The organism is Vibrio sp. 10N.222.52.B12 (genome assembly GCF_002875385.1).
GTDB classification, from domain to species: Bacteria; Pseudomonadota; Gammaproteobacteria; order Enterobacterales; family Vibrionaceae; genus Vibrio; species Vibrio jasicida.
In genome coordinates this window covers 1-230686 of record NZ_MDAW01000095.1, presented here as the reverse complement: position 1 = coordinate 230686, position 230686 = coordinate 1, and the positions used below count along the sequence as shown (strand labels likewise).

The window sequence follows — 230686 nt, the reverse complement described above, 5'->3', positions numbered from 1 at the left end:
TGATATAAGCCAGCATCCAACTTGCCCGTCAGGTTGTAGCGTTTTAAAAAGCTGCGTTCGTTTGCCAGTTCTACGCCTTCTGGTTGCTCTTCAAAATTGAAGGAGCTGTCTGCAGAGATCGTACTGTCGACCCAACGACGGAAGGAAATGTCTTCAATATCCGTTGTTGCACGCAGTTTAACGACGAGTCGATAAGTATCTCTGCCTGGGCTTTGGATGGTTTGTCGAATAACGTTAATGCCGCTTATCCAATCAGGAAGCGTGACACCTGTTAATGATTTGCCGCAGTCTCTAGAAAGTGATTGTGCTAATAAATCATTGAGGTGCGGTGTGAGTTCTTTGTTTGGTTCGCTTTGCCATAGTTCGACAAGGGAATTGAACATGCCACCAAGGTCATCTTCGAGCAGATGCTGGTGAGCTTGTGTCAGTGGTGTATTAGTTTGAAACCAGTCCGTAGCTTGGACTGGTTTCACTAATAATAATGAGAGAACTACAGGAAGTAGTGTTTTCATTCTTTGCCGTTACGCTTTCATCTTATAACCAACGCCACGTAGCGTTTCGATCTCTAGGCCTGGTAGTTTTTGACGCAACTGAAGTACGTGAGTATCTACAGTACGCGTTGTTGGGAAATGGTTGTAACCCCATACGTGATCTAACAATTCATCACGTGTAAATACGCGACCTAAGTTAGATGCCAAGAACAGCAATAGATCGAACTCGGTACGAGTCAGTGTGATCATTTCGCCTTGGAATACGACTTCGCGAGTTGCGCGGTCGATCTCAAGATCTTTGGTCATCACTTTGTCTGCATTACCCTGTTCCGTAGAATCTGGTGCGCGAAGTTGTGCACGAATACGCGCAAACAGTTCCGCTTCTGCAAATGGTTTTGTTAAGTAATCGTTCGCACCAGAATCTAGACCCGCAACTTTATCTTTTACAGTAACCAGTGCAGTAAGAAGGATTACAGGGATATCTTTAATTTTTTTCCATTCAGGAAGAGATTGTACTGAGTCGCCGTCTGGTAGTTGGCGGTCCAGAATGACTAAGTCAGCCTTTTTCCATTGTGGCTCAACGTCTGAAATACGCTCCACATGTAAACACTCATATCCTGCTTGTTCCAGGCTTACTAACAGGCCGTCAGCCAAGTTTTTATCGTCCTCAACGAGAAGCAGTGTCTGTTTCACAAGGTATCTCCAATATAAAGGTTGTAGGTGGCCCCATTAGGGACATTTTTCCGCCCATGCGGCCTACCATTGATTCAACTATTGTTAATCCAAGTCCTAGTCCGCTCTTACTTACGAACGGCTTTCTTAAGTTTGCCCAATCTTTTGCAGTTAAACTGCCGGCATCTATGACTTGGATAATGATTTTATCCGCACTGGTTTCTACACATAGTTCGACCGGTGCTTCACCGTACTTCAATGCGTTTCGTAGCAAGTTATCGATACAGGTTCCGAGCCAATACACGTTAACTTTAGCAGCTACATCTTCGTTTATTTTGAAAAGTACAGCGTTATCAAATTCTTCTTCAATCTTATATTCTAGCCATTCTGCAACAGAAGGAACCCAGTCTGTTGCAAGCATTTGGTTATCAGATTGCAAATAATCTTTACTTGCCTCTGCTAACTGGCGTAATCGGCGCGTATCTTCGCATAATCGACGAAATTCGTCGTAAACAGTTTCTGGAAGATGTTCGAACTCACGACGGAAACCTTCAACAGTTAAAGACAAAGACGCAATCGGCGTTCTTAGTTCGTGAGTAAGAATTTGCAGTACCAACATGCGGCTGCGCATTTCTTCTCGTTTGCTGTTCCAGCGGTACACTGCCCAGCCGATCACCAATAAGATGTTGGCAATCACGAGAATGATCATACTGATCCGCAACACTTGCGAGTGATCTTCTACATCCCAACAAATGTTACCGCGTTTCACAAAGCAACTTCGGCTTTCTGATGCGAGTCCGTAAGACAGACCAGCATTTGCAACGTTTTCTTGCCAAACATTTTTAGAGAAAACGAAGTAGTGATCACCGCGGCGTAGCCAAAGCTCCTTCCCTTCAATGAACATGCTTGCACCAGCGATGAGTGCGTTTATTGCATCATCATCCATGCTTTGTAAGCTTTCTAGCAGTTCGTCGCCATCGTCGTTAGTGCGCTCTTTAATGTGCATGTACTGTGCAAGCTTAGGGCGCAGTTCTGGATATTTCTCAGCGTAACGAGCTGCGTAAGTGCCGCCTCCTGGGTGAATCAACCCACTACGAGAAAACCAACGTGGTGTGAGTTGCGTTCCTTTACATAAGGCACGAGTAAACACCAAAGGTTCCGTAATTAAAGGACTTAACGGCAGTTTTCCGCGACATGTGTTCGCCAGGCGATACAGCTGTTGAATGTCTTTTAGCGGATAATCGGCAGTTTGTGGCAACATTGAGTCCGGTGAAAGCAATTTGGTTGGGTAGTTCGATTGCAGTATGCGTATATCATACGATTTAAGAGCCACTTCATAATTAAATAGCTCTGTAAACGTATCTATTCGTTCTGGTAATGAATCTGCAAATGCGCTTGCCGAGAAAAGTGGCAGCATTAAGGCAGAACGGAGCAAAAACTGTTTAATCAAACTGTTACCGGTACTTGTTACATTAGCCAGAACTATACATCAATCTAAAAACAAATGACATTAGGCAGCTTAAGGATTTGCAGTACTATAACATTGAAAGCCCACAAAAAAAGGCCAGCGAATGCTGGCCTTGATGAGTTTTAAAGCAAATACTTCCATTCGAAGCAGATGCTGATGTCCCCTACGCTTACAGTGCTTTGGAGATTGCTTCTACGCTCTCTTTCGCATCACCGAACAACATCGATGTATTTTCTTTAAAGAACAGTGGGTTTTGAACGCCTGCGTAACCTGTATTCATTGAACGCTTGAATACGATGACATTTTGCGCATTCCAAACTTCTAATACTGGCATACCAGCAATCGGGCTGTTTGGATCTTCCAGTGCAGCTGGGTTTACTGTGTCGTTTGCGCCGATGACCAGAACCGTATCTGTTGCCGGGAAGTCGTCGTTGATTTCGTCCATTTCTAGTACGATGTCATACGGTACTTTCGCTTCAGCCAATAGAACGTTCATGTGACCAGGTAGACGGCCAGCTACTGGGTGAATACCAAAGCGAACTTCAATGCCTTGAGCTCGTAGCTTGTCTGTGATCTCATGTACTGGGTATTGAGCTTGTGCCACTGCCATCCCGTATCCTGGGGTAATGATTACGGACTTCGAGTTTTTCAGCATTTCAGCAACTTCTTCAGCTGATGTTTCGCGATGTTCCCCTTGTTCTTCATCACTTGAAATCACTACTTCTTGACCGAAGCCGCCTGCAATTACGCTTACAAACGAGCGGTTCATTGCTTTACACATGATGTAAGAAAGGATGGCACCTGAAGAACCAACCAGCGCACCAGTCACGATCAATAGATCGTTTGCTAGCATGAAGCCTGCTGCCGCAGCCGCCCAACCGGAGTATGAGTTCAGCATTGAAACAACAACCGGCATATCTGCACCACCGATTGATGCCACTAAGTGGTAACCGAATGCAAAAGCAATCAGTGTCATCAAGATCAGTGCGAACATGCTGCCGTCTGCTTTTACGAAGTAAATCATAAGCAGTGTTGAAACAACGATCGCAGCGAGGTTCATCTTGTGTTTGTGAGGTAGGTTAAGTGGTGAAGAAGAAATGATCCCACGAAGCTTACCAAACGCTACGATAGAACCAGTAAAGGTTACCGCACCGATGAACACACCAAGGAATACTTCTACAAGGTGGATAACGTGCTCTGCGTGAATACCAGCAAGATCTGTTGATACTGGTGCTGGTGGCTCTAGGTAGCTGTTGTAACCAACAAGTACCGCGGCCATACCCACGAAGCTATGTAGAATCGCAACCAATTCTGGCATTTCTGTCATTTCTACTTTCTTCGCGTAGTGGATACCAATACCACCACCGATCACCATCGCGATGATGACCCATGCAAAGCCTTCGGCATTTGGGCTGAAAATTGTCGCAATAAGCGCAATTGCCATACCAGCAATACCGTAGTAGTTACCATTTCGTGCTGATTCTTGTTTAGAAAGTCCCGCGAGACTTAAGATGAAAAATAGCGCAGCAATAATGTATGCCGCTTGTACTAATCCTGCAGACATTGGTAACTCCTATTATTTGTCTTTGCGGAACATTTCAAGCATACGTTTGGTCACGGTAAAGCCACCAAAGATGTTTATGCTTGCAATGAGAACAGCAATGAATGATAGGAAGGTAACTACACCATTACCTTGACCAATTTGCAGTAGCGCACCCACTACGATGATGCCGGAAATCGCGTTTGTTACCGACATAAGTGGTGTATGCAGTGCGTGAGTCACGTTCCAAACTACGTAGTAACCTACCACACACGCCAATACGAAAACGGTGAAGTGTGATAGGAATGCAGCCGGAGCGACTGATGCAACCCAGCCAAACGCACCCAAACCAATAACCAGTGGTGCGAATTTCTTAACTGGTGAAGTTGGCTCTTCAACTTTCGGCTCTTTTTTGACCGGTTCTTGGGTTTTTGCTTGTGGTTGAGCAGAAACTTGAATCGGTGGTGCCGGCCAAGTGATTTCGCCTTCTTTCACGACGGTCACACCACGTAACACAACGTCTTCAAAGTCGATATCGATGTTGCCATCTTTCTCTTTGCACAACAGTTTTAGAAGGTTTACAAGGTTGGTTGCGTAGAGCTGAGAAGATTGCGTTGGCAGACGGCCTACCATGTCAGTGTAACCAACAATTTTTACGCCATTGGCTGTCGTGATGACTTTGTCTTTTTCTGTATATTCACAGTTACCGCCATTGGCAGCCGCCAGATCAACGATCACGCTGCCCGCTTTCATGCTGTCGACCATTTCTTTGGTGATCAACGTCGGTGCTGGGCGGCCAGGAATTAGCGCCGTAGTGATGATGATATCAACATCTTTCGCTTGCTCAGCGTATAGCTCAGCCGCTTTCTTGTTGAACTCATCAGACATTTCTTTGGCGTAACCGTCACCTGAGCCTGAGTCTTCTTTGAAATCTACTGTCAGGAACTCAGCGCCCATCGATTCGACTTGTTCTTTCACTTCAGGACGAACGTCGAAAGAACGAACGATTGCGCCAAGGCTACCAGCCGCACCGATTGCTGCAAGTCCAGCGACACCTGCACCAGCAACTAACACTTTAGCTGGTGGTACTTTACCAGCGGCAGTAATTTGGCCTGTGAAGAAACGACCGAATTCATGAGCAGCTTCAACCACTGCTCGATAACCGGCGATGTTAGCCATAGAAGAGAGTGCGTCTAATGCTTGCGCACGTGAGATACGAGGAACGGAGTCCATTGCGAGAACGTTGATGTTCTTGCTTGAGAGCTGTTCCATTAACTCCGCGTTTTGCGCTGGCCAGATAAAGCTAACCAATGTTGCGCCATCTTGTAACAATGCGATCTCATCGATGCCATTTTCTTCATCAACATGAGGCGCATTCACTTTAAGAATTAAGCCTGATTGCCATACTTCGTCGCTAGATACAATTGTCGCCCCTGCTGCTTCATAAGCCGCATTGTCGAAACTGGCTAGCACCCCCGCTTGTGATTCGATTGCGACATCGAACCCCAACTTAATTAACTGCTCAACCGATTTAGGTGATGCAGCTACTCGCGATTCACCCGCGAGTATTTCTCTAGGTACACCGATTTGCAAAACGCATACTCCTTGTATACATATCAATAATTAGTCCCAAAACAGAGCGTTGCTCTACTCTAATTCTTTTTTATTTCTATCTGTTTACTACGCAAGAAAACGCAAACGAATGATGGTGTTTTGGGTCACCCATTTGCACAGTCAAATCTTGACTAACAGCCCTGTTATTCTTCTGTTTTTAACGAACGTCCATCATGACTTCAAGTATTTTGTAATAAAAATACTAAATTTCATTACATATAACGCGAAGTAATGAATAATTCTCTACTTCGCGCTGAAAAATAACAACGATTAGCGCCACTAGACAGAGGTCTAACCAGTTGAATGTTAAGTGGTTAATTTAACAGGCAATTAAGCCATAAAAAGAAAGAGAGCCATCAGCATATACACTAATGGCTCTCTTGGAGATGATTCGAATCAAGTTGCAGTGAGTTCTTAATTGAAGATTTTTTCACCCATTTGGTCGATGAACATCTGCGCTTTTTTCAGCATCAGCTCATTGGCGTCTTGTTCTGATCCTATCAAGTCGGAACGAATAAAACGGTGGGTTTTCACTTCTCCATCGAACTCTTTCTCAATCCGTCCTGCAATGCGGTACTGACCACCTTCTGAAATACTCTCTTGGTAAATCAAAAAGCCTTTATATTCGACGGGGTCTACGGTTTTAACTGCGGCAGTTTTATCACCACCACCAAACAAGCGCGAAAAGAATCCCACAATTCCTCCTTGGGTATGCCTTATCTATTTAAGACTGATTAAGACACTCATTACTTAATGTTGACGTTGAGAATTGGCTTCTCAAACCAATCCAGTTCTTTGTCTTCATCATAACTGGTATGCGAGAAAATTACAGGTACATCATTGTTACGATTCGTGCGTCGATCTTCTTGCACCATTGCTGCTGCATTTTCTACCGCGATATAGACACTATCTTTAAACTGCGTCAGTTTACGCTCAGGTAGAGCAGACAGAAAATCGATATCATGGCGGATATAAACTGGTTTTAATTGGATCAGCGCCAAGCAAGCAATGTCAGCCAACTGTTCATGATCAAACTGATCGACGTATCGCTCTGAAGAGAGTTCTTGCCCTACGAGGGTCTCCATATAATTGTGTACATCTGAACTGATTTGCATCGATTTTTCTCCTTTGCTCAACACTACGAAATTATAGCAGTCACAACTATCGTGCAACTTGTTGATTGGTCTTAATTTAATCAACCTCTCTCTTTTTGTAATCATCGACTGTAAAACACTTGGAAAATTCGCAAATACACGTATTCTTGTTAGTTTTGAAAGCGTCAGAATATATACTGCCCACACACGGTATTAATTGAATGCTTAATGTAACTCTTTAGATATACTCAACTATTTGCAGGTGATTTGTAGTAGATGGCTTCATCTTTAATGACCTCTCCAGGCTTTCGGTTTCTATTTCCAATAATACTGTTGGGTATGATCAGCTTGGGTATGGATAGCATCATTCAGATGACTCAGTCTAACTGGGGCATTGCGTCGAATTTGCCATATATTTTGTTGGGCTGTGCACTGTTAATGTGTTACTCATTCAAGCAAGGTCGCGAGTCTATGGTTTGCATTGCCATGCTACTCGCCTACTTCGTAATCCAACATCGCCTACAAGTTCCGCTTCAAACGGGAACTGCGCTTTTAGAGCTCACCATTTTAGCGAGTCTTTTACCCGTCTCTTTCCTAGCGGTGTTTCTGTTCAATAAAGAAGGTTTCGATTCCAAAGCCACGTTAGCCTACATTTTTGTGCTGGTTATGTTTGTCTTTTGGTCCTATGTGACGCTGACCTATTACGTAGAAGGTGGATTCGATGAGTGGACCAATGGCATCTTGTTTATTGTTCCCAAGGTTTCCAAACTTCCTCTAGTACTTGTGCTCTATTGCGTTGGTATTGTGTGCTTCCTTGGCATTTTGGTGCTGAAGAAGAATAAGATTATTCACGCGATGACTTACTCTGCGATGGTGTTAGCCTCGGCGACGTTTATCTTCTTCGACGTCCAATATATCTCTAGCACCATGTTTACGCTAACGGGCCTATTGATCATCATTTACTCCACATCGGCGAGCCATCAACTGGCTTTTACTGATAGCTTAACGCTCATTCCTAGCCGTCGTGCGTTGGATCTGGACCTTAAGCATATGGGACGTAAGTTCACCATTGCGATGCTGGATGTTGATCATTTTAAGAAGTTTAATGACACCTACGGCCACGACACCGGTGATGATGTGTTAAAGATGGTGGCTTCGCGCCTAATGAAGACACAAGGTGGAGCAAAGGTGTATCGTTTTGGTGGTGAAGAGTTCACCATTGTCTTTAAAGGTAAGTACACCGAAGACTGCGAAGCTCATGTGGAAGAAGTTCGCGAATTGATTGCTGAATATGAAATGATTCTACGCGATCAAGACAGTCGACCTGATGACAACAAACAAGGCCGCAAAAAGCGCGGAAGTGCTGATTCAAAGAAAAAGACCGTATCTGTCACTGCGAGTTTTGGGGTTGCAGACAGCCGTAGTGCACGAAACCCAACTGACGTGATTAAACTTGCTGATGACGCCCTGTATAAAGCCAAAAAAGCGGGCAGAAACTGTGTGAAGTTCTGCCACGCTTAATTGTCCTATTTTCTGCTTACAAGAGTCGTTGAAATCTGAAAAGCGTTAAACTTGGTTGAAGAACATGACCAAACTACCCCTTTAAACGCACTGCCATAGTTGAGACTCATCCCTAAACCTATGTTCACCACAAATGGGATTTTAATCGGTGGTGTCATAAGCCAACCCATACTCGCTTCGTAGTAGTGATCCGTGTTTAACGGTTTCTTGGTATCGCCACCTATATCAACTCGGTTGAAGCTGGTATAAAACGACTGAACCATGTTTTGCCATATCGCTAGACGGTGAAAGACCTTTACGCCATTAACCCAATACCAGCCTTCAGGGTTAATTACGTTGTCACCTTTTCCGAGGTTGACACCAACGCCGTTAAAGTAATGTGGTGAAGACCAAAAGTACCATTGACCAAAATGACCATAAGGGCTGTATTTTAGTGTCGCATTAACCTCGCCGACCATTGCTAACGCGTTGGTATTGACATAAATACCATCAATTTGGTCACGATAATCCTCCAACGTATCACTACGATAAGCGTAATTATTTTGGTAGTACATGATGTGCGTTCCCGCCGCTGCGCCCAACGTAATATTGCGATTTAAATAAGCCTCTTGCTCAACTTCTAAGTAGCCACCCAAAACAAGCTCATCAAGGTCGTCAGGAGTGTCGGCATTTAACGCGGACACTTTTTGTTGAGAAGAAAGCAGGTAGCCTCGCCCGTTCACTTTTGCCTGGTATGGGGAATAACGGTAATTGCTCGCCGGAATACTGAATGGCAACGACAATACGGAGATTTTCTTCCGAAGGTCGACGGATTCGTTATCACCTAAAGAATCATCATCGAGATTGAGGTATTCGTTAGGGTCAAAGTTTGAGAAGCCAAAGGTGAACACATCACTGTCTGAAAGGACAATGCTGGAGGCGAAGTTATAATCGAACTCTTTTGCAGCTGCTTTTCAACGGTGCTGGAATAAGATGAAGTAGAAGCGAAACACATCGCTAAACAAGCCAACTTACGCATAACTTTTATAGGTTTGTTATTGTCGTTCCATGACTTGGTTTATGTGCTTATGTTCCTATTAAGCAAAATGGGGCGCGATTTTGGCTCGCCGAGTGAGGAAATGCAATGGTTTTCTTTGCCATTGCGGAATTACTCCTGATTAAAGAACAAAACAAGGCTTCCACCTTTTAGTGCACTGCCGTAATTGACGGACAGGCCGAGACCTATGTTATCAATCCATTCGCTTTTAAACGGTGGTGTCATTAACCAACCAAAGCTTGCTTCATAGTAGTGTGAGGTATTCATCGGTTTACTCGTATCACCGCCAACATCAACTCGATTGAAACTGGTGTATACAGACTGGACGGTTCTGCCCACTTTGGTGATGTCGTAAAACAATTTGACGCCGTTCACCCAATACCAGCCTTCTGGGTTTCCTATATCGCCATTATTTCCTTCGCCCCAACCCATTCCATAAAAGTAATGTGGCGACGACCAAACGTACCATTTCCCCCAATTTTCATTTTCGAGGTACTTGAGTTCTGCGTTGACCTCTCCGACCAACGCCCAAGCATCGGTATTGAGGTAAACTCCCTCTATATAAGGCTTAAGGTTATCGAGCGCATCACTACGGTAAGAATACTCGTTGCGGTAATACATCAGGTGAGCTCCGGCGGCGCCACTCAATGATAGATGTTCTGTGAGTTGGTTTTGTTGTTCAATTTCGGTGTAAGACCCTAAGATAAGCTCTTTGTTTCGATCGGGCACTTTGTCTTCATTGACGGTCACATCTTGGTCGATACCTAACGCATATAATCGACCTTTGAGATTATATTTAACTGGGGCAGTTTTATCTTCAGAAAGAGATAAGTGATAAGGGAGTGTGGACAGCGCAACCTGTTTTCTCAGGTCGACAGAGTCTTGGGTACCAATATCTTCATTATCAATATTAAGATATTTATTGGGGTCGAAATCATGAAAGCCTAAGGTAAAGACATCACTGTCAGAGAGCACAATGCCAATCGCGAAGTTGCGCTCAAACTCTTTTTGTAGCGTTTGCTGGACGGGGTTTGCGTGACAAAAACCAGAGATAAGTGACATCGTCACAATAATGATTTTGCAATTAAGCTTCTGAATCAACGAGCATTTACCACAGTGTATGTATTTCTTCCTAGAGACTTTGACGAATAAAGCGCTCTATCTGCCGTTGCGTACAATTCTGCTATGTTGTCTTTACCTGTTGGTTGAAAGGCAAAGACCCCTTGTGACACCGTCACTCTATTTGCAATGCTAGAGTATGCATGTGGATAGTCGAGGAAGTACATGGCCTCTTGCACGCGTTCGGCTTCCCTTTCTGCAGTTTTCGCATCCGTGCTATTGAGAAGAATGACAAATTCTTCCCCACCATAACGCCCGACATACTCTCCAGAACGACAGAACGTTGCTTTGAGTTGATTTGCAATCGCTTGCAGACAGCGATCCCCTTCTATGTGCCCATAGTTGTCATTGAACGGCTTAAAGAAATCAACGTCGAGTAAGATGAGGGCCATTGGCATATGATGACGGCCATGCCAAGCAATCATGGTTTCAAACTTTTGATCGATATAGCGGCGGTTATACAACTTCGTTAGACCATCTTCATTGGCTTGCTGTTGTAATCTTGAGTTCATCTCTTCTAGTTGTGCGGTCGCCTGTTTCAGCTCTCGTCTCATGTGAGCAATACGTTGCATTGCCATCAACTTCGAATTAAGAACAAGCTTGTCGACAGGTTTGATAAGGTAATCATCCCCGCCGGCCTCAATAGCTTTGGCGATCATTTCTGGTTCCTCATGGCTACTGAGGAAGATGATTGGGATCCAGTCCGGGAACGTTTCTCTGATATGAAGTGATACTTCAAAGCCATTCATGTCTGGCATAGCGATATCTAGCAGAACCAGTTCTGGGTCGAAGCTTTCATAAGTATTTAATGCTTCTAGACCACTTCCAACGGCTTTAACAATATGACCTTGTTGTTTCAAACGGATAGCCAACTGCATTCGATCCAGCTGAACGTCATCAACCAGTAGAATGCGCATCGATGTCCCTGTCGGTTGCATAGCGCGTCCCATTCTTTTGTAAGTCTTTATTAAACATATATCATACTCACGAGATTGTTGCATTACGCCACTCATTTAGTGCTATATTTTTTTGTTAAGTGGTCACGGAATCAAATGCTTCTTATGGTAGCTATTTGATGCATTTGGTATTAATATTCCCGCCTTTTGTAACGAGAGACACACCATGTCAGAAGCAACTAACAACGAAAGCAAAAAAATCGATCTAGAAACCATTTCTCCTGAACTACGTAAAGTTATCGAATTTGACGAAGTTCCAGAGCAAATGTTCGAGATGGTTACCTCTATCCATGAAGTGTCTGAAGAAGCTGTTCGTGCGTCTTGGGACGAAATGCCTGCAAGTGCACAAAACATTCTGGACAACTTTGAGCAATTCCACGCTCTAGTAACGGTTGGCCAAGCATTCGCTGGTCTAAACGTAATGGAAGAATTCCCAACGCTTAATCTGCCTGAAAACATGACAGATGAAGACAAAGAAGACTACCGTTCTCAACTTCTTGACAATGTTCTTCACAACTGTGTGAAAGACATGGTTAAGCAACTTAAGAAAGCGCGTCGCGATCCTCTTCTTAAGCGTGAATTTAAAGAAGTATTTGTGAAGTAATTCTTCCCATTTACTTCAGTTAAGTTAAAGGCCGCAATTGCGGCCTTTTTTATTTCGTATAATCTGGTTACGCGCTAGTGATGCGCCAACGAGATATCTCTCTGCGTTACACTGACCCCTTTTACTTGTGCGTACACCATGTCACCGACTTTTAAATTCAAATCATCCAACGCCCAAGGCGTAATGGTCGCCCATAAGTGGCAGTCAGTATCTAACTTCAGCGATACCGTAATACTTTGTTTGTCTTCGCCAGCATTGAATTCTTCAATGGATGCAACGGTCGCTGACAGTACATTACGAATAGACGTCGCAACTGGTTTTTCCAAAGCTATAGAGACATCATTGGCACGCACTTGCAGGCGAATTGACGTATCTGGCTCACCATCGACCTTTTGAACCCACAAACAAGCCTTTGGTGCGAGCTTTACGCACGTTAACGCGTATTTGTCATGATGGGTCGCAATTTTGCCCTCAAACAAGCTACTGTGATCGGAAAATGACTGCCACGGACGCATCGCATGAGACGCCCATACTTCTTCAAGCTTACCTGACGTCATGATTCGTCCCTTGTCGAGAATCGAAAGGTGTTGGGCCAAGCGTAGGATTTCTTGCAAGCTATGCGTAACGTACACGATCGGAATGTTGACCTGCTCAGACAACTCTTCTAAAAATGGCATGACTTCTCGCTTACGTGGCATATCTAAGGAAGCCAAAGGTTCATCCATCAAAAGCAGATTAGGCTTAGAAAGTAGTGCTCGCGCAATGGCTACACGTTGCTTTTCACCGCCCGACAAAGAAACTGGGAAGCGTTTTAACAGTGGTTTAATAGCAAGTAATTCTGTGACCTTATCGAAATACTCTTCATCTTTTTCTACAACACCATAGAGCAAGTTTCCTTTTACTGAATAATGCGGAAACAAGCGAGAATCTTGAAATACATAACCAATTTTGCGCTTATGCGTCGGTAGATTAATACCCGCATCACTATTGAAAAGGATGTGCTCGCCAATCGCCACTTTGCCTTGCTGTGGTGTAACTAATCCACTAATAACGTTAATTAGAGTCGTTTTTCCGGCTCCGGAACGACCAAATAGCGCACTTATTCCGTTACGCGGTAACGACAGATTAATGTCAAAGTTGGTTTCACCAAGTGATTGTTTAAATTGAATTTCTATACTCATCGCTTGGCCCCCAGACGCGCTGCGGCTTTACGATTTAACCATTCTGAGATCATTAACGTCGACAGAGCTAAGGCAATAGAAATGATGCACAAGCGCGCGGCCTCCATTTCAGCACCAGGCGTTTCTATAAAGTTGTACATAGCTAGTGGGATGGTTTGCGTTTCCCCTGGTATGTTCGAAACGAAGCTGATAGTGGCACCGAACTCTCCTAAACTGCGTGCAAACGAGAGCATGGTACCAGTGATGATTCCAGGAATAGTTAACGGAAGCGTAATTGTGACAAAGACTTTTAACGGCGACGCTCCGAGGGTTGACGCTGCGTGTTCTAATTTGGGGTCAATCGTATCTAAACTCAATCGAACCGAACGGACCATTAATGGTAAGGCAACGACGATACAGGCGATGACGGCCCCCTTCCAGTTGAAACTGAATATTAAACCAAAGTGTTCATATAGCCACCCACCCAAGTATCCTTGACGACCGAGAGAGATCAGTAGCAAGTAACCAATAACCACAGGAGGTAATACGAGTGGAAGATGAATCAAGCTGTCTAATATGGACTTACCGATAAACTCTTTTCTAGACAGTAACCAAGCGAGAGCAACGCCTATTGGAATCAACCAAACGACGGCATAGGTGCCGACTTTTAGGCTTAGCATTAAGGCTTGGTATTCAAGTTCTGACACTCTGATCCCTTTTATTGAAAACCGTAATGAGCAAAGACTTGTTTTGCTTCATCCGACTTCAAGTACTGGAAGAATTGTTTTGATTGTATTGAGTCTTTCACAATCGCGGCTGGGTAAACGATGTCTGCGTGAGTATCGCTTGCAAATTCTCCAACTATTTTCACCTTAGTTGTCAATTGTGCATCCGTTTTGTAGACCACTCCCAACGGGGCTTCCGCTCGCTCTACTAGCGCAAGTGCAAGACGAACGTTCTTTGCTGGAGCAATTTGACGTTCTAGTACTTTCCACACGCCAAGGTTAGTTAAAGACTCTCTTGCATACATTCCGACAGGAACGGACACTGGATTGCCTAGAGCAAGGCGGTTGCCGTCCAGTGCCTCATTCCAAGCATCAGCATCAGAGAAATCAAATGTTGCAATACTGCTATTTTGCGGCGCAATGACAATGAGGGAATTTTGCACTAAAGTAGTGACATTGTCACTCTTTACGGCTTTTGATTTTACTAGGTAATTCATCCATTTAGTGTTTGCAGAGATAAACACATCGGCCGGTGCGCCATTTAGAATTTGGCGAGCAATGGATGATGAACCACCGTATACAGGTGTGACTGATACATCGTATTTTTGCTCGAATTTTTGAGCAATATCATCAATCGCATTAGTCATTGACGACGCTGCATAAATTTTTAAGTCAGTTGCCGCGTTTGCTGCTGATGAAACGCTCAATATTGCCACTAGGCAAGCATGAATTTTCCATGCTTTCATAAAAACACTCCGGTGCTAGACAGGCAGAAGATGAATGAGTGGAAAGCAATCTCCACTTTTATTTATGCTTCAGACAGTTAAAAACTGGTTTTATTTGAACAGAAAGTCAAGATTCATATGTTGTTCTATCGCATCTGCAATTCGATTAATGCCCTGTTCTTTGAGCTGTTCAAAGTCTTGTTGTTTGATTTGAGTGCCGTTTACCCATTCTGAAACAAGGCTCAAGATATCTGCCTCATCGAAGAACCCGTGTAGGTAGGTTCCCATGATTTGGCCACATTCACTAAGCGCGCCTTCTGCTTCGCCAGAATTTAACTTGATAGGTTGAGCGCCCTGCACTTCACTTCTTCCCACATGGATTTCATAACCTTTCACATTGGCTTTTTTACCGTTAAGAGAAAGCTCTGCTCGTGTGTTTGTAAGCTGTTTGCTATCGGTTAGAGTTGTGGTGATGTCTAACAAACCAAGGCCTTCACTACGACCAGGCCGGCCCTCTACGCCACTTGGGTCATCAATTAAGTTGCCAAGCATCTGGTAGCCGCCACAGATGCCAATGACTTTGCCGCCCAAGCGAATGTGGCGTTGAATGTCTTTGTCCCACCCTTGGCTACGTAGATAATCCAAATCGTCTCGGACTGATTTAGTACCCGGCAAGATAACGAGATCGGCTTTATCGATCTTCTCACCTTTGCCAACGTAGCGAAGGTTAATGTCTGGATTTAGACGCAACACATCAAAATCAGTATGGTTACTAATGCGCGTTAAAACTGGTACCACGACATTGAGTTTAACTTGTGAAGACAGCTCTTGCTGAACCGTTATAGCATCTTCTGCTTCAAGGTTTAACCCGTGAATGTACGGCAATACTCCGAGTACAGGTTTGCCCGTTTTATCTTCTAACCAATCCAGACCAGATTCAAGCAAGCTGATGTCGCCACGGAAGCGATTAATTACGAAACCTTTAACGCGCGCTTGTTCAGATTCGGATAGCAACGCTAGCGTCCCGTAAAGATGGGCAAACACGCCACCGCGGTCGATATCTGCAATAATAATGACGGGAACGTCTGCTTCCTCGGCAAATCCCATGTTGGCGATATCATTTTCTCTTAAGTTGATTTCTGCTGGACTGCCAGCGCCTTCAATCATCACGGATTCGAATTCTTCGGTCAGTTTAGAGAAAGAGTCTAATACCGTGCCCATTGCGACTTTTTTGTAATCGTGAAAGCCGACAGCATCCATATTGGACAATGCTTTACCTTGTAAGATAATTTGAGCGCCCGTATCGCTGTTTGGCTTAATCAACACAGGGTTCATATGAACCGTAGGCTCGACGTTGCAGGCTTGCGCTTGAACGGCTTGAGCACGTCCAATCTCACCGCCATCTTTCGTTACTGCACTGTTTAAAGCCATGTTCTGCGGCTTGAACGGGGCAACTTTTATCCCTCTACGAGCTAATACACGGCATAAACCTGCCACAAGGACGCTTTTTCCGGCATCTGAAGTTGTGCCTTGAACCATTAATGAAGGGATTGGTGATTTCATGAACGTTTAATAAGAGAAAAAAGAAGGTGCACAATCATAACGTTATCTCAGCATAGGACTCAAGAAAATGAATCGAATATGAATGTTCGAATCAGTAATGGTTCAAATAAGGTTTGTTTTAATAGCACCATCAAAACAAACACTTTAATAGAGAAACCAAATTATGAAAAACACTGTTATCGCTACTATCGCTGCACTTGCTATCGCTCCTACTGTTGCAATGGCTAAAGACCACAACCACGGTCAATCAAGCATTCAATTTAATGGTCCTGTAACGGTTGAAAAAGTCGATGCATTGATTAAAGACTCAAGCATGTTCACTGAGAAAGACGTGGTCGTAGAAGGCAACCTACTTCGTCAAACACGCTCAGACCAGTTTATCTTTAGCGATGGCTCTGGCGAGATCATGGTTGAGTTGGACGACGACATCCGTCTAGCGACACCAATTGACCAGACTACAAAAGTTCGTCTATTTGGTGAGTTTGAAGGCGGTAGTAAGCCAGAGATCGAAGTTGAACACTTAGTGGTGATGTAAGCACTGCTCTCTTGCCGCTTAATTGGGCGTCATCACCATGATCATAAGCACTTTGTCCTAGTGCATTAGGTGACGGAAAACGCCTAAAATGATACTTTGTAAATCTTGGTCTGCATTTTGCAGACCTTTTTTTCGTTCGTATTATTTTTCTTGCCCGGAGACACCCATGCTAGGTAAAGCTCTAAAGGTTGCTGCCTTTGGTTTGTGCGCTGTTTTGCCACTTTCTGCTCACGCAAACAATTTCAACTACAACACAATGGAATTCCGCATGGGTACCAGCCCAGGTACGTTTGGTGGGGAAGTCACAACCTACTTTACTGAAAATACGCATTTTATTGGACGTGCTGATAGTGAATTCAGTGGTGATTGGGATGTTGCAGGCGGTATTGGCTTCAATGGTCCTGCAGGCCAATTTGCTGATATTTATGGTCAAATGTTGGTTCACAACATCAAACAAGACAATGGCGACGGTGATGAGTGGAAAACAGAAGTAAACATCGGCACTCGAGTCTGGTTTATGCAGAACATTGAACTACATGGTCGTATTGGCCAACTGATTGACAACGATGACTCTAAGACTATCTATAACCTAGGTGCACGCTTTCACTCTACGCAACAACTGTCGTTGGGTGCGGATTTAAAAAATAACGGTACTTACGGCCAACAGCTTGTTTTATCAGCACGCTTTGCTTACTAAGTTGTTCGACATTAAAGTTCAATAACGCATTGATATTATGTAAAAAAGCCTCTCGAATGAGAGGCTTTTTTTTGCTTGCTACGTGAAGCAGAGATTTACTTGCCGCTTGGCTTGTTTTGAACATACTTCTTAGATACGTCTACAACAGCAACGTCGCGGAAGAAGCTTCGACCAAGTAGGATTGGGAAATTCATGTGGCCTCGCTCAGCCAGTGTGAATTCCGTTTTCTCTTTTAGGTCACCAACTTGAATGTAAGCTACAACAACAGCGCGCTTATCTACTTCTTCTGAAGAGGATTGACGAACTTTTGCCCAACGTTCAACAGGTAACTTGAACTCTTTGCTCGCTTTACCATTAATATCGATTTTAAACTTAACCCAGTCTTTACCATCTCGTTCAAACGGCACTATTTCTGTCGCGCTGATTGATGATGTGGTTGCACCGGTATCGACACGACCTTTAAATGTTTGGTCAATGTCTGGTACATAAACCCACTCTTCCGAACCAAGGATCAACATGCCATCAGGTGTTTTCTTTGCCTGCGGTGGTTTTGCCGGTTTAGGATCGGGTTTCTTCTCAGGCTTAGTTTCCGGTTTTTGTTCCGGCTTCACCTCGGGTTTTGGGTCTACTTCTGGTTTTACATCCGGTTTTTCTACCGGCTGCTCCACGACTGGTTTTTCTGGCTCAACAGGCTCAGTCGTCGTCGGTGTCGACGTACAAGCAATAAGACCACCGCTCATCATTAGCGGCAGAATCAGTTTCCAGTTCTTCATTAACTCTCCCAATTAACGTTGAGATATTTTTTGGATCGCGTCAGCAACGTAAGGAATATGAGTTTCGGTTAAACCAGCGATGTTGATTCGACCATCACCGACACCATAAATGCCATAATCTTCACGCAGTTGCGCCATTTGGTTTTCACTAAAGCCTAGCACAGTAAACATGCCTTTGTGACTCTCAATGAAATCAAATTGATCTGTATTATGGTTGTTTCTCAATTCGTTACACAAAGTTTGACGAAGATTCAACAAGCGCTGCTGCATTTCGTTCAATTCTTGTTTCCAAACGGAAGTGAGGCTTGCATCTTGAAGAATAGTTTTTACTAATGCTGCGCCGTGATCTGGCGGCATAGTGTATGTTGAACGTGCTAGCGTAAGCAGTTTACCTTTCGCATTCGCCACATCTTTTGCATTCTTGCCGATCACAATCGCTGCACCGGTACGTTCACGGTACAAACCAAAGTTTTTAGAACAAGAAGTCGTGATCAGCATTTCTTCAACGTTGTCAGCCATAAAGCGAAGACCTTTTGCGTCTTCTTCTAAGCCGTCACCAAAACCTTGGTAAGCAATATCTACGAATGGCGTAAAACCATTTTTTTGAGAAAGCTCAGTGATTGTCTGCCACGCTGAAAAATCAATATCTGCACCCGTTGGGTTGTGGCAACAACCATGCAGAAGTACTACATCAGAAGGACCAGCTTTAGAAAGGTCTTCGAGCATTTTTGCTGTATCGACTTGCTTGGTTTCTGGAGAGAAGTAATGGTAGAACTTAACTTTCAGCCCAGCCGCTTCCATCACTGGTTTGTGATTTACGTAGCTAGGATTTGAAATCCAAACCGTCGTATCTGGTTGTGCGACCTTCATTAGGTCACCCAGCATACGCAATGCACCACTTGCTCCAGGCGTTTGAATAGCAGCAACGCGATCTGTGGCTGATGTTCCCGTTAGAAGGAGGTCGATCATGCTTTGGTTGAATTCTTCACAGCCTGCAAGACCAACATAAGACTTAGTCTTTTGGTTCTCAACGACCACTTCTTGTGCCATTTGAATTGCTTTCATGATTGGTGTTTCGCCAGCGCTGTTTTTGTATACGCCAATACCAAGGTCAACCTTGTTAGGGCGTTCATCGCCGCGGTATGCGACGGAAAGAGATAAAATAGGATCTAATACAGGAGTTGGTAGATTAGAAAGCATGAAAGTCATAACCCTTTGAAATTCAAGTATCGAACCTCACGGTAACACTTTCGTTAAAAATGGCGAAAGGATTTTTAACGGATTTCATCAATTAGAGGACAAAATACTGGGAACGAACGCGTTTTATGATCTCAATCGGTTATAAAAAGAACGATTCACTCATCCGAGTTTGAGTCAAGTTTACCATTCTTTCTAAATTCACGTGGGGTCATGCTCGACCAGGCTTTAAAACGGGTACTGAAGTTCGCACTAGTAGGATACCCCACGATTTCACCAATGTGTTGAATTGACCATTCTGTCGAACGCAACAATCGAGCTGCATATTCCATCCGCATGCGTGTGAGATGTGCTATCGGACTTCTTCCAAATTGTTGATGAGTTAAACGATGAAGGTGCGGCTCAGAACAAGGATATAGCGCTGCGAGTTGTTCAACTGTCCAATCTTTATGAAGTTGCCGTTGCACTAGATCGAACACACGTCGTAGTTTTAATTGATTACGCGAAAGGGAATCTGAGTGTGGCATATTTAGCATAAGCTCTAATTGAGCAACACTGTGAGCTCCTACCTCACCTCCGTAGTCAATAGGCAAGTTGATACTGCGCAGTAGCGTTTGAATGCAGGAATACAGCACTTCTGGTGCAGGGGTCAGTTGGTATTCGATCTCTTCATTAACCATTGGCCATTCTTTATCTTGTGAAAGGAAAACCCAAGCGATTTGCCATGTTTCATCTTCCATCCCAAATCCATTTTCCGTTCCAGCTGGAACAATTACTAATGACCCCGGTTCTAACTCATATCGACATGCCCCGCTCTCTAGCCAACCTCTTCCACGGACGGTGTATAACAACATGTGCTTTTTTTGGTTTTTGCGATAAACGGAAAAAAAATCTCGGCAAGTAGCGATTCCACATTGGACAATACCGCGTTCTTCAAGCGCAAGTACACGGGTATGATCGATGAGTTCTTGATAGGTTTTATCTGAAATGGTGTAGCGTTCTTGTTTTTCTTCCATGATTCATCGACTCACTAAGGTACTTTCGTCTCGGAGTTAGAGTAACTCCCACAGAGACTGGATAGTTTCGCAAAACTATTGGATGTCTTTGAAAAATACACCGCTAAATCATGTGGATAAACTACTCGCATTATTCTTAGAGGAGAAATGCGATGCTCTTAACACGTCAATACATAGACAAAGCATTTTGGAAAAAACTGGTTGCGATTGGCGTTCCTGTCTCGCTCCAATCTATGCTGTTTTCGTTGCTCGGAGCCGTGGATATCTTCATGGTTAGTCAACTTGGTGAGTCCGCTACTGCTGCGGTGGGTGTCGGTAACCGAATCTTTTTCTTTAACCTTGCTGTGGTGTTTGGTTTGTGTGGGGCTGTAACGGTTTTAGCCTCTCAATATTATGGTTCGGGGAACCTTGCGGGAATAAGACGAACACTCGCTCAATCTTGGTTTATTTCGTTGGTCGTGACCTTGCCGTTTATCTTGTTGTATGTGGTTTACGACAAAGAGATTGTCTCTTTTATGGCGGACGACCCCGAGTATGTTGGGTACGCGAGGGAATACTTGGTGGTAACTGGATTGAGTTTGATTGGCACGGCTGTCGTTGTTCCCATTGAATCGGTGTTGAGATCAGTCGGTGAAGCGAAGATGCCGACTTACGTCAGTATTGCTGCCATTGTTGTAAACATCTTCCTCAATGCAGTTTTGATCTTTGGTTTACTTGGTTTTCCACAATGGGGCGTGTTTGGCGCAGCAGTGGGAACTTTGATTTCTCGATTCTTTCAAACGGCGATTCTGGTTTATTTCTTCTGTCGTCGATACGCGTATCTGCTCCCTACCCGTTCAGATTGGCGTGAAGGTACAATAAAGACGTATCGGAACAAATATTTCAAAGTCTCTATGCCAATGCTGATCCACGATGCGTTGTGGACCGGCGGCCTGATTATCTACAGCATCATTTACGGTCAATTAGGCGTAACCGAACTGGCGATTATCTCTTTCCTATCGCCGATTGAAGGCGTATTGATTTCAACCTTTATGGGATTCGCTGTTGCCGCGTCTGTGTTGCTTGGGAATGACATTGGCGCTCAGCAATATGACCGTGTTGAGAAGACCGCTTGGTGGTATGTCTTAACCAGCGCCGTGCTCGCAACTGTGTTGTTTTTTGCTGTGTGGGTTAGCTCGCCTTTAATATTGAATTTACTGGAAATGAGCCCGCTCACAGACACACAAATGGCGCTGAACGTATGTTTAGTACTTGCGCTAGGCATGATACTGCGTGTGTTTAACATGGTTGGTATTGGGGGCGTATTAAAGAGTGGCGCTGATATTCGCTATAGCATTTTCATCGACACGTTTGGTCAATGGGCGATTGGTATTCCGCTTACCTACTACACTGGAATGGTGTTAGGTTTACCACTGCATTGGGTGTTGATGTCTCTACTGGTCGAAGAATTGGTAAAAGGCATTCTAACAACTCACCGAATTCAGTCTAAGCGATGGATTAATAACATGGTTGATGATGATCCAACTGTGACAGCGTAACTGAAGTGTTGTGCTATAGTAAGATCACAACAGCGCGACTCATCTATCGAGCAAAGCTTTAAAAGAACTCACACCAAAAGGGCACATCCGAATTATACGAATGTGCCCTTTTCATATCGCTTAAAGCTCAGTGAATCGATGGATAATTTGATTCGAGCTGCCTCGCCATTCTAGATTGAGGTCTCGTTTATCTTGCTCGTATTTGCCATCGATTAATGTGTCGATGTACTGAGTCACTTCGCGCTGTGCATCGTCTAGTTCTTCAAGCGTGTAACCTGTCCAAATCCAAATATCTTTGCCTGGGCACTCTTCTCTTACGCGTTTTACAAGCTTAAGAATGTGCGGCACGTTCGCTGGATGCAAAGGATCACCACCAGACAGAGATAAACCACGGCGTTTGATGCGCGTGTCGTTTAGGTCTGCAATGATTTTGTCTTCCGCTTCTTGCGTGAAAAACACACCAGAATCCAAGCGTTGCGTCGACTGGTTATAACAGCCGCGGCACTGGTGTACACAGCCCGACACAAATAGCGTGCAGCGTGTACCTGGTCCGTTAACAACGTCAATTGGATAATATTGGTGGTAGTTCATAATCGTGCCTTGTTTTGCTGGCTAGAAAAGAAAATCAACCCACGACAGGTTGATTTTCATTATTGGGTTTGAGCTTAAGTGAACCTTACAGGTGCTTAACTCGACGCTTCACTTCTTCTTGCTTACCGAAGTTAAACGGACGTGCATCTGGGCTGCCTAAGTAGCCACAAACACGACGTGTAACTGACACTTTGGTTGAGTCATGGTTGCCACAGCTTGGGCAAGTGAAACCTTTACTTGTACAGTCAAACTCACCGTTGTAGCCACACTCGTAACACTCATCGATTGGTGTGTTGGTACCGTAGTATGGTACGCGGGTGTAGCTGTAGTCCCATACGTTTTCTAGTGCTTCAACGTTACGTTGCATGTTCGGGAACTCGCCGTAACAGATAAAGCCGCCGCTTGAGATTTCTGGGTAAGGCATCTCAAAGTCGATCTTGTCGTATGGGTTTACTGTTTTCTCAACATCTAGGTGGAAGCTGTTAGTGTAGTAACCCTTGTCTGTTACACCTTTGATTACGCCAAACTCTTTCGCATCGATACGGCAGAAACGGCTACATAGGTTTTCACTTGGCGTTGCGTAGAGGCTGAAACCGTAACCGGTATCTTCTGCCCAGCCGTTTACTGTGTCTTTCAAGTGCTTAATGATAGCTACTGCTTTTTCACGTAGAACAGCATCGTCGTAAACGTGCGCTTCTGTACCGAATAGCGCGTTGATTGTTTCGTGTACACCGATGTAACCAAGAGAAATCGACGCACGACCGTTCTTGAAGATATCTGCGATTGAGTCGTCCGCTTTCAGACGAACACCACATGCGCCTTCCATGTAAAGGATCGGAGCAACACGTGCTTTCACGTTTTCTAGACGAGAAATACGTGTCTCTAGCGCTTTACGAGCAAGACGTAGGCGATCGTTTAGAAGCTCGTAGAACTTCTCTTCACTGCCGTTTGCACGGATAGCGATACGAGGAAGGTTCAAACTTACTACGCCAAGGTTGTTACGACCTTCGTGAATCAGCTCGCCGTTTTCTTCGTAAGTACCAAGGAAGCTACGACAACCCATTGGCGTTTTGAATGAACCCGTTACTTCTACTACTTTGTCGTAGTTAAGGATGTCTGGGTACATACGCTTGGACGCACACTCAAGCGCAAGTTGCTTGATGTCGTAGTTTGGATCTTCTGATTTGTGGTTCAAGCCATCTTTGATGCCGAATACCAGTTTAGGGAATACCGCTGTTTTACGGTTCTTACCTAGACCTGCAATACGGTTCTTCAGAATAGACTTCTGGATCAGGCGTGATGCCCAACTTGTACCAAGACCAAAACCGAACGTAACGAATGGGGTTTGCCCGTTCGCCGTGTGTAGCGTGTTTACTTCGTATTCTAGAGATTGGAACGCGTCGTAACACTCTTTCTCAGTGCGTGATTTTGCGAACTCTTCTGGCTCAGCAATGTTCCACTCTTTTGCGATCTCTAGGTGTTTCTCGTAGCTTGTCATTACGTACGGCTCTAGTACTTCATCAATACGGTTGATGGTTGTACCACCGTATATGTGGCTCGCTACTTGAGCAATGATCTGTGCCGTTACTGCTGTTGCAGTCGAAATTGATTTAGGAGTATCAATCTCAGCGTTACCCATTTTAAAGCCGTGCGTTAGCATGCCTTTAAGATCGATAAGCATACAGTTAAACATTGGGAAGAACGGAGCGTAATCCAAATCGTGGTAGTGAATATCACCTACTTCGTGCGCTTGAACCACATCGCGTGGAAGGATGTGTGTCTTCGCGTAGTGTTTCGCTACGATACCAGCCAACAAGTCACGTTGAGTCGGAATCACTTTACCGTCTTTGTTCGCGTTCTCGTTGATTAGATCTAGGTTGCTTTCTTCAATTAGACCTTCGATTTCGCGAGTTAGTGCACTTTGCTTCTCACGAGCGATGTCGCGATCGTGGCGGTATTCAATGTAAGAACGAGCTAGGGCTTTGTAAGGACCTTGCATGAGTTCATTTTCGACTAAGTCTTGAATCTCATGAATGTGAACTTCATCGTGATCCTGAAGCTGTAACTCAACTGCCAGAGCAACATTTAGTGCATAAATGGCGACATCTTTGTCTTTGTTTTCCGCTGCAGCTTCTACTGCTGCTTGAATACGATCCCTGTTGAACGGAGCTCTTGAGCCGTCACGCTTGATTACGATTGGTTTCACTTTTTCTCCTTACCCCAAAATACTCACAGACTTATCCACAAATACACTATATGGGGTTATTTCTTATTCTGATGACACAATATATTGTGGCGTATTTAACGAGAAGCACCAATTGAAAACATTGATTTTGATCAATAAAAAATGGGTAGCGAACAAGAACAAATCGATCTTATTGGCGTTGATCTCAGTTGCGAAGAAAACTGTGAAAATTGCAAAATTGGAGCGAAATCCACTTGCTTTTTTTAGAGGTCTTATAGGATAAAGGATGGAAAGGAATGCGCTAAAAGATAGGAGTGCGATAGACCAAAATGCGATCACTTTTTGTTACGACGATATTACTTTTTAGTTCTTTTTCATTTGCTCAAAATTCCGTCAACTTAACCAGCTGGAATATAGAATGGTTATCTATAAGTGGTGGTAAAGTTTCGAGAACACCACAAGATTTTGAAAAACTGGCCCACTATGTGGATAACACACAAGTTGATATTCTCGCTTTTCAAGAAGTCGAAAGTGCAGCTGCAATCCAAAAAACGGTTGGTAATGACTTCACTATTTATTTGTCTGATCGTGCGAGCACTTCTAATCGACATCTTCAGTTCAACGATACCAACCAGTACACAGGTTTCGCGGTACGCAATGGCGTAAACGTATTGGACAAGCCTGACTTTTCTATCACACGAGGCAACAGCAAGCTCCGCTTCGCCAGCTACCTTGTTTTGAATCCTAACCAAGACAACGAAACTCACCTACTCTCTGTACATCTAAAAGCGGGTTGTAGTGGTGCGTATCGCAATAACCGCGATTGTAAGATAGTGAAACAACAAGGACAGGCACTAGCAAAGTGGATAAAAGCGCGCGAGGACAACAAACAACACTATGTGGTGCTTGGCGACTTTAACCACAATTTGGGTTATCGAGGAGATTGGTTATGGGACGTGCTATCGGACAATACCGATGCTAAGTTAGTGACCAAAAATACCAAAGCGGAATGTAAGGTGCGTTCTAATCGTAATCCGAATAAAACCCACCAATTCCGCTCGGTGATAGACCACATTATTGTGAGTGGTGATTTAAAGGCGTCGTCTGGTGTTCAAACCGTTTTCAAAACACAAGATGTACTCGACTACAAACTGAGTGACCATTGCCCGGTGTCTACGACGCTCTCTTTTTAATGACGAACCACTCTTTTAGCGGTGAATGACCCAACCAACATTGCCGCTATAAAGAGCAGAACTTGTATGTTGCCAGTAAAAAGGCTGGCAACCGCAGGGCCAGGACACACACCCAGTAAGCCCCACCCAATACCAAACAGAACTGCACCACCAACTAGCTTTTTGTCTATCGTTTTAGAAGTTGGACAGACAATCTCATCACCAAAAACAGATTCGCTTCTTGGCTTTATTAATAAAAGGTAAGCAGGAACGAACACCGCAAGTGCTCCGCCCATAACGAAGGCTAAGCTTGGGTTCCATGCGCCGGTAATATCTAGGAAGCCGATCACTTTTGCCGGATCAGCCATACCGGAAATCACCATACCCATACCGAAAAGCGCACCAGAAAATGCGACAATGGAAATTTGTTTAACATTTTGCATAACGTCAGTTTTCATAACGACACTATTCCTCACGATACTAGCAAGACGGTTAGCATGGCTGTCGCCATAAAAGTACACGTCGCGACAACAGAACGGACAGAGAAGCGCCCCATTCCACAAATGCCATGACCACTCGTACAACCATTACCGATACGGGTACCGACCCCAACAAGTAAACCTGCAACGACAACTAAGATAAGAGAACTGCTGTACTCAGTTGGTACATGCCCGCCAAGAGCATAAACAGCAAACACACCGCCCAATGCCATCGCAATTAAGAAGACAATTCGCCAAACGCGGTCTGCATTCTCAATCGCGCCATTTAAGATCCCGCTGATTCCCGCTGTCTTACCTGTGAATAGCATCAATATTACCGCTGATGCGCCAACCATTACGCCGCCCAAAAGCGACATCCAAGGAACTTCAAACATAACAATCACCAATATAAAGTTTGAATTATTGCTTACAGAAAACTTGGTTAAACGCTTCGATCAGCGGAGCGACTCTCCCATCAGAAATCGAATAAAACACCTGCTGAGACACCTTTCGAGCTTTGATGATGTCGTGTTTTCTCAATACGGTGAGGTGTTGTGAAAAGGCTGATTGGCTTAATGTTGAGCCTTCAAACAGTTCACCGACCCCTTTTTCGCCTTCAATTAGCTTGCACATCACAATTAAGCGCTCCGGATGAGCCATAATTTTAAGTAGCTCACTCGCTTCGGTCGCGCTTTGTAGCATACTGTCGCCCATTCTTATGCCCCTTCATCAATACGTTAAGTTTTATTAGATATTACTAATTAATATTATTAAGTCAATGCTAATGTAGTCAAATTAACATTAGACATGGCTAATTTATTTAAGTAAGGTGTAGGCGTTTTCGATCATTCAGTAGGAGAAATCCATGAGCAAAATCGTGATTATTGGTGGTGTTGCTGGCGGTGCATCTGCAGCAGCTCGCGCTCGTCGTCTTAGTGAAGACGCAGAAATCATAATGTTTGAACGCGGTCCATTTGTGTCATTTGCAAACTGTGGCTTGCCGTACCACATTGGTGGCGATATCCAAGAACGCAGCAAACTGCTTCTTCAAACGCCTGAGAGCTTCTTAGCGCGTTTCAATGTTGATGTTCGTGTGATGAACGAAGTGGTTTCAATTAACCGCCAAGATAAAACGGTTACGGTTAAGAATCTACTTGATGGCTCTGAATACCAAGAGAGCTACGACTTTCTTCTACTCAGCCCTGGTGCAGGTCCAGTAGTGCCGCCTATTCCGGGTATTGATAACCCGTTAACGCATTCGCTGCGCAATATTCCAGATATGGATCGCATCATTAAAACGATCGAAACCAACAAAGTTGAACACGCTACGGTCGTTGGCGGTGGTTTTATCGGTTTAGAAATGATGGAAGCCTTCCACCAGCTTGGCGTAAAAACCACATTGGTTGAAATGGCGGATCAAGTGATGACGCCCGTTGACCGAGAAATGGCTGGTTTTGCTCATGCAGAAATTCGTGAGAAAGGCATCGACCTGCGCTTAGGCGTTGCTCTATCTTCTGTTGAATATATTGCGAACCAATCTGTCGCTAACAACGAAGCGGGTGAAGATGACACGCACCAACACCTTCAAGGAAAGCTGACACTGTCTCTAAACAATGGTGACCAACTTGATACCGATATCCTAATCATGGCGATTGGTGTTCGCCCGGAGACAAAACTTGCACAAGAAGCCGGTCTTCAAATTGGTGCGCTAGGCGGTATTTACACCAACGAGTATATGCAGAGCAGCGATCCTTCTATTTATGCCGTTGGTGATGCGGTTGAAGAGAAAGACTTTGTCACTGGCGAACAAACACTTGTTCCGTTGGCAGGTCCGGCAAACCGTCAAGGTCGTATGGCAGCAGACAACATGCTTGGCCGCCAAGAAACTTATCAAGGTACACAAGGCACGGCGATCTGTAAGATCTTTGATTTAGCCGTTGCTTCTACGGGTAAAAACGAGAAGCAGCTTAAACGTGAAAACATCGCTTATGAAAAAGTGTATGTCCACACAGCTAGCCACGCGAGTTACTACCCTGGCGCAGAAACTGTGTCGTTCAAAATGCTGTTTGATCCTTTAACCGGAAAGATTTTAGGTGCGCAAGCAGTAGGTAAAGACGGCGTTGATAAACGTATTGACGTAATGGCAGTTGCTCAGCGTGCTGGCATGACGGTAGAACAGCTGCAACACCTTGAGCTAACTTACGCGCCACCTTATGGTTCAGCGAAAGATGTGATTAACCAAGCGGCTTTCGTTGCGAACAACATCATTAAAGGTGACGCAACAGCGATTCATTTTGATGAAATCGACAACCTGTCAGAAAACCAAGTGCTGCTTGATGTTCGTAATCCGGGAGAATTGGAATCTGTCGGCTTCATTGAAGGCGCGATCAATGTTCCTGTCGACCAGCTTCGCCAACGTATGAATGAGCTGCCGAAAGACAAAGAAATCGTGATTTATTGTCAGGTTGGTTTGCGCGGTAACGTCGCTTATCGTCAACTGGTCAACTCAGGGTTTAAAGCGCGTAACCTGCTTGGCGGTTACCGTACTTACAAGTTCGCAAAAGCTTAATCTCTGATTCTAAAAATCTAAGGTTTAGGGCTGAAAATAAAAAAGGGGCACGTTATGTGCCCCTTTCTACATTTCGGATTCGACTAATTGAATAATCTTGGTCGCTTTTTCGAAGTGATCGAGTTGATGAGTTTGAATCCACCAAGTCGCCGCTTCCATCAATAACTCAGGATTGTCATTCTTATTAGCAAAAAAGGCATAAAAGGACACGCCAACATTGTCGCCTTTCTGCTCTATTTTCTTCTTACACACCTGAATGATTTTGTCTCTTAACGCGATGTTCATTGCCTTTCCCTTTCTCTTCGCAATAGCAAAATTAACCCAAAACAATAATAACTGTATTTATATACAGTTATTATTAGTAAGGCAAATAAACATAATCATCTAGATGAATATTCTCGCGCGAAGACCTAATACCCAAGTGCTGCTTTTGTTCGAAAATGCTGGGTCTTTGATGTATTGAATATCAGGGGTAATTTGAATGTAGTCGTTTAACTGCATGTTGTAGTAAAGCTCGGCAGTGAACTGTTCAGAGTCATCCACACCATAGGCTTGCTCTAGGTTATCGTTAACATGGCTCCAGTTAACCGCGAAGCCTAGGTTGTTGGTTGGCTTACCTAAACCAAAATAACCAATCCCCACCGTTAGGGAGCGATCATAAAGCGCCACATCACCTTCCGAAAAGCCACCACGAACAAATGGCATTAATTGCTCTGTAGCAAAGTAGCTTGCTGAAAAGTTAATACCCTGTCCGCTGTCTTTATTCGTTAGGTTATGTTGCGTGTCGCCATCTAAATGCCAAGCCGTTAGGTGAACATTATCGGTATAGATTTGGTCTTGTGACGCCGTCCAACCTAGCTCGAACGTGGTAAACAATTTATGATCGTTGAATAAGGTATCGAAGCCATCAAATGGCTCATCTGAACGCCCTTTACCATCTGCGACACCTGCAACCATATAGAAGTTATCAGTCAGCATGTGTCCCACGGCTAAGCCGAGAATCCCATCATCCGGTAGACCAATCGAGCCTCCACCAGTACTGAATGCAAGGTTAGTAAATCCGGTCCAAGGGCTTGCCAATGCATAGGCATCAACGTAGTCAGTCGTATCTAGGAAACCCACCATGAAGGAAGTTTTGCCATCATTCAGTTTTTGTTTCCAGTATAGGTTGGTTAGACGAGCTCCTTGATCGCTGTATGCTGGACCAATCATGCCTGCATAACCAAGCCCATTTCCGATAAAGCTGAACTCTTTTGGTGACAAATCGTTGTAAGCATGGCGATGTTCGACTTTCCAAACCAGACCGCCTGTATTGCCTGAATCAAGACCAATCAGATCCCAGCTACCATAAAAGCGAGCAACACCAGCACTTGCCGTATCTTCACCACCACTTTGAGGGGTTGAGGCCGTTAGTCCAAGGAATTGATAATCCAGACCGAAAGTAACATTGTGTTCTTCAGCTAATGACTCACGCCATGAGCGTTTTTCTCGAGCATTTTCTGCAATAGTATTGTCTACCGTATCAGGGCTACCAAAGTTCGCCGCGTTAACCGATGACGCCATTACAAGTGAAAGAGCGATAAAACTAAGCTTGGGAACAGTTACTTTCATGTCTGGGTTCTCATTAAATTGATTTCTAGAAAGAGATTTTAATGATTCAGAGTTTTGAAAATTGCCATTAAGCGACAGCTCACTGCTTTATGTCATTTCGATAATAGACTCTTATTGGTAAGGTCGGATAGAAACCTCGTCCATTTGGTAGATAGTTTCTACGTTCGCAGCACCATCAGAGTATGAAACGTCTGCTTTGGTCTTTTTCACGTGCAGATCTCCTTTCACCCAAATTGGTTCGTAAAGAGAAGTCAGTTTCAAACCTTTCGGGTAATCAACCAACACAATCTGGTTTGCTGGAGGTGGTGGTGTATGGATACATGCGCCTATGGTGGGAACAAGGAAGAATTTTGTGACAACGTCATTGTTAAATTCTACTGGCGTTACAAAGCCTGGAATTTCATAAGTATCTTCGGTAAGTGTTGCGTTTGGCATTGATGCCAACATACGACGATGTTCAGTAATTTCGTTTCGCTTTTTGAACAACCATTCAATGTCTAAGTCGTCAGCTTTTAAACTGTCCTCTAACTCTTTCATGGTTTGCTTCTGTTGCTCATTAAGATTTTGAGAATCGCGGTATCTTGCAAGAGAACCAAGTTCGAAAAGCTGTTGATCGGTAAGTTTTACAAATGGGTCTTCAATTTGAGGAACATTGACTGGCAATAATTGCTGCCAACTAAGTTGGTCGGCGGATACATTTGATGAAGCCAGCAAAACTAAGCCAGCTAATAGGTACTTCTTCATACGTTCCCTTGAATCGTTCTTTGTCTTTTAGAGAAAAATTTGGGGACAGCCTTCGTCCCCAAATAGTCGAAAGAGTTTACTACAAGGTGTTCTTGTGGATCTTGCCGTCTTTCATAATTATTTTGAATTTATCTTGGTAATCGTTAAGAACTGTGATGTCTTGCAAAGGATTTCCATCCACCAGCACAACATCGGCATAAGCCCCCGGCTCTACAACTCCGAGCTTTCCGTATTTATATGGATTCATACCACCCGACCAACTAAGCACTTCTGCTGCGTTCGATGTGCCCATCTTCATGATTTGATAAGGGGTAAATCCGACTTTCTCCATCCAAACCATGTTGTCTGCTTGGCGCGTATTGTAAGACGGGCCAAACATATCGCCGCCCGTTACAATCAACAGGTCGTATTTACGCGCCCACTCAAACATCTGTTTCGCGCCTTCGTTTACAATGTGAGTTGAGACGAAAACCTCCGATTATTCAGAGGCTTTATGTGTAACTAATTAAGACAAGGATTGACGGTACGCTTTAGGTGTCATTTTCATCATTCGCTTAAACGCACGGGTGAAATGAGCAGAATCGGAGTAGCCTGTTTTGAGCGCAATATGGGTGATACTCAGGTCTCGGTCCGCTAAAAGCTCTAGCGTTTGTTTGAGAACCAAACTTTCGATCACTTCTCTATACGTCGTATCCTCATTTGCTAGCCGCCTTTGTATGGTGCGAGCATTCATGTCAATCAACTCGCCAGCAAACTGGATAGAGATCTTACCCATCGAGAGATAAGGCGTGAGCGCCCTTGCTAAGGCATCGCTGAACTTATCATCCTCACCACGAAAACTTGTATTTGGCGCCGTTTGAGATGGTGTGAAAGCAATCGGCTGGTTAATCCATTCATTAGGAATTGAGATTGCAGTAACCGGTCGACCAGTAAAGAACTGCGCACTCTTCATACCCGGCAACAGATTGAAAGGTTCGGCTTCTACATCTTGAATTCCGACTTCTGCCAATCGCCATTGGGCGCCAACAAGCTTTTTGAGCAACTCATTCATGAACATCGCGGAGAACATTTCTGCGTAACGGAACCAGTCCCTTTCTGCGTTCTGTTTTTCTCTCACTAGCCACCATTTCCCGCCACGCGATTGAACAGAAATACTCACGTTATCAGATATTTGTTTAAGCAGTTGGGATACCTCTTCTAGCGCTGCTTTTAGCGAGTGAGTTTGAGTAATTTGATTCGCAAATCTAGGCACATAGATGTCGTGACAAAGCGTCCAAGTAAGCAAGGCAAACTTCTCTGGTGATGCACGTTCCCCCAACGTTTGGAAGACGGCTTTTAGCGCGCTCTCAGGAACAAACGCGTCAAGGGATTGGTTAGACAAGATATCCTGTGGCATTCGGGCGGATTCAAGTAATGAGTGAATATCACCATCAAGCTCATTGAGCATAGTGGCAAAAAGCTTTACTTCTTCCGAGTGAACCAAAGGAATATCTGTATTAGGCATGCAAGCTATCATCTTAAAATACCAAGGATTATTCTAGTTTATGCACAAACTTCCGAGCTGTCATTAGTCACAATCCAAGTGCAATTTGATAATGAGAGGCGACTCACTCTGAGCAGAAGAGCCAACACACATTGGTCTTCAACATAGATCATTGTCCGTTCAAATACTTGCCAATTCACGCCATAGATACGTTCTATCCGCTTTTTAAGTGATATTTATATTTCTATGAATGTGATGATTTTCACGCTTTCTTAATCAGCAATCGTTTTCTAGGAATTTTTCCTAGTCGATCTAAGCCCTCCTCTCATGTGGTTCAAAAGAGGACTCTCTACAATCGCCGACAGTTAAAAGAAAGCGAGCACGCAAGTGCATCACACTAATGCAAGAGAGTTCACGATGTTAAAATTCCTTGAACAAGTCCGGAAGCCTACCCTCGACCTTCCTGTCGAAGCACGTAGAAAAATGTGGTTTAAGCCATTTATCCAATCTTACCTAGTGGTATTTATTGGCTACTTGACCATGTACCTGATCCGTAAAAACTTCAACGTCGCACAAAATGACATGATTTCAACTTACGGCTTGTCGATGACAGACCTAGGCTTGATTGGTCTCGGTTTCTCGATCACTTACGGCATCGGTAAGACCGTAGTCTCCTACTACGCCGATGGTAAGAACACCAAGCAATTCCTCCCTTTTATGCTTATCCTTTCTGGTCTGGCGATGCTTGGTTTCAGCTTCAGCATGGGTGGCGGTAGCGCGAGCTTGTTCATGATGGTCGCATTCTATGCACTGAGTGGTTTCTTCCAAAGTACTGGTGGTCCTTCTAGTTACTCGACCATAACTAAGTGGACGCCGCGTAACAAGCGTGGTTCTTATCTAGGTCTTTGGAACATGTCTCACAACGTAGGTGGTGCGGGTGCCGCAGGTGTAGCTCTGTTTGGTGCAAACTACTTGTTCGACGGTCACGTAATCGGCATGTTCGTGTTTCCTTCTATCATTGCGATCATCGTTGGTTTCATTGGCATGCGCTTTGGTAACGACTCTCCAGAAGCATATGGTCTAGGTAAAGTTGAAGAGCTATTTGATGAAGCAGTCAGCGAAGAAGACGAAGCGGCTGAAGAAAATCAAATGACCAAGAAAGAAATCTTTGTTGAGTACGTACTGAAAAACAAAGTTATCTGGCTACTTTGCTTTGCAAACATCTTCCTTTACATCGTGCGTATCGGCATCGACCAATGGTCAACGGTCTACGCTTACCAAGAACTCGGTCTATCAAAAGAAACAGCAATCTCTGGCTTTACCCTATTCGAAGTGGGTGCGCTTGTGGGGACTCTGATGTGGGGTTACCTGTCTGACCTTGCGAACGGTCGCCGTGCGCTAGTGGCTTGTGTTTCTTTGGGTTTGATCATCGTATCACTTGAGTTCTACCAACACGCAACGAGCGAGTTCATGTACCTAGCGTCGCTATTTGTTCTAGGCTTCCTCGTGTTTGGTCCTCAACTGCTTATCGGTGTTGCTGCGGTTGGCTTTGTTCCTAAAAAAGCAATCAGTGTTGCAGATGGCGTAAAAGGCACATTCGCTTACCTAATTGGTGACAGTTTCGCGAAACTGGGTCTTGGTATGATTGCAGACGGCACGCCAATCTTTGGTCTAACGGGTTGGAAAGGCACGTTTGCTGCCCTAGATACCTCTGCAATGATTTGTATTGTTTTGCTGGCTTTCGTTGCTATCGCGGAAGAGAAAAAGATCCGTCAAAACAAGAAAAAGCTTGAACTCGCAGAAAACCAAGCTTAATCAAACAGCGCGCTTTGCCAGTCAAAGCGCGCTAGATCATTAAATAAACTTGGTCAATTTAGTATCATAGTAGGTTTTTATTGGGCTCTTTGAGAGCTCATTTTCGTTTGTGTATTGCTGAAGTTTGGTATTTAAGATGATTAACGTAGCGCTTGTTGATGACCATGTCATTGTTCGTTCTGGATTTGCTCAATTGCTGAGCCTTGAAACAGACATGAATGTTGTAGGTGAATTTAGCTCGGTAGCAGAAGCTCGAGTGGGATTACCTGCGTGCAAGCCAAATGTAGTTATCCTAGATATCTCGATGGCAGACGAAAGTGGGCTTACCCTCCTCTCCGAAATCCCTTCCGGCATTGCTTGTGTCATGCTTAGCGTGCATGACTCTCCGGCAATGGTTGAAAAGTCACTTAAACTCGGCGCAAAAGGTTACCTAAGTAAACGTTGTAGCCCAGATGAGTTGATTCAAGCAGTCAGAACCAGTGCTTCAGGCGGTTGTTACCTAACGCCTGATATTGCATTGAAGCTCGCCACACCAAGTGACAAAGCGGCGACGCTGACTCAACTGACTCGCCGAGAAAACGAAGTGTGCCAATTGCTGGCTCGTGGTTTAGATGTGAAATCAATCGCCACTGAGCTTGGATTAAGCCATAAAACGGTTCACGTTCACCGTGCAAACGCCATGGATAAGCTTGGCGTAAAGAACAACGTTGAACTCGCCAAACTGTTCTCGCAAGAGTCGTTTTAATGCGTAGCTACACCATCACCTCCATTTGCGGTTTATTCATGACAGGATGCTCGTGGTTCTGTCTGTGGGTGATCGCTTATTACTTTGTGAACGATGCCGAGCTTGCGATCTTGTTGTTCCCCTTCGCGTTGCGTTTGGGCCTAACACTACACACGCGCACAAAGTACTGGACAACGATTTATCTCGCCGAATGGGGATTGACCGTTGCACTCGCTCTACTTCTTGAACAGCCACAATGGTTGATGGTGTTGGTGGCAAGTGTGTTAAGTATTCCCGTAGTTTACCTTGCTAAGCGTTATTACAAAGGCGATCAGAACCAACATTTAGCGGTGATGGCGGTCGTGTTGCTCGTGACGTCTTGCATTAACGTACTTGCGGTTGGCTATCATGTTCAATCTGCCTATATGGCATGGTTAGCGAGCATTGCGGGCGGTTTGTTGGTGCTGCCGATGTGTTACTTGCTCTGGAATTATCTCTTCCAAAGCCCTTGGTCACCGCTGACCTCGAACTTGTTAGCCAACGAAGTTCAATTCAAAGTTCGTCATATTCTGCTTTATAGCGTGCTGTTGATTGCCAGCATTTTGGTTCAAACCAGCTTGCCTGATGAACTGGCTCGATTTGCACCTTTCTGTATGGCGATCCCAATCATCGTCTTGGCACTGCGTTACGGTTGGCAAGGTGCACTGCTTGCGACCATGTTAAACAGTATTGCGCTGATTGCTGCACGAAGCGGTGTTTCGAATCTGGAAATCACTGACCTTCTGTTGTCCCTTTCAGCACAAACCTTAACGGGCATCATGCTCGGTTTAGCGGTGCAGAAACAAAAAGATCTTAACCAAAAACTGCGTGGCGAATTGTCGAGAAACCAAACTTTGTCCCGACAACTCATTCAAGCGGAAGAGTCGGTACGTCGTGACGTGGCAAGGGAGCTGCACGATGAGATTGGTCAGAACATCACAGCTATTCGTACCCAAGCGAGCATCATTAAGCGGGTTGATAATGCCGAAATGAACACACGCTGTGCCGACATGATCGAAAACCTATCACTCAATGTTTATGACACCACCAAACATTTGCTGAGCAAACTGCGTCCGAAAATGCTCGACGATCTGGATTTGAAAGACTCTGTTCACCAGTTAACCCGTGAAATGGAGTTCGACAATCATGGCACTCGCGTTGTGCTTGATTGGCAAGGTGACTATGAGTCTTTGGGTGACACGCTGAAAGTCACCCTATTCCGTTTGTGCCAAGAAGCGTTAAACAACGCTGCCAAATATGCGAGTGCGACGTCTATTGTTATCGAGCTGTCTATTGACGAGAACATTTCGTTGAACATCGCTGACAACGGCATTGGTTTCAAAACCGAAGACTGCATGAAAGGCATGGGCGTTCGCGGCATGCAAGAACGTGTGCAAGCGCTTGGTGGAAAAATGTATATCTACTCTTTGAACGATCATGTGGATGGTACGCAAATCGCCATCACATTACCTAAGGTGTAACGAGCATGTTTGGATTATTTCAGTCTCCGAGCTACAATCAAGCTCCCCTTAGCAAAGACCAAGTGGATGAACGTTATCGTTATTGGCGTCTGCACATCATGCTGGGCATGTATCTTGGTTATGCGGGCTTTTACTTCACTCGTAAAACCTTCAACTACGCCGCACCCGCGATGATCGCTGATCTGGGTCTTGATAAAGCCGATATCGGTATGATTGGTACGCTTTTCTACATTACCTATGGTTTATCAAAGTTTATTTCGGGCACCATTTCCGACCGTTCTAACCCTCGCTTTTTCATGGGTGTCGGTTTAATCGCGACGGGCCTTATCAATATCGCATTTGGCTTCTCTAGCTCTTTGGTTGCACTCGCAGCCCTGTGGGTAATGAACGCTTGGTTCCAAGGTTGGGGCTGGCCTTCGTGCTCTAAGTTACTTACGACGTGGTATTCGCGCTCAGAACGTGGCTTTTTGTGGGCAATTTGGAACACGGCTCATAACGTAGGTGGCGCGTTAATTCCCCTACTCGTTGGTTTTCTCACATTCCATTACAGCTGGCGAGAAGGCTTTATCGTACCGGGCGTAATAGGCGTGATTCTTGGTGTGGTTGTGTGTTGGCGTTTGCGTGATAAACCGACCACTCAAGGGCTACCAACGGTTGGTCAATGGCGAGATGACAAGTTAGAACTCGCTCAAGAAAATCACGGACAAGGTCTGAGTTATAAAGAAATCCTCAAACAGTACGTGTTCAACAACAAGTACATTTGGTTGCTCGCATTTAGCTATGTTCTGGTTTACATCGTGCGCACCGCTATCAATGACTGGGGTAACTTGTACCTAACAGAACAACATCACTACAGCCTAATCAATGCTAACGCTGCGCTGTCGATGTTTGAAATCGGTGGCTTTGTTGGTTCTCTAGTGGCTGGTTGGGGCTCGGATAAATTGTTCGGTGGTAACCGAGGCCCAATGAACCTATTGTTTGCCGCAGGTATATTCCTATCTGTCGCCGCACTGTGGTTGATGCCGTTAACCAACTTCGCGTTCCAAGCGGCGGGATTATTCTCAATTGGTTTCTTTGTGTTTGGTCCACAAATGTTGATTGGCATGGCTGCAGCGGAATGTTCACACAAAGATTCTGCTGGTGCAGCAACGGGCTTTGTTGGTTTGTTTGCTTACATGGGTGCCGCACTTTCTGGCTACCCATTGGCATTAATTCTTGAAGAATACAGCTGGACTGGATTCTTTATCACCATCTCGGTATGCGCAGCCGTTATTGGCTTGCTGTTGTTACCGTTCTTGCAGGCTCAACCTTCGAGAAAGCCGCTCGCTCCCAAGCTTAGGTTGTAGACATCTGATTGTAGAAGCGACTTCTACACCTCTTAGGGTGAGTTAACCGCTCACCCGTCCAATCTCCACTATTTTTTGCTTCCGATTCAGTTCGGAGGGTTTTCTACGGGTAAAATTCATGAATTCGAATACTATTTCATCAAAATGCTTCTTCAAAATGGACAATAAAATCCAAAACTACGACTGGGGAAGTCGCACTGCTATCCACGATTTGTTTGGTTTTGCTAACGAAGCTCAACAACCTCAAGCCGAAGTTTGGATGGGTACGCATCCGAATGGTTGCTCTATAGTTACACAAGGAAACACTACTGCTTCGAGTACAAATGTTTCATTATCAGAATTAATCAACCAGGATCCGTCAGCGTTTCTATCGCAAAGCACGGCAGAAGCCTTTGGTGACTTACCTTTCCTCTTCAAGATTCTTGCGGCGGATAAAGCCTTGTCTATTCAAGTGCACCCAAACAAGCAAGATGCGGAGCTCGGTTATGCAAAAGAACAACAGTTAGGTGTCCCGCTGAGCGCATTCAATCGTAATTACAAAGATGCCAACCATAAGCCAGAACTGGTTTACGCACTTACTGAATACCAAGCGATGAACGGCTTTCGTCCCTTTGATGAAATCATCGCTGAGTTCCGCCTGTGTTACATTCCTGAAATCAACGGCTACCTAGAACAATTTGAGCGCAATCCAAATCAAGACGGCTTGTGTCAGTTCTTCGTGGAGATTCTTTCTATGGAAGAAGCGCGCAAGATTAACGCCGTGGATCACTTATTAAGTTACGCAGCAGCCAACCAAGCACGCCCTGTGTGCGAATTGATTTTAGACCTTGCTAAGCAATACCCGAATGACGTGGGTTTGTTTGCCCCATTACTGCTGAATGTTATTACGTTAAAACCCGGTGAAGCTATGTTCTTAAGCGCAAGAACGCCTCATGCATACATTAAAGGTACTGGTCTGGAAATCATGGCGAACTCAGATAACGTACTTCGCGCTGGTTTAACACCAAAACACATGGATGTGGAAGAACTGGTTAAGTGTACCGACTTTATTCCAAAGCCAATAAATACGCTGCTAACCAAAGCAGAAATCAAAGGCTGTGAGCATCACTTCCCTGTCCCTGTACAAGACTTCAAGTTCTCTGTCTTCCAAGAGCCAAAAGATCAACAAGTTGAGATGAGCAGTGCAGAAATCTTGATGCCAATCAATGCGGACGTAACGCTACTTGCAGAAAGCGGCGAAACATTGGTGCTTGGCAAAGGGCAATCGGCTTTCATTCCTGCTTATGTAGGTAACTACACAATCCGTTGCGAAGGTCGCGTCGCTCGTGCATTTAATAGCTAAGTTCATTTCCTCTTAAAACAAAAATGGCGAAGACTTTTCAGCTCCGCCATTCAAACCATTCATTTGTTTACTCACTCTGTGCTTGAGCCAAACGAATACTCACCAAACTTGCCACCATGATGGCCAAGTAAAAGCTCCCAACTATCGCCTCGAAGAAAACGAAGAACTGAGCCACTGGAACCGTCGGTGAAATGTCACCATAGCCCACCGTCGTCAACGTGATAAAGCTAAAGTACAAGGTGTTAAACAAGTTCGACAGCCAAGGTTTTGCTTCTAATCCAGTGAAAGAGCTTGGGAAAAACTCCAACACCAACAAGTAGATCACCGCCCACGCCAGTCCTAAGAGCAGATAGATACAAATCGAACCTATGATGTGGTTTGTCGTTACTGACTTGGTTAATACTACCTGCTTTAGCGCCGAGTATATGTGCGAAAACAAGAACACCAATAGTGCACTTAGCGTCAAAATGGACAGATCTAAATGCTCTAAAAACGACATCCCATAGGAGATGACGGCCACAATCAGTAACACGCCATACCATGTTCGGTTTGTTTTATTTTTCTTGTTGATGCCTGCAATCGAAACGCCTAGTGTCACCACCAAAAGAGCAAGAACAAATTCCTGCCCATCGGGATAAAACTGATGCATCACAGCACAGCCGAAAAACAACGCAATGAGTGCGAAAAACAAAAAGTAGAAGTTATCTTCCCTGGTCATCGGTTTCATGATGCCACCTCTACTTTGTCTTCCTCCTTCGCTTTTTGCTCAATGCTCAGTGCTTTGTTTGTTTCCGCGTCATCTTCATCTAACCAGTTCACCATCAATTGGTAAGTCAGACTCAGAACCACGGCACCAACAAACAGACCTACGATACCAGACATTGCCATACCCCCCAGTGCACCCAACAGTGTCACAAGCATCGGCGTGTCAGAACCACGGCTTAGAAGAACAGGTTTCAGTACCGCATCACTCGCGCTCACCAAAATACACCAAACGAGGAAGATGCCAGCAACCAGTGTCGATTCGACGCTAAACACGTAAATAATCGCAGGAATCAATGCCAGAATAGGTGGTAGCTGAACAATCGCAACCAGAATCACGGCAACCATCCAAAGCGCAGCAGCAGGAACGCCAACCGCGACCATACCAACACCCGCCATGACAGATTGAATCAGCGCAACGCCAATCACACCTTGAACGACACTGCGAACGGTCGATTTTGAAAGATCAATCAACGCTTCGCCTTTCTTGTTAGTGAGGCGGTCTGCTAGCTTGGTAAAACCTTTCTGGCAAACTTCAGCATTGCTCATGAACGCACCAGCAATCATGGTCGAAATGATGAACTGAATGAAACCACCACTTACCGAGCCCACGATAGATGCTGCTTGAGAAAGGAAACCTTTTACTTGTTCGCCATACTTAACTAGGAAGCCTTCCATGTTGGTCGATGCGTAGTTAACCGCAACGAACAGCTTGTCGCCCACGACAGGGATCTCTTTTAAGCTTTCTTGTGGCTTAGGCACAACTAAAGTGCCATCTTGCAACCCAGTGACGACCTCGGTACCACTGGTATAAAGACCAGATGAGAGCGCGATAAGTGGGATTAAAAGTAACAGCACACCAATAGTGCTGATGAGCGCACTCGCCTTGCCTTTGGAAATACCTAAGCGATTATGAAGGGACATCATGACTGGGTAGAGCGCGATGGCAATAATGCCGCCCCACACGACCAACATAATGAACGGACTGAGGATAGAGAAACACCACCAGATCAGTAACGCTACGGCTCCGATCTTGATAGCGGCGTCTATCGCCTGTTTAGAGAAATCATTTGAAGCTTTCATAGCGTTACCTTTTCACTGTCTGTTAAGTGTTATGTTTGCAAAAACTTCCATTGTCTGGTTTCCAAAAAGAGTGATGCGAGGATCATGTATGTCCCGACCAACACCAATTGGAAGATTCGAATAAATGTATTGCTGTCGATATCGCCAGAGCTCATTAGCGTGCTGCCGATTAAGACAAGCAAGGTACTGAACGCCGTGGCGAATATCGGTGCCTTCTCTGGCACGGTGTAAATCTTCTTCCCTATCAATACCGCCAATAACGCAATAAAGGCGGTATAAAAGAATATGCTTGGCACAATGGCGAGAATCGAGAAAGCCAAGATGGCAAGTATCCCGCCGATACCGTTACTGATGATTAAGAACGCGCTTAATTTGACTGACTTCTCTGACGTAATCATCAAAGACAGCAACGCGACAAACATCATAGTGAGCAGCGCTTCTGAAATCTGAAAGATAAAGAAGAAGCACACCACAGGAAACGAAATCAACATGGCTCGAAATGACGCATGCCAACGTTGTTCTCTGCCAATTGGTGGAGTCGCATAGCCAGCGAACTCACTGTCTGGCTCTGGAAGATAAATATGAACCAGAGCAAAAATCGCCACCGATACCGCTCCAGAAATCGCCAAGCCACTCGCGAGAACCAAGGAAACCGCTGGATTGTTTATTGCCATGAACGGCAGCATCAACACCGCAATCAACAAAATGGTCGCGAACAGATTCCATTTGGGGTCAGTAAACAAGTAGTAACCCCATGCCATCATCAAACCGACGGCAATCAGTAGAACAATTGGGTACTGAGTAATGCCTCCTGAAAGAAGCAGTCCCAATCCCATCGTGGCAATCAATGCCAGCAGCAACTCGTAAATCGTCTCTCTGTGAAGATTTGGCTTATCGACCAAGAACTTCGCGGTAAATACCGGCGCGACAAACGCCAGTTGCCAATTAATCCAAGCAGCGAGAAACACCGCCAGACCGACACCAATGGTGAAGCGTAAAATCCGGCGTTGAGTTGCGTTATCAATGCTCAGATTATCGGACATAAGACAGTACGCTCAGTAGACGAATCCAAAGTTTGCCAAGGGTGTTGAACACGAAGTTGTCACCGCTGTAGACAATCACGTCTGCTTGCCCGCCAACACGTAGCATTCCTGTTACCTCTTCACGATCAAACTCGATAGCGATTGGTAACATTTGCGTTTGGCGTAACCAGCCTGTTTGTTGGTTGGCTTGCGCTAGCTTGCCCGCTTGTTGGTTTTGTCCCCAATCGACACCCCAGTCGATGCTGCTGACTTTGCCTTTGATGACTTTGCCAGGAACAAAATCGAGGGCGATTTCTACTTCGTCACCAATGCTGACGTTGCCTAAACTGTTTTCACGGAAGTACGCTTCAATCCAGATGTCTTCTGTCGACACAAACGTCATGATTGGCTGACCTGCAGAAGCGTAGAAGCCTTCGGTCAAACTGAAGTTCGAAACACCGCCTTGAGTTGGCGCACGAATAACAGTACGTTCTAAGTTCAACTGAGCTTGCTCAAGTGCCAGCAATGCCGCTTTTACTTGGCTGTTATCTTCACCTTCTGCGCCAAGTTGTTGTTTCGCTTTTTCAAGATCCGCTTCTGCATTTACTACGTTTGCTCTCGCGGTTGCCAATGATGCTCTCGCTTTGTCCGCGTCTGATTTCGACACTACGCCTTTCTCTGCCATGGCAAGAACACGGTTGGCTTGCGCTTCAGTGTTTTGGCGTTCAACAATCGCAGAAGTTAATCTCGCTTGTGCCGAAGCGATTGACGCGGTTTGCGCTCCAACGTTTTGCCCTGCGATTTCAAGATTCTCTTCGGCTTGCTTCACGGCAATTTCATAATCTGACTTGTCGAGAACGGCGAGCTCATCACCTTCTTCAACAAGTTGGTTCGGACGAACCTTAATATCTAAAACGTTGCCAGAAACCTGAGGTTTTATCGGCACGATATAGCCTTTAACGCGCGCATTGTCAGTCACTGGAATGATGCGGTCTGACACAATGCTGAACCCGAGCATGACGACAATGAACAAAAGCAAATAGTTGGTGACCATCTTTACTTTGTCTTTTTTATTCGTCTCTTTGTTTTCCGCCACTTCCGTTGGCTGTTTTTGTTTTTCGTTCTCGGACATGTTATCCCCTTGCCATTGAATAGATTGAACATTTTAATAATATACCGTCCTGCCCAACCTTCAATTAATTGAATAATAAATAGCGAGCTGTATCAAAAACCGTCCGTTGTGCGCTAAGATTAGTCGTTGATAAAGGAGTATCACCACAATGCCAAATCAAACGTTTCATTTACCTGTCATTCAGACTAACTATGCTCGTATTCTGGTCGAAGTCTTTGCCGACTATGGCTTGGACAAGCATAAGCTCCTTAGTGACGCTGGCTTACCTGCGGACTTATTCCAAACCGAGAGCGACTACATTCCGTCTGAATCAATAAAACGTTTGATTCATCTTACTTCTTCCCAACTTGGCGTAACGAAATTCACCGACTTATTGGTGTTAGTCTTTCGTCGCCGCGTTATACCCAATGTCTTGCATCAGTTTTTGCCATTTCAAACCATCGGTGAGTCAATGCAGCACATTGATGAAATCTTCAGTTTAGACTCGCCTGGCAGTAACGTTTCTTTCGAAACCCATCATGGCCATGCCTGGTTCTGTCGATATTCGGAACAAAAAGACACACAAATCGCTAACTGGTCTGAAGCATTTGCTGTGATTTACATCATTGAGCTCATCAGCATTTTGACCAAAACCGCTTGGTATCCAAGCAAGGTACGCCTGCAAGGCAGCAACAGCGATATCGTAAAAAGTGTTGTTCCTAGCCAGTGCCAGATATTTGTGGGTCAAGAGAAGACCGGTGTTTACATTCCCGCGGACATTCTTAACGTACCAATCCAAATATCGGACTCACAGTTAGGCGCTGAACCAAGTCAGATCCAGTGGCATACAAGTTTTACCGATAGCGTGTTTGAACTCCTGCGCCCTTATGTGCGAGAGCGTAATTTGTCGATAGAAGAAGCGGCTCAGTTGCTGAGCTATTCTGTCCGAACCTTTCAAAGAAAGTTAAAGAATGAAGGCACTTCTTTTCGGCATATTAAAGAGTCATTGATGTTCTCTGTTTCTTGCGAATTGATGGAAGAAGGACACTCTCTCACTTATATATCCAATCAACTTGGCTACACCAGTATTTCGCACTTTTCGCGCGCCTTTAAAAGAGTGTCCGGGTTATCTCCTAAAGTGTATAAACAGTCTATTGCGCTGAACGCATCCAGCACTTCGTGACGTTATACTGCTCAGTCCATTTGAGGCTTGGTAGTTGGTAATTGTTTGAGCTTGGCTTGCATCAGTGTTGCGAGGTCTATTTCATCACACAGCACTTCTACGTCCTGAACTCGAAAGTAAACAATCATACGTTACCCTCAATTGAAAACGTGGGGCTATTATGCCGTGACGCAAACCAAGTTATTTACCATTTTACGCCACTGATCACATTCCAATCTCATTATTTGAAGTCTCAAATTAGAGTAGAACGCCCACTTTGCACAATCTTTACAGAAAGAAAGAATTTCTATTTGAGCTCTTCATTGCTCGATTTTAACCTTTCAAATAAGCCCGATTTTTCTCTTTTTTTCAAGAATATAGAGGAAAAAGGCGCAAAAACCAGACGCTTTATACCAAGCATTTGAAGGGCTATTTATTCACCAAGTAAGATTTCAGTGAGTTTGAAGTTAAGCAGCCTTTTGTTGCAAAACGTATACGCGGGATTGTAATCACGTTTTGTATCACTACAATTCCAAACCAAATGAATAAAGAAACGTTTGTATGCCGAAATTAAATTTAGACAGCGCAAGGAATAGCTCTGCACTCTCTGATAATGAAACCTGCGAAAAAGTACAATCGGCATTAGAACCGAAATACCACAAGCCAGAAAAGAAACTTTGCCTCAGTGCGGGTCTGACGGAAAAGCACATTGAACGCCGTTGGAAAGTACTCGAATCGATGACGGACAAAGATCTTCTGCTGGATCCTTTCACACAATCGCATTACGACCAATACGCCAACAACATTGAACACTTTATTGGTACCGTTAACGTCCCTGTCGGTGTTGCTGGGCCTCTTCGCATTAACGGCTTGTTCGCGAATGACGACTACCTAGTACCACTCGCAACAACAGAAGCCGCGCTCGTTGCCTCTTATAACCGCGGCGCGAACTTGATTACCGCAGCAGGTGGTGCAAGTACGCTTTTGATCAGCGAAGGTGTGAGTCGTACTCCGGTGTTTGGTTTCCAATCACTTGCAGAAGCAGCGCAGTTCGTCAGTTGGGTGGTCACTCAATACGATATCTTCCGTAAAGAAGCGGAATCCACCACCACGCACGGCAAGCTTAAAGACATCAACGTCAACATCGAAGGTAATCATGTTTACTTGGTGTTTGAATACGTAACGGGTGACGCATCTGGCCAGAACATGGTGACCATCGCGACACACAAAGTCTTCCATTACATTCTTGAACACAGTCCAATCGCGCCGGTTGATGCTTACCTTGACGGCAACTTATCTGGTGATAAGAAAGCCAACGCCCACACTTTACGCTCTGTTCGCGGTAAAAAAGTCTCAGCTGAAGTGACGATTCCTGCAGCTTTGGTCGAGAAATACCTGCACACCACACCAGATGCGATGGTGAAGTTTGGCAAAATGAATACAGTCGGTGGATTACTAAGCGGCACTATCGGTATTAACGCGCACTACGCCAATGCCCTCACCGCTCTGTACATCGCCTGCGGACAAGATGCAGCGTGCGTTGCAGAATCTGCGGTTGGTATTACTAGAATGGATGTGGATTCTCACGGCAATCTGTATACCTCTGTCACTTTGCCAAACATCATGGTTGGCACCGTTGGTGGCGGTACTGGCCTACCAACTCAGAAAGCGTGTTTGGATATCCTTGGTTTGCACGGCAATGGCAAAGCAAAAGCGTTAGCAGAAGTCGCTGCCGGTTTATGCTTGGCAGGTGAGCTTTCGATTGTTGGTGCATTCTGTGCCGATCATTTCTCCCGTGCGCATCACAAGCTAGCGAGAAAATAAACCGTTCAGCCTAAACCGCTAAAACAAAAAGCCGCGCACTCGTGTTAATACAATGAGTGAGCGGCTTTTTAGTTTAAGATCTTGTGCTTATTTCGTTATTGATGCTAGAAGCACCTTTGCTTTTTTAATCTGGTTGCGGTGGTATGTATAAATCCACAGTATCGACAAAATACGTACTCCACATTTCGTTCATACTTGTATCTGAGTACTCGTCAAAGATAATAACGGCAGCGCCATATTCACCTTTGAAGTAAGGCGCAATCAAACGGACAAAATCGTCTCCTTTGCTTAACCTTAAGTATCCTTCTGAGGTGATACTCCAATCCCAACCGAGGTTTTCAGTATTACCATCGGCTTTCCAAGTCTCGCGATCAGCCATACCACCTTCATAGATGTCCCAGAAACGAACTTCGACTCCATTTCCTTTGCGTCTCGTCAGCCTTGAATCGACAACGTCATCCGCCGTTAATGGTTGAAGGCCACCACAGTTTGTCAGCTCTGTCGCCAACAAAGCGGCATTGACTGATGCACCAGTCGCATTGACCTCGCAGTAATCGTAACCCTCACTGCGACTCACGCCACGAATAGACTCACCAATCACTCGCAACCAGATCGCTTGTTCAGACAGTCCTTCTTCGAGCCAATCGTCGACCAGTTCATCTAAGTCTTCAATATAAGGACCAACGTACTCAGGATAACCGGTGTAATTGTCGTTGATTAGAGTGCTGTATTTTTGTCCACCATCATTAAAGGTGTAGTCATACCCTTCAATTGCAAAGTGTTGCCATTCAACATGAGTACGAATATCTGTCTCTGACCAATAGGTTTTCACTTCGTCCCAACGGTTGAACATCATACCATCGCCATTTTCATCAACTTTCTTGACCGCGTTAGCTTCATCGAGAATATATTTGCCACCGACACTCGTTTCGATTTTCTGACTGTCTTCGTTGACACCCTTGGTATAGGTATATTCTTCCCAATAATTGACTTGGTATTCGAAGCTAACTGAACCATCCCAGTTCCAAACTGGGCCTGCTTTCGTGTATGACTCGGAGCCATCGGCATTATTCATACTTGTTGTCGCTTCATTAACTGAACCGTCTGCATCCCAATCATGCTTGATGACTTCTTTGTTACCACCATCCACATAGTCCCATCGTTCACGAACTTGCGCATAGGTGGCCGCTTCTAGAGGAACTGCAGCGTCTAGGTCGTACTCTTTAAATTCACGAGATTCGTAATCGTATTCGGTCGTTGTTTCTTCCACCTCAACCATGGTCTGCAACAAGTCCACACCGGACATGTCACCCGCCATGATGGCTTCTGCGAACAAATCAACCGTGCTGTAGCTTAACTCTCGCTCTGGGTCATCGGTAGTGACGCTGTCACCACCAGAGTCTGCGGGGTTAGACTCATCAATGTAACGAGTAAACTCCCACTGACCGCGAGTCTCGCCCTCATCTGCGACGCCGACATCATATACATGGCTGGTGAAATCAAACTCGCCGTCGAAGTTCAAGTCTGCTTTAAACGTTATCTTGGCCGTGAAAGTACCGTCATCGAGGTTCTGCACCGCTTCTTCTGTGAACGTACTGAACACCGTTTTTACGCCAGCTCGTTGATAATATTCTGTAGCCGTGGCTTGATAGGTCAATGTGTTCGCGGTTTCATCGACAATTTCCGTTTCACTGCCTTCCACGGTAAAGTCTAAAGCGATATCCATGTTATCTGGCATACCGTAGTAGCTGTCGGTATACGAGTAATGGGTCACCTTACCATCGGGGTATTCATCTTCCAGTTCCTCGGCAACTCGTTCATCCGATACGCGCTCGTCGACTTTACTTTCAGCTAGTTCGAGGATTTCGCCTGTGTCGCCTTCAGCGATAAAATCCCCCATCAAACGGGCTTTAAGTTCTTCATTGGTAAAAGTGCTATCTTCGAGCTCTACTTTTAACTCGTCGACTGCATCGTCGATGGCTTGGTTCACCAGGCTTCCAAGCGAAACAAGCAGCGCTGCTATTTCCTCATCACTCAACTCATCGAGGTTTTGATCTTCCAGAACGGCGCTTACTCGAGACGTCAGCTCTTCATGAACTTGGGTAGTAAAAGGGTTAATAACCTGACCATCGAGTTCGCCATCTTCAAGATCATCAAAGTCGGCTTGTGTTAAAGGGGGCATGCCAAGAACAATGGCGTGCCCTTCTTCAGTATCTTCAAAGACTTTCTCTGCTTCATTGGCAGCAATTTTCTGCTCTAACTCTTCCATCGTGGTTGGGGGTTCAGTCCCCACATCGACAGAGTCGTTTGTTAACTGAGCCAAAATTGGTACACCTACTAAGGCGTCCTTTTGTGCTTCTGAAATTTGAAATGAATATGTACCGTCAAGGCCAGTATTTGCCTGAGGTTCATCGGCGTCTGGCTCACCATCTCTATCGATGTCCATCCAGACTAAGGCGTTATAGATGTACCCATCCACGACGGTACCATTAAGTGTGTACGTTTGACTGGCGCTCTCATCATTGTCATCACTGCCACACGCAGCGACCGTAGATGCAATAACAACAGCGAGCATAGTTTTGCGAGCTTCCATGTGTGCTCTCCTATCCAACATTTATGGTGCAGCTATTACCTCTCCTCTTTACTAGCTGCGGATTGAATTGTGTCGAACTTATCGACCCGGTAAATGTTAGCCATTGATCGCATTTATTTGTGCAATTTACGTACAATCGTGAGCTTATTCACGCTTTATGCAACTTAATTAATAAATCGATCAGTAAAGTAATCACTCTGGCATGTTTTTTATAGATCCAATTGTCTTAAAAGCTCACAATCATCAAACTAACTGTTATATCAGTATGAAGTCAGACTTGATCTCTGACATGTTACCCCGTCCAATATTTCTACGTATTCAAAAAAGTTTCACATTTTATTTGAGTTCGATCACAACGGATTGGTAGCAATACTATTCAGTCACTTATCCGTTTTTTCTTATCTTAAATTAAGACCTAGCCAGACTATTTTCTGCAATTGATAGCTTTGATAGTGATTTTTACCGTCTATAATCCGTCTTGCAGCTGCTTGATTTCACTAAATTTATTAATTAGCTCATTTCGAGCTTCATGACTCCCGTTAAATGGATTTAAGTCGTTCCTTTGGGTAAGCGAGTTAACTATGAGACGTCAGAAACAAAACGAAATTTCTTGTTGGGTGCTTGGCTTTGTCGCAATGCTGCTGTTCTTTGTTGGTCCGGTTTCAGCTGATGAAGATGACCCAGATTTAGCCGATGCCCGCTTTATCTATCAAACCACATTTGGTCCAACACCTCAGTTAATCGAACAGGTTAAGCGAAGCAGTTACCAAGATTGGATTACAGAACAAATTCTTTTGCCTCCCACTTTTCACAGTGATCTTTACTCCACGTCGTTTAGCAAAGGTGCGCAAGCTAATCGAGAAAATGCGTGGTATCAAACCGTTCTCACCGCGGATGATCAGTTGAGACAGCGAATGGCATACGCACTTAGTCAAATTTTGGTCGTGTCCCGCTATGGAGGAATTCTTTCTAGCAAACCCGATGGTTTAATCAATTATTACGATTTGTTGGTTGAGCATGCATTTGGCAACTATCGAGATTTGCTTTTACATACGGCGAAACATCCAGTGATGGGCAACTATCTCTCAATGATGGGCAGTGCAAAAGAAAATACCGTTACAGGCGCCCTACCTGATGAAAACTTTGCTCGCGAATTGATGCAGCTTTTCACTATTGGGTTATACCAACTCAACCTTGATGGTAGTGTTAGATTTGACCAAGAAACCGGACAACCGCTTGCAACATATTCGCAAGCAGACATACAAGAATTGGCTCGTGCCCTTACAGGGTGGAACAAATCAGATACTTTGTTTGTGAAGCCAATGCGCGTCATTAACGGCCGTCACGATACGGGCGAAAAAACGGTATTGGGCACCATCATCCCAGCCGGATTGACAGCAGAGGAAGAACTAAATCGAGTTGTTGATCTCTTGATGGCGCACGACAACATTGCGCCATTTGTGTCTAAGTTGTTGATTCAACGATTTGTGACTTCCAACCCAACGCCAGAATACATCGCAAGAGTCGCCTCGGTGTTTAACAACAATGGTAAAGGAGTGAAAGGCGACTTGAATGCCGTGATCAAAGCCGTTTTGCTTGATGACGAAGCCAGAGGTTTAACCGCTCATCGCCCCATGAAAGTCAAAGAACCAATCCTCGTACTTACTAATTTTCATCGCGCTGCGGGGTTCACCCTAACCGCCACGCGATACGATGGCGCAGTGACATTAATGAACATTGCAAACCAAGGACCGTTGCGCTCTCCTTCTGTATTCAACTTTTATTCTCCCAATTACCAACCTTCATCGGATTTCGTCTTTACAGGTATGGTCTCACCCGAATATGAACTGTTTGACTGGTCTGTCTACAGTGAACTGGTCAATTTTATGCTCTATAGCGTACGCAAAGAATCCGGTGCCACTTATACGCTTGATATGGACGAGCTCTACAGCTTGTTAGACAACCACCCCGCGCTAGTAGACGCGATTGATGCGCGTTTTTTTGCTAACACAGCGTCTACTGAATTGAAGCAAGTAATGCTCGATGTCCTCGACAACTATCAAACCAACTATGTACCCAAAACCAAACTTGCCTTGGTGATATTCACTGCGGTATCTGGCAATGAATTTTATATTCAAGATTAGGAGCGAATTATGGACACTTCACGTCGAAACTTTATCAAAGGAACCGCTTCTCTTGGTGCATTGGCAACGGTTGGGCTACCAGGTTACACACTTGCCTCACCAAACAACGATTTTCGAGCGTTAATCTGTGTTTATTTAGCGGGTGGTAATGATGCGATTAACACCATATTACCATTGTCTGATTTTCATTATGACCAATATGCGAGTGTCAGAGGCAAACTGTCTGTCGCTAAAAATACGATCATTCCGATTGGCCTCAATGCAAAAGACAACCAAGGTAATACCGTCCCTTTAGGAATGCACCCTAAACTTGCACGACTATCTGAGATGTTTGATAACGGTGACGCCACCGTCGTGCTCAATAGCGGAATTCTAGAACAACCAATGACGAAACAGGCGATCGAATCTGGTGATGTCCCGTTACCAGATCAACTGTTCTCACATAATTCTCAAACAAACTCTTGGTTGCGCGGTGGCATGGACGAATTTACCAACCTTGGCTGGGCAGGCAGAATGTTGGATGTAATGAGCCCTTCTTCTGAAATAACGCCTCTTTATAGCGTGCATGGTGATTCACTTTGGCTACGAGGATTAGAACAACGTCAAACGGTATTGAAAAAAGACCGAGCAGTACAGCTAAGTGCCTTGGGCAATCCTTTATACAAAGAGATTTACGACCAACTTCAATCGACACCGACAAACAATCCATTCAGTGGCCATTTCAATCTCATGGTGGATGAGTCGATGACCATGAGCGGTGTTTTATCTCAACAGTTAAATGATGTCGATAACGCCCCTCTGTTTACGTCCAGTACATTGGGGAAACAAATGCAGACAGTCTATAAATTGATTGCTAGCCAAGGAGTGTTGAATCAACAACGCCAAGTCTTCTTTGTTAAGCACACCGGTTATGACGTCCATGATTCACAGTTGTCTAAGCACCCTGCATTACTTGGCGATCTCGCCACAAACCTCTTTGCTATGTATCGAGCTATCGAACGCTTGGGATTGAGTGACAATGTCACGACATTTACGATGTCTGACTTTGGGCGAAGAATGACAAATAATGGTAACGGTACCGACCATGGCTGGGGCGGGCATCAGTTATTAATTGGCGGAGCCGTAAAAGGTTCCCAACCTATTGGAACTTGGCCTGAGCTGGTCTTAGGTGGCGAAGATGACTATTCCAAAGGTCGTTTGATTCCGAAAGTAGCAGCGGACCAAGTTGGCGCTACACTCGCACAATGGATGGGGATTGGTGACAATGCAGCGTTAGATTATGTGTTCCCAAACATTCGAAGCTTCTCTTCATCAAATCTTGGTTTTATGTCTTAACGCCTGCGAAGAAATAGGTACAAAAAAGGGAGCCTTGTGCTCCCTTTCGTTTATTGCTTGTTTTGACCAGTTAACCGCGAGCGCTAGTTATGCGTCTTCACCACGTGGGCGTTCGTTACAAAGCTTAATAGCACGCTCTAGTAACTCAAGTGCAGACTTGTCACTTTCAGGTAACACAGCGTCGCTTTCTGCAATTGGCGTTACGCGGTCACCCCACTTCAGCACCGCAGCACCCCATGTTAGGCCAGCACCGAACGCTGCTAATAGCATGTTGTTACCTGGCTTAACACGGCCTTGTTCTAGCGCTTCACATAATGCGATTGGCACCGTCGCTGCCGAAGTGTTGCCGTAGTTTTGGATGTTCACAAACGCTTTTTCTTGCGGGATACCAGAAAGATCACACAGTGTTTGGATGATACGGATGTTTGCTTGGTGCGGGATTACCACGTCGATTTGATCTGTGGTTAGTTCTGAAGCTTTCAAAACCGTTTTCGCCGCTAGACCCATGCCTTTTACGGCGCGTTTGAAGATCTCTTGACCTACAAAGTTGAAGTCCCAGTAACCGTTGTCTTCCGCAAAGCGATCCATGCATGTACCAAACTTAGGCACGGAAAGGATGTCGCGCCCTTTTGCATCACAACCAATTTGCGATTGCAGTAGACCTGTTTCTTGCTCTGTACGGGTCAGAACAACTGCCCCGGCACCATCGCCGAACAACACAGCAGTGTCACGCATTGCCCAGTCAATGTAAAAAGAAAGACGCTCAGCACCAATAATGATTGCGTTTCGGTAGTTGCCCGATTGAATCAAACGTGTGCCTGTTTCAAGGCCGTATACGAACCCAGTACATGCCGCGTTTAAATCGAATGCAGCAGCAGAGCGAATACCAAGGTTTTGCTGAACCTTAGAAGCAATGTTTGGAATAAGAGAGTCAGGAGAGCATGTCGCAACAATGATCAGGTCGATGTCACTCGCTTCTACACCTGCACGAGCCATCGCGTGTTGCGAGGCTACCGTTGCCATGTCAGACGTGTTTACGTGGCTGATGCGACGGTTTTCAATACCAGTACGGGTGCGAATCCATTCATCTGAAGTTTCAAGGAAAGTGCTAAGGTCATCGTTAGAGAGCGTGGCTGGTGGAAGACATTTTCCCCAACCGGTAATTTCAGCGTAGTAATTTGTCATCGCAGACCTATTTATTGTTGTATTTTAATGAAATTTCTTAGAACCTGTTCGGGTCCAAATACAGACTTGCCGTCTTATAATTCGGCAGGCTAAAAAATAAGTATACAAATTATGAGGCTGACTGGTAAGTCATGTTTTCATCAAGTTGTCATAAAGGAAGAAGTCATGTCATCGTTTAAAACTCGTTGCCCGTCTTGTGGCGGTTTAAATCGTGTCCCTAATGAGCGAGTTGCAGAAGCTGCAAGTTGCGGCAAATGCAAAAACGCTCTATTTGATGGTGCACCGATAGAAGGCACTGTCGATAACTTCTCGGCGCTGCTAGAAAGTAACACGCCAGTTGTGGTGGATTTTTGGGCACCATGGTGCAATCCATGTGTTGGTTTTGCGTCTGTTTTCTCGGATGTGGCACAAGAACAGACCGGAAACGCTCGTTTTGTCAAGATTGATACCGAAGCGCAACAGCAGCTTGCCGCTCAATTTGGTATTCGTAGCATCCCAACCATTATGGTTTTCAAGAATGGCCAGCGCGTTGACATGATCAACGGAGCACTACCGAAAACTGAATTCGATCAGTGGTTAAATCAAGCACTTAGTAAATAATCCACTTCGCCAGCCTCGTTTACAGGCTGGCGTTTTTATGCAGCATTTCTTCATAGAATTTCGATAAATATCTTTTATCGAAACGACTGAAATATATCGTTTTACTTGCCTATTAATTAGCCTCATATTCGCGCCGAATAACCCCTTAAATTTACTTAACTAATAGGCGCAAAACATTGGAAAACACAGTCGTTCCCGCAGCATCACCACGAGTCACAGTTCCGGTCGTAGCACTGTCTCTTTATGCAGTGGCATCAGGCTATTTGATGAGCTTGATTCCCCTCATGCTTGGTGAGTACAACATCTCTGCTGATTACGCGAGTTGGTTGGCGAGTGTGTTCTATGGCGGCCTATTAGTTGGTGCGATTTTCTTTGAGCGTGTCGTGCGATCCGTTGGGCACCGCAAAGCGTTTGTTGGATGTTTGGCGACCTTTTCTTTAACGATTATGGCAATGCCTATTCTTCCAAACGGTATGGTGTGGCTTGCTGCCCGCTTTATCGCAGGTATGGCGGTCGCTGGCGTGTTTGTGATTGTTGAATCATGGCTGATGTCTGGTGATGAATCGTCTCGTGCGAAACGTTTAAGCCTGTACATGCTTTCTTTGTATGGTGGTTCTGCACTTGGTCAGTTCGGTATTGGTATCCTTGGTGTAAGCGGCGGTGTACCTTTTATCGCAATCACAACGTTGATCCTAATGGCAATGCTAGTATTGCTGTTCATCGATTGTGAACAACCAAACAGCCACGAATCAACCGCACTATCGTTTAAACAAATTTCTAAGCTAAGCCACGCTGCAATCATTGGTTGTATTGTTTCTGGCTTAACCTTGGGTGCAATCTACGGTTTAATGCCTGTAGAGCTAGCAAACCGTAAAATTAGTCACCAAGATATTGGTACCCTAATGGCACTTGTCATCCTTGGCGGAATGTTGGTTCAACCTATGGTGACCACATTAAACAAATACATGGCTCGTACAGTCTTGATGGCGTTCTTCTGTATTTTGGGTATTTTCTCTATTGGTCTGACGTTTGTTTCTACCTCAGCGGTGGTTCTAGCAGTAGCGCTGTTCCTATTGGGAATGGCAACATTTGCACTGTATCCAATTGCAATCAACTTGGGTTGTGAAGGTTTAGAAGAGCGTTTCATTGTATCCGCAACACAAGTGATGTTGTTTAGCTACAGCATCGGCTCAGTTGCTGGTCCTGTGGTTGCTGATAAGTTCATGGGCCAAATGCACGGCTTGTTGGGCTATCTATTTGCAGCTTTGCTTGCGACTTGCATCTATATGCTCATCGCTGCAACAAAATCAAAGCATCAAATGGCCGCAGGTTTGTAATTCAAACCTCTCCCTAAAGACAAGCAAAAACGAGGGTCAATGCCCTCGTTTTTGTGTTTCTGAATTCTCTACTTTATCGATCATAAAAAATCAAAACGACTCATTGGTTTTGATTCTCCAGTAACCTCTTGCGATAACGTGTTGGCGAAGTGCCGTAGAACTTTTTAAATCGATGAGTGAAGTTGTAAGGATCGCGATAACCCAATCGGTTCGCAATCATAGCGACTGACCAAGCTGGATACTGCAATAAGTCCGCGGCCTTGTGCATACGAAGCTCAATTAACTTGCTTCGTGGACTCATATTGAAAAGCTGTTTAGATAAACGGTTGAACTGTTCTTCACTGATAAAACACTGCTTGGCCATTTCGGCAATGGTCCACGGCAAGTGTAACTGACCTTCAACTTCGTTAAAGAGTGTTTGAACGCGCGATAGCGACGTACTGATTGGGGTTTCAACACTTTTTACCAATCGTTGCATTTCACTGATCAACAACTGACGAAACCCCGTTCGTCCCCCTATTTCGTTGTAGAGTAAGGTCATCAGTGACCATACCTGCTCAGAGCCCCTAAACGGCACCACGGTTTGACCCAAGTCAGAGAGATGCTGCCAAGCCTCTGTATTTTGGGGCAGAAGCCAAACCATCTTCCAGAGTCCTTTGCTTGGATTCATTTCAAATCGAAAACACGTATCTACGGGCAAAATAGTCAGCGTATAAGGCTCAATTTCTTTAACAAAATCCGGTGTAATCAAAACACCGCCACCTTCAATGGTAAACAGCAAGGTATGAACGCCCACTTTGTCTCGCTCGACATGGTAACCATCGCGCAGTTCAGCAAGCCCCGCCATAAAGATATCAGCTCGTTTCCATTCGGGGATTTCAGTTAGAGTCAGGAATCGTTCTTTACATGCGGGTGCTAAATGCACATCGTCGTGCCACTCTGTTTTGATGGCAAATTGTTCGATGACGGATTTGCACAGGTTTTGTGGTTTTTCGCACATGTATTTCTGTCCCTATTGGCTTTATATTCCTCACAAATTTCGAGGAGTAACTATGACGAACAATATTGGCATCAAAAACAGCGACAACTCTTTATCTAGCGGGCTACTTAAGCAGATCGTCCGCTTGGGTTTCCCTGTCGCGATCCAGAGTGCGTTGGTGGCTATTCTCGCCTTGGCTGATGTTCTCATGGTTAGTGACTTTGGTAAAGAAGCAACCGCAGCTGTGGGAATTGCCTCAAAATGGCACTTTGTTGCAATCATGATTATGGCTGGCTTAGCATCGGCAAACGGCACACTCGTTGCTCAATATTGGGGACGTGAAGACGTGGTAAGCGCCAAAACCGTTACTGGTATAGCGATTCGGTTTGGTTTAAAAGTCTTGATTCCTGTTACCCTGATAATCACAGTCGGTAGCGAACTTATCATGCGTCTACAAACCAACGATACGCAAGTCATCGAACTCGGCTCCACTTACCTTTGGTATGCATTTCCTGTTCTGTTACTCACTCATATCATCATTGTTTTAGAAGCGAGCATGCGCTCTTCTGGTGACACCGTCACTCCTTTACTTTTGGGGGCGGTGACGATTGTTCTGAATATCGCACTTAACTTCTGGCTCATCAAAGGTGGTTTCGGTGTACCAGCAATGGGCGTTGCAGGTGCGGCTTTGGCGACAACGATTTCTCGCCTGTTCCAAGTGCTGGCAATGGTTGGTTACATGCGTTGGCGTAAGCATTGGTTATTGGAAGTGAAAGAAGGTTCTGAGCGCCCTTCTTTGTGGCTCTCTTATCGCCGTTTGGCGCTTCCAATGACGTTAGGTGCATTGCTTTGGGCAATTGGCACTATGGTGTATCAAATGATCTTTGGGCATATGGGCACAACAGAACTTGCGGTATTCAGCATGTTAGGCCCGTTTGAGTCGCTATGTTATTCCATCTTCTTTGGTATATCGGTCGCGTGCTCTGTGATGATTGGCCAATCATTGGGTCGCAACGCCTTTGAACAGGCTGAATACATGGCCAGCTTTTTCATTAAATCAGTATTTGTGTTTGGCATTTCGATTGGTGCGTTACTGCTACTAAACCGAGAATTAATCATTGCTGCTTTGAACTTAGACAACCCTGAGCTCTACCCACTTGCAGCACCTGCGGTGGTGATTTTATGCAGCGCGATTTGGCTACGCATGCTTAACATGATCATCATCAACGGCATTATTCGTGCGGGTGGCGATAACGTCTTTTGCTTGCGCATGGACTTTATCGCGATGTGGATGACAGGCTTACCTTTGTGTGCGGTTGCTGCGTTTGCACTAGGTTGGGAATTCAAATACGTTTATGCGCTCATGATCGCCGAAGAGGTGGTGAAACTAGCATTGTGTTACCGCAGATACACGCAAAAGTATTGGATTAAGAATTTAACGGTCGTAACAACTTCTTAATTCTTATGTTGGCTAGGATTTCTTACCCTCGCGCTCTGCACTCATCCGTTTGTGGCGATTCGACGCATTGGCAGCAGGTTTTTCAGGCACCTCGCGTTTCTCATGCATCAAGTGTCGAATTGCCAAGATTGGGTGTTTAAGCAACATTCTCGGCCCTGAATAACGCATCACTAAACGCATTTGTTCTTTAGGCACTGGCTTGTAACAGTGAATCGGACATTTGTTGCAAGTCGGCTTGTCTTCTCCGTAAGGACAACGATCAAGGCGTACTTCTGCATATTCTAATAATTCACGACATTCTGTACACAACTCACCTTTCGTACCATGGTGATCTTTGCAATAGACCTCAACCATAGCTTTAACGGTTTTAAATTCAGTGGCGAGTTTGCCCAGTAAAATGTCGCTCATTGTTCACCCTTTGATTACAGCGTCATGGTGTAGAGTTGTAAAGTTCGGCCATTATCGTAAGTCTGCTCAATACGTTCAAACTGAAAGCCCAATTTTTCTAGCAAACTTATACTACGATTATTGTCATTATTGGTGATGGCGACCAAGTTTTCTATTTTCATCTCGTCCCGAGCAAAATCAACCACGACACTCGCCGCTTCTTTTGCGTAACCTTTGCCATAAGCGCTAGGTAGATAACCGTAACCAATATCAAACGCCGTTAATGTGTCGCGTTTGACCAAACCACAAATGCCTATAGGTTGTTTATCATGATTGGTTTCTACCACCAGCAAACTGACGCCCTTGAGTTCTTGCATCCTTAACATGTTGTCTTGAATGTAGCGTTTTGCTTCTTCTAAGGTGCGAATCTGCTTGTCACCGACGAAACGATAAAAGTCAGGCTGATTGTAGAGTTCTAAAATAAAAGACGCATCTTCTACACTAACAAGGCGAAGTGTCAGGCGTTCTGTAATAAGTGTTTTCATAAGGAATCCATTAGGCTTGTAACTTGGTGGAAAAATCACTATCCTGCCCCGCTAAATTAAAGGACCAACACCATGAACCGCAAGAAGAAAATCAACTCGATCTTAAAAGCGAAGTTGAAAAAACAAAATGCAAAGCTTCATAAGAGCAACAAGCCTCGCTACATCTCAAAAGCAGAGCGTGCGAAGATGGAAGCTGAAGAGCAAAACCAGACGGCAGAACAAACGTCTGAAAATGTGGCTGAAACGCAAACCACTGATGAAGCTTAAATAAGAAAAGCCGCATAACGCGGCTTTTTTATCCAAATTTAACGTGCTTATTTGTATTTCGAATACTGACGTTTAGTACTCAAGGCTGTAGTTAAGCGTGAACGTACGACCTCTTCCCTTGTAGTCATAAGCAGAAGACTCATAGTGAGTCGCATACAGGATTTGCGCACGTTGTCCCCACACCGTGGTGTAATCCTCGTTAAATAAGTTTTGGATTCCGAATCCTAACTGACCCATAGGTAGCGTCACGTTACCCAATAGATCAAACGTTGTGTAGCCGTCTAACTTGTTGTTGGCATCATCTTCATAATCAAACATGGTTTGGCTCTGTAGGCGTAACGCGTAGTCGTTTTGATACCAGGCCGCCCAAGCATTCGCCTTTGATGAACTTGCTTTGCCTGCATTTAAATCTTCCCATTTGCCGTCAGTTTTTAGCTCAGACACCACATAGTGACCAGATGCACCGACGAGAACATCGCCAGTCACCCAGTAGTTGATGTTCGCTTCAGCACCGTAGACGCGTTGTTCATCATCGACATTCGTAATCAAAAGTGTGTTACGGTCGTATTTGATTGAGTTGTCGGATAATGAATAGTAACCCGCGGCTTGTAATGAGAGCGCATCTTTATCCAGTCTGTAACCAATCTCATAACTGTCCGTTTTAATACCAGACATTTTTGAATCAGAGACGTTAATACTGTCTTGCAATACATAATGACCATTTGCATCGACCGCTTCATACGTCCCTTGACCATAATACTTCGCGGGGTCTGCTAATTGGAAACCTTGCGAGAAGTTCGCCCAAACTTGCGATTCATTATTGATCTGATAAATCGTGCCTAGGTTAAACAGACTTACCGAATAATCAGTACTGCCACCCGGTACGGAATCAGCAGATGTTCCTGCACCCGCCGCAATTTTCTTTTGCACGCTGTATGCGACAAAATCATCAATCTTGTTATCCATATATTGGTAGCGATAACCGGCTTGCACAGACCAACCCTGGTTAATTTGGTAATCACCTTGAACAAACAACGCATAAGAAGACACATCGACACCAGGGTAACGACCGACTTGAGCGTATGTTTTATTTACTAGGTTGCCAGAGTCATTTGCAATGGTGGGATTAAACAGTGCTTGGTTGCTGTCAAATCGGTCTAGGTAGGCATCTACCCCATAAACTAAATTGAATGACTGCCAAGCCTTCGCTAACGCTAAGCGACCAGAAAAGACTTCGGTTTCTTGTTGAGATGCACTTTGGAAATAGGGAGTAAACGTCTGGTCTTCACTACGGTAAGAAACCTCACCAATTAATTGATGACCAAATACCGCGTCATGGCTGTAGCTGGCGCTTAAGAGCAAACGCTCTGTGCCGTGTTCACGATCTGAATCAAACCCTTTACGTACATCCACAAAGTCGCGCCCGACAATGTACAAACCATACGGCGAATCTTGCTGGCTATCGTAATACTGGGCAACAAGGTTCAGTTGGCTAGTTTCAGACGTTTGAATTTCTGTTGACCCCATAACATCGAGCGTCGAATTATACTGAAGTGATCCTTGAGAGATATCTGGTGTGACAATGTGACCGTTCCCATCGTAAAAACCTTGCGTTTCACTGTACACGACGGCGCCACGTGCTGTGACTTTTTCGGTGCCACCAGAAATTGACTGTGCGACTTTGTAATCGAAGTCTTCACTGCTGTTAAAACCCGATGTACCACTAACAAAAGACTCAAATGCAAGATCTTCAGAAGCCGTTTTCTTAGTTACGATATTAATCACACCACCTGTCGCGCCAGCACCATAAATCGATGTGGCTCCTGAAAGCACTTCAATTCGTTCAATATTAAATGGGTCTATGGCTTCAAGTTGACGGCTGATGGGGCGAGAAGATTGCAGCGATACCCCATCTATCATCACAAGCATGGCTCGGCCGCGTAAGTTTTGACCGTAGTTGGTTCTTCCGCCGGTACCAACGTCCAATGACGGAATTGTCGCAGAGAGAATATCACCCAGCGTTTTACCCGCTCGATATTGTTGAGAAATTTGTTCTTGATCGACAAACCAAACGGTGCCGGGTATATCCGAAATGGATTTAGGAACAACGCTACCTACGACCACCATTTGCTCGTCGGCATTTTTCTGTTGAAGAATAGATTGGTCAGCGAGGGCCTGTGCTGCATAGCCACTGCTCATCGCGAGCACGATGAGATTAAGAGAGAACTTCCTTTTTATCATTGTCTTTATCTTTTTATAAACTTAAAGAGATGACAATAATACTCATTCGCACTCACATATCGAGCATTGTTACATATGTTATCAACATGTTAGCCCTGCATGTTTCTCGATCTGATTAACTGTTTATTTTTATCCGTTCTTGGGCAGTCTTCGCAGAGTTGTCTTCCTTCACATTTGTAAACCAGACAACAGCTCTTGCGTACTAATTTTAGTGGCTGCTCTTCGCCTACATTATACAAAGACGAGACGTTGGCCGTATTCAATCCAAGCGCCTCTAACCACAAATTGGCTTGGGCTTGAATCATCTCATTAGTAAATTGCGGAAAGTTTTGTTGTAGTCGTAGTAAGCAAGACATAACGCCATCAGACATCAATTGTTGAGTAAATCCGGGGCGAATTCTTGTCCATTCGCTCATTTGAATTTGGTAAAAGTCGTAAACCTCACGTATTTGCCCACCCGCTTCTTTTATTAAGTCCTCAATTTCCCCGTGAACATGTTGTTCATCAGGGAAACGGTAACCCGTGACAAAACCAGAGTGAACGTACTGTCCCATGCCTCTTAGGTTAGGTAGCGTGTGAAAGCCATAAATAGAAATGAATGCCACAAACATCGGTTGCCAACACAGTAAGTCCCATGTTCGAGTAAGCCAATAGGCTTTACCGGCCTCTGGATGCACCTTTGAGAGCGTTTGATAGAGTTCTTGAACAATTGGATTGATGTCATTATCGAGATGGATAGCACCCGGTTCAATTACACCAATACTGCCATGTAAATAAGGCGTGACCTCTTTAGAGTAATGAAATAGTTGTTGGAAAAATTGCTCAGACATGGCTGTACTTACTGACGCTATCATTTGCAAGCAGTTATACTCAAGCATCAACGCGAATGCAAATGGTTATCAGTATGATTTATTCCTTTACACTAATCATCAAATAACGATCAACAGGAAAAACTCGCTGCTTTTATTAAGTCCAAACTCAAGCCAACAAACATATAGAGCAAAATTCAAACAGAAATAACTCCAATCAGTGCACCAAAATGGTCAGGTTTAACCTTAGACACGGACGATTCAAACATTCCAACAACACCCTTTCAATGCACCATTAACACTGACACGGCTCAGCGTGAGTTATTCCCAATTATTGGACATTGCTGTTTCCTATAAAACAGAATGTGAACAAAGCTAAGTATTTTTTCCTTGAATACCGAAACAATAGAAGTCCCTGTTTCTAATAAGGAAATTAAACATGTTGTATCTTGAGTTTCTATTTTTGCTCGTGATGCTGTATATCGGCTCACGGTATGGCGGCATTGGTCTTGGTGTCGTTTCTGGTATTGGTTTGGTCATTGAGGTTTTCATCTTCAAGATGCCTCCAACCTCTCCGCCTGTGACCGTAATGCTGATCATCCTCGCGGTGGTCACTTGTGCCTCCATTCTTGAAGCCGCAGGTGGCTTAAAATACATGTTGCAGGTGGCAGAGCGCGTATTACGTAAGAACCCTAAACGCGTCACTCTTATTGCGCCGTTCGTGACTTACTTTATGACTTTCCTACTTGGTACTGGTCACGCGGTTTACTCTATCATGCCAATCATTGGCGACGTTGCGCTTAAAAACGGCATTCGTCCTGAGCGTCCTATGGCAGCAGCATCGGTTGCTTCTCAAATCGCCATTACTGCATCACCAATTTCAGCAGCAGTGGTTTACTACCTTGCACAATTGTCTGATATCCAACACGAGATCACCCTACTTTCTATTTTACTCGTTACTGTGCCTGCCACATTGTTCGGTACTTTGCTGATGTCCCTTTACAGCTTAAAACGCGGTAAAGAACTTGAAGACGATGAAGAATACCAAGAACGTCTAAAAGATCCGGTTTGGAGAGACAAGATCCTGAATACAACCGCAACTTCGCTCGATGAAATATTGCCCGTAAGCGCACGTAATTCAGTATTGCTATTCATTCTATCGATTCTCGTGATTGTAGTGATTGCTATGTGGCCGGAAGTTCGAACTATTGTCGACGGCGGCAAACCAATCAGTATGGCGGTGGTTATCCAAATGATGATGCTCTGCTTCGGCGGTATCATTCTGCTTGCGACAAAAACCGATCCACGTGATGTTCCAAACGGCGTGGTCTTCAAATCTGGTATGGTGGCGGCGATTGCTATCTTCGGTATCGCATGGATGTCAGACACCTACTTCCAATACGCAATGCCTCAATTTAAATCTGGCATCGTTGAAATGGTAACTAGCTACCCTTGGACCTTCGCGCTTGCACTATTCATCGTATCGGTTGTGGTGAACTCTCAAGCCGCAACAGCACGAATGATGCTACCGGTTGGTTTGGGCCTTGGTTTGGAACCTGCACTACTTATCGGTTTAATGCCAGCGGTTTACGGTTACTTCTTTATTCCCAACTACCCTTCAGATATCGCGACTGTGAACTTTGATACTTCAGGTACAACGAAGATTGGTAAATGGTACTTCAACCACTCTTTCATGTCGGTAGGTTTAATCGGTGTGATTGGGGCGTGCTGCTTGGGTTACTTATTGGGACAAATGATCATCCCATCATAAATCACGTTTAATATTTTGGGGCGAGTCATTGTACGTTTACGTACAGCCTGAAGTGACTCGCCCTTTCTTTGATTCTCGAAGCTATACAGCTAGGCGAGATTAGAGAAGAAAGTCTTCATCGATAGCGACGAAGTTATCGGCACAATCGATCAAGGTTTGAGACGTAAGCCTAGGTACGCCATACACTGTGACTCTCTTATTGAAGCGCTGCTGAATTCGCTCAACCAGCAAGCAAAAGTCACCATCACCAGAGACCAATACGACTTCATCTACGTCTTGTGCTACTTCGATGGCATCAAGTGTAATACCCACATCCCAATCGCCTTTTGCACTACCGTCACGTCGCTGAATAAACGGTTTAAGCATGACTTCGAAGCCTACACCACGCAGGATATGATGAAATTGACGCTGCTTCGGGTCATTACTCGCAATCGCATAAGCTTTTGCACTCGCCACTTCTTTCCCTTGTGTCGCAACATACCAAAACTGGTTGTAATCAAAATTGCTGCGGTACGCTTCGCGGCAGGTGTAATACACATTCTGCACATCAACCAAGATGGCGATCTTTTGTTTGCTTTCCGAATTCATCAAGTTCTATGCCTTATTTGTTTGTGCCATACCCTAAGCGAACTTGCGCCAAAGCACAATGAACTAATTCCACTAAACTTATCGTATAACCTGATAATCGGAGTTTCGCGTTTCAAGGAGGGAAACCATGAACAAGCCTACTATAGCCCTGTTGCTTTCATGCCTCATATCAAGTGCCGCGTTTGGTTACCCTGCCCACTCTCAATATTGGCCACACCGCAGCGTCTTATATTTTGCGCCAGAAAACGACAATCATGTGAAACAGTTTTTGCTAGAGGCTTTAATGAATGAGTGTGAACTTGAAGACAGAGACGTGATAACGCTCGTCATTGCAGAAGATGGGTATACAGAGCCGTCTTGGTTGAAAGAAGAGTTTGACCTTAAGATGCTAGCCAAACTTTACGAAGTGAAACAAGGCCAACACACGGCGATTCTATTAGGTAAAGATGGTGAAGAGAAACACCGCTGGGGAGCGAAAACCGATTGGCAATTCATCAACAATCTGATCGATGAAATGCCAATGCGTAAAAGGGAGATGCAGCAGAAACGCAGTCCTTGCGCGATCTAATGCTTAAGATTACGTCTTTGATTACTTGCCGAACCAATCCAATTTGTTGTGTAGCTGAGTAACGCTACCCACCACAATCAATGCTGGACTCACGGCTTTCTCTGCCATGCTCGATAGCTCATTCAACTTTCCTTGGAACACGCGCTGCTCTGGGCGCGTACCGTTTTCAATAATGGCGCATGACATCTCAGGATCTAACTCGTGAGTGATCAGCTTATCCATAATGTGGCTGCTTTGCTTCAAACCCATGTAGAACACAAGCGTGTTGTTGGATTGTGCTAGCGAACGCCATTCAATCTCACGACCATCTTTTTGTACGTGACCAGTAATGAATTGAACACTTTGTGCATGGTCGCGGTGTGTTAATGGAATACCAGCGTATGCCGTTGCACCCGCTGCTGCTGTGATACCCGGAACCACTTCGTATTTGATACCAAATTCCGCTAGTTCTTCTAGCTCTTCACCACCACGGCCAAAGATAAATGAATCACCGCCCTTTAGACGCACAACGCGTTTACCTTCTTGCGCTTTCTGCACCAAGATTTGGTTGATTTGATCTTGAGGTACGCAGTGAAAGTCCAATTTTTTGCCTACGTAGATCATCTCTGCTGATGCGTGAGCCAATTCAAGAATGTCTTTCGACACCAATCGGTCGTACACCACAACTTCAGCTGCTTGAATGGCTTTTAAGCCTTTTACGGTGAGCAAATCAGGATCACCTGGACCTGCACCAACAAGAGAAACAAAGCCGCTGTTTAAAGATGAGTGAGCAGTAGTCATATCAACGCCTATCGAAAAATTTAGATATAAAGAGTAACACTCGCGTTATGCACTTAGGGCTAAAACCACTCTAAGGAGTTATTACTTTTTATAGCTAAACCAATAAAATATGTCGCGAAAGTGAAAGTTAAAAATTGAAATCCAAGTTAAAGAATAGTCCCGCCCATCCAGAAGCGGGATCATATTAAGCGAGTTACCCGTTAATGGTTATTTAGCCATTGCAGGTTGTGCTTTTACTTCTTCTTCAGCATTGATAGAAGGCGCAGTTTTAGCGTGAGTTAGGTACAGTGGAATACAAGTCATTACTAGACCACCAACAATGTTACCTAGGATGGTTGGGATAAGGTTGAAGTTCAACCAAGTCGCGATACCAAAATCCGCACCTAGAATCATACCTAGTGGGAATAGGAACATGTTTACTACTGTGTGCTCAAATACTAGTGCGAAGAAGATGAAGATTGGGAACCACATCATTGCTACGCGACCAGACACTGAACGTGCTGTCATGTTGCCGATAACGCCTAGACACACCATTAGGTTACAGAAGATGCCGCGTACAAAACACGTGATCCATCCGTCCATACCCATGTTTTCAAAACCAAGGCTACGCGCGGTAGAAACAGCGACAAATTTCTTCGCTACTGCGTTCAGTTCTAGAGAGAAGTTACCTGTTAGAGAGATAGCAACTAGGTAAGCAACAATTAGAGAACCGATAAGGTTACCCAAACCGACAAGACCCCAACAACGGAAGATGCGGCCCCAAGTGATGCCTGGACGGTTTGCAAACTTAGCTAAAGGAGCAAGACCGAATACGCCAGTAACGAGGTCGTAACCCATCACACTTAGAATCACGAAACCAACAGGGAAGACAAGTGCACCTACAATACCAACGCCAGTTTGAACGATAGTCGTAATCGCAACAACGACCGCAAGTGACAGGATAATACCTGCCATTGTGCCGCGAAGTAGCAAATCGCGAGTGCTGGTGTTTGTTTTCGCTTCACCCACGTTAATCATGGTTTGTACGAATTCAGCAGGTTTAAAGTCTGTAGACATGAATGTGTCCTTATTCAAAAGTTGAAAGTTAAAAATTAAAGATTGAATAGAGAAAGGCTTCCCGTTAACTCAGTAACACCTTGCTTCCTTGTCCCCCGCAGGTGAACATCGAAAAGCCTTTACCTATTAAATCTAGATTTCGGTTCATTCCCTCCCCCGAAGAGAAGGGAATTTAACCAAGCTCTTATGCTGAGATTTCGACTTTGCCTTTTGTTACACGCGTTTTGTACGCTTTCACGTTAAAGTGTTCGTCTTCCATGCACGCACCTGTTTTCAGGTTAAAGCGTTGTTTCTTAAGTGGGCTTGCCACCCAAAGCTCGCCTTGGTGCTCACAGATCAAACCGCGAGAGAGCACGTTTGATTGGAAAAAAGGGTCTGTGTTGCTAATCGCTAGCACTTCTTCCGCTTCAGTTGGACGGAATACCGCTACTTGTTGACCATCAACCAGTGCACAAACACCTGTGCCCGGTACGATGTCGCTGATTTGGCAAATCTTTTCAAATGACATAATCAACCTTCCCTTATGCTTCTGTAATCGCTACGTGTAGGATGTCGCCTTTCGCTTCAGGGTGCTTCTCCGTGAAGGTTGCTGGGCGGTGCTGTTCGCGCTCTTGTACAAACACAACGTTGTCATCGCGCTTGTCAGAGTTGATGAAGTGCGCGAAACGAGTCAGTTGTGATTCGTCGTTGATGGTCGCAGTCCACTCACATTCGTACTCGTCTACAAGCTTCGCTACGTCAGCTTCTAGTTGAGCGTTGATGCCAAGTTTGTCGTTAACAATCACTTCGCGTAGGTAGTCAACGCCACCTTCCATGTTTTCCATCCAAACTGATGTACGTTGTAGTGGCGCAGCAGTACGGATGTAGAACATCATGAAGCGGTCGATGTACTTGATCAGAGTCTCTTTGTCTAAGTCGCTCGCTAGTAGGTCTGCATGACGAGGTTTCATACCGCCGTTACCACATACGTACATGTTCCAGCCGGCGTCAGTCGCGATGATTCCAAGGTCTTTACCTTGTGCTTCCGCACACTCACGAGTACAGCCAGAAACACCGAACTTCATCTTATGAGGGGTACGAATGCCTTTGTAACGGTTCTCGATGTAAGAACCTAGACCAACAGAATCTTGAACACCGTAACGACACCAAGTAGAACCAACACATGTCTTCGCCATACGAAGTGCTTTAGCGTACGCTTGACCCGTTTCAAAACCAGCATCGATAAGCTTGCGCCAGATTTCTGGAAGATCATCTTTTTGCGCACCAAACAGACCAATACGCTGTGCACCAGTGACTTTGGTGTATAAGCTGTATTCTTCTGCAACAGCGGCAAGCACGCCCAAAGCTTGAGGCGTTACTTCACCACCCGCCATACGTGGGATTACTGAATAAGTACCGTCTTTTTGGATGTTACCTAGGAAGTTATCGTTCGTGTCGTGCAGCTTAACCAGTTGTGGCTTAAGAATGTGCTCACCCCAACAAGAAGCCAAGATTGAACCAGCCAGTGGTTTACAAACTTCACAGCCATAACCTTTACCGTATTTCTCTAGAAGCTCATCAAACGTTTTGATCTCTTCGATACGGATTAGGTGGAACAACTCTTGGCGCGAGTATGCAAAGTGCTCACACACGTCGTTCTTCACTTCGATACCAGATTTAGCAAGCTCAGCATTGAGAACAGACGTTACTAGAGGGATACAGCCGCCACAGCCCGTACCTGCGCCAGTCACGGCTTTGATGTCGCCCAATGTGTGGTGACCATCAGCAACTGCTTGTGCGATCTTGCCTTTTGTCACGTCGAAACATGAACAAATAACCGCGCTCTCTGGCAATGCGTCTGCACCCAAAGAAGGTTTTTCAGCCCCAGCGTGTGCTGGTAGGATCAACGCATCTGGGTGTTCTGGTAGGTCGATTTCGTTCAGCATAAGCTGTAGAAGATCACCATAGTCAGACGTATCGCCAACCATTACTGCACCTAGCAGTTTCTTGTTGTCTTCCGATACGATAAGACGTTTGTAAACTTCTTGTTCTTCGTTTTGGTAAACGTAACTCTTACAGCCTTCAGTGCGACCGTTCGCATCACCGATAGAACCAACTTTCACACCAAGCAGTTTTAGCTTCGCAGACATGTCAGCGCCTTCGAACTTGCTTTCCGTGTTTCCAAGTAGGTGATCCACTGCAACCGTCGCCATCTTGTAGCCAGGAGCCACAAGACCGTAGAACATTTCGTTCCAAGATGCGCACTCACCGATAGCATAGATGTTTTCATCAGACGTTTGGCAGTAGTCGTTAATGGCAATACCACCACGTGGCGCAACGTCTAGGTCCATCTGACGAGCCAGTTTGTCTTGAGGTCGGATACCTGCCGAAAATACAATGAAGTCTGTTTCTAGTTCAGTGCCGTCAGCGAAACGCATAACGTTGCGTGCGCTTTCCCCTTCTGCTGCAATCTCAAGCGTGTTTTTGCTGGTGTGAACGTTCACGCCCATACGCTCGATTTTTTGACGAAGCTGATTACCACCAGCAAGGTCAAGCTGCTCAGCCATCAGTTTTGGTGCGAACTCAACCACGTGAGTTTCCACACCCAGAGCTTTTAACGCGCCTGCAGCTTCAAGGCCTAGAAGACCACCACCGATAACCACACCAGATTTGCTTTTCTTCGCACACGCTTCGATCGCTTTTAGATCTTCGATAGTGCGGTAAACAAAACAGTCTTTGCTTTCATGACCTTTGATAGGCGGTACAAATGGGAATGAGCCAGTAGCAAGAATCAGCTTGTCGTATTTGATTTCACGACCCGTGCTTGAATAAACAATACGGTTTTCACGGTTGATGTTAATCGCACGCTCGCCGATCAACATATTGATGCCGTGTTTCTCGTAGAAGCCTTCTTTTACTAAAGAAAGTTCATCTGCAGTATGGTGAGAAAAGTAAGAAGAAAGGTGCACACGGTCGTATGCGACACGAGGTTCTTCACAAAAAACCGTGATATCCATATTAGAGACATCGGTTTTCTCGACTAAGTCTTCGATGTAACGGTGGCCTACCATACCGTTACCGACGACTACTAGCTTCAACTTGCTCATTGTACTTCCTAAGGGTTAGGTTCTTAACTGTCTGCATTGTTAATTGTGAAAGAAAATTAATACATGATGTAAATCAATTACGGAATTAAACTACCCTAAAGGGGTAGGAGCACTTTTTAACCCGTATTTAAACCTTTGCTTTCGTAACTTAAACAAAATTAATGTAACCCGAATAAAATAAGATCACCCTTTTTGTCATATTTCTTAATAACAAACAAAAAGCAAGCACCAAAATGCTTGCCTTTTCTGTTCAAAAAATTATTTAAATTCAGTCAATTAGACAATGCCTCGAGACGTACCTACCCTCCGTCCTTCTTCCATTTCCCATTGAATGCCGTATTTGTCTATCCAGTAGAAGAAGGAAATCGGGAATCCGTCGAGCTTTTCAGGATGATATTCATCCGACGTATTGATCATGGTTACCCCTTCTTGTTGTTTTAAGTAACGGAAGACTTCACCACAGTTTGAAACTTCTAGCGCGACATGACGAGGGCCGCCCAAGTCATAAGTTTTTGGTTGAGGGGGTATGTCTTTTGTCCCGATTGGTGTGTGATATTTCATCAATTCAAGATAGACCGACGCATAAGGATGCTTCACAAACAGCACGTCAACGACAACATCTTGTCCAGCTAAACCTGCATCTTGGTTAAACTCGGCCATACTCACACCGCGGTAATCCATTTTTTTCCGCTGAGCATCAAGTGCGCGTTCAAAACCAAGTACTCGCTGATAGTAATCAGCCGCCGTATCAACATCGTCGACAATGACATTGATATGAGATAAACTAAGTACAAATGCGCCAATATCACGCTCCGCTAAACGCTTAAGCATTTCTGGTTCGGCATCCGGTGATACTTCAACCACATAGTCGACCTCTCGTCCCTGCTCTATCGATTCATTGCAAACCAGATAGGCTTTCTCTTTGTGTTTGTCCGTATCACTTGCCGCGATCTCCAGCTTGGCCTCCCAAGAATGAGATACAAACCATTCTGGATTCACCACATAAGCTGCAGCAATCATGTCGAAAGGAATGAACCCTTCTTTTGCACCAAAGATCAGCTTCCACTCTGTCCACCAAATCATTGAGTGTTGTTCCAGAAATTGGCTTAAACTGCTGGAGTGGCTCATGGCTCTTAGTTCAGAAAAGTTCACCCAGACATCCGCACATACCTCAAAAGGAACCAATGTTAAAGGTACATCGCTACTTAAAAGTACTTCGAAAGCCGCTTCGTCGACCTCAAAGTTGAGATCGCGAAATGGACGCGTTTGATGTTTGCTCGCGACAAAATGCTGGTCGGTACTGCGGCGGCCTGCAACACAAACGATCTTTTCGATGTTGTGAAGCACATCAGGGTAATGTTTAATCAGCAGTGCAATATTGGTTAACGCACCAATTGCCAAAATAGTCAGAGGCTCTTGTTTTAGTTGATAAGCAAGATCGGTAACGGCTTTTGGAACCACCACAGCAGAGTCAAAGAAGCTTGCACTTCCCTTCGAAACACTCAGATATGTCGGACCAAACTTTTGGATAAAAGACTGTGCGATTTCAGTCGTAACTTCAATATCGTCGCAGTTACCCAATGTAGAGCTTACTCCAACAATATCCACTTCTTGGCTTCGAAGTAACAAGCCCAGTGCATACCCGTCATCGACATCACATGGCTTTAAACCACTCTTGTGACCAATGGTGATATCAGTATCCACCCATAAACGTGTTTGTGAGCCGCAAAACTGTTTATCTTCCCCAATATGATGCATGGAGACTCCTTTCTCTTTGCTATTTTTTGAATTTAGTTTGGCCAGCGTGGGCAGGTGAAAAACTGGACAAATACCAGTTAAATTTGGATAGGCTTCGCCATGATCACCGTATTTCGGCCAGTGTCTTTGGCGGTGTATAGGTTTTTATCTGCAATTTCAAAAGCACGCTCTAGTGCTGCCTGACAGGATTCAAAGGTTGGTTCTTGTGCTGAGAGTGTTATTGGAACAGCGCCAACAGAGATAGTAACTACACCAGATGGTTGATTCTTCATATGTGGTATAGAGAGTGTTTCTACGGCCTGCCTTAAACGTTCGACTTTAGAATTAAGGACGTCAGGATTGTTACCATAAACGAGCAGAGCAAACTCCTCCCCACCCAAACGATAAGACGGCTGGTCTGCCCCAAGCTGTGAACGGAATACTTCCGCCACGTCACAAAGTGCGTTATCCCCTTCGGTATGGCCATAGGTGTCGTTAAACTTTTTAAAGTTATCGATATCACACAGAACAAAGCAGACGTACTCCATAGTCTTGAGTGAATCTCGAACAAAGAACGGCGCGCTACGTTTATACAAAAACCGAGAACCAACCCCTGTCAGCGTATCAGTATCTGTTTGTTGACGAAGCACACGAAGTTGATTTTTGATCTTGGTGATCAAGCTAGAATATGAGCGTGCCAACTCGCCAATTTCATCAGAACGTCGGATTTCCGGAATATGGGATTGATCTATTTTCTCAATGTCTTTCTTCATCGAAGTAGACAAACGCTTTAATGGGCTAACGATCCACATCGTAACGACATAGATAAGTATCATTGAAATCAAGATGGCAATGAGCGCTTCACGACTTAGCTCTTTGATGAGGTTTAACTTGATGTGGTCGAGCTGGCTTGCATCCAACACTGCCCAGATGTAGCCACCGTTATTGTTACGAAGTGGTAGGCAAACATGCAGCACTGACAAGGTAGAATCGTAATAGAAGTCAGTTTGACGTAGCACATCCTTATTCCAAGGTAATTCTGTCTCCCTGTTTAAACGCTGGCTATCTTGCAACGCATCGAGGTCGATGCTCGTTTTGTTTACCAGATATTGGAGCTTATTCCGTTTTATCTCATCTTCATCAGGCGTCATTGAAAGCATACGAAGTAGATTATCTTTTTGTCCCTTTAAGCTGCCTACTTCGTAATCACTGACATCAATCCGCCATACTTGGTTGGTTTGAGCGAGGTAACGCACAGCTACCTCTTGAGTTTTGTAATCCGATACGCCAGACACTTCGACAAAAAGCAAATCATCGATAGCACTCAAATTTGCCTTAGTAGATGGCATCATTAAGTTTGCGTAATTCCGCCCTGCAATCGATCCAGACAAGAAGGTCATTTGAGAAGAAAGGTGAGTTTTTGCCATGGTCGCAGCATGTTCAATGCGCATATCCCATTCGCTCTGGAACCGAGTCAATGACAAACCAAAGATAATCGACATCACTAACACCAGATGCGAAACAAACAACATCTGGTTAATCGTAAGCCAACCAAAAACTCGCGTGCTCATTTTTGCTACTACTTGTCCTTGTACACACCTAAGACAGGCTCTGCACACGTTCCGTTGATACAGATATCTTGATAGGTCGTGTGACAGCTTTGACAAAAAGAAGGTTCGAGAGATGGATGAGTATGACTGATGTCTTTTCCTTGACGATCATAACTTCCGTATATCGCCATACCGCCAATGTGCTCTGTGACCCAAACGATGCCATCGACTTCAGAAATGGCAACGGCTGTTGGACCATCGGTATATGGTCCGTGGGTTTTATATTGTTCTAGTTTTGCTGGATTAACTCGGATCGTCAGTGGCGAACCCTGACCATTATTGATCCAGCTATAAGCTCGAACAGATTCTTGTATAAAAAGAGAAGTATCTGGAGGTAGAACCGTGTCTGCTGGTAGGTTTTGTGACTCTTTTACAACAGGCCAATCGAGCCACCCGTCTGGGTAACTGGCCATTGAAGCAGCGAAAGTTGAACAAGACGCAGCACTTAACACCAAGGCTAGCATTCGCCTGCTTTTACGACTAAACACGTGTTTTTCTCCCTAAAACAACAATGGGCTCGTCCTGAGCCAAAATCAAACAATGCCATATATTAACAATACGTTATATATGATGTTATCAATTAGCCTTTAGTAATGCACCAAGTTTATAATTAACAACGTTCTGTTAATAGAGTTGAATGTGCAAAACTGGAACATAAAATTGTGGTGTTAAGTCGAAAATGAGGATTACGTCGAATTTGACGCAATAAATATCGGTTACTGATGAGTAAATTTATGAACAAACGTCTTAAATTTTGACTTATTGAGTGAATGGTCAGAGATCTTAAGTGAAGTGATTATGTATTAAAGAGAAGATGGAGGCGCCTCCCGGAGTCGAACCGAGGTCCACGGATTTGCAATCCGCTGCATAGCCACTCTGCCAAGGCGCCATTTTGTCGTTTCTAAGAAGAAACATTGAAGTTTTCGTTAGGGTTAACCCTTTCGATGGTCAATGCGACAGATTTTATTCAAATTTTCTACAAGCTAAATCAGCCTCAAATAATTTAAATAAACACACTAACCTAATCGTACGTTCGATAATGAGATGCGATGGTACTCAATCGAATGGAGGCGCCTCCCGGAGTCGAACCGAGGTCCACGGATTTGCAATCCGCTGCATAGCCACTCTGCCAAGGCGCCTTACCGATTTTTGTTCTCTGAGACTTTAAAAATCTCAATCTACGAGAGATGGAGCCCCGGGCCGGAATTGATGGTCCAACACTCGGCCGGTCAACTCGACGGCGGGATGTTAAATCCACGCACTCAATTTGCGGATGGTGCCCCGGGCCGGACTTGAACCGGCACAACGCGAACGTCGAGGGATTTTAAATCCCTTGTGTCTACCAATTCCACCACCAGGGCAACGCAATCATGCGATGGCAACACCACCTGCTCTAGCGACCTGTGCCGCGAGAACGAGGCGTACTTTAACGGATTCAGATTTTAGATCAACAGATATTTTGTCTTTTTCATTCATATGGTTAAAAAGGCGACTCACATGCACAATCTACGATCATTTTGCGCAATTCATATACACAGCGAATGGCATCTTCCCTAATCCCGGTCTTGCTTGTACAAACAAAAAAACTTCAAAACCCTCCTACATTGAATGAATACTGACGCAGTACTCTACTTTCACTGGCCCTTGAGTAAAAACGCTTCGCCAACCTCTGTTCATTTCTCATCTTCATCTATTTTTCATATTTCACGTCTAGAGTTTACGTTGACCAAGAGACAGAAAAATAATGTGAAGCCTTTAAAACGATATCAGTACGAACGCTACGCCGTCCTTTGTAATCTCGCCTACCCCAGAGTCTTTAAACAGACCCGCTATGGGTTTGATCCTAATGGGCAGCGCATCATTAAAAACGAGTTTGGCAAAACCATGATCCGTGTTTTATGGAGCAAGAAGCGTACGGAAGTCGTCGTGGTAATTAAAGGTTCGCATAGCATGACCGATTGGATGTTGAACTTCGCGATGTGGACACGCAGCTGCAAGCGCTTGGGGCTAAACTATCGAATCCATGCAGGCTTCTACCATTTGTTATTTCAAGAAAGTCAACCTTCTCGAAATGAAGATCGTCTTGGTTTGAGTGTAATTGAACGATTAGAAGCCACTATTGTACCTCTAATTCTACAAGGCAAGCGCATCACCATTACTGGGCATTCATCGGGCGGCGCAATTGGTAGCGTGTTTGCCGATTATATCGAAAGAAAGTACCCGAAAAGCATCAAACGTGTGGTGACATTTGGTCAACCAGCGATTGGTGATTGGACATTCAAGAAACGCTATCGTTTAAGCCACAAAACCTATCGAATCTGTTGCGACATCGATATTGTTACCTTTATGCCTCCGGTGCCTTTTCTCTACTGGCATGTGGGCAAAATGCTTTGGCTTTATAACGGTAGGATTTACGAGAACACACCAACGTTGATGCGGCTTGGACGCTCTTTGGTGAGTTGGTTGATACGCCCTTTTTCTTATCACTTGATGAGTAAGTACATTCGAAATAAAGACTTCTTTGATGAACGGTAATCCATTGCTTCGCTTTCTAGGGATTAAAGGACGGATACAAAAAGAGCCAGTATTAAAATGGCTCTTTCGTCTTGGTTCAGAATTACAATGACGCAATTTCTTTATCAAGTTGGTATCTGTTGTCGGTAACGATGCGCTCCAATACTTCAACGCGCTGTTTGAGCTCTGCGACTTGCTTGTTCAAACCATTTCGCTCTTCTTCACTCATCTGATTGCGTTCAGAGATCTCTAACGCTTTTACTTCCTTACGATGGTTAAGTACCAGCTTAACGATACCACCACCAAATATTGCACTGAATACAATCGCAACAATCAAAACGTCAGCCATAGATTCCTTTCCTTAATCTGCCTACTGATAATGCTCAGGTATAAAGTTACGCATATGTTTCATGAATATCAAACAAGACATTAATTAAATGCGCACTATTTTCGAAATCGGTCACACCTGCAATTCTGCGAGCCTGATTATTTAACGCCGACCCAAACAGATACCGAACCTCCGTTTACTGGGAACTCTGCCCAGCCGTTGGCGTCAGTCCAGACTTCTTCGGTGCGAATACCTAACTTATCGACGTAACGCGTACTCGGCGAACCTGTGTACATCCATTTTGTTCCGCCAGGTCCATCACTCATGATAACCGCCATTGAGTTCGGGTGTTCCGCATCCCCTTCTCGTGTCCAACCAATCACATCCCAATGATCAAGGTAAGAGTGCTGCTTGCCATAAGCATAATCTTTACGGGCTTTCACCAACTGCTCAATATACGGCACTTTCACCATGTTGATGTCGTGTCCTTTATCACTGTATTGTGCGCCGTAGTAATCCGCGTAGAACACTGACGGATAACCTTCTTCACGAAGCAAAATGAACGCGTACGCAAGAGGCTTGAACCACCAATCCACCGGAGACTCCAGCGCTTGCAGTGGTTGCGTATCATGGTTCTCGACCAATGTTACCGCTTTCACTGGGTTGTCCTTCATCAAGGTGCCATCCATGATTTGGCGCATATCGAAGTTGCCGCCCGAGCGTGAAGCGTTATAGAAGTTCATGTGTAGCGGTGCATCAAACAATGACATGCTGCCAGAAGTCTTAGTGATAAAGTTATGCAGGTTGTTCACGTCGTAGTTCCAGTACTCACCCACAGTAAACAGCTCTTTGCCTGTCTTCCAACGTAAGTAATCGATCCACTCTTGTAGGTACTGATATTTGATGTGTTTAACCGCGTCCATTCGGAAGCCATCTACACCCGTCATGTTTAAGTACCACTCGCCCCAGTCTTTCAACTCTTGTTTGACTTCTGGGTGATCCATGTCTAGGTCTGCGTACATGAGGTAGTCGTAGTTGCCTTTTTCAGAACTGACTTCCCAATCCCACGCTTTACCATCGCCTTTGAATTTGAAGATCGCTTTTTCTTTACCTGCGTCGTCCCAGTCAACACCATCAAAGTGATACCACGTCCAATGAAAGTCTGAGTATTTATCGTTACGTCCTGGGAAGCTAAATTCGACCCAAGCTTCAATCCATTTGTCGCCGAGTTCAATGTTTCGGTTGTTCCAATCGACTCGCTTGGTGTCGACCCACGATTTACCATCCGCACCGCCACGGTGGTTAAACACCACATCACCATAAATTTGAATGTTGTTTGCGTGTGCCGCATTAATAGCATCGAGGTATTGGTCTTTGGTGCCGTACTTGGTTCGTACCGATCCTTTTTGATCAAACTCGCCTAAGTCATACATGTCGTAAACACCATAACCTACGTCATTGCTACCACCGGCACCTTTGTAGGCAGGCGGCAGCCATAACGCGGTAAAGCCGTTGTCAGATAACGCTGGTGCGTTGTTTTCAACTTGTGTCCAGAGTGTGCCGTCATTTGGCACATACCAATGGAAATACTGCATCATGGTTCCATTTTGTGCCGCCATAACCGGCGAACTGAGCAGCAAAGTTAAAGGTAAAAGTGTGGGTTTAAGGTTGAATGTTTTCATTATTTTTCTCTCACGTTTTAGAACGAAGTTCGAACTTAGAGAGCTAACATGACAGGTAGAAGAGATCCAACTAACCGTCTGTTGTACAACAAAAAGTTCGGACTACAATCATGGAGAAATTATCACCAATCACCCTCTACAATTATTGAGTTGCGTAACATTTATAAAATCAATGACTGATTGAACACAATTATTGAATCCCGATCAAATAACGAGGGAGGAGATAATTAATAAACAGGAGAAAGAGGTATTAAAGCACGTCAATTCCATTGCGCTAAAACGAAGAAAGCCCGTCATAATGACGAGCTTTCGAAAAGAATGGAGGCGCCTCCCGGAGTCGAACCGAGGTCCACGGATTTGCAATCCGCTGCATAGCCACTCTGCCAAGGCGCCTTACCGAATTGTTGTTCTCTGAGATTATTTAATCTCACTTTATGAGAGATGGTTCTCCGACCGGAATTGATGGTCCGACACTCGGTCGGTCAACTCGACGGTGGGATATAAAATCCACACACTCAATTTGCGGATGGTGCCCCGGGCCGGACTTGAACCGGCACAACGCGAACGTCGAGGGATTTTAAATCCCTTGTGTCTACCAATTCCACCACCAGGGCAACGCAATCAATGCGATGGCAACACCACCTGCTCTAACGACCTTAGCCGTGAGAACGAGTTGTACTTTAACGGATTATATTTCTAGGTCAACAATAAATTTATTCTTTTTGATTCAGATGGTTAAAAACACTACTGAATGTATGGGAGTTGAGCGATTCGATTAAAACTCACACGCAATCTTAACGACCTCGCCCATAAAATAGAGCCGCTATATTAGCGACTCCCTATCTACTCTCTCAATGAAAACGTTATGCACAACAGTTACAGTTGCGCTTGTAGCGGTCCATTTTACCTATGCCTGGGTTAAAGGTGTTGGTCGGATCAAGTTGATGGTAGAACGTTTGCAGCGAGTTTTCCGCTTCGTACAGATGCCCTACGTTGTGTTCCGCTGGGTATTTAGCGCCGCGACTGTTCAGGTGTTCCAACATTAGCTTCTTCATCAGCTTGGTGTCGGTGCCCTTTTTGAATACATAGTCTTGGTGGAAAACATAACACATAAAGTGCCCATAATAGAGAGACTTAACGAGGTTCTTACTCACTTCCTCAGGTAATGTTTCTAACCACTCCTCATCGTTACGTCGTAACGCAATATCAAGAGCAACGATGTCTTCCACTTCCTTGCGGTGAATGGTTTCGTAACGAATTGCTGCACCTGCTGCTGCAAAACGGTGTAGATACGCTTTCTTGCCCTCTTCTGGTGTACATTCGAAGAAGTCACTATCGTGCTCAGCCGCCCACACCTCTTTTAGGTATTTCTGCGCTTCGGCAATGCCGCCGTCACTCATTTTAAGTACAAGATGGTGCTCGTACTTATCACGGTATTCCAACATGCGCTTAGGAAGATGCTGCGGGAATAACTTGCTGACGTAGTAGAGAATAGTATCTGGCAGGTATTTGCTGACCAACGGAACACGCTCTAAGAAGTTTTCAACCTTAGCTTTAAGCGAGAACATCTTAGGCAGATTGTCTGTGCCTAATAAATCGATAGAAAGGAAGACGTCTTTACCGTATTTCTCCGCCATATTGAAGATGTCACGGTGAAGGTACTCACCCATTTCTGGTAAGTTTTCAAACTGAGTAAGGAAGTCTTTTCTCAGCTTGGTCAGTTTATCTGGATCGTTAGTACCTAAATAGAACACCTGCTCTTTCTCAGGAATAGGATAGCTATCGACTCGAACAGCGAACACGCCCAGTTTACCTGCACAACCACTCGCCTCGTACAGACGACGCTCATCCGCATTAAAGCGCGATGGGATATCAGAAGCCACATCACGAACACGTTCGTCGTATTCTTTGTCCGACGCCATGCGTTCATCATGAATCACTTTATCTGGGTCGAAGTTACCATCCTGGATGTTCTGTAAGATCTCTTCAGGCGTCGAGCCTAATCCTTCAATACCAAGGTGGTTTACAAGATTGAGCTTACCGTCCTTGTCGACCTGAGCGAATATGGCAAGCTCTGTATAAGCAGGACCACGTTTAACCAAAGCGCCACCAGAGTTGTTTGCAATACCGCCCACAACGGTTGCGCCCAGAGAAGAAGAACCAATCACCGAATGCGGCGCGCGATTAACTGCTCGCAACTCTTTTTCTAGTGAATGTAAACTTGCCCCCGGAAGGCAAACCGCTTGCTTACCGCCGTCTAACAGATAGATTTGCTTCATCTTGGTAATATTGATCACCACCACATCGCGGTCGTAATCACTACCACTTGGCGCAGAGCCTTCGGTCAGACCCGTCTTGGCTGCTTGCATGATGATGATGCAATTATTGTCCACACATTGTTGGATGACCTTCCATTGTTCTAACAGAGTCTTAGGAAAAACCACCGCCAACGCCGTGCCGCTTCCTGAACGAAAACCGCTGCGGTAATACTTGGTTTTGATTTGATCGGTAAGGACATTTTCTTCCCCGACAATGGTGACAAACGCGTCGATGAGCTGCTTCTGTTTCATATCCGTATCTCTAGTTATTATGCCCAGCCAATATAAGTAGTCCGAATCTGAACGTCCATGCCACCAAAGTCCGATAACGACGCCCAGACAAAATTAACCACTTTAATTACCCATAGATTCAATCACTTAAGTTTCGAAGAACTGTAAAATCAACAAAGAAACTTATCGTTTCCAAAAAGAAACAATAGCAAAGTGTATTGTTAACAAATGTGCACAACATCCAAGAAAAGCAAAGTCAAAAGAATCACAAGGCTTTATATACCTAACCTTGACAGAATATTGAGTCAAAACAAAACCACAACATGTGAGCACCATGACGTTATCGCAGCGTTATATCACTGTGACATTGTCGATCGACAAAGAAAATAGATAGATTGTGGAGTTTTAAATTTAGAGCGAATCCCTTCGAACAAAGAAGAATCATTCCTTTGAGAAAAGTTGAGCCACTAGAATTGATGGCTACGACGTTGAAAGCATTGATACAGATGCTCGATAAAGATCTTAATCTTTTCTGGTTGCTGACGAGTGTATGGGTACACGGCATAAATACCCAAGCACTTAGCCGTTTCGTCTTTAAACAACTGAATCAGTTTGCCTTGTTGTAAGTCTTCATAAACCAGCACCCGAGGCACATAAATGATACCTTGTCCCAGCAAAGCGACGTTACGTAACGCAGATGAGTTATTGGTACATAGATTCCCATCTACCTTAACCTGATACACCTCATCATCACGCTTGAAAGCCCACTCACGAGCCCCTGTCTCTTGATAGGCGTAAACCAAGCAGTTGTGCTTAGTGAGATCGTCCGGCGTTTTTGGTTTGCCATGTTTGGCGACGTACCTAGGCGATGCACACACAATCCAGTTTGCATCAACAAGCTTACGTGCGATTAGGCTTGAGTCTGGTAAAACCCCAGTACGAATGGCAAGGTCAAAACCTTCGTTGACGATGTCGGCGAATCGATTGTCCAGTTCCATATCAATGTTGATATCTGGATAAGCTTGGTTGAATTCAGAAATAACGGTAGGAAGGATAAGTTCACCAGAGATGGTCGGAACGGTAATCTTGATATTGCCGGATAGGCTCTTGCCTAAACCAACAATGGATTCTTCTGCGGTTGCGACGGCTTGATAAACACTACGAGCATGTTCGAAGAAGGATTGCCCTGCTTCTGTCAGTTTAAGCGTACGTGTGGTTCGATAAAGCAGTTGAACACCTATCTCCTGCTCTAATTTGGCAATGCGCTTACTGACAACCGACTTAGTGAGTTCCATTTGTCTTGCAGCGGCGCTGAATGAACCTTGCTCAACCAAATGATAGAAAATAATGTAGTCGTCGGTATTTCTCATGTGTCTTCACTGCTTCCTTGTCGAGGAAGACATTCTAAAGAGATTTCACACAGATTGCCGCAAGAAAGTTCACACTTGGCTTTTAAAGGCTTCCCCAACGAGAAAGGCGAGCTAATAAGGCTCGCCTTGTTTCTACTCAATTGAGTAATTTTCCTAGATGATCTGTTTATTTCGTGAAGTGAATATCACTGATTTCAAATTCCACACTAGCTTGGGTATTTGCCCATGCGGGGAAGATAGTGAACGTCTTAACAGTTTGCGCCCAATACTTGTTATCGAACTTATCTCCAAATTTGGACATTGGAACCGTAACGGTAACATCAGAGTTTAGTGCAAGATTCGCAGCAGAAAGTTCCGGTACAAAAACATCTCCCGTATCGCCATCCGCATTAGCAAGTTTCAGCACTAAGCCAGTTTGATCATTATCAGGCTTTTGTGAGCCAAAGGTAGTGACATTCACTGTGAAGACTAGTGAACCCGCTTCCGCAAAGTTTTCCAAGTTTTGTGCATCAAAGTTGAAGTGCAATAATCCTTTGTAAGCCTCTGGACTAGCACTGTTATACGTGACTGTTGCCCCATCTGTTACCGGGGTTACTGTCATGTGTGTTTCCCCATCAGGAATTGGCCCCCAACCTTCAGTGGTATATTGGTCTGAAGCATTTATCTGCGCATTGAAGTCAGCGAATAGGTTATAATTGTCACCCGTTAGTGGTGGCAACGCATCTTCTAGCATGTCTTCACAACTTACCGCATCAGAAGGTAATCCTTCAGGGTTTGGAACGTAACGGATCTTACCCAAATCAAACTCCACCGCCTCCGTTGCGTACATCAAGAAAGACGTGTTCAACATTTGGAAACTCATGCCAGTATCTTTCAAGCATTGAAGCGGCACTTTGATCGTCGTCCAAGTGCTTTCTGACGGTTCTGGTAAGACTTTGTTAATGTTAACCTCACCGCGACAAGGATACTCACAGTGAGTCGATAGCACTAAGCTCTCTGGCGCTGCAGTTACCATGCGAATATCAAACTCCAAAGTCGAATCCGCATTCATGTAGCTGTTGTAATCAACACCCTTTTCATCCGGGGTTTGCATGTAAATTTGAGCGGCTGAATTGCCAACAAAATCACCAGTCTCTCCCGAGAACTTCACATTGATTGCTGACTGCTGCATGCCATCGTAGTTGATGCCTTTCGTTGTTACTGAGCCGATTGTGGTGGTGTCTTTGCTGATTTCCAGTCCAGACCAACCATTCGCACTGCCTGACATACGTGCAACAAACTCTCCTTTTGCATCTTTACCGAAGATCTCTAATGGGAACTCAGCGATGCCATTATCTGGCTCGTCCATACCACAGCCATAATCACGAGGATCAAGCGGGATATCGTTCAAGTCTTCATACAGAGCAGGAACTTCGGTCTGATTTGCGTAGTTCAAACCATATCCATATGGGAACAAAGGCTTATGTTCGCCTTCGATATCTTGCTCAATCAACTCACCATTTATGCCATCAATTGGTGTCGTGTAGTTAGGGATATTGAGTGCCTTGCGGTTGATTGTGGTCGAACACTTCTTAGCACCCCACGAATAAGAGAGCTTACCTTTGAAATCCGCTCCATCTTTTGCGAACAACACATCAGTAATACCTAGACCTTCCGTACCCGGCAACCAAGCTGCAACGAACGCATCTGAGTTGTTGAGCTCTTCATTGACATAAAGTGGACGACCAGAGAAGAATACCGTGACCACTTTGTATCCCTGCTCTTTTAGCGATTTGATCGTATCAAGATCCGCTTGATAAGAGGCTTTTAGCTTCGAAAATTCAAGCGTTTGTGCTTTGCTGATGTCACCGAACATTTCTGCATAAGGATCTTCACCGATAACCACAAGCGCAGTAGCTTCTTCTGGTGTTGTTGCTGAAGCATCGGTAAAAACGTTTTCTTCACCAACTTCTTTCTGCATTGCCATAAGCACCGTTTGTGCATTCGGGAAGTCTTTCTCAATGGTATTGCCATCACCCTGCCAAGTCAGCGACCAACCACCTGTTTGTTTGGTGATGTCGTTGGCAGCCGAACCTGTTACCAAGAATTTCGAATCGGATTTCAAAGGTAGGATTTGGTCTTGGTTTTTAAGCAATACTAAGGATTCAGATACCGCTTGGCGTGCAATAGCAACGTGTTCTGGCGCGCTCAATACGGATTGTTCGCCTGCCAATGAACGTTCTGAAGGCTGTGGTTTTTCCCAAAGGTTTGCACGCATTTTCACACGCAAAATACGCGTCACGGCGTCATCGATACGCGACATTGGAATAATGCCTTCGTTTACTTGGTCAATCACATTCTGATAGAACGCTTGCCAATCGTTGCGTGAAGTCACCATAAAGACATCATTACCAGCGATTACAGCTTGAGGACAATCAGCTGCGCTACAGCCGTTGATCTCGCCTTGTCCGTTCCAATCGGTAACGACTAAGCCGTCAAAGCCTAATTTGCCCTTCAAGACATCAGTAATCAGGTATTGTGAGCCGTGGATTTTCTGGTTTTGCATGTAATCGCCACCATCCTCAGCACCGTCGATACCGACCATAGGATCGTAGTTCGCATCGTTCCACCATGAGTTAAACGACGACATCACCACTTGTGCGCCTGCATTCAAGCCACCGATATACCCCATTGCATGAATATTGCGTAGGTACTCTTCTGTGTAACGGTTCTCACCATGGTCAACACCACCCAACGTACCACCGTCACCGACCCAGTGCTTCACGTTAGAGATTACGTTAGTGTCCCCTTTTAAGCCTTCTTCACCACCTTGAATGCCTTCCACCATGCGCTTCGCGTATTCATACACGATTTCTGGATCTTCCGAGTAGCCTTCATATACACGTCCCCAACGATAATCGCGTGGTGTCGCAACGGTCGGTGCGAATGTCCAATCAAGGCCTGTCGCAACAACCTCTCTTGCGGTCGCTTTTCCTATTTCTTCAATCAGATCAGGGTTGCGAGCTGCACCTAAGCCAATGTTATGAGGAAATACCGTCGCCATGAAAACGTTGTTGTGGCCATGTACTGCATCTGTCGCCCACATAAAGGGAATTCGGAATCCTCGGTCAGCATAAGCGTCTTCCAACGCTAACCAGTATTTGTCAGCTTCGTCCGCCCAATCTTGTGCGGTCGCGTATTTATCATTGTTTGGAAAACCGCCACCACCGTTTAGTATTGAGCCAAGCTTATAGGTTTTCGCCTCTTGTGGAGTGACCTCACGAAGGTCCGGTTGTACCATCTGACCGACTTTTTCTTCTAACGTCATTAATGCAAGGATACGTTGGATTTCTGCTTCCATCGCATCATCTTTTTTAATAGCACTGTCGACATCCTTCCATTCCGCAAAGTAAGGAATAGGACTGGTTGAAATGGTGTCACTGTCTGAATCATTGCAGCCTGAGATCATCGCCATTGAAACGAGAATACTGACGATTGTTTTCTTTGTTCGTAGCACGTTATTGCTCCTGAAATATTTTGTTATCCAACGGGACCACACGCCAGAGACGTGCTAGTCACCACTAATTTTTCACTACAGGGGTTTTATTTAGACTACTGAAATAAATGATAAATAATTCTGTGTTAGTCACAGAAATATGCTGATTGGATACACGCATTAGTTCATGAAACAAATAAAGATATCGTTAACAGTTTGATTGTTCGTTAAACGAGAAGGAGTAAGGCTTGTTGCACTTTTGTATGATATGCATGATATTTCGCAGATTCATAGAAATGTGATTTGATTTCAAATCTTGAAAAAACGTATTAGTGATAGATGTTCCATATTCAACAATTTAAATTAGTGCCAAATTGCATAAGTTTGAAGCATATTCACACTATGTGGCGTTATTAATTCTCCTCGCATCTTAAGTTCACGAAGTAGCAAAGTAATAGCGCTACCACGAAACCGAGAGAACTCAGAAGTGAAGCTCTACTAAGTCGCAAAGCACGACACATGTGAAACAGTACGAAGAAAACAAAGTAGTGATTGACGGCGGCAAAAGGAATTGATGGAACAGGAATTTTAGATACAAAAAAAGACGCCCTAGGACGTCTCTTTTTATGAATTTGGAGGCGCCTCCCGGAGTCGAACCGAGGTCCACGGATTTGCAATCCGCTGCATAGCCACTCTGCCAAGGCGCCAAATTGTTTACGCTTAAAGGCTCTGCCCCGTTGCGTTGTGTGCTACTTTACGGATTCAGGAAATATAGTCAAACAAAAATCTTTTATTTCCGCTTCGTTTGCTTTGTTTTAAACCAAACAGTCGATAATTCGATCTAATCGGTGCCTTATTACTAATGGCTTTATTGCATATCACCGAACAAAAAACTACAAAAGCGACCGCTTAAGCCGCTTTTGCTTGTCACTTTTATACTGTTCGATGGTGTTAGCTGTTTGCGACGCGTTTAAATAAGCGCCCCACTACATTTGGATGGTAAGACCAAGTGTGGTCAAACATCGACATTAACGCTGGGTTGCCATACTTCGATAAGCTAATGGCATGAAAGCGGTTCTTTTTCGCTTTTAACGCATCGACTTTTGCAAGCAACTCATCTTGCTGTTTTGGTGCAATGAAGTCTGAGATAACAACCATGTCGGCATTTTTGTATTTGTCGCTGTTCATTAAATCAATAGATTTAATTAACGTTGGCTCCAAATCCGTCCCACCATGGAAGCTGTAAGTTAAAAAGTCAGCGGCTTCACGTAAACCATCCTGACGCGTTAGCTCGTAAGTAATGTGTTCAGTGGAGAAGATGATCACATAACAATCTCGTTGTTCGGCCAGAGCGATTTGCATAAGTGCGTAAGCCATGGCTTTGGCACATTGCTCCGGGAATCCACTCATCGAGCCTGACGCGTCAACACAAACGATAAATGGGCCTTTTTCAACGTCCACCGCTTTATGATCTGGTTTATGCGCTTTCACTTTACGTAGTGTGCGAGACTTACCTTGCGTGCGGTAGTTCATCAAGCGTTTATCAACCAAATGCTTGTAGAACACGACTTCCAGCTCTGGATACGCCAAAAACATGGTTTCGTTAGGTAGCAGTTTGTTGAGATCGTCACTTTCATGAATACCGACGATATCGTCTGTCGCTTCGTCACTCTTTTCCTCAACCATTTGCAGCTCTTCTGCTGGTGCGCGGTTGAGGTCAGGATCATTCACTTGCCCCGCCATGCGACCAAGTTGCTCTGCGATCTCTTGCAAACCTTTGTGCTTTTTAAGGAACTCTGCGTGGCGCTTCATCACGGTTAAGTCAGTTTTACTCAACTTAGCGGACGCCATATCCCACAAGCGCCCTACGCTTTCTTCGTCACCGGACTCCGTCACTTTATCCATGTTACGCATAGTTTCCATACGTTGATAAAGATCGTTGAGGACTTTTTCTTTATTCTCTTCAAGCTCAGAGACTTGCGCTTGTTTGATTGCTTCTGCAAGGCTTTGATACCACTGGTCACAGAAGTAATGAGGGAACATTGGGTTGTTCACCCCCTTGTTCTTCTCCATCATGCGACGCGCTTGCATGTAAAACGCCGAGTGCCATTCAAGCTTTTTGATCACGTCATCAATTCGTTCGAAAAACTCGTTTTCATCCCAATAAATCACTTCTTGATAGAGTGCGAGTTCCTGTTGAAAACGTTCTGTCTCACAGACTTTCGTCATGCGCTTTTTCACGTTGCCACGCCATTTAAGTAGATGGTTTTTCACCGAGGATTTCATACCTCGATTTTCTGCCATCATCATGACTTGTGAGCGCGCCATTAAATCGTTAACCGCACTATCAATGATGCCTGAATCTGCCACCATAAGTGCTAAGCTGAGTCCGTCTGCACCTAACATGTCGTCCCCTTAAGAGAAAAACTGATGTAAGTTTTTAAAGCGTTGAATGATCTTCTCGCTTTCACCTTGGATAGACTCAAGTCTCTGACTCACCTGTTGCAGACTCGATTCCATTAGACGTGGTAACTCTGGATCCACGAAACTGTGTGGCAATGCGCCATGGAAGTTGGCTTTAACCTTACGCATGTGGTGTTCAGCTTCACTCAATTGGCTTACTGCTTTCTCGCTTTCAGCCAACCATTTTTGGTAAAGCTCAACGTCTAAACCTTGTTGAGTCACTAAGCTCACCAACACACCGCGGTTTGCAATGTCACGGATCACAAGGTTGTTTGCCGCATCGACATCAAACCGCAGACGACACATATTGGTGTTTTGGTTCACATAGCCATACACATCGCCATGACCTTCTTTGATCACTCGGTCAAGCTCGTCTTTTGGTACGTATACCCAGCGGCTGTCACCCTTCTCTGATTCAGATACCGACATGTTGCTTTGCAGAATAACCAGCTTAACCAGATTCACCGCCGCGCCTACTTTGTAAGTTTTCGCTTTGGATGTATCGAAGCTCATGGTTTCTTTACGAAGCAGTCCCGTTGCCGCTTCAGCGTTTAGCGTCATGCGATATTTGTCTTCAAGTTCATGCTGCACATCAACCAAAGATTCACGACAGTATTCGATCTCTTGCTCTGCTTCTTGCTGATCAAAGGCATGTTTTAGTGCGAACTCTTGAATCACGCTGCGAACGACATCGCGTGACTCAGGGCTATTCCATAAACAATCTTGCAGTAGCAGAAGATCAAGTGGGTTGATTTCATCACGACCATTGAAAAACGCGCTCGCTTTAAGCAATTTGACCGCTTTTTTCCAACGGCGGTCAGACACGTACATATCTGTTAATGATGCGTCGCCAAACTCAGATTCGACTTTGGTTTCCAACATAGACTTAAGTTGGTATAGCTTTTCGAATGTATTGTCGGTGAGAGTCAGCTTATCGAGTTGTTGCTGCCAGCGGTGGTATTCTTCGTCAGTGATCGCCAAACCCTCTGGAACCTGCGCTTCTTGAGACGTACCCACTGTCAGCATGGATTTGAAGTTTTGTTTATCCTGAATGCGGTTTACAAACACGCGCACCAACATGCGGTCGTAAAGTGCGTCTAAACCACTATCTTCGTCTGGTAGTTCGTTTGATGCAGAAACCAAAAGGCGCATCGGTACACGTTCAATTTCACTGCCGTTTTTGAACGTCTTTTCGTTCACAACAGTCAAAAGCGTATTCAGAATTGCAGGACCTGCTTTCCAAATCTCATCAAGGAAAACCACCTGTGCCGTTGGTAAGTAGCCTTGAGTAAGACGGACATAACGACCGTTGTCTTTTAGCTCTTGAATGCTCAATGGACCAAACACTTCCTCTGGTGTTGAGAAGCGAGTCATTAAGTACTCAAAGTAACTACTGTTATCAAATGCTTGGATAAGACGTTTGGCGATTAAGCTTTTTGCAATACCCGGAGGACCAAGAAGGAAGACGCTCTCACCCGCTAGAGCGGCAAGAAGACAAAGTTTGATGGTGTGTTCGCGTTCGTAAACGCCGTCGGTCAGTGCTTTAGCCAGCTTGTTGATACGCTCTGAAAGAAGCGCCTTTTCTGCATTTGATGCGAAAGATGGTTGAATCATAAAAGCTCCGGCTGTTGAACTGAGGCTGTATATTTAATTTTATACATTTGTTATCACTTTGTTACAAGTGTATTTTTTAGTGAAGCTCGGTTATACCAGATGCTCTTCGCGCGCGTGCGCGGGTAACCATAGTTTTCATTTATGAGACATAACTCACTGAATGTGCTGATTTCATAAGAGTATGAAACCATTTTCTACTTTTGTTTCACGCAGTTTGTGGTTAATGTGCAAAACACGTCAACACGCGGTTACCGCTAGGATCCACAACTGCATGAGCAATACAATTCATAAATGGAAGCAGATTTCTCTGGTCGAAGAGGAAGTTAAACTACCAACTGGTCGGATGATCATACATACCACTATCCAACACCCCGGTGCTGCCGTTATCTTACCTATTACTTCAGATGGCAACATCGTTCTTGTTAATCAATTCCGTCCCTCTCTTAACAAATGGCTGCTTGAATTGCCTGCTGGCACACGTGAAGGCGATGAAGATCCGTTGCACTGTGCTCAAAGAGAGTTGGAAGAAGAAACAGGATATAGCGCCGAAAAGTTCACATCGCTTGGTCAAGTTACCCCTCTTGCTGGTTTTTGTGATGAAATCCAGTACTTGTTTGTTGCTGAGCAACTGAACAGGACCAATCGATACGAGTGTGACGACGATGAAGTGATTGAAGTGGTGACATTGTCACGAGAAGAACTCGAACAACAAATTATTCAAGGCATTATTACGGATGCCAAAACTATCGCTTGCCTAAGCAAAGCTCGTCTTTGCGGTTATATTTAGGTCTTTTCGACCGAGGAGAGAATTATGGACTTTCGATCAGATACCGTTACGCAACCTACCCAAGCAATGCGTGAAGCAATGTTTACCGCTCCTGTCGGCGATGATGTGTACGGTGATGACCCAACCGTTAACGAGTTAGAGCAATTTGCGGCTGAGCTTGCGGGCTTTGAAGCGGCAATGTTCACGACCTCTGGTACACAAGCAAACTTACTTGGCTTAATGGCGCATTGTGAGCGCGGTGATGAATACCTATGTGGTCAGCAAGCGCATAACTACAAGTACGAAGCTGGCGGCGCGGCGGTACTGGGTTCTATTCAACCTCAACCGATTGAAAACAACCCAGACGGTACTTTGCCATTTGATAAGCTAGAAGCAGCAATCAAGCCAGATGACGCGCACTTTGCACGTACTCGCCTACTTAGCTTAGAGAACACCATCAACGGTAAAGTGATTCCTCTTTCCTACCTAGCAGAGGCTCGTGAGTTTGTGAACAAACATAACTTGCAGATGCACCTAGATGGCGCTCGCGTATTTAACGCAGCTGTCGCGCTTGATGTTCCAGTCAAAGAGATTGGTCAGTACTTTGATTCAATGACTATCTGTTTATCTAAAGGTTTGGCAGCCCCTGTTGGCTCACTACTGCTTGGTAGCAAAGAGTACATTGCAAAAGCACGCCGTCTAAGAAAAATGGTCGGCGGTGGTATGCGCCAAGCGGGTATTCTTGCTGCAGCCGGTAAACTAGCCCTTACCGAGCAAGTAGAACAGCTAAAACAAGACCACATCAATGCAAAAACCTTAGCGGAAGGTTTAGCGGAATTGCCTGGTTTCTCTGTTAATCTAGAATTTGTTCAAACCAACATCGTCTTTGCCAAGCTTGATCCACAAGTGGATATTGCTGGTATCGCAGAAAAGATGAAGGAGCAAGGCATCACGATTACTCCAGGAAACCCAATCCGCTTCGTGACGCACAAAGATATTTCGGCACAAGACATCGATACCTTCCTATCTAGCCTTAAATCTCTGCTTTAACTTGATTTTGATCATTGAGCTTCCCCTAAGGGGAAGCTTTATTCTATGCGCTTTCAAGAACTACAATGAGTGCATTTCATGCTTAGATACGTGCTTCTAACGTCTCTTCTTATCTCTTCCTCTGTTGTGGCGAAACCTTTCGGTGACGTTGATAAAGGCAAACTTAAATCGCCAAGCTGTGTTTACTGTCATGGTTCGAACGGCATGACGACAAACGACGCTTACCCTAACCTAGCCGGTCAGAATGCTCAGTACCTGTATGATTCTATGAAAGCCTATCAAGATGGGCTTCGCTTAGGTCCTTTGGCTGAGATGATGGCAGCCCAATTACGCATGCTAAATGATGAAGATTTGCGCGATGTTGCCGCGTTTTATTCAGAACAAACTCCTCATGCAGAAAAGTGAATAATTATGGGACTTGTGAATCGCCACAAGTCCTAACTCCGTTTTCATTCGCACAACATCTAACCAAAACAATTAACTATTAAATCGTTGATAAGCAACTCAACCCTCTTCAGATCAAATTATTGATGAATTTATAGTTCATCAACTCAGTTAATATTGACTTTTTATTCTATTTTATCGATATTTCATGCTTTCTATAATTCGACGTGAAATAGGTTATGTCTCACACACACGCTCAGCCATCGGAATCGGCGGCAACCCCAAAATCATGGCAGATGCCTGATACCCTCATTTTGATCTTCATTGTTGGTATTCTTGCTGCGATTCTTACCTACTTAATCCCTGCTGGTCATTTCGATAGCCAACAGGTGACCTACATGGTCGACGGTGCAGAAAAAACTCGTACTGTTATCGATCCATCTTCTTTCTCTTATGCAACCGACGAAAACGGTGAATTGGTTTACAACAAGGTTGGACTGTTCGCGTCAGGCGGTGGCATTGGTCTAATGAACTTCCCATTCGAAGGTCTGGTTTCAGGCTCTAAATGGGGCAGCGCGATTGGCGTTATCATGTTCATGCTTGTTATCGGTGGTGCATTTGGTGTGGTAATGCGCACAGGCACAATCGACAACGGTATCTTACGCCTTATCGACAAGACCAAAGGTAACGAAGCGCTATTCATTCCAGTTCTGTTCTTGCTGTTCTCTTTGGGCGGCGCAGTATTTGGTATGGGTGAAGAAGCCGTCGCATTTGCGATTATTATCGCGCCACTAATGGTTCGCCTTGGCTACGATGGTATCACTACAGTAATGGTGACCTACGTTGCGACTCAGATTGGTTTTGCAACGTCTTGGATGAACCCATTCTCGGTAGCGATCGCGCAAGGTATTGCTGGTATTCCGGTTCTGTCTGGTATGACTGTACGTATGGGTCTGTGGGCTGGCTTTACACTTATCGGTATTGCTTTCACTATGATTTACGCAGCGCGTATCAAAGCAAACCCTGAGCTTTCTTACAGCCGTCGTACTGACAAATACTTCCGTCAGCAAGAGCTAGGTGACCACGATTCTCGTTGGAACCTAGGTGACACCCTAGTTATCCTTACGGTTATCGCAACTACAGTATGGGTTGTTTGGGGCGTAGTGGCTAACGCATGGTACATCCCAGAGATCGCATCTCAATTCTTCACAATGGGCTTTGTTGTTGCGATTATCGGTACGATCTTCCGTCTAAACGGCATGACACTTAACTGTGCGGCTGACGCATTTAAAGAAGGTGCAGCAATCATGCTTGCCCCTGCTCTATTGGTTGGTTGTGCGAAAGGTGTATTGCTTATCCTAGGTGGCGGTACTACTGATGAAGCGAGCGTACTGAACTCGATCCTGAACAGCGCTGGTGGCGTAATCAGCGGTCTTCCTGACGTTGCTGCGGCTTGGTTGATGTATGTTTTCCAATCTATCTTCAACTTCTTCGTGACTTCAGGTTCTGGTCAAGCAGCGCTGACAATGCCTCTATTGTCTCCTCTTGCAGACATCGCTGGCGTTACACGTCAGGTAGCCGTTCTAGCATTCCAACTTGGTGACGGTTTCACTAACGTTATCGTTCCAACTTCAGCGTCGCTAATGGCAACACTGGGTGTATGTCGTATCGACTGGGGTGACTGGGCGAAATTCTGCTGGCGCTTTATGCTATTACTCTTTACCCTATCGAGCATTGTCGTCGTCGCAGCTCACGTGATGGGTTTTGCGTAAACTGATTACCAATATCCCCAAGCAACTTAAACGCGAAAGCGGAGTTTGGGTATAAAGAATAAGGCGAGACAAGTTCTCGCCTTTTTTAATTCAAGCCGTATGGCAAACAAGCATCGAAGTAAGATGTTTTGGAGTGACAACTTTAATGGCAACACAATTTCTGGATGACGTAATTCAAGGTCATCAAGTCATTCAATCTCTTGACGTAACAGACTTGCCTGCAGGCGAGCATAAGTTTTGGTTCCGTATCGCAACCAACGCCCTATCTCAATGGCAACATTTGCCTGTGTTGGTTTTCAAAGGCGAAAAACCGGGTAAGAAAATCATGATCACAGCAGGTGTTCATGGTGACGAATACAACGGTGTTTTAGCGGCACAAAAGACCGCTCGTGAACTGATTGGTAAAGACATCGCAGGTACTGTAACTGTCGTTCCGACCATCAACCTGACGGGTATGCTGAACCACAGCCGTGACTTCTTCTCTGCGGATCCTGATGCATCTCCTGCAAACTTAAACCGTTTCTTCCCTGGTGATGCAAACGGCAACGAAGCAAACCGCTTCCTGTTTGCTTTATGGAATAACCTTCTTAAGCCGAACGCAGAGCTGGCGATTGATTTGCACACTCAAACCAGTGGTGCTGCTTACCCACTGTACGTGTTTGCCGATTTCCGTATCGAGCAATCTCTGGAAATGGCTCGCCTTATTAACCCAGACGTAATTCTTAACGATCCGGGTGACGCAGGTGTACTTGAAACCGTCTGGAACAACAGCGGTATTCCAAGCATCACCATCGAGGTGGGCATGGGTCGTTACACAGAACAAGAGCTGATCGACCGTACCGTGACTGGCATCTTCAATATCCTTGCTCGCCATGACGTAGTGACTGGTGAAATTGCAGAGCTCACGCCATGCCTAGAAGGCAAAGACATCATCAGCATTCGTGCCGAACTGGGTGGTTTTGTACTACCACAAGTGAAGATGATGGATAAGGTAGAGCAAGGTCAATTGGTTGCGATTCAATACGACAGCTTTGGTGATGAGATTCAGCGTTACACAGCGCCAACAGAAGGCACGGTACTGAGCCACAACATTGAATCGATCCGAGCGCCAGGTTCTTTGGTTGTTCGACTGATTAAGTAATCCAGAACTCAGTTAAATACATGCCCCACTTTTTGTGGGGCATGTTTCATTTGTCGCTGTAAGTATTACTTTGTTTGCTCTACGAGAATTAATTCGTCCGACGCAAAGCCTTTCTCTTTTGCTACTTGTTTGAAACGCTCGACCGTTGCTTTATCAACAGTTGGTGTGCGTGACAGTAGCCATAGGTAGTCGTGATTGAAACCAGAGACAAACGCGTAGTCGTAGTTCTCACCTAGCTCAAATACGATGTAAGACGAATAAAACGGACCGAAGAAAGACACTTTTAAATGCCCTGTGTTTTCACCATCGACGAAATACGCTTTGCCGTCAGCTTGCGTCCATTCTTTATCATCTTCTGAATAGCCTCGGTTGATAACCGTTACGCCACCATCCTCACGGAGCTCGTATTCAGCCGTCACATTCGATAAACCGCGCTCAAAAGAGTGATCAAGACGCGCAATTTCATACCACTTGCCTAGATATGGTTGAAGTTCAAAGTTGTTGACGGGCTCCACACCGTCCGGTTTAGACGTACAACCAAACAACGTTGCAAGAGACAAAAGTAAAAGTGTTTTGAGAGATTTCATACAGCAACCTGAAATTAAATTAGTGTCTGATTTTACTATAGAAGATAAAAATTCGATCAGAAATTAATGTATCGAAATTCTCCACAGGACAGTCCTATGTCTTGAAAACCTTGTAGTGCTTCAAACACATTAAAGTGGCTCACGACAACAACCTTTCGATATTGGCGGTAACGATCCAGCACCAACTCAGCCCGTGCTTTTAGCTCATCAACATGTTCGTAGCGACTGTCGGTCATTGGAATACCCGCTTTTAACAGCTCTCGGTATTCGAGCCAGCGTCGGTCTCTTTCATTCAATGTAATGTAGCCGCCTTCTTTGTCCGCACGCCACTCTCTCAAGTCATGCTCAACAAACAAAGGCAAATCGCGATGACGATTGAGAATTTCTGCAGTTTGAAGGGCTCTTGTATAAGGTGAGCTGATGATGATTTCAGCATCATTGAAGACTGGATGATTGAGTTTTTCTTGCAACACAGACAAATGCTCTCGACAAAGCGGGGCATAATCCTTCTCAAGTTGGGTCATCTGCCGCTCATCCGCTAACGTAAAATCTGGCACGCCATGCCTTACAAATACAATATCCATCTTGTGGTGCTCGTCCTTGTTAAATTGCTATTGAGAAATTGGAGTCAGTTTTAGATAGGAGTGCACTTCTCCATTTTTGTATTCAATCGCCGAGTGGATGGAAGGTTCACGGTTTCCCACAACAGAAAGTTCGTAAGTGTTTTCACCTTTGTAGATCGTGATATGAAGTACGCCAGCTTCTAGCTCCCAATGCCCTTTGGTGTGAAGGCGTCCAAACAAGGTGTATTCATCAAGTGAACCATCCGCATGTAAGTGCACCTCTGTGATGTAGCCACCCGTGCAGCTCTTGATCCAGCAACGATCACTGACTTCTTCTAGGCGTATTTCTCTTTTGCTTGTCTTCCATTTCGAGAAACGTTCAGACTCCGCAAAAGACGCTTCGATATCGGAATGTTCTTTTATGGGCGCTCCTTCAAGCTCGCGTAAGCAAAGCTGAATCCAACTAGTTATTTGCATGGAATATCCTTAAGGTTTCAATTGCCCTTTTTACACCTAAACGTGGGCTGCTTAATACTGGAATGCCGACATCAACTAATGATGCAGCACCTGACATCGAAGCTTGCGCCAATACAATTACGTCATAATCACGAGCCTTTCTCTCTATTACTGCTTTAATCTTGTCGTAGTAGCCTTGGTTATCTTGGTCGAGAAAGCGTTCCCAAGCACCTTCAACCACAAACGTATCTAACTGACGGATACAATTGCCCTCACTCGTCTCAAGTAACGCCAAGCTGGGCTCAATGGTTGTCGATAATGCCGCGAGTAACAACACTCGCTCATGAGTTACAGCTTGGTCACCCATCGCGCGGCCTATACGATGAACGTTAACACCCTGCTCTGTAAGCGATTCAGCAAAGCGACCAATTGAGGAACAAGTACAAACCACCAAGTTTGCTTGTTCAGAAAGCTCTCGTACTTTGTCTTGTACTGATTGCTTCACCTTAGATACGTCCTCTCCATCAACCAAACGCTCCAACAAGTCAGCATCGGCAAAGTGTGCGACTTTTAAATCAGGTGCGAGCTCTATCATCAATTTGGAGAAAGGTGGAATGTGTACGGGTGAAGTATGAAGAAAATATAGGTCGTATGGCTTCATGCTAAGTTGTCGATTTTTAGTTCAATTTCGACAACTTAGCACAAGGCGATGGGAATTAATGCGATCACAGTTACTGTTGTGCTTCCCAAAGACCAAGAAAGTACTTGCCGTAAACCACTTCAGTTTGCATATGCATAATCAGTAAAAATGCAATCAAAGCTAATATAAAGCGATTGAAATAACGGCTGACTTTGGTACGAACTTTTATATCGAATAATCCGATATGAATACCAACATAGGCAAAGGGGTAAACCAACAAAACAGCGAGTAACCAACCTAGGTAGCCGGATATCGCCATTTCTTCGTAGCCGATCATAATACCTCCACAATGAATACGACGGGAACTTTATTAGGGTCTGTTAATCTTTCAAGCTGATTTTTGCAGCGAATTGTTGGACATTTATACAAGGCAGAGACTTTGCTGTGTAGCCAGCCTACATGAGAAGTCGATAACGCAGTAGAAATGTCCAACAAACGCTGCCCAAAGGGTTCGGTTAAAATCGTTTTATGTTTTGTTAAGGAGTATTTGCTTAGAATGACTAGGCGACACACTCCTTGCCTCACCTAAAACGATTTTGACTAGGCGTCCCCATCCGAACAAAAATCTAACCGCGAAAGGTCAACAGACCCTAGTATTCATCATCTAACGGAGGCGGAATGTCAGGATTTACACAGCTGCGAGCCGTTGCCAAAAAGTTACTTAAATAAGTTACTCATCTATTTATAAAATCTTGAGAGCCAAGAAAATCTTGCGCCATTTTTGGTGAAGTGATGTGGATGAACTTGATAGGCGAACCTTTTAAGTCCTCCTTCAGTTTTAAATAACGCTTTCGATTCTTTTGGTAGTTCTTAACCGACCACCAAATAATCGAGTCTGTACTCAAAAACGCTTTTCTAAAACTTTCTCTATTCCCAGTTCCTTCCCAGAACTCTTCTTGAGTCCATGCCCTTTTGATAGCACGAGTGACGGAGCGGTAAGTGGTGATAGAACGTGAATAATCGAGCCAGATGATTTGCCATTTGTACGGTTGTGTTCGGCTGTAGTTCCCATCGAGTACCCAAGCGTCTTGTTGAGTTACGTCCACGACTTTATCGAAGAACGTCTCATCATCGAGTTCTTTCCAATCGGGAAGCCAGAACAACCTGTCCATTTCTATGTACGTGACACCTAATTTCATTGCTAGCTGCTTTGAAAACGTCGATTTACCGCTTCCGCTGCTGCCTACTACATTGATCCTTTTCATTAAATCCTCCTAGGTGACCGTACCAAATTGACAAAGAGCGACGCATTCCAACTATAGGAAAGTCTGGAAAATGCGGAGGCGGGATACTAATGATTACGCTTTAAAGTTCTAGCGTTGATTCAATGAGATGTGAAGTCACGCGTATAAAAAAGCCTCCAATTAAGGAGGTCTATACCCAAGTGACTTCAAGGTGCTGATTCAGAGCGTTGTCATTGATTCCCTGTTTACCGAAAGTAAGCAAGGAAAACAACGAAGCGGAATAGCAAGCTCTTTCCAAGTTGTTTGACGCAGTAATCGGGTCAATGACACGCTCCCTGAGGGCGAGTTGACTTGGCTTATATACTTTGTTGTCGATTCTTGATTTAGACCCACTAAACCTTTAAATCGCCGCCGCGTCTACAAACCAAGTCAATCTCGCTGAACCTAGCACCTCGAGGTTACTTGGGTATACCTAAATTCATGAGCTAATTACAACTTATCCCATGCGTCTGACCAATAAACAGTTTCACCAGGCGCATAAGAAGGGTTTGAACACCACCCAGTGTATGGCCACGGTTTACATTGATACAAGTTGCCGTCTGAACCTGTGACAATGTCACCTGCTTCATACGTTTTTCCAGATTCATACGGAGGGTAACTGCTGCCATCAGAAACAATCACAGAGCGTTGAGCTGTCGTAGTCTGATTTGCACTATCCGTAACTCGGTAAACCAAGTCGTAGACACCTAGCACGTTAACATCTACGCTGCCCTCTACACGAACTTGATCAGTCAAATCACCGTCTTCTGCATCCGTCGCTTTTACGCCTGCCATTGGGTCAAATGCGTCACCAAGCTGTATGGTCGTATCCGTTACACCTTCAAACTCAGGCACTAGGCTGTAAACAACAACGGTTCTGCTTTGCTTGGTTTCATTGTTGTCGCTGTCTTTTACACTGTAAACCAAAACATATGTGCCAACGGTGTTCACATCAACTGAACCTTCAACAGTAATGCTGTTAGTTAGGTCTCCATCTTCTTTGTCAGACGCGGTAACACCTGCATACGGATCAAATGAACTACCGTGATGCACGCGAATATCACTGATACCGCTAAACACCGGTTCGCCTTCACTTGGCGGAGGTGGAGTCTGACCATGGATAAACGGACCGTAATCCTTCACGAACTTTTCACCGTACGCCTGACCATTCTTGTCGGTACCCATATCCCAGTTCACCGACCATGTCATTACGCCACGAAGTGCCTGCCCTTGCGCTTTAAGTTGATCAAACGCGTCGTAAAGATCTTGAGGGTCTTGCACAAAGCCCGTTGCCGCTGCATCAATGTTAGATGGAATACCAAACACCAATTTGTCATGCGGAATTTTGTGGAAACCACGTGTACCGTTCGATAAAGAGTCTGAAATGTAGTAAATGAATTCTTGTTTTAGCGCATCATTGTTTTGTGCAATCCAACCCACACCTTCAACCCAAATACCGTCGCCACCTTGGTTGTAAAACTGAGGGTTGATCCAGTCATAGTACCCTTCTAATCCAGTAATATAAGGAACGTATTTGCCACCTTCTGTTAAGTATGGGAACTCAGGCGCCATCGTAATTAGGAAGTTTTTACCCTGCTGTTGGTAGTGTTCTTTTACAAGGCGAAGTGCAGCTGGGATTACCGTTTGGTTGTCTGAGGCGGTTACCGCAGATTGCTCTAGGTCGATATCCAGACCATCAAAGCCGAACTTATCAGTAAGGCGAATGATCTCTTGAGCGAATGCTTGCTCATCGCCAGTTTTCAGCTCAACGTGTGCATCTGCACCACCAAGCGCAATAAGAACGGCGCGTCCTTGTTGATTTAGTGCGCCAATTTGATCAATAAATTGTTGTTCTGAAAGACCAATATTTGGATCGAGCTTGAAGGTTGGAATACGGCCTTCGTTGGTATTGAACACCTTCATAAAGGAGACGTTAACCACATTGTACATTGGGTCAACTTCATCCAGTGTCACACACGGTGCATTACCGCCCTTGTAGCCCGCCCCATCGCACCAGTTATGCCAATAACCGACTACGACACCACCATCTGGGTTCACCATCTCATTAGCGGATGCGACGTTCGCAAGACCACTCAAACCCATTGCTACTGCTAGATATAGCGCTTTTTGCTTCATCGTGTTACCTCTCATCCATTTTGTTTCATCACAACAATCACTCAGTACTTTGTATTGGCACTTAATGAATTTCGTTTGGATTATATGGCTGAGCTAAGAAAACAGATACACTTACAAAGTTATGTTTTTAATGTCTATTTTATAATTGTGATCTTAATTCATGACGCGAAATGAACCGTAAAGCTGCGCTCGCAATTAAGCGTGACGTTCTATCAAAATCCCACAAAAACTTAACCAATCTTCTTTTTTTGGAGCTCGCTCGCAACGATTTCATCAGGATTTAACCCTCTGCATATCAAAAGTTTGCACAACGTAGACATTGTGCTTTAACACCGAGCTTTATAATGCGTGCTTGCAAACAGAGGTTAATTTTATGAAATTAAAAACAGTGTCAGCTTGCGCAATCTTGGTTTTGCTTGTCGGATGTCAGCAAAAAACTCAAGATGAAGCGACACAGTCAACAACCTCGGCAGATGTATGTAATACACAAGGAAATATGCCAGGTGGGTGGAACGAATTCGATGCTACCCCAGACGCTCAAAAGGCAATGGCCTTTGTCCTAAACAAAATGGAAACTCTCTCTTCGTTTAAACAGATCTTGTCCGTTCATGCACAAATTGTGAGTGGTGTGAACTACGCGATAGAGTTTGAATTGAATGACGGTTCAGTTTGGAACGCGGTTGTTTACCGCAATCTTGATGGTGAATATGCGATTACGCAATCACCGAAAGAAGGTCGCTTCTGCGAACAATAAATGCTTCGAAACTGAAAACCCAAAAGCCCCGCTATTTTACACCGTAATCCAGCGGGGCGTTTTGTTTATCAATGTTTACCGGTACCGTTTACCTTTACCGATTAAGAATCAAATGCTATCTGAGACTTCACAGAAACTGTAGAACCAAGTCGCGACGGTTCGACATCAATGCGTTGCGCCATTTGCTCTTTCAGCTCGGATACATGAGAAATCACGCCAATCATGCGACCCGTTTGTTGTAAGTCGACCAAGGTTTGAATCGCAAGATCCAAAGATTCCGGATCTAAGCTGCCAAAACCTTCATCAATAAACAGCGTATCCAAGCGAATACCGCCACTGTAAGACTGCACAACATCAGATAGACCGAGCGCTAATGCCAACGCTGCCATGAAAGATTCACCACCTGATAACGTCGCGACATCGCGCGTTTTACCTGTGTAGCTATCCTCAACCACCAAATCCAAGCCTCGCCCTGCAGCACCTTTAAAGCCTTCAGTTTTACGAGCCAAGATATAACGACCTTTACTCATCAGACTTAAACGCTGTGAGGCTTGAATCAATACATCGTCTAATAACACACCAAGGACAAATCGGTGCAGACTGATACGGCTACCCGTTTTACCGCTTGCAACGTCATACAAGGTGCCAAACACTTTGTATTCGTCTTCTAACTTAGTGTTCTTGTCATGTAACGTCGCGATGTCATTACGGACTTTCTCTAGACGTTCAAACAGAGAGCGCGTGCTATCAAGCTGATTACGCGCTTCAACGTAACTTTGCTGAATGCTGTTTAACTTAACGTTAAGGTCATCTAAATCAGGCAATGCCAAGTCTTTCAATGTTGAACTCAAATCTGCCAATGTTTGTTCTAGCTTGATTTGGGTCTGTTTGAACACATCAATTTCTTGCTGCCAAATCTGCATCTCGGCTTCATCAACTTTACATGCTATGAATTGCGCTTCATCCTCGAATGCGCTCGCCTGCAAAGCCTGGTTCCAATCAGCTTTGGCTGTGTTCAAACGATCGAGTGCCTCATTCAACCACTGTTGATTGGTTGTCAGTTGGCTTTCAATATTGGTCTTCGCCAGCACGGCTTGTTGCAAATGGTTTTGTGCAGACTCGAATGCGGTATTTAACTCGGTAATCTGTTTTTGAATCGCAACAATCTCTTGCTCAAGAACGTCAAGTGACGAGTACTTAGCATCTAACGAAGCTGAGAGTTTAGCCAATTGCTCTTGGTTCACTTTTATCGTCGATTCATTCGCTGCCATCTGGTTTTGCAGATCATTGATCTTACCTTCCCCAGTAACACAACGCTGGTTTAACTCATTGACGCTTTGTTCCAATTGAACCAAGTTAATCGATGACAATTGCTGTAGACGTTCATCGAGCTGCTGCATGGACGCTTGCAACGCGCCTAAATCCATTGATGCGTTTTGACCAAGCTCAACGGATAGTTGCTCAATCTGCTGCTTGTATTGTCCGATTGCGATATTGTGCTGCTCCAATTGATTGTTCAATTGGTTAAGCGCAACTTGCCCTTCTCGCTCTATATTTCGAGCGTTTTGAACTTGATCCTTAGTGACCTCTTCACCAACAAATTGAGCGGGTTGAGGGTGTTCTACACTACCGCACACCGGACACATTTCACCGGCTTGTAAGCGCTGAGCCAATACAGCGGCTTGAGCATTGTGCCAGCTCAATTCAAGTGTATCTGCTGAGCGTTGAAGTTCTGCGTATCGCGCTTTTGCTTTGTCAACCGAAGCTTGTTTGCTAAGCGTCAACGCATCCAATTTCGCCAGCTCTTGGTTTAAGCCAGTGAGCTTTTGTAGGTCTTGCATCAAACGTTGTTGCTGTTTTATCTCAGCCTCTACACTGCCAATACTTGCAACATCGACTCGAGCTTGATCTAGTGACTTCTGACCTTGTTGCGCCTCTAGCGTTAACTTCTCTTTCAGAGCGCTATATTTCTTAAGCGTTGACTCAAACTCCGACTTTTCCGTCAAACCTGCGTTAATGGTTTTCTCTAGCTCTGACTTTTCAACCAACTTTCCTTTCATGCCTTCAAGTTGGTATTGCTGCTCTGTCAGTTTTGGCAATTGTGCAGCTTGTTCTTTCGTGGTTTGCAATGCGCCTTCTTTGGATTTTACCGCGTCATTTGCCACAGTAAGATCTTGAGATAGCTTAGCCACCTTTTGCTCAAGCTCTTGCGTTTGCTTTGAGGCATTTTGTAACGTGACATAAGGCAACTCAACCTTGCTTGCCTTCTTCGCATTGTCTAACTGCAATTGACGTGATAAGACAGCACCGCTCTGTTCCAAATGTTGCTTCAATGCAACTTCGGCTTGCTCGCGCTTTTTAAACTCATTGCTCAGCGCTTCTGCTTTTTGCAGTTCCGTTTTTACCGCATTTAATTGCGCCAGAGATTCTTGCTCTTGCTTTTGTACAGATTCAAATTGAACAGATAAGGCTTCGCGCTGCTCTGTCAATTCCGCTTCTGAAGAAACACCAGCTACCTGCAGTGCGCCTCGAATCTGGTTGTCAAACTCGTCTTTGGCTTTGCTAATGGCACTCGCTTTATCTTTCAGCGCATATTCAATCTTCTTGTAGATATCCGTTTGGAATAGCTGACCAAATATCTCTTCACGCTCTTTGGACGTCGCAAGTAACAACTCTCGGAACTTACCTTGTGGTAGCACCATCACTTGGCGGAACTGAGTTTCGTTCAAGCCAATAATATTGGTCACTTCTGTCTTTACTTGCGTTGTTTTGCTAGTGATCAGCTTTTCTTCGTCCGTAATCTCATACAAAGCTGCGGTATGCTTACGCACCGTCATGCCCTCACCACGCGCTTTTGGTGCTTCTTGTTCTGGTGAGCGAATCACTCGATAAGACTTGCCGTGTAAAGAGAATTCTAGCGTCACTTCGGTCAATAACGTTGGCGCTGCCATATCGCAACGCATTTGAATACCTTGGCGCTCGTTGCCCGTCGTTTCACCATAAAGCGCAAAACAAATCGCATCGAGAATCGAGGTTTTACCCGAACCAGTAGGACCGTTGATGAGAAACAAAGGGTTAGTTCCCAGTTTGTCGAACTCAATCGTTTCTGTTTGAGCAAACGGACCAAAAGCCTGCATTGTCAGTTTAATGGGTTTCATGTTTGGTCCTTACTAAGCCTGCTGAGAAAGTTGTTTGATGATGTCACTTATCGCTTGATCTTGATCTTGCGATAGTTGGCTGTCTTGCGCTTCCGAAAAGAAGTCTCGGAACATGTCTATCTCACTTCTCGCCAACTTTGCTTGCGCCATTTCCTGCTCGACACCAATTAACATTCCCGGTTTTTCTAGGTGCAAAACATTTGGGTAAACAGTACGTAGCTTTTCCATTGGGTTTAATATTGCGTGCTTATCCATCAAACGTACCAATAAATAGTCTTCGTTTTTCGGATCGGTTTTGCCCTGCTCTATTACTTGTTCAAGTTCACCTTCAACGATTCGCATCTCATGAGGTGCAGCAAGGTTAATGTGCTCTGCCGAGACAAACCCGTTTTGGTCAATTTCCACCAGCGTGAAACCTTTCTTCTGGTTTTGTTCACCAAAGCTGTATTTCATCAGTGAACCAGAATAACGAATGTATTCTTCGCCTTTTTTCTGTGGCTGATGCAAATGCCCCAACGCTACATAGTCAAAGTTGAGGAAATGCTCGTGACTGACGCGGTCAGAACCACCAATCGAAAGTGGACGCTCAGATTCAGACTCAATGGCACCATCGACAAAGCAGTGGCTGACTAACACGTTGCGTTGCTCTGGTTGGAACTGCTCAGTGATTTTCTCGGCAAGTAACTTGTGCGCTTGATTGTGGGTCGAAACGGGTTCTTGGTAGGCAAAACGGACTTGCTCAGGATCGTTATAAGGCATGCCATAAAAAGCCACTTTCCCTGCGCTCTCGGTTTCAATAACAACAGGGGTAAGCATGTCTTCGAAGTTACTGATAATGTGAAGACCCGCATTTTTCATCTGCTCAGAGCCAAAACCCAAGCGCTCCGCACCATCATGGTTGCCAGAAATCAAAATCATCGGCGTGTTTAGCTCACCACAGATTCGCTTCACTACTTTGTTAAGTAGCTCAATCGCAATGGTTGGTGGGACAGAACGGTCATAAATATCACCAGCAACTACCACTGCATCAACAGGGTTGTTTTCAATGTATTGGATTAACTGGTCAAGAACGGCTTGCTGATCGTCAAGCAAAGAGACGTTATGAAACTGTCGGCCAAGATGCCAATCTGAGGTATGGATAAACTTCATTCGAATTCACTTTCTGCCATCTACATGGCGCTATCTTATTATCCCCCTAGGATATCGTGAGTTCGTAAGCTTTTCATGTGGTTTGTGGCGTATGCTGGAGTTAAAGTAAAAACGAGCTAATTGTGCGCACTTAAAATCTACTAACCATAAGCATCTGAGATTTGGCGATATAGTTCCTCATACACATCTTCTTCATTTTGACATTCAGTTACAGACGTAATTCTTCCTTGACTGTTGTATACAACTTGCCAAGAATCATCTTGATTGACCACACACAAACACTCACCATTTTTCAGTCCATCTAGGCTATAGGATTGATGAGGTACTTTTTTCAATTTATCAACATTCATAACAAAGCGAACTAGTGTAGAGTTTTCATTATTCATTTGCGTTTATATCCTTTGCCTAATTTATTTGCACAAACCCGATCATTATTTGGGAGCAAAGAACATGCCCTAAGCACTCGGTTTACCTATCTAAAAATTCTACGTCCAACCGCTCGACACAGAGACAAATAAACTGACCATCCAAATATGCATAATCAGACTCTAAAAAATCATCACAAATCTTAAGTCCAGCGTCTATGGTCCCACCGTTTAGTCTACCTAATAGCTTATAAGCATAGGTACTATCGACCCTTGTCATACTAGTTTCGTCTGCACTTTCCTGCTCTGTTAATTCAAAATCCAACATTTCAAATGTAACGGGATATTCTTGCCCAATATACAATTCATAGGGGCACACCCCGGCAAAACAGGTTAATTCGACACCATTAACTTCAAGCGTAACTTCTTCTTCAATATCTGAGTTTAAGCTAAGAACTCTTGCCTTGTGTGTGATCACTATTCAGCCAAACTGATTGTTTAAAAGATATCTATCTAGATCGATACTGGGTAAACAAAAGAGCCCACAAAGCGTGAGCTTGAGTTTTGCTATGCAGGACGGGTTACTCTCTGTGACTTTTAAGGACATTGCCGACCATTGACGCCATATCGATAATTTCGGCTCCCCCTAAATCCGCCATAACCTGTAAAAATACATGTAGATCTTCTTTGGTCATAGCATCTGCGGACTTCTTGCCCCCCATAAATAGGTAAGGGGTAAACACCATCACTTCTTCTTTACCCACTGGACCATGTTTTTTAACCGCAGACGGAAAGAGAGGTCTTGAACTAACTTCTACGTCTATATATTCTTTATCTTGAAAACCGAAAAAGCTTTGAATTGCAATATTAGCATCGCCTTTAGAAATGTCTTTTGCGTGTCCTTGATTTGTCATTATCCAATTTAAGTGTGTCGCTATATCGAGTGACGCACCTGTTCGCTCTCCCCACAAATAGAGTTGACCATAGGCGCTTCGAGCGATCACATGGTAATTGTCAAAGTGTGCGAACTCTGTATCGTCAAGAAAAGATTCAAGCACATCTTCAAATTCTGCGGGATTGGTGATCCAGAATAGACCATCGTTAAAGCCAGAGAAACCGACCATTTGCCAGTATTTAAGTAGCTGATCTGGAAGTATGCCTCGATATGCTTCAACTTGTTGGTCAGTTGCCTGAATATGTTCGGTCGGCTCGCCAAACTCTTCTATAAACATTTCAAAATATTCGTCATTCATCTTATTTAATTCCACGTAATGGGCAGCGCTCCAGCGAAACATTCATTTTGGCATCTGGTCCTAGGTTTTCAAATGCACGTTGTGCTTGCTCATCCATCTGAGTTAAGCGCGACTTTGTGCGCCACTGAGAGCCAATTGAGGAGTTAACCCCTTTATTCCCCATCCTATTCACCTTGTCAGCCCCGCCTGCAATCATATCTGGATCATGCAAAGCCGCAAGGTTATCCATAATCTCAGATGTTCTTTGTTTCGCCGCTTTTTTGGCGTCCATAGGGCTCATTTTCAACTTAAAGCTTTCAGCTAGCGAACTATTCAATTGACGAGAAAACTGCTTTCTGAAATCCTCCTGAGCCATACCCGTTCCCGCTCGTTTCATTTCTTTGTAACAATTGCGATTTTCGATGTATTCCCCCACGGTCAAGTCATTAAGACCCGCTTCTTGATGCCTTAGTTGGCGAGCAAAATGACTTTCCAATTCACGCTCTTTGCCTTTGAACTTACCTTTAATCGTTGCCCCAGGTTCAAAACAAGGCACTTTAAATCGCTTCATGGTGCTCAAAGACTTCACCATGGCGTTATCGAGTTTTTTCAGCGGCAGTTCATCGACAACTTTTTCCGCATATCTGCCTGGTATTGCGGTGATAGCCATACTCGTTGCAGTAGAGAATGAAGGATTATCGATAAATGCGTTCCCTGCATTTATCATATCTTCAATCCCTTCGACCATCATCGATATTGGATCGATATTTACAGCGTTAATACCCTGTAAAGTCGGATCTGCGATAAGTTCCTCAATCGTTGGCCCAGAAATATTAACCGCTGCTTTTTCGTAGACCATCCTCTCCGGAGCATTATCGTTATGCCCTGCTAGAACTGTATGCGCATCCTCTTTTGCACATAAACCCAGAGGATCAACCCACGAGACAGGGTTTGGTGCGAATTGATAGTGGTTGGTTCCACCAAGCAGCCCTAGGGGGTCGGGTTGGATAAATCGACCTATTTGAGGGTCGTAGTAGCGTGCTAAGTTGTAGTGCAGACCAGTCTCAATATCGAAGTACTGCCCCTGTAAGCGAAGGTTGTTTTTAACCGTCTCGATTGCAACGTGAGCAAATCCAAAGGTATCGTATGCTGCTTGCCAAACTACCTGCCCTTTCGAGTCCACCAAACGTTCTGGGGTTCCGATTTGATTACATTGGTAAAAATAACACTCACCGTTTTCAATAAGAGCAAGCGGAACAAAACTGTTTGGTTGATATAGATACCACCGATAACCCGAACGAGAATACTCGCCGACTAAATGACTTCCTTGCCAAATAAATTCAGTGGTGCCATTTTCACTGATTTTCTTGATTCTTCGGCCTAGTGCGTCGTATTCGAATTGACATAAACGCCCTTCGCTCTCGACAAAAATTAGCTGGCCTTTAGCATCGTAAGTACAGCGCTGCTCTAATCCATTACCTTGACTACTGGTTCTGTTACCTAGTTCGTCGTAGTCGTACCTGACGCCATGGTATTCAACAAGGCGGTCATATTCTAGCTGTGCACCTTCATCATTAAAGTTGCCAAAACTGTCATAGATATATGACTCCTCAGAGGTTTGCGTCTTTACCCTTTCTAAATGGCCGAGGTCATCATATTGATAATGTTGGGGCCCCTTCTCACTGTCGACGATAAGAGATAAAAGATGCTGTGCGTTGTAATGATACTTTCGCTCCAAACTCTCCCATATTTGACGCTTTAGTCTTCCTAATCCATCAAACTCTTTTGTTTCCCCTTTAGTGCCATACTGAATACGAGTTATTCGCTGTAAGTCATCGTATTTAAACTGTATTGTGGTGTGCGCCCCCCCTTGAATAGAAATGGAACGCACCACACCGTACTCGTCGTATTGGTAGGAGATTTCAGTACCGTCACTATAACATTGGGACTGGAGTAAACCGTTATTAAGATATCTGTTGTGGAAGGAATAGCGTCCCTGCTGTTCACTTACCAATTTTGTATCTTTATAGGTATAAGAAGACATCGAGAAGCGATTATGCACGTGGATTAGTTTACCGCCTAAGCTATATTGGAAATGGTTTTCTACTCCCTTTCCGCTTCCAATTGCTCGAATATTGACGACTCGCCCAAGGTCATCATAACGAAAGCTAACTTGGTTAGTCCGGCGCCTAATCTTGCTTAGTCGCTCAGCCTTATCGTAGTTATAACTTGTATGTATTTGGTCGAAGTTTATCGTCGACTGAATTTGTCCATCAGGTGTATATGCAAATTCGTACTTACAACCATCGGAACGCTCGATAGTTTTAAGGTTCCTTTCTTCGTCATAAGAGAACGACATGACGCTTTTATTTTGTTTAAAAACCTCTACAGGTTGAGCAAGGCTGCTCCAATTGATCTCTACTTTCCCTCTCGGTGTACTGATAAGTTTGACACGGCCGAAGTCGTCATATTCGTATCGATGTTCGCGTAAAATTTCATCTTTCGAATTCTGAAAATACAGACGGGTAATTAGACGATTTTGATTGCGCTCAAAGCCGGAGACAAGACCTTCCGGATAAGCGATTCCATTTACAAGGTCATGTTCATCATAACTGTAGCGAAAGAGACTTTTATTGGTTTTCTTCGCTCTAAGTTGATGCTCATCATCCCACCACCATTGAACACATGCGCCAGCGTCAATAACCTTTTCAACTAAGCGGCCATGTTTATCGTATCGGTATCGCTCTTGTTTACCTTCTTTACTTTGTTGCCAAACCAGTTGGCCGAGCGCGTTAAATTGGTTTTCAATGGTTTCACCGTCAGGCAACTGATGTCTCGTACTACAACCGAATTCATCATAGTCAAAATGTTCCGTTGCACCTGAAGAATGCCGTTTGTTTTTTAGTTGCCCAAATTGATTATAGGTGTAAGTGACGTAGCAGCCATCCGGTGATACTTCATTTACCAAGTGCCCTTTCGAATCATATTCATATACCCAGCGTCTTGATTCAGGGCTTTCACGCTCAAGCAACTTTCCTTGTTCATTGTGTTTGTATCGCCATGCATGACCTCTCGGATCGACAACAGTCGATTGAGTCGGTTGGAACTCAAAAGTATATCGATACGCGCCATCATCCGCCCAATTACTTACGCACTTAGCACTCACGCCTCGACCTATCCAGTCAAAATAATGCGAAAATCCTGTTGCACGTGTTCGTCTAGTTAGTAAACAGGTATCACTATATTGATAAGATTCTGCTTGCCGATGTTCATCCGTGGCCCTGGTTAAACAAAAGGTACGGTCATATTGATACTCAGCTAGAGTAGCTAGGGTTGTAGGATGGCGTATTTCAACAAGTAATCCTTGCTTGTTATATTGTAATTCAAGTTTTGCTTGTCGATTGACGTTTACTTGGGTGATGCGGTGATTACGTGAATATTCTAGATTTACTGTTTTCATGAGCCCAAGTCGAATCTCACTAGCTAACCAGAGCTCCTCTACTTGAACAAACTTGACTTGTACACTGCCATTTATCGTAACCAATCGATAACCATTTGGATGATATTGGCAAGTCGAATCGGTATAAGTTTGGTAACTCACCCCTCCTTTAGAAACAGGGGGAAATAAGATGGAGTCTCCCATTTCATCTATAAAGAGCCAGCCAATAATCTGTTCTTTCTCATCCAGTACATCCTTCAGTTCATACTGGAAGATATGTCGCCAACCAAAACCAAGTCCTGTATTTTTATCAGAAAGCGAAGATCGGTAAGTCCGCTGCCACACTAAGCCGAAAGGTAGTCGCACATCAGTTAGTGTTAAGTTTTCTTCGCCCGTTACCAAAGAGACAGGATCACCTGCTTTTGCATGTTTTTTACTGCTCTCATTTTGGGGAGTATCACTACTTTTACTCTCGCTTTTATGAGGACTGTCATCTGTCGACTTTGCTTTTTTATCGTTCGTCTTGGCAATTAGATCAGTAGGTATCTCTGTTGGGGGGTAATAGGTACTAGGCGCTTGTTGAGGTGCCTGAAAGGCGAACAACGATTGCTCAAATAAGCTCTCAGCAATACGCTTATAAAGGTCCTCGTCAGTGAGCTCTTTCATCTCTGCGGAGAAATACGTGGTCGCAGTAGACCAAGACGCAATTTCTCTGAGTTCATCAAACGCAGAGTAATAAAAACGTTCGACAAAGATTTCAGCCGCTCTGACAGACGTGAATCGTTCCTGTTTACCAAATGGGGGTTGATGCGAAGAAAACAAATAGGCTTCGCCGTCCAGCGTTGTGAGCTTAACAATCCTTTGTGCGTTCATTTTAAATCTTTACTCACTACACCAATTGAAAATCGTGCCAATGGCATAGCCTTGAGTCTCTATATCCACTTGTAAGACTTGAAAGTTCTCGACATGTTTAACGCGTTGTCGATGACAGAGAGAGAGTGCTTTTAGAAGACCACCACACGCCCCTAAAGGGCCTGTTCGGGAATCGGAAAAGATGTATCGAGTCTCCGCACTAATCCATGAAGACAAAAAGTGAATCGAGTTGAGCCATTGTGGCTCTTCTTCAATTCCTATAGACAATAAGAGTTCATCAAAGCTTTGTTCAGAAGCGTTGCCTAACTGCCGAACGATATTATCTGTCGCCGTATTTAATGGCGTAAGTTCGAGATCTATTGATTGAGTCCGAACGTTAAGCCCCTCTTTAACCGCAACGCAACGCGCCACAACTAATGAATCATATACATCAAACTTGCTGCTTGAACCCTGTGCAAGGTTGATCGCAATAATCCATGGAACTGTGTTTTGATGACTAAGCTCTTCCAATTGACTCAATGCCATTAAGAGCGACGCTTCACCATACGGATAGAAACGAATAAGTGGATTAGCTTCAAGATTAAACAACGACAAAATAACGGAGGAAATACGCTTCAGCACTGACTTGCATGATACCCGAGGAAGTAACACACACACCGGCGCTTGAATGTCAAAACCATGAATGTGATGACTAAGATTCTCGAGTAACGATTGAACCCTATCTTCCAAATTATTGGCATGACTCTTTACACGTATAGCATCATCAGACACGTTAAGTGTGTTGTTAGCATATTGTTCAATAGAGAATTCTCTTCCGTTTAGAACACAAAAAACAGGGTCAAATATGATCGGCATTTATCCCCCAATTAAAACCGTAGTGACGCCAGCGACAATTTTTCCACCATGGGCGGTAGAGTCTCCTAGTCTGGCTGCCGGTTTTCCATTGATCTTAACGCTGGAGGAGCCCGAAGAAACACTATCAGGAGGTCCAACGCATACTAGCTTATCGCCTTGCCTCGCAGCTGGAATACCTGAAATTTTTACGTTTGCAGAACCTATCGCTACAGGGCCGCCCTGATGAGGTACTTTTCCGGTTTTAGCTGGACAGACGTGATGACTTCCTAAGACAGCAGCGGGTTTTCCCATTTGCTTTCTCCCTAGTTCAAAGATATTTGGCCAGCTTTCAGACCGATATTGGAGCCGTTGATCGAGATCTTATTTCCTTTAATATTGATGTCCCCAGAGCTAGACATTTGTATCGACGCTCCGCCAACTTTAATTTCGATACTCTTCCCAGCGCAAACCGACAAGGCCTCACCAACGTCAGTTTTATGATTTTTTCCAACGTTAAGCGTCGAGTTTTGGCCGATGTCCTGCGTTACATTGTTGGTCACGGTTTCCGTTTTGTTATTTTCAACGGTAATTTCCGCGCAATCTTCTACCAACATTTGAAATAATTTTTCGGCGTGTAAATAGACGTGCTCTTCACCAGGTTTGTCGTCAAAACGTAATTCGTTAAAATTGCTGCCACCTTTCTGCACTGATCGAGATTTGTAACCACTTTGGGATGCTTGATCCGGCAAGCTATACGGTGTTCCTTGGTTACCGTTATACAAAGAACCCGTGACGATAGGTTGGTCTGGATCACCGTTAACGAAGTCAACAATAACCTCTTGTCCTACTCTAGGATGAAAAGCACTCCCCCAACCATTTCCTGCTACTGTCTGAGCAACACGTATCCAACATGAACTGTTTGCGTCATGCTCTCCTTGACGATCCCAGTGGAACTGAACTTTGATTCGCCCATGCTTATCTATATAGATTTCACCTTCTTTGTTTCCTGTCACTATGGCCGTTTGAAGGCCTCGAACTTGTGGTTTTCCAAACCTAGCTAATGGACGCAATATCGTTTTTGAATCAACACAATAAAAAGCAACTCTCACGCCTTGGTTGGCGGTACCACCCTGACCTGTCTGATTGAATACCGAAGCTGAAACGGAGACAGAAGACAGCACATACTCTTTACCAATTCGACTTTTATCTTCATGTTTTTTGAACTTAAAACACGTTCCAACCGCAAATGATCGACAACTCGTTTCCCCCATGCATTGATAAACATTTTGTTGCAATGACTCGATGTTATGCATGTTTCTTAATGCGAATTGGTCATTGGTTTCAGTCTCCGCCAAATACTCGTAATGCTCACTGACTGGAACGGTGAAGAAGTTGGTTGACCCGTTAGCAGAGTGCTTCGGATAAGAGCTTGGCTTCAACATATTGAAACCGGACAAATGACTGCTTTTTGTCGTGAGGGACTGAGTTTCATTCCATGAGAAGATATGGCTAGATGCTGCGCTACCAGTTGAGTGCTCTACAATAAATTCTGCCGAAGGGTTGTAGTAACTGATATCGTCAAAAAATTCTATGACATGATCTGAATCGGAATGTAAAAAACAGAACGCGATACCTTCCTCCGCCAAAATTCGCCTTACAAAGGCCAAATCAGATTCTTCGTATTGCACTTTATATGTGTATTTGGTGTAAGCTTTAGTAAGCTTAAAACTGAAGGTAATTTCATGCTCAGCAAGAATTTCTGATACGATCTCTTTCACATCTCTATACTGAAATATTCTGCAATTTGTCCGATAATTTGAGAAGCATAACTTTGGTTCGATTATCAACTCTATATTTTTATATTGCTCACCCCTATCAACAGTCGAAACTCGAGTCCCAGACAGTTTAGCCCTAGAAACTACGCCATGAAAATATCTAGGTTGTAACGATACCAATGAATGATTATCCATACTGATCGTCACTTCTTTGCCTATAATCTGATTTAACTCAGCTTGTTGCCCATTAAAATAAGCGTAAGCATGCAATGAAAAAAGCTCTGAAGCAGCCTCTTTATACTCGAAGGAATTCAGAATTATTGCATCCTCACCAAATGGTGTAAAAATTCGAATGAAGTTATTGTCTTGAGTTGCTTTTTTCATTGTACACTTCTTAAAAAATGCGGGGAAAGGATCCCCGCAAATTAATTACATTTGTTGACCTTTAACACCGCTGTAACCGTATACTAGTGGTGCTGATGTATTGTTCTTATCATCAGTAGGTGTCACTGTCATCATCATTTCAGTGTATGAAATAGTGATTGTTTCAATCGGGCGATCATCTTGAACTGAAACAGAGTAATTAGAAATCATTGCATCAGTAAGTTCGATTTTCATGATTTCTTCTACTTTTTCACCCTGCTTAGTAATATGGAATACCGCAGGTTTACCTTTACCAATCGTTGCTTCTTTAAATAGATCTGGTGATGAACGATCTTGCAATTTGGTGATAGTTAAATCGTACAAGCGAGTCGCGCTAGCTTCACGGTCCATTGCGGTACCTGTGAATGATGAAATTTCACGACCAACACTCCAATCTACAGATAGTAGTGTAATTAGATCCTTGTACTGCTCAGCAGTTGCTTCACCTTTAATATCTGCATATTTAAGATACGTGTTAGACTGCATGCTAATCTCCTATAGCATTAATAATTGACATATTGCGTAGTTATTTAATCATCAAATCGTTATTGATAATTAATGACTTATGTATCAAAAACTTTATTTTAAATACGCTCTTTTATATCGCTTAATTTGAATTTAATTAAGCACTATTTTCCAAAAAATAAAATTAATATGAAGCGAGTCTCAATTTATTTTTACATTGAAATCGCTGTTAAATAAGTGAGACGTTAAGTGATTTAATTTCTCCATCAACGTTAATTTCCTCAAATGTCTTACCATTAAGAATAGAACTCAATATTTCATGGGAAATTTTTGGTAACAGCGTATTTTCAATCGTAGTTTGTATTACCCTAGCACCACTCCCTGACTCATTGCTATTATTAACTATGTCATTTATTAATGAATCACTAAACGTTAATTTGGCATTGTAGTTTCTTTGAATTCTGTCGGATATTTTCTGTAATTTTAAAGAAGCAATATTACTTAATACTTCTTTATTTAACGGCAGATATGGAAGTACGTTGACTCGCCCTAAAAACGCAGGTTTAAAATCACCCAGAAGATCCTCCCGTAGCGCCTCTTTTAAAGCTGTTGGTTCTGGGGCTAACTCAGGGTCTTCAAATAGAGACATTGTCGTCTCCGTTCCTGTATTGGCAGTCATAATGATAATGGTGTTTTTAAAATCGATATCTCTTCCTTCACCATCTTTGATCATGCCCTTATCGAAAACCTGATAGAAAATGTCTTGCACACCCGCGTGCGCTTTTTCCATCTCATCCAATAAAATAACACTATAAGGTCTACGTCTCACCGCTTCGGTGAGAACCCCGCCCTCACCATAACCGACATAACCAGGAGGTGAACCTAACAATAGAGAGACTTTATGTTCTTCTTTAAACTCAGACATATTGATTGTCGTAACATTATCTTCGCTACCATACACTTTTTCAGCTATCGCCAGCGCAGATTCTGTCTTACCGACTCCACTTGGGCCTGTAAGCAGAAAAACGCCATTAGGTTTCGATTCATCAGTGAGTTGCGCGCTCGCAGTTTTGATAACCTCTGACATGACTTCGAGTGCGTGATCTTGCCCTACTACTCTATGACTCAGTGTCTCTTTTAGTGTAAGAACCGCTTTGATGTCATCATCTTGCAGTTTTCCTAAAGGGATACCAGTCCAATCTGAGATCACCTCAGCAATTAAGGCTTCGCTAACGTGTGAAAAGACAAGTGGTTGAGAGTTTGAGCTTAAGTCTTTCTCAATACTTACTAAGCGATTCTTGTCTTCTTCATTAGCTTCACCTTCCTGAAGTTGAATCTTCTGCCGTATTAGTTTTGCTTCATCGACCCATTGTTTTTCTTTTTGCCAAATTGCTTCTAATTCAAGAATCTCACTATGTAGAACATTAATTTTTTCTTTAATATCAAAAATTTTATGGTCATTCGCCGAACCGAATTGAGACTCTTTGTACAGTTGGTCAAGTTCCAACTCTCTTATTTGAAGATCTTTTCGTTTACTATCCAATGTTCCTGGCGTGGATGATTGGCTTAGAGCAACACGAGAGCATGCGGTATCAAGAACAGAAACTGCCTTGTCAGGCAATTGACGACCATTTATGTATCGTGCAGAAAGTTGAACAGCAGCTTCCAAAGCTTTATTTGTGATATACACGTCATGGTGTTTCGACATCACGTCCAACAACCCTCGCAACATTGCAATTGCAATTTCTGGCATAGGTTCATCGATCTTAACGACTTGAAAACGTCGAGTTAGTGCTGCATCTTTCTCGAAATACTTTTTATATTCCGCCCATGTTGTCGCCGCTATTGTCCTAAGCTCGCCACGGGCCAACGCCGGTTTCAAAATATTTGCCGCGTCGCCTTGACCTGCTTGCGCTCCACCACCAATCAAACCATGGGCTTCATCAATGAAAAGTATGATAGGTGTTTCCGATTGATTAACTTCTTTAATCACATTCTTTAATCGGTTTTCAAATTCACCTTTCATGCCCGCGCCTGCTTGCAGTAGTGCCATATCTAACGATTTTATTGAAACGTTCATTAATGCAGAGGGAACATCACCATCGATAATTTTTTGCGCCAATCCTTCGACAACGGCAGTTTTTCCGACGCCAGCTTCACCTGTCAAGATTGGATTATTTTGTCTGCGGCGTAGCAAAATATCGATCATTAAACGGATTTCGTCATCTCGACCGACAACGGGGTCGATTTTCCCTAATTTTGCTTGCTCTGTAAGGTCAACAGTAAATTGGTGAAGTGCAGCGTTTTTGCTCTTACTAATCCCTTCGTTAGAGGCGAGATGCTTTGATTCAGATTCATTAACATCCAACAATGTGTTTACATCAATTTTCATTAATTCTGAGCTAGGCTGATTCAACATTGCAACCAAAGTATCATCCGTTAAGTAAGCTCTTAATAAATGGATACAACTCAATTGCTCTTGATTAAATTCAATCGTCGTAATAATCATTGCATTCTGCATGATGGTAACGGTATCTTCAGACAACCCAGGGACCGAATCGCAGCCTGTTCGATACTTTTCTAACTGTTCGAGCAACTGTGACTCCACTCGGCTAGCATCGATATTTTGGCTACGAAAGGCGTCCGCGTATATCCCAGACGGATGTTGGATAATACTAATTAACCAGTGCGTCATTTCAATACTATGATGAGTACGAGAGCTGGCCATTGCGGCAGCATGCTCTAACGTTTCTCTTGCATGCGGAGATAGCCTCTCAACCAACGCTGATAGTGATAATAAAGCCATTGTGAATCCTTTAAATGGTAATTGTTATTCTGCGGTCTTTTGTACGCTTATGCTTCGTCAATACAGAACCAATGCCCAATTGACCGACTTGTTTTGAGATACAAACCTGAGGAAGGTATTTATGTTGAGTCGTTAACTTCCATTTAACGCGCTTATGCTTACCAAGAAAATCGTGTGTTATAGATTTCATCGTATGCACACAAGATGTATTAGGTAAGAGTTGCTTCACTTGTTTCGTCGTGTTTGGGAAGAATTCAATTGTCACGCCCGCATTGATGTTCCAAGCTTTAGATCCTACTGAAGCACCACTGCCTAATTGAGCGAATTGACCTTCCGGCATGCTTTGAGAAACCAGTCGAGTTTGGTCTTCTCCCGTGAGGTGCAACCATTGCCCCTGAAATTCATGTAAGCGGACATCACATCCTGAGAGGCTTTCGAGCATTCCTTTAAGTGCACTTTTACTACGATTCGATGAAGCAAACACCCCTGCAAAATGATTAGCAAGATGCTGGGTTTGCCCTGTCACCGACTCTAACATGCTACAAAGAGGCGATCGTCGTCCTACCGAATGAGCAGTAACCTGTGAAGTAAGTTGAGTCAGTTGCCAACTACGGTAGTAAAGAGACAGTAACCGATGATTAAAAATGTCATAGAAATCGACCATTGCGTTGTCTCCTTCTTTTTGACGATTCAATGCAAGTTCGCTGTAATGCTGTGGCAAAACACCTTGCTCACCCGTTAATCCGATTAAGTTTGTCTCTAACCTTAATTTGCTCTGGCTGATCGCTTTCACAGCACACAACTGAGAATTCTCATAACCTAACGCAGGATTGACCTTAATCGATATCTTTTCGTCTCTAGGTAGCGCATCGGAACCTAACTGTGCCTCAACTCGAAGTACTTCTTGTTCAATCAAGTGTAACGCTTCAAACAACGAACGCTGTTTCAATTGACGATAAAAGTCTTCAGTCTTCATAGCAGAACCTTATCGCCGGTAAGCGATGGCCATTGATAAAAGCGTTTACCTGTCGACTTCAACTTAACTTCTAGTTGAGTAAAAATATTCACTTCAGCGTACTGAGAGAGATAGACTGATAACACACAGCCTAAAAAGAATATTTGCTCTTTAAGGAGGATTTGGTCTGATACAGTAAGAATCAATTTAACACCATGGGCAAACCCCATTTTCCCTTGCTCGCTCACTCTCCCGGCCACTTTTTCAAACTCGAGTTTCACAAGCGCATCAATCAGAGCCTTTGTTTCTGCCGTACCAGAAAAAGCATATAGGTTCAGGGTCTGTTTGAGCACTGCCAGTCCATCGTCTTGTGTGAAATGATTCAGTGTGAGTAGCTTGGTCAGTTGCCACCGCGTACTTTCATCCATTTCAGGCCTCACTGTTTCAGATAAAGACACCAAACAACGTACTGACTCAAAGTTATCGTTAACGTCAGGTAATGATACTTCTGGTAAACCACCACCAAACGGAAGTTTTTGCGGCAGGTTCCGATTACAACACTCCGCTTGTACGTACATAAGCCAATTTTCACGGCTCTCTGGAGTAAAGAGTTGATGTTTTTTATCCACAAAAGACAGATACGTTTCTCGCCCGGGTTCGTCGTATCCACCAGCCCAGTTTTTGTCCTCTCGCCTCATTAACCAATAAATGTCACTATTACCCATGTAGTGCGTATGTTCACCGGCATAATAGCAAGGCAAATTTTCATAAGTCTTATTCCAGTTTCTCAACGTCACATTGGTAATCGAAACAACTTCATTACTCTCTGCTTCTTGGTATTGAGGCGACAAATGGTAATCGTACTCAGATGGCAGTAAACGTTTAGGTTCCATGGTACTTTGAAAGAGGTTAATGACTGGAGTACAGCCGAGCATTAGGCTTTCGTTGTCGACTTGTTTCGGTAACCAATCGTCTGTGGAGTCAAAGAAAAAACAGAGGCTTATCGATTCGCCTAAATCAAGTTTATTGAGTTCTAAATCAATCAGGTCAAAGAACATAAATTTTTCTGGGAAGTGTAAGTATTCAACCAACATTCTTGACGCTGAGAAGCTTCTTTTGCCATAGGGCACAACTTTATCCGAATCCGAGAACCCCACAGATTTCAGATGCCTTTTCGTATACGATGCGACTTCTTTCCCTTGAACGGATACCGACAATCCAACAAGATTTTGGAATAACATTTGATACAACTTCTGTGTAAGTTGAGGTTGGCCATTGAGGTAAAACCTCAAGGTGTCGATGCCCATTAGGTTAATTGCACTTTCACTATCATTGGCATGAAGTTGAACGTTAAGCATCGAGTTTGCCACTTGCTCCCATCGAGACCCCATAGGTTTCACAGGCGCATTTTCAAATGAGCAATCATTTACGCGTAATGGGTACACTCGCGTTTCATAGCATGTTCTAAATTCACATTCTTTAAATCTTGGAGCGCCGATGACAACACGTTCACCAGAGACAACATCAAAATAGGCATTGGTGGATTCCGAGCACGTCATTTTCACAATCGACATGGAAGGAATTGGCGCGTGAAAATCTGGGTAGAGTTGCCCCAGCAGTGATTCTGTGAATTGAGGGTAGCTGTTGTCTAAACTTTGGCGAATTCTCGCAGTTAAAAATGCGCACCCCTCAAGAAGTCGCTCTACATGAGGATCCTCGACTTGTTCTTCACTTATTCTCAAACGAGATGCGATCTTAGGGTACTGCTCACCGAACTCCTGTCCTTTATGGCGTAAGTAAGCCAACTCGCGATTGTAGTACTTTAGGAACTCTTCACTCATTTTGTTCTACTCAATTTCATACCAAGGCTCACCGGTTCAACTTCTGAGTTAAATGTGACTTCGTGGGTATTGCTTCCAATTAGGCAGGTTGCGGTGATTTTTAACCTCAGCGTCCGATCTGTGGCGCTTTTCTCACCTAAAATACTCACCAAAGGAGACTCTAGACGCGGTTCAAACTCCTTTATTGCATCGCAGACAATTTCACAAAGCTGATTTTGCCCTTCTTGGCTGCTGTATGGCATTGAAGAAAAGTCTGGCAGACCGTAGTTTAAAATGGAGTCTCGAACTTCTAAAAGATCATCAGGAAGTTCACGCCAACCAATTCGACTATTCAGCATGGCTTCAACATCCCTTAATAAGTTATTAAGTAAGGACTGAGAACTTGCTGGAAAGTCTTTCTCTTCACGAACATTCGGATCTGAGTCGATTAGTTTGTCCAGTAATGACGCCTCTAAAGCCATCGCGACCTCTAAGCTGTTAATACGGTTTCTTCAAGTAATTTCAAATCAAAGAGAGGAAGTGCAGTTTCACCCACTAACCAGCACTTTTGACCCAACCCAACGAATAACTCTTGCTCTCCAACTTGTTGCCAATCCGTTTCTCTACCTAGTTTTTGGGCATCGGTTTGAGAACCAATGTAAGTCAAAGGCGTATGACCCTCGCCTTCACCTAGACCTTCCATATCGAATTCAACGGGACGCCAAATCGTCTCTAATAGTGAAGATGGTGTTTTTAGTTCAAGCTGTTTCACATTGGCGATAGGCACAAGGAAGTAATTGCCTGCAGTCGAAAAGAGCTCTATGTATCCACCCAATTGATCATCTATGTCTCGAACGTCATCATAAATATTACCGCCCTGACTAAATGATTTTTTGACGCGTTGTTGTTCTATCTCAGACGCTAAGTTGTAGGCATTACGTTGGTCATTATTTTTTAGTGCTAAGTTGAATTCAATCAATAACCTATTCAGCCCTTCATGGTCACTGACAAACTGAGCCGTTGCTGCTCCATGAAAAAAATCCTTACGGGCTTGAGCTGCTTTAACGAGGTGACGTAGTTGACTGGCTCCAGAAAGATATTCTGGGAACAGTTTAATCGCTTGCATCAACTGTTCGTCCGCCCGTTCAAAATTACCGTCAATACAAAGAAGCTCGATGAAAGAACTACGAAGAGTTGCATCTTTAGGAGAAACTTTTATATTCTCGATGAGTACTTCTAGTGCTTCTGTTAAATTGCCTTCTGCTAACGCGCTTTTCCATTGTGTCATTTTGATTCCTTACACCACCTTTTCTGGTGATAACTCCGTTATTAATTTGATCGCCGATACCATTTGATCGAGTTGAAAATGAGGACGTAAATGAATCACCGAATAATAATGCCCCGGCGCATCACGCTTTTCTTTCACCGCGATACTTGCCTCGTTCAGGGGGTACTTAGCCCTAAGCTCATCGGACGCCTCATCAGAAGCAGTCGTGTATTGGTGTAACCAATGCTGAAAATCTCGTTGTATTGCAGACGAATCTTGGTAACTACCAATCTTGTCCCGTCCCATCACTTTGATGTAATGAGCAATTCGAGATACACAGAGGGTATACTGCAACATCGATGATAATTTCGCGTTTACGCTGATGTGCGCTTCTTGGTATCGCGGTGGTTCATGTAGAGAAACATTCGATGTCATCCCAATCATGTCTGTTTCCGGTACAGGGGTAAGTGACATGAAACCGTTATCTGCTAAAACCTGCTCTCGTGACTCAGAAAGCTTTACGTTTAAAGGGCTTCTATCACGTGAATTTTTCACATTAAACTGAATCTGACTACGCGTTGGAGCGAGGACAAGGCCTTGAGTATAGTCGCCTTTTTTTATTCCTCTCATGTGAGTAAACCAACCGTGTTCCTGATACGTTCTTATTGCAATGGCACCGAAGCTATATGCTGCGCTTCCCCATAAAAGTTGTGTTTCTGAGTCGTCAATTCTCTCTTCAAACTGAAAACTTTCCGCTCGTGTTCCATCGCTGCCATGCGGCTGGCGAAACAAGACATTTGGTGCAGTGATACCGATAAATTTCGACTCTTCTGATTCTCGTAGCCTTCGCCACTTCCCATATTCCACTTGTTCAAATTGAGTCGAAACATCACCAATCGCTGAAAGCTCAGAAAAACGATTCACCCCAAAAACACCCGGTGTCGCTGACAATATAAAAGGGCTAAATGCTGCAGCCGCTGATTGAGATACCTTACTCAATACAGATAAATCACGATCAAAATGGTTAGTAACAGGGTCGTGACGAAGCTCGTAATCACCAATGACTAACCCAAAAGGCTCTCCACCTGGTGTTCCATATTCGTTTTGATACAGAAGTTTAAACAATGCAGACTGATCAAATTCGATCGCTTTTAATGCGTCTTTACTGATTTCGTCCCATGTTACTGAAAGGAGCTTTACCTTAACTTCTTCTGATGATTGCCCATCGACCTGAGCACATAAATAGCGAAGGCCGATCCAACTGCGCTCTAACTTCTGGAAAGCACAATGATGGATTATCTCATTGAGTTGTTTTTCGAGTAGCTCATCAATCTCATCTATAGCACTCATCAGGCTATGTCGAAAACTCTCCATGTTTGAACTTTTAGTACCTTCCAACCATACTTTTGCCGAATGTAGTGAATCCATTGAATCGATAAATTTATTCATCCAATGGCTATCAAGTTCCGCACACCCAAGGGGACTAAATTCGTGCTTCAATTCACTTGGGTCTAAGAAATTTAATGACGTATGTTTGCGCATGTATCAAGCCTATTCCGCTAGAAAGTGTGGTTGGCCAAGACAGCCAACCACAACGTGCTTAACCACCCGATTGCGGGATTTTTGCCACCAAACGAAGTGATGTGGTGAGCTCTTCCATTTGTAGCCAAGGTTTCAACCAAGCCACAGCATTGTATGAACCTGGTGCACCCGGAATCTCTTTGACTTGAACACGAGCATCTGCCAACGGATATTTTGCTCTGATCTCTTGACCACCACCCTCAGAAGCATTGACGTAACTTAGGATCCAGCGGTTTAGCCACGATTCCACGTCCTCAGCCTCCATGAAGCTGCCAATTTTGTCACGGGCCATGACTTTCAAATAATGCGCGAAACGGGAAGTTGCCATCATATAAGGTAGGCGAGCCGAAATAGCCGCATTAGCAGTGGCATCCGGTGAATCATGGTTGGCTGCTTTTTGGCAAGTTTGAGCACCGAAGAACACCGCATAATTGGTGTTTTTGTAGTGACACAATGGTAGGAAACCAAGTTTACCTAGTTCCGCTTCACGTCGGTCTGTAATGCCAATTTCAGTTGGGCATTTCATATCAGGATCGCCATCATCACTCATGAAGAAGTGTGTCGGTAAGTTATCCACTCGACCTCCCCCTTCAGCACCACGAATGGCAGTACAGAAACCATATTTAGAAAACGCGTCTGTAAGCTTTGCCCCCAACACGTAAGAAGAGTTCATCCAACAGTAATCATTATGCTCAGCATTAGTCGCGATACCTGAAACTGAGTCGACTTCAAACTCCTCGAAACCAAACTCTTCCACCGGAGAAGTCGCTTGACCATAAGGTAAACGAGCTAATACTTTGGGCATGGTTAAGCTTACAAAGCGTGAGTCCGCACTCTCTCGGAATGAACGCCATTGTGCGTATTCAAGAGATTCAAAAACTTTATCTAAATCACGTGGCTTCGAAAGCTCTGTCCACTCATCAAAACCAAACAAAGCTGGTGAAGCGGCGGACAAGAATGGAGAGAAACCTGAAGCGGCCACATTCGACATTAAACGAAGTGATTCAATGTCTTCTGGATGGTTAGTAAATTCATAGTCACCAATCAAAGCGCCGTATGGTTCACCGCCGGCACTACCGAACTCAGACTCATAGACCTTCTTAAAGATTTGGCTTTGGTCGAACTCTACAGCTTTACTCAAGTCTTTATGAAGCTCTTTCTTAGTAATACTGATCATACGAACCTTTAAGGTAGAGCTCGTATCGGAGTTCATCACTAAGTAATTGAGACCACGCCAAGAGCCCTCTAGTTTTTGTAACTCAGGGTGATGCATAACTTCAGACAATTGCTCTGAGATTTGCTGGTCTAGCAAATTAATGGCTTCACGGAATGTCACTGTTAAGTTCTTATTCCAAGTTACAGTGCCTTTCATCGCTTCTTCTGCCAGCGTTTTTATCAGCTCTTGCGCTCGAGAGGATTCTGTCTGCTTCGTCGCTCCGATCGCTTGTTCCAAAAATGAAGACGCTTGCTGGCTAACTGTTGGATCTAGTTGCTTTTCAACTTGTGTAGTCATTACTGAGCTCCTTCTGGATTATCTGAAGGAACAGGCTCACTAAGTTTGAGTTCACCCGCTAGTTTAGTAAGGTTCTCAGTGTTGTTCAGAACATCCTCTAGAATGTTTTCTAGCTCCTCAGAACGGTCGACTTTCGTCATTAAATCACGGAGTTTGTTGCGCGTTTCCATTAACTGACGCAACGGATCCACTTGATTCACAATCGCCGCAGGTTCAAAATCTTGCATCGATTTGAAACTTAAATCGACCTCGAATTGAGAATCATCGTTTGCTAATTTGTTCGCGACTTTAAACTTTACTGATGGGCTCATCTTTTTAAGTACATCATCAAAGTTGTCACGATCGATCTGAATAAAACGACGGTCTTTAAGTGGTTTCAAGGCTTCTGTATTTTGGCCTGCAAAATCACCCATTACACCGACAACAAAAGGAAGCTCTTTTTTTAGCGTTGTCCCTTCGGTTTCAACATCATAAGTAATGTGAACACGAGGCTTCCTCACTCGTGACAGTTTCGAGTGGATACTCGTCATACCGTTCTCCCTTTCTTAATTTTCATTTTGTTCTGCTATGCCAACTAAACGGAAATAACTTTTCTTTGCATCCCCGTCGGATATCAATTCCGCCAGTAATTCAGGCAGAGGCATTCCACACCAACGAATAATCTGTTCGATGGAGTAAGAAACTGGTGAATGTGGCTCACTCTCTCTAAAGAAGTCAGCGACCTGTTGCAATTGTTCAATGGCTTGCTCACGAGACTGCATATTAGTTGTTAGTAGTGCTTGTGGTTGGAGAGGTGAAGACTGTTCTTGCACTTCGATTTCACCGTCATATTCATTTAGTTCTGCAACTACTTTAGGCGTCTTAAATCGGCTACCTAACAAATGCTTAAGTGCCGAGTGTATTGAATCTAATTTTTTTGATATGTAAGAACTTGGGGTGACGTCACCAACCGCTTCATCAAGTTTTTCGCTGAACTGACTGAAAGCAATCATTGCAAATTCCAAATCACCAATCAGTTGCTGGTAAAATTCATCCGACGTGGCTTTTACGGTTTCTGCAATTTTCGACATCTCCACTGCACCTTGGTCAACTTTTGAACGACGCTTGTCTTCATCTAATCGTTCTAGCTCAACAGCTTGTTGGTACTCCCAGAATGCATATGCTTGTTCTATACCCACATCTGTTAGCGGCACCGAGGCAATTGGAAAAATCAATGTACCTTCATTATCAATGCCATTTAGTCCGATGATCGAGGAAGTTCGGGTTTCCATGCCATCTTCATCCGGCATTGGGTACAATTGATCCCAGTACTTTTCGATGTAAGTCGTTGCCAATTGGTATCCAAGGCCTAATCCACGAAAGCCATGAATTCGAGTTAATGCTTCAATAAGCCAAGCTACGAATTCCAAGTCTTTAGATTGTGAAGCGAGAATGTCAGGTACCTCATCAACAAATACACGCCATAAGTTGGTATGAGTAAGGATGCTTTCCTCTTCGATGATGGCATTTCGCTCTGCATTACGTGCTGCCATTCTATGATCTTTTAAACGATAGTAAGCCGACTGGGGGGAGACATCTTCGCGAGGATCGATACCAGTTGGATTTTCCCCAGAGATAGGCTCAAGAGCTACATCGTACCAATCAAACATATCACTCATGCGACCTTCCTCTTAAGAAGACTGGAATCGTCGCGTCTTCGTGTCGTGGCAGTTCAATTTCATTCTCTGCTTTACACACTTTCACCAACGCACACGTGACATTGTCACTCGCACCACGGACTAAGGCTGAATGCATGAGGGCTAATCCAGCTTGATTGACAGAATCTGCATACAAGGTTTTGTGCATTTCTTCGTTGGTCAGTTCTTTAGATAAGCCGTCACTACATAGCAGGAACTGGTCACCGTCCGCGAGCTGTCCGGAGATTTGATCTATGGTCACTTCTTCATCTACTCCCACCGCACGAGTTATCACATTTGCAAGCGGATGAGACTCTGCGTCTTCAAATGCGAGTAGCCCCTGCTCAACCAAATCCATCACTTGGCTGTGATCACGTGTTCTTTGTGAGAAAGTACTCGCTCTTAATTGATAAATACGACTATCACCAACCCATAAACAATGGTAATAACCGTCTTGCACTAACAGCAAAACGAGTGTGGTTCCCATTGTTTTCCCTTCTAACTGGGCTTGTGCATAATGGTAAATTTCTCGGTTTGCTTGCTGGACCACATGTCTTAGTTCATCGATTCCAAACGAGTCTGAATCTTTTACATAACGCGCGATACGATCGACCAACATCTGACTTGCGATATCGCCAGCACTGTGTCCACCCATCCCGTCAGCGACGACCCAAACACCATGATCAGACATATCCAGCAAAGCATCTTCGTTGTGCGGCCTTACCTTTCCAGGATGTGTTTTGGCAAAGGTAAAATAGTTCCAATTCATTATCATTCCTACCAATTCCACTTGTGCCATTGGCCGTCTAACATTGCCGAGAACTGCCCTATAGAAGGGAGCCCTGAACTTACAAACATACACGGTTCAACCTTGGACGACCCCTCTGTCCACCAAAAGCAAGGCGCTTTGTTTTGCTGTTTTATTAACGCACTAAGTAATGCAGTTGATGTCAAAGCTTCGTTTTGGGAAAACACCGTTGAGAGCTCACTTCGATACATTTCGGATATCGGTGAGACTTCAATGTCAATTTTAGAAAGCGTGTCGCTGGGCTGATTCAAATTTTGTGTCCATGCATCAAAAACGAAAGCGTCGTCAAGAACAGCGAGTGCTAGATCTTGACTATCTCTCCCCCAACCATTATTCGACCAATACTGTGTCGCATCTCCATTGACCGCACGAGCAACAGTAAAAAAGAAGTAGCGTCCAGAAGCATCAACACTTGGTATCATGCTACCGATGTAAGTCGCCTCTTCCATATAGCTGACATCTAGAGCAAAGTTCCACACTGGTGACGTAAGAAAACACTCGTCCCACTGTTCACCAAGCTGCTCTCGACTGACCGCAATAATCGCTTGCTGCCAATCATGCCAACGATTGGTAAAAGATTGTGGCAATCCATGCTTAACAAAATCACCTTTCACTGGCATTTTGCCAACATAACCCCAGCTTGGACTTATAAGGTTTGCGGACATCGGAATCTCTCCATCTCATTCGACCAAAACGGATTAATAGCACTTGTCGGGATAAGCTCTAACTGAACCTTGTTCCCTTTTAGGTCAATCATCACGATATTGTCTTTTCTTGATTCAGGCCTTGCTTTAAGCGACTGATCTAAAAGCTTAAAGATTCCCCATTCACCTTCATAGGTATGCGCAATTTCGCGATTGGATTCAGGTGGTGTAAACACGATTCGAGTTTGATCTTGACCTGCTGGCCAAGTTAGCGCTTTCGCTCTTGCTGGCCCGTGTTTATAGACGAGATCTTGAGCTCCTAACTCCAGCACAAAACGCGTAATATGCTGGTCGAGATAGACTGGCTTCATTCCAAAATCGACACGTAATGAATTATCGGATTCAAAAAACGTTTGCCTGATTCGCTTAGCCCGTTGGAATACCACCAATGTTTCCTGTCGAACGCCAATCTCTTTCTCAAATGTCCAACGTCTTGAGGAAGTATCAACGAAAGGTTCTAAATACTCGTTGAAGAATGAGTCCAGTGTCCCGCCATACCCAAAGAAACGCTTAAAGTCTTTTAACCTCACTTCTTTTGTCGCACTTGGAACAAATGGATAACGACCAGCGATTGAGCTACGATAAGGTTTAATGACTTGCGTTAACCACAATTGATTAAGGTGATCCTTAGATCCGCTTTCGGCAAACTTAACCGATTCCTGAGACAATTCTCCTAGCCATTGATTAAACGGTTTAGGCAATAACTCTTGTGCTCGTTCAAATGACGACGCCACATCCTGTGTTACTGTGCCATCCAAAATGCTCTTGTACGCTATTTTTTGATTGTTTCCAGAGCTCGATAAATCTGACAAGTACGACCTTAAATTAATCATGGCCTGCTGAATATCAGCATAATCCTGCTCACCCAAACGGAGCACAGCTGTAAAATGCTGTTCTACTTGTTTACCCGGTAAAGCGACATTAAAGGTGTTTTCTTCAGGTAAATACATGTCTAGCTTATCTGCGGTATTAGAGAACTTAACTTTTGCTACTTTACCAGCGACCTCAGAAGCGGCTTTTTGATTGTCAGACAATACAACCTTCGTCAGCCCAACTTCCTTCTGAATCGCACGCAATAAAGATTCAATAGGCCTTTCTACGCCAGCTAAGACTCTTGCTTGTTCAGAGGCAAACTCTAAGTTGGGCGCTTGCTTTAATTGAATGTCTTGAATCAAATCCTTCCATTCATTGACATAATCTTGGTAATACCTGTTTTGTACACCTTCAATAGCGCTCGCATGATCTATCTCGTGAGCTTGTAAGTCATCACCATAGACCCAATTTTCTTCCATCAACCCTTTCACCGTTCGGTTGATTTGAATTTGAAAAATACTATGAAAGCCGTTGTAGGTATAAAAGCCTGAAATACCCTGAGACAAAGGTTTTCCGCTGATACGCTCGAATTGCTCCAGTCCCTTCGGACCGAGGACATCAGTTAAACGAAATGACGGTACATGGCTCTTTGAAAACTGAATTTTCATTCTTTGGTATGCACGTTCTGGCAATGACATCTCAGTTAATATGTCCCTTGCACTAGCGACAACATCATCTTGAAAAACAAGACCGCGTTCATTACTCTCCAGCAGATGTTGTGTATGAACCATAAGGCGCCCTCTTAACGCCTCATTAAGCACTCCTGGATATTGGCGTTCAAAATAAAAACGAAACCACGCTAGCACTTCTTCTTGCTGATATTTATCAGGGTTAAACAACATTAGGTAGGTTTTTAGAGTTTCATAGAGATATTGTCGATGTGCCTGGTTGCTCTCCATCTCATTGACTAAGCTGCGAGTAACCATTGGGGAAAAATGTTGGGCCAAGGCTGCAATGTAAGCGCTATTCGCGGCTTGAGAAACTTTGTCCCCCTGATAAAGACCAAATTTTTTAATGGTGTCGCTCTCTCCGTACTGGCTCTGTTTTCCAAGAGGTAATGTCATAATACGATCTAGCGTTTCCACAGCACTGATAATATCTGATTCGAAATCCAGACTGTCGGCACCAATCATGGCGTTAACATGACCAGTCTGACGATTAGTCTCTTTAATAAGTTCTTTATTCCATTGATAACTTGTGGCCCAAGCAACAGTGGCTCCCACGAGCGTAATCGTACAGCCGATGTATACCCCTTTATGGAGCCAACCGGAGTTTCTTTGGTAATGACGATTCACCGTCCCTAACAATTGTTCTTTGAAAATCACACGGTCAAATAGACTCTTAACAAAAAAACTATGTGAGCCGGTACTGTGTGAGGTTAATGGCAAATTGCCCAATCCCAGCCCATTTGTAGATTCACTCATCAATCGATTCATAGGCGCCCCCTCTTGAACCGAGCTAACCATGAAAACACCTCGAATTAAGGCGGGCTCCTCAAAGCTGTTTTGTGAAAAGATCTCGGCTAGAAATTCGTCTAAGTTGGCCTGTAATACTCGTAACTGTTTCGGAAACTCAAATATTAGCGCTCGCTTATCGAGATCGTCTTCTGTTTCGAGAATGCGTAACATCCGTGCATCTAGACGTTCCAGCATCTGATGGAACTCTCGGTTAAACAGAGAAATCACTCCGCGTTCATCATCGCATTCTTGAGGGAACATAAAACCAAACAAATCGTCACGTTCTTCTTTACTCAAATCCGAGAAATACTCATTAAAGCCAGCAACGAGATCCATTTTCGTCAACAAGACATAAATTGGGAATTGCATACCAAGTTGGTTTTTAAGCTCTTGTAAACGAGATTTAATGGCTCTGGCATGAAGACTTCGTTCAGTACGAGTTTGAGACATGACACTTGCTAAACTGACCGTGACAATTGCGCCGTTGATTGGTCTTTGTGTACGGTATTTTTTCAATAACCCCAGAAAGCCATGCCATGCTTTTGAGTCCACTTTCTCTTGGCTATCTTGAGTAGTGTAACGACCAGCGGTATCAATCAATACGGCTTTGTTCGCAAACCACCAATCACAATGTCGTGTTCCCCCCACACCCGCGACCGAATCTAACCCTGTAGAGTTAGCTAACGGGAATTCCAGCCCAGACTGCTTCAAAATCGTGGTTTTTCCAGTACCCGGAGGACCGATTAGTACATACCACGGTAAGTCATATAGGCTACGTTTACCTTTATGGGTTTTAGTGACAATCTTGATCGCTTGCTCTATACGATCACGCATTAAATCAACTTCGGTGGCAGCTTCTTTGTCTGATTGACTATCAAGTTCAAGCAAAGTCTGGATACTTTCATCCTCTTTCACTTTCTGTTTATGCTGCTTGGTCAGGTTGAATACTCCCCAAACAAACACCAAGATAAGAATTGTGACTAAGCGTTGGAAATCTGTCTTTAGTGGCTCATAGCCAGCGACAATAATTAAAGGACCGACCGCCCAAATAAAAATGGAACACGCCGCAACGCCAATAAGGCCGATAAACCAGCGCTGAGTGAAGACTCTGCCTACTTCTCGGATACTCATATCTCTCACTTTTCCTAGTTTGCGACAATCAAGTCAATTTCGATACGACGGTTCAACGCTCTATTGTCAGAACTGGTGTTTTCCACCAAAGGTCTCGCATCACCTAACCCTTCAGGTAGCACTCTTCCTTCCAGCCCACTATTTGCAATCAACTGGTCTGACATGGCAGTGGCTCTTGCCAAAGATAGATGCCAATTAGAAGGATATTTACTGGTGAAGATAGGGTTATCATCCGTATGGCCGGTAACAAGAATTTTGCCTTCTGTCGCTTCAAGAGTACGTGCTATTTTGGAAACAACGGGTTGTATGTAAGCAACAACATCTGCACTTCCTGACTCAAATAAGTCTTGCGCTTTCAACGATATTCTTACGCGGTCGGGTAACGCTTCTACCGTAACCAATCCTTTATTCATTTCCGTCGCAAGATACATAGAGATACGATCCGCCACAGGTTGAACCTTCGACTCAAGCTCCGCTGACGAGACTTGCCTATCCGGCTGGATCAAATTAACCAAATTCGAAAACGTTCGATTGGAAGCACTATTCAAGTCATAGCTAAGGTACATAAAAACGCACACCAAAATTGCCGAGGTAACCGAGCATACAACCCACAATGGTGCTCGTTCTGACATTTGGGAACCTGTAAGCGTGCGCTTATCAATATTGGCACTCATTTCTTTTGCAGTACCACGCCCATAGGACTTAAGAATGCTCATGATTTGCTTTCTAAGACGTCGATGATTTTCTAAGCCATTTTTCTCTAAACGGTATTGCCCGACAAAACCAAGCGACAAGCAAACATACATCAACTCTAACAAATCGAGCTGCGACTCTGGCTGAGACAGTGCATTATCAAGATGTTTGAAAAAGGCTTCTCCACCCTGACTGCTCGAATAAAATGAACTCAATAAAGAATCATGACTCCATGTAGATTGGCTTCCCCAATGGGTATTCAATACCGCCTCATCAATTGAGCAACATAAACAGTACCGTGCTGTATCAATGGTTTCTAATTCAACGTTGTGTTGGCGCAGTCGGTTTTCGTAGTCTCTCAGTTTCTGTGCGAGTGTTTCCTTTAGAAACAACACATCCGAATGTGAGGCCGTTGATCGAATTTGCCCTACCATTGATAAGATACCGTTGGCTTCAGCCAAAATTGGGTTGAGTCCAAAAGCAACGACTGAGTCGTTATTAACGATCTCAGGGCTTTTAGAGATCACAACCGTGCTATCTACTGGCTTTACGTCTGGTTGTTTTAAATTTGGTCGCCCACCCGGTGTGGGTTTGATTATCGTTTGTTCCATAATGACGAAGCCTGTTATTGGCTAATGCTCCAAAGTTCAATGTCAGCATTCGGGAAGTGACCAGAAAGTTGTAGCGCGATGCCGCCACTTTCTCGCAGCCTCATCCAGAACGGTCCCTTTTTCACAACCTCGAAGTACACATAGCCCGTTTGATAAGGTATTTGTCTTGGAACAACACTCAAAGGCGCAACACTGATGCCGTTGATTTGATTGTTAATGAGATCGCGTATTTGCTCTGCAGGCCCTAACTTAAGCTGAGCAGGCACTAAGCGTCGTATTTCATCGGTGGTTGTATCAGCCTTAACTGCGAGTACAAACTGGCAAGACTCCAATAAGCGTTTGTCTGGTAGAGGTGTCACTTGGATGCCATATTGACGTATTTCAAGTGGTAACTTATTCGCCGTTTGGTCTAAAACAACACTTAAGTACTGGCTGAGTATCTGATTAATCTCATGAAACACACTGGAAAGTTCGAAGTGATCGTATTTTTTTAGTTCGGGAACACGTTTGTTCTTACTCGAAAACGTTGATAACTCACCGATGTAACCACGCAGTAGTGCGACTAAATCTAAAGGGTGTACCTGTTCTAGTTCGGAAAAGTGACGTAAAGTCACTTCATAGCGGTTCAACATCTGCAGCATAATAAAATCGACCGCAGAAGCGGAAGCCGCCTTACCCTGAACCAAACGCTGAGACACAACGTCTGCACGGATCTTTGTCATTGCAAGTACGTTACGTAAACATGTGGTTATAACAGCACTATTCAGAATATTTATGTGTGGTGGGATGTATTCTTCATCAAGAATGACTGCCCCTTCATCGGATACTTCTTTGATTTTGAAAATCGGCAATTCAATAAAGCCAGACTGCTTCTCATTACTTGCTGCTAGCTCTAGATTAATCGCGGTTACTTGAATGCACTCTTCATCTTCCCCAGTTAAAACATCTACAACATCCAAATCTTTTAGAAGATAACGTGAAACCAATTCCTCACTTTTATCAGAGACCAATCGTTGTTTTAAGCTAAACGCCGGAACAACGATTTTGACCAACGTTTGATGGGTGCCTTTTTTTACGAATAACGGCGTTATGCTCGCATCACCTTTTTTCCATTGAACGAGAGTCATGTCAGGCAGGATCGCATCGATCTTTTCTATCTCAATAACCCCTTCTTTTAAAGCGGTAGAATTGATTAGGCTCGATGATACGCCCCAATTGTATGCGTGCTGTAAGTGAACTAGCCCTTTGTATTCGTGAGCAGTTGCTCGTTCACTTTGCTGGAAATGTTGAGGACGCAAAAACATCCCCTCACACCAAGCGGTATGGGAAAAGTGTGTCATTGAATAGTCACCAAGATTATTGCACGAACAAAGACAGGTCTTCTAAGTGGATTTGATAGGTGTTGTAACCTGTCTTTTCAACTTCGATCACTTGCCTCCAATTCGAGTTTTCGATGTCTCGAAACGCAACCACTAAGCCGAGATACTCTGTCTGGGGAGACATACTGGCTTGGTAAACCTCCTTTTGACCTGGCGTTAGGGAGATCTCAAATTTGTTGACTAAATCGGGGCCCAGAACTTTGTCATAGCTTTCGTATATTGAGAAAAAGTCCTGACTTTCAAATACCGTTGGTGATGTAAGTTCGAAAATATATATAACAACTGGTGACGGCCTCCCATTTGAATCTGGATTGATATTATAGCTCGCCGTTATTTCTAAATCTGCATAAGGGTCAACCACTAAGTTTGCCGCTGAACACCCAATGAGAGTCACTGTTAATATAAGTAATACTATTCTTTTAACTAATTTCATAATTAGACCTTAACTATCACGTCTTAGAGCGTTTTCATAATGCTTGGCAAAGTCATCTAAATAAAAAAGATTTTCTTTATTAACAACGTCGTTGGTTAGTTGGTCATAAATAACCTCGAACCTTTTCCAACTTTTATAATACTTTCTTGTCGGAATCACTTTATTAAACAAACTATCACTAGAAAGTGACTCAGAATATATTAAAGATGGATCAACTAATGACATAACACTTATTACCGTACCATTCACACCTTGCATTAATGCTTGTTCATGGTTTTCAATATCCTTAAATGCCTCTTTTATTGCCGAATCAGGCGGCATAAAACTCGCGGTTTTCCGGTTATAAAGATTATGCATAGCGTCTTCTAAATTGGCCGAGAATTTGAGTGGATTATTCTCAGATTTTCTAAATGCGGTATGATTTAAGCGATTAGTCTGTTTGAATTCAGCTCGATTGTGTAAAGTCTCCATTAATCCTGTAAGCATTAAAGAAAAAGACTCTCCTAGCTGCTGAAACCACATCTCTCTCTGCTCGTCAGGTACCATATTCGGACTAATACCTAATCCGCGAATGAACGCGTCAGCCTCATTACTGGCACTCAGTTTTTGGGGAGTTTTGTTCGGTTCTTCTGTGACGAGACGTGATATATCTTGTTCTTGCTGAGGAGGAATCGAGGGCTCAATAAAGTCATCCATTAAGCCAATATCTAACTGATACTCATTAGAAACACTGTCCTCTAAGAGTTCAGAAACGCTTATGCCAAAGTCACTATGATTGAAATTACTGCTAGCGCGTTCGTTAAAGGATTCATTTGATTCAACACTTTGAACTGGCACCTGTTCTAAACACTTCTCCTGAACGCTAACCTGAATTTGATAATCGCCGAGGGTCACCACATCATCATGAGCTAGAGCGATTTCATTGCCCTGTCCGATTGGACTGACTGAGTTGTTCACGAATGTGCCGTTGGTCGATAAGTCTTTGATCAAATACTTGTCACCAAACTTGATAATTTCACCATGCTTACCTGAAATGACTCTTTCTGGATCGGGAAGTGTCCAGTTACATTGTTCAGAGCGGCCAAAGGAAATTTTTTCGTGTTCGCCGCTTGCGTCAAAGATGAACTCGCCTTCTATCTCAGGAGTGAACTTATGAAAACTCGTTATGGTTAAAACCAACGTCATGTAAACCTCGCCAAAGGGACTGCTTAATATTTGTGTTTCATTCTTTATGTTTAGATCGTTTATTTATTAACAATTAAGTTATTATCGACCCATAAAATAATATTTATATTTCAAGAACGGAATAATGAATTAATTTTCTAGCAAAGCAATCAGGTATTTTTACTCAGAACAAAATATACAACGAGGTTCAAATTTTTGACACTTCAATTTACACGCGTCAAAAAACCGATGTTAGCTTGACCGAGAAATCAAAAAGTCATCATTTTTCATGAGTTATTAGACTATATATTTTCACCATCATTTATACGGAGCCTCTGTGATGGAAGACCAAAGTAAAAACAATTCTATAAATAAAGATACGAGCGGTGATAAAACAAAAATTGTAAAGACTCAAAAAAGAGAAAATAAAGTTGATAAGATTGTTGACTCAAATTATGAAGGCTCCGCCCAATTAAATAATGAGACAAATACAAAAATGTCTCAAAATCAAAACACTTATTCTCTAGATAATAAAATAGACAATACTTCATGCAATCAAAGAGAACCTTCAACGTCGCAGTCTTTAGTTGGTGAAACCATCAAGAGTCGCTACGAAATTGAATCACTTATTGGGCACGGCGGGTTGTGCGATGTTTACTTGGCAAAAGACAAAATCCTTGAGTCATCAGGGACTGATAAACCTTACGTCGCATTAAAAATTCTTCAGGAGGAGTTCTCTTCCCAACCTGAAACCGCACGAATGTTGATTCGAGAAGCACAGCAAACTCAAAAACTCAGCCATCCTAATATAATTCGTGTTTACGACTTTGGCGTTGATGGCGACGTGTATTTTCTCGTCATGGAGTATGTGGATGGTGAAACTTTAGAAACTCTGATTCAGCGCTCTCGCCCTGATGGTCTTAAATTTAAGGCCGCGCTGTCTATTTTAAATGAGACTCTGGATGCTCTCGCGTATGCCCACTCTCTAGGCGTGGTTCATGCCGATCTTAAGCCTGCGAACATCATTCTTACCTCAGAAGGAAAAGTTAAACTTCTAGACTTTGGTGTATCCAAAACTCAACAGTTAAAGCACGACCAATATGCCGCTAAACGTAAAACCCAAGAAAGTGATACTCTGGGGTTTACGCCAAACTACGCTTCACTTGCTATTCTCTCAGGAAACGATCCTCAGTTTAGAGATGATATTTTTGCTCTTTGTTGCATTACCTATGAATTATTGAGTTGTAAACACCCTTACGCACGCACACCAGTTGACGAAGCACTAAAGAAAAATGTTCGCGTCATTAAGCCCGCTCATTTCCCGCTCACGAAATGGTCTTTATTCTCGAAAGTGCTAAATAAAGGACTCGCACCAACGGACCTTAGTGCAGAACTCCTTAAACAGCACATAAACAAAACGAGATGGCCAGTTTACACGAGTGTCGCAGCATCGCTTGTCGTCGCAACGCTTTTAGGATTGGTATATCAAGATCAACAAGACCAGCTCACTCAACTTGAGGCTGCATTAAACCAGCAAACAAAGCATATTAGTTCAGCACAAGCACTACTCGATACCGCGCCAGAAAACACGAAATCTCTTATCGATTCACAACATGATCTGCATCCGGTGATCAAAGCGGGCTTTTTAAGGCTGTATAAGCCCTACCTACTTGGTGCTTACGAATCAAAGATTGATGATGTACTTAACTCTGATGTTAGTACTTATCCCAATTACGACCAGATTGAGGACATTCTTCAACAAGCTAAAGTCTACTATCCTGACTCCCATAAAATTGAAGTGCTTGCACTGGATATTCAATCGAGTAAGCATTCAACGTTACTTTCTATCGCGAGGCAAATTAACAGCCAGTTAGAGAAATCAAGCTACACCCAAATTGAAGGCTCCAAGTCAATTTATGACCTAAAACAAGAATTACATCAAATTCATCAAGAGTACCCGTTTGTACCAAGTTCACTTGCAAGCGAGGTCTTTGGCCAGCACTTAAATGAAGCGTTACAGCTGAGAGATGCAGCCGCACTTGTTACTTTAATCAAAGTTGGAAATGCCTTTTTTGCCGATTCTGATGAGCACCGCCAAAACATCGCAATCAGTAATGCGATGAAAGATGCAGTTTTAGAAATGAAACTCTTTGAGACAGCAAAAGACAGTCAAAATCCATTGCCATTCCCAGCCGATGCTGCTCGCCTACTCTATCAAGAAGAATTTGAAGGGCTCTACTACCGTTTGAAGCAAGCGAGAACAACCGTCAATCTCGACAAACTGGTTAAAGATATTGACCTATTTTCTGAAAACTTTCCGGCGGGATTTCAAGATATTAACGACTTAAGATTTCAAACGGCGGATAAGTACCTGCAATTCTCAGACATCCTCTTGAACAAACGGAAGTCGACAAGTGCAAGAAGAGCGATGAAAAAAGCGAACGAGCTACTAAGAAGAATAGAAACGGACTCTGTGCAGAGTTAATTCACGCAAATGTTGATGGGGGGCATGTTGCCCCTTTTTAATCTTAGAAACAGCTTGCCTTTATGCAATCCGATGACTAATTTTATTTTAGAGTGTACTAATCTGTAAAATAGGAAGAAGTTTGACCGCAGAGAAGATTGAAGTCGAGAACATTGGTATTTTGGTGATAGATGACTGCTCAACCTCATCGACGTTGATCAGACATCAACTTGTTGCGCTTGGCGCAAAAATCGCCAACATCACTTGTGTAAACAGCGCACAAGAAGCACTCGCCGCGGTCAAAACTCGCTTCTATTCTTTCATTGTGATGGATTACCACCTATCGACGAAACTGACTGGCTTAGATCTGATCAATTTAATGAGCCGCGCAAAACTCATTTCAGAGACGACAGCGGTATTGATGATATCTGGCGACGCTACTCAAGAGACTGTTTTGACGGCTTTGTCTGGCCGAGTTCGTCACTTACTCACCAAGCCACTGCAAACCAAAGCGTTAAAGAACAAAATGCTAGCAGCGCTGCAAGAACAACATCAACTTGCAGACGTGGGAAATCAACTAAGTAAGATTGAAAGACCTACCCTCGCCGATATCGCTCAACTGCATAAAAAGCATACACAAAGCGTGTGCGTGGAGTCTTTACTTATCGATACACTCATAGAAACGAAGCAATTTGATGTACTCGAAAACTTTCTACCTTTTTGTACAGAAAAGGAACACGCGAGTCGTATCTGTGCAGAAGCTTTCGTACAGCACAAGAAAGGAAATATTCGTGAAGCAGTCACTATCCTTGCTGATTATGTCACACGAAACCCACTTTGCTTACGTGCCATAGATAACCTCGTGGGCCTTTATGAAAGTCTCGGCCAACAAAATAATGCGTCTATATTGGCTAATCGCGCTTTTGAGCTCACACCAAGTAGTAGTATCAGATTAGTAACCGTATCAAGAATCCTTGCCAAACTAGGCCAAATTGATCGGCTGTACGATGTAGGTTATATGTACGCTTCAAATGTTTCTTCTACAGATTCACAATGGCTATCAGCGATGAACGCCTATGTCGACATCATCAGCGAGCACTTTAAAACACTCCGCTCGCCGAATGAGAAGAAACGTGTTCTTTTGAAACTTAATGATTTTTGCTTGCTGGCCGAAAAGCAATTGAATCGAAACCAGCAGATTGATCTCGCCGCATTCAAACAAATGATGCAATGTAAGTTACTTTTGCTGGAATCACGACCAGAACACGCGCACAAAAAATTGATGCAATCTCTGAGCTATTACTACTCTGTGCCAAGTAAAACCCCCTTATTGCTGTTAAAGCAAGCGATACCATTGATGGACTTTTTTGGTGAATTTGCAATAAAGCAGAGCTTACTTACCTTAGTGGCGGCTAAGTCTGGCATTCCTTTAAAAGGCCACCCCCAGCACAATTCGAAAGAACCAAAGTTTCGACAAAAGTATCCCTTTTCAACTGAGCTGAGACTAAAAGACCTTTCCGACAACAACATATCAGCACCTAATATCATCTTGGATGAAAGTATCGAATTTCTATCGCAACGACCACTCCCCCCAAACTGGTCGAACTGGTTGAAGGATTACCTTTCCGGCTCCTACTCAACTCAATTACCTTTGCCTTTTAACTTACACATACCACAGTGGAGATGAGAGATGATTAACTTCGAAGTACTTAACACCTACATGGATAACGATGTCGATATTATCTTTGCTGTTTTCTCAACCTACATGGAAGACTACGAAGATGGTTTAGACAGAATTAATAAACTCAATGCAGAACAAAACTGGTCGGAACTATTCCTTCTTTCTCATAGTTTGAAAGGCATACTTTCAAGCTTTGGAGAAGAAGCGGCAGTCTCCGCTCTTGGTAAAGTTGAAGAACACACACGTGACAATATCGCTCCCGATAACGCAGATATCGCTATAATTAATAAAGAGCTTGTCACCATTAATAAACAAATTAACGATTATTTAGTCAATATGGACTAAGACCATTAGAAAATTATAAAACGTCAACGGGGAAAAGCTAGGCTATGAACACAAACCACTTCAAAGATTTGATTGACTCCTTAAAGGATCTCACACCAACTCAAAAAAAATACTTGATAAGTAAGACACGGTTATCTTTGGAACAGAGTGATATTTTACAAAAGAAAGATCTACTCACTCCTGAGGAACTGGAAGCGCTACTTGCTCCTATGCCAACGACAAATACTAAATAAATGCGATTAAGTTAGTGAGATAGTAAGATTTGCACATCAACAGACCAATGAATGAGAGTCTGATTTTCATCGCTAAACTATCGACAGAGTAAAACGCTAAAGGGCAAGCACCAACTACGATGCTTGCCCTTTTCACATGCCTTGTCATATTGGTTCAAGGCTGATAACAGCGAGCATATCTTCGCCATCTTCGTCCATACCAACTTCCATAAAACCAAACTGAGAGTAAAACGTTTTTGCTATGGGGTTGTTTGGGTTGTAACAAATTTCAATCTGACGGAGGTTTTCAGTCTGTTTGATTTCCTCTAGCGCCTTATGAAGAGCTATACGCCCTATGCCTTTCGCTTGATATTTGGCATCAATCATAAAACGCCAAATAGAGATTTTTTCTTTTGTTTCCCGAACCCACATAAAAAAGCCGACAACTTGTTCATCTTGGTAAATGGCACGAGTTACGTGCGTATCGTTATAGAATGATTCCACCAGCGACCACATGTTACAAGCAACATAAGACTCTTGCTCTTTAGTAACATCGAGTTCACTGACGGACTCATAGTTTTCCTTTGTTATCTCGCGTAGAGATACCTCCATCAAACACCTTCCCTGGTCCTTTACTAGTGTGACATTTGAGCAACTTGGATATTTCTTACATGTAGCCTAACCAATCCAAATAACCCATTCCCGGTGGTTCACCTTTTATGATTTGATGTAAAGATCATCCAGTTGTTCAAAAGGGACACCATAGTTTTTGTACTTTTGAATTCTTGACTAAGCGCTTTTAGCAGTAAAATAAGTATTTAGTCAGTTTCATTGTTGTTGCCTCGTTTCGAGTCGAATTCATTCTTCAATTTTGACTTTTGTTCAGCCTTTACTTCTGCCCAACTCTTCCCATTTTCAATGGCAGTCACACGTGCTTGGTATTTTTCAACGGCGCGTTCAATCACAGACCGAGCGTCAATGCCCTGTTCTTTTTCTAAGGCCATCAGAAGATTAAGATAATTCCACAACACGTCTCCCAGTTCGTCCTCTAAAAAGCATGTTCTCCCTTTGACTTCCTCATCTCTCACTTCTTCCAACTCCGAGTATATCGCTTCGAAGTAAGTGACGGAGCCCTGATACCAAGTATTGTTTTCATCGTAGTTTGACTTACGCTGAGCAATCTCAAACAAGGCGGTAAATTTGTCCATTATCTCTCCCCTATTGAGCTTGCTGTTGAATTCGTTCAAGCTCTCGAATGTCGATGAGATCCACTTCTCTTGAGAGAACACGCTTGTAATCGATTAACCTTGAAATATCGATCACTGAAAGCTTCATTCCATTAAAATCACAAATAACATTTGCTGCGTAGTCAATTTCCAGCGTCGCCCACTCTTTGCTTTTTGAGCTAAATATTCGCGTTCCTGGACTAAGGCCGATTTCAATTTTTTGTTGGCCATAAATAAGCTGTAAGTACTCAAGATCCCAGCCTTCTTCCTGATAGTGCTTAAGTGGCTTACTGATGTAAGGGGCAATATGGGGAAGCAATTTTTCAGAATCTTGTTTCTGGATGTACAGATCGATATCCGCAATAGGTCGTGATCCACCGTGCAAATGGGCAGCAAAACCGCCGACGATTTGATAAGTAATCTGGTTAGAATCTAATATCCCTTTTAGCCACGTCATGGCCTTTAACACGGATTGATTCATTTTCCCTCCTAAAATCTATTCCCAATACGTCTGTACGAAGCTATTAGCACTCTAAGTAATCTGATTTGAAAAGAAAAGCTAAACCTATCAGTTAAATACATAGATAAAATGCAATCAATAAATCATTTACGTTAAAAAGCAGTTCAATAAAAATAAATTATAAAAACAATAATCAATGATAATTTTATGTTTCGAAGGCAACCTTATATATTTAGGCTCATAACGTCGCCATTAGGTACTTAGCAATAACAGAAAAGTTAAGCGCCAAGCGAAAACAAAAGAAGGCTATATATGAAATTTCTTCACACTATGATCCGTGTTGCTGATCTTGATAAATCCATTGAGTTCTATACCAAAGTGCTTGGTATGGCTGAACTGAACCGCTTCGAGAACACTGAATACCGTTACACATTAGTTTTTGTGGGTAACGCAAACCAACCAGACGGTGCAACGATCGAACTGACTTATAACTGGGATACAGACAGCTATGATCTCGGAAACGCGTTTGGTCATATGGCTTTAGGTTGTGAAGATATCTATTCGGCATGCGACAAAATCAAAGCACTTGGCGGCAATATCACACGTGAGCCAGGTCCGATGAAAGGCGGCGAAACGCATATCGCTTTCATCAAAGATCCAGATGGTTACCAAATCGAATTGATTCAAACGAGCAAATAACGAGGCTTATTATGAAAGATGTACTGTTCCAACCTGTTCAACTTGGCGCTCTAACACTTCAAAACCGCATCGTTATGCCGCCAATGACGCGTTCACGTGCTAGTCAACCGGGTAATGCTGCAAATGAGATCATGGCAGAGTATTACGCTCAGCGCGCATCTGCTGGTTTGATTGTCGCGGAGGGCACTCAAATCTCACCAATGGGTCAAGGTTACGCTTGGACTCCTGGTATTTATAGCCAAGAACAAATTGCTGGTTGGAAAAAAGTAACGAATGCCGTTCACGCAAAAGGCGGCGCTATCTTTGCCCAACTTTGGCACGTTGGTCGCGTAACCCACCCTGACAACATCGGTGGTGAACAACCAATTTCTTCTTCCGCATTGAAAGCAGAAAATGTGAAAGTATTCATCGACAATGGTAGCGACGAACCAGGTTTTGTAGATGTTGTCGAGCCACGTGAAATGACCAAAGCAGATATCAAAGCCGTTGTAGAAGAATATCGTCAAGCTGCGCTTAATGCGATTGAAGCAGGTTTTGATGGCATAGAACTGCACGCTGCTAATGGTTACCTTGTTAACCAGTTCATCGATTCAGAAGCCAATAACCGCACAGACGAATATGGTGGTTCCATTGAAAATCGTCTTCGTTTCCTTGGTGACGTTGTCGAAGCGATGACACAAGCTATCGGTGCTGAACGTGTGGGCGTTCGACTTGCTCCATTTACTTCACTCAACGGTACGGTAGATAAAACCCCTGTGCAAACGTACACCGCTGCCGCTGCCTTACTTAATGCGCTTAACGTTGTGTACATCCACATTGCAGAAGTAGACTGGGACGACGCGCCAGATACACCTGCTGAATTTAAAACTGCAGTTCGTGAAGCTTACAAAGGCACCATTATTTACGCTGGTCGTTACAACACTGAAAAAGCGGCAGCAGCACTAAAAAGTGGTCTTGCCGATATGGTGGGGTTCGGCCGTCCATTCATCGCAAACCCTGATTTACCGAACCGAATTAAATACGACTACCCGTTAGCTGCACACGATCCTGCAACCTTGTTTGGTGGTGCCGAGAAAGGCTTACTTGACTACCCAGAATATCAAGCAAGTTAGCGTTTCCGTTCATAAAAATAAAAGACCCCCGCTCTTTAGACGGGGTTCTTTTGTAAGTCGGATCAGCGTGACGTCGAAAAAGAAGCTAAGACTGCCACATTGTTTATCTTCTTTGGCATGTCGTACAACCACGACATGCTGAGCGTGTCGTTTTATCTAATAAACTGCGCTGTACTTTGCAGTAAGCATTTTTAAACGCACGACGGGCAGAAAACCAATCGTCCGGCTTGCTCATAATTAAATAACCATTAGACCGCTTTACAAGTTCGATACGGTGTTTGTCTATGAAGCGACTATCAAAACCAATATCAAAGTACTCTAGCGCTTCTTCTATACAGGTAAAGCTAGCAATTTTTGCCTGAATATCGCTTTCACTCATTGACTTATGAATTCTAAATCTTTTGCTAATAACTGAACACTGAGTGTAGTGCGCTTTTCAATTTCAATCTTTGATTTCATACAGTGTCTACCCTTATCTCTGCTGCTTAATAGGCTGTATTATTGCTGAGGGGTAGACTTTACATTCGATAGTACCAATTCTCGCCCATCCGCCATTATGCGTCGCAAACGTCGAGACTGAGGGTCTTGAATCAAGGAGCGCACATTAAGTGCTATCGCCTTAGAGTAAGACTTAGCTTCTCGATAATAATCGGCATATCCTTCTAAGATTCTAGCGTTCGCTTTTTTAAAGGCTAAAGGAGAAATATCATAGAATGACGCACTTTCTCGATACGTTTCTAGAATGCCATTCACACAAGCCAGTTGCTGTAATTTACGATTTTTGGTATTCGTGATGGAACCTTGGCGAACCAGATAGCCAGCTTGAATTGAATTCACCACTCCCACTTGGTATTTTTCACAAATTCTTAGCCACAACTCCCAGTCCTCGGCGTAAGGCAATTCTGCTTTGAACAGAGGAAATGCCTCCACCATCTTTGCATCCAGCATAACGGTGGACGTACCGATAATATTATTGGCAATGATCATATCCAATGGTTTGCTAAGCAGTAGTACGTCATCAGTCTCGTCTTGGAGTTGGTTCCAAAACCCAAAACAATCACTAAAGGGTTCATAACGCTCCGAGACATGAACATAGTTACTAAAACTCAGAGCTAACTCAGGATTGCTTTGATGTAAGGCGACCTGCATTTTTAACTTGTTAGGTAGCCAAAAATCATCAGCGTCGAGAAAGGCAATGTACTCACCCGATGCTTCTTTTACTCCCAAGTTTCTCGCCTCAGCCACGCCAACCCCATCGGTGTTAAGGAACCTAAGCCTGTGATCAAGCAGCGACTCAAGATAACGCTGAGTTCGAAGGTCACCGCCGTCATTAATCACGATAACCTCAAAATTACGGTGCGTTTGATCGAACACGCTTCCAAGCGCTTTGGGGAGATATTCCAAACATTGATAGGTTGGAATAATCACACTGACTTTATCCATGCCATGATGCCTCTTCACCTGTCAGAACAATTCTGACCGATTAAAAGTAGCAATATTTAGACCATTCTAATTTCGGATTAAATCCTCATAAAAGAACGGTTATACCCAAGCATGAACGGTTTTTCTCAATTAAAGACTTCAAATTGAGAACGCCTTAAACTTCACCGTCATTTTTATTCTCAAAATAGAAATTTATCCCTAATTTATTGATTTTATGTCGATGATTGTTTGGTTTGTTTTTTGCAATTCCCTTCTCGACCGTGAACGAAAAGAAGCGAGCCATAAAATGAAAAAAATCGCGTTTATTACACCTAGCTACCCAGTTTTGAGTGAAACCTTCATTCAAACTGAAGTGGACGCCATTCAGGCATGTGGCCACGACGTGACAGTTTTTACGTTTGAAATCGAACCTTGCGAATCTTTTTTTACTTACGATGTTATCGAAATTGGTAAGAATATTAAGACAGAGGGCCTACAGCACCTTCGCGTTCAGGGGCTGTTCAAAGCATGTCACTTTGCATTCAAACAATCTGGTATTCCGAAGAAGTCGTTAATGGGTACAGGGCTTAAATTAGCATTCCAACTCGCTGAGCAAGGCATTGGTCACGTTCACGCTCACTTTTGTCAGCACACAGCAGCACATGCCATTGTCGCCGCTAAACTGCTCAATATTTCTTGTTCTTTTGTTGCTCACGGGCATGACGTTTATGAGTCTCCGTTTGATGTAAAAGAGAAGATCAACGCCAGCGACTTCGCAGTCGCTGTTTGCGATGACATGTATAACGACTTTCAAAATATGACCAACGGAAACGTAAAATTGCTCCACTGTGGTGTAAAACCTGAGCAATTCACCCCCGAAAAAAAGACAGACTCAGAACAATTACGATTGGTTTTTTTAGGGCGATTCGTTGAGCAAAAAGGTCTGCAATATTTACTTGAGGCGCTGGTCCCTATCGCCAATAAGCTCAATGTCCATCTTGATGTCATCGGCACGGGCCCTATGAAAAAAGAGTTCGTTTCGATGACTAGTGAACTTGGTTTGACTCATTGCGTCTCCTTTTTGGGCGCAAAACCACACAGCTGGGTAAAGGACAATTTACCAAAATACGATTGTCTCGTGGCTCCGTTTTGCTACTCGCGTACTGGCTGCGTCGATACCGGGCCTCTTGTACTCAAAGAGGCAATGGCAGTTGGCACACCAGTGATCACCTCAAACGTCATGGGATGCAAAGAAATCGTCACCGATGAGACTGGATTTTTTGTAAAACAACACAGTGTTGACGACATCACTCAGTGCATTAATGAGTTTGCGGAGCTATCTCTGGAGAAGCGTAAAGAAATGGGCAAACGCGGACGACAACGAGTCCTCAAATACTTTAATGCTTATCGACAAGCTCAAAGGCTATCCCAATGGATAGAACAACCTAATTAAGATCAAGTTATCCCACCCAAGGATGAACAACAAACGTTGGCTACATAAATGGAGAAGATCATGACTTACCGAGCAGAAATAGATGGATTGAGAGCACTAGCGGTCATACTCGTTATCTTATTCCACGCAGACATCGAAGCTTTTGCTGGTGGTTTTGTTGGTGTTGATGTTTTTTTCGTGATCAGTGGTTACCTCATTACTACCATAATCATCAATGATTTAGACAAAAATCAATTCAGCCTTGTCGATTTTTATGAGCGACGTATCCGCCGTATCTTACCGCTGTTGTTACTGGTTATCGCAGTGAGTTATGTATTGTCTTGGTGGTTATTTCTTCCTCAAGCGCACAAAGAAGTCAGTGAATTTTCTGTTTCATCCATTTTGTCCGCTTCTAATGTTTTACTTTATTTGAAGGGTCACAATTACTTTGGTTTAGAGGAGCAGGCCAACCCACTCTTCCACACTTGGAGTCTAGGCGTTGAAGAGCAATATTACATCGTCATTCCATTACTATTGATGTTGCTCGCCCGAAATAAAATCATGTCATACCTTGCCTTCTTTATTGGTGTCTTTTTATTGAGTTTAATGACGATTTGGTATGCGAGTGGCGACCCCGATTTCGCGTTCTATATGATTTTTTCGCGAGCATGGGAACTGGCCGCAGGATCAATGATTGCCCTCATCATGAGAAAAACCAACGTAACACCAAACAATACGCTCGCAGTCATCGGTGTGGTTTTAGTCATGGCTTCAGCCTTGTTATTCGATAAGTCCAAAGATGGTGCTGGCCTTATGTTAATAATTCCTGTCATTGGTACATCGCTGATCATTCTGTTTTCAGCAAACCAAAATACGTGCGGTAAGGTACTTAGCTTAAAATGGATCGTCTTTATCGGTTTAATCAGTTACAGCCTATATCTATGGCATATCCCACTGTTGGTATTTTATCGTTATGTACTAACGGCCGGACAAGAATTCAGCTTCCTTCTTTATGTCGGCATGCTATCAATAATGTCGTACATGACTTGGCGATTTGTCGAGAAACCATTTCGCAGCCGAAGAAAAATCGGCATGAAAACACTCACCGCTTCACTTGTATTGGTGACGATGCCCCTGCTTACATTTGGCTTTATTGGGCATACAAGCGGTGGGTTCCCTGACCGAAATGCATTTTTTGAGGCCATGCGTGTCAATAATGGCTACGGATTAGCGTGCAACGGTAATACAAATGTAAACGACGCCTGCTCTTCTTCATCGCAGCCGACAGTCGCGGTTTTAGGAAATAGTCATAGTATGGTATTTGTTCAACAACTAGCCCGTGAAACGCCAGCAGGAGTGGTCCAACTTACTCAAGATTCTTGTGCGATTGGCTATATCGACGTGATTCCTGGCGTTAGCGGGCAATCTTGTCACGATTTCTTCACCAACGCAGTCAAAACCATTCAAAACACGCCTTCTATTCGACAGGTCGTCATTTCCTCTAACTTCGGAAAAGAGCTTTCCAGTAAAAACTATCAAGCTTCGCTGACGCAATTATTGAAGGGATTAGAAGACAAAGAGATAGTGGTATTTGGGCCAACCCCTTCTGCGCCTTTTGCTATTGGCGAGTGCTTATGGAAAATCCGCTTATTCGGCGGTGAAAAAGGCACAGAGTGCGACTTTGCCCCAAAACAAACCCATCCGAAGAATATTGCGATTCTTGCTCAGTACTTTGAGCAGTTCGAACACGTTGAGTTTGTCGACCTAACTGATTACATATGCCAGAGAGGCAATTGTGTCATGAAGATCGACGCAAATAACGCGATGTATACCGACGCAAGCCATTTGTCCTATAAAGGAGCTGAAGTGGTATTAAGCAGCTACCAAAACGACACGAGCGATGGTCAACAGCTGGCCGCCAAAAACTAACGCATACGCCGCTCACTCAAATTCGGGATAAAGACCAATAAAAAACGAAAGCTCAACGTTTACCCTATTAAGCGTTGAGCATCTTATTTAAATATTCGTGGATCAAAAGCAAATTCGAGCTTTTCTGCTTTCCTGATGATCTCTTTCATCTTGGGATGGTTTGGATTCACAACATAGTTGTTATCGCGGGGGGAAATGGTCGAGGGTACTTGTAATGCCGCGAACTCTGGATGCGGATCATTTAGAAATTGGTCACCAATGTACTGAGTGGATTCACTGGCGGGTATAGATCGCCAAGCTACCGGCAAGTCTTCTTCACCCAAAGCAGCAATCAGATATTCGGGCATCTCGATACGATACAAGTCGTAAAGTCTCGTAATAGCAGGATCGTTATTAACATGGACAAATACTTCTAAAGAACAAAGTGACTCAGACTCCGAAAAATAGAGGGCCTCGGTTCCTTTTGAGTTCCATCGCCCTCCGTAAAGCTTTGCGCCAATCGGACTAAATGGAGATTCGGAAAACTTCTTTTGCGTCAATCGATAGAGCTTCATACTACGAGAATACCCCGTGCTCTAATCGCCCTATCAAGTCTTTAACTATCTCGAAATCGACCGTGGTAGAGACCATGTCGAGTGGGCGTTTTCCTCCTAAACCATAGACGTTTTCTCGCATCCAGCCCAAAGCGCGCTCTTCATCATCAAACAACTCCGTTGCAAGTTTGAGCAGCATTGCTAAACGGTAGATTGCATCGCTCTCTTGCGTATTAAAACGTTCTTCATTTTTTAAACGTCGTTTGATTGTACTGACAGGGATAAGCGTCACGTGCTGAAATTCGCTTTGAGAGAGCTTTACGCGCTCAACGATATTACGATAAACCTTTGGCTCAAAACCTTTATGAACCGCATCTGTACGACCGGTTTCGGCATCTTCAATGCCCAGCATAAACCAAAAATTTGCCTTAGATGGCAGCTTAGGTTTAAAGCTTTTTAATGTTGCTGTTGCCATCTTGAACTCCTACAGACCAAATGGTCTTATTATTATGGTCCAAATGAGCCAACTTAGCAATCGTATAAAATGCGTTCAAAGTAGGCTTACTCGTATAGATTTGAATTACGCTGTATCTCGATCACTTTTCCATCCCGTTCCACTCTACAGTGGGCAAGATCGTGCGCCCTTTGCTCGATTGATACATCGACAAGCAACCACCCTTTTTCCCTCTCTTCGGCAAAGAGATCGCAGAAACAAAGTGTGATTTAGTAGGTACACCCGAAGACGCTCCTAACAATTCAGCACCATATTGCTTTCTATTCCTTAAGTAAAAGCTCTAATCGTTCATAAAGTTTAGCATCCGATTCAGTGATAAATTGCATCATTTCCGCAAATTCGACTTTTAAGCCTTAAATATCAATTAAACAGCCGTTTAAAACGATCGTACTAAAAAATGACTTGTTACAACCCGCTATTTGCTGATACTTAAGCCACATTTTTAACGTGGACATCAAACGCAATCAAGTGCTTTCGTGAAGCTTCTCTACGATACAAATTGAACTTAACTATAACATTTACAGATAGTTACAAGCACATTTATAACCCGTTAGTTATATGAGATGGAAATAACAGATCTTGAAATTCAATGTTACAAGTATGTTAATTGTTTTTATGCTTGAGATGAGTGTTTCGTGAATAACCTACTCACCCTCTTTATGGGTACATAAGCACTTTTATTTAAAACGCATCCTAAAAACACATGGAGTTTCAGAGTGATATGAATACAAGGAATGCAAAACTCGCGCTTGCTATAGCGATAGCGCTCAGCTCCCCTAAGTTATACGCTGCGGGGTTTCAGTTATCTGAGCATTCTGCTGCGGGTCTAGGACGAGCCAATGCAGGAGAGGCAGCCATTGCCGATGGCGCATCAGTTGTCGCCCACAACCCTGCTGCGATTACGATGTTTGACTCATACGAGCTTTCTATCGGCGCCGCTTACATCATGCCAGAGGTTCGAGTCACCGGTAATAGTGCGTCAGACGCTTTTAATAATCAGCTAACCAACAATGACGTTGTTGATAATGTGATCGTTCCATCGTTTTATATTGCCGCCCCTATCAACGATTCATGGTCTTGGGGACTTGGTATATTTACCGACTTTGGCCTTGCCACTGAATATCCTGATGATTATCTAGCGGGCCCAATTGGCGGAGAAACCAGTTTAGAAACCGTCAATTTTAATCCAACTATCGCCTACCGCATCAACGATGAATTCAGTGTTGGTGCTGGAGCAAGCCTTGTCTATGGTAAAGCCAAGCTTACTCGCACCCTTGGAATCCTTGCTGATGCCATCAATGCCGATACCGGCGCTAATTTTGCTCGCAGCGACGTTGCGAAATCACTAGATGGTGATGGTTGGGGTTATGGATTTAATTTAGGCGCGCTGTGGGAGATAAACGAAAAACATCGCTTTGGCTTAAGTTACCGCTCCAAAGTTGATGTAGATTTTGAAGGTGATTATTACTCAGATATTCCAAGCTCGATTTCGATGCCACGTCAAACAGTGACTGGTGACTTAACCTTAAATTTACCAAGCATCACTGAGTTCTCTGGTTTCCATCAGATTACAGCGCCACTTGCTATTCACTACAGTGTGATGATGACGGGTTGGAATGTATTTGAGGAAATTCGCGCAACCGTCGATGGACAAGAAGTTCTGCAAAAAGATGAGAACTTTGAAAACGCCTTCAAGTATGCGTTAGGGGCAACTTATCAGCTAAACCCTTCTTTCACTCTTCGCGCAGGTATTGCCTACGACGAGACACCTAACGTGAACGATAAGAGCATCAACTTACCAGATTCCGACCGAATCAATTATAGCTTTGGTGCAACCTACGCTTTCAATCAAAACAGCCGAATCGACTTTGGCTTTACCTTTATCGATGCTGAAGAAGTCACGTTTACCGAGCCACTTGAACCACACGCTCTGCCGGGTGTTGATATTGCCTATCGTTCAGAGGGCGATGCCTACATCTACGGCATCCAATACAACCACTCTTTCTAATTATTCCTGACTGAGTCAATAAAACTAATTACAGGGAAGCAAATCATGCATGGAATAAACAAAACGGTTGTCGCTACGCTAATAAGCTCCACGCTTTTAATTGGTTGTAACAGTGATGATTATGACGAACCGCAATCCTCAAGCGGGTATGAACTGTCTGAATACGGCACACCTGAGTTGTGTGGAAATGGACAAGAATGGGCAAGCGCAGCAGAAGTCACTGCGATTAAAAACCTTGTTGAACTGGCCGAGGACAACAGTGTTGTGACCTTACCTGCTGGCTGTTTTAAAATGAATAACCAGTTAACGGTCGATTCAAAAAACAACCTCATTTTACGCGGTGCAGGTATTGATCAAACTTACCTCGACTTTAGTAATGTCGATGGTAAAGACGGCATCGCAATCAGTGGCGGTTCTAATATCACTGTCTCTGATTTGCAAGTATCAGACGCGTCAAAAAATGGCATAAAAGCCGACGGTGTTGAAGGTATCATTATTCGCGATGTTGCCGCGGTCTGGCTCGAAGTGCCACGTGCCCGTGATGAAGATGGTAACCTACGTGGTACTTATGGTATCTACCCAGTAAAATCCCAAAACGTATTGATTGAAGACACTTGGAGTTACGGTAGTGCCGATGCTGGTATCTATGTGGGTCAAACCATTGGTGCAGTAATACGTGACAACGTAGCGGAAAAGAACATCGCAGGTATCGAAATTGAAAATAGTTCGAACGTTGATGTCTATGACAACCTCGCTTTAGGCAATACGGGCGGTGTCTTGCTGTTTGACTTACCGGGAGCAACTACGATCGGTCGTTTAATTGATGATGTTCGTATCTTCGATAACGTGATTCGTGACAACAATCTAGAGAACTACGTTGATACCACTTGTCAAAGCGGACTTGGTGGATGTGGCGTAGTTGGTATTGTCCCGCCAGGTACTGGCGTTGTGATCCTATCTGGCCGTAACAGTGAGTTTTATAATAATACCATCTCCAACCATGATTCGATGGCGCTGGCCATGACCAGCTATCTATTGGTCAATGGTGACCCTAATGCCTACAGTCCGCTGAATGGCACATCCGAGGGTAATGCGGTAATGCAGGGTTGGAATCCGGTTCCGACCAATATGTATTTCCACGACAACACCATTACTAATACAGGCGCAAACCCTAACGGCTCGCTCATTGAAGATATGATTTTAGCTTATACCTTAAATCATCAAGCCTTCCCTGCGTTGTTCTACGATGGCGCGGGTGAATCACTGATTCGCTCCCAAATGTTTGCGCCTTTACGCGATGCTTTAAACGGCATGACAGGAACAACAAACTGGAACTACCTCACGGAGTTTAATGACGCAGAAAGTAATTGCTTAGTCAACAATGGAGCGAGCGTAGGTGTATTGGTTGATAATATGGACCCTACTGCCATTGCTCGCTACGCCGAAGATCCAGCCAATGCCGATTTCTTGTACGAGAATGAGCAATCGACGCTACTAACCGCCGGCTGTGATTCTAAAACGCCATTAGACATCAATACCGTCACGATTAATGGTGTTATTTATGGTTACAATCAAACAGAAGACGGGGCTACTGACCCTGATAATCCAGATACACCAAACGGTATCGTAGGCAACGCGAGTTGTACTGTAGAAAATGTGTCTGGCATAAACTGGGATGCCATTACGCGAGAAAGCGCGACCTACGGTGAAAACTGTGTGAGTCTTTCTCAATACAATCTGTTTGAAGATGCCAAAGATCCAACGCAAAACCTGAACTTGGCTGCATCAGCCAAAGGTACGCTGTATGAGATGAACGTTGAGCTCTTTACCGACTATGCACGCAAATACCGTTTTGTTGTGATGCCAAACGAAGTCTCCGCAAGCTATCGTGAGCAAGAGGTATTCGACTTCCCAGTTGGCACAGTATTGATCAAAACCTTTGCTCTTCCTTCAAGCACCGATAATGCGCGTGGTGAAAACGAGGAGATGATCGAGACTCGCCTGTTGATTCGTCGTGACAGTGGTTGGATTGCCCTACCTTACGTATGGAATGAAGACAAAACAGATGCTTACCTGACTGCAGTCTCAGTTCCCTTTGAACGAAGTGTGGAGCATAACGGTGAAACGCTTAATTTCACTTATGAAGTGCCAAGCCGAAACGAGTGTACCCTGTGTCACAAGGTTGAAGCCGACGTGTCCGACCCCACTGGCAATACGCAACCTAAGGGGTTCTCTCCAATTGGTCCGAAGGCTCGTAACCTCAACAGCGTACAGGACGTTTCTGATAGCTCCCCAGTTAACCAGTTAGTACATTGGGAGACATTAGGACTATTCACTGAAGCCTTGCCAGATACACCTGAGAACTTACCTAAGACCCCTGTTTTTAATACGGAGACTGGTGCAAGTAACCTGACGAATACAGAACTACTGGATTATGCCAAAGCATACTTAGATGTGAACTGTGCGCACTGCCACCGTACCGAAGGTAAAGCTGCAAGCAACCCATTCAAGTTTGAATACTGGCGTGAAGGTATTGGTGAGATGGGCATTTGTGCTCGCGGTATCACCTTCCATAAAGGCCCATCGCCATATGTAATTGTGCCGGGCGATCCAGAAAACTCCGTATTGCACTACCGTATCAATGTCGACAACGGAAACATGATGCCAGAGCTAGGTAGACACGTTGTCCATGATGAAGGAGTTCAGTTGATTGCCGATTGGATTAACTCGATTGATACAACAGGTTGGAGCTGTGTAGAGTAGAAATACCAATGGCTACCAAATGTTTAGGCAGCCATTAAGTTACATAGTTTAAGCTGCACGACCGTATATTCTAGCCCCAAACAAAAACCGCCTCACGAGGCGGTTTTCTTATTCCTAAGCGTTCAAACATCAACAACGTTAACGCATAAAGAACTTTTGTAGTGCTTTGATTGCCGTAGCGCGTCGCTCCATCAGCATAGCGACACGAGGAAGCCAAGTTGGCGTAGTTAAGATCGTTTTGGCATGACTAAAGGTTCTAAAGCCTTCCTCGCCATGGTAGTGACCGATACCAGATTCACCAATACCACCAAATGGCGCGTCTTCTGCGCCAACGTGCAAGATGGTGTCATTCACCCCGACACCACCACTGTGGGTATAACGGGTAATATGTTCAATCGTGCGTTTGTCATCCGACATGATATAGAGCGCAAGTGGGCGTTGATTCTGGTTGATATAGCTTATGACATCTTGCATATCACGGTAAGGCTTAATTGGCATAAGGGGACCAAAAATCTCCTCCTGCATAATAGTCATCTCTTCTGAAACATTGGTGACTAGATGCGGGTATAATCGTCGGCCTTCTGAACTCGTCTCGGGCACGGTGTGTACTTCTGCCCCCTTGGCTTTAGCATCTTCCAACACAGCCTTTAAACGGTCGTACTGGCGTTGGTTGATGATATGAGTAAAGCCTTGCTCGTTTTGACCTTTTAAGTAAAGCGCATCAAAACGTTGCAAGAAGAGCGCAACAAACTCATTGACTCTTCCCTCCGGTACAAAAGCATAATCTGGAGCAACACAAATTTGCCCCGCATTAATACACTTACCGAACAAAATAGCATCGACCGCTTTATTTAAGTTGGCGTCTTCCGCCACGATAACCGGAGACTTTCCGCCAAGCTCCAATGTAATTGGTGTTAAGTTCTCTGCGGCGGCACGAGCCACTGCACGACCAACATTAGTTGATCCAGTAAACAGCAAGTGATCAAACGGTAACTTGCTGAATGCTTGAGCAACCTCTACTTCCCCTTCGACAACAATGACATCATCGGGCAATGCTCGACATATCTCAGTGATCACTTTATTTGTCAGTGGCGTAAATTCACTCAGCTTAATCATGACTCGGTTTCCGGCTGCAAGAGCCGTTACCAAAGGGGACAAGCTAAGAATGACCGGAAAATTCCAAGGAGAAATAATGCCAACAACACCAACAGGTTGGTACTCCACCGTAACTTTTGAGGGAGCAAGCAATAAACCAGCATGACGACGGCTTGGTTTACACCATTTGTTGAGGCGCTTTAGGGTGTAGTTGATTTGAGCAACGGTCGGTAGTACATCTGTCATTGCCGTATCAAACTCAGAGCGGTAGCCAAAATCTTCACTCAACGCTTCAACTAAATCTTGTTGGTTATCCAAGATAGTCTGCTTGAGAAGATTAAGCTTTTGCTTTCTGGCGTCTAAGCTCGGGAATGGTTCTGCGTTATACGCCGCTCTGACTTTATCCAACTTCTGCTGTAGTAATTGACCCACTTCGACGTCGACGATCGCGTTCATGTTTATCTCCTTGTGCACCCGATAACGGGCAATGTCGCACTTATGTACAGTTCAACGTTAACACAAGGGCAACATTCTGACTATTAACGCAATAAGGAAGTTAGAGTTCAAACTCAAATTATTTTGCTTAAAGCGCAAGCTTCATTTTGTAGTAAGGAATTTCAGATTTGTAGAAGCGTTCACCCTCAACTTGCATCCCAAACTTTCCATAGAAAACCAGAGCAGATTCCCTCGCATCACACCAAAAATATTCAACGGGTGACAACTGTAAGTTCGCTAAAATATATCGAATCAGGGAAGACCCAATGCTTAATCTTTGAAACTCCGGCAACACCGCAAATTTGCGCAGTCTTGCTTTGTTGTCATCAAGATAGATTGAGGCAATCCCAACCAAAACATCATTCACAAACGCCCCAAAGTGTTCAGCGTCTTCATCACCCTCTACTATGCAATGCTCGATAGCCTTCTGGGGCCACAATACCTTATGGCGAATAGGCATTGCCTCTTGCCAAGTAATGGGACGAATGCTTATTTCCATCGCTCTATTCCTTTGCTGTTTGTTCTTTCTTTTATATCGCCACATTTACTTTTAGGCTATGTTTATCAAGCATTGATTTCAGCTAGTTTCAGTTCATAAATGCCTAATCGTTGAGACGGATCCAACGTTTCAAAATCATGATCAACGTATTCTTTTAAAGAGGCTCCCGCTCGTTCCGCTACTTTAATACTCGCGATGTTATCTTCCATACAGTGAAACTGAATCAAGCTCGCGTGCCCTCTTCCCTTCACTAACGGAATGATGACAGAGAGCACTTGATTGACGACACGATGACCACGCCCACTTTCTGCAAGCCAATACCCCACCTCGGTTACGCGTGTCTCTTCGTTCACACCTTTAATACCGAGAACGCCGACAAATTGATTATCCAGTAAAAGCGCAAACCAGTGTGCTTCGCTTACACGACTGTTGATACGTTGAGAAATGTAACGCACGGCTTCGCGTCGATTCTTTACGAACTCTGTCCATGGCAGATAACGAGACAGGCTGTCGCGGCTTTTATTGACAACTTCAAGTAACGTATTGGCGTGCTTGGTCATTAATGGCTCTATCGCAATACGTTCAGAAATTTGCAGCGGTTGGCTCGTTTCATACCCTTCGTACATCGTTTTTCCTGTTTGAATCTAGCTCTGTTTAATATGAGTAAATGGTGTTGGTGCTTTATCTACATAATTTTGCCACACATGATCATAGAGTTGATGCTGATTCGCAAAAGGAGCAAGTTGTTTTGCCTCTTCTAATGAACACCAACGATAATCGGTATGTTCGTGGTTCAATACCACTTCTTGGTTGGGTTTACAAAACATAACAAAGCAAGGGATGACCATGATTCGGTTCTTGTGGGCTTCATAAAACTGCTCAAGAAAATCCGCACTGTGAAGCTCGACGTCTTCAATTTGTGTTTCTTCCTTGAGCTCTCGAACGATCGTTTGCCAACCAGTTTCCTCTTCTTCGATCCCACCAGCTACATGACACCAATAACCACCTTTGACTCGCTCTAATAACAACATTTTCTTGATGCCGTCGAATTCGGAAATCACAACACCAGATACATGCGTTGCTTGAATAGGAATCATCCCTTTCTCCTTATGTATTTATTATTTCTATATCTGAACGAGACAGTCTACCTTGCTTCAATAAGATCCGGAGCCTTAATCACAAGGTGCTGATCTTTTTGTCAGTCTAGTATGCTAAAGTGCGATCTCCCTCAATAAACGAGCCGTAAGATGCCTAATTCAATCAATTCGATAATTCCCATTGGTGTGCGCTTTATGGTGCTCTCTGCCTTTGGTTTCGCTCTCATGTCAGCCACTGTTAAGCATGTCAGCTTACATGGCATACCTGTATTTGAAATTGTCGCAGCGAGGGCTTTAGTTTCACTCGTGATCAGTTACCTAGATGTAAAACGCAAAGGCATATCAGTTTGGGGCAATAACAAACCCTTGTTGTTTGCGCGAGGCGCGGTTGGCACGATGGCGCTCATGTGTGTGTACTATTCCGTTACGACGCTACCCTTAGCAGAAGCGACCATTTTTCAGTACATTCATCCTGTATTTACTGCACTGCTCGCGGTCTTCTTCCTTAAGGAGCGCATTCAGTTTTCGACTCTAATTTGTATTGTGCTGTGTTTATTGGGTGTCTATGTCATGGTCAGTTCGGAAACGGGCCCTAATGCTGAACATGCCCTTCCGATGTTTAGTGTTATGATCGCGATATTAGGTGCATTTGGTAGTTCGATTGCGTACGTGATTGTTCGGAAACTCAGTCAGACAGAAGACAGCTCCGTTATTATTTTCTATTTTCCATTGGTTGCACTTCCAGCATCTATCCTGCTCATCGGAGATCAGTTCGTGATGCCGGATTTGTACTTGACCTTGATGCTCGTTCTCGTTGGTGTATTTACTCAAATTGGCCAACTTGGTTTAACCGAAGCCATGCAAACTCAGGAAGCCGGTAAAGCCTCCGCCTACTCTTATGTCCAAATCATATTCTCAGTACTGCTGGGGATCGTGTTCTTTGGTGAGTTACCGTCCGCTTGGACTTACTTAGGAGGAGCACTGATAGTTACGGGCGCGCTTATCAACGTATTTGGACAACACTTAAAGTTGCCATTTATGAAACGCTAACAAGGCAAGAACCTGCTTTAAAATGCGAAAAGCCAGAGTCTGACTCTGGCTTTTACTTATCAATGATTGAGAACTTAAGCCGCAAACTTTAAGCCTGCAATACCAGCAACAATCAACAGTAAGCTTATGAGCTTGACCAATGTCGCTGGCTCATTAAATAAATAGATACTGGCAATCGCCGTTCCTATCGCACCAATGCCCACCCAAACACCATAAGCAACACCAAGTGGTAACGTTCTAAGCGCAATACCAAGCAACCAAAAGCTTAACGCCATAAAACCGATGGTGAATACTGATGCGCCAAGTTTGCTGAAGCCTTCAGAATATTTAAGCCCAACAGCCCATGCGACTTCGCATAGACCCGCAAGAAAAAGAATTGCCCAAGCCATTGAGAGATCCCTAACAAATGGGGCCGTCCCCGATAGTGATGAGAGCGGTGAGGTCGTCCTCACTTCTGGTACGTGCACAGTATAAAGAAAAACGTCTCTCACCTAAACTCAGTTTGTATGCGCACAAAATCCACTTCATTCAATCAATTAACGCTATAAATCCATTCCAATTAAACAAAATAGACATCGTTATTTAACAGATTGTATATAACCTTCTACTGTTGAAAATGATGCACTTATTGCATTAATCACACAAAACCTGATCATTAGTGCAACTACGCAATCGTTTGTGTGACGAAGATCGCTTACAAAAGCTACTGATAACTTTAGTATTTGCGCGAACCCAATTATAAGGTATTGCATACTAATGAAATACATCAAAACCCCTTTAGCTCTCCTAATCGGCGCTGCGTTACTTACTGGCTGCAACGACGACACTGAATACGTAGATGTTCAACCTAAAGAAGTAAAGATCGCCACTTATAACCTCTCTTTTGATCGTAGTACTTTTGAAGACCTCGTTGCAGAAATGCAAGTTGAACCAGCAAAGCAAACTGAGCTGGTAACGGCTTACCTTGACGGCACAATCGCCGACGAAGATAAAACAATGGCTGAGAAAGTCATTCAAATTCGTAACGTCGCAGCCATCATTCAAAAAAACCGACCTGATGTTCTGATGATGGCGGAATTCAATAATGATGGAACTGGAGAAGATAAAGTCGCACTGGAAGGTTTCCAGAAAAACTACCTATCTATCGCACAAAGCCTTGAAGGCGCCGGTGGCGAAGCTAACCTTGAGCCTATTGAGTATCCTTATGCGGAATCTTACTCAACCAACACAGGCTTAAACAGTGACCTTGACCTAGATAACAATGGCACTGCAGGCCAGCTTCCTGGCGATGCATGGGGCTTTGGTTTCTATCATGGTCAATACGCATTTGCACTGATGTCTAAATACAAAATTGACACAGAAAACACACGAACTTTCCAAGAGTTCAAGTGGAAAGACATGGAAGGGGCAGAAATCCCAACCATCACTATCTGTGACGGTTCACAAACGATCCCTGATGGCATGGCCTGTGGTGACGATTGGTACACAGCAGAAGAGTGGGATGTTGTTCGTCTGTCCTCTAAAAACCACGTAGATGCACCGATTATTATCCCAACAGAAAAAGGCGACGAAGTTGTTCATCTATTGATGTCTCACCCTACTCCACCGGTCTTCGATCCAGGTAAAAACAAAGTTCAAAACGGTGCAGAAGTTGAGTTCTGGCATCACTATGTACAAGGTAAAGGATACTTCTACGATGATGCAGGCAACAAAGGTGGCTTAGCTGAAGGTGCGAAGTTTGTGATGATGGGTGACCAAAACCTTGACCCATTGGATGGCGATGGCTTTAGTGAAATCATGCAAGACTTCCACAATGATCCGTTGGTAAACCAAGATGTGATGAATGGCGAGCTTTACCCAACAAGCTATGGTGCGGCCGAGCACGCGGTAGACAAAAACTCAACACACCCAATTCCAAACCGCATTACGTCTACATTCGGTCTTGGTGTTGACTATGCGATGCCATCTGCGAACCTAAATGTGGCTGATTCTGGTGTTTACTGGGCAGCATCATATGAAGAAGGTCGCAAGCTGTTTAACGACGACCGTATCGGTAAGTACGGCAATGGCAAAGATGTCTCTTCAGACCACCGTATGATTTGGATTAAGGCCCAGTTCTAAAAACTGCACTTAGAAACGAAAAGTCATAATACAGGAGCCTCGGGTATGCCGAGGCTCTTTTGATCGTGCTCGTACAAAATTACCAATGATAAGTCAGCGATACACCAACGTCTTCACTCGTCACCCATGGGACAAGCTGCACATTTTCATCATAAGCATCAGTGAAGACATACGCGCTCAACGTACCTAAAGCTGCACCAGCAAGAACATCACGCCAATAATGTTTTTTGGCCTCCACACGCCCTACACCCACCAGTGCTGCAACACCATATGCAGGTAAACCAGCTTCCCAACCATAACGTAAATAAAGGTTTGTTGCCGAAGCAAAAGCGTTAGCCGTATGGTTGGATGGGAAACTGTCGTTACCACTTTTATCCGGACGTTCTGCATCTATAGTGGTTTTACCGATCAAACCGATGCCTGAAGCAGCACCAATGCTGAACCCCGCTTGCCAAAAGCCTTCCCAATCCCCTTTGTAAGCAGGGACGGCCGCTGCGGTAGCAACCAGGCCATACGCACCAATGTCAGTCAGAATATCCCAATCTTTTTCACTCATTGCATACACAGACTGAGACCCCATTATGGAGGCCACACCAACCAAACGTATAATTTTCTTCATTAATACAACCAATTATGATTCAACTCGGGCGAAAACTATCACAGCTATCGCGACTCTTCGACCCGAAACTGTAACAATTCATCCGTGAATTGATTGTGAAAAAAAAAGCCAAACACAAAAGATGTGATTGGCTATATATACTTGTGAACAATCTAGTTCACTAACAACGTCAGTTGGCTAGGTGACCCTCGGCTTAAAGGGTCACTCTAACTCAAGCATTAGATGTGCCAATTTTCAGTTACAACTTAACCAATTGATATTCAACTAATATCAATTAATCACCATGAATAATAATCCATTGAGCATTACTGAGAATGCAATATGCGAACGTATTTTCGCAAATAGCAACCAATAAGGAAAAATTCAGGGGTTACGAGCCAAATCTCTCGCTAAAATTAACGCCAAACCAAACACTTGAAGAAACAAGCCAATACTTTTATACCAAGCCATGTTTTCCTCCAACTCTGACATCACTTCACTGATCTCCAAGTTTTCAAGGTAATAGCCATCAATTCTATTTCGATCGTTACCTTGAGCGTGATTAATTTCTGCCATCAGAGTTGGAAGTTGAGTGATTTCGATTGGGCTGACCTTTTCACCAGTCCAAGCAGACAAATGCGCTCTGAGTACCTTGTTCATTTCTTCGGAGACACTCTGGCTTTGAGCTAAATGTAAATGCAATAACAACACTTCTCGTTTTCGCTCTAGCGTTTCAACCCTGTTCCAAGCAAGTTGAATCGAATAAAGATTATCAGCTTTTTGATCAGCAAGAAGGCTTGTCTCTTTTCCAAGTTTATCCAACACCACACTGGTTAAGATAATTGCTGCTATGTTCAGTACTAAGCCAACCAGAACAAGCAGCCAAGCTGGGGGTAAATACGTTGATTTTTTTACCATAAGTGATCGTAGGGCAAGTAGATTAAGTTAAGTGCAACTAAACCAATCATAGTCAAGAAGGTTAACTTCATCCCGGTAACACGACCTTTCAGCTCTTCTCCAAGTATCCCTTTTGCATGAATGACGCGGCCAATGACGAACGTGATACCAGCAAGGTGTATCCACCAGACTGGTGCGCCATTGTATTCAAGTAATGCCATGAGAATGAGGGTGATGGGAATATATTCGCTTGCATTACTTTGCGCACTACGAGCAATTTGAAGCGCTTCAACGCCCCCGTCAGCATAAGCAATTTTGTTACTTCGTCTTTGTTTGATGACTTGAAAAGCAAGCCAGATGAGCAGTAATGTGAGGACAGAAGCGTAGAGAGCGGTAATCATGACAATTCCTTCTTTAGAGTTCATTATGGGTTAACTATATATTAAATATAAGCTAGCCCTATGAATCTAAAGAAGGAATCAATTAAAGTGAGTGGTTGGCAAGCTTTTTGCGCTTGGCAAGTTTGGCGATCCCTTCAAAGATAGTAAATAGCAGCCCTACCCAAATAAATGCAAATGTCACGGCTTTTACGCTATCGAATACTTCTCCAAAAAATACAACGGCTAAAACAAACTGTAAACTCGGCTCGATGTATTGCATCAAACCAACCGTTGATAAGTTAGTAATACGAATAGCAATGGAGTAGAAAATTAACGGTAATAGCGTAACCGGAGCACTCCCCAAATAGAGCATAAATGTTGTTACATCAACCGTTGATGCTAGTTGACCAAAGCTCCACTGTTTAATAAATAAATACGTTAAGGCAAACGGTGTTAACACAATGGCTTCGACAAAAAGCGTTGTACTCCAGTCATAATTGATCTTTTTCTTGAATAAGCCATAGAGTGAAAAGAACAACCCCATCGTCAACGCAACTAAAGGTAACTGACCATATTGAATCACCTGGTAGATAACACCAATTGATGCCAGTAATATCGCAATAAACTGCCCTTTTGAAAGCTTATCACCTAAGACAAACACCCCAAGGGCCACTGAGACAAGCGGGCCTATAAAAAAGCCTAAGCTAGCATCAATAACACGGTTATTCGTTAACGCCCACGTAAACGCCACCCAGGATATACACATCAAACTACTGGCAACAAACGTATACCATAGTGATTTTTTATCTTGCCAAATTGCCGTCCATTTAGGCCAATGACGGGTGATCGCCAAAACCATAATAAAACCAACCGGAACTGAACCAATAATGCGCAGTGCCAATAGTTCATCCATTGAAGCATTAGGTAAAAAACGATAGTAAATAGGCAGTAATCCCCAGATTACAAAGGACAACGCTGCCATGAAATTGCCGTAACGACTGTTGTTCATAACTAACTCGACAAAGAAAAGTGACGCGATTCTATAGTGAGAACGCGTTTTGTAAAGCGAATTAGACCTTCTAGGATAACTACAAAGAGAGACCTTGGATCACCGCAGTAATACCACTAACAAAGCACAGTGTGAGAGCGCCAAAACGAATCTTTTCTTTTGGTAAAGACTGCGTTGTTTTTACCGCTAACCAGTAACCAAGTGCTGCCGCTGGTAGCAAGGGCAAAGTAATCACCAGATGATGTAAGTTAAAGAAACCCACAGGGATCTGAACAATCAAAGAGATAATAGAACTGAACACAAAAAACGCTGATAGGTTACCACGTAACTGATTTGCTTCTTGATGTTGCAATAAAAGCGCCATTGGTGGTCCACCAATAGCAGAACTCGTACCAAATAAACCAGAAAAGAATCCAGCAAAAGTCATACGACCTGGCGTAGGTTCAATACGAAATGGCAACACGCTGACGGAAACGGCAAACAGAACCAAAAAGCCAATCCATAAAGTTAATGCTTCTGTCGAAACGAAAAACAGTAAGACGCCACCAGCAATTGATCCGGGAACACGTCCAATCAGTGCCATCTTTAAACCGCCAATTTCGACGCTGCTTCTGTGCTTCATCGCATTCATTAACGAGATAAACAATGCGACCAAACAGATAGGTGCAGGCACATACTCTGGAGCCCAGAGAATGAGTAGTGGCGCGGCGACAATAGCAAGGCCAAATCCAATCGCAGTTTGAACGTAAGAGCCTAAGAAGATCAGCCCCATAGCAAGCAAGTTTGTAGAATCGAATTCCATCGATGTCATTCTTATATTTGATTTTATGATTAGAAAGCAGAATGAATATCAGATAGTAATAATTCCCCCACTCTCGCCCTGCGTAGGATTCATCAAAGCGCACTAAAACACAATCAAAATGTGTCAACATTTGAACTTCTTAGTCTCAGTTTCTACGACTTTACAATTCATACAGATTTGCAACGCTAGATTTACGATTTCCACACTATCCAGCACAAATAAACGGAACTATAATCACACTCCATTTTAGAGTGGATGTACCATATAAATTCACCATTTATGGAAATTAATAGTCTATAGCACCATATAAATTAAAAACATTAGACTATCGTATCAACCTAATTAAAAGATGATTTATGAAAAGAAAATCAGGTTTTACTTTAATTGAGCTTGTTGTTGTTATCGTTATCCTTGGTATTTTGGCTGTCACCGCTGCTCCGCGCTTTTTAAACATTCAAGACGATGCTCGTGAAGCTCGCTTGGAAGGGATGAAAGGTGCGATAGCTTCTGGCCTAGGCGTCGGGTATGCAAAACTAGCAACTACAGGGCAAGAGCACCTTGCCTATGTTTCAAACAAAAACACACACGGCAAAACACCAATGCAAGCACTGCCTTTCGATGGTTGTGAGCTAAATGGCTCGAAGTACTGTGTATTTCTTTACGGCTACCCAGATGCGGACAATGATAGCCTTCCATTATTAGTTCAGGGAATTGATGGTTCGGACTCAGATTGGAAGATTATCCGACATCCATCGGGTTCAAGTACACGTGAAATGGTTATTGCTGCAGCAGATGAACCCCGCGCTAGCCTTACTCAATGTGGCATTTTATATGGACCGCCAGAATCAGAGAATGAGAGCTACACGCTAGAGATTCTTCCTTGTCCTTAATAAAACAAAAGGCTGCCAAATTGGCAGCCTTTTTGTTCACTGTCGGATAGACTACGCAAAATTAAACACGTGTTTATCCATCATATTCACCATACGGCCTATCTCAGGCTTGGTGATGGTGTCATTCGCACCAAGAGATAATGCCTTCGCGCGGTTGTCTTCACTCATCAAAGAAGAGAACATCACAATTGGAGTTTGGTTGTACGCTTCTGTATCACGTAGTCGTTTCACTAAGTGCATGCCATCCATACGAGGCATCTCAACGTCAGTGACGACAGCATCAAGCAACTCACGCACTGGTAAGTTTTCTTCTTTCGCCACTTCAATCAAGCTCATTAGCTTTTCATACGCTTCACCACCATCTTTACAAGTGATCACGTTATAACCCGCAGAAGCCAAGGTATCTTGAATCAGAGAACGAATAAATGCAGAGTCATCCACAACCATAATAGTTTTAGCATTACGTTTGCCAACCATTCGCTGGTTCAAATCAACCGATTTATCGCCCGTCACATCGTATTTTTCCATGCTCAGTTCTGGGTTGATGTCAGCAATGATTTTTTCGAAATCGAGAATCATGATTAAGTTGCCATCTTTACGCACAACGGCAACGACACAATCTTGCTCCCCAGCTTCTAGAAACTGGCTTGGAGATTCAACATCATTCCAAGAAATACGATGAATACGAGAAATACTGTCGATCAAGAAGCCATTAGTCATCTTGTTAAAGTCAGTAACGATAACAAACTTACGTTCTAAATCACGGCGTGTCGGGACACCTAACCAACCAGCAAGATCAACAAGAGGCGTAAGCACTTCACGAGAAGAAAAGACACCAATCATGTGCGGTTGGGCGTTCGGATAATCAGTCGTCTCTGGGACGCGAATCACTTCGCGAACCTTAGCGACGTTAATGCCGTAAAAACATGTTTTTGTGCTGCCATCTGGCATTTGTTTTTCTAGATGGAACTCAATGATTTCAAGTTCATTGGTGCCACTTTCAGTCAAAATGGTGCTGGTTACGTTACTCATAAACCCAATTATCCAAAATACGCATCAAGAAAAAGAGGCTTGATGCAATGCCACAGAGAATCACTTCACAGGCGAAAAATCCAAGAGTCCTTTTGTAGTCGTTGAGACAGAATTTGTAAATAATCAAAAGGATGCGAACTGCACACTTCTCTATCAAATGCTGAAATTTTGTCCCATTTTTGAACAAAACACATTCAACGACTCAATATCGCAGTTTACTCACTACTGTTAACGGCATAGCGACAGAAAAGTTTAGTGTTAATTAATGTGATTTAATCACGCTGTCGTTGGCAACGCGATGACGTTCTCCATACACGCCTTCTTCACTTCTTACACCGCAGCTGATGATCATGGTGATCTGGTCACTACCACGTAACCCAAGAAGCTGCTTTACTCGTTTTGAATCAAAGCCTTCCATTGGGCACGTGTCGTACCCCTTTTCACGCATCGCATACATAAACGTCATCGCGGCTAAAGAAACACTCTTGTGCAAACAAACACGAATATCCGACTTACTGACTTCGCGAACCATTGGCTTATTGCGCCCCAACCACCAACTGTATAACTTGCGCACAACGCCACGAAGGCCAAATGCATCATTGTTGTAAACCATTGGAATCAGTTTTTCGTAATACTTAAGAGCGCGCTTAGCCGCAGCGTCGTCACGGTTTTCAAAAGCTTGACGCACAGTCTCTGCGTTGCGCTTGGCGCGCTCTTGCCAGTTATGAGTCGTAGCAACAAACACAACCAGTTCATTTGCCGTTTTCGCTGCATTTTGCCCCATACAAAATTCTGCAAGTTGTTCGCGTTTTTCAGATGAAATAACACGATGAAATTCCCACATCTGCATGTTGCTGCTGTTTGGGCTTAACGTTGTCAGCTCAAGGGCATCCGCGACTTCACTGTGGTTAAATTCAGCACTGGCATCGTACTTACGTACAGAACGACGGGAGTGAACAATGGATTCAAAAGAAGGTTGGCTCATAACAGACTCAAAATAGAACAAAAAAGGGATCTTTACGTAATCGTCTTCCTCCTGCAAGCGCAAATACAAAGGCAGACACAAAATCGCGTCTGCCCTTCTTATTTTATTGCAGTTTAAAAAAGCGAATCTGATCAGAGAGGTTTATCGACATCTTCGCCAATTCATCGGCGGCTTGGTTGCTGTCTTGAATCATATTTACCGTCTGGTCAAGTTGATCGCGAACAGAGACAACACTTTGGTTGATCATTTCTGCGGTCGCAGATTGCTCTTCTGTCGCGGCTGCAATCTGTGTGTTCAATGCATTCGTTTGATCAATATTTGATGAAATACTTAAAAACGCATCATTGGCAGAAGCCGATTGCTGCACAGTTTGTTCCAACATGTGCTGGCCTGCATCGATAGATTCAACCACTTGAGAGGTATTTTGTTGCAGCGTAGTAATACGATTCCCAATCTTTTCGACCGCTTTTTGTGTTTCCTGCGCTAATTGACGAACCTCATCAGCAACAACGACAAAGCCCCGACCTTGATCGCCCGCTCGTGCAGCTTCAATCGCAGCGTTTAACGCCAACAAGTTCGTTTGTTCAGCTATGGTTTGGATAACTTCGGTAATGTCTGCAACTTCTGCAGTACCATTAGAAAGCGTCCCAACTTCTTGACTCATGCTTCCCATCTGTTCAGCAAGTCCACCAACTTGCTGCATCGCACTGTTCATAACACTCTGTCCTCTGTCAGAGACCTCCGGTGCAATTTCCGCTTCCCGTGACGCTCCATTTGCGCTTTGTGCTACCTCTGCAATCGCCACCGTCATTTCATTCACCGCTGTCGCTACTTGGTCAGTTTCCAATTGCTGGGACTGCGCATTGCTCAAGATTTCGGAATTTACTGCAGAAAGTTGCTCTGATGCCGAAGCAAGAAGATCGCTACAAGAGATAACTTCAGAAACGGTTTTATACAGCTGCTCTTCCATGTTGTGTAACGCAACAAGCATTTCAGAAACCTCATCACTGCCTTTTGCATGCTGCTGCTCTACACTAATTTCACCTCGGCTCAATTTCTCCGCTACTTGCTTTGCAAAGATGACATTGTTCGTGATGTCTTTAGAGATAAATAGACACAAAAACGTCACTGCAGGTAAACCAATCAACAATGCCAAGGCTACATTCATCGTCGCTTGTTCTGTCGTTTGTTGAATTTCTTCCTTTAAAACATTCTGGTCATTAACTGCATCCAATTTTATTGCGTTGATTTGGTCGGCAATTTCAAAACCAATATCTTTAAGTGCATCCCAACGTTGATTCCTTGCTCGAATGGTTTCTGCAACACTGGATAACGCAGTTGAAAGGTGTCCAGTTAATTCGTTGAGTTTGTCTTGATCAACAAAATGAAGCTGTATCATGAATCTCTTCCAGTGATCCAGCTTCGCTTCAAATTGCTCATAGTCTTGCTCGCTGTTGGTTAACAAGTATTCCGTTGCTTCTTGAGTAAGCGCCTTAAACACCAAAGTCGCATCTGCTATCAAACCTCGTTCAGTTGTGTGTTTGTTCAAACGGCGCATGAGTTTGTTTTCTATCTCTTTTTGATAAGAAACTAAAGCATTCACATCGGTATTTCTTTTCGCCATTAATTGAGAAACTTCTCCCAAGTGCACCATATACTGTTCAAGCTGAGACGAAACCTTTTCAAAGCGCAACTTACGTTCATCATCCTCCGAACTTAATGCTTGCTTTTGCGCCTCGTCTTTAGCCAGATTTAACGCCTCCATTGCTTGATTGAAAAATAGGCGATCTCGGTTTGTTCGATAGGTTAATGCATTAATTCTTGCAGTTAGAAGATTCGCTTCGATTTCAGTTGCTTCAAATGCACTGCTATTAATCGATTGAAAGTGAATAAAGTTTGTATTGATTTGGTTGGTAGTAAGTACACCGACTGCGGTTATCGCAAAAAGTACCAAGATAACGGTACTTAAAATCAGGTAAAATTTGTGTTTTATTTTTTTAATCCTATTTAGCATTCCGCCTACTCCATAAGAACAGCAAGGAAGAAATAGTAAAAAACACGTTCCTTTACCGCAAATTAACGCCTTTCATGAAGAAACGGTATGCCATTGTATTTTATAGGGTTTTAAGTTTTTGTAAGCTTTTCCCGCCCCCAAAGAAAGAGACGGACGTCAATGCAACACTGCGAATCTTTCATCCTGCATCTAATTGATTTCATTATTTTTACTGCGACACCATCTCACAATTGAGACGACAAGTTTCAAATAGTGAAATTGTCATTTTCACCCGCTCGCCACAGATTTTTCCTACAATTCTTCCACATTAAATGACTGCTGAAGGGATGCGGCCAGTAAATTGAAATATAAGGTGAGGCATAAATATGAATAGCGTTCTTATTATCGACGACCAACCGTTATATAGTGAGGCTCTGGCTTCTCTCGTTCAAAGCGCATTTAAATCCGTGAATGTCGTTGAATCAACAGACAGCGCAGAGGTAATGGAGTTGATTCGTAACCAACCAATTGACTTGGTTATTCTGGATGTTGTGCTAGGTGATAGAGATGGTATGCGTTTAGCGAAGAATATTCTTGCAACTGGCTATCAAGGAAAGATCCTGTTTATTTCATCCCGTGATTATTCAAGTTTATCTAAAGCGGCCTTTGAGATGGGTGCACACGGTTTTTTGAATAAGAATGAGGCGAAAGCAACCATCATGGATGCGGTTCTCAGCGTAACACGCGGATATTCGATGTTTAAAGCGACGCACAACCAGTCCTCAGGTAACGTCACTTTATCGAATCGAGAAGCGATGGTTTTCCATTATTTAGCGCAAGGTTACTCAAATAAAAAGATTTCTGAGCAACTGTCATTAAGTGCGAAAACCATCAGTACTTACAAAACACGCATTCTGAAAAAGTACCACGCAGAATCCGTTGTTGAACTGCTCAACACCCTTCCTCAAGAAGAGTGCGGCAGCTTATGCTGTTAGACATTGACATACTTCGAGATGGCATCCGTCAGTAGCTGATGCATTGAATTGTAGCGATGAGTTTGTTTCATCTGTACCACCACTTTAGGGCGACCATCTGGGTAAAAGCTCTCTGGTACAGAGATAAAATTGAAACCGTTAATGGGTCTTTGGTATTCAAGCAAAATTGTCGCTGCACCTTGGTGTTTAATCGCCTGCAATAAGCTTGTGATATTTCCCATCGTTGCCACACGGTTAATGTTTATTCCGCTTTTCTCCAACGCGCGCTTCGTCACTTGTTCTCGATCCTTCCAACCATTCATTTCTAATAAAATGAAAGGAAGATCACACGCTTTCTCTAAATCGCTAATACCGAGCTCTTCCGGAACAACAACAACAGCTGGCGCATAACCAATAAATTGCTGATGGATTGACTTAGGATACTCTTCGTTGAAGTAGTGCAATTGCATGTCTACTTTATCTTCCAAGATATCTTCAATCGTGTGGTCGGTACTGCTTGATACAGTGATGTAAGCATTAGGGAACAAAGACATCAAATCCCCAAGCAAAAGGTGTCCAAATGAGTACTGAGCGGATTGAGGCAAACAAATCGTAATGCTCTTTTCGTATGAAAGCGGGTCAAACTCACGTCGAACTAAGCACGATTCAAGTTGATCAAGCGCCCCTGTAATTTCAGGAAGTTTACGCTTTAAATAATCCGTCGGTTCAAAATGATGTGCATGACGGATAAACAACTCATCCTCTAATTGTGTTCGCAAACGAGTGAGGTATTTACTGATCGAGGCTTCACTTTTACCCAATGCCTTAGCAACAGGTTTAAGTTGACGATGACGCTCTAACAGCACCAGTATTTTGAGGAGATTTAGGTCGAGATCTTTATTCACAGTGTGGTTACCAAGTAGAATCAAAGATTAAAGTTGTGTTTTTTATAATTAGTTTCGGCCAAATACAAAGAAAGCAGCCTTTGAATGAGCTGCTTTACTATAGAAGACCAAAGTCACGTTTTGGTCAAGTTTATCAAACTCTTATCTTTTCAATTAATAACAATATAGTCATTTACACTGATTTTCCCGTTTAAGACACAGTTTCAGAGTAACTACGATGCCGTTTTGTTTCATAAAGGTCCTCGTCCGCGCGCATGATCACATCATTTAACGTCTCGTGTTCGTTGCTCATGGCAAGTCCGGTACTGACGCTTACATTAATATCTAAGCTTTTTAAACGGTTCTCTGTCACGGCATTTTGCAGCTTTTTGGCCAACATCAGAGATTTACTCTCGCTGCATCCTGGTAGAATCGCAATAAACTCATCCCCTCCCGTGCGAATCAAGTAGTCAGACACTCTAAACACTTTCTTCATCGCATCCGCAATAATCACGATCACCTCGTCACCAACATGATGACCATATTTATCATTGATGCGTTTCACTCTATCGCCATCAATAGCAAGCACAGTAAACGGAGTCATTTTTATCTTATTCTTGAACGCTTGTTCCTTGAACACCTTACGATTGAACAAACCAGTCAATTCATCTTTGGTTGCATCACTGATTGCATTGGCTAATTGAATTTTGCTTTCTTTGGACTCTTGCGCCTTTGAATAGTATCCATAAATAGATACAAACATGATTAGGAACAGGAATCCGAAATCAATCAGTATTTTACTGAAAGGAAATTGATAAACGATTAAGTTGTTGTTATCCGCAACGTAGCTTTGTGTATATGCGAAGTCTGACCACGGGTAATGTGGGTAGTAAACAACGATGTGTTTGTTGCCGTTGTTGATATCCACTTTTAGGGCTTTCCCTTCGACCTTGAGTGAATCGAGAAAAATTTGCTCTCCAAATTCACCAACAATCTCACCTTGGTAGTAAACAGGGCTAATCACACTAAATGCCCTACTCTCCGAATACGTCGTTTTAAAAGGTTTAGAAATGAGAATGCGATCGGTTAGCTGATCCTTCCATGCCGCGAGTACGCAAGAGTACGTTTGTTTACACCAATCAATATCAAAAGGTTCAGACAAGTTCTCAAGCTCTTTAATCGGATTCTCGAGAATCAATTTGCTCGCCGTATATGAACGAAAGTAAAGCACGACATCAATTCGTTCATAAACGTTTGCTAAATACCCTTCAGCCTCGTGCAGTACTTTCCGCGCAATCGTTTCGACATAGTCCAGTTCGCTGCCCGGCTCTAACGCGTAGATCGCATCTTGAAAACTGAATTCCGTCAGTTGATTAATCTCATGAGCTGTGGAACCTTCATAACGTGCCAATTCAGATTCCATCAATAGACCAAGTAAGGTGACTTTTTGCTTGGTCTTGGATATCCCCTGAGTGTAAATCTTAAACTGCTTCACTTCATGGGAGATCAACATCGCACCGATCATGGTCATTGAAGTGGTAAACAAAAGCGCACTAAAGAAAAAAGACAAATAAATATTTTTCAGGTTCATCCCTTACCCTTTAAGTATCCACGACTTTTGAAAGCTCCACGATGTTCTTCACGTTGAATTTATCCATGACTCTGCGCTTGTATGTACTGACGGTTTTGTCACTGATCGACAGAACATCGGCAATATCTCGGTTACTTTTTCCTTGTAGAAGTAACTTCATCACCGCGCTTTCTCGGCTTGATAACGTTGGGACATTTCGATGCTCTTCCACTGTTTGTTTGAACTTGAAGAATGAATACCCTTTCGCAACCGCCTCTATAGCGTCTTTTAAGATCTCGTGATTTTCGGATTTACAGACATAACCATCGGCCCCTGAACGGAATGCCATTTGGCTATACATATGGCTAGTCTCAGCAGAAAAGAAAATCACTTTTCCGCTAAAACCATGGGATTTAATACGTTTATAAAAGTCGTAACCATCACAATCAGCAAGGTTCACGTCTAAGATAAGCAGCCCGATATCGCCTTCTTTAAGCATTTTTAAAGCGTCTTTTGAGCTTGTTGCCGTCATCACTTCATTGGCGATACCTAGGCTTTCAACAAGCGATTTAATGGCGATACAGACAAGTGGGTGATCATCAAAGATCAGGCAGTTTATTTTGTTCATCATTCTTTTAATTCAGTATTGTTATGGCTTCTAAAGGCATTGGTTTATCGATGTAATAGCCTTGGCAAACATCGATCGTGTATTGGCGCATGGCTTGCAGCGTAATCTCGTCTTCCACCCCCTCTGCGACGACGCTAATGTTGAGACTTTTTGCTAGTGCACATATTGCGAGCACGATGTTTTTCTTTTTCGGGTCATTCACTACCCCCTGTATAAACGAGCGGTCTATTTTCAGTTCGTTAAAAGGCAATTGAGCGAGTTTTTCTAGCGATGACGAGCCAGTACCAAAATCATCGATACTCACCGTCACGCCATTCATTCTGAATTTGAGTAAGTTTTTGTAGAGCGCGGCGCTGGTCTGAAAAGTATCACGCTCGGTAATTTCTATTGTAAATTGGTCTGGGCTGATGCCGTTTTCGTAACAACGCTGAATGAACTGGCTTGCGAACTCGCAATCTTCAAGATTATCGTGGTCAACGTTGATTGAGACTTTTTGAGTGAGTCCACGATGCTTAATGTCGTATAACGCGTTACTAAACACGGCATCAAACAACTCGGCGGACAAATGACAACGTTCAACAATCGGCAAAAAACAATGTGGTGGTAAAACACCATAGATGGGATGAAACCAACGAGCCAGAGCTTCAAATCCGATAATGTCACCACTGTTCGCGTCCGCCAGCGGTTGGTAGTAGTTTTTGATGCGTCCCTCGCCAAGCGCAAACAAAAACTCTTGGTCTTGAACGTCTACGCATTGGTTAAATTTGGTGCTTTTGACTGGTTCTAGGTTCACTTGAGTCAGCATATCGATGACTTGCTGCTCTTCGTATGGTTTCAATAGCTTTCCAAGCACTTCAAAACTAAAGCTTTCACACATCGCACGCACGGCTGTCACTATCGTCAGCTCCATCGCACTGACTAGAACAACTTTGCCTTTGTAGCCAATTTGATTGAGCATCTCCATCATGTCGATGCCATCTTTCTCTGGCATTTGTAAATCACAAAAGATGACATCTAAATTGTTATGTTTCGCATGTGCTATCGCATCGTCGACCTTATCATAAGTAGCAACATCAACACCGTTACGTAATAACATCTGCCTTAACAACGTAATCTGTAGAGGATGGTCATCGATCACCATCGTGTTCAGTGGTTTATTCATGAGCTTTAATCCAGTGTCCTGCGAGGTTAACTTCGTGTTCTATCCGGTCAATAAGTTCTGTGACGTGCGAATCGAAATCCGCGTCACTTGCCTGTTCGGCTTCAACACATAACTCAGCTAAGATAGTGACGCCTATCGCCCCTAACGCCCCTTTAATACCGTGAATAATTCGTTTCTTCTCTTGTTTACTTTCTGCCGCTTTTAAATTGGTTACGTCTTGCGTCATCGAGCTTTTAAAGACATTAGCGATCTCTTTTGCATCCTGCGCTCTAAACTTCTCTAGCCATTCAGGCCAAAGATTGGTTTTTTGTTCACTCAAGTAAGGCAGCAATTTCACCTTAAGCTGCTCAAGGTCGTATGGCTTAAAGAGAATGTCGTCGATCCCTATGGTTTTCGCTCGTTCGTTTGCCAGACGGGAATCCTCTGCGGTCACACCAATAACTGGGATTTTAGACAGCTCCTCATTTGCTTTGAGCTTGTTCACCAATTCAAAACCATCCATCGCCGGCATATGGAAATCGGTTAATACCAAGGTAACGAATTCGTCCTGATTTACGTATTGCCATGCTTCTAAACCATTGCTCACAATTACGGGTTCTATACCGAGTTCTCGTAGCTGCATGGTTATGACACTTTGGTTTATTGGGTTGTCCTCTGCGACCAAGACCGTTCCGTGCTTCCAAGAGACCTTATCTACTGGCTTAATCGGCTCAACTGTCGGTGTACAACCTTGGCTCAACAGACTTAACAACGTATCTGGATATTTTGCTTCTACTGCGGTTAGTGAACATATGGCGTTACAACCGCAGTTCAAATTAAGTCCTTGGTACTTCCCTTCCTCAGAAAATGTTCCAGCAAGACTTGGGGAAATATCGGTCGCTTCCATTCCCCATACTTCACACCAATCGCGAATATTGGCAGGCAATGTCGGCGAGTAGCTATATACAATAGAAGGCTGCGCTTTGGGTTTGCAAAGCTTAACAGGTAGTTTGACCACGATGGTCGTCCCTAGTCCCGATTCAGAGTTAATCTGAAGGTCTCCGCCCATGCATCTCACAAGGCCATCAACAATGCTTAGCCCTAAGCCCGTACCACCAAATTTACGAGTGATCGTATCGTCCGCTTGGACAAATGGTTGAATAATCCCATCCAACTGCGCTTCCGTCATGCCGATGCCGGTGTCGGCGACTTTTAGAATCAGTTGTTCTTGATTGAGCGCAATGCTAATCCGTATCTCACCATCAGAAGTAAACTTGACCGCATTTGATAAGATGTTCGTCGTAATTTGCACGAGTCGAACCGCGTCTACTTTTGACCAAGGGTTGGTAAAGGGTTTAACAGTCACTCGGTAATCCAGTCCCTTACTCTGCGCTTTGGGTTCAAAACTACGCACAACATCGCATAAGGTTGTAATGACGTTGGTTTTTACTGGTGTCACTTTTAATTGTCCTGCTTCAAGCTTTGAATAATCCAGAACCTCGTCCACCAGCACGTTGAGGTGATTAAGAGAGCGCATGGCTTGCGTGATGAGTTCTTTATTGGTGTCGCTTCGAGTTTGACGCTCTAATAAGTCGAGTAACCCATGCGCCGCAGACAGTGGCGTTCTCAGTTCGTGGCTTATGGTCGCTAAGAAGTTTTCACGTGCACGCACTGCCGTTTGAGCTTTCTCCTGAGCATCGATCAAGGCAAACTCACGTTTTTTTTGTTCGGTAATATCTTGAAGAACCGTTAGGACAAATTTTTTCTTGCTGCTTGGTGAAAGGATGGTTTTTCGCTCGCGGTACACGTGTTGAATACCAGCTTTGCAACCGGTAGATGCGCTAGTATCGGTAACACGTTTACCTTCGATGACTTCACGCAGTTCAAGGGCATTGTCGACCAATGGTTTTGCGGTTTCTCGGTCGAGAATGGTGCAACCATTGCATCGCCTATTTAGGAACAAAGAGCAGTTACTCATTTGAATCTGGTTGTCTTCACCATGGATAAAAACAATGCTGTTAATCTCTTGAATTATCTCCATCAACCACTGTTTTTCTTTCTCTTCATTAGTGGCATTGAGCTCAGCAAGGTTCACTTTCAGCTTGAGGTGCGCCAATACGAAGTAGACGACTGCGAGAAACACCGCAAAAATGACCGCAACAAACAGTACAATGGTGGTAATCTCTTCTTCATCATAGCCATAGACAAGGTTGAAGTTGCGGTAAGTCCGGTTCAACTTGTCGATCTCTTTGGCATCAATCGTATCGATGATGCTATCCAAGATTTTCTTCAACTTGGTATTGTGGTTGGCAACGGCAAAGGCAATCGACAACGTCAGGACATCCTTTTCGCTGATCAACAGTCCATCAATGTTATCTTGCGCAATCATGCTGTGAACAATATCGTCAGGCACGTAAGCCACATCAATTTCGCCGTTCTTTAGATCACTAAGAAGTAGCTTCAAGTCGTCATAACGAGTAAAGCGCTCTTCTTTCCATGAGCCTAAGTTAACCAGTCCCTGTTTTTTTAAACTCATCAAAATGCCCGACGTCGCATCGTGAGGAGGATGATTCTCCACATCTAGCGCTTCAATCGCGACAAAGTTGTTGTGCATAAACGGCTTAGTAATTAGCCAATCAGACGAGCGAACATGATCGACATAAGCAACGGGGACAAGATCAGAAGAAAATGCGGTCAACCCACTGTCTAGTCTATTCGTCGGTTCTATGTATTCAAATTTTAGCCCCGTTCTTGAACGAATTAGGTCGATGAAATCAGGAAGGAACCCATCAAGACGAGCAGTATGGGTATTACGATAAAGAAACGGAAACGCTTCTTCGCTGCTACTGTAGGTGATCGCTGTATCAGTATCTACTTCTTGACGATACTTTACGAGCAGTTTGTCGTTAACGTGGTAAGGATTTTTAGAGGCAACAGATCGAATGTTTTTTCCCTTTCGTTCCCAGCTCAAAATTCGATTAATGCGAGCGACAAGAGCTTGATTGGATTTTGAAGTAATGAAGCTCACATCTTCTGAACGCAACCAATCAGGAATATCCACCGTACCACTAACAATGTCATTCTCATCAAGGTATTGGTTGATCGCCACGTAAGTCGAAATTAACGCATTTGCACGACCACTGCGCACTTCTTCAAAAGCTTTAAGTCGAGTTTTAACTGGACGAACATTGGTCGCGCCAGTTTCACGAATATAGTCACAGTAAACCGCGCCTTCTACGCACACCCATGCAAGCTCGCGTGGATCGCGTAGGATGTAATTACTGTCGCGGTACCAAACGGCTATAGTACTGGTGAAAAATGGCTCAGAAAATAAGAAATGCCTTTCTCTTTCTGCCGTTTTACTAAACCCTACCGAACCGTCGACTTGCCCACTTTCGATGGCTTTTAATAACTTTGGAATGGTTTTATAGGAACGAAGTTCTAGTTTGAGGTTCAATACTCTGGCGATGTTAGTCAGATACTCAAGGTTGATCCCGTAGAAAGCACCGATTTCATCCCCTACTTGGGGATTTTCTAAATGCTGAGCAATAACCCCAACAACAACCGTTTCTTTTGGCTCATCCGCAGCAAAAGAAACGCTTGAAAACGCTATAGCAATGAATGCAAAAATGAATACGATGTTTTTTCTAAAAATGCTAAGCATAACTGGCTTCCACGACTTGGGAGCTCAGACTAATTTGCACAGTTTAAATGTCAAATTTCGAAACTTAGCGAATTAATCTTATCTTATTGATAAGATGATAATTTTTAATAATTAGTAAGGACATTCTTACAACATTATCCACCTTGGACTACAACGAAATTGCGTTCACCATCTCATCATCAACAGAACGTCTTTCGCTCAAAAATCAAACAGAACAACATGCGTTCTATTCTGAAAAGATAAAATGGACAATGACGTACATTTAAAAGCCACACCTCTATTTGCTCGTACTTGACGCTTGTTCGCATAGTGTGTGGCTATTAAGTTAATCCAAAATACAAGCAGGCTCTAAACAGACTTGGTACTGATTCTTACCGCCCTTTTTCGCAAGATACATAGCCATATCCGCAGCGTTAATTTGGTCATCCAACGTCGAGTTATCTTCTCGCGCCCAATAACTCATACCGATACTTGCAGAGATATAGCAAGTGATATCGCCAAAGTAAAAGGGCTTCGCTAGGCTTTCTATGATGCGATTCGCGATCGGCTCACAACTCGAAGCCTCACGAACCGCAATCAAAAATTCATCGCCAGCAAGACGAGACACAAGATCCCTTCTCGCCACACAGTTGACCAAACGTTGAGCAACGGCTTTCAATAATTGATCGCCAACCGCATGACCGTATTGGTCATTAACTGCTTTAAATCCATCTAGGTCTAAGAATAAAATATGCTGTGAGGCACCCACATCATGCTTTTCCTGGAGTCGACGTAACGCTTTTGAGCGGTTGGCTAAGCCGGTTAATGGGTCATGGTTTGCTTGATAATTTAAACGTTTTAACTCGATGTCAATCGTCAAGTCCGTAAATGAGACCACAAACGCTTCTGCACGTCCATTTTCACTCTTCAAAGCGCGAACCTTCAGCTCACACGGCATCACACGCCCTTGTTGGTTTTTTACATCAACGTGCGTTTTATAGTGACCCGTTTTCAATAACCTTAATTTAATCGCTTTCGTCACTTCAAAAGGTGAAAACAATTCTAGACCTTTTAATGCATTAACCTCACCAAACCACTGTGTCGCAGATTGATTTTGAGTTTGAACGCTTAAAGCTCGATTCAATACCAATATGGCGTCTTGGTTTTGATCAAACATTAAATCGAGTAGCTTACGTCTTTGCTCCGATAGCGTTTGCTCCGTAATGTCTTGAAGCTGAATCAAGCTGCTCTTTTCTGTGTCCATCGGGTTACAAGAGATCAAATAGCGCTTAGTCTTGTCAACACTACGAACTTCTAACCCTTTCACTGTAGTATGCGTATCGATTGCAAACAGGATACGCTCTACTTTCAACATAGGCTCGAAGTGACTCATCAAAAGGCTTCTCGCGTCCGAATTTGATTCCATCCCTTTTAGCTCTTTTGCCGCTATAGGGTTGAAGTACGTCACCTGGTGATTTGACGAAACTACGAGTACGCAACGTTGCATTGCGTCGAGTGCACTATGGATATAACGGTTTTTATCTTCAACACGCTTTAACACTTGCGCCACTTGTGATTCACGTTCAGCCAGACTCATGGTCATTTCATTAAAGCATTCTGTTAGCTTACCAACTTCATCTTGATGATAAACTGGCAATGTTTTTCGGAGGACCCCGACACGACTCATATGCTCAACAGAACGATGCAACGACAGCAATGGCAATGAAATTAATGAGTGTAGTAACTTTGCCAACGCCCACGCACACAACGAAAGTAAGAAAACGATAACGCCAAGCGATAACCACATTTTCCGTTCGTTTATTAATAGGTTCTCTAAAGAAACCCATATTTCGAGTGCGCCCAACTTCTCATCGCCTAATAAGACATCGTTATGACGCATCACAACGTTGAGATGTGAACAAATCACCTGACGCTCTTGCCAGTGGCAACCTGCTGGCAGATCTTCTATCGACGCAATTGTTTTGTCATGCTGATTGATCACGACCGCGGAAATAATGTCAGGATCGAAACTCAGGTTGGTCAGTTGCTCTTTTGCCGTGTATGCATCATCAAACATCAATGCCGCTTGTAGCGTGTTCGCCACCCCTTGGCCAAGAATATCAATACGACGCTCCAACGCCTTTTCTTGTGCAAGTACCACGTATTGAATCGCGAGCGTACCAAGACCAATGACAATAAGAGTAATCATTAGCCATGTAGGCAACATCATCTTATGCCTTAAAGGCAAACGAGCGAGACGAGAGCGAATCATGGCGCGACCTCATCTTCAACCAATAAGGAGATACTCAATAGTTGGGCACGCAGTTGTATCTGTGTTGGCGCGACGTGACTACGAGATACCATAGGACGAATACGATTGTTTACCTTAACAAAGGCGACCATCCCCCCTATTTTCACGAACTCTTCGCCATTACTGATCAACAACGAATGAGGGTATTGATCGCGCAACAATAAGATTTGGGACTTCTTTGCTTGCGGTATGTACAAGATATGGCAGGTGTTCGGCGTCACCGGATTTGATAAATCATAGTAACGAGACAACTGCGGCTTACGAGCAACGATGTTTTTAAGGTGCTCGCCAACGGAGTCACTTTCAGACACACAATACTCAACTGGGGCGATGGATTCCCCCGTCGCCATCCAATCGGCGAGCAAAGCAAAACGATATAAATAAACGGCTTTCAGCTCCGCATCATCGTATTGAGCAAAGGCAAACGTCGCGCTGAGCAGTGCCCAAATCATTATTACCCATTTCACTGCTGAGCTTCGCTCAAACCGTTTTACCATTGAGCGTAGTTCCAATCGAGCGTTAGCCAGTATTGCGTTCCATTAGCGAAAGGGTTGTAGTTGTTGGGAAACTCTTTGCTTTGGTCTGCACCTAGATTTTCTACCGACGCTGTAATGTGTGGCAAACAATCGTTGTATTGCCAACTTACCGATGCATCAAACGAAACCACTTCTGGCCAATTGTAGTCTTTATTCGCTACGTTAACCGGATTCAAAGCCGACTCGTAATCATCGTGTAACTTAGATTCAGAAACATACTGACCAGTCACACTGACCCACCATTGTGGCGTGATGTCCCACATTACCTGTGCGTTAACAAAGTGGTTTGGCTCATTTTCAATCATACGTTTCACGGCCTTGTTGTTAGAGCAAATGGCGCCCTCACAATGGCCAACAATACGCTTGTAACTGTAATTGGCGTTTATTTGAATGTCTTGACGAGGTTGCCACTTCACAGAAACCTCTCCACCAAAACTTTCACTCCAGATCGGATCAACTAAGCTGGATGTGTATTGCTCTACAACAGTACCAACCGTGCCCGGTGATGAGCCACCAGTAACAATCGCTTGTGTCGCAGAATCCGTTTTATAAACACGAATATTTTCATGACGAGTATAAAAGCCACCAATATTGAATTGCAGTTTGTTCTCATCCCACAAACGGTATCCAAGCTCGTAGGTCGAGACTGATTCTACATCTAGGTCTTCATTCCCTTTTAATAGGTAACTGTAATAGTAGTCATAGTAATTACCGTCGCTGAACTGTACGTTTTCCATATAATGGTTTTCACGCATATACGTGTTCAGTTCCAATCGTGACGGCGTCACTATTGCTTTACCCCAACCCGCCCACAATCGTTGGTTATTCGCGAGCTCATAACTCAAACGCACCTGTGGTTGTGGATCGACATGATGAGTAAGGTTGTTGTATTGCCAGCGATTACCTAATGTCAGTTTGGTTCTCTCGTCCAACGGAATACTCCAGTTGGCATACAGACCATACGATTGGTTGAGAAAATCTGGACTGTCCGATAAGCGCAAATAAGGCATCGTCATTTCATCGTGTTTATCGAAAGTTCCAAACTGTTCATCAATAAGCCGAATATTGGCACCAACAGTAAACTCGGTTCCCCATAGATTTGAAAAGGTATAATGGGAGTCTAGATCTGTTCGGAAAAATCGCGCATTATCGTGTGAAATGTCGTTAGAGCTATAGGTTAACCAAACTTCATTTTCCCATCGGTCTCCGCTAGGACGATCAAAAATATGATGCCCCCCAACGAAGTACTCTTGCATGGTCATTTCGGTTTCATAAAAGTTGACCGGTTCTGCTCCGGGCATGACAAAGTGAGGCTGATAATTACCCCAGTTGTAGTCTTCGCGAGAGCGAATACCACCAGCTTGTACACTCAACGTGTGTTCATGCTTTTGATAATCTAATCGGCCACCAAAGCGTTCAGTGTATACGTTAAAATGTTGCAGCGGAGCCACACGAGCTTCATCACTTGTCCAAGGCATGTGATCAACAAACTCACCATAAACACTGTAGTTGGTGTACTCACCAATTGATCCTGCATGATGCAATTGATATTCACTGTAGCCATAATTACCAAAGCTTGCTGACACTTTCCCTTTTGCCGAGCCTTCTGCTTCTTTAGTGATGACGTTGATGACTCCTGTCACGGCATTACCACCCCACACTGTCCCAACCGGGCCCAGAACGATTTCTATTTGGGCAATGTTGTCCATGCTAACGGGAATTAAATCCCAATTAACACCGGATGACATTGGATTGAACACACTGCGGCCATCTACCATGACCAACATCTTGTTGTTAAGTGTTTCATTATTGCCACGCACACTGACCCCCCAATCGTAATTGGAGAACTTGGCGACATGAAGACCAGGTGCCAAAGATAATGCATCAGCCACAGAACGAGCACCAGAGCGTTGGATCTCTTTGGCTGTAATCACATAAACCGAAGCTGGCGTGTCCGCAAGGGATTGAGAGGTACGAGTTGCCGAAACAACTTTTGTGTCTGCTAACGAGCACAGTGGCATCTCTAGCAGGGAATCAAGATCATAGTTAGCATCAACTGGAGCAACAGCTACAAAAGTGGATGCAATCACGAGGTTTAACGACAAACGCATATGGGTTTTCTCAACGTTTGAACGCTAAATATCAATGTTATGGGGAAGAGGTTCAAACGCTAATTTACAGTGTATCTATATGAGTACAGTGTACCATTTGCCCTAGTGTGGTTCATTTTAAACCAACGCCAATTACGCTGAGTTATTTTTGTCGAGACGATTAATTGATGTGCCAGATAGTGAGTATAATGGGTGTTGGGTGTTGGGTGTTGGGTGTTGGATGTAGGAAGTAAAAAGCGCCGAAAGGCGCTTAACTGTGCATCTTTTACCCAAACCTCTTTGATATACATCTTAAGAATCCCTAAATTAGGTTAAAGTAACTTCCTACTAGTAACAAAGTCTAAAACTTAAATCCTAAGAGTTTCCCCAAGAGATTGCCTGACTATCTTTAAATTTGATGGCTTTTATACCTAACCCTTCATAATGATAGTAAACTAACATAGCTAGGGAGCTTTGCTCCTTATAATTAAATTGATCAACACCGCCGGTAAAAAGGCTTATTATCTTTCTAGGCGGTTTGGAGGCAATAGGGGGGCCGAGTAATTCTAAGACATCACTTCTAACCATACTAACCTCCAGCGGAGTTGGAAGCATGTTGTAAATAGTATCTATATTTAATATTTCAACACATACAAGAAGTGAACTTTTTTTGGCAAAGATGAGAGTCAGGCCATATTTATCCATTGACGCTGAAAACTCCCCAATATCATCTTGGTCAAGCTCAACATCACCCTTTAAATGCTCTCCATCTACAAAATCTTGATATGTATATGTACCAATTCGTTCTATGAAAAATAATTGGGTCATTAACACCTTAAAACCTAATAGCTAGAGACCATAAATCTATAAACTTATTCATCCCTCACCCTTCTTCTCCCCAACTAACCCCAGAGGTTGGCATAAAGATTAATCCATTAATCACTTCATTTTCGTATGTATAATAGACTAAAACAGACAAGTTTTTTTCATCAGACCAACTATATTGTTCTACCCAACCTGTTTGTATGCTGAGAATTTTCTTGGACGGTACAGAGTAAATAGGATCTCCAAAGAGAGACTGTACTTGAGAGCGGCTCAAGACACTACTAAAAGGTTCAGGAAGTCGAAAGACCTTCCCATTGAGGCCATTAACCTCGACGGAAAACAGTAAGTTTGATTTACGGTCGAATTCAAAGATCAACTCGTCATCACTGACGCTTATTTTCCTATAGTTGAGAGAATCTTCATCAATCTTATAATTTTCATTACTCAAATTCTCTTTAATGAAGTTCTCGTACGTTTGATTACCAATTTGATCAATGAAGTTCAAAACATCCGTCAATACACTTTCCTTTTTGAGTAACAGTCTATTTATTAATATAGAAATGAAAGTTAAGGGGAATAAATCAACACTTTTAGAAGTGGCAACTTCACTTAAAAATACGTTTTTTAATAACTCCGAATATTTATCTTTGTTACATAAGCAAGGCTAACAAGCCTTGCTTTTTGTTCCACGCCTAAGATCATATAAGCGATTGTTTAGTTGGGCAAAAACTTATAAATCACCGAAGTCATCATCACTAAACATTGCTGCGGGTCCCCACTGGTCAACCCTTATGAAACCAACCCCGGTAAGATTTGCCGCTTTTAGAGCATCAACCACTGTTTCATGGAACAAAAACTTAGGATCTTCATCTAAGGTAAATACCAAACGCTCTTCAAACGGGATTTTGTCTAAAACCGTTTCATCTAGCGACAGGGCTTCTAAGAAAAAGTCATTTTTCACATATCCATCAATGACTGAACGCCCTTGATGTATAGCTCTATAGTTATTCCAAATATGCATCATGAAATAATTCGACCAGACTTTGTCGCCGTTAGTCACTTCTGTTGGATAAAAATCGACCCTCGGAAGCTCAAATGGTAACAATACTTGTCTAAATTTTTCCGATACCATTTGCTCTGCAATTTCATGATAATCGCAAGGAGAGAAACTCTTTTTGTTCCCCTCACACACTTCCACCTTGCCAAGACCTTTTACTTCCCGTTTTAACGAACGTGTAGCCATCAGGTGCTCAAGCCCTTCATCAGAATCTTCAGCCTGCCCAAGCATATGAAAACCGGCATGGCCAGACTCACACAGTAAATAATACTGGTTATCGTATTTCATGTATTTTCCTATTCTAAGCATCTTTAGAAAGTGTTGGCTTTGTTCATGTCATTTGATCGGACAGGCAACATACGCCCTCGCCTTCAAGCTTAACGGTTGGTGAGGCTGAGATGAATTTTGCTTCGGCTTCTATGGTGCCGGATGCGACGCCTTTTTTATCGCCGCCCGCATCACCGGTACTTTTTGAGAATGTGCATCTACATAATTTATCGATTAAATCTTATGCCAATGACAAAAGCGCCTTTCGGCGCTTATCGTATTTGACTTACCTGGAAAATAGCTCACAAGCTTAACTGTCTATGCATCACCGTTATTGGTTTACAGCTAATTAATGCATTAACTAGAGCTTCAGATAAATACAACCCACTTTCATCATATGCTATGTGAGAAGTGCTATCTGATGACTGCCCTTTCGGAACAGCTTGAATGAATTCATACCCATAATTTTCCTTTGATGTGATGACACTCACCATTGCATGGTGTGACTCAAATACTTCATCTAGGTCCAAATCATCACTTACATATAGCCCTGGGTATATTGTAAAGTCGAAAAGAAGGTCTGGAGTTTTCAGCAAGCTATCTACTTTTACATTATGTGAGAACAACTCGGTCCCTAAGTATGTTTGTTTTTTCCAGTTCATTTACACCACCTTCACTTCATTAAAAGCAACGCCGGTAAAGCCATTAGATTCAAATAATTGCTTTACTCTTTCATTAGCAATGATATGGTCAGGGCACTCAGAACAACGAAAGATGTCATGCATAACATTAACTTTACTCAGCTTGTCTTTATCCAAAACTGTAAACATCAGGTCTTCATAAGCTTCATAATCTTCATTGAAGTCCTCCGCCTCGGACTCGCTGATATTTAAAACTGGATAACGAGCAAAGACATTCATAAACCAGTAATCATTGTAAATAGTACCATCTACGTCCACCTCTGCCGGAAGTAACTGAATGCCAGTAATTTGTTGCGATAACAGTTGTTGAACTACTTTTTTATGAGGCAAAAAGTCAATTGCTTTCAACATATCAGACATTTGACGCTGCTCGTAAACTTCATCAACACTTACCTTTATAGGAGTAGTGTAAGCCTTAATATTAGGGTTGTAGATATCATGGACACGATACCAAACCTCTTCTGTAGAAAATGACGCCTCATCTTCTATAAACTTCCACATCATTCGATAATAGTTCATCTATTTACCTATCTTCGTTTTATTCACTCTTGGCAAAGGCGCTACATTACCGCTTATATCACGTAAATCATGGCTTGTTTCACTTAACCTATGAATACATGCCCCATGCGTAATCAACTTTTCTGATTCTTTAAGTTGGTTACGGCATCCTTTGTTACCAGAAAGATAGTCATCTCCCCATTTTTCCGGTCTAGAAATAACCCCTTCTTCAGGCCGTTTACCACCAACATTCTTGTTCATCCTCTCAAGAACTTTTTTAGATATTTCTTCAACTAATTTATGCAGCGTATTCCGATCCCCCTTACACGCTTTGCCTGCTTTAATTTTGGTTTCAAGCTTCTTGAGACGGGTTTTCACAGATTGTGTATATGGATCAGGGTGGTTACTATTGTGAATCTGGACACCTAAATCACAGCCAAGTTCTGGAAGCATAGGCAGTACAGTAATATTATGCTTTTCATTAAGATCATATCCAACTTGAGGTAAGAACTCAAAAAGGAAGTGGTTTCCCTTCATTTCATTAACTGTAATAATGTGATGCGCAGCAAGAATACCGCTTGGTGCGCTCTTTCCATATGCCTTAGTCCCTTTAATATGACGTGGTCGAGTGTAGGAACCATTCTGTTTGTCATAGACCAACCTGTACCAAGGGTGGTTATATTGACTGCCATACCCTAAGAATTTCCACGGATTATGCTTTTGTTCTTCAGTTGTGGCATTTTTAAAATTTCCACCTCTTTTTGTATACCCATAGTTTGGGTGGCCTTTTTCATAGAGCTCTCCCTGATAGCCTTTCTCTGCACTACAGTACTCGTCGCCCTCATCGGCCGTCTTCTTGCTTTTCTTCTTACCACGCTTTTTGTCTTTAGGGCGAATAGGCTTTCCACACAGTGAACATTTCCCACGCTCCAGTTTAGTCTCATCGTCTTCAGGCTTCTCTTTATGGTTATTTTTCGAATGCTTTTTGCCTGCAACCACATTATTCAAAGCTTTTAATAAAGGCTCTGCTGCTTTACCAGCCGATCTCGCTGTCGTTGCACCTGTCAATAAGACAGCCATTGCGGGGCCACCGACACCGCCAGCGGCAGTACCGGCAGCAGTCCCGCCAACTACTATTGCTCCATCAATACCCTTTTGGGTCGCTAGGGATAGGCTATATTTCACCGCTTCATCTGCAGGTAATGCGTCCAGATATAGCTGAGGAATAGTTAGCAGATATTCTCTAATTTCCTGATCAGAAATGATAAGAAGTAGTCGCTCCATCGCTTCAGTTGCTTCTTGTAAGTACAGAGCCCCTCGATCAACTCGCTTTAACGCTTCTTCTAGCTCATCAATATCACCGGTCGTAATGGCATAAATTAATACGCTGAGGTCAATATCGAGCGCATCTAGGTAATCGCCAATCTCGCCAAAGTCAGGCACATAGTTTGTTACACCATCTCCCACCCCTTCGATTGATGACTTAGCCATTTCCCAAACGTATTCTGTCGTCGACGCACTGTCTAACTCGGCTTTTCTCGCTCGAAGTTCGTTTAATTCTTCTTCAGTTTGCGCCTTCAGCTCTTCAAGTAATTCTTTCTGAGGACTTGGCTGGGTAGCATTGTAAGCAATGGTTTCTTTTACAAGATAATCGGCATACTTTTTGATTTCCTCTTTTAGTACGTCTAACTGTGCCGGACGATCCGCTTCGGCTTTGGCTGCTTTATCTCGGTCACCGAACTCAATTTTCGGCACTTCGTGCTGAGGAACCCCATAAACACTTGCGACCCCTTTACCATTAAGTAGGCCTTCGAAGACCTCACCACTACTATAAGTGAGTTTATAAGGTACATTCGATACTGGTGTTTTTTCTTTGTCGTCGTAACACAACTCCAATGCAAAAGGTACTGGTAATGTTCTTTCTGCGTGTACGACATCTGATACTTTTTCGGATTGAGTCGTTTGTCCATTAGAAAAGTTATTCACGACTTTTGGCTTTCCACCGTTAGAAATCAGTTTTGAACTTTTCTCTTGCAGCTTCTCCATACCTGAAGCGGTGATATCTGGTAGTTTTGCTTTTACTTCGTTGGCACTTTTTGCTTGAACCTGCAACGTATCGTAAGCAACTTGATACCCTTTCATCGAAGCGTATTTTGACAGAGTATCAAATCGTTGAACGACTTTGCTCAGTATGGTGTCAAGCTGCCCAGAGACTAACTTTGTCCAGTCATCCCAGTTTAATTCTTTTAAATACTTCTCTGAATCACCGTAACCTTGCTGCCTCAAAAGAGCCAGTATATTGTTGTGCGATTCATCTTCATGTATGGAATGTAATAAGTTAAGCGTTACACCGTTTTTATCAATGATTGGCGCGACTTGAGCTATCAATTCGTTTGCTACTACAGAATAATCATCGTTTGTGCCAAATAGTAGCGCGATATTTTGCGAGATATCATTCGCTTCTTTCTCTGTTAACTCATACTCAAAGTGCGCTCTGACTTCCGTTGCTAACAGTGAGATAAAGTCTTTATCTGAACCTAAGTTTTCGTCAAAAACACCCCAAGTACTACGGACGCTGTCGACACTTCTAGGCTCCCAAAACGGGAGTTTTTCTTTTGCACAATGGGCAAAAAGCGCGTCATCGCTCCACTCATATTTATGTCCATTTAAGCCACGAGATGTTTTAGCTTCATATTTTCTTGAATCTTCCTCGTAGACGACATAGCACTCACCTGGGGGTAAAGAGGACACACTACTGCGCCCATTAGAATCAAGTATTCCACTTCCTATTTCAGCATTATTCCCGTCAAAAACCTTAAACTTCGCATTAGCAAGAGGTTCTCCATCAGGATAGCGGCACTCTATATCCAGCGTATACGTCCCTTCCTGCTCTTCCGTAACAGAAACCGATGGGTTTTGTGCGCCACTAATACACATGGTGTTGGCTTTGTTCATTGTCATTTGATCGGACAGACGACATACGCCCTTACCTTCAAACTTAACCGTTGGTGAGGCTGAGATGAATTTTGCTTCGGCTTCTATGGTGCCGGATGCAACGCCTTTTTTATCACCGCCCGCATCACCGGTACTTTTTGAGAACGTACTGCCTTTGATCGCGACACTGTTGCCACCATCCATAGAGATAGTCGTGGTGCCACCAGCAAGGTCTGCTGATTTAGCATTGTTGCCATAAGGGATAGGAACGATCGGCTTACCGACCTTCGTTAAACAAACATCTGGGAGCGTTGCATTCGCTTCACCACCTGAGCCTTTATGAACTATTGAAAGTCCATTTGCACCAACTGTTACGCCCATAACCAATCCATTTGAATTTTGTTGATTGAATAATAAAAGAGATCGCATATTGCAATCTCTCTAAATGACTAGTGAATTCCACTAAATCGCCAGTGATATTCACGATAAAGTTTAAAACTGGCAGAAGATCTCAATTTGAGATCTTCTGGTTATTGATACATTTCCAACAACTTTTGAAACTTAAGGTCGATCACCATGTAGGTCGCGACATACATGACCGCAAAGGTGATCGCGCTCACCCCTAAAATCAGCTTGGGTGAAATCACCCTTTTTAACGGCTTCTTAAGGTATTTGGCTTTAAGGTTGACTAAAGATACTTTCTCTTGCTCTGCTAAACGTTCATCACGCACGAGTCGATAGATAGTGCTGCCGATTTCCGCGAGTTTTTCGTTGCCTCGCTCTTCGCGTCCGTACTTACCTTGGAAGCCAAGTTGAAGCAGTAAATAGAGAAACTCGATGACGTGTCGGTACTTGCGAGGGTCTGCTTTTAAGCGCTCCAAAATCACGAAGAACTTGTCACCACCAGAGGTCTCATTATGGAACTCTGACAACAAACTGTTCTGGCTCCAATGACTGTTTGCTCCCCACTCCTGACGACAGACAGACTCATCTATTGCTGCGCACAAGCAGTAGCGGATAACCAAAATGGATGCGCGATCCAATTCCATTTCGTTGAGCTTACGTTCGCCCTTTCTGATCTCACGAGCCACCTGTTCACGAAACGGCATTGGGTCATCTAGCCATGGAATCGACGACATACAAGACAGACTCGCGATCAACCAAGAGAATTGGTCGACTAACGGGTTGATACCCATACTCTCGATGTTGAGGTCTTGAACGGCGATATTGCGCGACAAATCAGGCGCCGGCATCACCTCCATCGGTTTGCCAGGCTCTGGTTGAAATAGAACGACGGTTACATCGGTTTCTGCATAACTCATAGACGTACTGCCCAAAGTTGCAATGACAAGTTAGCGAAATCACCCGCGACATGAATCGCAATCGCCGCTGTGTTTTTCAGTGCTGACCACTCTTCGCCCGTCTTATCGAGTTCGAAATAGGTGTAACCCGCATGGTAAGGCAGCGCACGAGGTACAACTGGCATTGGTTTGATCTCGATACCTGGTAACTGCAGGTTAATCAGATCACGAATGTTATCGATAGAACCGATCTTCGTTTGGCTAACAAACTGGGTATGTAAGATATCCAGTGTAACATCGGCTTTAACGGCAAGAATAAAGGTCGTAGTATCGATGATCTTGCTGTCTGGGATTGCTGCTGTTCGAATGCCGTAATTCTGATCTTTCAGTGTCAGTGGCATTGCTCGTTGCTCAGACATCACACTTAACGTCATCTTCGCACTATCAAGTGCACGTGATAGACAACTGGTTAAGTCACCATGATTGTATTTAGTAAACTCAATTGGTCGACGCGTTGCTGAACAAAGCGTTGAAAGCTCACCTTCCGCTTGAAGGAGAATTCGATACAGAGATTCTGGGTGGACCCCTTCTGCACTCGCAAAGTGCCAAAATAACGGCTCGTATCGGTTAAGCGCTTGGAGCAGCATAAAATCAGAAACTGAAGATACGCCTTGCTGATCCACCACACCCAAACGCTGAACAATAGATTCAGCGCGGTGTTTCAACATAGAAGCAAATTCAGTCGCGAACTTGTTCAGTACGGTTGAAGCATGAATATCAATACAAGTCGGAATAAAGCTCTCATCTAAGATAACACTGCCATCTGGCTTTACTTCTGAAATTTTTAGGATCGGAATCGATGTGTATGCGCTCTTGTCTTCATGGTCATACATCAAACAGAAGTTAAGCTTACCAACTACGATGTTTGCCATGTCTTCTGAATCATAACAAGCGTCAACCGCTTCTTGAGATTCCATCGTGTAACGCGCGCCGTCTTTCTTCGTTCCGAACAGTTCAGAACGTTCTGACGGTAATGGGCAACAGAGATAAACCACTTTGTCGGCAATCGAAGGGTCAACGTCTTTCACTTCTGGCAATTCTGCCAACAGTGGCAAATCAAAAGGCGTTCTGTCTTGCAAAATACCTTCTGCCCGAGTGATGCCAATCTTACCCAGCGCAAGTAACTGCGAGTTAATTTCTAAACGCTTAATGCCCCAATGCAGGGGCAAGGCGTTTGAACTCAACATACTAGAAAGTTTACTTTGTGAACGATCGAGTTGCTGAAAGTGCTGCGGCTTCATGAACATTCCATCTTGCCAAACAACTGGATTGTATAAAGACATGCTTTTATTCCTTAAAAGTAAACTTGTTCAATGCCGCGAGTATTATCAGAAATCAACTCACTGCCTTCTAACTTGAGCTTCAGGTAGTACTCGCTCTTCTCTTCAATGACTTCCACTTTTCGCCATGACGATCCATCAATATCACGGAAAGCGACCGAGAAGCCGACAGCGCGTGTAGCTGGATCAAGCGTTAACATCTCGTGGATTTTGTCGCCTGGCTGGATTTGGTATTCGTAACGCTTGATGTATTCGTCACCCAATGACGCTTTATCGTTCTCAAACAATGCAAAAAAGTCTAGGCTACGGAAAAGTACTGGCGAACTTAGCTCATGAACGCGAAGGATAACTGGCGATGATTGGCCTCCCTCACGTACGTTTAAAACCGACGATGCCTCTATCACTAACTCAATAGAAGAAGTTTCTGGCGTGATGCCTGTTGATTCTTTTAACTGATCCCACATGGAACATCCGGATAGCAATGCAAATCCGAGTAATACAGCGATACTACGCATGGCTTCCCTTAATCGCTTTGTTGTAGTTCTTTTTAATAAGACCTTTCAACGATGTTTCGTTGAACTGACGACGGTTCTTCGCGTAAAACTCCAAATACTCGCCCCAGAGCTTAGATTTAGTTGCAAACATCGATTTGCTTGCTACATCATTTGCAAACGTGACAGGGTCATTCGTTTCTGATTGCTCAATCAGCAACTCATTGAGCGCTTTATTAAAAATAATTTGATGATCATTAAGTTCATCAAGCATCTGTTCGACTAGTTCGTTTGGCGCGAGTAAATTCTGGCTATTTAACGTCAACATGAGCTCGGCAAGATTCGACTCTGCTTGGCTCAGCCCTTCCTCTTCTTTCAAAGATTCCACTTCGTGAAGGTCTTTTTGCAAGTTATCGATACACAAGCGTAAGCACGTACCCATTTGCTTAAACAACAACGCTTCATTACTTATCAAGTCGGGGTTGGTGATACCTAACCCTTCGTAGAATGCTTGGCTAATATCATTATGGGTTTCACTTCCAGCCCCATCGAAAGACGAATTCGATACAAAGCCGACTTTTGTTTCTGACGCTGGCTGCTGAGTTTTATCCTTTATTTGTGAAGAAGGGATAAACGCTTGCGTGACCTCTTCCCATTTTTGTCCAACCGGTTCGCTTTTAGGCGCACTCTGTTGATAGGAAGCATCACCGTTCACCTGATGACTTGGCGAACGGTCACTCATCAATGACTCTTCAGCATTAGACGAAGTCTCTTTACGGTAAAAATCGTCTGGAACTTGCTGCGTGTTTGCTTGGGGCTGTGAATCACTCTTGGTTTGAACAGGCGTTGATTCGTTACTTTTGGTGTCTGTACCCAACCAATCTTCAGGGATCAGGTTAGGCAAATCCAATTCGGAATGAATACTGAAACTGTCGTCTACGATTTGACGCGTGTTTTCGATAGAACTAGGTTGTGGTTCCTGATCTTTTTCTTCGTTTCTGATTAAGTGGTCATCATCGCGTTGCATGGAAAACTTGAGGTGTGCAATAGGGTCGTGGCTATCAACATCGTCTTGTTTTGTTTCCATGAACAAGTCTTCTAATGCGCCTACTTTTTCTTCCTCTTCGACTACCGCCTCTCCTAAGTTGACAAGCGGGTCGTTAGAAACACGTTCAGGAGCAATATCGGCAGCAATGTCTTGTGAAGCAGTAACGTGCTCTAGCGACACGCCAATTTCGTATTGACCCAGAGAAACAATGTCACCGTCGACAATCGATACTGGCTGGTTTTTCAGTATCTTGTTGCCATTGACCATGGTGCCATTTGTACTGACATCGCTGATGTAATACGTATCACCGTAAACACTGATCAGACAGTGCGTTCCTGAAATAAAGCGATTGTGATCCGCCAAAGGCAAAGTACAACTGGATGCTCGCCCTACTGAGCCGCCACCTTCCGGCATTTCAATATGCTTCGCACCCGTGTATTCCTCTGGGCATTTCGAAATGAATAGGACTAGCTGATGTAAGCGCATTGCTAAACCTTAAAATAGCAGTGAAACAGAGAGTTCAACGCCACCCAATCCATCATTTACAACAGGAAGAATGTAGGAAGCTTGCGGAATGATTTGAATGTGGGCGTCAGGGTTGCTACCAAGTTTGATTGCGGTACCTAACGTAACGACAGCGCCAAGTTCAAATTGGTCAATGTCTTCGATGGCTTCATAACGGAAACCATCCTGATCGACTTTCCAACGATTTGAATACTGGGAATACCCTAAAGACAGGCCGGCACCAATATAAGGGGTAAAAATACTCCAAGAGCTCAGTGCATATTGAGGCACAACGCGAAGCTCGTAATTAGTGACCTCTTCGTAGACGCCATTTGCCGGAGCATCAATGTCTTCTGCGAGATAATTAAAGCCCAACCACCAACGCCAACGGTTGTTGTTTTCGTCGATTGGACGCGTATGCACCAAGCCGTAACGTAAAGCCTCTTGATCGCCGCTAGAACCTTCGTCGTAGTCGTGGCTTTCCACCATAAGCATGTTTACTGAACCGCCATATCGTTCCCCTTTCGCTATTGCAAAAGTAGAAAACAGACACATGGCTGAAATCAGCCCCACTTGACTTGGTTTTAGCATTTCGTCCCTCTAGGTAAGCCTTGTAATAATACTTAGAGGCGAAAGATATCAACTCTCTTTTCTTTTTCAATAAGGTAAAAAATAGCGCCATCAAATAAGGTAAAACGCCTATGAATTAAAGCAATATAACTATGGATATATTCATAAAGGCGGCAAGGAAAATTTGAATATATTTGGTTAGATAATGAACTTTACTAATTTAGTTGCTACTTATATTTGGGAACCATCTATAAAACGAACAAACACATCAGGCTACATTTAATAAGCAAACGCTATTAAAGTGACCACTAAACAAGTTAATCTTAATTTTAATAATACAACACTGCTTCAAATTTAAGACCATTCTCATAATCAATGCAAATGATAAAAGCCAATTCGCATCGAATATTCTTACTATAAATGGAATGCACATCACCTTTACAAATGCCAAATAAATCAACACCTGACAGCAGAAATGTGAACGAATGTCACACTAAGTTAAATTACATTGATTTACATATTATTTATTATTCAATTTCTTTCTTTTGCCTATAAAATCCCACAAAAAAAAGATGATAGTGCAGTATTTATATTTTAATCACTGGTTACTGTCTTTATATATACTCAGTTGGAATTAGACATTATGTTTTTCAGCGACTTCACCAGAAGGCCGATCGATGAAAGTAATCCCAGCGGCTCAAACCCTAATGGCTTAGATGATTTTGACGAAATAAAGCGTCAAATAAATAACCTAAATAAGGTCACTGGACGTGTTTCATGGAAGACGGTTCAAACGCTCTCAAAGAAGATTTTAAGTACACAAGGAAAAGACTTTCGCTGTAGTTGCTACTTTACTGTCGCAGCAACGCATAATGAGGGTCTAAAAGGGCTTGTTGAAGGGTTAAACTCTCTACTCGATTTGTGTGTGGTGTATTGGTATACCGCTTATCCAGAGCATTCGAAAGCTAACGCTCGCATGGGCGCTATCGAATGGATGGTTGAAAACACCGAAAGACGCATCAACAAACATAAAGTAAGGCAAGAAGAGTTACCTCTAATTGAGGCTGCTCATCAGCTTTGTTTAAGGATTGAAGAAGAGCTTCGCCTTCACTATGGCATTAAAGCGCCTTCGTTTGGTCGTATTCGTCGTATTTTGAATCAATGGATTGAAGAGCTTAAAGAACAAAAAGCAAAAGAAACCAAAACGATAGAAGCAAAACAGGCGAAACCCGACAGTACAGGCATAAAGCTTGAAATCGCACCACCAGCAAAACCATCAGTAACCAAAACTCAATCCCAAAAGGGCGAAGAGAAAGGCGTTGAGAGCTCTAAGTCAAGCAAGGTGATGGTTTACTCGATAATCGGTTTAATGGTGACGGCTTTTGCGTCGCACTTCATTTACAAGCAGCACCAGTACCAAACACTTAAAGGCCAGATTGAACATGCCTCTTTGAGCGAACTCACCACCTTGGTTGATTCACTAAGCGTTAAAAACAAGGAATATCTTACTTCTTTAAGGTCAACGACGGTCGATCGTCTCGACGTTCTAATGACAGATTGGACGATTGATCCAGTCAAAGTTAGTAAGGTAAATACGATAGATAAGCTCACCAGTGAGTTAACGATACTTTATCCAGATTCGTCATCTGCACAGCAACTTCGAGAGAATTTTTTAGAGCAACGTTCTCGTTTCGAGGCTGAATTCGATGTCATATACAAACGGTTTGCCTATGCTAGGACCGTATTTGCCAATGTCGCAAAACAGAACTCAGATAAAGATTCAAAGAAAGCGTATGAGTACAGTAATTCACTTTTTCCGCTTCTTGGTCGAATTGAATACGCAGAAAAGAACACCCAGCAAAAGGAAATTGATCGCTCACTCCTTTTACTGAACACCTACCTATATAAGATAAACCAGTTACAAACTGCGGAAACCGACAACAAATAACAATACAAGTAAAAGAAGTTATAGGCTTATGTTCAAACAAAAAATACTCAGAAACCCGATCGTGGTTTCGACCTTTGTGGCACTGTTATTTGCCGCAATACTGGCTGGGGTGTATTTATTCTGGCTTGAAGACGCAGACAAACTTTATCTCTGGGTTGGTCTTGGTGTTATTGCCACTTTCTACCTTATTTTTCAATTCACTTTGTGGTTTAAGAAAAAGAATAACGCTAAGGCTCAGCGCCTAGAAACAGAGGAAGAAGCGCTTTCCATGGTGATTCGCCCTCTCCTTTCTAACGCGGGTAAAAAACCAATCTATCTAATGATTGGTAATAAAGGGTCTGGACGACGTCAATTTTTGTTTAATTCCAGTGCAATTAAACCAATGGACAGAACACGCACGGCCAAAAATGACTTCTTCGAATGGTATGAGTCTGACGGTGCGGTGTACATCAAACCTGATCAACGTTTAGTTTTCCAAGAAGTGTCGAGTAGCGACGCTTCACTGTGGAATACGTTCACTAACGAAGTGATTCGTCATCGTCCTAGAAAACCTTTTGCTGGTTGTCTGTTCTTTATCGACTTTGAGTTCCTGATTGTTTCAGAGCCAGAGCAAAAAGATTACACCATGACAGCATTACTCCAACGTATGACATCAATCAGTGAGAAAACATCCTCTGCACTGCCTGTGTATTTGATGATGTCTAAACTGGATAAACTGGATGGCTTTAAAGAGTACGTTCATTTCAGTTCACTAAAAACGCGTGTTGAGTTCCTTTCTATACCGTTGAAAGAAGCAAAAGGTGTGATCACTGAGTACTACAAAGACGGTTACCGTAACCTTGTTAAAGTGCTGGAAAGTAACGCTCTGGATTCTTCAGCAAACTCAACTGAGATCGACGAAAAACAGGCAATCCTTTCTTTTCCTAAACAGTTTGAACTGGCTCAGTCTGAGGTTAGCTACATCTTAGAGCGCCTCTGTGAATCGAACAGTGGTGTTTACTCGTTAGACATCCGTGAAATCTTTTTCTGCTCAAGCTTACAAGGCGGTCGTAAATACAATCTGCTGGCGAAGAGTTGCAGCAACTACTTCAACTTACCGATCATTGCCTCTGAGCATACTCAGCTAACAGAAACTCCTTACTTTTCAAGGTTCCTGATCGATTCTCAGATCCTTCCAGAGAGCGATTTTGCGGGTGAGAACAAAACCTACCTACGTTTGATTCAACGACAAAGTCATCTTGCGATGTTTGTGTCTGTTGTCATTCTTGCTGGCGGTGGCTATTTCTTCGTTAGAACACTCGACAGTAACTTACGAGTGATTAACCAGTTGCTTGGTATCGATGACACCGCTCAAGCAGAGCAAGAAGCAAGTTTTAATCAACTGTTAGTCAATGCGACTCGTGCGATTCAGCCGTCTTACAGTGCTTGGTTAGAAGGCTCAAAAGAGCTAGATAACGAAGTTCTACCACTGAACATCAGCCGTTTAGATAAAAGCACCAAGATTGCTTACGAGGCACTACTAAAAGAAGTGGCTCAACAACTGATGCCCGTTGTAGAAAAAGGTTACCGCCTACAACTGACTCATAACCAAGATGACTTTAGCCGCTCACTGCCTTTGCTAAAAGGCTACTTGATGCTAAATGACCCGTCTAAACGCGACATTCAATTCTTGCGTCATCAAACATTGGCCATGATGAATGAGCTAAGCAGTCAACCTGATGTAGTAAACCAGGCGATGCGCTATCTAGATGCCTACTTCCGTACTCAGTTTGCTTCTGTCGACATCAGCATGGACATCGTTCGCGCAACTCGACGCTCTTTACTTGCAAACTCAAACGTAGACTTGGTTTACGCTGGCATTTTGAATCAAGCGGATGCCATCGACCTCGGTACGCTTGATCTTCAACGAGCGGTAGGCTTTGAGTTTAACAATGTGTTCAACGAGCCATTAGCCGACAACCGTCTTATCATCGACAAAATCTACACGTCTACTGGTTTTAGCACCTTCTACCGTCCTCGTGTAGATCTAATGTCGCAGCAAGTCATCACTGACAACTGGGTACTTGGCCTTTCAAACCATGTTATCCCAACGAAGACAGAGCAAGATGATTTCAAGACGCAAGTACGTAAGAAATACACAGACGATTACATCAACTACTGGCGAAATGCACTGAGTGAGCTCAAGGTTCAGCATTACAACAACGTTGGGGATCTGACAAACGCGATTGACCTTATTTCAGGCCCTTCATCACCGATGACAACCGTGTTGAAACAAGTGTATGCCAACACTCAGTTCTCACCAGTTGGAGAGAAAAACGCACTGATTTCACAAGTTAACCCTAAGTTGTTAGAAGTTGCTGATTCTGCTTCGGAAGCGGTTGAAGAAGCAGTGAAACCAGATTACTTGCTTATGAAGCGTGTAGAACAAGCGTTCCACCTGCTCAACCAATTGCAAGTTAGTGAAACACCGAACTCCCCTACTCCATGGGATGAAACCATTGCCGCATTGAGCCGCGTTCGTACTTACATGAAAGACATTGCTGACGCGCCAGACCCACAAATGGCCGCACTAGCAGCGGCTCAACACCGCATGAACAGCACAGAAGCCGATCCGCTTATCAAACTTAAGCAGATTGCTCAAAAATCACCAGAGCCTGTACGCAGTTGGTTGTTGGATGTTGTCCAACAAAGTTGGTCAGTGATGATTGCAGAATCTTCAAAAGGCATTCAAACCCAATGGTATAGCGAGATTTACACCAAGTTTAAGGAGCTAGGGCTTGGTAAATATCCATTTGATCTTACCGCAACAGAAGAAATTTCAATCGAAGATTTCGAATTGCTGTTTGCATCAGGTGGTTTGTTAGACACCTTTATTCAGAAAAACTTTGCGCCGTTTTACGACACAAACTTATGGACACCAAAGCAGGTAGATGGCGAAACCATGCCACTGTCACCTGCCCTGCTGGTGCAATTGCGTAATTACAATGTGATCCGAGATACATTGATTAATAAGAGCACAAACCGAGTTTATATTCCGTTTAGCGCCAAAGTATTAGACCTTGATTCTAGTGCGATCAGAGCCAGCTTGAAAATCGCTGACACTGACATTAACTACTATCACGGTCCGAGCCGAATTCGTGAGATGGAGTGGCCACCGCAGAATGGTGACTTCAATATTAGTATCACGATACAAGATGTAACCGACGAGGGTAAGCAGCACGTTCTAAATAAGAGTGGTCAGTGGGCGATATACAGATTGCTAGGTGATTCGACCCTGACAAACACTCATAACGGTAGCTTCGTCAGTGACATAAAAGTGTCAGGAAGGGATTTGAGCCTACGTATCACCCCATTGACACAGAAAAACCCATTCACTCTGGCTGAGCTGTATAACTTTACACTTCCAGAGTCGATTTAATAACAATATAAAAACCAGAATAGGCAGAACACATGATTTCTAACATGACTTTACAAGGCTTAGATAAGTTGGATCGCAAAATCCTTTCCAGTCTGTTATCAAACGGACGCGAATCAATTGCGAACCTATCTAGAAACATCGGTTTGTCACGTACTGCTGTTGCAGAAAGAATTAACAGGTTAGAAAAGACGGGGATCATCAAAGGCTATACCGCTCAGATCCGAGTAGAGAACGAAGGTCGAAAGGCGGCAAGTTACCTGCTCATCTCTTGCGAAAAAGGCAAAAAAAATGAAGTAACAAGTGCCTTAAAAGAGATTCCTGAAGTTCGTTTAACCAGTGTTGTTGGTGGTAGCTTCGACATTATTGCTCTTATCGAAGCGCCAGACCTTCAATCAATCCACCACTTGTGTAACGAGATTGAATCATTCAGTGGGATTCAAAAACTTGATACAACGGTGGTTCTGCACCAGCCAATCAGTCGCTAGGCTTAATAAGTAAAATAGCTCTCAAACGAAAAAGCCGCTCAATTGAGCGGCTTTCTTATATGCTTCCAATCACGCGAATCTTGGCGTCTTTATAACTAGGGTTACCAAGCCAAAAGCTTTGTCCCAGGCTGTTCCCTTCACCTTGACCGAGATTGTTTTCTGGTATTGAGTCTAAGTTAACCGTTAGCTTGAGGTCCCAAGACATTGGATCTCGCAAAATAAACCGCATCAGTCCCACCAGTGTATTGTGCAACTCGCCATCATAAGAGAACTTTCTAAACGTCTCAAAATCAATGTTATCGATACAAAGGTTAAACTTACCGTTCAAATCCGAAATGCTTTGCCCTAAGTGCAAACTATGACCTAGCACACAGTTTGCTCGGTTTAGTTTATTACGTTGGCATTCTGCAATCTCTACTCGACGATGAACCCACTCCTCAATACGGACATTAGGTAAAGAAAAGTAGTGGGCAACAATACCGGAGATAAGCTTAGGCGAGCGCGTACGTGTTGAGAGTTGGTTGACGTAAGAGAGAATTTTCGCTCTATCCAACTCCGCAACATCGCAATCTTGCATGACACCAGACAAACCAGCTAAATGTAGAATACGTCCTGAGAACGCATCACTTGCACCGCTCTGGTACTGGACGTGATACCGGTATTTCTTCCAGACGCGGTACAGCAAGCTCGTGTAGCGGTTGTGGAAGAAGTCGAAAAAGTCTTTAACTGGGTTGTCTTCTGGGTCGCGGCCTGCAAGTTTTTCAGTATAAGACGCAGGCAGTGGCGAACTTGAACCATGTAAACCGAGAAAATTCGTCTCTACGCGCGAGTATTGCTGTCCATTTCTTTCCATATGAGCGATAAAGTCCATATCGCTCTTGGGAAATGACAAGTTTGGTGAAACACTAAACTCAATACGCTCTTGATGAAAATACTTGTTTTCACCCACGGCGACAAAGTCAGTTTCTGGTTGCAGTTGGTAATGCTTCTCCAACAACAAAACCGCTTGGTAGAAGCTAAACTCATTCGACTTATCAGAGAGTGTATTAATCATAGAATCGTCTGCTGTCCAATTAGGCTCGTCCAGTTATAGACTTCACCGCTGGCTTCATCAAAAACTTCCAGCTCTGTAAACGAGTTCACACTGGAATACAGTCGGATGAACTCGTTCAATACGTTCGCCATTAAGAACATATCCCCCTCGTTCACAAAGAACTTCGAATTCGTTACGAGCTTAAACTGATTGCCTCTTACTGATACGCCGCGGAACACACGATCAATCGGTTTCATTTCAGAGGAGATAATGCCGTCGAGTCGGTGAATCGACGCTCGGTGTGCTTGTCGGTCAACACGAGAGTGGAAATCATACGTAGACAAAAGCACTTTAAGTACATCGATATTTGCCAACGACAAATAGTTCAGTGACATATTAGCGATAAGTTGCCATTGAAGCTCACCGTTCACTTGCGGGCTGACTGACTGTGTAGGTTTAGTGATGTTTTTAAACGTCGCATACGTCGGCGATTTATGGGTGGCATAGGTAATGTCCCCAACAGACAGGCGCTCAGCTAAATCTGCATTGCTGCATTGCAGCTTCATCAGGACCGTTTCGGTTCCCAAATCGGCAATGTCGCCATTGTGCGTATGGAATGAGATATAACGCTCAAGGCCACGACCGCTCACTCGTTCGCCTACTTTGGATTTGTAGAACTCACGCTTGTCTCGTTGGTTGATTTGGTGCTCAAACGATTCGAATTCAATTAATGGTTTACGACGACGTTCATCCTTGCTCCAGCTTTCTACCTGTTCAATAGCATACACCTCGTAGTGTTCTTGGCTGTTGCTTTGAGGACGAACTTTGTATTCATTTCGTCGATGTTCTAAACGAATCGGATCACCATCTTTCTCGAACAAGTTAACGGCTGGCGTACAATGCAATCTTAAGTGCTTATCTTTCAAAACCACTTCAGAAGGTAAAGCACGCTTAAAATGGAACTTCACCTTGACTGTACTGCGCTGTGGAATTCCTTTTAGCCACTCTAGACCTTTGATGTCAAAAAACATGAACTTGTCTGGAAGAGAGAAGAATTCTTGCAGTAAGCGGTAACCGGCAAACGAGTTTTTGCTGTAAGGCAACAGCGCTTCATCTTCTTCATGCCCAACTGGCACGACATATTCAGGGCCAAGGCGATGTTTGTAGCCACCACCGACATCCAGCTCAACGTAATCTAAATAGCGGAATAACCAAAGAAAAACGGTGCGCGTAATATGAATTTCACCATGAAGGTGAAGACGTAACGTATCTAAACCAATGCGCGAAAGTTCCAAACCATGCTCTGTTGATAACGTTACATCAATCGAAGAGCTCGTGCGGCTGTTGGTTTGTTCAATATTGGTCAGCGTAATCGGGTAAAGGTTGACGTCATAACATGTACGGAATAAACACTGCGTTCCCTCTACCTGCTCGCTCGCCATTTCTGCGCCACGTTTTACCACGGTTTTCTCAGTGACACTACCAGTGTGAGGTTTGAGTTCACTGATGCACAGAGAAGGAATAGAACGCATATAGTGCGGCCACAGCAACGTCATAAGAGATTGCGTCAGCTCTGGCAACTCATCATCAATCTTTTCGCGAATTCGCCCCGTTAAAAAAGCAAAACCTTCCAGTAGCCGCTCAACGTCTGGATCGAAAGTGCCTTCTGAGAGGAAGTGCGTTAACTTGGGGTGATATTTGGCAAACTCACTACCCGATTCGCGCAAATACGTGAGTTCATCTTGGAAGTATTTACTGTTACTCAAGTGGCACCTACTAAACGTTAAATTGGCCGTCAGTTCCCATGTAGACGTCAATAGACATTGGGACTTTACCGCCGTTATGGGAAACCTCACCTCGAATACCAAACCCAAGCTGTAAAGGATTGTGGTGGTCTTCTCGGTAATGAACCTCGACATTCAGCAATCGCGGTTCAAAGCGTTCTATGGTTGAAGTGATGTTGTTTTGAATGTGGCGAACGAGGTTCGTATTGTTGGAGAGTACGTCGTTAAAGTCAGGTAAGCCGTATTCACTATCTATCATCGCATTGCCCGAATGCGTGTTGAGCAAATCCGCCAAATGCGAGTGAATGGATTCGATTAAATGACGATGAGAAACGACTTTCTCGTAGCAGTTTTTGGGCTCACCAAGCTCGATGCGCTCTAAAAGACGATAACCTTTTTCCATATCCGGTCCTACGAAAAAAGCAGCCAGTCTTCACTGGCTGCTTGATATTATCAGCAATGGGTTATTGGTCTAGCTTGCCAACTAGTGACAAGTCAAAGCTTGCGCCCATGTACTTAAAGTGAGGACGTACAGACATTGATACTTTGTACCAACCTGGATCGCCTTCTACGTCTGATACCTCAACCTTCGCAGCACGTAGTGGACGACGACCACGTACTTCTGCTGGCGGGTTTTCCTGATCAGATACGTACTGACGAATCCACTTGTTCAATTCGATTTCTAGGTCAGAACGCTCTTTCCAAGAACCGATTTGCTCACGCTGTAGCACTTTGATGTAGTGTGCTAGACGGTTGATGATGAACATGTAAGGCAACTGTGTGCCCAACTTGTAGTTCATCTCTGCTTGCTTACCTTCTGGCGTATTCGCAAACACTTTTGGTTTTTGAATAGAGTTCGCCGAGAAGAATGCCGCGTTGTCAGAACCTTTACGCATCGTTAGCGCAATAAAGCCCTCTTCTGCCAGTTCGTATTCACGACGGTCAGAAACAAGAATCTCAGTTGGGATCTTAGTTTCGATTTGGCCCATCGCTTCAAAGTTGTAAACCGGTAGATCTTGAACCGCACCACCACTTTGAGGACCAATGATGTTTGGACACCAGCGGTATTTAGCGAAAGATTCGCTGATCTTAGACGCCATAGCGTACGCTGAGTTACCCCATAGGTAGTTGTCGTGGCTGTCTGTTACTTGCTCGTCGTAATCAAATGCTTTGATTGGGTTATCTTCTACCGAGTAAGGCGTACGAAGCATGAAGCGAGACGTACACAGACCTAGGTAACGTGCGTCTTCGTGCTCACGCAGGCCACGCCATTTCGTGTATTGTGGGCCTTCAAATACAGACTTAAGGTCTTTTAGGTTTGGTAGCTCTTCGTAGCTGTCTAGGCCAAAGAACTTAGAAGATGCAGACGTGATAAACGGTGCGTGAGACATCGCACCTACGTTCGCCATGTATTCCATCAGTTTGATGTCTGGAGATGATGCAGACAGGTCGTAATCACAGATTACCGCGCCAACAGGTTTACCACCAAATTGACCGTATTCACGAGTGTAGATCTGTTTGTATAGACCAGACTTCACCACTTCTGGTGCGTCTTCGAAATCGTCTAGTACTTCATCTTTCTTCGCAGAGATCAGTTCAATCTGAATGTTCTCACGGAAGTCAGTATGGTCAACTAGGTACTTAAGACCACGCCACGTCGATTCGATGGCTTGCACTTCTTCGTTGTGAAGAATGGCATCAACTTGCTTTGACAATTTTTGGTCGATTTCAGAGATCATCAGGTCAACCAAAGATTGATCGACTTTCTCTGTGGTCGAACTGCTTAGTAGCTCACTGATGAATGCTTCTACGCCGCGTTTTGCAACATCAAAACCTTCATCACTTGGCTTTAAACGAGTTTCGTTAAGAATGCTATCCAGAAGTGACCCTGATTCAACTAAGGCTGCTTCTTGTTCTGGCGCTTGTGCTTCTGCAGACATGATATCCCTTACTCTTCTTTCGCTTCTTGGTCGTTGCCAATGCTTAGTTCATCCAACAGTTTCTTTCTCGCTTCTTCATCTTGAAGAACCGATGCGATCTTCTTACGGAACGCAGGAACGTTACCTAGAGGACCTTTCAATGCAACCAAGGCTTCGCGAAGCTCGAGCAGACTATTTAGCTCTGGTACGCTTTTCGCGATCGCTTCAGGAGAGAAGTCCTTCATGTTTTCAAACGTTAGATCAACACCGATTTGCGCACCTTCTTCATCAGAAAGGCGGTTTTCAACGTTTACTCTAACGTTTGGAGACATGCCTTCTAGCACTTCGTTAAAGTTGTCTTTGTCGATATTGATTGGCGTACGTTCTTCGATTGGCGTCTCATCTGCACGTGCAGTAAAGTCACCAACCACCATCATGCTCAGCGGCAGTTCAACGTCGTCTTGCGTATCACCAGTTGCTGGAACATAACGGATATTAATTCGCTCTTTAGGAGCCACCGAGCCGTCACGTGACATAATTAGTTCCTTATCTAACTCTGTAATCAGTCATAAATTGCTTTCCACTGTTCATACTTGGCAGGTAAAAGATCCTTGGTTCGGAATAACGGATGGAGTGTTTTTCGAATTAGGTCTTTTAGTTGCAAAGATAAGTGTGGTTCCCAGCTCTCAAGATTAAATTCCTGATGTACATCCCAACCCTTCTCAAGATACGGCAAGCACAACGGGTATAATCCAACAGACTGGTAAGCTGTTATCAATTGTAAATACAGCAAAAATTGCCCACGTCCCGAGCTATCCAGTTCGAGTTTGCGAGCAAGTTCTGCAGCACGCTCCCCTAGGTTTTCTAGGGTGATATCCTCCATTAGCGACGAATCGTCCTCGGTAATCACCACGGTCTGAATGACCGCTGGCGAGCCCGATGAACCTGCAACTTGAGTCGATAACCAAGCCAAAGTTGCTTCGTCCGCAAATGGTATAGAATTCTTAAATGAAAGGTGTTCAATGCCTTCCAGTGATTCAACGAAACGTCTCACCTCTTGCTTCACCGCCGTTGCGGCATCGTCAAAGCCCAGATTGGTGAGCATTGAATAGACATAGAAGTGGCCCGTCAGCCAAAAAGGCGCATCGGTTAGTGTGCGCTCTAAACGCTTAATCGTATCGATATCACTTTCTTGGTTGGCCTTGTCACGATACTCCGCTTGTTGATCGGAAGAGACCGCTAAACTGAGCGGTGTTTCGTTGTTTTGATGATCGGGTAAGTCATCAATGTCATCCCAAGTCAGATGACGATAAATTCGATAGGCAAGTGGATCGCTCGCGTTGGAATAAAGCATGACCTCCGCAACCTTCTTCAAGGTGCGTTTAGAAGCAGTTGGTGAGGAGAAATCCGTATCAACATCAACCTCCGGCGCCGCGGCTTTTTTGGCCACTTTCGGTTTAGCTACAACCGATACGCTTTGACTGCTTGATGGTTGCTCCGCTACTGGCCTAGGGGCTTCTTCTGCGTTTTCCGCTTGTACAGATTGAGCGGACGCACTTTGTTCCGCTGAAGATGTCGTACCCGCCTCGTGAGAGTCCGCTCCAGCTTGTTGCGATAAGATATTCAGCTGGGTACGAATCTCAAAGAAATCCGCCTCTGAATCTTGGAAAACATCATCAAACTGGCGCTGTACGTCTTCAATCGTACTGATACAACGAGAGACAAGCTCCCAAGGTTGTGTACTTTCCGCTAATTTACCGCTTACCAGTTTAAACTGATGGTTTAACCACTCAACGGCGCCATCTCTACCTCGCTTTCTGGTTGGGTAAAGATTCGCACCAAACTTCGTTAACGCCCCATTAAGCAGCTGCAAGCCCTGTTCAAAACCTTGCAAGTCTGACTCTTCTGTAAGTGCACGAATGAGATAACAAATCGCCTTAAGATCTTTGCTGTGATGTTCAAGAACCTCGGTAGCGTGCGTTTTGACGACACCCCATTCCACAGTTTCCCCAAACAAAGAGCCAAACTTCTTCACTTCGGCTTCCATCATTTCGTAGCAAAACTCGTAACGCGCGTCTTCACCGACTGGATTTGCGTCTGAAATTGGCGTAAGCAAACGTTCAATATCAATCACTGACATCACTAACCTCGCCCTTCAGATAAAAGATAATCTTTAATGGCTCTTTCCACAGCGATCGCACCACGTGCTGGTTTAGACAGTTGATGACTTTTGTCGATGGAATCTGATGCCATACCGTTAAGTAGCTCGGTAATCTCACTGAATTTTTTGGGTGCGTTACGCTCTAGATCCGCCAGTGAGTCATGCAGTTTTTGCTGATCAAAAATGGACTGTTCTGTCACTGTGCTAAACAAGATGAATTCACTTCTTGCGACAATCAGATCTTTCACTTTTTTACTGAGTTCTGGCGAATTACCAAAGTAAGCTTTTGCGGCTTTCGCTTCGTCAATCGCTTTGGTGTAGTAGTGGTCCTTCGCATGTTGCTCAATGGATTCATTAATGCTTTCTAAGACTCGTTTCGGCAGTACCTGGCTGTAGAAATAAGCTTCTGACTGATTGAGTAACCAAGCCGCTTTCATTTCATCATCTGCTTGCTTCGCTTCACCCGATAAAATCAAATTAGTGATTTGCTCATCTTTGCTGCCCGCAACGGCAGACAGTTTCATTGAATCAACCGCAGCAACGTTCAAACCTGCCATCACTTTGGTCAGGGTTTTATCAGCATAAGGAAACAGCGCTCCATCATCGACAAGCTTCTCACGCAACGTAACCAACTCTTTGCGAATATCGACTAAGGTTTTTGGTAAGTCATCCGCTAAGTCTTGATAAGCGGTCAACTGGCTTTGGTTCTTCTTGTACAACTTAGACAGTTTCATCTGTTGCACTTGGAAAGCTTCACGATATGGCGCAGTAGTCACCACGTTCTTTTCCATATCATTAAGAGCGAATTCAATATCCCAGGGTGGCTGCGCTAAGAAAGAGGCCGTCTGTGCTGGCTTGATCGTACTAACCAAAGGTGTTTCAGTCTGTGAAATCGATGGCTCAGACTTAACAATGGTTTTCCATTCTGGCTGGTTTTGTTGGTACAAGTAGCTGCCAGTAATCGCAATCACGCTGAGCACCAAACTCGCCTCTAAAATTTTGAAACGTCCATAGCCAGACTTATCTTGCGGTTTGCAATGCGTCAGTAATAAATCTGCATTGCGTAAGCTACTAAAAATTGGCGCGTTTGATTGTGAATCAATCGACTGCGTATCAATACGTGCGAGCTGTTGGGCAAATGAGATGGCTGTATAGCCATGCCCTCTCGGATTATTGATGACTTGCTTCAGCAGCTTCCAAATGTGGTTGGGAATGAGTGCAGGTCGCTTGCGATCTTTTAACTGTTTATGCCAAGCATCACCAAAAATAGCACCGATAAATAGATGTCCGGTTAGTAAAGCTAGAGAATATACGTCGTCTTGTGGCTCGGTTGTGCCTGTCTCTAGATAAAGCGGCGAAGCGTAACTCAGACTGGCTTCGGCATGTGTCTCAGTCTCACCAATATAACGAGCCGCACCAAAATCAACCAGCTTGACGTAATCGCCCTCACTGACAAGCACATTTGATGGTTTGATATCGAGATGGCAGATGCCTCTGGTGTGCATAAACTCAAGCGCGCCAGCCAGTTGATACACGAGCCAAGCAATGTGATCGTGACGAAAGCCCTTAGTCGAGTGACGTTCCATTTTTTCTGCGAGAGATTCGCCTTGAATCCACTCATACATCAAATACGGACGTTCGAACTCGTTGCCGACTTTAATAAACTCAGCAACACTTGGATGCTGGGAAATCTCTAGTCGACTGGCTTCATTTACCAACATTTTGCTGGCAACTTCTGGCGCCTCTTCATTGACGACTTTGCAGCAGATTTGTTTTTCTGGCTGGCCTTTCTTGGCGAGATGGTAAACCGTAGTTCTACCATTTTTTGAAGACAGCGTGTCTAGTACATCAAATTGCGAAAAAAGAACGTACTCAAGCTTTGGCTTATTTTTTTGCGCCAATCTTTGCTCGTTCTGTTTCTTTTTCTCAATGGCTTTAACAACCAATTGATTAATATATCCTTTGGCTGCTCCCTGCTTATCAGACACTCTGCACTCTTTCATCGAACAAATATTATTAGAGAGAAATAATATTGGCTGAAACAACCTTGTTTCAAGGCTGGTATTTAAAACGAACAGTAAGTCTATTACTTTAGTGATAATTACTAATTTATAAGTCGCTTTGACTTACGCTTTCACTACATTAGTTCCCTTGTTTTGACATCTTAAATACCGATCATAAAAACTTTGCCTATTTCACTATTTATAAGTGTGTGATCCAATTAACAGGCTAATAATTGGAGTAGCCCTTTATCACCATTAAAATCAAACATCAGCAATGATGTAGGTTGGTTAAAGTGGTGGTTTTTAACAGCATAAGCGACCAAAGCAAGCGAAGATGAGCTTCCCATCGTTCCCCATAACTCATTGATAAGTTGAGGTTGTTCTGGATAAGTAAAGCGTTCCGCCTTTGCACCCAAAGCGAAACCATAATCTTCAGTGTGAGCACGTAAGTTTGACATATCCGAAAAAACCTCACCAAAGGATGCCAGTTTTTTACTTGAACGTTGAACCAACCGAAACATCCCTCTTCTATCTGACGAATTTAATTCCGTATCGATATAGCCTAATTGCGCTTGGGGGTTGAGTTTTAATGTTTCTACTGTATTTCTTCGACACAGAATCAACCCCGCACCACCTTCACTTGGAATAACGCCCCATGGATTATTGGTACTCATAACCATTGCTTCACTTATTAACGAGTCAAGAGAGCTCACTAACGAATCGACACTCACACACATCATGGCGTCGTATTTATCGAGTGATTTCATGGCTTGTAGCACAAAGCTAGGCCCGCTTGCATGCACTGCTTGGACCACAGAAAGAAAGTCAGAATAGTCACTTTCACCAAGCCATTCCTGCACCTTTACTAGAGAGACAGAGCTTGGCACGGCGATCAATAATGGAATCGGTTTCAAAGAACGCGGTAACTGCATCAATAAAGAATCGAGTAGATAACTCGTTATCTCACACGTTTTTTCTAACAACTCAGAGTCTTTGGTGTATTCGATTTTCGCGTAGGTAAAGCGCTCAATCCCGTCTTCTCCAACGATTTGTTCAAATCTGGCTAAATCAGCATGAGCGACACTGCTTGAGATATCGAGGTTCATGCCCATCGGCGTCATCACTTCCATTCCTAAGACATAGCGGCCTGTCGAATTATGCATGCTCACTTACCTCTGCCAGTTTCGTGATGGACGTTGATACCAACAGGTGTTCTTTCCCCTGACAAGGAAATGCGGAGGTATAACTGATTGAAATCGTTTTCTTTTCAGCATCGACAAATAGGGTATACATCGACATATCGGCTTGATAAGTATCTTGTTTGAACGTAGCAAGCGCACGGTATTTTTCTTTAGGGATACGAAATGAAATCGTATCGTCATGACAAAAGCCACTCATCATCAAACGTTCACCACCGTGAAGGAAACCTTTACATTGTTGGTCAACAGGTGCGCTTTGGAAAAAGCGTCTATCGAAGTCGACCGGTAACATTGGTTTGCGGTTTTCAATCCAATCGTCATCAAACGTACCCGCCAACTTTTGACGAGATTCAAAGAACGGAGGTATCGGCCCAAAACCGGCCACACGCAGTTTTTTCCCTGTCGCACTCCAATCTTCTTTTGGATAAAACACCGAAGGCACCTTTTGCTCAACTAATTCTTTACTGGAATCGGCAACACCGCCACCAATACGGTTCCGTAAGTCACCGCCAATGGCACAGGTATAGTCAATGTCTTTTTCGATGAAAGGAATCGGTTTGCTGAGCGTAATACTGCCACCATGCTCTACCCATACACGTTCCCCGTGAATAGCAAGTGTCTTGTCGATATGGCCATCAATCAACACGCGGCACTCTTGGTAAGTCACCGGTTTCTTCGCATAACTGCGCGCCTTTCCGTAGACCAGCACGTCAGTATTAGTTTTGGTATAGGCGAATTCATAGTCCATTTTCATTGCTGAGAAGCCTTCTTCTCCTAAATATTGAGGATCATCAAAAATCTCGCTTTCGCCCAACTCATGCCATACTGCACCATCAAACTGCCAAGTACGCTTCGCGACAACAACCCACACTTCATCGCCGTTTTCATCACGCTGAAAGCGCCCTTTAAGCGATAGCTCGGGGTGCGCTTCAATGTCCCATAACTGCATTGCTATTCCTTAAGTTGAATCGTTCGCTCGCAGAAGGTGCTGCTTTTAAGTTGTTGAAGTTCCAATCTTGTTGGTGAATTGGCATCGCCATATCCCAAGGCACATAAGCCCTAGATTGAATACAGAGTTGTCGCCATAGCCAATCACGAAACATCACGTCTATATTGGCATCTTGCATTGCTGCCAAAGTAGATTCGAAACTCAGTGAATACCCCAAACGACTTGGTAAGTTTTGAACGTACTTGTCGTCTTCAAGCCACTCATTGAGTAAATCGACAATCTCTTCCCACTCATAATCAACACCCACTTCTTGAGGAGTAAGAGGAAGGAGCTTTCCGTAGACGACATACAGGGCTTGAATCCAAACCTCGCCTTCATCTTCTTCTAGTCGTTCTAACTGCTCGATGATCTCAGGCACCAATTTCCAATCACCCGTTAGTGCAAAATCAACAGGTGCCAGCGATGAAGATATATCAAAGGATTCAAACTCTTTGAGCTCCAAAAGTTTGGCGAAAGTCAGCACTTGTGCCGAAGGCAATCCACTCGGTTCAATACCAAAACACTGGCGGAACCAAGTGCTTCTATCACGTTTGGTGATCAAGCGTTCGAACAGATACTGCTCACCATTCGCATGCTCATCAATCCACTCAATGCCCTCTTCTACATCTTGTAATGCCAACAGGGGTAATGCGACATTGGAACGAATGATTTCCGCTTTATGCCAGCGCTTGATCAGAGCAACGCTTAATGCTTGCCTTACACGTAAGCATTCAAAATAAAACGCGCTTGTTTTCGAGTTACCTTCAATCAGTTCTGACATCACACTGTCGAGGTGTTCAACGGGCGATTGAGTCACAAACACCATCGCAGTGTTGCTATCTAACTCTTCAAGTACCGATAAGCCAACTAATAGATTATCAATATCTGAACCAAGTTCATTCTGTAGCGCGAGCCAAACATAAATTTCTGGTTCTTGTTTTTTTAGTTGATGGAACAGCCCTGGGGTAAGTCGATAGAACGAGAGATAAACCTGTTTGAGCTCTTCAATCTGACGTTCTATCAATTTGAGATACTCAATCTCTCGGCTTGGGTAACCACGTTTGTGGATTTGGACACGTTGTTTGAGTAAAAAACCGAGACTCTCGGATGCTATCGATAACTTTTCATTACAGAAACCCAGCCAAGATGCCGGCAATTGGGAAAGCTCGTTGGTCGCCTTCTCTGCTTTTGCTAAAGCGCTTTCAACGAGCTGGTTAGTTATGGGGGCATTTAGGTGTTCAACACCGATTCTTTGTCGCATCTACTTATCCGTTATTAGCGTGCGATAACGCGATTACAATTAGTTAACACGAAACAGTTAGTTAACTCGAAACAATTAGTTAACTCACAGTAAGTAGCTAACTCGAGGTAACTAGTTAATTGCGATCGTTCCGCCTTGAATCTTTTGAGCTTTTTCTGCTTGTGAGGTGACGTATTTCGCTTTCGTCGTAATTCGGCCATCACGCCCACTGTAGCGCGTTTCTGTCTCGCCACTTTTGACGATCAGTTCTTGTTCGGTTTCTATCACCATCTTTTTCGCTCTCAACACGAACTCGTCAGAGTCATTCAGAATAGAGAAAAAAATGTCCGTCACGAGAGGCAAGCTTAAGTCGTCGTTCATAAATTCGATACGGCAACTCAGTTTATTATCTATTGCCATTTGTAATTCACTGCGACGAAAGCCACGCCCTAACCTTGCAGTGAGCGGCTGATTGAATGGATTACCATCAAAATCGACACGGACACTGCCCGTTGACTCGTTAATGGCGACTATGGTTCCAAAACGCGAAAAGCAAGCCGGTGATTCGGCTTGCTGTTTCGTGATGGTTTCTGCAATAAGAGGTTGTTTTTCCATCATTAGTTAATCGCTACGTTACCACCTTTCACGACGACTTTATCGCTGCCTTCAATGGTGATTGAAGAACCAGAAAGCTTGATTGAACCGTCACTGTTCATCACTAATGAAGAACCACCGGTTTTCAATACAATCTTGTCACCACTGATGATTTGCGTCGCACCATCGGCTTTGTAAGACGTGTTACCTTTCACCGATACGGTTAAGTTACCACCTACCGTTTGATTATCGTCAGCACCAACATCAGAGCTCTTAGAAGCGCCGACAGTCAGGTTGCTGTTTTCACCCACATCCAAGTCGTCATTCTTGCCGATCTTGGTTGTACGGTTATCACCAATTTCCAAATCAGAATTGTTTTTCACATACTGAGTTTCATTGGCGTTGTAAGTCACAGTGACGTCTTGTTCTACCGTCTCAGTAAACGTGCTGTTTACTTGTGTTGTCTTGTGGCCATCAATAGTTTCTTTATGGTCACCATGCACTTCATTAGTTTGGTGACGCGCGACCTTTAAGAACTCATCCTGACCGATGTCTCGGTAACGGTTGTTGAGTACCTTCGTCGACATGTCTTTTTGAGCGTGAATGTAGACTTCTTCTTGGTTCGCTTCATCTTCAAAGCTCAGCTCGTTGTAACCAGTGCCTTTGTGCGTTTGAGTACGGAACGTGGTACGCGTTTTGTTTTCTGGCAATGAGTACGGAGGGAAATGCAGGCCATTGTACACCGCGCCTGTTACAAGCGGTCGGTCTGGGTCTCCCTCAAGGAAGGTAACGACAACTTCATGGCCAATACGTGGCAAATAAACCGCACCCCACGTTGGAGCAGCCATAGATTGGCTTACGCGAATCCAGCAGCTTGCGTGCTCATCGTTATCGCCGTAACGATCCCAGTGGAACTGAACTTTGATTCGTCCAAGCTTATCGGTGTAGATCTCTTCGCCTGCTGGACCAACCACTACCGCCGTTTGAGGGCCGTCTACAAGCGGAGCCGCCAGTTTAGGAGCTTTGAATACCACGTCGCGAGGGATGCAAGAGAACTGGTTGTAGTACGTAGTTGGCATACCACTTGTTTCGTCCTCATGCACTTGTGGGTCTTGTCCTGTGTGCATCACTGATAACATGATGTAATCACGGTTGATCGCCGAACGAGGGTGATCACTGATGTTGAAGCTGTAGCCGGATGCCAAACGCATCACATCACTGCTTGCTTCAACTTGTTGATTATCAACAATGTGCTCAGACATCCATTCAGTCGTTCTCACCTGCCCCATTGCAGGATCAACATAACGACCCGGATAATCAAACTGCTTGAGATCTTGGTCGAGATCACCTGCATGCGTCATCTCTTGTGGAATCTTTGGCTGCTCGTAGTTGTAGTCCGTGTACGTAACCTGACCCGTTCGTACGCGGTTAACAAGCTCAAGATCAGAGATGTGCTCGCGATCAGCAACACCGCCGCCATCAGCGTGGTAAACAATCGGTCCAATATAAGAAGCGTTGATAGGAGAGCTCACCAAAGGCGCAATAGCATCGTTGCTATCCACAATCACCATGGTGTGGTTCGCATCAGTGTGATCAAAGTAATACCACATACCGTGTTCTGCCATCATTCGCTGAACGAACTGAAGGTCAGATTCACGATATTGCAGTACGTATTCTTTCGGAGGATAAGTACCCGAGACTTCAAATCGATAGTCGGTAACTGCGCCATCATCAAGCACGTCCGTGATGATGTCTTTCGCAGATTTCTGCTGGAAGATGCGACAGTCTTGACGCTGAGATAAGAACCAAGCTTGAGGAACCAGAACCAATTGATAACGAGAGAAGCGACGACCCGTACCTAGGTAACGAACTTCGTTTACTACCCCGTTGAATACGCGTGCAGCACCTACACCCTGTCCATAAAGAGTTAACGTGCCAGCTTTACGAATCAAGGCATCAAAAGAAATATCTGGATCAAGTGAAAGTAATGAGAGACTGATGTGAAAAGGCTTCGAAAGCTCTTCATTCACTTGAAAGCTTTCTACTCGAAAGTCGTGCCCACACCCTGGCACTGCAAATTTAAATTCTACGTCATTCACCATATCTTTTACCTGATACAAATAATCGAATTAGGGCCAACAATTGTTGGCCCTGAATCTTTACGCAAAAAGCAATTATGCTTCGCGTGGAGCACGCCAGTCGTCGTTACCAGCTGTACCACAGTTTTCGTGAGTTACTTCGATTGCACGGTAAGTCAGCTTAAGAACTTCTTCTGTCACGCGGTCTGCTGTTGCAGCGTCTTGACAGTGGTTCATACGAGTTTGGATATCTACAAGTAGCGCATCAATCAGTTTGATTGAGTAGTAGTGCTCTTGCTTACCTTGAACTGAAGTACGGTAGAAACGAATCACACACTCAGGAAGTTTTTCGCCAGAAACTAGTGCGTTGAATAGTAGCGGAGAAGAACGGTCTTGAACTTTAGTTACAACAACTGGGCGGTGTACACGTTGACCAGTTGGCTGACCGCTTTGTGGGTCACGTGGCACTGTTAGTACGTGATCAAGTTCTTGTACTAGGAACTCATCAACGTGAGCTTCTTGCCATGTGTTACCTACAGAATCTGCAGAGTAAGTATCTTTAGTGATGTGACCTTGAGTTTCACCTTTGATAGACATATATGCTGGAGTTGGCATCGTTATTTCCTTTTCTAAAATCTGTTTTGTTTAAATCACCAAATCGCTTATCACCGCGACTACTTAGTATAATCAAACTCCATGCCAACTTTTATAAACCTTACAATACAAACACTTAGCTAAAAATGGGCTTTATTTATCAATTTATTAAGTACAATTTATTGGATAAAAAACCAAAAAGTTGGAAATCGATAATAATAAATTGTTTCAATAATAAAAAGTGAAAATAACCATATAGCAAGAACAGAATAAAGTTAATAAAACTATCTATTTAGTCATATTAACTAAGAATTAATTCAGTATGACAAACCAAGATAATCAACCGTAAATATTCCCACTAATTTTGTCATTAAAATCACCAACAAACGCTAGGCAAAATATCTTGATAAAAAAAGAGTGTTATCACTTTTAGTATAATAGCCGCTACCTCTTTTCCTCTAAAGAATAAAATGGCTATGATAAATATAAACCTTTCTTCATTAATTCAGCGTCTCCACCCTATTGCAAAAGTGGCATTAGAAGACGCAGCTGCACTTGCAGTTTCTGAAAAAGCAACCGAAGTTCAAATCGAGCATTATTTACTGAGTCTATTAGAAAGGCCAAATAGTGATTTTGACGTCTTATTAAGTCATTTTGATTGTTCTGAGAACTTGCTAAGACAATCGATTCGATCCACCCTCGACACCAACGCCAAGGGAAATGGCAGCAAACCTGTTTTTTCTGCTTTATTAATCGAATGGTTACAAGAAAGTTGGCTGGTTTCTTCTTTAGATCTATCCGAAACACAAATCCGCTCTGGCGCCCTACTCCTTACTCTTGTTAGCAATCCTCTACGTTACGGCCAACACGGTTACGCCTCTATCCTTGAAGCCGTAAACCCTGACAGCCTTAAGCGTAATTTTGCAGAGCTAACAAGCCACTCTATTGAGGCGCAAGTCGCGACTTCCGAGAAAACGCAAGCTCGTGAAGATGGTTCAGCACTGAGCAAGTTCACGACCGACTTTACGGGTAAAGCACGCAAAGGCGAAATCGATCCTGTTTTCTGCCGTGACCAAGAAATCCGCCAAATCGTAGACATTCTTGCTCGTCGACGTAAAAACAACCCTATTGCTGTTGGTGAGCCGGGCGTTGGTAAAACCGCAGTAGTAGAAGGCTTAGCACTTAAGATTGTACAAGGTGACGTACCAGACAACCTCAAAGGTGTTGAGCTTTACGGCCTAGACATGGGGCTTCTACAAGCTGGCGCAAGCGTAAAAGGTGAATTCGAAAAACGCCTAAACGCGGTATTGGATGAAGTGAAAAACTCGCCAACCCCTATCATTCTTTTCATCGATGAAGCGCACACCCTTGTTGGTGGTGGTAACCAAGCGGGCGGCAGCGACGCTGCAAACTTGTTAAAACCTGCCCTAGCACGCGGTGAAGTGAAAACCATCGCAGCGACAACATGGTCGGAATACAAGAAGTACTTCGAGAAAGATCCTGCCCTCGCGCGTCGTTTCCAATTGGTAAAACTCGACGAGCCGTCTCCTGAACAAGCAGCATTGATCATTCGTGGTCTGCGCCCTGCTTATGAGAAATCACACAACGTTTACGTGCGTGACGACGCGATCACTGCTGCGGCAGCGCTTTCTGCGCGTTACATCTCTGGCCGTCAACTGCCAGACAAAGCGATCGATGTGCTAGATACGGCGTGTGCACGAGTGAACATCAGCCTGAATGCTATTCCTGCTTCTGTTGAGACCCTTCAGCAAGAACTTGCAGCTCAACAGCGCGAGCTTGAAGCACTCGAGCGTGATGCTCTGCAGCAAACTGGCGACAAGCACAGCCTTGCTAACATTCCAGACCTAAAACTGGCAATGGAAACAACGAAAGAAGAGCTAGCAGAACAAGAAACGCAATGGCAAAAAGAAAAAGAGCAGATCCAAGAGATGATTGCTCTACGCTCTCGCTTGCATGAACTAGTCTTTGGCGAAACAAATGAAGAAGAGCTTGTTGCAGAAGAAGATTCAGAACAAGAGCAAGACGTTTCTCAATATGCAGAAATGGATGAAGAAGCAGTTCGCATTGCAATTTCAGCCTGCCAAGAGCAGTTAGATGCAATCCGCAATGGCAACCCATTGGTTCACTTTGAAGTTGGTCCAGATGAAGTCAGCCACGTGATCTCGGACTGGACTGGTATTCCAATGGGTAAGATGCTTCAAGACGAAGCAGAAACCACGCTAAAACTGAAAGAAAGCCTAACACAGAGCATCAAAGGCCAAGAATACGCTATCGATGCACTGTCTGAAGGCATTCAAACCGCAAAAGCAGGATTAGGCAACCCAGATGCACCGACAGGCGTATTCCTGCTGGTTGGCCCAAGTGGTGTAGGTAAAACCGAAACTGCTCGTGCGATCGCTGATCAAATGTTTGGTGGCGAGCGCTTTATGACGACCATCAACATGTCTGAGTTCCAAGAGAAGCACACGGTATCTCGCCTAATTGGTTCACCTCCGGGTTACGTAGGTTACGGTGAAGGCGGCATGCTGACAGAAGCGGTACGTCAACGTCCATATTCTGTTGTACTTCTTGATGAAGTTGAAAAAGCCGATCCAGAAGTGCTGAACCTGTTCTACCAAGTGTTCGACAAAGGTACGCTGAACGACGGCGAAGGCCGAACCATCGATTTCAAGAACACGCTGATCATCATGACCAGTAACCTTGCGACGCACGAGATTGAATCTTTGGTTCATCAATCCAAAGACATCGATGCAAACATCATCGCAGAAGCTATCCGCCCGACTTTGAACCAACACTTCAAACCGGCGCTGTTGGCGCGTATGTCTGTGCTTCCGTTTGTTCCGCTGTCTGATGAAGCAATGACAGAAATCATTCACCATAAGCTGAACAAAGTTTCTCAGCGTCTACAGAGCCATCACAAGCTGTCTCTGAGCTATGAAGAAAGTTTGGTTGAGTTCGTACTAGGTAACTGTCGCCTTGCTGAAACGGGCGCGCGTAACATCGACGCGGTTATCAACCGTCAGTTACTGCCTCAGCTCTCGACTCAGCTACTAGTGCATGACAAGGATGATTCACATACGCAAATCGAAGTGTCTGTCGATGAGCAAGGAACACTAACCTATGCGTTCAGCTAACCATAGCGAACTTAGCAACGCCCTACTTGCGATCAGTCAATCTTTGGCTGATCGCAGCCAGCTTACTCAAACCTTGGATGCTGTGTTGACCGCTGCGAGACAAATGACCCTCGCAAAGCACGGCATCATTTATGTTTTGGACCAGACTGGTCAGGCGTTGATTCCAAGTACCGCTCACCATAACGATAAAACGATTGTTTCCCACCCTTGGGAAGCATTGCAGATCGATTCCGCCAGTGAGAACGACCCATTTAACTTTGCCATTCGCAATGGTGAAGTGGTATTGATCAACGAGTTGTATAAGTACAACGGTTACGACTGCGACAGCATTTATCAAACTGAACAGACGCTTGGATTAAAAAGCGAGAACTTACTGGCTTGGCCTTTGATTGATAGCGAAAGTAAGACTATTGGACTCTTGGTCTTGCTCGATTTAAGTGTTATCGACAATGAGGCTGCACTCACTGAGTTTTGTCGTATGGCCGCAAGTAATATTCGCCAAGCAGTTTGGCTAGAGCAATATGGGCAAGTGATTAAAAGCCTCAGTGCCGACAATCAAGCCCTCGTCCGCGAGAACACTCAGCTCAAAAAGCGCACTCAAAAAACCTATCAAGGCCCTATTGCAGAGAGCGAAGAAATGCTCAATGTCTTGAATCGTCTTGATAAGGTGCTATCTCTTCCTGTCGACGTTCTACTACGTGGCGAGACTGGTGCCGGTAAAGAGGTGATCGCGAAATATATTCACGAAAACTCTAACCGAGCAGAACAGCCTTTGATCGTTCAAAACTGTGCGGCTATTCCAGAGCAGTTATTGGAATCGGAACTTTTTGGGCATAAGAAAGGTTCATTCACTGGCGCAGACAAAGACAAGGTTGGTTTGTTTGAAGCAGCCAACGGCGGCACGCTTTTCCTAGATGAGATTGGTGATATGCCAATGCTACTGCAGGCAAAATTGCTGCGTGTGCTACAAGAACGTAAAGTTCGCCCTGTCGGCGCCAGTAAAGAGATTGAAGTCGACGTTCGCGTAATCGCCGCAACCCACTGTAATCTTATGCAGCAGATCAAAGATGGCGGGTTCCGTGCTGACTTGTTCTATCGCTTGAATGTATTCCCGATTACGCTGCCCCCCTTGAGAGAACGTGAATCAGATATTATTCCTCTCGCAGAACATTTCGTGCAGCACACCACCAACACGCTAGGTTTACCGCAAGCACCTGGGTTAAGTGCCAACGTCCGTAAACAGCTTCTTGCTTATCCATATCCAGGTAACGTGCGTGAGCTGAAAAACATCATCGAACGCTCAGTGCTACTGTCCGATTTTGAAACCATCACTCACATTGAGTTTGGTGAACAAATCCCAGAAGATGTGCCAAGCTTCGAAGTTAATGCTGTCTCCCCTGTTACCAAGCAACCTGAACAGCCAGTTCAAGAACCAAGGCGTTCTGATTCTGACGATGGCTTGATGGGTCTTAAGGAAGTGGTCAGTCAGTACGAGCGCACAGTGATCATCGACTGCTTAAATGCCTGCAACTGGCACACCAAGAAAGCCGCCGAACAGCTGGCTCTACCAATGAGTACCCTCAACCATAAGATGAAGAAATACGATATTTCTGCAGCGGGTTGATTGGAGAAGCGAGAACTCCTACTTCAGTTTTCATTGATAAGAAAAGAAAAACCGCCCGAAGGCGGTTTTTTTATTTATTGAGAATCGACGCTTCAATGATGGTCGCCAAGTATGGGTCTCTAATCCAAGTTACCAAACGTTCTGTACGCTCTGCTGGTTTCAGTTTTGCCCAGTTGATGTACATATCTTTATCAACTTTATAGCTTGGGTCTTCACAATCAGAAAAATAAGATAACTCATCTACATTTTTGTACTGCCTACCCAACGACATCTCAAAGCTTCCAAGTTTAAATGGCGTTTTTTCCGCTGTATTGCGTTGTACTAGAGAGGACACCTTTAGAACTGCTTCTTGGAATCGACCAGATGTCGAAACAACGGGTCCAAATGGTCGAAGCCCCTTGATTTCTTGCCCGTTCAGCGCTTTAAATGCGAACTCGAAACGAGACACGTAGACCACCTTACCATCGAAATCTTCATCCATGTCTATGTTGGATAGAGCCTCAGAGACAAAATCTGCGTCTATATTTTTGTTAATCACATCGCTGTCATCTAGCGTCCATTTAGAACCGTCTTTCTTTAGTATCCCAATATAAGTAAGGTTACTTAGATACTCAGGACCAGCGGTAGTTTCAGATCCAAATACGGCTTCATTATCAAAAGTGGTAGATAGCTTTAGTGAAACTGGAACACTCTGCCATTCGAGGTTTTGTCCCTCATACGACTCTTTTCTGTGCTTGCCACCAATAAGCATAACTTCCATAGCGAATGACTTATTCGAAGTCCAATCAAAGCCTTTTAGCTCATCTGCAGTAGTGAACATACTGTCCTCGTTCATAAACTGTCGTTTATTCCCGTAGTTGACCGCAATCGCACTGTGTTTAATGTTATCGATAACAGGCTTTGTTGGGCCTTTATGAACTTTACTATGTAAGACAAAGTCTAGCGATAACAAGTCTTTCTCTGACACACTATTTCCGTTCGCTATAAAGCCCGATTTAGCAGAGAGTGTGTGGTTATGGTTTGTATCAACCCCTACAGGAATCTGTCTAGGTGACGTAATAAATCGTCCGACAGTCTTGTCCACTCGTACTGGTAGCTTATAGTTGCTTCCAGATAGGGTGAACTCATAGGTCATATTTTTGAAGCCACCGCTGTTTACATATTCTTTGAGTACATCTTGTTGGGAGTCAATTTTTATCACCTGCCCAAAAATCGGACCGAGAGCAACTTTAGATAAGTAGCCGCTATAATCGACTAAGTCATGCTTGGCGATCAAAGGCTTCACTCCAGAGAAGACATCATCACCAAAGTAAAAATACGGCTCAAACTCACAACCAATAAGGACTTTGCTGTCTACTTTTTCCGCCTCAAAAAATTCGGCCAACTCACCTTTGGGGTCTACACTAAATTCCTCGTGTTTCATTGGTTTGAACATCAAATTAAACTTAGGTCCACTGGTATTAAGTAAACCATCAGTGCGCTGATAAGACATCTCACACTGAAACACATTTGACGTCATCTGTTTTAGACTTTGTTTGCCTAACACCATTTGCCACTTCAAACGGTGGAAAGGCGATAATCGCACCTTTTTATTTGCTTTTAATCGTGCCTTCTCCCACTCATCAAAGGTGACCCATTTAGAATTGTCATGAGGCTCAGAGACTAATAACCTAACGAACCCTAGGTCCTCTTCTGATAATTTTTTAGACTCAACATTAAACTGTGTCGCAAACTCCACTAAGCCTCGTTGTTGATCGCGATTATAGAGCTTGTCTTGTACTGGAAACGCGACATTAAACGCCCCAGAAACATCTTTCCTTTTTGGAGCAATATAGTTGGCTTTGTTACGAGTGATGATTTGTTCAGCGATTTCTTCACCGTAACTTTCAATTAATTGCTTGTGTCCCTCACGACGCATGAGTTCTTGGAGCCACAAGTTACACAAGTTTTCTTTTAACTCTGTGTTTAATATCCAGCCGTCGGTTTCGATATATCGCTGAATGTATTCATCGATGGCTAATATTCGCCACTGTTTTGTGAACTCTTGTTCGCCCTCAGAACAAGCTCTTTGAATCAAAAGCACCAAACCATTAATAGCAAGTGCACGGCGTTGATAGCGCTTAATCAACTCCTTTGCACCCGTAGCTTTTCCTAAGTGCTCAACTAACGCATCTGAAGACGTAAAATACAACTCAGTCAATTGGGTATCAATCTCAGCCAATGAATCAATAATTTCTGTGGTTTCATGGCTAAGCTGTTCAATTGCAGATATGCTTTTTCTAGCTTCGTTGTAGGAAGACAAGTAATAATCGAAGAGCACAGAGTCTAGCAACTGGGCGCCACTCATCAGCATTTTCCCGCCTTCTTTGACAACGAAAAAGCCTCTTGCTGCCTGTCCTATTATCGGAACATAGCAAGCCATACCAACGATCATCTCGAAGATAGCTAGCTTGAGCTCTTTTGCAATTGCTTCTTCTCCCAAGTTCGCATCTAACTGAGCTAAACGCGCTTGCTCCATAGCCTTAAAGCCGAGTCGACTCGGTGGAATTCTCGCCGCAAACTCTTGTAGATAGATTCGAACTTCAACACGTCGGTTAATATTAAGTTGCGCGTTTTCGCGTTTGATTTCGTTGTTTGGTACCTCGACTATCGGTCGACGTTCGCCAAAAAATCGAATATCACTGACTGAAGAAAAGAACTCAGCAACATGCTGCGCTCGCTGTTGCGAAAGGTTTTGGTTATATTCTGAATCACCGTTTTGACAGGCATGCCCTTCGATTTCAACAACGGCATTTGGAATCTTAGATAATTCTTTATCGACCGCAGCCAAATACGACAAGTGCGGGGCTTGAACCTGGTTGTTATCAAAAGGAAAAACCAAGCGTAAACCGGCACCTTTATGGTCTTTAACAAACATTGCACTGTCTTCAGCAACGTCATTCGGAATACTGTCAGTAAACGTTACATTGTCGCCTAACTTATCTATGATTTGCTTAAGCAGTAATTCCCCGCTCTTCAGACTTTCTTTCCAGACAGGTACCCAGTTCAGATAATCGCGTGATACCTGCTCAAAATAACTTTTCCTGAGTTTAGCTTTCTCTTCTGCTAAGCGTAATTGCTCGCTTTTGTCAGTGATCGCTTTTATCTCATAGAAGGTGTTAATTGCATTGAGCCCGGCCCCAGCAAAGGGCGACAAAAAGCTTTTGACACTGCCGTTACCTGTCAACCACGTTCTAGCAGCACTCCCCGCCACAACGTGGGCATTGCCATTTCTCGCAGGTTCAATCACCTTGGTAAAGAACTTACTTTTATCAAATCCTTTCTCTTTGAGGAGCGCTTTTAAGCCCACTTGAGCTGCACGCTCGGATTCCGATGCCGCTTGGCGTAAATCTTGAAGAGTTTGGTAAGCTGCTGCGGTAGCCGATACCCCAAATGAAAACTCCAATGCCGAAATCATGGCTGGAGGTAATGCGCCCTTATCTACTTGCCCCCAAAACGTGTTTGCTAAACTTCCAACCACGTCGTGTTTACTTGAGGGATTTTGATGAATATTAATGCCAGCATTAACCAAACTTGGTGTAACTTTTGTGCCAATCTCCCACAGTGCAGCACTCATACTGGCAGTCGTTCCGCTATTCTCTAGGTTTTCAAGCTCCCCCATTCGGAAGGCTTGTAGAGCTTTAAACTGCGTAGGAAATTGGTATATCAAAGACTCTTCAAGTGAGATCATGTCGCCCGCAACAACCGCGATCTTACCAAACGGTGTCGTTTGGCTAAGCGTGATGTATTCTCGTAGCTCGTAGCTGACTCTAGTAGCATCACCAAATTCATCATACTCTTTGGTTACATTAGTGGCATTCTGTGCAAACTCAGGTATCTCATCGATGAGGTCAACATCAAAAACCACTTCAATGGTGTACATGCCATCAGTAAAAACCTCCGACGCCAACGGAAACAAAGCTATTGGACGATGCGAATCACTGTTTCGGTCAAGTTGTGCTTGCGTTATGATTTCTTCGTCTTGCAGGTTGAGGTGCTGTCCGCTCTCCTCATCAAAACGAGTAACTTTAACAATTGCATCAGCATACTCTTGTGTTGAAAATACTACTGCGAGAAATGAGAACGTGGGTACAATAAAGCCACGAATGGACTCATCCTCGGGAACAGAGTCATACCATTTGTTATATGTAACTTGCTCATCCGGTAGTGCTTGAGTGCCCGCTTCATATTTAGGCGCGAGTTGTGAGCGTTTTACTTCTGCGACAGCATATTCCACTTTTTTTTCTAGCGAGTTCAGCGTTTGCTCACCGTCATACCCCTTTAGCTTTTCTAAGATAGAGACAAGGTCTGCACACGCCTTTTTGATTGGCCGAGCCTTACTCTGTGCACCAATCGCTAACTCTGTAAGCATTGACCACTCAGGAAAGGACAGCTTGTACGTCTTCTGTGCTAACTCATGTACTGGCGAGCGTAGTACCAAAACCTGATTGATATTGGTTTTTTGATTTTTCTGAGTAGAATCACCCAGTACATGTAAACGGCCTAAATCGTCTGTCGCCCAAAGGGCTGCGCTTTCCTCTCCTAAATTTATGGCAATAGGAAGCCGTGACATAGGGCGGATATTTTTCAACTCTTCCAATGAAGTCAGGTCTTTTTCGATGTTGAGTGCTTTATATCGAGGGTTCTGTGCATCCCCAACATTAGGAAAATCGACACCAAACAAATAGACATCTGTTGGTAAATACTTAAGGTCATTACTCATCGTTTTCTACCTCCAGAAAACGCCCGCCGTCAGCATCGGCATTATAAAGCACTGGGGTTTTAGCAACTCTGCCAGAATGAATCACCTTCCATGACTGAGCGCCATTTCCATTCATTTCATAACGGTAATCTGCCCCATAACGTCTTATGGTTATTTTTGCTGCTCCTCTCTGTGTTTCATTACCGTTGTTACTGATATTTACAACTTTCGCATAAACGTTCTTTTCATCGCCTTCCTTAGAAAACGCAAGCCAAGTTTGATCCTCAACATTGATCAGCACCTTACGATACGAGTTTATGCCCCATACATATTTACCATTGGGGCTGATAGCAATTTGGCGGTAGATGCGCTTCTCAATATCGATGGAGTCTTCAAACTCTTTTTCAGGTAAAATCGTGTATAAGCGTTTGAGTGTCTTGGCGTCATAAACCCCAACCCCCAAGCCCGCAGCATTGATTAACTTGCCATCTACAATGACCGTATCTTCAGACAACGGTACATCTACCTCTTCTTTGGTTCCCGTCGCGAGTGTGTATTTAAAGCGCTTAAAACCGTCTGAGAAATAGATGTAGCTAGAATCGTCCGCCCAGACCAAATATGGCTTAGTACTCGCGCTACCCAGCTGAATGGTCTGTTGCGTTTCTAAGTCAAAGATTGCCTTTATCAAAGGCCCACCAAAGCTATAGGCATAAGCCACATAACGATTATTGGGTGAACGACTCGTCACATAGTTCTGTGGTGAAGCTGTACTTGGTATATCATCTGTGACTAAGCGTAAATCTGTCCCATCAATTTTCACGCTCCAAATTTTGTAGCCGTTTTCGTAATCATTTACGAGTGGGTCGTTAAACTTAACATTATTCCACCAAAACTGAATTCGAGGTTTGTCATAGGAGCTTGCATCAGATAAGTCTTCACGAGGCCACTCTTTTGCTCGGCGTACGGCATAACCTGGTTTGACAGGAAGCGTACCTGGGTATTCAGGCTTAGACAGATCTTCAGAGTAAACAATAAAGTTATGCTCACTTTGCCATTGGCAGCGTGGTCCTGTCACATCTTTGCGTTCGAATGACGTTGTTTCACCAACGTTGTAACAAGCCTTTTGAGCGGGTTCTTTTTCTACGGATTGTGTTGTTGCAGTATTCGAAGTTTGATTACTTTCTTCACCACAGCCTGTTAATAACATAACTGTCGAAAGAAGCGTGATACTTAACGTTGTTCGTTTCATTTTATAATAGTTCCGTGAGTTCAATGTCTTGATAAATTACTGACATTAAGACCGTTTTATCTGAGTTATGAGATCGGCAATGACGGGTTAGATTGACCCTTTTAACTTCTGGTAACCAACCACTAAACACGACTTCTTTGCAATACTGATCCACAAACTCAGCCTCGCGCAAAAAAATCTTTTGGCTCCATGTTTCATCAACACACGTCAGTTGGAAATAATCATCTGGTTGATCGCATTGGGGATTACTTTTATAAGTAATTACGACGCCTTCGCTTGGGGAGTTAACAACAGCGGCGGCAACCCCCTGCTCTTTTTGACTGACGACATTGTAATCTGATTTGCTTAGCACTTGAGTATCTAGATTCGGCAGCGAAATCACAGGTTCGGAGCTCGCATCAAAGTTGTGAGCAGAAGAATAATCACAGAGGTCTACTTCAACCGCTTTTTCATTATTCCCGCTCTTTAATTCATTGAGTTGCTGAGTATTGAGTTGAGTCAGAGAATAGTAGAGAGCAACATCACTTTGTACGCTACCGTTTATTTTGTATGGAAGCCAAATATGAGGCAAAGGAACACCAAGCGGCTCTCTCTTAGTTTTACTTCCAGCCTTAAATGGACTCAACTCGGTTTGAAGTAATTCTGTGTATGTTTCGCCTTCATTAGGCCAATCAGCGACCACTACCTCAACTTCTTCTCCAGTAAGACCAAAAACACGGGCGCAAGCGTATTCGTCCAACACACCCTCATAGACTTTTTTACCGTCTTGGTACAGCTGAAACGCTTCCCCTGACAGAAATGCTTCGGAGTCTTCATCATATAAGCTGATATCGACCGATCTTTGAGGCGAGGACTTAGTGCTTTGGTAGAGTGATAGATCGACATCAGAAAAGCGTCCGTCATTTTGAACTTGGATTTCTCGCCAAACTTCTGATTGCCAAACGACATAAATATAACCGCGATCAATAGATACATACCCTGAATCACTCTTATGAACAGGAACCAAAGGCACCAACACGTTATCCCACTCATCCATCTGAGTTTCTTTATCAACGGGTTGTAGGTTCTCTGCGAGTTTAAGCAAGATTGGCTGAGGCTGGTCAGAACAAGGGATTTTGATATAGAGCGTTTTGCCCTCAGCTTCGAGATCTTTAAACGTCGCGAGGCTGCGGTGTTTGTTTTCTGTATCAGCCTTGCCTATAGTAACTTTTTCTTTTTGAGCGTCCGTTTTACCCACCATCAAACATGCCGCATTACTAGACCACTGCCCTGCAAACTCAACAACGATTTTTTGATCTGGGCTTGGCTCAGAAGGTACATGCGTGTAACTGCGAACTAGAGCAACATCGTCAGTAACCTGCTTGTAGCCCGCTTTAAAAACTTTGCTTTCATTCGAAGTAGATACAGAGTCAACAAGCGATTTAAGTCTAGGGAAGCTTTGTAACTGAGAGTCCGTTAATGGCGACCTACGAGCAAAGGAAGATAATGAGACCCAACTGCCTTTCCCAAGTTCGGCTCTGATCGCTGCTAGCAATCCGCTGGTCGTTTTTTTAGAAGAAAGAGAAATCTTTTGCGCAAACTCTTTAGGGAGGTTTCTAAGGATGTCATCTGAATTTCGCAAACGCGAAAGCTGTCCTATACACTCGTCTGGTGTAAGAACATAAGGTAGCTCGCTGGAGGAAAGCTTCGAGCTAGGTATAAATTTGCAAACTAAATGCATTTGAATTCTCCACAACCAACATCGTAAATATGGTTGCGGTGACATTTAAGCTGATAAGGCTTACAAGTACGATTTGGTGCGCTAATGCTACTAATTTAATTTATAACATTCAATCACATAGAAAAATCAACAAATAAGCTGAGAGCCACCCAAAAGACACATTCGCTAGCAAATAAGTCATTTAAACTACAAATAAAGACAAAATAACTAGATATTTAAATCAAAAAGAAGGATTCAAATAAAAGGATTTTTTTTATTTTTGAGCAGAAGTTAACAGTTTCTATTGGGCAAATGACACCTCTGAGAGAGGCTCTGAAGGAATGACCTTCCTCAGCAACAACTGATAATGAATTGCTACTGAGGAAGTATGAATAAAAAGGTGAGCGCGTGTCACACTCACAAAAAAGCGCAACTACTTTGAAGCAATGCTAGGCTGGTGTCGCTTCATCACAGTCACAAAACGTCAGGTAGTTCACACTACCTAATGCAGAACTCTATACTTGGGGTATAGCATTGCGTGTAACTATATAATATTAAGACATATTCTCAACGTGGCATATTCACCACAGCATCTTTCAAATAACCATCACAATCACACTAACCGCTTCCTAAAACAAAATTGGCATAGGCATTCTAGATGTTTCACCTTGTATAAAGCCCGCTAAGTCATTTGTCGCAATTATTAGAAAAAGCCAATCGTTTGACTTAGATCACTTAATACCAAGTAAAAAGAAAGCGAGCTTAATGCTCGCTTTCTTTTAGGCTGCTTTCTGGGAGGGTAACTCCGCGGAATATTTTTCCCAATAATCTGGAGCAACAAGCGCTGTAGTACTAGAGTAATTGAATGTCGTATTCACCTCATCAGCGGTCGCAGATAATGAGTTGGTACCATTTGCATAAACGGCTATTTCTCCATCTTTTAAAGTAGACAAATCAAGATCAACGGTCCATGTGCCATCAAGTGACACTGTTGCACTGCCTAGAACTTCCAAGCTATCGGTATCAACCGCTTTAAGTGCTATTGTGTCTCCCGTCTCGAAACGAGTACTGCTACCATTGACGGTTACTGTTGTTAGGCCTGTGACATCGTTTACTGTTTCAAAAGCGATAGTAGGAGTCATAGCTAACACTTTGCTGGATATGAATGCCTCACCGGTATTGCCCGTTGCATCCGCAAAGCCTTGCAGCGTTAACGCCACACTCTTCACCGAATCCGCAACCGACGCGACCTCTGCTGTACCCACCCATTGGGTTTGAGTACCTGCTTGCGCGGTCCAGTTGATCGCCGCAGTACCCAGCGTTGACCCCGTCGGTGTGGTAACGCCTTTGTCGAACGTGGCGGTAACGGTCACGCTCTCACCCGTCACTGCGTACGTTGGGTTAATCGACGTTTGACCGTCGTCCACCGTCGGCTTGGTTTGCGTCAACGTAAATGTCGTCGTCGCTTCTTTTGCCGGCGCCTCCAAGTCGTTAGTCCCGTTCACCGTCACCGTAATGGTGCCGTCTTTAAGACCCGAGACATCGAGCGTCGTGTTCCATTTACCCAATGCAGCCGCTGTCGTGGTTTGCGTGACTTCTTTATTGTCCGTATCGACCGCTTTGATGGTCAGTTCGTCAGAAGTTTCAAAGCGTGTGCTATCGCCACTGACGGCAACGCTTGCAGCGCTCGCTTCGTTAACATCACCGATATTTTCAACGGTTAAGGTTGGGGTCATCACCAGCGCTTTGCTAGAAGTGAATGCCTCACCGGCATTGCCCGTTGCATCACTAAAGCCTTGCAACGTTAACGCCACACTCTTCACCGAATCCGCAACCGACGCTACTTCTGCTGTACCCACCCATTGGGTTTGAGTACTCGATTGTGCTGTCCAGTTGATCGCCGCGGTACCCAGCGTCGAACCCGTCGGTGTGGTAACGCCT

Annotated in this window: 188 protein-coding genes, 6 tRNA genes and 3 pseudogenes (1 of these 197 cut by a window edge); 48 read left to right on the top strand and 149 right to left on the bottom strand. The window is 43.9% G+C overall.

The window, feature by feature from the left end; all coding sequences use genetic code 11:
• The 7 genes from BCT11_RS05200 to BCT11_RS05170 form a co-directional block, all read right to left on the bottom strand.
• On the bottom strand, window positions 1-512 hold the 5' portion of the coding sequence (locus BCT11_RS05200; protein ID WP_102387451.1) for a DUF2861 family protein. It extends 370 nt beyond the left edge of the window; 512 of the gene's 882 nt are visible here — the first part of the coding sequence; it begins with the start codon at window positions 510-512; its stop codon lies off the left edge, out of view.
• A gap of 9 nt (window positions 513-521) precedes the next feature.
• Window positions 522-1184, bottom strand: coding sequence for a response regulator transcription factor VxrB (vxrB, locus tag BCT11_RS05195; protein WP_042604212.1), 663 nt, complete (start codon window positions 1182-1184; stop codon window positions 522-524).
• On the bottom strand, window positions 1159-2580 hold the full coding sequence (gene vxrA / locus BCT11_RS05190) for a sensor histidine kinase VxrA (RefSeq protein WP_304945046.1): 1422 nt from the start codon (window positions 2578-2580) through the stop codon (window positions 1159-1161). Before vxrA ends, vxrB begins: the two co-directional genes overlap by 26 nt.
• Before the next feature lie 220 nt (window positions 2581-2800).
• Window positions 2801-4195, bottom strand: coding sequence for a Re/Si-specific NAD(P)(+) transhydrogenase subunit beta (gene pntB / locus BCT11_RS05185; RefSeq protein ID WP_042604214.1), 1395 nt, complete (start codon window positions 4193-4195; stop codon window positions 2801-2803).
• Between the two features lie 12 nt (window positions 4196-4207).
• Window positions 4208-5764, bottom strand: coding sequence for a Re/Si-specific NAD(P)(+) transhydrogenase subunit alpha (locus BCT11_RS05180; RefSeq protein WP_038877384.1), 1557 nt, complete (start codon window positions 5762-5764; stop codon window positions 4208-4210).
• Window positions 5765-6199: 435 nt separating this feature from the next.
• Complete coding sequence (locus BCT11_RS05175) at window positions 6200-6481, bottom strand: HlyU family transcriptional regulator (RefSeq protein ID WP_038877383.1); 282 nt, start codon at window positions 6479-6481, stop codon at window positions 6200-6202.
• A 50-nt stretch (window positions 6482-6531) separates the two neighbouring features.
• A complete protein-coding gene (locus BCT11_RS05170) occupies window positions 6532-6900 on the bottom strand; it encodes a late competence development ComFB family protein (protein WP_038870703.1) in 369 nt (122 codons plus the stop codon).
• A 255-nt stretch (window positions 6901-7155) separates the two neighbouring features.
• On the opposite strand from BCT11_RS05170, the gene BCT11_RS05165 reads away from it, so the two are divergent.
• Window positions 7156-8400: a GGDEF domain-containing protein gene (locus BCT11_RS05165; RefSeq protein ID WP_038870701.1), complete on the top strand. Its 1245-nt coding sequence runs from the start codon at window positions 7156-7158 to the stop codon at window positions 8398-8400.
• Window positions 8401-8445: 45 nt separating this feature from the next.
• Here BCT11_RS05165 and BCT11_RS05160 read toward each other — a convergent pair.
• From BCT11_RS05160 to BCT11_RS05150, 3 genes and pseudogenes are all read right to left on the bottom strand, one after another.
• Window positions 8446-9418 (bottom strand): annotated as a pseudogene (locus BCT11_RS05160) (Solitary outer membrane autotransporter beta-barrel domain).
• 129 nt (window positions 9419-9547) lie between these two features.
• A complete protein-coding gene (locus BCT11_RS05155; protein WP_042604259.1) occupies window positions 9548-10498 on the bottom strand; it encodes a Solitary outer membrane autotransporter beta-barrel domain in 951 nt (316 codons plus the stop codon).
• 35 nt (window positions 10499-10533) lie between these two features.
• Window positions 10534-11493: a diguanylate cyclase gene (locus tag BCT11_RS05150; RefSeq protein ID WP_186175939.1), complete on the bottom strand. Its 960-nt coding sequence runs from the start codon at window positions 11491-11493 to the stop codon at window positions 10534-10536.
• A 184-nt stretch (window positions 11494-11677) separates the two neighbouring features.
• On the opposite strand from BCT11_RS05150, the gene BCT11_RS05145 reads away from it, so the two are divergent.
• On the top strand, window positions 11678-12115 hold the full coding sequence (locus BCT11_RS05145; RefSeq protein ID WP_038870697.1) for a DUF3069 domain-containing protein: 438 nt from the start codon (window positions 11678-11680) through the stop codon (window positions 12113-12115).
• Between the two features lie 74 nt (window positions 12116-12189).
• On the opposite strand, the gene modC is transcribed toward BCT11_RS05145, so the two are convergent.
• From modC to BCT11_RS05125, 4 genes are all read right to left on the bottom strand, one after another.
• Window positions 12190-13296, bottom strand: coding sequence for a molybdenum ABC transporter ATP-binding protein ModC (gene modC, locus BCT11_RS05140; protein ID WP_102387450.1), 1107 nt, complete (start codon window positions 13294-13296; stop codon window positions 12190-12192).
• Complete coding sequence (modB, locus tag BCT11_RS05135; protein WP_080869613.1) at window positions 13293-13982, bottom strand: molybdate ABC transporter permease subunit; 690 nt, start codon at window positions 13980-13982, stop codon at window positions 13293-13295. Before modB ends, modC begins: the two co-directional genes overlap by 4 nt.
• 11 nt (window positions 13983-13993) lie before the next feature.
• On the bottom strand, window positions 13994-14746 hold the full coding sequence (modA, locus tag BCT11_RS05130) for a molybdate ABC transporter substrate-binding protein (RefSeq protein ID WP_042604218.1): 753 nt from the start codon (window positions 14744-14746) through the stop codon (window positions 13994-13996).
• A gap of 90 nt (window positions 14747-14836) precedes the next feature.
• Window positions 14837-16288: a cobyric acid synthase gene (locus tag BCT11_RS05125; protein ID WP_042604219.1), complete on the bottom strand. Its 1452-nt coding sequence runs from the start codon at window positions 16286-16288 to the stop codon at window positions 14837-14839.
• Between the two features lie 163 nt (window positions 16289-16451).
• On the opposite strand from BCT11_RS05125, the gene BCT11_RS05120 reads away from it, so the two are divergent.
• Window positions 16452-16823, top strand: a complete 372-nt coding sequence (locus BCT11_RS05120) for a NirD/YgiW/YdeI family stress tolerance protein (protein WP_038870691.1) — start codon at window positions 16452-16454, stop codon at window positions 16821-16823.
• A gap of 166 nt (window positions 16824-16989) precedes the next feature.
• Window positions 16990-17520, top strand: coding sequence for a hypothetical protein (locus tag BCT11_RS05115; RefSeq protein WP_038870690.1), 531 nt, complete (start codon window positions 16990-16992; stop codon window positions 17518-17520).
• Window positions 17521-17615: 95 nt separating this feature from the next.
• Here BCT11_RS05115 and BCT11_RS05110 read toward each other — a convergent pair whose 3' ends face one another.
• The 3 genes from BCT11_RS05110 to BCT11_RS05100 all read right to left on the bottom strand — a co-directional run bounded on the left by BCT11_RS05110 (window position 17616) and on the right by BCT11_RS05100 (window position 20506).
• The gene (locus BCT11_RS05110; RefSeq protein WP_038870689.1) at window positions 17616-18293 is read right to left on the bottom strand and encodes an ATP-dependent zinc protease; all 678 of its coding nucleotides are present in this window, start codon (window positions 18291-18293) and stop codon (window positions 17616-17618) included.
• Window positions 18294-18305: 12 nt separating this feature from the next.
• Window positions 18306-19493, bottom strand: a complete 1188-nt coding sequence (locus BCT11_RS05105) for an amino acid aminotransferase (RefSeq protein ID WP_038877373.1) — start codon at window positions 19491-19493, stop codon at window positions 18306-18308.
• 155 nt (window positions 19494-19648) lie between these two features.
• Window positions 19649-20506, bottom strand: coding sequence for an AraC family transcriptional regulator (locus BCT11_RS05100; protein ID WP_042604220.1), 858 nt, complete (start codon window positions 20504-20506; stop codon window positions 19649-19651).
• Window positions 20507-20658: 152 nt separating this feature from the next.
• Here BCT11_RS05100 and BCT11_RS05095 point away from each other — a divergent pair, with 152 nt between their 5' ends.
• Window positions 20659-22044, top strand: coding sequence for an MATE family efflux transporter (locus BCT11_RS05095; RefSeq protein WP_102387438.1), 1386 nt, complete (start codon window positions 20659-20661; stop codon window positions 22042-22044).
• 120 nt (window positions 22045-22164) lie between these two features.
• Here BCT11_RS05095 and nrdG read toward each other — a convergent pair whose 3' ends face one another.
• Window positions 22165-22635: an anaerobic ribonucleoside-triphosphate reductase-activating protein gene (gene nrdG / locus BCT11_RS05090; RefSeq protein WP_038870682.1), complete on the bottom strand. Its 471-nt coding sequence runs from the start codon at window positions 22633-22635 to the stop codon at window positions 22165-22167.
• Window positions 22636-22720: 85 nt separating this feature from the next.
• Entirely contained in the window at window positions 22721-24841 is a 2121-nt protein-coding gene (gene nrdD, locus BCT11_RS05085) for an anaerobic ribonucleoside-triphosphate reductase (RefSeq protein WP_045465626.1), read from the bottom strand.
• Between the two features lie 308 nt (window positions 24842-25149).
• Between nrdD and BCT11_RS05080 the strand changes: the two genes are divergently transcribed.
• On the top strand, window positions 25150-26013 hold the full coding sequence (locus tag BCT11_RS05080; protein ID WP_038877369.1) for an endonuclease/exonuclease/phosphatase family protein: 864 nt from the start codon (window positions 25150-25152) through the stop codon (window positions 26011-26013).
• Here the strand turns inward: BCT11_RS05080 and BCT11_RS05075 are convergent.
• From BCT11_RS05075 to BCT11_RS05065, 3 genes are read right to left on the bottom strand one after another with little or no spacing between them, the layout of a single operon-like run.
• Window positions 26010-26450 carry a YeeE/YedE family protein gene (locus tag BCT11_RS05075; protein ID WP_102387437.1) on the bottom strand — a complete coding sequence of 147 codons (441 nt, stop codon included), beginning with the start codon at window positions 26448-26450 and terminating at the stop codon, window positions 26010-26012. The genes BCT11_RS05080 and BCT11_RS05075 overlap by 4 nt on opposite strands.
• A 14-nt stretch (window positions 26451-26464) precedes the next feature.
• A complete protein-coding gene (locus BCT11_RS05070) occupies window positions 26465-26878 on the bottom strand; it encodes a YeeE/YedE thiosulfate transporter family protein (RefSeq protein WP_347231045.1) in 414 nt (137 codons plus the stop codon).
• A 13-nt stretch (window positions 26879-26891) separates the two neighbouring features.
• The gene (locus BCT11_RS05065; RefSeq protein WP_005435229.1) at window positions 26892-27185 is read right to left on the bottom strand and encodes a metalloregulator ArsR/SmtB family transcription factor; all 294 of its coding nucleotides are present in this window, start codon (window positions 27183-27185) and stop codon (window positions 26892-26894) included.
• A gap of 151 nt (window positions 27186-27336) precedes the next feature.
• Here BCT11_RS05065 and BCT11_RS05060 point away from each other — a divergent pair, with 151 nt between their 5' ends.
• A complete protein-coding gene (locus tag BCT11_RS05060; RefSeq protein WP_102387436.1) occupies window positions 27337-29040 on the top strand; it encodes an FAD-dependent oxidoreductase in 1704 nt (567 codons plus the stop codon).
• A gap of 66 nt (window positions 29041-29106) precedes the next feature.
• Here BCT11_RS05060 and BCT11_RS05055 read toward each other — a convergent pair whose 3' ends face one another.
• The 5 genes and pseudogenes from BCT11_RS05055 to BCT11_RS05035 all read right to left on the bottom strand — a co-directional run bounded on the left by BCT11_RS05055 (window position 29107) and on the right by BCT11_RS05035 (window position 32899).
• A complete protein-coding gene (locus tag BCT11_RS05055) occupies window positions 29107-29325 on the bottom strand; it encodes a DUF6500 family protein (protein ID WP_005446898.1) in 219 nt (72 codons plus the stop codon).
• 99 nt (window positions 29326-29424) lie between these two features.
• A complete protein-coding gene (locus BCT11_RS05050) occupies window positions 29425-30651 on the bottom strand; it encodes a carbohydrate porin (protein WP_038870670.1) in 1227 nt (408 codons plus the stop codon).
• 111 nt (window positions 30652-30762) lie between these two features.
• Window positions 30763-31395 carry a DUF3299 domain-containing protein gene (locus tag BCT11_RS05045; RefSeq protein ID WP_102387435.1) on the bottom strand — a complete coding sequence of 211 codons (633 nt, stop codon included), beginning with the start codon at window positions 31393-31395 and terminating at the stop codon, window positions 30763-30765.
• Window positions 31396-31474: 79 nt separating this feature from the next.
• A pseudogene (locus tag BCT11_RS05040) lies at window positions 31475-31846 on the bottom strand (amidohydrolase family protein); the annotation flags it as partial.
• A 54-nt stretch (window positions 31847-31900) separates the two neighbouring features.
• On the bottom strand, window positions 31901-32899 hold the full coding sequence (locus BCT11_RS05035) for an AraC family transcriptional regulator (protein WP_102387434.1): 999 nt from the start codon (window positions 32897-32899) through the stop codon (window positions 31901-31903).
• Window positions 32900-33295: 396 nt separating this feature from the next.
• Between BCT11_RS05035 and uhpT the strand changes: the two genes are divergently transcribed.
• The 5 genes from uhpT to manA all read left to right on the top strand — a co-directional run bounded on the left by uhpT (window position 33296) and on the right by manA (window position 39625).
• Window positions 33296-34693, top strand: coding sequence for a hexose-6-phosphate:phosphate antiporter (gene uhpT, locus BCT11_RS05030; protein WP_042604230.1), 1398 nt, complete (start codon window positions 33296-33298; stop codon window positions 34691-34693).
• A 136-nt stretch (window positions 34694-34829) separates the two neighbouring features.
• Entirely contained in the window at window positions 34830-35438 is a 609-nt protein-coding gene (uhpA, locus tag BCT11_RS05025) for a transcriptional regulator UhpA (RefSeq protein ID WP_005435246.1), read from the top strand.
• A complete protein-coding gene (uhpB, locus tag BCT11_RS05020; RefSeq protein ID WP_102387433.1) occupies window positions 35438-36937 on the top strand; it encodes a signal transduction histidine-protein kinase/phosphatase UhpB in 1500 nt (499 codons plus the stop codon). The genes uhpA and uhpB overlap by 1 nt, the downstream gene beginning before the upstream one ends.
• Window positions 36938-36942: 5 nt before the next feature.
• Entirely contained in the window at window positions 36943-38283 is a 1341-nt protein-coding gene (locus BCT11_RS05015; RefSeq protein ID WP_038877356.1) for an MFS transporter, read from the top strand.
• A 118-nt stretch (window positions 38284-38401) separates the two neighbouring features.
• Window positions 38402-39625 carry a mannose-6-phosphate isomerase, class I gene (gene manA / locus BCT11_RS05010; RefSeq protein WP_102387432.1) on the top strand — a complete coding sequence of 408 codons (1224 nt, stop codon included), beginning with the start codon at window positions 38402-38404 and terminating at the stop codon, window positions 39623-39625.
• 67 nt (window positions 39626-39692) lie between these two features.
• On the opposite strand, the gene BCT11_RS05005 is transcribed toward manA, so the two are convergent.
• Genes BCT11_RS05005 through BCT11_RS04990 form a run of 4 tightly spaced genes read right to left on the bottom strand, consistent with a single transcriptional unit; the run spans window position 39693 to window position 43624 of the window.
• Window positions 39693-40352: a potassium channel family protein gene (locus tag BCT11_RS05005; RefSeq protein ID WP_038877347.1), complete on the bottom strand. Its 660-nt coding sequence runs from the start codon at window positions 40350-40352 to the stop codon at window positions 39693-39695.
• Window positions 40349-41470: an AI-2E family transporter gene (locus BCT11_RS05000; protein WP_102387431.1), complete on the bottom strand. Its 1122-nt coding sequence runs from the start codon at window positions 41468-41470 to the stop codon at window positions 40349-40351. The genes BCT11_RS05005 and BCT11_RS05000 overlap by 4 nt, the downstream gene beginning before the upstream one ends.
• A gap of 29 nt (window positions 41471-41499) precedes the next feature.
• Window positions 41500-42513 carry a DUF2955 domain-containing protein gene (locus BCT11_RS04995; RefSeq protein ID WP_045405367.1) on the bottom strand — a complete coding sequence of 338 codons (1014 nt, stop codon included), beginning with the start codon at window positions 42511-42513 and terminating at the stop codon, window positions 41500-41502.
• Window positions 42503-43624, bottom strand: coding sequence for an HlyD family secretion protein (locus BCT11_RS04990; protein WP_054755327.1), 1122 nt, complete (start codon window positions 43622-43624; stop codon window positions 42503-42505). Before BCT11_RS04990 ends, BCT11_RS04995 begins: the two co-directional genes overlap by 11 nt.
• 148 nt (window positions 43625-43772) lie before the next feature.
• Between BCT11_RS04990 and BCT11_RS04985 the strand changes: the two genes are divergently transcribed.
• Both BCT11_RS04985 and BCT11_RS04980 read left to right on the top strand, forming a co-directional pair.
• Window positions 43773-44786: an AraC family transcriptional regulator gene (locus BCT11_RS04985; protein WP_042601467.1), complete on the top strand. Its 1014-nt coding sequence runs from the start codon at window positions 43773-43775 to the stop codon at window positions 44784-44786.
• Between the two features lie 540 nt (window positions 44787-45326).
• Entirely contained in the window at window positions 45327-46589 is a 1263-nt protein-coding gene (locus tag BCT11_RS04980; RefSeq protein ID WP_102387430.1) for a hydroxymethylglutaryl-CoA reductase, read from the top strand.
• A gap of 124 nt (window positions 46590-46713) precedes the next feature.
• Here BCT11_RS04980 and BCT11_RS04975 read toward each other — a convergent pair whose 3' ends face one another.
• On the bottom strand, window positions 46714-49182 hold the full coding sequence (locus tag BCT11_RS04975) for a hypothetical protein (RefSeq protein ID WP_102387429.1): 2469 nt from the start codon (window positions 49180-49182) through the stop codon (window positions 46714-46716).
• A gap of 581 nt (window positions 49183-49763) precedes the next feature.
• Between BCT11_RS04975 and BCT11_RS04970 the strand changes: the two genes are divergently transcribed.
• Both BCT11_RS04970 and BCT11_RS04965 read left to right on the top strand, forming a co-directional pair.
• On the top strand, window positions 49764-51326 hold the full coding sequence (locus tag BCT11_RS04970) for a DUF1800 domain-containing protein (RefSeq protein ID WP_102387428.1): 1563 nt from the start codon (window positions 49764-49766) through the stop codon (window positions 51324-51326).
• Between the two features lie 9 nt (window positions 51327-51335).
• The gene (locus BCT11_RS04965; RefSeq protein WP_102387416.1) at window positions 51336-52661 is read left to right on the top strand and encodes a DUF1501 domain-containing protein; all 1326 of its coding nucleotides are present in this window, start codon (window positions 51336-51338) and stop codon (window positions 52659-52661) included.
• Between the two features lie 87 nt (window positions 52662-52748).
• On the opposite strand, the gene BCT11_RS04960 is transcribed toward BCT11_RS04965, so the two are convergent.
• Complete coding sequence (locus tag BCT11_RS04960) at window positions 52749-53846, bottom strand: ketoacyl-ACP synthase III (protein ID WP_102387415.1); 1098 nt, start codon at window positions 53844-53846, stop codon at window positions 52749-52751.
• Window positions 53847-54011: 165 nt separating this feature from the next.
• On the opposite strand from BCT11_RS04960, the gene trxC reads away from it, so the two are divergent.
• Window positions 54012-54446 carry a thioredoxin TrxC gene (gene trxC / locus BCT11_RS04955; RefSeq protein WP_102387414.1) on the top strand — a complete coding sequence of 145 codons (435 nt, stop codon included), beginning with the start codon at window positions 54012-54014 and terminating at the stop codon, window positions 54444-54446.
• Between the two features lie 176 nt (window positions 54447-54622).
• Entirely contained in the window at window positions 54623-55783 is a 1161-nt protein-coding gene (locus tag BCT11_RS04950; protein WP_102387413.1) for an MFS transporter, read from the top strand.
• A 100-nt stretch (window positions 55784-55883) separates the two neighbouring features.
• Here BCT11_RS04950 and BCT11_RS04945 read toward each other — a convergent pair whose 3' ends face one another.
• The gene (locus tag BCT11_RS04945) at window positions 55884-56783 is read right to left on the bottom strand and encodes an AraC family transcriptional regulator (protein ID WP_102387412.1); all 900 of its coding nucleotides are present in this window, start codon (window positions 56781-56783) and stop codon (window positions 55884-55886) included.
• Between the two features lie 52 nt (window positions 56784-56835).
• Between BCT11_RS04945 and BCT11_RS04940 the strand changes: the two genes are divergently transcribed.
• A complete protein-coding gene (locus BCT11_RS04940) occupies window positions 56836-58221 on the top strand; it encodes an MATE family efflux transporter (protein WP_102387411.1) in 1386 nt (461 codons plus the stop codon).
• Window positions 58222-58233: 12 nt separating this feature from the next.
• Here the strand turns inward: BCT11_RS04940 and BCT11_RS04935 are convergent, their stop codons facing one another.
• Both BCT11_RS04935 and BCT11_RS04930 read right to left on the bottom strand, forming a co-directional pair.
• Window positions 58234-58629, bottom strand: coding sequence for a nitrous oxide-stimulated promoter family protein (locus BCT11_RS04935; protein WP_042603340.1), 396 nt, complete (start codon window positions 58627-58629; stop codon window positions 58234-58236).
• Window positions 58630-58643: 14 nt separating this feature from the next.
• On the bottom strand, window positions 58644-59153 hold the full coding sequence (locus BCT11_RS04930) for a GNAT family N-acetyltransferase (protein ID WP_045420277.1): 510 nt from the start codon (window positions 59151-59153) through the stop codon (window positions 58644-58646).
• Between the two features lie 72 nt (window positions 59154-59225).
• On the opposite strand from BCT11_RS04930, the gene BCT11_RS04925 reads away from it, so the two are divergent.
• Entirely contained in the window at window positions 59226-59420 is a 195-nt protein-coding gene (locus BCT11_RS04925) for a DUF2986 domain-containing protein (protein ID WP_038865783.1), read from the top strand.
• 72 nt (window positions 59421-59492) lie between these two features.
• Here the strand turns inward: BCT11_RS04925 and BCT11_RS04920 are convergent, their stop codons facing one another.
• Both BCT11_RS04920 and BCT11_RS04915 read right to left on the bottom strand, forming a co-directional pair.
• Entirely contained in the window at window positions 59493-61661 is a 2169-nt protein-coding gene (locus tag BCT11_RS04920) for a TonB-dependent receptor (protein WP_102387410.1), read from the bottom strand.
• 89 nt (window positions 61662-61750) lie between these two features.
• On the bottom strand, window positions 61751-62491 hold the full coding sequence (locus BCT11_RS04915) for a siderophore ferric iron reductase (protein ID WP_042604261.1): 741 nt from the start codon (window positions 62489-62491) through the stop codon (window positions 61751-61753).
• Window positions 62492-62909: 418 nt separating this feature from the next.
• Between BCT11_RS04915 and BCT11_RS04910 the strand changes: the two genes are divergently transcribed.
• Window positions 62910-64241 carry an anaerobic C4-dicarboxylate transporter gene (locus BCT11_RS04910; RefSeq protein ID WP_038877310.1) on the top strand — a complete coding sequence of 444 codons (1332 nt, stop codon included), beginning with the start codon at window positions 62910-62912 and terminating at the stop codon, window positions 64239-64241.
• A 99-nt stretch (window positions 64242-64340) separates the two neighbouring features.
• Here the strand turns inward: BCT11_RS04910 and BCT11_RS04905 are convergent, their stop codons facing one another.
• Window positions 64341-64829, bottom strand: a complete 489-nt coding sequence (locus BCT11_RS04905; RefSeq protein ID WP_038865790.1) for an NYN domain-containing protein — start codon at window positions 64827-64829, stop codon at window positions 64341-64343.
• 127 nt (window positions 64830-64956) lie between these two features.
• Between BCT11_RS04905 and BCT11_RS04900 the strand changes: the two genes are divergently transcribed.
• Window positions 64957-65397, top strand: coding sequence for a DUF4174 domain-containing protein (locus BCT11_RS04900; RefSeq protein ID WP_042604246.1), 441 nt, complete (start codon window positions 64957-64959; stop codon window positions 65395-65397).
• A 21-nt stretch (window positions 65398-65418) separates the two neighbouring features.
• On the opposite strand, the gene cobA is transcribed toward BCT11_RS04900, so the two are convergent.
• The 10 genes from cobA to BCT11_RS04850 form a co-directional block, all read right to left on the bottom strand.
• The gene (cobA, locus tag BCT11_RS04895; RefSeq protein ID WP_102387409.1) at window positions 65419-66177 is read right to left on the bottom strand and encodes a uroporphyrinogen-III C-methyltransferase; all 759 of its coding nucleotides are present in this window, start codon (window positions 66175-66177) and stop codon (window positions 65419-65421) included.
• A gap of 207 nt (window positions 66178-66384) precedes the next feature.
• Window positions 66385-67233, bottom strand: a complete 849-nt coding sequence (locus BCT11_RS04890) for a formate/nitrite transporter family protein (RefSeq protein ID WP_038865796.1) — start codon at window positions 67231-67233, stop codon at window positions 66385-66387.
• 184 nt (window positions 67234-67417) lie between these two features.
• Window positions 67418-67741: a nitrite reductase small subunit NirD gene (gene nirD, locus BCT11_RS04885; protein WP_038877303.1), complete on the bottom strand. Its 324-nt coding sequence runs from the start codon at window positions 67739-67741 to the stop codon at window positions 67418-67420.
• 13 nt (window positions 67742-67754) lie between these two features.
• Window positions 67755-70319, bottom strand: coding sequence for a nitrite reductase large subunit NirB (nirB, locus tag BCT11_RS04880; protein WP_102387408.1), 2565 nt, complete (start codon window positions 70317-70319; stop codon window positions 67755-67757).
• A 276-nt stretch (window positions 70320-70595) separates the two neighbouring features.
• Window positions 70596-72077 (bottom strand): nucleoside hydrolase, encoded by a 1482-nt coding sequence (locus BCT11_RS04875; protein ID WP_102387407.1) that lies wholly within the window; start codon window positions 72075-72077, stop codon window positions 70596-70598.
• A 77-nt stretch (window positions 72078-72154) separates the two neighbouring features.
• Window positions 72155-73507, bottom strand: coding sequence for a diguanylate cyclase (locus BCT11_RS04870; protein WP_227742650.1), 1353 nt, complete (start codon window positions 73505-73507; stop codon window positions 72155-72157).
• 128 nt (window positions 73508-73635) lie between these two features.
• Window positions 73636-74130 (bottom strand): hypothetical protein, encoded by a 495-nt coding sequence (locus BCT11_RS04865; protein WP_038877295.1) that lies wholly within the window; start codon window positions 74128-74130, stop codon window positions 73636-73638.
• Between the two features lie 351 nt (window positions 74131-74481).
• Window positions 74482-74555: transfer RNA gene (locus tag BCT11_RS04860), tRNA-Cys, on the bottom strand.
• 176 nt (window positions 74556-74731) lie between these two features.
• Window positions 74732-74805: transfer RNA gene (locus BCT11_RS04855), tRNA-Cys, on the bottom strand.
• A 135-nt stretch (window positions 74806-74940) separates the two neighbouring features.
• Window positions 74941-75027: transfer RNA gene (locus tag BCT11_RS04850), tRNA-Leu, on the bottom strand.
• 385 nt (window positions 75028-75412) lie between these two features.
• Between BCT11_RS04850 and BCT11_RS04845 the strand changes: the two genes are divergently transcribed.
• Window positions 75413-76201: a lipase gene (locus BCT11_RS04845; RefSeq protein ID WP_042606503.1), complete on the top strand. Its 789-nt coding sequence runs from the start codon at window positions 75413-75415 to the stop codon at window positions 76199-76201.
• Window positions 76202-76283: 82 nt separating this feature from the next.
• Here BCT11_RS04845 and BCT11_RS04840 read toward each other — a convergent pair whose 3' ends face one another.
• The 10 genes from BCT11_RS04840 to BCT11_RS04795 form a co-directional block, all read right to left on the bottom strand.
• Window positions 76284-76529, bottom strand: a complete 246-nt coding sequence (locus BCT11_RS04840) for a hypothetical protein (protein WP_042606504.1) — start codon at window positions 76527-76529, stop codon at window positions 76284-76286.
• 137 nt (window positions 76530-76666) lie between these two features.
• Entirely contained in the window at window positions 76667-78190 is a 1524-nt protein-coding gene (amyS, locus tag BCT11_RS04835) for an alpha-amylase (protein ID WP_102387406.1), read from the bottom strand.
• 319 nt (window positions 78191-78509) lie between these two features.
• Window positions 78510-78583: transfer RNA gene (locus BCT11_RS04830), tRNA-Cys, on the bottom strand.
• A 134-nt stretch (window positions 78584-78717) separates the two neighbouring features.
• Window positions 78718-78804: transfer RNA gene (locus BCT11_RS04825), tRNA-Leu, on the bottom strand.
• A 249-nt stretch (window positions 78805-79053) separates the two neighbouring features.
• On the bottom strand, window positions 79054-80760 hold the full coding sequence (dld, locus tag BCT11_RS04820) for a D-lactate dehydrogenase (protein ID WP_102387405.1): 1707 nt from the start codon (window positions 80758-80760) through the stop codon (window positions 79054-79056).
• Window positions 80761-81206: 446 nt separating this feature from the next.
• Window positions 81207-82109, bottom strand: coding sequence for a LysR family transcriptional regulator (locus BCT11_RS04815; RefSeq protein WP_039987637.1), 903 nt, complete (start codon window positions 82107-82109; stop codon window positions 81207-81209).
• A 166-nt stretch (window positions 82110-82275) separates the two neighbouring features.
• Complete coding sequence (locus BCT11_RS04810; RefSeq protein WP_102387404.1) at window positions 82276-85563, bottom strand: glycoside hydrolase family 3 protein; 3288 nt, start codon at window positions 85561-85563, stop codon at window positions 82276-82278.
• 654 nt (window positions 85564-86217) lie between these two features.
• Window positions 86218-86291: transfer RNA gene (locus BCT11_RS04805), tRNA-Cys, on the bottom strand.
• A 244-nt stretch (window positions 86292-86535) separates the two neighbouring features.
• Window positions 86536-87990: an ATPase RavA stimulator ViaA gene (gene viaA, locus BCT11_RS04800; RefSeq protein WP_102387403.1), complete on the bottom strand. Its 1455-nt coding sequence runs from the start codon at window positions 87988-87990 to the stop codon at window positions 86536-86538.
• A gap of 9 nt (window positions 87991-87999) precedes the next feature.
• Window positions 88000-89661, bottom strand: coding sequence for an ATPase RavA domain-containing protein (locus tag BCT11_RS04795; protein WP_042601511.1), 1662 nt, complete (start codon window positions 89659-89661; stop codon window positions 88000-88002).
• A 271-nt stretch (window positions 89662-89932) separates the two neighbouring features.
• Here BCT11_RS04795 and BCT11_RS04790 point away from each other — a divergent pair, with 271 nt between their 5' ends.
• The 5 genes from BCT11_RS04790 to BCT11_RS04770 all read left to right on the top strand — a co-directional run bounded on the left by BCT11_RS04790 (window position 89933) and on the right by BCT11_RS04770 (window position 94774).
• The gene (locus tag BCT11_RS04790) at window positions 89933-90448 is read left to right on the top strand and encodes an NUDIX hydrolase (RefSeq protein ID WP_102387402.1); all 516 of its coding nucleotides are present in this window, start codon (window positions 89933-89935) and stop codon (window positions 90446-90448) included.
• 24 nt (window positions 90449-90472) lie between these two features.
• The gene (gene ltaE, locus BCT11_RS04785) at window positions 90473-91477 is read left to right on the top strand and encodes a low-specificity L-threonine aldolase (RefSeq protein ID WP_102387385.1); all 1005 of its coding nucleotides are present in this window, start codon (window positions 90473-90475) and stop codon (window positions 91475-91477) included.
• A 78-nt stretch (window positions 91478-91555) separates the two neighbouring features.
• Window positions 91556-91882: a cytochrome c gene (locus BCT11_RS04780; RefSeq protein WP_020196259.1), complete on the top strand. Its 327-nt coding sequence runs from the start codon at window positions 91556-91558 to the stop codon at window positions 91880-91882.
• Window positions 91883-92100: 218 nt separating this feature from the next.
• Window positions 92101-93633 carry a putative basic amino acid antiporter YfcC gene (yfcC, locus tag BCT11_RS04775; RefSeq protein WP_005443800.1) on the top strand — a complete coding sequence of 511 codons (1533 nt, stop codon included), beginning with the start codon at window positions 92101-92103 and terminating at the stop codon, window positions 93631-93633.
• A 145-nt stretch (window positions 93634-93778) separates the two neighbouring features.
• Window positions 93779-94774, top strand: a complete 996-nt coding sequence (locus tag BCT11_RS04770; protein ID WP_053049054.1) for a succinylglutamate desuccinylase/aspartoacylase family protein — start codon at window positions 93779-93781, stop codon at window positions 94772-94774.
• A 65-nt stretch (window positions 94775-94839) separates the two neighbouring features.
• On the opposite strand, the gene BCT11_RS04765 is transcribed toward BCT11_RS04770, so the two are convergent.
• From BCT11_RS04765 to BCT11_RS04730, 7 genes are all read right to left on the bottom strand, one after another.
• On the bottom strand, window positions 94840-95361 hold the full coding sequence (locus BCT11_RS04765; RefSeq protein ID WP_102387384.1) for a lipocalin family protein: 522 nt from the start codon (window positions 95359-95361) through the stop codon (window positions 94840-94842).
• 56 nt (window positions 95362-95417) lie between these two features.
• Complete coding sequence (locus BCT11_RS04760) at window positions 95418-95945, bottom strand: histidine phosphatase family protein (RefSeq protein ID WP_102387383.1); 528 nt, start codon at window positions 95943-95945, stop codon at window positions 95418-95420.
• Between the two features lie 27 nt (window positions 95946-95972).
• Complete coding sequence (locus tag BCT11_RS04755; protein ID WP_009705317.1) at window positions 95973-96401, bottom strand: hypothetical protein; 429 nt, start codon at window positions 96399-96401, stop codon at window positions 95973-95975.
• Window positions 96388-97041, bottom strand: a complete 654-nt coding sequence (locus BCT11_RS04750; RefSeq protein WP_102387382.1) for an aspartate/glutamate racemase family protein — start codon at window positions 97039-97041, stop codon at window positions 96388-96390. The genes BCT11_RS04755 and BCT11_RS04750 overlap by 14 nt, the downstream gene beginning before the upstream one ends.
• Before the next feature lie 70 nt (window positions 97042-97111).
• Entirely contained in the window at window positions 97112-97357 is a 246-nt protein-coding gene (locus BCT11_RS04745; RefSeq protein WP_102387381.1) for a hypothetical protein, read from the bottom strand.
• Window positions 97358-97754: 397 nt separating this feature from the next.
• Window positions 97755-98285, bottom strand: a complete 531-nt coding sequence (locus BCT11_RS04735) for a (d)CMP kinase (protein ID WP_102387379.1) — start codon at window positions 98283-98285, stop codon at window positions 97755-97757.
• Between the two features lie 468 nt (window positions 98286-98753).
• Window positions 98754-100439 carry an immunoglobulin-like domain-containing protein gene (locus tag BCT11_RS04730; RefSeq protein WP_102387378.1) on the bottom strand — a complete coding sequence of 562 codons (1686 nt, stop codon included), beginning with the start codon at window positions 100437-100439 and terminating at the stop codon, window positions 98754-98756.
• Window positions 100440-100812: 373 nt separating this feature from the next.
• Between BCT11_RS04730 and BCT11_RS04725 the strand changes: the two genes are divergently transcribed.
• Window positions 100813-101193: a cystatin domain-containing protein gene (locus BCT11_RS04725; RefSeq protein ID WP_045406775.1), complete on the top strand. Its 381-nt coding sequence runs from the start codon at window positions 100813-100815 to the stop codon at window positions 101191-101193.
• A gap of 101 nt (window positions 101194-101294) precedes the next feature.
• Here BCT11_RS04725 and BCT11_RS04720 read toward each other — a convergent pair whose 3' ends face one another.
• From BCT11_RS04720 to tagH, 26 genes are all read right to left on the bottom strand, one after another.
• Entirely contained in the window at window positions 101295-104351 is a 3057-nt protein-coding gene (locus BCT11_RS04720; protein WP_102387377.1) for an SMC family ATPase, read from the bottom strand.
• A gap of 12 nt (window positions 104352-104363) precedes the next feature.
• A complete protein-coding gene (locus BCT11_RS04715) occupies window positions 104364-105500 on the bottom strand; it encodes an exonuclease SbcCD subunit D (RefSeq protein ID WP_102387376.1) in 1137 nt (378 codons plus the stop codon).
• Between the two features lie 140 nt (window positions 105501-105640).
• Window positions 105641-105886, bottom strand: a complete 246-nt coding sequence (locus BCT11_RS04710) for a hypothetical protein (protein WP_102387375.1) — start codon at window positions 105884-105886, stop codon at window positions 105641-105643.
• An 82-nt stretch (window positions 105887-105968) separates the two neighbouring features.
• Window positions 105969-106343, bottom strand: a complete 375-nt coding sequence (locus BCT11_RS04705) for a hypothetical protein (protein WP_038867675.1) — start codon at window positions 106341-106343, stop codon at window positions 105969-105971.
• A gap of 103 nt (window positions 106344-106446) precedes the next feature.
• The gene (locus tag BCT11_RS04700) at window positions 106447-107118 is read right to left on the bottom strand and encodes a GAD-like domain-containing protein (RefSeq protein WP_241908979.1); all 672 of its coding nucleotides are present in this window, start codon (window positions 107116-107118) and stop codon (window positions 106447-106449) included.
• 1 nt (window position 107119) lies between these two features.
• A complete protein-coding gene (locus BCT11_RS04695) occupies window positions 107120-111409 on the bottom strand; it encodes a polymorphic toxin type 15 domain-containing protein (protein ID WP_157939350.1) in 4290 nt (1429 codons plus the stop codon).
• Window positions 111410-111418: 9 nt separating this feature from the next.
• Entirely contained in the window at window positions 111419-112264 is an 846-nt protein-coding gene (locus BCT11_RS04690) for a hypothetical protein (protein ID WP_042606081.1), read from the bottom strand.
• Window positions 112265-112555 carry a PAAR domain-containing protein gene (locus BCT11_RS04685; protein ID WP_038867681.1) on the bottom strand — a complete coding sequence of 97 codons (291 nt, stop codon included), beginning with the start codon at window positions 112553-112555 and terminating at the stop codon, window positions 112265-112267.
• A gap of 11 nt (window positions 112556-112566) precedes the next feature.
• The gene (gene tssI / locus BCT11_RS04680) at window positions 112567-114402 is read right to left on the bottom strand and encodes a type VI secretion system tip protein TssI/VgrG (protein WP_102387373.1); all 1836 of its coding nucleotides are present in this window, start codon (window positions 114400-114402) and stop codon (window positions 112567-112569) included.
• 45 nt (window positions 114403-114447) lie between these two features.
• Window positions 114448-114927 carry a type VI secretion system tube protein Hcp gene (locus tag BCT11_RS04675; RefSeq protein WP_042606083.1) on the bottom strand — a complete coding sequence of 160 codons (480 nt, stop codon included), beginning with the start codon at window positions 114925-114927 and terminating at the stop codon, window positions 114448-114450.
• 208 nt (window positions 114928-115135) lie between these two features.
• Window positions 115136-117712: a type VI secretion system ATPase TssH gene (gene tssH / locus BCT11_RS04670; RefSeq protein WP_102387372.1), complete on the bottom strand. Its 2577-nt coding sequence runs from the start codon at window positions 117710-117712 to the stop codon at window positions 115136-115138.
• Between the two features lie 10 nt (window positions 117713-117722).
• Entirely contained in the window at window positions 117723-118688 is a 966-nt protein-coding gene (gene tssG / locus BCT11_RS04665; protein WP_061036044.1) for a type VI secretion system baseplate subunit TssG, read from the bottom strand.
• Complete coding sequence (gene tssF, locus BCT11_RS04660; RefSeq protein ID WP_102387371.1) at window positions 118685-120508, bottom strand: type VI secretion system baseplate subunit TssF; 1824 nt, start codon at window positions 120506-120508, stop codon at window positions 118685-118687. Before tssF (BCT11_RS04660) ends, tssG (BCT11_RS04665) begins: the two co-directional genes overlap by 4 nt.
• Window positions 120505-120969, bottom strand: coding sequence for a type VI secretion system baseplate subunit TssE (gene tssE / locus BCT11_RS04655; protein ID WP_038867691.1), 465 nt, complete (start codon window positions 120967-120969; stop codon window positions 120505-120507). The genes tssF (BCT11_RS04660) and tssE (BCT11_RS04655) overlap by 4 nt, the downstream gene beginning before the upstream one ends.
• Before the next feature lie 8 nt (window positions 120970-120977).
• Window positions 120978-121775 (bottom strand): type VI secretion system accessory protein TagJ, encoded by a 798-nt coding sequence (locus tag BCT11_RS04650; protein WP_042606087.1) that lies wholly within the window; start codon window positions 121773-121775, stop codon window positions 120978-120980.
• A gap of 9 nt (window positions 121776-121784) precedes the next feature.
• Complete coding sequence (tssC, locus tag BCT11_RS04645) at window positions 121785-123296, bottom strand: type VI secretion system contractile sheath large subunit (protein ID WP_102387370.1); 1512 nt, start codon at window positions 123294-123296, stop codon at window positions 121785-121787.
• Window positions 123297-123354: 58 nt separating this feature from the next.
• Entirely contained in the window at window positions 123355-124848 is a 1494-nt protein-coding gene (tssC, locus tag BCT11_RS04640; protein WP_038867695.1) for a type VI secretion system contractile sheath large subunit, read from the bottom strand.
• Window positions 124848-125378: a type VI secretion system contractile sheath small subunit gene (gene tssB, locus BCT11_RS04635; protein ID WP_038878444.1), complete on the bottom strand. Its 531-nt coding sequence runs from the start codon at window positions 125376-125378 to the stop codon at window positions 124848-124850. Before tssB (BCT11_RS04635) ends, tssC (BCT11_RS04640) begins: the two co-directional genes overlap by 1 nt.
• Before the next feature lie 15 nt (window positions 125379-125393).
• Complete coding sequence (gene tssA, locus BCT11_RS04630) at window positions 125394-126506, bottom strand: type VI secretion system protein TssA (RefSeq protein WP_102387368.1); 1113 nt, start codon at window positions 126504-126506, stop codon at window positions 125394-125396.
• Window positions 126499-127293 carry a protein phosphatase 2C domain-containing protein gene (locus BCT11_RS04625; protein ID WP_102387351.1) on the bottom strand — a complete coding sequence of 265 codons (795 nt, stop codon included), beginning with the start codon at window positions 127291-127293 and terminating at the stop codon, window positions 126499-126501. Before BCT11_RS04625 ends, tssA (BCT11_RS04630) begins: the two co-directional genes overlap by 8 nt.
• A gap of 8 nt (window positions 127294-127301) precedes the next feature.
• Window positions 127302-127997, bottom strand: a complete 696-nt coding sequence (gene tagF, locus BCT11_RS04620) for a type VI secretion system-associated protein TagF (RefSeq protein ID WP_042601541.1) — start codon at window positions 127995-127997, stop codon at window positions 127302-127304.
• On the bottom strand, window positions 127979-131497 hold the full coding sequence (gene tssM / locus BCT11_RS04615; RefSeq protein WP_102387350.1) for a type VI secretion system membrane subunit TssM: 3519 nt from the start codon (window positions 131495-131497) through the stop codon (window positions 127979-127981). The genes tagF and tssM (BCT11_RS04615) overlap by 19 nt, the downstream gene beginning before the upstream one ends.
• Before the next feature lie 14 nt (window positions 131498-131511).
• Window positions 131512-132801 (bottom strand): type VI secretion system protein TssL, long form, encoded by a 1290-nt coding sequence (gene tssL, locus BCT11_RS04610; protein ID WP_038867707.1) that lies wholly within the window; start codon window positions 132799-132801, stop codon window positions 131512-131514.
• Window positions 132802-132815: 14 nt separating this feature from the next.
• Window positions 132816-134141, bottom strand: a complete 1326-nt coding sequence (gene tssK, locus BCT11_RS04605; protein WP_102387349.1) for a type VI secretion system baseplate subunit TssK — start codon at window positions 134139-134141, stop codon at window positions 132816-132818.
• Window positions 134142-134157: 16 nt separating this feature from the next.
• Window positions 134158-134613, bottom strand: a complete 456-nt coding sequence (tssJ, locus tag BCT11_RS04600; protein WP_102387348.1) for a type VI secretion system lipoprotein TssJ — start codon at window positions 134611-134613, stop codon at window positions 134158-134160.
• A 9-nt stretch (window positions 134614-134622) separates the two neighbouring features.
• On the bottom strand, window positions 134623-135798 hold the full coding sequence (gene tagH, locus BCT11_RS04595; protein ID WP_102387347.1) for a type VI secretion system-associated FHA domain protein TagH: 1176 nt from the start codon (window positions 135796-135798) through the stop codon (window positions 134623-134625).
• A 319-nt stretch (window positions 135799-136117) separates the two neighbouring features.
• Here tagH and BCT11_RS04590 point away from each other — a divergent pair, with 319 nt between their 5' ends.
• From BCT11_RS04590 to BCT11_RS04575, 4 genes are all read left to right on the top strand, one after another.
• Complete coding sequence (locus tag BCT11_RS04590) at window positions 136118-138262, top strand: serine/threonine-protein kinase (RefSeq protein ID WP_102387346.1); 2145 nt, start codon at window positions 136118-136120, stop codon at window positions 138260-138262.
• Window positions 138263-138383: 121 nt separating this feature from the next.
• Window positions 138384-139928, top strand: coding sequence for a response regulator (locus BCT11_RS04585; protein WP_102387345.1), 1545 nt, complete (start codon window positions 138384-138386; stop codon window positions 139926-139928).
• 3 nt (window positions 139929-139931) lie between these two features.
• The gene (locus tag BCT11_RS04580) at window positions 139932-140267 is read left to right on the top strand and encodes an Hpt domain-containing protein (protein WP_038867718.1); all 336 of its coding nucleotides are present in this window, start codon (window positions 139932-139934) and stop codon (window positions 140265-140267) included.
• Window positions 140268-140311: 44 nt separating this feature from the next.
• Window positions 140312-140500 carry a hypothetical protein gene (locus tag BCT11_RS04575; RefSeq protein ID WP_038867720.1) on the top strand — a complete coding sequence of 63 codons (189 nt, stop codon included), beginning with the start codon at window positions 140312-140314 and terminating at the stop codon, window positions 140498-140500.
• Between the two features lie 144 nt (window positions 140501-140644).
• Here BCT11_RS04575 and BCT11_RS04570 read toward each other — a convergent pair whose 3' ends face one another.
• The 3 genes from BCT11_RS04570 to BCT11_RS04560 form a co-directional block, all read right to left on the bottom strand.
• Window positions 140645-141091, bottom strand: a complete 447-nt coding sequence (locus BCT11_RS04570; protein WP_102387344.1) for a GNAT family N-acetyltransferase — start codon at window positions 141089-141091, stop codon at window positions 140645-140647.
• Window positions 141092-141297: 206 nt separating this feature from the next.
• The gene (locus BCT11_RS04565) at window positions 141298-141687 is read right to left on the bottom strand and encodes a MazG nucleotide pyrophosphohydrolase domain-containing protein (RefSeq protein WP_038878465.1); all 390 of its coding nucleotides are present in this window, start codon (window positions 141685-141687) and stop codon (window positions 141298-141300) included.
• A 10-nt stretch (window positions 141688-141697) separates the two neighbouring features.
• Window positions 141698-142186, bottom strand: a complete 489-nt coding sequence (locus BCT11_RS04560; protein ID WP_102387343.1) for a MazG-related protein — start codon at window positions 142184-142186, stop codon at window positions 141698-141700.
• 291 nt (window positions 142187-142477) lie between these two features.
• Between BCT11_RS04560 and gloA the strand changes: the two genes are divergently transcribed.
• The gene (gene gloA, locus BCT11_RS04555; RefSeq protein ID WP_038878471.1) at window positions 142478-142864 is read left to right on the top strand and encodes a lactoylglutathione lyase; all 387 of its coding nucleotides are present in this window, start codon (window positions 142478-142480) and stop codon (window positions 142862-142864) included.
• 11 nt (window positions 142865-142875) lie between these two features.
• On the top strand, window positions 142876-143976 hold the full coding sequence (locus BCT11_RS04550; RefSeq protein WP_039976611.1) for an alkene reductase: 1101 nt from the start codon (window positions 142876-142878) through the stop codon (window positions 143974-143976).
• 103 nt (window positions 143977-144079) lie between these two features.
• Here the strand turns inward: BCT11_RS04550 and BCT11_RS04545 are convergent, their stop codons facing one another.
• Window positions 144080-144355 carry a hypothetical protein gene (locus tag BCT11_RS04545; RefSeq protein ID WP_039976612.1) on the bottom strand — a complete coding sequence of 92 codons (276 nt, stop codon included), beginning with the start codon at window positions 144353-144355 and terminating at the stop codon, window positions 144080-144082.
• 119 nt (window positions 144356-144474) lie between these two features.
• Window positions 144475-145419 (bottom strand): glycosyltransferase family A protein, encoded by a 945-nt coding sequence (locus BCT11_RS04540; protein ID WP_102387342.1) that lies wholly within the window; start codon window positions 145417-145419, stop codon window positions 144475-144477.
• A gap of 286 nt (window positions 145420-145705) precedes the next feature.
• Here BCT11_RS04540 and BCT11_RS04535 point away from each other — a divergent pair, with 286 nt between their 5' ends.
• Both BCT11_RS04535 and BCT11_RS04530 read left to right on the top strand, forming a co-directional pair.
• Window positions 145706-146851 (top strand): glycosyltransferase family 4 protein, encoded by a 1146-nt coding sequence (locus tag BCT11_RS04535; protein WP_038878592.1) that lies wholly within the window; start codon window positions 145706-145708, stop codon window positions 146849-146851.
• Window positions 146852-146911: 60 nt separating this feature from the next.
• Window positions 146912-148759, top strand: coding sequence for an acyltransferase family protein (locus BCT11_RS04530; protein WP_102387341.1), 1848 nt, complete (start codon window positions 146912-146914; stop codon window positions 148757-148759).
• An 83-nt stretch (window positions 148760-148842) separates the two neighbouring features.
• On the opposite strand, the gene BCT11_RS04525 is transcribed toward BCT11_RS04530, so the two are convergent.
• A complete protein-coding gene (locus BCT11_RS04525; protein WP_102387340.1) occupies window positions 148843-149313 on the bottom strand; it encodes an RES family NAD+ phosphorylase in 471 nt (156 codons plus the stop codon).
• Between the two features lies 1 nt (window position 149314).
• Window positions 149315-149767, bottom strand: coding sequence for an antitoxin Xre/MbcA/ParS toxin-binding domain-containing protein (locus tag BCT11_RS04520; protein ID WP_038867740.1), 453 nt, complete (start codon window positions 149765-149767; stop codon window positions 149315-149317).
• 760 nt (window positions 149768-150527) lie between these two features.
• Between BCT11_RS04520 and BCT11_RS04515 the strand changes: the two genes are divergently transcribed.
• Window positions 150528-151814, top strand: a complete 1287-nt coding sequence (locus BCT11_RS04515; protein ID WP_102387339.1) for an outer membrane protein transport protein — start codon at window positions 150528-150530, stop codon at window positions 151812-151814.
• Window positions 151815-151859: 45 nt separating this feature from the next.
• Complete coding sequence (locus BCT11_RS04510) at window positions 151860-154577, top strand: SO2930 family diheme c-type cytochrome (protein WP_102387338.1); 2718 nt, start codon at window positions 151860-151862, stop codon at window positions 154575-154577.
• Between the two features lie 138 nt (window positions 154578-154715).
• On the opposite strand, the gene BCT11_RS04505 is transcribed toward BCT11_RS04510, so the two are convergent.
• From BCT11_RS04505 to BCT11_RS04490, 4 genes are all read right to left on the bottom strand, one after another.
• Window positions 154716-156128: a coniferyl aldehyde dehydrogenase gene (locus tag BCT11_RS04505; protein ID WP_102387337.1), complete on the bottom strand. Its 1413-nt coding sequence runs from the start codon at window positions 156126-156128 to the stop codon at window positions 154716-154718.
• 127 nt (window positions 156129-156255) lie between these two features.
• Window positions 156256-156666: a GNAT family N-acetyltransferase gene (locus BCT11_RS04500; protein ID WP_038867749.1), complete on the bottom strand. Its 411-nt coding sequence runs from the start codon at window positions 156664-156666 to the stop codon at window positions 156256-156258.
• A 65-nt stretch (window positions 156667-156731) separates the two neighbouring features.
• Window positions 156732-157292, bottom strand: coding sequence for a GNAT family N-acetyltransferase (locus tag BCT11_RS04495; protein ID WP_102387336.1), 561 nt, complete (start codon window positions 157290-157292; stop codon window positions 156732-156734).
• Between the two features lie 18 nt (window positions 157293-157310).
• Window positions 157311-157763, bottom strand: a complete 453-nt coding sequence (locus BCT11_RS04490; protein WP_102387335.1) for an NUDIX domain-containing protein — start codon at window positions 157761-157763, stop codon at window positions 157311-157313.
• Window positions 157764-157913: 150 nt separating this feature from the next.
• On the opposite strand from BCT11_RS04490, the gene BCT11_RS04485 reads away from it, so the two are divergent.
• A complete protein-coding gene (locus BCT11_RS04485; RefSeq protein WP_198593916.1) occupies window positions 157914-158813 on the top strand; it encodes a DMT family transporter in 900 nt (299 codons plus the stop codon).
• 74 nt (window positions 158814-158887) lie between these two features.
• Here BCT11_RS04485 and BCT11_RS04480 read toward each other — a convergent pair whose 3' ends face one another.
• Complete coding sequence (locus BCT11_RS04480; RefSeq protein WP_038867756.1) at window positions 158888-159202, bottom strand: multidrug efflux SMR transporter; 315 nt, start codon at window positions 159200-159202, stop codon at window positions 158888-158890.
• A gap of 367 nt (window positions 159203-159569) precedes the next feature.
• Here BCT11_RS04480 and BCT11_RS04470 point away from each other — a divergent pair, with 367 nt between their 5' ends.
• Window positions 159570-160934: an endonuclease/exonuclease/phosphatase family protein gene (locus BCT11_RS04470; protein ID WP_102387334.1), complete on the top strand. Its 1365-nt coding sequence runs from the start codon at window positions 159570-159572 to the stop codon at window positions 160932-160934.
• 79 nt (window positions 160935-161013) lie between these two features.
• Here BCT11_RS04470 and BCT11_RS04465 read toward each other — a convergent pair whose 3' ends face one another.
• The 5 genes from BCT11_RS04465 to BCT11_RS04445 all read right to left on the bottom strand — a co-directional run bounded on the left by BCT11_RS04465 (window position 161014) and on the right by BCT11_RS04445 (window position 164620).
• Window positions 161014-161553 (bottom strand): phosphatase PAP2 family protein, encoded by a 540-nt coding sequence (locus BCT11_RS04465; RefSeq protein WP_045419628.1) that lies wholly within the window; start codon window positions 161551-161553, stop codon window positions 161014-161016.
• A gap of 363 nt (window positions 161554-161916) precedes the next feature.
• Window positions 161917-162450, bottom strand: a complete 534-nt coding sequence (locus tag BCT11_RS04460; protein ID WP_045419625.1) for a hypothetical protein — start codon at window positions 162448-162450, stop codon at window positions 161917-161919.
• Window positions 162444-162830: an MAPEG family protein gene (locus tag BCT11_RS04455; protein ID WP_038867763.1), complete on the bottom strand. Its 387-nt coding sequence runs from the start codon at window positions 162828-162830 to the stop codon at window positions 162444-162446. Before BCT11_RS04455 ends, BCT11_RS04460 begins: the two co-directional genes overlap by 7 nt.
• Window positions 162831-162912: 82 nt before the next feature.
• Window positions 162913-163818 carry an EamA family transporter RarD gene (gene rarD / locus BCT11_RS04450; protein WP_045399815.1) on the bottom strand — a complete coding sequence of 302 codons (906 nt, stop codon included), beginning with the start codon at window positions 163816-163818 and terminating at the stop codon, window positions 162913-162915.
• A 79-nt stretch (window positions 163819-163897) separates the two neighbouring features.
• Window positions 163898-164620, bottom strand: coding sequence for a sulfite exporter TauE/SafE family protein (locus tag BCT11_RS04445; RefSeq protein WP_038867766.1), 723 nt, complete (start codon window positions 164618-164620; stop codon window positions 163898-163900).
• 356 nt (window positions 164621-164976) lie between these two features.
• Here BCT11_RS04445 and BCT11_RS04440 point away from each other — a divergent pair, with 356 nt between their 5' ends.
• Entirely contained in the window at window positions 164977-165510 is a 534-nt protein-coding gene (locus tag BCT11_RS04440; RefSeq protein ID WP_038878522.1) for a type II secretion system protein, read from the top strand.
• A 51-nt stretch (window positions 165511-165561) separates the two neighbouring features.
• Here the strand turns inward: BCT11_RS04440 and BCT11_RS04435 are convergent, their stop codons facing one another.
• From BCT11_RS04435 to BCT11_RS04420, 3 genes are all read right to left on the bottom strand, one after another.
• The gene (locus BCT11_RS04435) at window positions 165562-166542 is read right to left on the bottom strand and encodes a chemotaxis protein (RefSeq protein WP_038867771.1); all 981 of its coding nucleotides are present in this window, start codon (window positions 166540-166542) and stop codon (window positions 165562-165564) included.
• Between the two features lie 262 nt (window positions 166543-166804).
• On the bottom strand, window positions 166805-167527 hold the full coding sequence (locus BCT11_RS04425; RefSeq protein WP_102387332.1) for a nitroreductase family protein: 723 nt from the start codon (window positions 167525-167527) through the stop codon (window positions 166805-166807).
• Window positions 167528-167630: 103 nt separating this feature from the next.
• The gene (locus tag BCT11_RS04420) at window positions 167631-169541 is read right to left on the bottom strand and encodes a methyl-accepting chemotaxis protein (RefSeq protein ID WP_102387331.1); all 1911 of its coding nucleotides are present in this window, start codon (window positions 169539-169541) and stop codon (window positions 167631-167633) included.
• Between the two features lie 365 nt (window positions 169542-169906).
• Here BCT11_RS04420 and BCT11_RS04415 point away from each other — a divergent pair, with 365 nt between their 5' ends.
• Window positions 169907-170515 carry a response regulator transcription factor gene (locus tag BCT11_RS04415; RefSeq protein WP_038867777.1) on the top strand — a complete coding sequence of 203 codons (609 nt, stop codon included), beginning with the start codon at window positions 169907-169909 and terminating at the stop codon, window positions 170513-170515.
• On the opposite strand, the gene BCT11_RS04410 is transcribed toward BCT11_RS04415, so the two are convergent.
• From BCT11_RS04410 to BCT11_RS04315, 20 genes are all read right to left on the bottom strand, one after another.
• A complete protein-coding gene (locus BCT11_RS04410) occupies window positions 170512-171399 on the bottom strand; it encodes a LysR family transcriptional regulator (protein WP_038867779.1) in 888 nt (295 codons plus the stop codon). The genes BCT11_RS04415 and BCT11_RS04410 overlap by 4 nt on opposite strands.
• A gap of 190 nt (window positions 171400-171589) precedes the next feature.
• Entirely contained in the window at window positions 171590-172969 is a 1380-nt protein-coding gene (locus tag BCT11_RS04405) for a diguanylate cyclase (RefSeq protein ID WP_102387330.1), read from the bottom strand.
• Between the two features lie 10 nt (window positions 172970-172979).
• Window positions 172980-173579: a response regulator transcription factor gene (locus tag BCT11_RS04400; RefSeq protein WP_038867782.1), complete on the bottom strand. Its 600-nt coding sequence runs from the start codon at window positions 173577-173579 to the stop codon at window positions 172980-172982.
• A 4-nt stretch (window positions 173580-173583) separates the two neighbouring features.
• Window positions 173584-174738, bottom strand: a complete 1155-nt coding sequence (locus tag BCT11_RS04395) for an EAL domain-containing response regulator (protein WP_102387328.1) — start codon at window positions 174736-174738, stop codon at window positions 173584-173586.
• Window positions 174731-178381, bottom strand: a complete 3651-nt coding sequence (locus BCT11_RS04390; RefSeq protein WP_102387326.1) for a transporter substrate-binding domain-containing protein — start codon at window positions 178379-178381, stop codon at window positions 174731-174733. Before BCT11_RS04390 ends, BCT11_RS04395 begins: the two co-directional genes overlap by 8 nt.
• A 325-nt stretch (window positions 178382-178706) precedes the next feature.
• Window positions 178707-180632: a diguanylate cyclase gene (locus BCT11_RS04385; protein ID WP_102387309.1), complete on the bottom strand. Its 1926-nt coding sequence runs from the start codon at window positions 180630-180632 to the stop codon at window positions 178707-178709.
• Window positions 180629-181168: a YfiR family protein gene (locus BCT11_RS04380; RefSeq protein WP_102387308.1), complete on the bottom strand. Its 540-nt coding sequence runs from the start codon at window positions 181166-181168 to the stop codon at window positions 180629-180631. The genes BCT11_RS04385 and BCT11_RS04380 overlap by 4 nt, the downstream gene beginning before the upstream one ends.
• The gene (locus tag BCT11_RS04375; protein ID WP_102387307.1) at window positions 181162-183318 is read right to left on the bottom strand and encodes a TonB-dependent receptor; all 2157 of its coding nucleotides are present in this window, start codon (window positions 183316-183318) and stop codon (window positions 181162-181164) included. Before BCT11_RS04375 ends, BCT11_RS04380 begins: the two co-directional genes overlap by 7 nt.
• 354 nt (window positions 183319-183672) lie before the next feature.
• The gene (locus BCT11_RS04370; protein WP_102387306.1) at window positions 183673-184125 is read right to left on the bottom strand and encodes a DUF6392 family protein; all 453 of its coding nucleotides are present in this window, start codon (window positions 184123-184125) and stop codon (window positions 183673-183675) included.
• Window positions 184126-184180: 55 nt separating this feature from the next.
• A complete protein-coding gene (locus tag BCT11_RS04365) occupies window positions 184181-184639 on the bottom strand; it encodes a DUF6392 family protein (RefSeq protein ID WP_061036018.1) in 459 nt (152 codons plus the stop codon).
• A 213-nt stretch (window positions 184640-184852) separates the two neighbouring features.
• Window positions 184853-185467 carry a hypothetical protein gene (locus BCT11_RS04360; RefSeq protein ID WP_102387469.1) on the bottom strand — a complete coding sequence of 205 codons (615 nt, stop codon included), beginning with the start codon at window positions 185465-185467 and terminating at the stop codon, window positions 184853-184855.
• 43 nt (window positions 185468-185510) lie between these two features.
• The gene (locus BCT11_RS04355; RefSeq protein WP_241908981.1) at window positions 185511-185681 is read right to left on the bottom strand and encodes a PAAR-like domain-containing protein; all 171 of its coding nucleotides are present in this window, start codon (window positions 185679-185681) and stop codon (window positions 185511-185513) included.
• Window positions 185682-185748: 67 nt separating this feature from the next.
• Window positions 185749-186108 carry a hypothetical protein gene (locus tag BCT11_RS04350; protein WP_102387305.1) on the bottom strand — a complete coding sequence of 120 codons (360 nt, stop codon included), beginning with the start codon at window positions 186106-186108 and terminating at the stop codon, window positions 185749-185751.
• Window positions 186109-186666: a hypothetical protein gene (locus tag BCT11_RS04345; protein ID WP_038867802.1), complete on the bottom strand. Its 558-nt coding sequence runs from the start codon at window positions 186664-186666 to the stop codon at window positions 186109-186111.
• The gene (locus tag BCT11_RS04340; protein ID WP_102387304.1) at window positions 186667-189960 is read right to left on the bottom strand and encodes a PAAR-like domain-containing protein; all 3294 of its coding nucleotides are present in this window, start codon (window positions 189958-189960) and stop codon (window positions 186667-186669) included. It lies immediately after the preceding gene.
• 149 nt (window positions 189961-190109) lie between these two features.
• Window positions 190110-190901, bottom strand: a complete 792-nt coding sequence (gene icmH / locus BCT11_RS04335; protein WP_038867806.1) for a type IVB secretion system protein IcmH/DotU — start codon at window positions 190899-190901, stop codon at window positions 190110-190112.
• Window positions 190898-192223, bottom strand: a complete 1326-nt coding sequence (tssK, locus tag BCT11_RS04330) for a type VI secretion system baseplate subunit TssK (RefSeq protein WP_102387303.1) — start codon at window positions 192221-192223, stop codon at window positions 190898-190900. The genes icmH and tssK (BCT11_RS04330) overlap by 4 nt, the downstream gene beginning before the upstream one ends.
• Window positions 192224-192234: 11 nt before the next feature.
• Window positions 192235-192735, bottom strand: coding sequence for a type VI secretion system lipoprotein TssJ (gene tssJ, locus BCT11_RS04325; protein ID WP_081094945.1), 501 nt, complete (start codon window positions 192733-192735; stop codon window positions 192235-192237).
• Window positions 192728-194245 carry an FHA domain-containing protein gene (locus BCT11_RS04320; protein WP_102387302.1) on the bottom strand — a complete coding sequence of 506 codons (1518 nt, stop codon included), beginning with the start codon at window positions 194243-194245 and terminating at the stop codon, window positions 192728-192730. The genes tssJ (BCT11_RS04325) and BCT11_RS04320 overlap by 8 nt, the downstream gene beginning before the upstream one ends.
• A 9-nt stretch (window positions 194246-194254) precedes the next feature.
• Window positions 194255-194854 (bottom strand): hypothetical protein, encoded by a 600-nt coding sequence (locus tag BCT11_RS04315; RefSeq protein WP_102387301.1) that lies wholly within the window; start codon window positions 194852-194854, stop codon window positions 194255-194257.
• A 622-nt stretch (window positions 194855-195476) separates the two neighbouring features.
• Between BCT11_RS04315 and BCT11_RS04310 the strand changes: the two genes are divergently transcribed.
• The 3 genes from BCT11_RS04310 to BCT11_RS04300 are packed head-to-tail and all read left to right on the top strand — an operon-like array spanning window position 195477 to window position 200684.
• Window positions 195477-196781, top strand: a complete 1305-nt coding sequence (locus BCT11_RS04310; RefSeq protein WP_186175414.1) for a type VI secretion system ImpA family N-terminal domain-containing protein — start codon at window positions 195477-195479, stop codon at window positions 196779-196781.
• A gap of 28 nt (window positions 196782-196809) precedes the next feature.
• Window positions 196810-200199, top strand: a complete 3390-nt coding sequence (gene tssM, locus BCT11_RS04305) for a type VI secretion system membrane subunit TssM (RefSeq protein WP_102387299.1) — start codon at window positions 196810-196812, stop codon at window positions 200197-200199.
• Window positions 200200-200231: 32 nt separating this feature from the next.
• Window positions 200232-200684, top strand: a complete 453-nt coding sequence (locus BCT11_RS04300; RefSeq protein ID WP_009705245.1) for an Lrp/AsnC family transcriptional regulator — start codon at window positions 200232-200234, stop codon at window positions 200682-200684.
• 55 nt (window positions 200685-200739) lie between these two features.
• Here BCT11_RS04300 and tssG (BCT11_RS04295) read toward each other — a convergent pair whose 3' ends face one another.
• The 13 genes from tssG (BCT11_RS04295) to BCT11_RS04235 form a co-directional block, all read right to left on the bottom strand.
• Window positions 200740-201738 carry a type VI secretion system baseplate subunit TssG gene (gene tssG / locus BCT11_RS04295; protein WP_198593915.1) on the bottom strand — a complete coding sequence of 333 codons (999 nt, stop codon included), beginning with the start codon at window positions 201736-201738 and terminating at the stop codon, window positions 200740-200742.
• Window positions 201735-203483 (bottom strand): type VI secretion system baseplate subunit TssF, encoded by a 1749-nt coding sequence (tssF, locus tag BCT11_RS04290; protein ID WP_042601595.1) that lies wholly within the window; start codon window positions 203481-203483, stop codon window positions 201735-201737. The genes tssG (BCT11_RS04295) and tssF (BCT11_RS04290) overlap by 4 nt, the downstream gene beginning before the upstream one ends.
• A gap of 10 nt (window positions 203484-203493) precedes the next feature.
• On the bottom strand, window positions 203494-203904 hold the full coding sequence (gene tssE / locus BCT11_RS04285) for a type VI secretion system baseplate subunit TssE (protein WP_038867824.1): 411 nt from the start codon (window positions 203902-203904) through the stop codon (window positions 203494-203496).
• Between the two features lie 61 nt (window positions 203905-203965).
• A complete protein-coding gene (gene tssC / locus BCT11_RS04280; RefSeq protein WP_038878565.1) occupies window positions 203966-205441 on the bottom strand; it encodes a type VI secretion system contractile sheath large subunit in 1476 nt (491 codons plus the stop codon).
• A gap of 8 nt (window positions 205442-205449) precedes the next feature.
• The gene (gene tssB / locus BCT11_RS04275; RefSeq protein ID WP_038867828.1) at window positions 205450-205956 is read right to left on the bottom strand and encodes a type VI secretion system contractile sheath small subunit; all 507 of its coding nucleotides are present in this window, start codon (window positions 205954-205956) and stop codon (window positions 205450-205452) included.
• A gap of 26 nt (window positions 205957-205982) precedes the next feature.
• The gene (gene tssA, locus BCT11_RS04270) at window positions 205983-207560 is read right to left on the bottom strand and encodes a type VI secretion system protein TssA (protein WP_102387296.1); all 1578 of its coding nucleotides are present in this window, start codon (window positions 207558-207560) and stop codon (window positions 205983-205985) included.
• Window positions 207561-207562: 2 nt separating this feature from the next.
• On the bottom strand, window positions 207563-209569 hold the full coding sequence (locus BCT11_RS04265) for a protein kinase (protein WP_198593914.1): 2007 nt from the start codon (window positions 209567-209569) through the stop codon (window positions 207563-207565).
• A 233-nt stretch (window positions 209570-209802) separates the two neighbouring features.
• A complete protein-coding gene (locus tag BCT11_RS04260; RefSeq protein ID WP_102387274.1) occupies window positions 209803-210747 on the bottom strand; it encodes a hypothetical protein in 945 nt (314 codons plus the stop codon).
• Window positions 210740-211732 (bottom strand): DUF2169 domain-containing protein, encoded by a 993-nt coding sequence (locus BCT11_RS04255; protein ID WP_102387273.1) that lies wholly within the window; start codon window positions 211730-211732, stop codon window positions 210740-210742. The genes BCT11_RS04260 and BCT11_RS04255 overlap by 8 nt, the downstream gene beginning before the upstream one ends.
• Window positions 211713-213032: a hypothetical protein gene (locus BCT11_RS04250; protein ID WP_102387272.1), complete on the bottom strand. Its 1320-nt coding sequence runs from the start codon at window positions 213030-213032 to the stop codon at window positions 211713-211715. The genes BCT11_RS04255 and BCT11_RS04250 overlap by 20 nt, the downstream gene beginning before the upstream one ends.
• Window positions 213033-213143: 111 nt before the next feature.
• Window positions 213144-213629, bottom strand: a complete 486-nt coding sequence (locus BCT11_RS04245; protein ID WP_038867841.1) for a hypothetical protein — start codon at window positions 213627-213629, stop codon at window positions 213144-213146.
• Entirely contained in the window at window positions 213629-215707 is a 2079-nt protein-coding gene (gene tssI / locus BCT11_RS04240) for a type VI secretion system tip protein VgrG (protein ID WP_102387271.1), read from the bottom strand. Before tssI (BCT11_RS04240) ends, BCT11_RS04245 begins: the two co-directional genes overlap by 1 nt.
• Before the next feature lie 72 nt (window positions 215708-215779).
• Complete coding sequence (locus tag BCT11_RS04235; protein ID WP_038867845.1) at window positions 215780-216298, bottom strand: Hcp family type VI secretion system effector; 519 nt, start codon at window positions 216296-216298, stop codon at window positions 215780-215782.
• 455 nt (window positions 216299-216753) lie between these two features.
• On the opposite strand from BCT11_RS04235, the gene tssH (BCT11_RS04230) reads away from it, so the two are divergent.
• Window positions 216754-219432, top strand: a complete 2679-nt coding sequence (tssH, locus tag BCT11_RS04230) for a type VI secretion system ATPase TssH (protein WP_042604990.1) — start codon at window positions 216754-216756, stop codon at window positions 219430-219432.
• Complete coding sequence (locus BCT11_RS04225; RefSeq protein ID WP_102387270.1) at window positions 219419-221056, top strand: sigma-54-dependent Fis family transcriptional regulator; 1638 nt, start codon at window positions 219419-219421, stop codon at window positions 221054-221056. The genes tssH (BCT11_RS04230) and BCT11_RS04225 overlap by 14 nt, the downstream gene beginning before the upstream one ends.
• A 70-nt stretch (window positions 221057-221126) precedes the next feature.
• On the opposite strand, the gene BCT11_RS04220 is transcribed toward BCT11_RS04225, so the two are convergent.
• From BCT11_RS04220 to BCT11_RS04205, 4 genes and pseudogenes are all read right to left on the bottom strand, one after another.
• Window positions 221127-225818 carry an OmpA family protein gene (locus tag BCT11_RS04220; protein ID WP_102387269.1) on the bottom strand — a complete coding sequence of 1564 codons (4692 nt, stop codon included), beginning with the start codon at window positions 225816-225818 and terminating at the stop codon, window positions 221127-221129.
• Window positions 225811-227046, bottom strand: a complete 1236-nt coding sequence (locus tag BCT11_RS04215) for a hypothetical protein (protein WP_102387268.1) — start codon at window positions 227044-227046, stop codon at window positions 225811-225813. Before BCT11_RS04215 ends, BCT11_RS04220 begins: the two co-directional genes overlap by 8 nt.
• Window position 227047: 1 nt before the next feature.
• Entirely contained in the window at window positions 227048-228766 is a 1719-nt protein-coding gene (locus BCT11_RS04210) for a hypothetical protein (protein ID WP_102387267.1), read from the bottom strand.
• Between the two features lie 758 nt (window positions 228767-229524).
• Window positions 229525-230686 (bottom strand): annotated as a pseudogene (locus BCT11_RS04205) (hypothetical protein); the annotation flags it as partial.

Bases quoted from the DNA above. Each gene is read 5' to 3' on its own strand.
- modA (WP_042604218.1), bottom strand. From the start codon at position 14,746: ATGAAAGCATGGAAAATTCATGCTTGCCTAGTGGCAATATTGAGCGTT.
- BCT11_RS04415 (WP_038867777.1), top strand. From the start codon at position 169,907: ATGAATAGCGTTCTTATTATCGACGACCAACCGTTATATAGTGAGGCT.
- tssJ (WP_081094945.1), bottom strand. From the start codon at position 192,735: ATGCGTAGTATCGCTGTATTACTCGGATTTGCATTGCTATCCGGATGT.
- BCT11_RS04995 (WP_045405367.1), bottom strand. From the start codon at position 42,513: ATGTCCGATAATCTGAGCATTGATAACGCAACTCAACGCCGGATTTTA.
- dld (WP_102387405.1), bottom strand. From the start codon at position 80,760: ATGAAACAGAAGCAGCTCATCGACGCGTTTGTCACCATTGTCGGGGAA.
- BCT11_RS04990 (WP_054755327.1), bottom strand. From the start codon at position 43,624: ATGTCCGAGAACGAAAAACAAAAACAGCCAACGGAAGTGGCGGAAAAC.
- BCT11_RS04470 (WP_102387334.1), top strand. From the start codon at position 159,570: ATGAAATACATCAAAACCCCTTTAGCTCTCCTAATCGGCGCTGCGTTA.
- BCT11_RS04320 (WP_102387302.1), bottom strand. From the start codon at position 194,245: ATGCGCTTACATCAGCTAGTCCTATTCATTTCGAAATGCCCAGAGGAA.
- BCT11_RS04715 (WP_102387376.1), bottom strand. From the start codon at position 105,500: ATGAAGTTTATCCATACCTCAGATTGGCATCTTGGCCGACAGTTTCAT.
- BCT11_RS04985 (WP_042601467.1), top strand. From the start codon at position 43,773: ATGCCAAATCAAACGTTTCATTTACCTGTCATTCAGACTAACTATGCT.
- BCT11_RS04745 (WP_102387381.1), bottom strand. From the start codon at position 97,357: ATGATCGGCTACGAAGAAATGGCGATATCCGGCTACCTAGGTTGGTTA.
- manA (WP_102387432.1), top strand. From the start codon at position 38,402: ATGAATTCGAATACTATTTCATCAAAATGCTTCTTCAAAATGGACAAT.
- BCT11_RS04960 (WP_102387415.1), bottom strand. From the start codon at position 53,846: ATGACAAATTACTACGCTGAAATTACCGGTTGGGGAAAATGTCTTCCA.
- BCT11_RS04500 (WP_038867749.1), bottom strand. From the start codon at position 156,666: ATGGAAATAAGCATTCGTCCCATTACTTGGCAAGAGGCAATGCCTATT.
- tssK (WP_102387349.1), bottom strand. From the start codon at position 134,141: ATGACACACTTTTCCCATACCGCTTGGTGTGAGGGGATGTTTTTGCGT.
- BCT11_RS04495 (WP_102387336.1), bottom strand. From the start codon at position 157,292: ATGTACGAAGGGTATGAAACGAGCCAACCGCTGCAAATTTCTGAACGT.
- BCT11_RS05170 (WP_038870703.1), bottom strand. From the start codon at position 6,900: ATGCAAATCAGTTCAGATGTACACAATTATATGGAGACCCTCGTAGGG.
- BCT11_RS04940 (WP_102387411.1), top strand. From the start codon at position 56,836: ATGACGAACAATATTGGCATCAAAAACAGCGACAACTCTTTATCTAGC.
- BCT11_RS04735 (WP_102387379.1), bottom strand. From the start codon at position 98,285: ATGAAAAGGATCAATGTAGTAGGCAGCAGCGGAAGCGGTAAATCGACG.
- BCT11_RS04255 (WP_102387273.1), bottom strand. From the start codon at position 211,732: ATGCAGTTATGGGACATTGAAGCGCACCCCGAGCTATCGCTTAAAGGG.
- BCT11_RS04420 (WP_102387331.1), bottom strand. From the start codon at position 169,541: ATGCTAAATAGGATTAAAAAAATAAAACACAAATTTTACCTGATTTTA.
- tssI (WP_102387271.1), bottom strand. From the start codon at position 215,707: ATGGTGAATGACGTAGAATTTAAATTTGCAGTGCCAGGGTGTGGGCAC.
- BCT11_RS05035 (WP_102387434.1), bottom strand. From the start codon at position 32,899: ATGCCTAATACAGATATTCCTTTGGTTCACTCGGAAGAAGTAAAGCTT.
- BCT11_RS05155 (WP_042604259.1), bottom strand. From the start codon at position 10,498: ATGTCACTTATCTCTGGTTTTTGTCACGCAAACCCCGTCCAGCAAACG.
- tssC (WP_102387370.1), bottom strand. From the start codon at position 123,296: ATGCGCAAACATACGTCATTAAATTTCTTAGACCCAAGTGAATTGAAG.
- BCT11_RS04840 (WP_042606504.1), bottom strand. From the start codon at position 76,529: ATGGCTGACGTTTTGATTGTTGCGATTGTATTCAGTGCAATATTTGGT.
- BCT11_RS04930 (WP_045420277.1), bottom strand. From the start codon at position 59,153: ATGAAAACACTTATTACAGAACGCCTGACACTTCGCCTTGTTAGTGTA.
- BCT11_RS04565 (WP_038878465.1), bottom strand. From the start codon at position 141,687: ATGGACAAATTTACCGCCTTGTTTGAGATTGCTCAGCGTAAGTCAAAC.
- tssH (WP_042604990.1), top strand. From the start codon at position 216,754: ATGATAAATATAAACCTTTCTTCATTAATTCAGCGTCTCCACCCTATT.
- BCT11_RS04890 (WP_038865796.1), bottom strand. From the start codon at position 67,233: ATGTCTACAGACTTTAAACCTGCTGAATTCGTACAAACCATGATTAAC.
- pntB (WP_042604214.1), bottom strand. From the start codon at position 4,195: ATGTCTGCAGGATTAGTACAAGCGGCATACATTATTGCTGCGCTATTT.
- BCT11_RS05110 (WP_038870689.1), bottom strand. From the start codon at position 18,293: ATGAAGAACTGGAAACTGATTCTGCCGCTAATGATGAGCGGTGGTCTT.
- BCT11_RS04700 (WP_241908979.1), bottom strand. From the start codon at position 107,118: ATGAATGACGAATATTTTGAAATGTTTATAGAAGAGTTTGGCGAGCCG.
- BCT11_RS04650 (WP_042606087.1), bottom strand. From the start codon at position 121,775: ATGACACAATGGAAAAGCGCGTTAGCAGAAGGCAATTTAACAGAAGCA.
- BCT11_RS04695 (WP_157939350.1), bottom strand. From the start codon at position 111,409: ATGAACGCACAAAGGATTGTTAAGCTCACAACGCTGGACGGCGAAGCC.
- tagH (WP_102387347.1), bottom strand. From the start codon at position 135,798: ATGACGTTGGTTTTAACCATAACGAGTTTTCATAAGTTCACTCCTGAG.
- BCT11_RS04865 (WP_038877295.1), bottom strand. From the start codon at position 74,130: ATGCTAGCCTTGGTGTTAAGTGCTGCGTCTTGTTCAACTTTCGCTGCT.
- BCT11_RS04790 (WP_102387402.1), top strand. From the start codon at position 89,933: ATGAGCAATACAATTCATAAATGGAAGCAGATTTCTCTGGTCGAAGAG.
- BCT11_RS04625 (WP_102387351.1), bottom strand. From the start codon at position 127,293: ATGAATTGGAACTATTTTACCTTTGCCAAAACACATCCTGGAAAGGTA.
- BCT11_RS04455 (WP_038867763.1), bottom strand. From the start codon at position 162,830: ATGATTACCGCTCTCTACGCTTCTGTCCTCACATTACTGCTCATCTGG.
- BCT11_RS04340 (WP_102387304.1), bottom strand. From the start codon at position 189,960: ATGGGCGTAACAGTTGGTGCAAATGGACTTTCAATAGTTCATAAAGGC.
- BCT11_RS04370 (WP_102387306.1), bottom strand. From the start codon at position 184,125: ATGACCCAATTATTTTTCATAGAACGAATTGGTACATATACATATCAA.
- BCT11_RS05125 (WP_042604219.1), bottom strand. From the start codon at position 16,288: ATGAAATCACCAATCCCTTCATTAATGGTTCAAGGCACAACTTCAGAT.
- uhpB (WP_102387433.1), top strand. From the start codon at position 35,438: ATGCGTAGCTACACCATCACCTCCATTTGCGGTTTATTCATGACAGGA.
- BCT11_RS04725 (WP_045406775.1), top strand. From the start codon at position 100,813: ATGAAATTAAAAACAGTGTCAGCTTGCGCAATCTTGGTTTTGCTTGTC.
- BCT11_RS04485 (WP_198593916.1), top strand. From the start codon at position 157,914: ATGCCTAATTCAATCAATTCGATAATTCCCATTGGTGTGCGCTTTATG.
- BCT11_RS04945 (WP_102387412.1), bottom strand. From the start codon at position 56,783: ATGTGCGAAAAACCACAAAACCTGTGCAAATCCGTCATCGAACAATTT.
- BCT11_RS05050 (WP_038870670.1), bottom strand. From the start codon at position 30,651: ATGAAAGTAACTGTTCCCAAGCTTAGTTTTATCGCTCTTTCACTTGTA.
- BCT11_RS04515 (WP_102387339.1), top strand. From the start codon at position 150,528: ATGAATACAAGGAATGCAAAACTCGCGCTTGCTATAGCGATAGCGCTC.
- BCT11_RS04720 (WP_102387377.1), bottom strand. From the start codon at position 104,351: ATGAAACCCATTAAACTGACAATGCAGGCTTTTGGTCCGTTTGCTCAA.
- BCT11_RS04965 (WP_102387416.1), top strand. From the start codon at position 51,336: ATGGACACTTCACGTCGAAACTTTATCAAAGGAACCGCTTCTCTTGGT.
- BCT11_RS04210 (WP_102387267.1), bottom strand. From the start codon at position 228,766: ATGCATTTAGTTTGCAAATTTATACCTAGCTCGAAGCTTTCCTCCAGC.
- tssM (WP_102387350.1), bottom strand. From the start codon at position 131,497: ATGAGTATCCGAGAAGTAGGCAGAGTCTTCACTCAGCGCTGGTTTATC.
- BCT11_RS04545 (WP_039976612.1), bottom strand. From the start codon at position 144,355: ATGAGTGAAAGCGATATTCAGGCAAAAATTGCTAGCTTTACCTGTATA.
- BCT11_RS04460 (WP_045419625.1), bottom strand. From the start codon at position 162,450: ATGGTAAAAAAATCAACGTATTTACCCCCAGCTTGGCTGCTTGTTCTG.
- BCT11_RS04570 (WP_102387344.1), bottom strand. From the start codon at position 141,091: ATGGAGGTATCTCTACGCGAGATAACAAAGGAAAACTATGAGTCCGTC.
- BCT11_RS04935 (WP_042603340.1), bottom strand. From the start codon at position 58,629: ATGAGCGACATTTTACTGGGCAAACTCGCCACTGAATTTAAAACCGTT.
- BCT11_RS04905 (WP_038865790.1), bottom strand. From the start codon at position 64,829: ATGAATTCGGAAAGCAAACAAAAGATCGCCATCTTGGTTGATGTGCAG.
- BCT11_RS05120 (WP_038870691.1), top strand. From the start codon at position 16,452: ATGAAAAACACTGTTATCGCTACTATCGCTGCACTTGCTATCGCTCCT.
- tssH (WP_102387372.1), bottom strand. From the start codon at position 117,712: ATGGCTTTATTATCACTATCAGCGTTGGTTGAGAGGCTATCTCCGCAT.
- BCT11_RS05105 (WP_038877373.1), bottom strand. From the start codon at position 19,493: ATGCTTTCTAATCTACCAACTCCTGTATTAGATCCTATTTTATCTCTT.
- BCT11_RS04875 (WP_102387407.1), bottom strand. From the start codon at position 72,077: ATGCATCATATTGGGGAAGATAAACAGTTTTGCGGCTCACAAACACGT.
- BCT11_RS04815 (WP_039987637.1), bottom strand. From the start codon at position 82,109: ATGAGAAATACCGACGACTACATTATTTTCTATCATTTGGTTGAGCAA.
- BCT11_RS05115 (WP_038870690.1), top strand. From the start codon at position 16,990: ATGCTAGGTAAAGCTCTAAAGGTTGCTGCCTTTGGTTTGTGCGCTGTT.
- BCT11_RS04910 (WP_038877310.1), top strand. From the start codon at position 62,910: ATGTTGTATCTTGAGTTTCTATTTTTGCTCGTGATGCTGTATATCGGC.
- BCT11_RS04550 (WP_039976611.1), top strand. From the start codon at position 142,876: ATGAAAGATGTACTGTTCCAACCTGTTCAACTTGGCGCTCTAACACTT.
- BCT11_RS04795 (WP_042601511.1), bottom strand. From the start codon at position 89,661: ATGATTCAACCATCTTTCGCATCAAATGCAGAAAAGGCGCTTCTTTCA.
- BCT11_RS05100 (WP_042604220.1), bottom strand. From the start codon at position 20,506: ATGGAAGAAAAACAAGAACGCTACACCATTTCAGATAAAACCTATCAA.
- BCT11_RS04395 (WP_102387328.1), bottom strand. From the start codon at position 174,738: ATGAATAAACCACTGAACACGATGGTGATCGATGACCATCCTCTACAG.
- BCT11_RS04540 (WP_102387342.1), bottom strand. From the start codon at position 145,419: ATGGATAAAGTCAGTGTGATTATTCCAACCTATCAATGTTTGGAATAT.
- BCT11_RS04770 (WP_053049054.1), top strand. From the start codon at position 93,779: ATGGCAACACAATTTCTGGATGACGTAATTCAAGGTCATCAAGTCATT.
- BCT11_RS04300 (WP_009705245.1), top strand. From the start codon at position 200,232: ATGATTTCTAACATGACTTTACAAGGCTTAGATAAGTTGGATCGCAAA.
- BCT11_RS04465 (WP_045419628.1), bottom strand. From the start codon at position 161,553: ATGAAGAAAATTATACGTTTGGTTGGTGTGGCCTCCATAATGGGGTCT.
- BCT11_RS04915 (WP_042604261.1), bottom strand. From the start codon at position 62,491: ATGTCTGAGCAATTTTTCCAACAACTATTTCATTACTCTAAAGAGGTC.
- tssG (WP_061036044.1), bottom strand. From the start codon at position 118,688: ATGAAGACTGAAGACTTTTATCGTCAATTGAAACAGCGTTCGTTGTTT.
- BCT11_RS04870 (WP_227742650.1), bottom strand. From the start codon at position 73,507: ATGCGCATTGAACATGCTGCGACCATGGCAAAAACTCACCTTTCTTCT.
- BCT11_RS05015 (WP_038877356.1), top strand. From the start codon at position 36,943: ATGTTTGGATTATTTCAGTCTCCGAGCTACAATCAAGCTCCCCTTAGC.
- BCT11_RS05000 (WP_102387431.1), bottom strand. From the start codon at position 41,470: ATGAAAGCTTCAAATGATTTCTCTAAACAGGCGATAGACGCCGCTATC.
- amyS (WP_102387406.1), bottom strand. From the start codon at position 78,190: ATGAAAACATTCAACCTTAAACCCACACTTTTACCTTTAACTTTGCTG.
- BCT11_RS04360 (WP_102387469.1), bottom strand. From the start codon at position 185,467: ATGAAATACGATAACCAGTATTATTTACTGTGTGAGTCTGGCCATGCC.
- BCT11_RS04405 (WP_102387330.1), bottom strand. From the start codon at position 172,969: ATGAACCTGAAAAATATTTATTTGTCTTTTTTCTTTAGTGCGCTTTTG.
- uhpA (WP_005435246.1), top strand. From the start codon at position 34,830: ATGATTAACGTAGCGCTTGTTGATGACCATGTCATTGTTCGTTCTGGA.
- BCT11_RS04810 (WP_102387404.1), bottom strand. From the start codon at position 85,563: ATGGCGATGATCTCAGGCTGCAATGATTCAGACAGTGACACCATTTCA.
- BCT11_RS04225 (WP_102387270.1), top strand. From the start codon at position 219,419: ATGCGTTCAGCTAACCATAGCGAACTTAGCAACGCCCTACTTGCGATC.
- BCT11_RS04765 (WP_102387384.1), bottom strand. From the start codon at position 95,361: ATGAAATCTCTCAAAACACTTTTACTTTTGTCTCTTGCAACGTTGTTT.
- BCT11_RS05065 (WP_005435229.1), bottom strand. From the start codon at position 27,185: ATGGGCGACAGTATGCTACAAAGCGCGACCGAAGCGAGTGAGCTACTT.
- ltaE (WP_102387385.1), top strand. From the start codon at position 90,473: ATGGACTTTCGATCAGATACCGTTACGCAACCTACCCAAGCAATGCGT.
- tssJ (WP_102387348.1), bottom strand. From the start codon at position 134,613: ATGAAATTAGTTAAAAGAATAGTATTACTTATATTAACAGTGACTCTC.
- BCT11_RS04730 (WP_102387378.1), bottom strand. From the start codon at position 100,439: ATGAAGCAAAAAGCGCTATATCTAGCAGTAGCAATGGGTTTGAGTGGT.
- tssB (WP_038867828.1), bottom strand. From the start codon at position 205,956: ATGTCACGTGACGGCTCGGTGGCTCCTAAAGAGCGAATTAATATCCGT.
- BCT11_RS04535 (WP_038878592.1), top strand. From the start codon at position 145,706: ATGAAAAAAATCGCGTTTATTACACCTAGCTACCCAGTTTTGAGTGAA.
- uhpT (WP_042604230.1), top strand. From the start codon at position 33,296: ATGTTAAAATTCCTTGAACAAGTCCGGAAGCCTACCCTCGACCTTCCT.
- BCT11_RS05080 (WP_038877369.1), top strand. From the start codon at position 25,150: ATGCGATCACTTTTTGTTACGACGATATTACTTTTTAGTTCTTTTTCA.
- BCT11_RS04920 (WP_102387410.1), bottom strand. From the start codon at position 61,661: ATGATAAAAAGGAAGTTCTCTCTTAATCTCATCGTGCTCGCGATGAGC.
- BCT11_RS05095 (WP_102387438.1), top strand. From the start codon at position 20,659: ATGCTCTTAACACGTCAATACATAGACAAAGCATTTTGGAAAAAACTG.
- BCT11_RS05150 (WP_186175939.1), bottom strand. From the start codon at position 11,493: ATGCAACCGACAGGGACATCGATGCGCATTCTACTGGTTGATGACGTT.
- BCT11_RS04980 (WP_102387430.1), top strand. From the start codon at position 45,327: ATGCCGAAATTAAATTTAGACAGCGCAAGGAATAGCTCTGCACTCTCT.
- BCT11_RS04575 (WP_038867720.1), top strand. From the start codon at position 140,312: ATGAACACAAACCACTTCAAAGATTTGATTGACTCCTTAAAGGATCTC.
- BCT11_RS05165 (WP_038870701.1), top strand. From the start codon at position 7,156: ATGGCTTCATCTTTAATGACCTCTCCAGGCTTTCGGTTTCTATTTCCA.
- BCT11_RS04530 (WP_102387341.1), top strand. From the start codon at position 146,912: ATGACTTACCGAGCAGAAATAGATGGATTGAGAGCACTAGCGGTCATA.
- BCT11_RS04385 (WP_102387309.1), bottom strand. From the start codon at position 180,632: ATGATTCGCTCTCGTCTCGCTCGTTTGCCTTTAAGGCATAAGATGATG.
- BCT11_RS04235 (WP_038867845.1), bottom strand. From the start codon at position 216,298: ATGCCAACTCCAGCATATATGTCTATCAAAGGTGAAACTCAAGGTCAC.
- tssE (WP_038867691.1), bottom strand. From the start codon at position 120,969: ATGGCTTTAGAGGCGTCATTACTGGACAAACTAATCGACTCAGATCCG.
- BCT11_RS04710 (WP_102387375.1), bottom strand. From the start codon at position 105,886: ATGAATAATGAAAACTCTACACTAGTTCGCTTTGTTATGAATGTTGAT.
- BCT11_RS04510 (WP_102387338.1), top strand. From the start codon at position 151,860: ATGCATGGAATAAACAAAACGGTTGTCGCTACGCTAATAAGCTCCACG.
- BCT11_RS04380 (WP_102387308.1), bottom strand. From the start codon at position 181,168: ATGGTAAAACGGTTTGAGCGAAGCTCAGCAGTGAAATGGGTAATAATG.
- BCT11_RS04490 (WP_102387335.1), bottom strand. From the start codon at position 157,763: ATGATTCCTATTCAAGCAACGCATGTATCTGGTGTTGTGATTTCCGAA.
- tssK (WP_102387303.1), bottom strand. From the start codon at position 192,223: ATGTCTTTATACAATCCAGTTGTTTGGCAAGATGGAATGTTCATGAAG.
- tssC (WP_038878565.1), bottom strand. From the start codon at position 205,441: ATGTCTGCAGAAGCACAAGCGCCAGAACAAGAAGCAGCCTTAGTTGAA.
- BCT11_RS04390 (WP_102387326.1), bottom strand. From the start codon at position 178,381: ATGCTTAGCATTTTTAGAAAAAACATCGTATTCATTTTTGCATTCATT.
- modC (WP_102387450.1), bottom strand. From the start codon at position 13,296: ATGAGTATAGAAATTCAATTTAAACAATCACTTGGTGAAACCAACTTT.
- BCT11_RS04525 (WP_102387340.1), bottom strand. From the start codon at position 149,313: ATGAAGCTCTATCGATTGACGCAAAAGAAGTTTTCCGAATCTCCATTT.
- tssI (WP_102387373.1), bottom strand. From the start codon at position 114,402: ATGAAAAAAGCAACTCAAGACAATAACTTCATTCGAATTTTTACACCA.
- BCT11_RS04220 (WP_102387269.1), bottom strand. From the start codon at position 225,818: ATGAGTAATGACCTTAAGTATTTACCAACAGATGTCTATTTGTTTGGT.
- tssG (WP_198593915.1), bottom strand. From the start codon at position 201,738: ATGATTAATACACTCTCTGATAAGTCGAATGAGTTTAGCTTCTACCAA.
- BCT11_RS05045 (WP_102387435.1), bottom strand. From the start codon at position 31,395: ATGAAGAAGTACCTATTAGCTGGCTTAGTTTTGCTGGCTTCATCAAAT.
- BCT11_RS05060 (WP_102387436.1), top strand. From the start codon at position 27,337: ATGAGCAAAATCGTGATTATTGGTGGTGTTGCTGGCGGTGCATCTGCA.
- BCT11_RS05075 (WP_102387437.1), bottom strand. From the start codon at position 26,450: ATGAAAACTGACGTTATGCAAAATGTTAAACAAATTTCCATTGTCGCA.
- yfcC (WP_005443800.1), top strand. From the start codon at position 92,101: ATGTCTCACACACACGCTCAGCCATCGGAATCGGCGGCAACCCCAAAA.
- BCT11_RS04245 (WP_038867841.1), bottom strand. From the start codon at position 213,629: ATGATGGAAAAACAACCTCTTATTGCAGAAACCATCACGAAACAGCAA.
- tagF (WP_042601541.1), bottom strand. From the start codon at position 127,997: ATGTCCGCAAACCTTATAAGTCCAAGCTGGGGTTATGTTGGCAAAATG.
- nirD (WP_038877303.1), bottom strand. From the start codon at position 67,741: ATGTCATTTGAAAAGATTTGCCAAATCAGCGACATCGTACCGGGCACA.
- BCT11_RS04350 (WP_102387305.1), bottom strand. From the start codon at position 186,108: ATGAACTGGAAAAAACAAACATACTTAGGGACCGAGTTGTTCTCACAT.
- BCT11_RS04900 (WP_042604246.1), top strand. From the start codon at position 64,957: ATGAACAAGCCTACTATAGCCCTGTTGCTTTCATGCCTCATATCAAGT.
- tssL (WP_038867707.1), bottom strand. From the start codon at position 132,801: ATGGAACAAACGATAATCAAACCCACACCGGGTGGGCGACCAAATTTA.
- rarD (WP_045399815.1), bottom strand. From the start codon at position 163,818: ATGAACAACAGTCGTTACGGCAATTTCATGGCAGCGTTGTCCTTTGTA.
- BCT11_RS04445 (WP_038867766.1), bottom strand. From the start codon at position 164,620: ATGGAATTCGATTCTACAAACTTGCTTGCTATGGGGCTGATCTTCTTA.
- trxC (WP_102387414.1), top strand. From the start codon at position 54,012: ATGTCATCGTTTAAAACTCGTTGCCCGTCTTGTGGCGGTTTAAATCGT.
- BCT11_RS04560 (WP_102387343.1), bottom strand. From the start codon at position 142,186: ATGAATCAATCCGTGTTAAAGGCCATGACGTGGCTAAAAGGGATATTA.
- BCT11_RS05055 (WP_005446898.1), bottom strand. From the start codon at position 29,325: ATGAACATCGCGTTAAGAGACAAAATCATTCAGGTGTGTAAGAAGAAA.
- tssA (WP_102387296.1), bottom strand. From the start codon at position 207,560: ATGTCAGTGATTGATATTGAACGTTTGCTTACGCCAATTTCAGACGCA.
- BCT11_RS04975 (WP_102387429.1), bottom strand. From the start codon at position 49,182: ATGGAAGCTCGCAAAACTATGCTCGCTGTTGTTATTGCATCTACGGTC.
- BCT11_RS04780 (WP_020196259.1), top strand. From the start codon at position 91,556: ATGCTTAGATACGTGCTTCTAACGTCTCTTCTTATCTCTTCCTCTGTT.
- viaA (WP_102387403.1), bottom strand. From the start codon at position 87,990: ATGTTAGGTGCAGACGGACTCAGCTTAGCACTTATGGTGGCAGATTCA.
- gloA (WP_038878471.1), top strand. From the start codon at position 142,478: ATGAAATTTCTTCACACTATGATCCGTGTTGCTGATCTTGATAAATCC.
- BCT11_RS05005 (WP_038877347.1), bottom strand. From the start codon at position 40,352: ATGAAACCGATGACCAGGGAAGATAACTTCTACTTTTTGTTTTTCGCA.
- BCT11_RS04315 (WP_102387301.1), bottom strand. From the start codon at position 194,854: ATGCTAAAACCAAGTCAAGTGGGGCTGATTTCAGCCATGTGTCTGTTT.
- BCT11_RS04260 (WP_102387274.1), bottom strand. From the start codon at position 210,747: ATGCATAATTCGACAGGCCGCTATGTCTTAGGAATGGAAGTGATGACG.
- BCT11_RS04590 (WP_102387346.1), top strand. From the start codon at position 136,118: ATGGAAGACCAAAGTAAAAACAATTCTATAAATAAAGATACGAGCGGT.
- BCT11_RS04250 (WP_102387272.1), bottom strand. From the start codon at position 213,032: ATGCGACAAAGAATCGGTGTTGAACACCTAAATGCCCCCATAACTAAC.
- BCT11_RS04480 (WP_038867756.1), bottom strand. From the start codon at position 159,202: ATGGCTTGGGCAATTCTTTTTCTTGCGGGTCTATGCGAAGTCGCATGG.
- nirB (WP_102387408.1), bottom strand. From the start codon at position 70,319: ATGAGCAAGTTGAAGCTAGTAGTCGTCGGTAACGGTATGGTAGGCCAC.
- BCT11_RS04215 (WP_102387268.1), bottom strand. From the start codon at position 227,046: ATGAAACGAACAACGTTAAGTATCACGCTTCTTTCGACAGTTATGTTA.
- BCT11_RS04520 (WP_038867740.1), bottom strand. From the start codon at position 149,767: ATGGCAACAGCAACATTAAAAAGCTTTAAACCTAAGCTGCCATCTAAG.
- BCT11_RS04505 (WP_102387337.1), bottom strand. From the start codon at position 156,128: ATGAACGCGATCGTCGACGTCGAAGTGGGTCAATTACTACAGCAGAAG.
- BCT11_RS04400 (WP_038867782.1), bottom strand. From the start codon at position 173,579: ATGATGAACAAAATAAACTGCCTGATCTTTGATGATCACCCACTTGTC.
- tssF (WP_102387371.1), bottom strand. From the start codon at position 120,508: ATGAGTGAAGAGTTCCTAAAGTACTACAATCGCGAGTTGGCTTACTTA.
- BCT11_RS04925 (WP_038865783.1), top strand. From the start codon at position 59,226: ATGAACCGCAAGAAGAAAATCAACTCGATCTTAAAAGCGAAGTTGAAA.
- BCT11_RS04435 (WP_038867771.1), bottom strand. From the start codon at position 166,542: ATGAGTAACGTAACCAGCACCATTTTGACTGAAAGTGGCACCAATGAA.
- tssM (WP_102387299.1), top strand. From the start codon at position 196,810: ATGTTCAAACAAAAAATACTCAGAAACCCGATCGTGGTTTCGACCTTT.
- BCT11_RS04750 (WP_102387382.1), bottom strand. From the start codon at position 97,041: ATGAAGCCATACGACCTATATTTTCTTCATACTTCACCCGTACACATT.
- tssC (WP_038867695.1), bottom strand. From the start codon at position 124,848: ATGACTACACAAGTTGAAAAGCAACTAGATCCAACAGTTAGCCAGCAA.
- tssA (WP_102387368.1), bottom strand. From the start codon at position 126,506: ATGAGTGATATGTTTGATTGGTACGATGTAGCTCTTGAGCCTATCTCT.
- BCT11_RS04310 (WP_186175414.1), top strand. From the start codon at position 195,477: ATGTTTTTCAGCGACTTCACCAGAAGGCCGATCGATGAAAGTAATCCC.
- BCT11_RS04685 (WP_038867681.1), bottom strand. From the start codon at position 112,555: ATGGGAAAACCCGCTGCTGTCTTAGGAAGTCATCACGTCTGTCCAGCT.
- BCT11_RS04690 (WP_042606081.1), bottom strand. From the start codon at position 112,264: ATGCCGATCATATTTGACCCTGTTTTTTGTGTTCTAAACGGAAGAGAA.
- tssB (WP_038878444.1), bottom strand. From the start codon at position 125,378: ATGACGAGTATCCACTCGAAACTGTCACGAGTGAGGAAGCCTCGTGTT.
- BCT11_RS04760 (WP_102387383.1), bottom strand. From the start codon at position 95,945: ATGGATATTGTATTTGTAAGGCATGGCGTGCCAGATTTTACGTTAGCG.
- BCT11_RS04345 (WP_038867802.1), bottom strand. From the start codon at position 186,666: ATGAACTATTATCGAATGATGTGGAAGTTTATAGAAGATGAGGCGTCA.
- BCT11_RS04580 (WP_038867718.1), top strand. From the start codon at position 139,932: ATGATTAACTTCGAAGTACTTAACACCTACATGGATAACGATGTCGAT.
- cobA (WP_102387409.1), bottom strand. From the start codon at position 66,177: ATGACTACTGCTCACTCATCTTTAAACAGCGGCTTTGTTTCTCTTGTT.
- icmH (WP_038867806.1), bottom strand. From the start codon at position 190,901: ATGAGTTATGCAGAAACCGATGTAACCGTCGTTCTATTTCAACCAGAG.
- BCT11_RS05145 (WP_038870697.1), top strand. From the start codon at position 11,678: ATGTCAGAAGCAACTAACAACGAAAGCAAAAAAATCGATCTAGAAACC.
- BCT11_RS04970 (WP_102387428.1), top strand. From the start codon at position 49,764: ATGAGACGTCAGAAACAAAACGAAATTTCTTGTTGGGTGCTTGGCTTT.
- vxrA (WP_304945046.1), bottom strand. From the start codon at position 2,580: ATGCTGCCACTTTTCTCGGCAAGCGCATTTGCAGATTCATTACCAGAA.
- tssE (WP_038867824.1), bottom strand. From the start codon at position 203,904: ATGGAAAAAGGTTATCGTCTTTTAGAGCGCATCGAGCTTGGTGAGCCC.
- nrdG (WP_038870682.1), bottom strand. From the start codon at position 22,635: ATGAACTACCACCAATATTATCCAATTGACGTTGTTAACGGACCAGGT.
- BCT11_RS04375 (WP_102387307.1), bottom strand. From the start codon at position 183,318: ATGCGTTTGTCGTTAAACCTCGTGATTGCATCCACTTTTGTAGCTGTT.
- BCT11_RS04425 (WP_102387332.1), bottom strand. From the start codon at position 167,527: ATGAGCCAACCTTCTTTTGAATCCATTGTTCACTCCCGTCGTTCTGTA.
- BCT11_RS04755 (WP_009705317.1), bottom strand. From the start codon at position 96,401: ATGCAAATAACTAGTTGGATTCAGCTTTGCTTACGCGAGCTTGAAGGA.
- BCT11_RS04675 (WP_042606083.1), bottom strand. From the start codon at position 114,927: ATGCAGTCTAACACGTATCTTAAATATGCAGATATTAAAGGTGAAGCA.
- BCT11_RS04440 (WP_038878522.1), top strand. From the start codon at position 164,977: ATGAAAAGAAAATCAGGTTTTACTTTAATTGAGCTTGTTGTTGTTATC.